A 223177-nucleotide genomic window follows, 5' to 3' on the forward strand; every position below is an offset into this window, starting at 1 on the left:
CGAAAGAGAGCTTGCCTGGCGTGGCCTTCGCTGCGGCCAGCACGTCGGCCACGGTCTTGTACGGCGCGTCGGCGCGCACGATCATGATCTGGCCGCCCTTGCCGATGCCGGTGATGGCGGCGAAATCCTTCACCGGGTCGTACGAGAGTTTCTTGTACAGGTGCTGGTTGGCCGCGTGCGTGGTGTTGGTGGTGATCAGCACCGTGTGCCCGTCCTTGGGCGCGCTGGCCACGGCCTGCGCCGCGATCATCCCGCTGGCACCGGCCTTGTTGTCCACCACCACCGGTTGTCCAGTCTGCTCGCTGACCGACTGCCCCAGCGCGCGTGCCAGGATGTCGGTGGCGCTGCCAGCGGCGAAGGGCACGACGAAGGTGATCGGCCTGGCCGTGAGCGAGGCCTGGGCCATGGCGGTGGGCACGGCGAGCGCACCGGCGAGGGCGAGCACGGCACGGCGGCGGTTGAAGAGGCTGTTGTTCATGTCGGTCTGTCTCCTGGGTGGATGGGAAAGTGAGCGCATCAGCCGGGGGGGCCTTGCAGGTGGGTAAGCAGGTCCGTCGGTACCTCGAGTTCGAGGGCCAGCAGGTGGAAGGACAGCGCCTTGCCGTGGCTGTCCAGGTTCAGGGCATCGTTCACGCCGCCATCGAGCACGTCGTCCAGCACGAAATTGATGGCGTGCAGGTTGGGCAGCAGATGCCGCACCACCTGGCTCGGCTGGCGGTGGCGGAAATGGGCGGCCACCCGTTCTGCCGTGATCTGCGCCTCGATCAGCGGGTACAGCGCTTCGTGCCACGCGATCACGCTGATGTTGGAGCGGTTGCCCTTGTCGCCGGTGCGGCCATGCGCGGCGCGCCACAGCGGCACCGTGAGTGGGGTGGGGGTGTTCATGCGCCCGACCCCTCCAGCATGTGGTACCCCGTGGGCACCCGTGCGCGGTCGATCGGGCATGAGACCGTGCCCAGGGTGGGGCGCAAGGCGGTGCGCACGCCCCCACCACCGGCCGGACCACAGGTGTAGAGCGCTGTCACTTCGCGTGTGAGGCGCTGGGCCGTGGCCTTGTCGGTGTGGCGCATCGCCACGCGCAGCCGCACGTCGGTTGCGGCACTCGCATCGATGTGTTGCAACCAATGGCCCGCGTCATCGGCCAGCACGCTGGTCACGCCGATGAGGTCGATGCGCATCGGGCCCTGGCCGTCCAGACGCCTCTCGAGCACGTCGGCCGCGAGGCGCGCACGCTGCCCGGCGCGCGCACCGGCGTAGGAAATCTCGCCTTCTGCCAGCCAGCCGCTCTCGAAGCACACATTCACTTTCAGCGTGTCGGGGCGCCCATGCCCGCGCACACCGCTCAGGCGCACGCGGTCCGGGCCCACCTGCTCGACCCGCGCAGCCGTGATGTCGGCCACCACGTCGGGTGTGAGGTAGGCGCTCGGGTCGTGCACCTCGTACAGCAGCTGTTCCTTCACGGTGTGCTCGTTCACCACGCCACCCGTGCCGTCGGGCTTGAAGATCGTGCAACTGCCGTCGGCCTCGATGGCCGCGATGGGGTACCCCACATGCGCGAGATCCGGCACATCCTTCAGGCCGGGATCGGCGTAGTAGCCGCCAGTGACCTGCGCGCCGCACTCCAGCAGGTGGCCGGCCATGGTGGCGCCCGCGATGCGGTCCCAGTCGTCCATGGTCCAGCCGTGGTGGGCGAGCGCGGGACCAAGCACCAGCGAAGGGTCGGCCACGCGGCCGGTCACCACCACGTCGGCCCCCGCGCGCAAGGCCTCGGCGATCGGCAGCGCACCGATGTAGGCATTGGCACTGATGGCCGCGCGTCCCGCGAGCGATGCCGACAGATCGTGCGAGAGAAGGCTCCCTGCGACATGGTGTTTGACGTCGTCGCCATGCACCACTGCCACGCGCGGTTCGCGCAGGCCGAGCGAACGCGCCAGGGCCTGGATGCGCCGGCCCGCGCCGAGCGGGTTGGCCGCGCCAAAATTGCTCACGATGGGAATGCGGTGCGCCAGGCAACGCGCGAGCACCGGGCGCACCATCTCGTCGAGCAGGGGCTCGTAGCCACCGTCCGGGTCCTGCAGCAGCGCCAGCTGGGCGAGCGCCAGGGTGCGTTCGGCCAGCGTCTCGAAGATCAGGCATGCCGGGCCGCCCAGGCGGATCAGGGCGTCGACCACCGGTCCGGCCGCGTCCGTGCGGTCGCCGGAAAAGCCCGCGGCAGAACCCACGTGAATCTTCGATGTCTCCTTCATGCCGCGCACTGTAGGCGCGCCACAGTCATTCTGTGAAACTCAAATTGCAGATATATTGATCTGGAATGCAGATCAATCTGTCCACCCGCGAACTGCGCGCTTTCGTCGCGCTGGCCGAGCAGCGCAACTTCACGCGCGCGGCTTCGCTATGTCACCTGTCGCAGCCCGCGTTCTCGGCGCTCATTCAGGCCCTCGAGGCCAACGTGGGTGGCCGCCTGTTCGAACGCAGCACACGCCATGTGTCCTTGACGGCCGAGGGCGAAGCCTTTCTGGAAGCCGCGCTGCGCCTGCTCAAGGACGCGGACGCCGCGATCGAGGGCGTGCGCGACCATGTGGCACGGCGCCGTGGCCGGGTCGCCATCGCCATCCTGCCCTCGCTGGCGGCAGGGTGGCTGCCGCCGTTGCTCGCTCGATTCCACCAGGCCCACCCCGGCATCGAACTCGATGTGGCCGACGTGCTGTCGGACGAGTGCCTTGAGCGTGTGCGGTCCGGCCGGGCGGATTTCGCACTGGCTTCATCCCGCACCGATGCACCCGAGCTGCGCACCGAGCGCTTCTGCTCGGACGACTTCCACGTGGTGTTCCCCGAAGACCATGCGCTGGCGCAGCGGGCCGGCGCGGTGCGCCTGAGCGAGCTCCATGCCTTTCCCATCGTCCAGCTTGCCCGCTCCAGCAGCGTGCGCCAGTACGTGGAAGCCGCGATCTACCCGCACCGCATGCGCACGGTGATGGAACTGGAGCAGCTCAGCACCGTGGCCCGCATGGTGAAAGCCGGTCTGGGCATCACGATCGTGCCGTCGCTCACGCTGTTCCATTTCGAGCAGGAAGGACTGGCCGCGCGACGCATCCAGTCGGCGGGGCTCCGGCGGCAGGTGTTCCTGGTCCGCCGCTCGGACCGCGCCCTGTCGTCGGCGGCACAGGGGCTGCATGCCCTGTTGATGAAGCACAGGCCGGTGTGACGGTACTCAGCCGAGTTCCGCCAGCCCCGGATTGAAGACGATCTCCCACAGGTGCCCGTCCGGGTCCTGCAGGTAGCCGGCGTAGCCGCCATAGAAGGTGTCCTGTGCGGGTTTGACGATGCGCGCGCCGGCGTCTGCGGCCTGCTGCAGGACAGCGTCCACCTCCTCGCGCGAATCCACGTTGTGGCCCAGCGACAACTCCAGCGCGCTCGAGGCCTGGGGCTTTGGGGACAGCAGCGGCAGGCCGGTGTCGACCGCAAGGCTGTGGCGCGGCCACAGAGCAAGTCTCAACCCGCCCTGCAGGCTGAAGACGGCCACCGCACCGTTCTCGAACTCCGTTCCGATGATGCCCTTGGTGGGCAGGCCCATCCCGTCGCGGTAGAAGGCCACCGATCGTTCGAGGTCGTCCACCCCGAGGGTCACGACGGTGATGTGTGCCTTCATGGGCAAGCCCTGGCTTTCCGGTTCATCGCCGCAGCTTGTAGCCGGTGCGGAACACCCACCAGATGAAGCCCAGGCACAGCGACATGAAGACCAGCGTCATGCCGGTGCTCACAGCGATGTGCACATCCGCTGATCCATAGAACGCCCAGCGGAAACCGCTGATGAGGTAGACCACCGGGTTGAACAGCGACACCGTCTGCCACACCGGTGGCAGCATGGTGATGGAGTAGAACGCACCGCCCAGGAAGGTGAGTGGCGTGACGACCAGCAGCGGGATCACCTGCAGCTTCTGGAAGTTGTCCGCCCACAGGCCGATGATGAAACCGAACAGGCTGAAGGTGATGGCGGTGAGCAGCAGGAAGCCGATCATCCACACCGGGTGGGCGATGTGGTACGGAACGAACACGCGCGCGGTGAGCAGGATGAGCACCCCGAGCAGCACGGACTTGGTGGCGGCCGCGCCCACATAGCCCAGCAGCACCTCGATCCACGAGACCGGTGCGGACAGCAGCTCGTAGATGGTGCCGGACCACTTCGGCATGTAGATGCCGAACGAGGCGTTGGAAATGCTTTCGCTCAGCAGCGACAGCATCACCAGGCCGGGGATGATGAAGGCGCCGTAGGTGACGCCATCGATGCTGCCCATGCGCGAGCCGATGGCCGTGCCGAACACGATGAAATACAGCGAGGTGGTGAGCACCGGTGCAAGGATGCTCTGCGTGATGGTGCGGAAGGTGCGCGCCATCTCGAACCGGTAGATGGCCTTGATGCCATGGATGTTCAGGCTCATGCGCGCGCTTCCTGTTTCTTGTTGTGGACCAGGCTCACGAAGATGTCTTCGAGCGAGCTCTCGCTGGACTGGAGGTCCTTGAAATCGATACCCTGGGCGTGCAGGGTGCGGAGCAGTTCAGCGATGCCGGTCTCTTCCGTCTGGGTGTCGAATGTGTAGGTGAGCGTGTGGCCCGCGCCAGAGAGTTCGAGCGGCCAGCGTGACAGCGCCTGGGGCACGCTCTCCAGCGGGTGCTGCAGCGTGAGCGTGAGCTGCTTCTTGCCCAGCTTGCGCATGAGCACGTCCTTGTCCTCCACCACGATCAGCTCGCCCCGGTTGATCACGCCGATGCGGTCGGCCATGTCTTCGGCTTCCTCGATGTAGTGCGTGGTGAGGATGATGGTGGTGCCCCGGTCGCGCAGTTCGCGCACCATGCGCCACATGTCGTGGCGCAGCTCCACGTCCACGCCCGCACTGGGCTCGTCGAGGAAGAGGATCTTGGGGTCGTGCGACAGCGCCTTGGCGATCAGCACGCGCCGCTTCATGCCGCCGGAGAGGGTGAGGATCTTGTTGTCCTTCTTGTCCCAGAGCGAGAGGTCGCGCAGCACCTTCTCGACGTGGGCGGGATCGGGGGATTTGCCGAACAGGCCGCGGCTGAAGCTCACCGTGGCCCAGACGGATTCGAAGGCGTCGGTGTGCAGTTCCTGTGGCACCAGACCGATGACTTCGCGCGCCTTGCGGTAGTCGCGCACGGTGTCGTGCCCGTCGGCCAGCACGGTGCCTTCGCTGGCATTGGCGATGCCGCAGATGATGCTGATGAGCGTGGTCTTGCCCGCGCCATTGGGCCCGAGCAGGGCGAAGATTTCGCCGCGCCGGATGTCGAGGTCGACGCGCTTGAGCGACTGGAATCCGCCCGCGTACGTCTTGCTCACGCCGCGAACGGACACGATGGGGTCGGCGGCAGGGGCCGCCGGAGAAGAAAGGGACATGAAGCCTCCTGAATCGTGCCACTCTAGCACTGTTTTTGTGTACAGTGGTTGATCTGTTCAAACCATCGCATTGTGGGAAAAACTGCCTGACTCAGGACTTGACCATGCCGAACGTCCACATTCCCATTCAGGCCATCAAGGGCCGGGGCATCAGCCACCAGCAGGCGCACCGCTACATGCGCGATGCGCGCGAGGCCTTCGACGATGGCTGGAGTGCGCTCGACGAAGCGGCTCAGGCGCGCGATGACGCACCGCCCCCCGCCACCGAGGTCACCTGGGAGGACTGCCGCAGCGCCATCACGAAGAACGAATCGCCGGACGTCGGCTTCATGCTCGGCCTGAACCCGTACCGGGGTTGCGAACACGGCTGCGTGTACTGCTATGCCCGACCCACGCACAGCTACCTCAACCTCTCGCCGGGGCTGGACTTCGAGACCAAGCTCATCGCCAAACGCAACCTCGCTGCCGTGTTGCGGCGCGAGCTCGCCAGCCCACGCCATGTGCCCGGCCTGCTGGCCATCGGCACGGTGACGGACGCCTACCAACCCATCGAACGCGAACTGCGCCTGACCCGCGCTGCGCTGGAGGTGCTGGCCGAGGCGCGGCACCCGCTGGCCATCGTCACCAAGGGAAGCGGCGTGGAGCGCGACATCGACATCCTCGCGCCCATGGCGGCCCAGGGTCTGGCGGCGGTCTACGTCACCATCACCTCACTCGACGGCAGGCTGGCCCGCGCACTGGAGCCCCGCGCGGCGGCACCACACCGCCGGCTGCGCACCCTTCGCACGCTGGCCGAGGCGGGGATTCCCGTGGGCGTGAGCGTGGCACCGCAGATCCCCTTCATCACCGACGACATGGAGCAGGTGCTGGAGGCCGCGTGGGACGCCGGCGCGCGCCGGGCTTTCTACACCGTGCTGCGCCTGCCTTGGGAGCTGAGCCCGATGTTTCGCCAGTGGCTGGATCTCCATTACCCGGACCGCGCTGCGCGCGTGATGGCCCGGGTGCAGGAGATGCGCGGTGGCAAGGACTACGACGCGGACTTCGCGCAGCGCATGCGGGGCAGCGGCATCTGGGCCGACCTGATCCGCCAGCGCTTCGACAAGGCCTGCGCGCGGCTGGGTTTCAACACCGAGCGCGAGCCGCTCGACACGTCGAAGTTCAAGCCGCAGGCGCTGCGCGCACAGCAGGAACTGTTCTGAGCGGGCATCAGCCTTCGACGTCCAGGCCGAGCCGGCCGAGGCGGTGCGCCAGTTCCACGGTGGACTGCACCTGCAGCTTGTCGAAAATGTTGGCGCGGTGGAACTCCACCGTGCGCTGCGCGATGCCGAGGTGGTCGGCGATGTTCTTGTTGTAGTGGCCCTTGAGCACCTCGCGCAGCACCTCGCGTTCGCGGCTGCTCAGCGAGGCCAGGGCCTGGCCCAGGTGCAGCCTTTCCTGGTCGTGCTGCAGCTGCTCGATGGCGGCGGCGCGTGCGGCCTCGACCTTGTCGACCAGCAGGTTGTTCTGGAACGGCTTTTCCAGAAAGTCCCAGGCGCCGTTCTTCACCGCCGCCACCGCCATGCTCACGTCGCCATGCCCGGTGAGAAAGAGCACCGGCCAGGGCCAGGCCATGGCCTTGAGCTGCTCGAAGGTGGCCAGGCCCGACAGCGGCTCCATGCGGATGTCCAGCAGCACGACGCAGCAGTCGCCGGCGCGCGGCGCGCCCTCGCGCAGCGCTTTCAGGAAAGCCTCGCCCGACGTCCAGGCGTGCGTGGGCAGGCCACGCGATTCCAGCAGCCACACGATGCCTTCGCGGAAATCCGCGTCGTCATCGATCACATGCACGGGCGGGTTCATCAGGGGTTCAGGGGCAGCCACAGCGTGAATTGTGCGCCGAGGAGATCGGGGCTTCGGGCGATCTCGATGCGGCCATGGTGCGCCTCCACGATGGAGCGGCAGATGGCCAGCCCCATGCCCATGCCGCCGGGCCGGTGGCTGCTGAAGGCGTCGAACACCGTGGCGACCTGTTCCGGCGGCACACCGGGCCCGCTGTCGGACACGCGGATGCCGGCGGCCGACGCGTCCGCAGACCGCACCAGTTCGACCCGCACACGAGGTTCGTCAGGCGTGGTTGCGGGCGTGTGCAATGGCGCCCATTGCCCCGCGTTGACGATCAGGTTGCGCAGCGCGTGCTCGAGCAGCATCGCGTCTGCGGGAACCACGGGGCCATCGCCGGGCGGCAGATCCACGGCGAGGCGCACCCCATCGGGCAGGTCGGTGCCTGCCGCGACCCGGGCCACGAAAGGCGTCAGCGCGAGAGGCTGGCGCGTCATCTCCTGGCGTCGCGCGAAGGCGTTGACGCGCTGGATCACGCGGCCGGTCTTTTCGGCCAGCCCTTCGATGCGCTCGAGCACGGGCACGATGTCGTCGAACCCGATGCGCTGCTCGCGCACGCGGTTGAGCAGGCCGGTGGCGAAGCTGCTGAGCGCGCCCAGCGGCTGGTTGAGTTCGTGTGCCAGCGTCGAGGCCACCTCGCCCACCGCCACCAGCCTGCCCGAGGCTTCGAGCTGCGCCTGTTGACGGGCTGCCAGCCGTTCGACGCGCTGGCGCTCGGTGATGTCCAGCATCGATCCGATCCAGCCCGCGACTTCGCCATGCGCCAGCACCAGCGGTGCGCTGTGGGCCAGCACCTCGATCGGCTGGCCGTCGCGGTGCCGCAGTTGCAGGACGCGCCCCGCCTGTTGCCTGTCGGGGTCGCTGGCGCCCTGGCGCAATTGCTCGAACTCGTCACCCTGTTCGGCGGGCCAGTACGGCAACGGCTGGCCGGGCGTGGCGGCCAGACGCAGCAGTTCGGAAGGCGACCACCCCACCAGCCGGCCGAAGGCCTGGTTGACGTGGAGCAGGTGGCCGTCGCGGTCCCACGCGCACAGGCCCAGTGGCACGGAACGCTCCATGGCGCTGCGCAGCGCCAGCTGCGTCTGCAGGCGGGCCTCGGTGCGCTGGCGGCGGGCGGTGTCGCGCCAGAGGCGCACCAGCGCCAGCAGCATGCCGGCCAGGCAGACCATGGCCACTGCAAAGAACGCCCGCGGCGCCAGCAAGGCCTGGTTGCCCAGCAGCTGGACTTCGAGTTGCAGTTGTGCACCGGGCAGGTTGATCGGCGCCATGAAGGTGTTTTCGTCCAGCGGCCGCATGGGCGCATGGTCGGTGGCGAGTGCCACGCGATGGTCTTGCAGGAACCACCCGGGAAGGGCGTCGGCCAGCAGCCGGTCCAGCGGCACGGCGGCCACGTAGTCGCCCACGAACCGGCCTTGTTCGAAGTGCGGCACTGCGAGCCAGAGCCACGGCGCGTGCGCCTCTGAGAGGGACGGCAGCGGGCCGGCGTAGGCCGCCCGCTGCAGGCTGCGCGTGGTGTCGAGCATGGTCTGCAGCGCCGGGGCCTGCCCGCGCGCCACAGTGTCGGCCGGCAGCGTGGCGCCCGCCGGCACCCAGCCGTGGAACGCGATCTGCCCGTCCTGTTGCCACCACGGACCGCCCAGGGCGGGACGCGGCGCGGGTGGCCCGGTCTGGGCCTGCTGCGCCAGTGCGCCCAGATCGGTTTCCAGGCGCCGCAGATGAAAGCGCAAGCTCTGGTCCAGCCACTGCGCGTCGGCGGTGCGTCGGCGGTCGGCCTCCTGTGCCTCCTCGCCGCGCAGCACCACCACCATCAGCACCGCCGACGTGACCACCAGCAGCAGCAGCGCCACCAGCCAGGTGAGCGCGCGGCGCGTGAGGGTCGACGCCTGGCGCGTGTCCAGGTCGAGCGTGTCGACATCGGGCGTGGGAATGGGTGGTGGCATGGCGAACAGGACCTAGCATAGCGAGCATGCCGCCCGACCGCTCCACCCTTTTTCCCGCTGCGCCAGCACGGCCGTCGCGCCGCGTCTGCCTGGGTGCCGGGCTGGCGGCGGCGGCCACGCTGGTGGCCCCCGGCGTGCTGTCCCACCCGGCACCGGTGCTGTTGCGCCTCTCGCACGTGGTCGCCCCGGACACGCCCAAGGGTCAGATGGCACAGCATTTCCAGGCGCTGGTGCACGAACGCGCCAGCGGCCGCATCCGCGTGTCGGTGTACCCGGACTCCTCGCTCTGGGGCGACGACGACGAGATGGAGGCGCTGCGCCTGGGCGCGGTCGAGATGCTGGCACCCTCGCTTTCCAAATTCGGCATGGCCGGCGTGCCCGAGTTCGAGGTGTTCGATCTGCCGTACCTGTTCGCCGACCTGGCCCAGGTGCGGCGCGTGACGCAGGGCGCGGTGGGGCGCGAACTGCTGCAACGCCTGGGTCGCCAGCAGATGCTGGGGCTGGGCTACCTGGACAACGGTTTCAAGCAGATGAGCGCGCACCGGCCGCTGCGTCAGCCCTCCGACTTGGAGGGGCTGCGCATGCGCGTGCAGGCGCCCGGCGTGCTGGAGGCACAGATGCGGGCCTGGGGCGCCCAACCCATCGTGTTGCCTTTCGCCGAGACGCAGCGCGCACTTTCCAGTGGCCTCGTGGACGGCACCGAAAACCCGCTGTCGAATTTCTTGACACAGGGGCTGGCGACCTGGCAACCCCACGTGAGCCTCACCCGGCACGGCTACCTGGGTTACGCGGTGGTGGCCAACCCCCGTTTCTGGAACAGCGTGCCGCGCGCCGACCGGGCTGTGCTGACCACCGCGCTGGCCGAGGCGCTGGCACACGGCAACCGGCTGTCGGCGGAACTCGATCGGCAGGCGCTGCATCAGCTGCGCCAGACCCCGGGAGTGCAGGTGCACGACCTGTCGGACGCCGAGCGGGCTGCGCTGCGCCAGGCCGCTCAGCCGGTGCACGCGGGCCTGCGCCAGCGGCTCGGGGCGGGCCTGGTCGACGCGGTGCACCGCGCGCTGGCCGCCGGCTGAGCCTGACGCCTGCGCGACATACGTAAAAGTACGACTGTTGAACGCCACAGTTGGCGCGGCCCGACCGGCTGCGTATCGTGCCGCCTGTCCCGACGAGGGACGCGTGGCCCCTCTGCCTCCATCGGTGGGTGGCCTTTCCCCAACGAATGAGGCCGGCCAGGCCCAGGAGACAACACCATGTCCGCACCGACACAGCGCAAGCCGCTTTACAAGTCCCTGTATGTCCAGGTCCTGTTCGCCGTGGTGATCGGCGTGCTGCTGGGCCACTTCTACCCCGAGCTCGGGGCCAAGATGAAACCGCTGGGCGACGGCTTCATCAAGCTCATCAAGATGATCATCGCCCCGATCATCTTCTGCACCGTGGTGGTGGGCATCGCCGGCATGGAAGACATGAAGAAGGTCGGCAAGACCGGTGGTCTGGCGCTGTTCTACTTCGAGGTGGTCTCCACGCTCGCGCTGATCATCGGTCTGGTGATCGTCAACGTCTTCAAGCCGGGCGTCGGCATGCACGTGGATCCCGCGTCGCTCGACACCAAGGCCATCGCCACCTACACCGAGCCGGGCAAGATGCAGGGCACGGTGGACTTCCTGCTCAACGTGATCCCCACGTCCGTGGTGGATGCCTTTGCCAAAGGCGACATCCTGCAGGTGCTGCTGTTCTCGGTGCTGTTCGGCTTCGCGCTGCACAAGTTCGGCGGCCGTGGCACGCTGGTGTTCGACTTCATCGAAAAGTCGTCCCACGTGCTGTTCGACATCGTGGGCTTCATCATGAAAGTCGCGCCCATCGGTGCGTTTGGTGCCATGTCGTTCACCATCGGCAAGTACGGCGTCGACTCGCTGTTCTCGCTGGGCAAGCTGATGGGCACGTTCTACCTGACCTGCGTGCTGTTCATCGTCGTGGTGCTGGGCACCATCGCGCGGCTGCACGGCTTCAGCGTGCTCAAGTTCATCCGCTACATCAAGGAAGAGCTGCTGATCGTGCTGGGCACATCGTCGAGCGAATCGGTCCTGCCGCGCATGATGGAGAAGCTGGAGAACCTGGGCGCGCGCAAATCGGTCGTGGGCCTGGTGATTCCCACCGGCTACTCCTTCAACCTGGATGGCACGTCCATCTACCTGACCATGGCCGCCGTGTTCATCGCGCAGGCCACCGACACGCCGCTGGACATCACGCACCAGATCACGCTGCTGCTGGTGCTGCTGCTCACGTCCAAGGGCGCTGCCGGCATCACCGGTTCGGGCTTCATCGTGCTGGCCGCCACGCTGTCGGCTGTGGGCCATGTGCCCGTGGCAGGCCTGGCGCTCATCCTGGGCATCGACCGCTTCATGTCGGAAGCGCGCGCGCTGACCAACCTGATCGGCAACGGCGTGGCCACGCTGGTGGTGGCCAAGTGGACCGGTGACCTCGACATGCAGCGCCTCAAGCAGGGTCTGGACAACCCCACCGTCCAGGAGTCCCAGGAGCCCGAGGCGATCCTGGATCTGCAGCAGGCCCGCATGGCGTTGCCCGAAGGCAAGGCCAGCTGATCGTCAGGCGCTGCGCGAGAGCAGCGCCAGCGCGTCTTCGCGCCAGAAGGCGAGGGCGGTGTAGTAGCCCTCCCACACGCAGCCGTTGCAGCCCCGGCCGCAACAGGTGTCGGGTTCTGGCGGTGGGCGGCGCAACGCGGTGTCGAGATCGACGCCGCGGCGCTGCGCCAGGCCCTGCAGGTGGGCCACGAGGGCCTGTGCCGTGGGCAGGTCGGCCAGCGGTACCGAGGCGGGGTCGTGCAGGACGAAGCGCGGTTGCACACGCCCCTCGAATTCACCCACCTCGACGAACATCCCCGCCGGGCGCACCCACTGGCCCCAGCCTCCGTAGAGCGCGCGGTACAGCGCCATGCCCTGCAGCGTCTCGCTGCAGCGCACGGTGTCCAGCACCTCGTACCAGCCGCCCTTGTAGTGGCGGTACAGCCCGGGGGGCACGGGATTCAGCGGAGGCAGGTCGGTGTCGGTGGTCATGGTGGGCGGGAGATTGTCGCCCACCCGCCGTGCGGCTTCAGCCCTTCCTGGAAAGCGCGTCCACCGGCACGTAGAACTCGCCGCCTGCCGCCTTGAATTCGGCCGATTTGTCGGCCATGCCGCGCTCGGCAAAGTCCCGCACGTCCTGCGTGATCTTCATCGAACAGAACTTCGGCCCGCACATGGAGCAGAAGTGCGCTTCCTTGCTGCTGTCCTTGGGCAGCGTCTCGTCGTGGAAATCGCGCGCGGTGTCCGGGTCCAGGCCGAGGTTGAACTGGTCGTGCCAGCGGAATTCGAAGCGCGCCTTGCTCATGGCGTCATCGCGCGCGCGGGCGCCGGGGTGACCCTTGGCGATGTCGGCCGCATGCGCGGCGATCTTGTAGGCGATGAGGCCCTGTTTCACGTCGTCGCGGTCGGGCAGGCCCAGGTGTTCCTTGGGCGTCACGTAGCACAGCATGGCCGTGCCCATCCAGCCGATCATGGCTGCGCCGATGGCCGAGGCGATGTGGTCGTAGCCCGGCGCGATGTCGATGGTGAGCGGGCCGAGGGTGTAGAAGGGCGCCTCGTGGCAGTGCTTGAGCTGCTCGTCCATGTTGGCCTGGATGAGGTGCATGGGCACGTGGCCGGGGCCTTCGATCATGGTCTGCACGTCGTGCTTCCACGCGATCTGCGTGAGTTCACCCAGCGTCTTCAACTCGGCGAACTGGGCCTCGTCGTTGGCGTCCGCCGCGCTGCCGGGGCGCAGACCGTCGCCGAGGGAGAAGCTCACGTCGTAGGCTTTCATGATCTCGCAGATCTCCTCGAAGTGCGTGTAGAGAAAGCTTTCCTGGTGGTGCGAGATGCACCACTTCGCCATGATCGAACCCCCGCGCGAGACGATGCCAGTGCGGCGGTTTGCCGTGAGGTGCACGAAAGGCAGGCGCAGGCCGGCGTGGATGGTGAAGTAGTCCACCCCCTGTTCGGCCTGCTCGATGAGCGTGTCGCGGAAGATGGCCCAGGTGAGGTCTTCGGCCACGCCGCCCACTTTTTCCAGTGCCTGGTAGATCGGCACCGTGCCAATGGGAACCGGCGAGTTGCGCACGATCCAGTCGCGCGTGGTATGGATGTTGTGGCCGGTGGACAGGTCCATCACGTTGTCCGCACCCCAGCGGATGGCCCACACCAGCTTGTCCACCTCCTCCTCGATGCTGGAGGTGACCGCCGAGTTGCCGATGTTGGCGTTGACCTTGACGAGGAAGTTGCGGCCGATCGCCATCGGCTCCACCTCGGGGTGGTTGATGTTGGCCGGGATGATGGCGCGGCCGCGCGCGACCTCGTCGCGCACGAACGCCGGCGTGATGGTCTCGGGGATGCGCGCGCCCATGGGGTTGCCGCGCAGGCGCGCCTCGCGCCCCGCATCGGCCAGGTATTCGGCCATCCATTCGCGTTTTCCGTTCTCGCGCACGGCCACATACTCCATCTCGGGGGTGACGATGCCGCGCCGCGCGTAGTGCATCTGCGTCACGTTCGAGCCGCTGCGCGCGCGGCGGGGCGTGCGCTGCAGGCCGGCGGCGGAGGCGCGCAGGGCCTCGATGCGCGTGGCATCGCGCGCCTCGTGCTTCACCCCGTCGTCCAGTGCCTGGCGGGTGCGGCCGGTGTAGGTCTCGGTGTCGCCGCGCGCGGCGATCCAGGGGCCACGCACATCGGGCAGGCCGCGCGTGACGTCGATCGCCGCCGTGGGGTCCGAGTAGGGGCCCGAGGTGTCGTAGACGGTCACGCGTTCGCCGTTGGTGAGCGCGATCTCGCGCATGGGCACGCTCACGCCGGGCTGCATGCCGGTGGCGTGGACCTTGCGGGAGGCGGGAAAGGGCTCGCGGCTCTGCGCGAGCAGTGCATGAGCGAGCGGGGTGTGGGGGTCGGGTGCGTTCATGAGAGCAATCTCCTGGGGTTGAGGATGGATTGCTCCGCATCGCACCGATGCGGGACGCATGCACCCACCCACCAAGGGGGTGCACGCCGGCCGGCACAGGCACTGCAGCTCTTCTTACGCTGGTACTAACCAGATCAAGTTCGCGGTTCCGGCGGTCAGGTCCGCCATCTCAGCACGCCATACGTGCACCCCGGAGCAGTCGCGCAGTGTAACGGCCCTTGCGCCGTTTGTGTGCGAATGCCGCTCCGATCACCTGAAGCGGCCTGCCGTCCATGCGCATATTCCCGACTTGGCATCCAACTTGCTCAGGCGTTTGATGTGCGTCAGGACCACCCCTCTGGCGCATTTCGAGGAACCCACCATGTCCGAAGACGCTCCGTCCAACGCCGCCGGCTCCGCCACGATCACCGCCGCCGTGCCGGCTTCACCCAACTCGCCGCAGCCGCGCCACATCCGGCTGACCTCGCATTCCGGTGGTTTTGGCGGGCTGCCCATCCAGTGGGGCGCGGCGACCGCGCGCGAGCGGGGGCCGGTGGTAGGCACCACGCTCAACATCGGCAACCGCAACGTGATCGGCACCCACAGCGGCAGCTACAGCGTGTACCGCGCGCTGGCCGTGGCGGCGGGTGCGCTGAAACGCGAACACCGCGCCGACCTCACCAACACCGCGCCCACCGACATCATCGGCCCCTACCCGCAGTGGGCCGATCCGGCCAAGATCGTCAGCCTCGACCCCTGGGGAGCGGTGATCGCCGACGTGTATTCGAACGAACTGGCCGCCGGTTACGACATCCGTCCGACCATCGCCGTGACCAAGGCGCACGTGATCCTGCCCGAGGTGATCGAGGCGCTGCAGAAAGGCCGGCTCAAGCCCGACGGCAGGTTCCTCACCAGCGGCGGTGCGGCCGTGGTCACCAAGGTGGCGGTCGAGCCTGTGTGGTACCTGCCCGGCGTGGCCAGGCGCTTCGGCTGCACCGAAGCCGCCCTGCGCCGCGTGCTGTTCGAGGAAACCGGGGGCATGTACCCCGAGCTGGTGACGCGCTCCGACCTGGAGGTCTTCCTGCCCCCCATCGGCGGCCAGACGCTCTACATCTTCGGCAACCCGCGCGACCTGGCCAACCCCGATGTGGAACTGACGGCGCGCGTGCATGACGAGTGCAACGGCTCCGACGTGTTCGGCTCCGACATCTGCACCTGCCGGCCCTACCTCACGCACGCGATCGAAGAGTGCATCCAGGGCGCGCAGCGCGGTGGCGTGGGCCTGGTGGCCTACTCGCGCAAGGAGGGCCGCGCGTTGGGCGAGGTGACCAAGTTCCTCGTCTACAACGCGCGCAAGCGCCAGGTGGGCGGCGACACGGCCGACCAGTACTTCGCGCGCACCGAGTGCGTTGCCGGCGTGCAGGACATGCGCTTCCAGGAACTGATGCCCGACGTGCTGCACTGGCTGGGCATCACGAAGATCCACCGCCTCGTCTCCATGAGCAACATGAAGTACGACGCCATCACCGGTGCCGGCATCGAGGTGGGTGTGCGTGTGAACATCCCCGACGAACTCATTCCGGCCGACGCGCGCGTCGAGATGGACGCCAAGATGGCCGCCGGCTATTTCACCCCCGGCGCGGTGCCCGATGCCGAGGAGCTCAAGCTGGCCAAAGGCCGGGCGTTGAACGAATGAGCCGCGCGCCGGACACCTCCACCCCCGCCGGGGCCGCGCTGGCGCTGCGCAGCACGGCCACCATCCGCACCCGCGCGCAGCACCTGCTGGCGCGCGCGCGTGCGGGCGAATCGGTGAACTTCGCGGTGAACGACGCCGCACTGGTGCACGCCGCGCGCACCGTGGCCGAGCTCTCGCGCGCGCGCTTTCCCGAGCTTCGCATGCCGTACCACAGCCGCTGGCGCCACTTCGAGGCCGGGCAGGTCGACCGCGCCGCGCAGCTCGATGCCTTGCTGGGCCCGGTGGATGCCGCCACCCGCGCCCGCGCGCAGATCGACCTGGCGCTGGTGAGCGTGCTGCTCGACGCTGGCGCCGGTGCCGACTGGCGCTACAAGGAGGCGTCCAGCGCGCAGACTTTCTCCCGTTCCGAGGGGTTGGGCGTGGCGAGCTTTCACGCCTTCGTGTCGGGTCTGTTCTCCAGCGATCCCGCGCATCCCCTGCGCGTTGACGCCGCCGGCCTGGCGGCGCTGCGCACCGACCGGCTGGGCGACGCATTCCAGGTCGGTGAAGGCAATCCGCTGGTGGGGCTCGAGGGCCGCGCCGGCCTGCTGCGCCGCCTGGGCCAGGTGCTGGCGCGGCAACCCGAGGTCTATGGCACGCCTGGCAGGCCCGGGGGGGTGTTCGACGCGATGCGCGCAGCGAACCCGATGAGCCTGGAGGTGCACGATCTGCTGGGCCTGCTGCTGGCCACGCTGTCGGACATCTGGCCCGCGCAGAACGCCATTGACGGTGTGTCGCTCGGCGATTGCTGGCAGCACCCGGACGTGCCCGGCGACGGCCTCACGCGCGGCTGGATGCCGTTCCACAAGCTGTCTCAATGGCTCACCTATTCGCTGCTGGAACCCTTCGAGTGGGCCGGCATGAAGCTGCATGGCATCGACGCGCTCACCGGTCTGCCCGAATACCGCAACGGCGGTCTGCTGATCGACGCAGGCGTGTTGCGCCCGCTGCCGCCGGACCACGCCACGCGCACCTGGTCGGCGGGCGATGTCTTCATCGTCGAATGGCGCGCGCTCACCGTGGCCCTGCTCGACGAGATCGCGCCGCTGGTGCGCGGCGAACTGGGCGTGTCGGCGGGGCAGATGCCGCTGGCCTGCGTGCTCGAAGGCGGCACCTGGGCCGCGGGCCGTCTGCTGGCGCAGCGCCTGCGCGGTGGCGCGCCCCCGCTGAACATCGCCAGCGATGGCACGGTGTTCTGACCCCCTTCCTTGACATTTTTCTCCCGGCAACCCGACCAAGGCACGAACCATGAGCGACCACAACAACGTTCATCTCATCGACCACCCACTGGTGCAACACAAGCTGTCGCTCATGCGCCGCAAGGACGCCAGCACCAACAGCTTCCGCCGCCTGCTCAACGAAATGGCCATGCTCATGACCTACGAGGTCACGCGCGACATGCCGATGCAGGACATCGAGGTCGAGACGCCGCTGGAGATCACCACCTGCAAGGTCATCGACGGCAAGAAGCTGGTGTTCGTGTCCATCCTGCGCGCGGGCAACGGCATCCTGGACGGGATGCTCAGCGTGGTGCCTGGCGCGCGCGTGGGTCACATCGGCCTGTACCGCGATCCGAAGACGCTGACGGCGGTCGAGTACTACTTCAAGATGCCCAAGGAGATGCACGAGCGCGACGTGATCGTGGTCGACCCGATGCTGGCCACCGGCAACTCGGCCATCGCAGCCGTGGACCGGTTGAAGGAGTGCCGGCCCAAGTCGATCAAGTTCGTCTGCCTGCTCACCTGCCCCGAAGGCATCGCTGCGCTGCACACCGCGCACCCCGATGTGCCCATCTACACCGCGGCCATCGACCGCGAACTCAACAGCCACGGCTACATCCTGCCCGGGCTCGGCGATGCGGGCGACCGCATCTTCGGCACGCAGTGAAGTCGGTTGCCCTTCCGTTTCCCCTTCCCCTCCGCCCCCTTGATCCTCACAGGAGTCCTGCCATGTCGACCCTCTCGCTCCGTCGCCGTCCCTTGCTGGCGCTGGCCGCCGCGCTCGCGTTGTCTTCTCCCGGTCTTGCCCTGGCGCAGGCCAGACTGAAAGTCGCTGCGGTCTATACCGTGCCCTTCGAGCAGCAGTGGGCCGGCCGCATCCATGAAGCGCTCAAGGCGTCCGAGTCGCGCGGCGAGATCGAATACAAGGCCACCGAGAACGTGTCCAACGCGGACTACGAGCGCGTGGTACGGGAATACATCGCCGCCGGCAACCAGCTCATCGTGGGCGAGGCTTTCGGCGTCGAGGCCGCGCTGCGCAAGGTGGCCAAGGACTTTCCCAAGGTCTCCTTCCTGATGGGCAGTTCCGGCAAACCCGTGGCGCCGAATTTCAGCGTCTTCGACAACTACATCCAGGAGCCGGCCTACCTCACGGGCATGATCGCCGGTGGCATGACCAAGACCAACAAGATTGGCATGGTCGGTGGCTTTCCGATTCCCGAAGTCAACCGCCTGATGCACGCCTTCATGGCGGGTGCCAAGGAAACCAACCCCAAGGCCGAGTTCACGGTCACCTTCATCAACAGCTGGTTCGACCCGCCCAAGGCGAAGGAAGCGGCCTTCGCCATGATCGACAAGGGCGCGGACATCATGTACGCCGAGCGCTTCGGTGTGTCGGACGCCGCCAGGGAGCGCAAGGTGCTGGCCATCGGCAACGTGGCCAACACGCAGCCCGACTACCCCGACACGGTGATTGCCTCGGCCCTGTGGCGCATGTACCCGTCCATCGACCGGGCCGTCAAGCTCGTGAAGGACGGCAAGTTCACCGCCGAGGACTACGGTCCGTATTCGATGATGAAACACAAGGGCTCCGAACTCTCGCCCCTGGGCACGTTCGAGAAGAAGGTGCCGGCAGACCTCATGGCCAAGGTCAAGGCCAAGGAAGCCGCCATCCTGGCCGGCAAGTACACGGTCAAGGTCGACGACACCCAGCCCAAATCCTCGAAGTGATTCGGGGCGCCCCCCTGCGCCGCTGCGCGGCTTCCCCCCTCTGTGGCGCGCCTTCGGCGCTTCGAGGGGGGACGGCATCTCGGGCCGGCGGAGCCGGACCCTTGATGCCTCTTGTCGGCGTTGTCTCTCCCGTTTCGGTGCGATGAAAAGCTGACGTGCCTATGACGCAAACAACCGTTCTTCGTCTTTCGGGGATCACCAAGCGGTTTGGTCCGCTGGTGGCGAACGATGCGATCTCGCTTTCGCTTGATGAGGGCGAGGTGCTCGCGCTGCTCGGTGAAAACGGCGCTGGCAAGTCCACGCTGGTGTCCATCCTGTTCGGGCACTACGTGGCCGACGAGGGTGCCATCGAGGTCTTTGGCCAGCCGCTGCCGCCGGGCCATCCGCGAGCGGCGCTGGCGGCGGGCATCGGCATGGTGCACCAGCACTTCACACTGGCCGACAACCTTTCGGTGCTCGACAACGTGCTGATGGGCACCGAACCGCTGTGGCGGCTTGCGTCGCGCAAGGCGCAGGCGCGGGCACGCCTGCTGGCGGTGGCGGAACGGTTCGGCCTGGCGGTGCGCACCGATGCGCTGGTGGGCAGCCTCTCGGTGGGCGAGCGCCAGCGCGTGGAAATCCTGAAGGCGCTGTACCGGGGCGCGCGCATCCTCATCCTGGACGAGCCCACCGCCGTGCTCACGCCGCAGGAGAGCGAAGCGCTGTTCGACACGCTGTCGCAGATGGTGGCGCAGGGCCTGTCCATCATCTTCATCAGCCACAAGCTGGCCGAGGTGCTGCGCGTGTCGCACCGCGTGGCCGTGCTGCGCCAGGGCAAGCTGGTGGCCGAGGCGCCGGTGGCGGGCACCACGCAGGCCCAGTTGGCGCAGTGGATGGTGGGCCATGCGGTGGACGCGGCGGTGCGGCGGCCGGCCAGCGCGGTGGGCCGCGAGGTCTGCACCCTGCGCGACGTGAGCACGCCGGCGGGTGTGCGCGACCGGCTCGATGGCGTGTCGCTGGGGCTGCGCTCGGGCGAGATCGTTGCGGTCGCGGGTGTGTCGGGCAATGGGCAGGTGGCGCTGGCCGAGCTGCTGTGTGGCACGCGCCGCGCCAGTGCGGGCGAGGTGCTGTACGAAGGCCAGCCCTTGCGCGCCTCACCGGCCTGGCTGGTGTCGCAGGGTGTGGCCCGCATACCCGAAGACCGTCATGCGGTGGGCGTGGTGGGCGACCTGCCGGTGTGGGAGAACGCCGTGTCCGAACGCCTGCGCAGTCGGGCGTTCTCTCGCGGTCCCTGGGTGCGGCTGCGCGCCGCACGGCGGCACGCGCAGCGCGTGATCGAGGCCTTCGACGTGCGCGGTGGCGGGCCGGCCACGGCCGCGCGGGCGCTCTCGGGTGGGAACATGCAGAAACTCATCCTGGGCCGTGCATTGCTGGCGCCGGAGGGTGAGGCGGCACGTCCCGCGCTCATCGTGGCGCACCAACCCACGTGGGGCCTGGACATCGGGGCGGTCGCTTACGTGCACCGCCAGCTGATCGAGGCGCGCGACGCCGGTGCGGCCGTGCTGGTGATCTCCGACGACCTCGATGAGGTGATGGCCCTGGGTGACCGCATCGCCGTGATGCACCAGGGCCACTTGACGGAGGCCTTGCCCGCAGGCGACTGGACGCGCGAGCGCATTGGCCTGGCCATGGCGGGGGTGGACCATGCGGGTTGAGCGGCGCACGCAGAATTCGGCGCCGGCCGTGGCCGGTGCCTCGGTCATCGCCATCGCGTTCACGCTGCTGGTGAGCAGTCTGCTGGTGCTGTGGGCTGGTGCGCCGGTGGGTCAGACCTTCGGCCTGCTGCTGCAGGGCGCTTTCGGTTCGCTCTTCGCCTGGAGCGAGACCCTCACCCGCGCCGTGCCGCTGATGCTCACCGGCCTGGCCGCCACCGTGGCGTTCAAGGCGCGCCTGTTCAACATCGGTGCCGAAGGCCAGTTGTACGCGGGCGCGCTGGCGGCGGTGGCGGTGGGGGGACTGCACGGTGGCACCGGGCTGGAGTGGCCGGTGTGGCTGCTGTTCCCGCTCATGATGCTGGCCGCCGCGCTGGCCGGGGCGCTCGTGCTGCTCGGGCCGGCGCTCATGAAGCTGCGCCTGGGCGTGGACGAGGTGGTGACCACGCTGTTGCTGAACTTCATCGCACTGCTGATGGTCTCCGCGTTGCTTGACGGCCCCATGAAAGACCCCACGGCACTGGGCTGGCCGCAGAGCGTGGCCCTGCTGCCGGAACTCGAACTCGGCCGGCTCGTCGAGCAGACGCGCCTGCACACTGGCCTGCTGTGGGCCATCTCGCTGGCTGTGATGCTGTGGGTGCTGCTGAAGTACACCGTGCTCGGCTTTGACATCCGTGCCGTGGGCGCCAACGCCCGCGCGGCGGCCTTCGCCGGCGTGCCGGTGACGCGGACGATGGTGCTGGTGGCGTTGCTCTCCGGGGCGCTCGCGGGCCTGGCCGGCGCCATCGAGGTGGCGGGGCGCGCCAGCTACGTGACGCTGGACATGTCGCCGGGCTACGGCTACAGCGGCATCGTCATCGCGATGCTGGCGGGACTGCACCCGCTGGGCGTGCTGGCGGCGGCGGTGTTCATCGCGGGGGTGCTGGTCGGCGCCGACAGCATGAGCCGCGCCATCGGCGTGCCCACCTACCTGGCCGATGTGATCGTGGCCGTTTCTCTGCTCTCGGTGCTGGCGGCCACCTGGATGGCCCAGTACCGGTTTCGCTGGAAGTGAGTGGCGCCATGGGTGAATGGATCGACATCCTCTCCAACCCCGCGTTCTGGGTCGCGGTGCTGCGCATCGCCACGCCGCTCATCCTGGGCACGCTCGGCGTGCTGTGGTGCGAGCGGGCGGGTGTGCTCAACCTGGGCATCGAAGGGATCATGGTGGCCGGGGCGCTGAGCGGCTGGCTGGCGGTCTACCTCGGGCTGCCACTGTGGGCGGGAGTGGCGGTGGCGGCGCTCACCGGTGCGGTCTTCGGCCTGCTGCACGCGGTGCTCACCGTGGGGCTGGCGCTGTCGCAGCACGTGGCCGGGCTGGGCATCACCTTGCTCGCGACGGCGCTGAGCTACTTCGCCTACCGCGTGAGTTTTCCCAAGGTGAGCACACCGCCCACGATCACGCCGTTCGCGCCCATGGACTGGCTCGGCATTCCCATCCTGGAACAGCAGACTCCGCTGACGCTGCTCGCGCTGCTGCTGGTGCCGCTGTCGGCCTGGGCGCTCTACCGCACGCCCGCGGGCCTGGCGGTGCGCATGGTGGGCGAGAACCCGCAGGCTGCCGAAGGGCAGGGCCTGTCGGTGGCGGCCACGCGCACCAGCGCCATCGTGCTGGGCTCGGCGCTGATGGGCGTGGCAGGCGCCTTCCTCACGCTCTCCGCGTTCAACGCCTTCTTCTTCAGCATGGTCAACGGCCGGGGATGGATTTGCGTCGCGCTGGTGGTGTTCGCGTCGTGGCGGCCGGGCAAGGCGCTGGCCGGTGCGTTGCTGTTCGCGTTCTTCGACGCGCTGCAGCTGCGCCTGCAGCAGTCCGGCGACAGCGCGGTGCCGTACCAGGTCTACCTGATGCTGCCGTACGCGCTGTCCATCCTGGCGCTGGTGCTGGTGGCGCGCCGCGCGGCGTATCCTCAGGCACTGATGAAGCCCTACCGGAAAGGCGAGCGTTGATGCGGAACACCTCCCTGCGCCGCTGCGCGGCTTCCCCCCTCTCTGGCGCGCCTTCGGCGCTGGGAGGGGGGACGGCATCTCGGGCCGGCGGAGCCGGACCCTTGATGCCACTGGCGGGTGCGGCCTCATTCTTTGTGGCGCGTGATGGATTGATATGCCGACTGCACAGACCCTTTTGATGTTCGCTGCCGCTTCGCTGGCGCTGGCGGCGATTCCCGGCCCGACCATGTTGCTGGCCCTGTCCAACGGCATGTCAGGCGGCATGCGGCGCGCCGCATGGGGCATGGCGGGAGCCAACCTGGGCAGCAGCGTGCTGATCGCGGTGGTGGCGGTGGGGCTGGGGTCGCTGCTGGCGGCGTCCAGCTGGCTGTTCGAAGTCGTGCGTGCTGTGGGGGTGTTGTACCTGTTCTGGCTCGCGGTGCAGTTGTGGCGCAGCCCGCCCATGGACGTGCAGGCCGCGCTCACCGATCTGCCCGGGCGGCAGACGGCGGGGCGTGCGGCCTTCCTGCGCAGCCTGGGCGTCGCCCTCTCCAACCCCAAGACGCTCCTCTTCTTCGCGGCCTTCCTGCCGCAGTTCATCGACCCGTCGCAACCCGTGGCACCGCAATACGCGGTGCTTGGCGCGTTGTTCGTGTCCATCGACGCGCTGGTGATGGTGGCCTATGCGGTGGCCGGGCAGCAGGCCGTGCACTGGCTGTCGCAGGCCGGTCTGCGGTGGCTCAACCGGGGTTGCGCCATCGGCATGGCCTTGCTCGCCGCGCTGCTCGCCAGTTACCGCCGCCACGCCGTCTGACCGGAGACCCCGCACCATGCTTGATCTGCTCATCACCCACGCCAGCCTGCCCGATGGCCGCACCGACATGTCCGTCGCCGTTCAGGACGGCCGCATCGTCGACGTGGCCGCTGGCCTGCAAATGCCCGCGCGCGAGACGGTCGATGCGGCCGGCCAGCTGCTCTCGCCGCCGTTCTGCGACCCGCACTTCCACATGGATGCCACGCTCAGCTACGGGCTGCCGCGCGTGAACCAGAGCGGCACCCTGCTGGAAGGCATCGCGCTGTGGGGCGAGCTCAAGCCGCTGCTGACCGAGGAAGCCCTGGTCGAGCGCGCGCTCGCGTATGGCGACTGGGCCGTGGCCAAGGGGCTGCTGTCGATCCGCAGCCATGTGGACACAAGCGACCCGAGTCTGCTGCCGGTGCGCGCCATGCTCGAAGCCAAAAGGCGCATGGCGCCGTACCTCGACGTGCAGCTCGTGGCCTTTCCGCAGGATGGCGTGCTGCGCAGCCCGGGCGGGCTCGACAACCTCAAGCGCGCGCTGGACCTGGGCGTGGACGTGGTGGGTGGTATTCCGCATTTCGAACGCACCATGGCCGATGGCGCGGCCAGTGTGAAGCTGCTGTGCGAGCTCGCCGCCGGGCGTGGCCTGCCGGTGGACATGCACTGCGACGAAAGCGACGACCCGCTCTCGCGCCACATCGAGACCCTGGCCTTCGAGAGCCAGCGCCTCGGCCTGCATGGCCGCGTAAACGGCTCGCACCTCACCTCCATGCACAGCATGGACAACTACTACGTGAGCAAGCTCATTCCGCTGATCGCCGAAGCGGGCGTGAGCGCGGTGGCCAACCCGCTCATCAACATCACGCTGCAGGGCCGGCACGACAGCTACCCCAGGCGGCGCGGCATGACGCGCGTGCCCGAACTGATGGCCGCGGGCGTGACGGTCGCCTTCGGCCACGACTGCGTCATGGACCCGTGGTATTCGCTGGGCAGTGGCGACATGCTCGAGGTGGCCCACATGGGATTGCACGTGGCGCAGATGACCAGCCAGCAGGGCATGCGCGCCTGCTTCGAGGCGGTGACCTCCAACGCCGCGAAGGTGATGAACCTCGAAGGCTACGGCATTGCACCCGGGTGCCATGCGAGCTTCGTGCTGCTGCAGGCACGCGACCCGATCGAAGCCATCCGCCTGCGCGCCACGCGGCTCAAGGTGTGGCGCCGGGGGCGGCTGCTGTCGGAAACCGCGCCCGCACGGGCGCACCTTTCATTGCCAGGCCGCACCACCGGCTGAGCGGCCGTCAGACCGGCCGCGCCGGGCCGTTTGCAGCTTCACGCTTTGTTACAGAGTCGGCCGGGGCCGGGGATAGATTGCGCGGCATCGAAGTCTGACAACTGAAAGGATGGAAACACCATGGACAAGTCAATGATGAAGGGACTCGTGGTTGGAGGCATTGCCACTGTCGTGATCGGCGCCAGCGGCGTCACCGGGTACCAGGCGCTGACCAAGCCCAAGGAAGCCCAGGTGGTCGCGGTGAAGGAGGTCATGGAAACCGTGGTCACGCCGCGCGAGCAGTGCGAGAACGTCACTGTGCAGCGGCAGGCGCCGGTGAAGGACCAGCACCGCATCGCGGGCACCGTCATTGGTGGCGTGGCCGGCGGCCTGCTGGGCAGCCAGATCGGTGGCGGCAGCGGCCGCACCGTGGCCACCGTCGCGGGCGCGGCGGCCGGTGGCTACGCCGGCAACCAGGTGCAGAAGAACATGCAGCAGAAGGACACGGTGGCCTCGGTCGAGCGCCGTTGCAAAACCGTGAACGAGAAGTCACAAAAGTTAAATGGCTACCAGGTGACGTATCGCCTCGACGGTCAGGAGCACACGGCCCGCACCAGCTTCCGACCGGGCGCGACGTTGCCGGTGAAGGACGGCCAGGTCGTGACCACGCCGCCGCCTTCGGCCGGCTCCTGACCCGATTTTTCCCGCCTGACGCGGGAACTCTGAACGGCCGGGGTGTTCCATCCTCGAAGTCCGGCTGACCGGACGACAGGAGACCCGGCCGTGACAAGGCGCAGCAACACAAGAAGGACCCCCGATGGCGGACCCGTCGCGGCCTGAGCCCGCGGCGCAGCTGTCGGTTTTCGATGCGGTGGTGATCATGCTGGGCCTGGTGGTCGGCATCGGCATCTTCCGCACGCCTTCCATCGTGGCCAGCGGCGTGGGTTCCGAGGCGATGTTCATCCTCGTCTGGCTGCTTGGTGGGCTGGTCACGCTGATCGGGGCGCTGTGCTACGCCGAGCTCGCGGCGGCGCACCCGCACGTGGGGGGCGAATACCACTTCCTTTCACAGGCCTACGGCCGTTCGGTGGCGCGCCTCTTCGCGTGGGCGCGCTGCACCGTCATCCAGACCGGCTCCATTGCAATCGTCGCCTTCCTGCTGGGTGACTATGTGGCGCAGGCGGCACCCCTGGGACCGCTCGGGCCGGCCATCTACGCCGCGGTGGCCGTGGTCGTGCTGACGGCGGTCAATGTCGCGGGCACCGTGGCGGGCAAAAACCTGCAGATCGCGGTCACCGGCATCCAGCTTGGCGCCATGCTCGCTATCATCCTGGTCGGCTTCTTCGGCTCGGCCGGGGTGGTGGCTCCCGCGCCACTGCCGGTCCGGGAGGAAGCGGCCGCGCTGGGTGTGGCCATGATCTTCGTGCTGCTCACCTACGGCGGCTGGAACGATGCGGCCTACCTCACAGGCGAGCTGCGCGACGCGCCACGCAACATTGCCAAGGTGCTGACCGTGGGCACCGCGCTGCTGGTGCTGCTGTACGTGCTGGCCAACATGGCCCTGCTGTCCATCCTCGGGCTCGACGGCCTGCGCGCGTCGGACGCGGTGGCGGCCGACATGATGCGTGCGGCGGCCGGCCCGTCGGGCGAGTTGCTGGTGACGCTGGCCATCGTGGTGGCCGCGATCGCCACCTTGAACGCCACGCTCTTCACCGGCGCCCGTGTGTTCTTCGCCCTCGGCCGGGACGTGGCCGTGCTGCGCTGGATCGGCGTGTGGAACGGCCGCGGCAGCGCGCCGGCCAACGGCCTGATCGCGCAGGGCGGCCTGGCGCTGGTGCTGATCGCCCTGGGCGCGTTCACACCGGATGGTTTCAAGGCCATGGTCGACTACACCGCGCCGGTGTTCTGGCTGTTCCTGCTGCTGGTGGGGGGCTCGCTGTTCGTGCTGCGCTGGCGGCATCCGCACCGTGCAATGCCTTTCCGTGTGCCCTTCTATCCCCTGACCCCGATCGTGTTCTGCCTCACCTGCCTGTACATGCTGCATGCCAGCGTGCTGCACACCGGCCATGCCGCGTGGGCCGGCCTGGGGGTGCTGATGGCGGGTGTGCCCATGCTGTTCTGCAAGGACTCCACGGCCACGTGCGAGGCCCCTGTGCTCACGAGTTCCCATTCACCAGGAGATTCGCCATGACCGCTCTTCGATCCACCCTCAGTGCCGCTGTCCTGTGTCTGGGCGCCTGGGCCACCGTCCCGGCCTGGGCGCAGACCGCCCCCGCCACCCCACCCGACTACGTGCCCAAGGAAGGACAGGCGGGCAAGGACGTGATCTGGCTGCCGACCGCACAGAGCCTGGTCGACCGCATGCTGGAGATGGCGAAGCTCACGCCGCGCGACCACCTCATCGACCTCGGCTCGGGCGACGGGCGTCTCGTCATCACCGCGGCCAAGCGCGGGGCCACCGCGCACGGCATTGAATACAACCCCGACCTGGTGGCGCTGTCGCAACGCGCGGCGCGGGCCGAGGGCGTGGCCACGCGCGCCACCTTCGAGAAGGCCGATATCTTCGAATCGGACTTCTCCAAGGCCACCGTGATCACCATGTTCCTGCTGCCCGACCTGAACCTGCAGTTGCGCCCCACGCTGCTGGCGATGAAGCCCGGCACGCGCATCGTCTCCAACTCGTTCGATCTGGGCGACTGGCAGCCCGACCAGACGCAGCAGGTCACCGAGAACTGCCGCACCTACTGCGAGGCCTACCAGTGGACGGTGCCGGCGAAAGTGGAGGGCACCTGGCGGTTGGCGGATGGCCGGGAACTCGTGCTGAAGCAGACCTTCCAGATGCTGGAAGGCACGCTGAGGCGTGGCAGTGAAATCGTGGCCGTGAGCGATGCGCGCATGGATGGCACACGCATCCGCTTCATCGTGGGGGCGGACCGCTATGTCGGCGAGGTCACGCGCGGCCGCATGCACGGCTCGGTGAACGACGGCGCCAGCGCCTGGCGTGCCGTGAACCCGGGTTGACGCAGGGGCCGGCGCGCCAGGCGCTTGCGCAGGCGACGGGAAGCCGGGAGACTTCGGGTTGGCCCAACCCACGCAGACCCGCATGACCCGACCCCACCCCTTGCTCCGCGCCGACGCTGGAAGGACCTTGCCATGAACACCTTTGGCCGGCGCGCGGAGGGTTTGCGGCTGGAGCGCATGCGCGCGTCTCCCCTGTGGAATGGCACAGGCTTTCGCAACGTGTATCCGGTGCTGCCGGGTCTGCGCGACACCACCGCCCCACGTCCCACGCTGCGCGACTTTCTCAGTGGTGGCGACCGGCGGACACCCGATGCGCCCTTGCCCTCGATCGACCCTCGCGAGACATGGGGCCGGCCGCCCCAGAGTGGCCTGCGCGCCACCTGGCTGGGGCATTCCACGGTGCTGATCGAGATCGATGGCTACCGTGTGCTGACCGACCCCGTCTGGGGCACGCGTGCCTCGCCGTTCCGGCTGCTCGGGCCCCGGCGCTTCCAGCCGGTGCCGCTGCGCCTGCGACAGATGCCCGAGGTGGATGTGGTGGTCATCTCGCACGACCACTACGACCACCTGGACTACCCCACCATCCGCGCGCTCGCACGCCACAGCAAGGTGCCCTTCGTCACCTCGCTCGGCGTGGGCGCGCACCTGCAGGCCTGGGGCGTGGCGGCCGAGCGCATCACCGAGCTGGACTGGTGGGAAAGCCATCCGGTGCCGGGCACGGGGCTGACCATCACGGCGGCGCCCTCGCAGCATTTCTCCGGGCGCGGCCTGAAGGACCGCAACGCCACGCTGTGGTCGTCCATGGTGATGCGCACCGACCGCCACAGCGTTTTCTTCAGCGGCGACACCGGGCTGACCACCGAGTACCTCTCGATTCGCGAGCGGCTGGGGCCGTTCGATCTGGTCATGCTGGAAGTGGGGGCCTTCCACCCCTCCTGGGGCGACATCCACCTCGGTCCCGTGAACGCCCTGCGGGCGCATGCCCTGCTGGGTGGTGGCGCCTTCCTGCCGGTGCACTGGGGCACCTTCAGCCTGGCCATGCACGCCTGGGACGAACCGGTGGAGACGCTGCTGGAGCTCTCGCGGACGCGGGATACGCCCTTGCTGTTGCCACGCCTGGGCGAGGCGGTGGAGCCGGCTCACCTCGCCCCCGTCGCGCCCTGGTGGCGATCGCCCGGGACCATGGGCAGGACCGGCGCAAAACCCCTGGAGGTGCCGGGCCTCCAGCGCGATCTGCCCTGGCCTCTCGACTGAATGGAGGCTCGGGCGGCCTCGCGGCGGCTCAGCTCAGATCGGATCTGCCAGCAGCTTGGACAGCGCGGCGATGTTGGCCGCGCTGGGCACCTGCGGTTTCATTTCGTCTTCTTCGGCCGTGGCGTTCTCATGGGCCTGGATCGCGTTGACCATGGCGTACTGGTTTTCCCACGACAGGGTCTTGCCCTCGGGGCAGAGGTCGCGCAGGGTGCCGAACCAGTAGTAACCGTCCTTGCCGCCGAACAGCTGATCGATGCCGCCGGCATCGCCGCTCTTGAGGCCGTGGGCGGCGAGGATGAGCTTGAGCTTGTGGTGCGAGACGGAGTACTGCATGGGACGAAGGCCGGAATTGGGAGGTCGGCGATTGTACTGAAGCCGTCCGTCGGGGCGGCCTTCAGTCGAGCAGCGAGCGCACCACCGACTCGCGCGTGCGCAGCCGCGTGGTGCGCTGGAAGAACAGGCTGTTGGGCACGCGCAGGTAGGAAGGCTCCGCGTCGGCCGGCGTGTCTTCGCGCAGCGTGGTGTAGATGAGGTTGATGTCCATCACCTCGCCGGCCAGCCCGGGCTTGTCGCCCCCCTCCAGCAGTTCGATGCGGTCGCGCAGGCCGAACGGGCGGGAGGTGAAGATCAGCACCGCGCAGAAGATGTTGGAGAGCACGCTCCAGGCCGCGAAGAAGGCGATGGCCCCCACGGTGACAAAACCGGTGAAGCCGGTCCAGATCACCATGCCGGAGACGCCCACGCGGTCCATTGCCAGCAGCAGGGCCGCGCCGAGCAGCAGGAAAGTGACCACCCGGCGGCCACCCACCGCGAACTCCAGGGGCAATTGCTTGTCTGCCGCGATGCGGTTGATCAGGCGGTGCAACACCGAGCGCAGCAGCAGGGCCACGAAGATGATCAGGGCAATCTGCAGTGCGATGGTGATGACGTCGATGAACGGGTGGGCGTAGTCGGGCAGGAAATCTTTCATGGGCGAACGGACAGGGTCGGAAAACACCCTAGCTTATGCGCATGCGGGGCACCCGGCCCGCGGCAGGTGTTCAAACCGGCGCAGGGCGCCTTGCGCAGCCCCTTGAAGGTGGTCAGTGCGTGGGCGGTGCGGCGTGCCGTTCGGGGTGGCGCAAGCGCACGACGGCGCGGATGAAGGCGGTGATGTCGTGGCCGATCACCACCCCGGGGTCGGGCTGGCCGGAGGGCAGGGTGGTGGACACGCCGGCCGCGTCGAGCAAGGCCAGGGACGCGGGCATGGCGAGGATGGCCTTGCCGCAGCCGTGTTGGTCACGGATGAACGCCCGTGTGTGGCTGTCGCGGTCCAGTGCCTGCACACCGGTGACCCCATCAGGCAGCACCATGGCGTCGAACAGGAAACCGGGTTCGTTTTCCAGAGAGGCCTCGGCATCGATGAACACACCGTCCGCTGTCTTCACCGGGCCGATGCGTGGGGCGACGTAGCAGGGGTGTGCTCCCATGGCGAGCAGGGCGGCGTGCACGCCGGCCACGCTCTGACCCTCCACGCCGTGGGCGACCAGGATGGCGATCTTTCGGGCGCGGATGGAGTGGTCGCCTGCGAGCAGGGCACGTTGCAGTGTGGGGGGGAGCTGGGCCATGGAGACTTTCATCCGGGGGTGGCGGTCGGGAGGACCGGAATCCCCGAGCAGGGGCAATCCGCATACCCGAAAGCCAGGCGGTTGCTGGCGGCTGGAGAGGCAAGACTTGCTGCACGCCGGGCACATCGTCGGCAAGATTGACCCGGCGCTCAAACCGTGGGAGACCCTGCATGTCAGGGGCATCCTTGCTAGAGTGGCACTCCTGTTCCTTGAAGGAGATGGACATGGCCAACACCAGGGCATCGTCGGGCGCGGTGCGTTCGGGCGTGGGCGGCTGGACGTTCGAACCCTGGCGCGACAACTTCTACCCCAAGGGGCTTGCGCACAGCAAAGAGCTCGCGTACGCCAGCACGCAACTCACCGCGATCGAGGTCAACGGCACCTACTACAGCACCTTCAAGCCACCCACGTTCGCCAAGTGGCGCGACGAAACGCCTGAAGGCTTCGTGTTCTCCCTGAAGGCGAACCGCTTCGCCACCAACCGCAAGGTGCTGGCCGATGCCGGTGAGTCCATCGAACGTTTCGTGGGCAGTGGCCTGAGTGAGCTGGGTCCCAAACTCGGGCCGCTGGTCTGGCAGTTCGCACCGACGAAAGCCTTCGATCCGGTGGACTTCGAGGCTTTCCTGGAACTGCTGCCGCGCGAGGTGGACGGCCTGCCCCTGCGCCACGCGCTGGATGTGCGGCACAAGAGCTTCATGGACCCGGCCTACCTCGCGCTCGCGCGCAAGCACCACTGCGCCACGGTGTTCACCGATTCGGACGACTACCCCTCGTTCGCCGACCTCACGGGCGATTTCGTCTACGCCCGCCTCATGCGCACCGACCCGGCCGTGAAGACCGGCTACGCGCCCAGGGCGCTGGACCGCTGGGCCGAAGCCGCCAAGACCTGGGCCGCCGGTGGCGAACCGGCCGAGGTGCCACGGGTGGAAGCGCCCGGCAAGAAGAAAGCCGGGCTGCGCGACGTGTTCATGTACTTCATCAGTGGGGCGAAGGAGAGGGCACCCGCGGCGGCCATGGCCCTGATCGCGCGGCTGGCTCAGGGTTGATGGGATGTCCCGGCGGCCAATGGCTGTCAGCCTGCGAAGCTGCTGGTCGCCCTCAACACTTCTTCGGCCGTGCCGGGCGCGTTCATCGCCTGAGGCCGACCGCCGGCCTGTGCCACGGCATCGCGCAACGCCTCGAACACGCTGATGGCCAGCATGAACGGCGGCTCGCCCACGGCCTTGCTGCCGTGCACGTTGTCCTCGCGGTTGGCCTCGGGCCAGAGGTCGACCTTGAAGTGCTCGGGGATGTCGCCGGTGGCGGGAATCTTGTAGGTGCTGGGTGCGTGGGTCGCCAGATAGCCCTTGGCGTTCCACACCAGTTGCTCGGTGGTGAGCCAGCCCATGCCCTGCACGAAGCCACCTTCGATCTGCCCGATGTCGATGGCCGGGTTGATGCTGTGGCCCACGTCGTGAAGGATGTCGACCTTGAGCACGCGGCTCTCGCCCGTGAGTGTGTCGATGGCCACTTCGGTGACCGCCGCACCATAGGCGAAGTAGTAGAACGGCCGGCCGGTGAGGGTGGTCTTGTCGTAGTGGATCTTGGGTGTGCGGTAGAAGCCGTCGCTCCAGAGCTGGATGCGGTTGGCGTAGGCCGCGTGCACCACCTCCTCGAACGTTCGGGTGGCGGTGGGCGAGATCACCTGGCCGCCCTCGAACTTCACCGCGCCCGCGCCGCACAGGTCGAGCCCCGCAACGAACGCGGCCAGGTTGTCTCGCACGTTGCGGGCGGCGAACTGGGCGGCTCGGCCGTTGAGGTCGGTGCCGCTGGAGGCCGCGGTGGCGCTGGCGTTCGGTACCTTGCTGGTATCGGAGGCCGTGGACAGCACGCGTTCGAACGGAATGCCGAGCTCGTCGGCCACGATGGCGGCCACCTTGGTGTTGAGGCCCTGGCCCATCTCGGTACCGCCGTGGTTCACCTGCACGCTGCCGTCGGTGTACACGTGGACGAGCGCGCCGGCCTGGTTGAACAGGGTCGCCGTGAAACTGATGCCGAACTTCACGGGCGTGAGCGCAATGCCCTTCTTGATCACCGGGCTCTGTGCGTTCCAGGCGGTGATCTGCTCGCGCCGCTGGCGGTACCCGCTGGTGCCGGCCAGCGTGGTCATCAAGGGCTCCAGGATGTTGTCCTCCACCTTCATCTGGTAGTGGGTGACATTGCGGCTTTCGATGCCGTAGAGGTTGCGCAGGCGCACGTCCAGCGGATCCACGCCGAGTTCGCGTGCGATGTCGCTGAGGATGCGCTCGATGACGATCACGCCCTGCGGGCCACCGAAGCCGCGGAACGCCGTGTGGCTCTGCGTGTTCGTCTTGCAGCGGTAGCTGGAGATCGCCACGTCTTCCAGGAAGTAGGCGTTGTCGGCATGGAAGATGGCCCGGTCGGCCACGGGGCCGGAGAGGTCGGCGCTGAAGCCGCAGTTGACCAGCATCTCCAGGTCGAGTCCGCAGAGCAGGCCGGTCTCGTCGAAGCCGACGCGGTAGTGATAGGCGAAGGGATGGCGCTTGCCGGTGACCATGAAGTCGTCGTCGCGGTCGAGCCGCAACTTCACGGGGCGTTGCAGCTTGCGCGAGGCCACAGCGGCCCACACCGCGAGGTGGCCGGCCTGCGTTTCCTTGCCACCGAAGCCCCCGCCCATGCGTCGGCACTCCACCGTCACGGCGTGGTTGTCGATGCCCAGCGCGTGCGACACCCAGTGCTGCACTTCACCCGGGTGCTGGGTGCTCGAGTACACCCACCACTGGTTCTGTTCGAGCGGCAGCACATAGGCGATCTGGCCTTCCAGGTAGAAGTGTTCCTGGCCACCGATCTCGAAGGTGCTTTCCAGCACCCGTGGGGCGCGCGCCAGGGCCGCGGCGGCGTCGCCGCGTTTCACATGCACCGGTGGCAGCACGTAGCTCTCGAGCGCGTGGGCCTCGTGCACCGAGAGCACGGCGGGCAGGGACTCGATGTCGAGTTTGACGAGTCGCGCCGCGCGGCGCGCGGTCATCACGTCGTCGGCCACGACGACCGCCACCACCTGGCCAGTGAACTGCACCGTTTCCCCGGCGAACACGGGTTCGTCGTGGGCGAAGGCGGCCAGCACAGGGTCGCCCGGAATGTCGCTCGCGCCGAACACGCCGCGCACGCCATGGACCGCGAGCGCAGCGGTGGCGTCCATGCCGCGCAGCCGGCCATGCGGCACGTTCGAACACACCGGTGCGGCATGCAGGGTGCCGCGCACTTCGGGAATGTCGTCGATGTAGGTCGCGCCGCCTGCCACCTGGGCGCGAGCGCTTTCGTGGAAGCGTGAGACACCCGCCGCGCGCGGGCTGGCGGGTGGCACGGAGGTGGCGGGTCGGACCTCGGCCACCTCGGCGGCCGGGGCGACCGCGTCGGCGCGGGATGAGATCACCACCGGTGCGGTGGCGGGATTGTTGGAATCGCGTGCGTTCATGCCAGTGCCTCCAGCGTGGCCGCGTTGAGCGTGTCCAGGTTGATGTGCTGCAGGCCCTGGCTCTCCAGCCAGTACCGTTGCAGCAGGTTGCCCAGCACGGTCTGGCGGTAGGCGGCACTGGCGCGCATGTCGGAGATGGGCTGGAACTCCGCGCGCAGCGCGGCCACGGCGGCCATCACGGTGTCGGCGGTCCAGGACTGTCCGCGCAAGGCCGCTTCGGTCTGGCGCGCGCGCACCGGGGTGGCGGCCACACCGCCCGCGCCGACGGACACGTCCAGCACGACGCCATTCGTCACCGTTGTACGGATCGCCAGGCAGACGGCAGAGATGTCGTCGTCGAAGCGCTTGCTGATCTTGTAGGCCTTGAAGTGCTCGCCAGCCGTGGGCCGGGGCACCTTGATCCAGGCCAGCAGTTCGTCCGGGTGCATCACATTGGTGCGGTAGCCGGTGTAGAGGTCTTCCAGAAGAAGCTCGCGATGGGCCACGGCGCGGCGTTTCGCGTCCCAGCGCATCAGCACCACGCTGGCACCCAGGCCGATGAGCAGGGGCATCGAGTCGCCGATGGGGGAGCCATTGGCTACGTTGCCGCCCAGCGTGCCCGAATTGCGCACCGGCAGGCCAGCAAAACGTTGTGCGAAGGTCTTGAGCTGGGGGCGTTCTTTCACCAGGGCGGCGTAGGCGTCGGTCAGCGTCACGGCCGCACCGATGGCGATGTGGTGAGGGTAGGCCTCCACCCGGCGCAGTTCGCGCACGGCAGTGACGTCGAGCACCTGGGCGAAGCGCTTGTGCATCTTGGTGACCCACAGACCCACGTCGGTGCAACCGGCGACCACCTGTGCCTGGGGGTGGGCGGTGCGCAGCTGCAGCAGTTCGGTCAGGGCGGTGGGGCGCAGGTAGGTGGTGGCCTCCTTCTTCTTGTTCGGAAGCGCTTTCAAGGCGGCCACGGTGGCGGCTTCGTTCACGCCGCAGCCGCTGGGCAGGGGCAGGTCGCCCATCTGTTGCGCGGCATCCAGGATGGGCCGGTAGCCGGTGCAGCGGCACAGGTTGCCCGACAGGTCGGCCTGCGCACGGGGCCGGTCGATGCCCTGGCCGCCCTTCGTGTTCTGGTACATGCCGAACAGGCTCATGACGAAGCCCGGGGTGCAGAAGCCGCACTGGCTGCCGTGGCACTGCACCATGGCCTCTTGCGCGGGGTGCAGTTCGCCGTCGTCGCCGGCCAGGTCCTCCACGGTCCAGACCGCCAGGCCCTCGACCGAGTGCGCCAGCCGGATGCAGCTGTTGATCGCCCTGTATTCCAGCCGACCGTCCACCGCCTCGCCCAGCACCACGGTGCAGGCGCCGCAGTCGCCCTCGCCGCAGCCTTCCTTGGTGCCGGTGCAGTGCAGGTCTTCGCGCAGCACCTCCAGCAGGGTGCGGTCGGGGGCCACGTTGTCCAGCGTCACGGGGCGGCCGCGGCGCAGGAAGGTCAGGGTTTGTGCGGATATTTCGGTGCTCATGCGTGCCAGCATAGCGCCGACCCCATGGCACAACATATGCTCGGCCATATGTCCAAAATGCCCAAAACACCATTCACCTGCATATGACAAGGGTTTGAAATACATGTCCATGTTCGACAAGATTGATCTGCACCTGATTCGCGTGCTCCACACCGTGCTCACCGAGCGCAGCGTGTCGCGCGCGGCGCTGCGCCTGGGCATGTACCAGCCGGCGGTCAGTGCGGCACTCAAGCGCTTGCGGGAAATGGCGGGCGACCCCCTTCTGGTGCGCTCGGGCTCGGGCATGGTGCCCACGGTGGCCGGTCTGCGCATGATCGAACCGGCCGCGGACATCCTGCGCAGTGCCGAGGTCATGTTTTCCGATGCGCGCAGCTTCGATCCGGCCACGGCCCGCCACAGCTTCAGCATGGCCGCCAGCGACTACCTTGACCCCCTGTTCCTGCCGCAGCTGGTGGCCCAGATTAAGAGCCAGGCGCCGAACTGCCCCATCGATATCCATCCGCTCTCGAGGGATTCCGACTACCGCAACCACCTGGCGCAAGGCGATGTGGACGTGGTCATCGGCAACTGGAAGCAGCCACCGGAAGACCTGCACCTGGGCCGCCTGTTCGGCGACGAGGTGGTGTGCCTGGTGTCGAACCAGCATCCGGCGGTGCGTCGGGGCTGGGACGTGGAGGCCTGGCTGGGGGCGGAGCACATTGCACCCACACCCACCCATCCCGGCGCCCGTGGCTTCGTCGATGAACACCTCGCCACGCTGGGTCTGGTGCGCAACATCACCGCGCGCTGCCCGCATTTCGGGCTGATTCCCGCCATGGTCGCCGGCAGCCTGCTGGTACTCACCACCGGTCGCCAGTACTGCGAACGCTTCACCCCCACGCTGCCGGTGCAGGTGCTGCCCTGCCCGGTGGACTTCCCCCGGATGATGTATTACCAACTCTGGCACGAGCGCACCCATGCCTCCAAGGCGGGGCGCTGGCTGCGCGAACAAATCAAGGGTGTGGCCGCCTCGCTGAGGCGGTCCGACGCCGATACCTGACCGCACACGCGACGACAAGGAGACCCATGACCACGACACGACTGCAACTCAGTGGCATCACCAAGCGATATCCGGGGGTGGTGGCCAACAGCGGCGTCTCGCTCACCGTGCAGCCCGGGGAGGTGCATGCGGTGCTGGGCGAGAACGGCGCTGGCAAGTCCACGCTGATGAAGATCATCTACGGCTCGGTCAAGCCCGACGAGGGATCGGTGATGTTCAACGGCAAACCGGTGCACATCCGCAACCCGCAGGAAGCCCGGGCACTGGGCATCAGCATGGTGTTCCAGCACTTCAGCCTGTTCGACACCCTCACCGTGGCCGAGAACGTCTGGCTGGGGCTGGACAAGTCGCTCACGCTGCCCGAGGTGAGCGCGAGCATCACCGCCAAGGCGACCGAGTACGGGCTGGACATCGATCCCTCGCGCCCGGTGCACACCCTCTCGGTGGGTGAGATGCAGCGGGTGGAGATCATCCGCGCCCTGCTGACCAACCCGCAGCTGCTGATCCTGGACGAACCCACCTCGGTGCTCACGCCGCAGGCGGTCGAGAAACTCTTCGTGGTGCTGCGCAAGCTGGCCTCGGAAGGCTGCAGCATCCTCTACATCAGCCACAAGCTGCACGAAATCCGCGAGCTGTGCACGGCCTGCACCGTGCTGCGCGGCGGCCAGGTCACGGGCGTTTGCGACCCGCGCCAGGAGAGCAACGCCTCCCTCTCGCGCCTGATGATCGGCGCGGAGCCGCCCGCGCTGGAGGTGCGCGAACTGCACGCTGGTGCGGCGGTGCTGGAGGTGAAGGGTCTGACGCTGCAGAGCGACGACCCCTTCGGCACCCACCTGCACGACGTCGCGCTCACCGTGCGCGCGGGCGAGGTGGTGGGCATCGCGGGTGTTTCAGGCAATGGGCAGAGCGAACTTCTCTACGCGCTGTCGGGCGAAGACCGCCGTGCGCCCGCGGGCAGCATCCGCCTCGGCGGGCAGGATGTGTCGCATGCGGGTCCGGGGCGCCGGCGCGCGCAGGGCCAGCACTTCGTGCCGGAAGAACGTCTGGGCCGTGGCGCCGTGCCCACGCTGTCGCTGGCGCACAACCTGCTGCTTTCGCGCACGGACGCGCTCGGCGCGGGCGGCTGGATCCGCGTGGGCGCGCTGAAGGCCCAGGCGGTGGACATCATCGCCCGCTACAAGGTGAAGGCCAACGGACCGGACGCGGCGGCCAAGTCGCTCTCGGGCGGCAACCTGCAGAAATTCATCGTCGGTCGCGAGATCGAGGCCAAGCCCAAGCTGCTGATCGTCAGCCAGCCCACCTGGGGCGTGGACGTGGGCGCGGCGGCGCAGATCCGTGGCGAGATCCTGAAGCTGCGCGACGCCGGTTGCGCGGTGCTGGTGGTCAGCGAGGAGCTCGACGAGCTGTTCGAGATCAGCGACCGCCTGCACGTGATCGCCAAGGGGCGCCTGTCGCCCAGCCTGGACCGGGCCGATGCCACCATCGAGCGCATCGGCGAGTGGATGTCGGGCCTGTGGGACACCGCACCGCAACACCACAAGAAAGAGGAGACCGCCCATGCTGCGGCTTGAAGTCCGTCCCCAACCCTCAGCGCGCTGGGGCTATGCCTCGCCGCTGCTGGCCCTGCTGATCACCGTGGTGATCGGCGTCATGCTGTTCGCCGTGCTGGGCAAGGACCCGGTGCGTGGCCTGCAGGTGTTCTTCTGGGAACCGATCAAGAGCACCTATGCGTTGTCCGAACTCATGGTGAAAGCCACGCCGCTCCTCATCATCGCGCTCGGTCTGGCAGTGTGCTTCCGCTCCAACGTGTGGAACATTGGTGCCGAGGGGCAGTACATCATCGGCGCGATCTTCGCGGCCGGCGTGGCGCTCACGGCCGACAAGACCACCGGTCCCTGGATCGTGCCCGCCGTGCTGGCCGCCGGTGTGCTCGGCGGCATGCTTTGGGCGGGCATCACGGCCTTGCTGCGCGACCGCTTCAATGCCAATGAGATCCTGGTCAGCCTGATGCTCGTGTACGTGGCCGTCCAGGTGCTGAACTTCCTGGTCTATGGCCCCTGGAAGGATCCGGGCGGCTACAACTTCCCGCAGACCAAGACCTTCGAAGCGGTCACGCAGATCCCGCGCCTCATGAGCGGCTCGCGCGTGAACATCGGCCTGCTGCTCGCGCTGGCGGGCGTGGCGGCGGTGTGGATCTTCCTGTTCCGCACCTACTCGGGTTACGCGCAACTGGTGGGCGGGCTGGCACCTGCGGCCGCGCGCTACGCCGGCTTCTCGTCGCGCAAGGCACTGTGGATCGCACTGCTCACCTCGGGTGGCGCGGCGGGCCTGGCCGGTGCGCTGGAAGTGGCGGGCCCGATTGGCCAGCTCACACCGTATGTGCCAGCGGGTTACGGCTTCGCGGCCATCATCGTGGCCTTCGTGGGGCGGCTGCACCCGGTGGGCATCGTGTTCTCGGCCATTCTCATGAGCATGTTCTACATCGGTGGCGAGCTTGCGCAGTCGCGACTGGGCCTGCCCAAGTCCATCACCGGTGTGTTCCAGGGCCTGCTGCTGTTCGCGCTGCTGGCCTGCGACACGCTGATCGCCTACCGCCTGGTCTGGAAAAAATGAGAAGCGTGAACCCCCACGCTCATCACTTCGTGTATTCACTGCCCCCCAAGGGGGTGCAAGCCACCCTAGGGGCGGCCTGTCGGGAGTCTTGATATGGAATCCATTGCACTTCTTGTTGCCGCCTCGCTCAACGCGGGCACCGTCCTGGCCATCGCTTCGCTGGGCCTGCTCATCAACGAAAAGGCCGGCATCGTCAACCTCGGCGCCGAGGGCATGATGCTGTGCGCCGCGCTGGCCGGTTTTGCCACCGTGGTGCACACCGGCAGCACCACGCTGGGCTTTGCGGCGGGCATGGCCGCCGGCGCGCTGCTGGCCGCCATCTTCGGCGGGCTCGTCATCTGGCTCAACACCAACCAGTACGCCACGGGCCTGGCGCTCAGCCTTTTCGGCGCGGGCTTCTCCGCGTTCGCCGGCACCAGCTACGTGCAGGAAAAACTGCCCGAGCAGACCAGCCACGTGATTCCGCTGCTGGGCGACATCCCGCTGATCGGCCCGGCGCTGTTCCGCCACCACCCCATGGTTTACGTGTGCGTGGCGCTGGTGATCTTCCTGATCTGGTTCCTTTACCGCACGCGCGCAGGCCTCGTGCTGCGCAGCGTGGGCGAGAGCCCCGAGTCGTCCCACGCGCTGGGCTATCCGGTGCGCCGCATCCGGCTGGTGGCGGTGATGGCCGGGGGGGCGCTCTGCGGGCTCGCCGGGGCTTACGTGTCCACCGTGTACACGCCGCTGTGGGTGGAGGGCATGATCGCCGGCAAGGGCTGGATCGCGCTGGCGCTCACCACCTTCGCCACCTGGCGTCCGGCACGCGTGTTGCTTGGGGCCTACCTGTTCGGCGGCGTGACCATGCTGCAATTCCATCTGCAGGGCATTGGCGTGAACGTGCCCAGCCAGTTCCTGACGATGATGCCGTACATCGCCACCATCGTCGTGCTGGTTCTCATCTCGCGCAACCCGACCTGGATCCGCATCAACATGCCGTCGTCGATCGGAAAACCGTTCTACCCGGGCGCATAATCTTTATGCTTTTTCAGCATCCGCTTTCGCACCACCCTTTCCCAACAAAGAGGTTATCCATGACAGACCTGAGCAAACGTTCCCTGATGAAGGTCGCCGCGCTGACCGCGCTGACCAGCGCCGTCCTGATCGGCTGTGGCAAGAAGGAAGAGGCCGCCGCGCCCGCCGCACCGGCACCCGCTGCCGCCGAAGCTCCGAAGCCCGCACCGCTCAAGATCGCGTTTGCCTACGTCGGTCCGGTGGGCGACGGCGGCTGGACCTTCGCGCACGACAACGGCCGCAAGGCGATCGAGAAGGAGTTCGGTGACAAGGTCGTCACGAGCTTCGTCGAGAACGTGCCCGAAAGCGCCGACGCCGAGCGCGTGATCCGCGACCTGGCCGGCCAGGGCAACAAGCTGGTGTTCGGCACCACCTTCGGCTACATGGAGCCCATGCTCAAGATCGCGCCCGACTTCAAGGACGTGAAATTCGAGCACGCCACTGGCTACAAGACCGCCGAGAACATGCGCACCTACGACAGCCGCACCTACGAAGGTGCGTACATGGCGGGCGTGATCGCGGGCAGCATGACCAAGTCCAACACGCTGGGCGTGGTGGCCTCCATTCCAATCCCCGAAGTGATCCGCAACATCAACAGCTTCACACTGGGCGCGCAATCGGTGAATCCCAAGGTCAAGACCAAGGTGGTCTGGGTCAACGGCTGGTTCGATCCACCGAAGGAAACCGAAGCCGCCACCTCGCTGATCAACGGCGGTGCCGACATCCTGTTCCAGAACACCGACTCGTCGGCCGTGCTGCAGACCGCCGAGAAGATGGGCAAGCGCGCCTTCGGCTGGGATTCCGACATGACCGCCTACGGCCCCAAGGCCCACCTGGGTTCTGCTGTCATCAACTGGGCTCCGTACTACATCAAGGCCACCAAGGACGTGCTGGAAGGCACCTGGTCCACCGGCAGCGTGTGGTGGGGTGTGAAGGAAGGCGCGATCGACATGGTGTCCGTAGCTGAAGACGTGCCCGCCGAAGTGAAGGCCAAGGTCGACACCGTGCGTGCCGGCCTGAAGGATGGCAGCTTCTCGATCTGGAAGGGCCCGATCGTTGGCCAGGACGGCAAGGAAGTGCTGGCGGCCGACAAGGTGGCTGACGACGCATTCCTGGGCGGTATCAAGTTCTACGTCAAGGGCGTCGAAGGCAAAGTGCCGAACTGATCCCGCTGCCGCGCAGGGCGCGACCCCCTCGAGGGGCGGCACCAGCGGCCCGGCGGAGCCGGTTCCGCGGTGCCTGTTGGATACGAAGGGCTGCCCGGAGGCAGCCCTTTGCGCTTGAATGGACCCCATGATCGAACAGCAACTCTGGCACCCCGTGATGGCATCGAACCTGGTGCGGGACACGCCCGTCGCCTGTTCGCTGCTGGGGCAGGCGCTGGTGCTGTGGCGCGAACATGCGCACGACGGTCACCGCGTGCATGCCTGGGCGGACCGCTGCCCGCACCGCGGCGCGAAACTGTCGATGGGCCGCGTGCTCATCGGCCTGCACGGCACGCGCCTGGAGTGCCCGTACCACGGGTGGCAGTTCGGTGGCGCTGGCGGTTGCCAGCACGTGCCCGCTGCCCCCGACTTCGTGCCACCCGCCAGTCATCGCGCCGTGGCGTTCGAAGCGCGCGAGCGCCATGGCCTGGTCTGGGTTCGCCTGCAGCCGGCGTCCCAGGCACTGGGCCATGTGCAGATCGAGCCGCCCGCGTTCGAGCCGGCCGAAGACTCCGCATGGCGCACCGTGCTGTGCGGGCCTTACGAGCTGAACACCAGCGCGCCGCGCCTGGTGGAAAACTTCCTGGACCTGAGCCACTTCGGCTTCGTGCACGAGGGCTGGCTGGGCGAACGCGGCCACGCCCAGGTGCAGACCGGCGTCGTGGACGAAGGTGCTGGCCTGGCCGGTCTGGTGGTGCGCGACGCCCGCGCCTGGCAGCCCCGCGCGTATGCCGGCGCGGACGAAGGTGCCTGGATTGCCTACCGCTACGACGTGCCCCATCCCTTCGCCGCGATCCTGCGCAAGGACGCCACCGAGGGCGACCCGGTGAGCAATGCCATCGCTTTGTTCATCCGGCCCGACGGGCATGAGATATGCACCGCCTGGTTCGTGATGTCCACGCAGGGCGACACGTCGACCGACCAGGAGCTCATCGCTTTCCAGGACGCGGTGTTCGCCCAGGACCGTCCGGTGGTGGAGTCGCAGACGCCGCGCGCCCTGCCGGTCGGCCGGACCGCGCCCGTGGCCGAAGTGCATGGCCCCGCCGACCGGGTCTCCAGCGCCTACCGCCGTTACCTCAATCGCCTGGGCATCGCACTGGGCACCTGCTGAAAAGGATGTGACATGACCACGACCCCCGCCCAGCTCGCCGCCGCCATTCCCAAGGCCGAGCTGCACATCCATATTGAAGGCTCTCTCGAGCCCGAGTTGATCTTCGCACTCGCGCAGCGCAACGGCCTGAGCCTGCCCTACCCCAGTGTGGAGGCGCTGCGCGATGCCTACGCCTTTACCAACCTGCAGAGCTTCCTGGACATTTACTACGCGGGCGCCAGCGTGCTGCTGCACGAGGCCGATTTCCATGACATGGCCTGGGCCTACTTCCTGCGTGCCAAGGCCGACAACGTCGTGCACACCGAGATCTTCTTCGACCCCCAGACCCACACCGCGCGTGGCGTGCCGATGGCCACCGTGATCCAGGGTCTGTCCAGCGCCTGTGAGCGCGCGCGGGCCGAACTCGGCGTCAGCGCAGCACTCATCCTGTGCTTCCTGCGCCACCTGAGCGAGGATGACGCCTTTGCCACGCTGGAGGCGGCGTTGCCGTACCGGCAGCATTTCATCGGCGTCGGACTCGACTCCAGCGAGGTGGGGCACCCGCCGTCCAAGTTCTCGCGCGTGTTCGCGCGTTGCCGCGAACTCGGCTTCCATGTGGTGGCGCACGCGGGCGAGGAGGGCCCCCCGGCCTACATCCGCGAAGCCATCGACGACCTGAAGACCGAGCGCATCGACCACGGTGTGCGCTCGCTCGAAGACCCGGCTCTCGTGGCCGAGCTGGCACGGCGGCGCATTCCGCTCACCGTGTGCCCTTTGTCCAACCTCAAGCTCTGCGTGGTGGACGATCTGCGCCAGCACCCGATGAAGCGCCTGCTCGATGCCGGCCTGTGCGCCACCGTCAATTCCGACGACCCAGCGTACTTCGGCGGCTACATGAATGCCAACTTCGTGCAGACCGTCGAAGCGCTGGACCTGTCGCGCGACGATGTCATCACCCTGGCGCGCAACAGCTTCGAGGCCAGCTTCGTGAGCGCCACGCGCCGCGCGGAGTTGATGGCGCTGCTGGACGACGCGGTGGCTTAAAATCACGTCCCAGCGAGCCCGGTGCTTCCCCGGCTCGCTTTTTCATTCACGGAAGCCATGTAGAGGAACACCATGTACAAAAACCTCGTGGCCCGGTGCGCGTGCGCGCTGGCGGCCGCCAGTTTTTTCATCCCCTTTTTCAACGCACAGGCGCAGACACCGCCCCTCAAGGCCGCGTTCGTCTACGTCGCGCCGCTCACCGATGCCGGCTGGGTGCGCCAGCACGAGCAGGGCCGCCTGGCGGTGCAGTCCGCGCTTGGCAGCCGCGTGGAGACGCGCTATGTGGAGAACGTGGCCGAAGGCGCGGACGCCGAGCGCGTGATCCGAGACCTGGCACAACAAGGCAACCGCATCATCTTCACCCCCAGCTTCGGCTACATGGAGCCCACGCTCAAGGTGGCGCGCGAGTTCCCTGACGTGAAGTTCGAGTCCATCACCGGCTACAAGACCGCACCCAATGTGGCCACCGCCAACGCGCGCTACTACGAAGGCCGCTATCTCGCCGGCGTGGCCGCCGGGCGCATGGCCACGCAGGCTGGTTACATCGCGGGCTTTCCCATTCCCGAGGTGATCCAGGGCATCAACGCGTTCACGCTGGGCATGCGCTCGGTCAACCCCCGCGCCACGGTGAAGGTGGTCTGGCTGGGCGAATGGTTCAACCCACCGCGCGAGCGCGACGCCGCGATGACGCTGATGAACCAGGGCGCGGAGGTGCTGGCCTTTCACACCGGCTCCAACGCCGTCATGGTCGCGGCGCAGGAGCGCGGCAAGCTGGCTGTGGCCTACCACTCCGACATGCGCCGCGTTGCGCCCGATGCGCAGATCGCCGCCGTGACGCATCTCTGGGGCGACTACTACACCCGCCGCGTGCAGGCCTTGCTCGATGGCACATGGCAGAGCGGCAGCGTGTGGGGCGGCGTGAAGGACGGCATGATCCGCGTCGACAGTTTCGGCAGCAAGGTGCCTGCGGCGGTGCGCGACGAAGTGCAGGCGCGCCAGGCCGACATGGCCGCAGGCAGGCTGGCCGTGTTCGCCGCACCGCGCACCGCCGCCGTGCGCGACAACCAGGGCCGTACCACGATCGAGGCCGGCAAGGCGCTCGACGACGGGCAGATCCTGGGCATGAACTGGCTGGTCGAAGGCGTGCAAGGCACCGTCGACCGCTGAGCCCTTCGGGGCGGATATGGCCCTTATGGGCCGTGCGTTATGCGGCGGCGCGTTTCACGCGTTAAGCTGCGCGCCATGAAAGCCTACCGTGCCGCCCTCCTGAGATTTGACGATGACCAGCGTCCTGTGTACGACGCCGATGGCCTGCTGGTCGTTGGCCCCGACGCACAGGGCCGCCAGGTGGTGCGTGCGGTGGGCGACCACGCCAGGCTGATCGGCAACTACCCCGGCGTGGCGGTGGAAGACCTGAGCGGCATGCTCATCGCTCCGGGTTTCATCGACATGCACGTGCACTACCCGCAGACGGACGTGATCGGCGCGCCCGCTGCCGGCCTGCTGCCCTGGCTCGAGAACTACACCTTTCCCCACGAGTCCCGCTTCCACGAAGCGCACCACGCCCGTGAGGTGGCCGATTTCTTTCTGGATGAACTCGCCCGCAACGGCGTGACCACCGCGCTCACCTTCGCCACCTCGCATCCCGCGTCCGTCGATGCCATCTTCGAAGCGGCCCGTACCCGTGGCCTGCGTTTCATCACCGGCAAGGTGCTGCAGGACCGCCACAGCCCTGATGGCGTGCGCGACGAGACCGAACAGAGCCTGATCGACACCGAAGCGCTGATCCAGCGCTGGCACGGCGTGGAGCGCCTGGGCTATGCCATCACCCCGCGTTTCGCACCCACCAGCACGCCCGAACAACTTCGTGGTGCCGGCGACCTCGCGGCGAAGTACAGCGACGTGTGGGTTCAGTCGCACGTGGCCGAGAACCTCGACGAGGTGCGCTGGGCCGCCGAACTGTTCCCGAAGTCGCGCAGCTACCTCGGTGTGTATGGTGACTTCGGCCTGCTCAGGCAGCGTGCGGTTTACGCGCACTGCATCCATCTCGACAAGGCCGACCGCGAGTTGATGGCCGCCACCGGCACCACCGCCGCCGTGAGCCCGACGAGCAACCAGTTCCTGGGCAGCGGCTTCTTCGACTACCTCGCTGCGGACGCAGCCGGCATGGGCTACGGCCTGGCCAGCGACGTGGGCGGGGGCACCAGCTTTTCGCCGTTCCGCACCATGCTCGCGGCGTACTGCATCGGCCGCGAAGGCCAGACCAAGCAAGGCCTGAGCCTCACGCCTGGCCAGCTCTGGTGGCAGCACACGGCGGGTGCCGCGCGTGCGCTGGGCCTCGAAGGCGTGGTGGGCAACCTGCAGCCCGGCCATGAAGCGGACTTCCTTGTGCTCAACCCCAAGGCCACGCCCTTGCTGGCGCGCAAGACCTCGCAGGCGGACAACCTCGACGAGCTGCTGTTCGCGCTCATCGTGCTGGGGGATGACAGGGTGGTGAAACGGACGGTGATCGCTCGTAACTTATAGGGACCCCGGTGCTACCTGCGCGATGGGAAGCTGTGGCCATGTCGCCATGGTCCGTGGGCAGGCGCACCTTTAAATGCTGGTGTTTGTCTGGGTGCCTCGCGGCTGGTAGGGCCCTCGCACTACCTCTTCTGCGCCGTCTCTGGCCTGCTTCTTCAAGCATGGCTTTGCGCATTTGAACTTCAATTCTTGACTGCTTTTCGGTAGTTGGTGTTGAGGGCGCCAAGATTCGGATTCCCCTGCATATCCACGGTCCACCTCCCCATGTCGTTGCCGAAGACGCTGCGCACGTTGACCGTCCCGTCGGGCAGCTTGGCCGCCCACCGAGCCTCCAGCGCATCCTGAAGACAGCGGCGCCAGAAAAAGAAGCCCCAGCACAAGGCTGGGGCAAATCGTCTTCGTTTTGGAGATTCAGACGGGACCCCCAGGGAACCAAAGGTCCGGGGCGGATTCTAGGGGCGGTTGAAACGGGATACCCCTACCCGTTCTGGCTCCGCAGCCGTGCCCCGCATCATCTGCATCGGTTGCGCATGTACAGCCCGAAACCCACTCGGTGGCTGGTTGCGGTTCATTCGTGCTCCCTGTTGCTCCGCCCGTCCCTCTGATGGCGGAAGCGGGAAAGTCTAGGAAGCGCGTTTTGGGTTGGGACTTTTGCGAATGAACTGTGCGTTTCGGGATGCGGGCACACCGAATTCCGGAATGAAGCAGGGAAACGGATGCCGTTCAACGCAAGAAGTTGTCATACCCCCTGTGGTAGCCCCACGCACAGAAGTGCTGCGCCCACAGAAGTCTTTTGTCAGGCGACGTGCGGTCGAGTGGAATGAGTCGATGGATGGAGGGAACCAAGTCGCGCCATTCCGAATTGAATCGACGGCTACACCACTGGATCGCTCAAGTGCCCATCTTCATTCCCTGAAAACCCTTCAGTTCAGAGCCGGGCGCTTGCCCATCATCCCCGTGCGCCGATGTGGCGTTTTCAATTTTTCAAGGGGAAATTTCATGCAAGCAACCGCACAAGCAACTCAAAACCATTTCCACCGCGCCCCGCGCTCACGGGTGCTCGCCAAGCCTCATGGCATGTCGTATTCAGCGTCGACATCGCAAGGTGCCGCAACGGGGCTGAGCATCCGTGTACTGGAAACGGTAGCGGAGCGATCAGTGATTGCAGACTTGCGCAAGTACGCGCCCATTGAAGCTGAACGGGACCTGGATGCCGGCGTTGTGGCACTGGAAGAGTTCAAAGACGGCATCGGCCTGGTGATGGCGATCTCCAAAAGGCAGGAAGTGATCGCAACGATTCGCCTCATCCCCTATGGACTGGGTGTCACCTTGGCGGAAAAAACCTGGTGCGACGTGACCCGGATGAAGGCAGGCTTCGGCGTGAACAGTTGGGAGGTGGGGCGCCTCATCGTCGCGCCTGAGCATCGCAGCGAGGAACTGTTGCGGCAATGCCTCTCACTCGCGTTGCGAGAGCTGGTCTCGAGGGCAAGCAATGCCGAGCATCTCCACGCATCTTGCTCGCCCTTGATGGCCAGGCTCTACCGCCGGATTGGCTTCCATACCGAAAAGATCATTCAAGGCGACAACGGTCTGCAGCATGCCTTGGTTCACGCCGACGTTCGCGATGTGGCCCAGGCTCTGGGTATTTCCCTGCCTGCGCTGGCAGAACCCGTTCTTCCTGCGTTGCGGGTAGCGTGAATGCGTCACCACTTAAGAATTTTTGTGCTGGGGTAAATCCTGTTGGATAAGAACCAGTCAACAAAATTCGGTCGCGAGAAGCTGATTTAACGCATCGAACGGGTTTTGAGCCGCTGGGCGTGGGCGCAATCCCCGTTCGATGTTCTTGTGTGAGTGGCTGATGCGCCCTTAGCATCCGACCGAGTCATCCAGGGGAGTGCAATTTGAATCACACGATCGCCAGCTTTTTCGCGAGGTACCGTCTTCATCACGACATGAATCGATCGTTCCTCGAATGGGTGGGCGTGGTGGGATGTATCGCCTTTCCTGCCTTCTACCTGTTGAGATTCACCGGTGCCGTTCCGCCACGTTACGACGACATAGGGATGAGATTGGTGGCGACCGGACTGTGTCTTTTCCTCGCGCTGCGAAGATGGTGGCCCGCCCCGATCAAGCCGTACTACCTCGCATATTCGTACGTGGTGGTCTGCTATTGCCTGTCGTTTCTGCTTTCCTTCACGGCCATGCGCAACGGAGGAGAGGTCTTCTCGATCGTGAACATGATGGTGGGCGCATTCCTCACGATTCTTTTGGCCGATTGGCGCAATGCCATCTGCATGTTGTTGCTCGGATACGGACTCAGCCTCACGGCGTTTCAAATGATGGCGCCCGAGGCTCAGAGTTCTTTGAACATTCTGGTGTGGATGCCTGCGTGTCTGCTCGTTGTGGTCGCGGGCGCGTTGTCCCACTACGTACAGAAACAATCGGAAGTTCGCCGCATGCGGCAGATCTACTCGGGCATCGCTGGCTCTATCGCCCACGAGATGGGTGGTCCCATGCAGAAAATCCAGCAGGTGCTCGACACGCTGGAACGTGACCTCTTTCGCGCCGGGCACATGAGAAGTCACCCAGTGTCTCCCGTCGAACAGACCATGGCGATGGCGCGCGTGTTGCAGGAAGGGCGCAATGCGGTGAGGCTGGGCTTGCAGTCGATCTCGGTCACTTTGCAGCAGCTCAACACCCGCGCGCTCGACTCGTCCGGCTTTGCTTCCTTGTCGGCGGCAACCTGCGCCGAGAGGGCGGTGCACGAGTTTGCCTATGAAAACGAGGTGCAACGGGAGCGCACACGCTTCGAAGAGGTGGCCGACTTCACGTTCAAGGGCGATGAGACGGTGCTGACGTTGATCCTGTTCAACCTCCTCAAGAACGCGCTGTACCACTTGCCGTCCCATCCGGGCGCCCGGGTGACGGTGACGGTCGACGCGCGGCACATCCGCGTGCGGGATACCGGTCCGGGCATCGCATCCGGGCGGATGGCGAATCTGTTCGAAGATTTTCAAACCTCGGGCAAGGCCGAGGGAACGGGCTTGGGCCTGTCGTTCTGCCGCCGCGCCATGAGGGCCCTGGGCGGAGAGATCACGTGCGCGTCGCGGCTCGGCGAGTTCACCGAGTTCACGCTGTCGTTCCCCGAGGTGTCACGCGCCGACGCGGCGGCGCAGGACGAAGCCGTCATCAAGCGTGCCAACACCTTGCTGCGGGGTTGCCGGGTGCTGGTGGTGGACAACGATCTGCTGCAGCGCCGCGCGGCGTGCGCGAACCTGATGGCCCTGGGTGGCACCAGCTGTGTCGACGAAGCCAGCGATGGGGTGCAGGCATTGGAGATGCTGGCCTGGGCCTCGCTGGTGCCTTACGACCTCGTGGTGACCGATCTGGAGATGGCCATGCCCGATGGTCATGGCCTCGTGCGGCGGATGCGCTCGGGCGCGGTGCCCCGGCATGAACACGTACCCGTACTGGCCCGCAGCGCGGACGCCGACACAGGGACCAGAGCGAAGGCCCGCGAAGCCGGTATGGACGGATTCCTGCGCAAGTCCGGGGGCGTGCCGGAGTTGGCACGAGCCATCGTGAACCTGCTCAAGGACCAACCCGTGCGCGGGGCCGCAATCGATCTGGCGCCCTTTGCTGGCCAGACCGCGTTGCTGGCCGAAGACAACGACATGAACCGCAGCATCGTCAAAGGCTATCTGGAAGAGCTGGGCATTTCGGTGATGGAGGCCCGGCAAGGCTTTGACGTTCTGCGATGCGTGAAGGCAGGTGCCCGGCCGGCCGTCATTGTGATGGACCTGGAGATGCCTGGCCTTGGCGGCATCGAGACGACGCGCCAGTTGCGCCAGTTGGGAGAAATGGCCCAGGGCATGCCCGTGATTGCGCTGACGAGCCATGCTTCGAACGATGCGCGGGTCGCTGCCCGCGCGGCGGGTATGGACGGATTTCTCTCCAAACCCGTCCATGTCAGGGCCTTGCGGCAGGAGCTGAGCCGAGTCCTCATGCCTTGCGCGGTGGTGGATGGGCGCGTTGTGCAGGCGCCGCAACCGACGCAGGTCGACGAAAGCCTTTTGGATCTGGGGCGCATCCGGCATCTCAGGAAGATGGACATCATGGCGAGCCTCCTGCCCGAAGGACTGGCGAAAGCGCGCCGCATTGTCCAGGCCCTGGAGGAGGCCTTTCTTCTCGACGATCTGCGTGGCGCCCGTCTGGCGTTGCACGCGCTGATGGGGCTCAATGGCGAGATGGGAGGGCATGCGGTGTACGAGGCCGCCCGGCGGCATTCGCTCGCGGTCGAGCACGGGGCCTGGCCGTCCGAGGCGGGCTGGCTGGAACGGTTGAAGGCGCTGATGGTCGAATCCGAACGAGCCCTCCTGGTGAGCTACGGCCTGGGCGACGTTCAGTTGTAGGTCAGTGCCCGCGCTTTGCCCCAGAACACCCGGTACATATAGATGGTGTAGGCAATGATCATAGGGAGTGTGATGGCCACGCCGACGAAGATGACGGTGAGCGATCCGGTGGAGATGGCGGCCTCCCACACGGTCATCCGGCCAATGACGATGTCCGGGAAGATGCTGTAGGCGAGACCGAAGAAGGCCAGCACGAAGATCAGCACGGTCGAGGCGAACACCACCCAGCCGTAGCCGGCCTTCACCACATTGGGGTGCGTCACCACCCAGCGCACCGCGAAGAAGGCAATGGCGCAACTCAGGGGAATGGGCATCAGGCCGAACACCTCCGGCACGCTGAACCATTTCGCGACCACACCCGGGTTCACGAGGGGTGTGGCCACCGAGATCGCCACCAGCGCGAGGCCCATGGGCCACAGCACGCGCCCGGCCCAGCGCACCGCATGCGCCTGCAACGCCCCTTCGGTCTTCATGATCAACCAGCCTGCGCCGAGCAGAACGTAGGCCGCTGGCAGGGTGAGCGCAATGCCCAGGCTGAAGGCCAGGCCCAGCCAGCCGCTGTCGAAGCCGGTGATGTAGCTGCCCAGCATCCATCCCTGCGAGGCGCTGGCCAGCAGCGAACCGAAAAAGAAGGCGCGGTTCCAGAACGGGACGTACCGGGTCGGGGCCTTCACGCGGAAATCGAACGCCACGCCGCGCAGGATCAGGCCGATGAGCATCACCGCGACTGGCAGGTACAGGGCCTGCAGCACCAGGCCGTGCGCCATCGGGAAGGCGACCAGCAGCACGCCCACGCCCAGCACCAGCCAGGTTTCGTTGGCGTCCCAGAACGGGCCGATGCTGGAGATCATGGTGTCCTTCTCTTCCTTGCTTTCGGCCAGCGGCAGGAGGAGGCCGACACCGAGGTCGTAGCCATCGAGCACGACGTAGGCCAGCAGCGCCAGTCCCATGACGGCGAGGAAGATGAGGGGGAGCACTTCGGCCCAGGTGATGTGGTTCATGGTGTGGTCTCCGTTCGCGTCAGACGCCGGCCTTGCCGAGCTCGGCACCCCGGGGCGCCTCAGGGGCATGTTTGAACGGGTGCTCTGCCATGTACTTGAGCACACCGACGTAGGTGATGAGCAGCAGGCCGTACACGATCAGGTACGCGGTGAGCGTGACCGCGATCATCGGAGAGGGCACGCTGGTGGCGACTTCGGCCGTGCGCAGATGACCATAGACGATGAAGGGCTGGCGGCCGATCTCGGTCACGTACCAGCCTGCCAGCGTCGCCAGCCACCCGGAGAAGGTCATGCCCGCCAGCACATAGAGCGCGGGGCGAGGCAGCGCGATGCGGTCTTCGAAGGTGGTGCCATGGCGACGGCGCCAGAGCATCCAGGCCGTGGCCCAGGCCACCACCAGCATCAGCGTGCCCACGCCCACCATCACACGGAAGGCCCAGAAGATCGGGGCCACCGGCGGATGCGCGTCCGGGAACTCGTTGAGGCCCTTGAGTTCTGCGTCCATGTCGTGAGCGAGGATCAGGCTGGCCATCTTGGGAATCTTCACCGCGTAGTGCGTGGTGCGAGCACCTTCGTCTGGAAGGCCGAAGAGGGTGAGCGGGGCACTTTTCTCGGTGTGCCAGATGCCTTCCAGCGCGGCGATCTTGGCGGGCTGGTGTTGCAGTGTGTTCAGTCCGTGCAGATCGCCTGCAAGGAATTGCAAGGGCATCGCGACCGATGCGGCGATGACCGCGGTGCGCAAGGCCTTGTGGGTGCCCCCGGTGGCGCTGCCCTTGATGAGTTGCCAGGCGCACAGGCCCGCGATCAGGAAGGACGCCGTGAGGGCCGAGGCCAGCAGCTTGTGCGCAAGCCGGTATGGGAACGAAGGGTTGAACACCACGGCGAACCAGTCGACCGGCATGAACTTGCCCTCGACGATCTCGAAGCCGGCGGGGGTCTGCATCCAGGAGTTCAGGCTGAGGATCCAGAAGGCGGAGAGGGTGGTTCCCGCGGCCACCAGAAAGGTGGCGATGAGGTGAACGCGCTCGCTCACGCGGCCCCGGCCGAACAGCATGATGCCGAGGAAGCTGGCCTCGAGGAAGAACGCCGTGATCACCTCATAGCCCAGCAGGGGGCCGGCAATGTTGCCGGCCTTCTCCATGAAGCCCGGCCAGTTGGTGCCGAACTGGAAGCTCATGACCAGTCCGGAGACGACACCGAGCGCGAACGACAGCGCGAATACCTTGGTCCAGAAGTAGTAGGCCTCTTCCCAGGCGGGGTCGTTCGTCCTGCTGTGGCGGATGCGGAAGTACAGCAGGAACCACCCCAGCGCGATCGTGATGGTCGGGAACAGGATGTGAAAGCTGATGTTGGCTGCGAACTGGATGCGTGACAGAAGCAGGGCGTCCATGGTGTCTCCTGTGGGGGTTGTGGGGTCACGCCGCGTCGGGCAGCTTGTCAGGGCGTGTCGCAGCGCGCGTGGAAGCCTTGCCGGTGAGCCGGTCCTTGAGCTCGAGTACGCGGGTGACGGTCGCACCCATGCCCATCAACTGCATGGCGGTCTCGGGGGCGAGCTTTTGCACATCGTCGAACCACGTCATGAGGCGGTCGATCAGATCGTGCATCTCGCGCATCCGTGCCTGCGCATGGCGCTCGGCTTCGGTCTTGGGTGTTTCGAGCAGCACGATGCGCAGCATGGACAGCGTGGGCTCCACCTCACGGCGGCGACGTTCCTCGGCCAGCACGCGGAAGATTTCCCACACATCGGCCGGCGCCTCGAAGTACTCGCGCCGGTCACCCGGTTGGTGGCGCAGCCGGACCAGCCGCCAGGCCTGCAACTCCTTGAGGCCCATGCTCACATTCGAGCGCGAAAACTCCAGGGTCTCGGCGATCTCGTCAGCGTTGAGCGCATTGGGTGAGATGAAGAGCAGCGCATAAATCTGCCCCACGGTTCGGTTGATGCCCCAGCGGCTGCCCATTTCCCCGAAGTGGGCAACGAACTCGCGGTTGAGGGGAGGCAGATGGTCTTGTAGTGGCATGCGGGGACTGTAACGGTTTCTGCCTGAATTTTCAGTAATTACTGAAAATTCGGAATGATTTGAGGGTTATCCAGGCGGCACCGGGGCTTGAGGCCCGGCCGGCTGGGTAGGGGTGGGAATCCCCACCCCTACAATCGCCCCCCATGAGCATCAAAAGCGACAAGTGGATCCGCCGCATGGCCGAGCAGCACGGCCTCATCGAACCGTTCGAGCCCAACCAGGTGCGCGCGGTGGATGGCAAGAAGGTGATCAGCTACGGCACATCGAGCTACGGCTACGACATCCGCTGCGCGCCCGAATTCAAGGTGTTCACCAACATCCACAGCACGGTGGTGGACCCGAAGAACTTCGACGAGAACAGCTTCGTGGACATCAACAAGGATGTCTGTGTCATTCCGCCGAACAGCTTCGCGCTGGCCCGCACGGTGGAGTACTTCCGCATCCCGCGCAACGTGCTCACCATCTGCCTCGGCAAAAGCACCTATGCGCGCTGCGGCATCATCGTCAACGTGACCCCGTTCGAACCCGAATGGGAAGGCTATGTGACGCTGGAGTTCAGCAACACCACGCCGCTGCCCGCCAAGATCTACGCGGGCGAAGGTTGCGCCCAGGTGCTCTTCTTCGAGAGCGACGAGATCTGCGAGACCTCCTACAAGGACCGGGGAGGCAAGTACCAGGGCCAGGTGGGCGTCACGCTGCCCAAGGCCTGATTGACGACCGTTCGTCGGCCTTGACCCACGTCAAGGTGGCTGTCACAAACGGCCGATAGCATGCCGGGCATGTCACGCAATCCGCCCGGCTTCTCCTCTCCAGACCCCGTTCCCGTGGGCCAGCCCCTGCCTCACCGCAAGGTGATCCGTGGCTGGCTCGCGCCGCTTGTCGAGCGGCGCACCCTGCGCGCCATCGCGCTGCTGGTGTTCGACTGGCTCGTCTTTGCCGCGCTGATGGCCGGCACCGTGCTGTTCATGAGCGTGTGGGCCAAGTTGCTGTGTGGCCTGGCAGCGGGTTTCATGATCGGGCGACTGTTCATCATCGGCCACGACGCCTGCCACCAGAGCTTCACGCCGCACCGGGGGCTCAACCGCGTGCTGGGCCGCATCGCCATGCTGCCCTCGCTCACGCCCTACAGCCTGTGGGAGGTGGGGCACAACGTGGTGCACCACGGGTACACCAACCTCAAGGGGGTGGACTTTGTGTGGGCGCCCCTCACGCGCGAAGAATTCGCCGCGCTGTCGCCCGCGCGCCGTGCCCTGGAGCGCATCTATCGCAGTGGCTTCGGTCCCGCGCTGTACTACCTGGTGGAGATGTGGTGGCACCGCATGTTCTTCCCCCGCAAAACCTACATGGGCACGCGCCGCGCGGAGTTCGTGTGGGACGGTGTGTTCGTGACCTTGTCGGCCGCGCTGTGGATCGGCGGCCTGGTGGCGATCGCGTCGGCCACGGGGCAGTCGGCATGGCTGCTGCTGGTCATGGGCTTTGTGGTGCCCTTCCTGTTCTGGAACGCGATGATCGGCTTCGTGGTCTACGTGCACCACACGCACACGGCGGTGCAGTGGCACGACGACAAGGCCGCCTGGGCGCGTGCCGCCCCCTTTGTCTCGACCACGGTGCACCTCACGTTTCCGCTTCGCATCGGCGCGATGCTGCACCACATCATGGAGCACACGGCACACCATGTGGACATGAGCATCCCGCTCTACCAGCTGAAAGACGTGCAGCGCCTGCTGGAGGACACGCTGCCTGGGCGCATCATCGTGCAGCCGTTTTCCTGGCGCTGGTATTTCGATACCGCGCGGCGCTGCAAGCTCTACGACTTCGGTCGGCGCTGCTGGACCGACTTCCAGGGGCGCCCGACCAGTCCTTGCGCTGCCGCCGCCTGACGCGCTGCCGGGCCCCGTCCACCCCATAATGCGGATACCCGTGGCCGTATCAGGCCGCCGAGGAGTCATGCATGAAATGGGAAAACAACCGCCAGTCCGACCAGATCGAAGACCGCCGCTCCGACCCGGGTGGTGGTCTGGGCGGTTTCGGCGGGGGCGGTCGTCGGGTCGGCGGTCGCGGCATCGGCCTGGGCACGATCGCCATCGCGCTGGTCGCCGGCTGGATCTTCGGCATCAATCCCATGACCATCCTGGGTGTGCTCGGTGGGGTGGGCGACGTGTCGGCGCCGACCGAACAGGTGCAGACCACCCAGGGGCCGACGCAGGCACCGACCGATGACATGGGCCGGTTCGTCGCTGCCGTGCTCGGTGGGACGGAAGACGTCTGGGGCCAGGTGTTCCAGCAGGCCGGGGCGCAGTACCAGAAACCGCGCCTGGTGCTGTTCCGTGGCGCCACGCCCACAGCCTGTGGCACCGGCCAGTCCGCCATGGGGCCGTTCTATTGCCCGGGCGACCAGAAGGTCTATATCGACCTCAGTTTCTACGACACCCTGCGCCGCCAGCTCGGCGCGCCGGGGGACTTCGCGCAGGCGTATGTGATCGCACATGAGGTAGGCCACCATGTGCAGAACCTCATGGGCATCACCGACCAGATGGAACAGGCACGTCGGCGGGTGAGCGAACGAGAGTACAACGCCATGTCGGTGCGGCTGGAGCTGCAGGCCGACTGTTTTGCCGGCATCTGGGCCTACCACAACCACAAGAACAAGGCCATTCTGGAGCCGGGCGATGTGGAGGAGGCGCTCAATGCGGCCGCCGCCATCGGCGACGATGCCCTGCAGCGCAAGAGTCAGGGACATGTGGTGCCCGACAGCTTCACCCACGGCACAAGTGCGCAGCGGCAGCGCTGGTTCAACGCAGGGCTGCAGAGTGGCCGTGTCCAGAGCTGCGACACGTTCAAGGCCGCCACACTTTGACGCGGCGGGGTGGCCGCGGCCCCGATTTGGGCGAAAAATGGTCAAAGTGCGACAATACGCGGCTAACTTTGACGCCAATGACCCAATCCTTCTCCGAACTTTCCCTCTCGCCCGCCATTGAAAAAGCCGTGGCCGAAATGGGCTACGCGACCATGACGCCGATCCAGGCGCAGGCGATTCCGGTCGTGCTGCAAGGCCGCGACGTGATGGGCGCGGCCCAGACCGGCACCGGCAAGACGGCCGCGTTCACGCTGCCCCTGCTGCAGCGCATGCTCAAGCACGAGAACGCCTCCACCTCCCCCGCGCGCCATCCCGTGCGAGCCCTGGTGCTGCTGCCCACGCGCGAACTGGCCGACCAGGTGGCCGAGCAGGTCAAGCTGTATTCCAAGTACACCAACCTGCGCAGCACCGTGGTGTTCGGTGGCATGGACATGAAGCCACAGACCGCCGAACTCAAGAAAGGTGTCGAGGTGCTGGTGGCCACGCCCGGGCGCCTGCTCGACCACATCGAGGCCAAGAACTGCGTGCTCAACCAGGTGGAATATGTGGTGCTCGACGAAGCCGACCGCATGCTCGACATCGGTTTCCTGCCCGACCTGCAGCGCATCCTGAGCTACCTGCCCAAGCAGCGCACCACGCTGCTGTTCTCGGCCACTTTCTCGCCCGAGATCAAGCGTCTTGCCAATAGCTACCTGCAGGACCCGGTGACCATCGAGGTGGCGCGTTCCAACGCCACGGCGTCCACGGTCGAGCAGCACCTCTACCGCGTCGAGGACGACGACAAGCGTGGCGTGCTCAAGCAGATCCTGCGCGAACGTGGCATCAAGCAGGCCTTCGTGTTCGTCAACAGCAAGCTCGGTTGCGCCCGGCTGGCGCGCTCGCTGGAGCGCGAGGGCCTCAACACCGCCGCGCTGCATGGCGACAAGAGCCAGGACGAGCGCCTGAAGGCCCTTGAGGCGTTCAAGACGGGGGCCGTGGACCTGCTCGTGTGCACCGACGTGGCTGCCCGTGGGCTGGACATCAAGGACGTGCCGGCGGTGTTCAACTTCGACATCCCGTTCAATGCCGAGGACTACGTCCACCGCATCGGCCGCACCGGGCGTGCGGGTGCATCGGGGCTGGCCGTCTCCTTCGTGAGCGGGCGCGATACGCGCCTCATTGGCGATCTGGAGAAACTGCTGGGCAAGAAGCTCGAGCTCGAAGCGCTGGAGTTCGAGGCCGACCGCCGTCCTGCGGGCCGCTTCAACGATGGCCAGCGTGCCTGGCAGCAGGCCGATGGCCAGGATCTGGAGCGCCGCGCCATCCGGGAAAGCCGCGAGAGCCGGAGTTCGCGCGAGTCACGTGCCGACCAGCGCCCCGCGCGTGCGCCGCGTGCACCGGCCGATCCGCTTTTCGACAAGCCCTATGAGCCGAGTGTGGCCAGTGATGCGCCGCCGTCGTGGGAGGTGTCACAGCGCCCCGCCAGCCGCAGCGCCTCGCCCAACATCAAGACGCGCCGCAAGGTGCCGGCCCTGTTCAAGAGCGCACCGGCGCCCGCGCAGGAAAGCTGAGCACCTTGCCAGACCCCGAGCCTCCCAGGCGGCCCTGGCCGCCGCTTCAATGTTTGCCAGGCTTGCTGGCTTGCTCGCAGCGCACCCCGATGCGCTCCACGTTGCCAGGCTGGCCTGAAATGCGGGCCGCCGTCAGGCAGCCACCCCATACACACCCCGTGTCCAGTGCCTGCAGGTCTGGGCGGTCCACCGTGCCGAGCGTCGACCAGTGGCCGAACGCGATCGGCGCACCTTCGGTACGCCGGCCCGGCACGTCGAACCAGGGCATGAAGCCTTCGGGCGCCGCGCCCGCGCTGTCCTTGGTGTCGAACTCCATCACGCCCTGTGCGGTGCAGAAGCGCAGCCGGGTGAAGGCGTTGACGATGACGCGCAGGCGCGCGGCGCCGCGCAGCGAGTCGCTCCACAGCGGGGGTTCGTTGCCGTACATCTCGTGCAGGAAGGCGGTCCAGTCGCTGCTGCGCAGCACCGCCTGGAGTTCTTCAGCGAGAGCCAGTGTGGTCTTCACGTCCCATTGCGGCAGCACGCCCGCGTGCACCATCAACCATCCGTGCGCGGACAGGGCCATGGGGCGGGTGCGCAACCAGTCCAGCAGCGCATCGCGGTCCGGGGCACCGAGGATGTCGCCGACCGTGTCGCCGCGGTGCGGCTTGCGCACGCCATGGGCCGTGGCCAGCAGGTGCAGGTCGTGGTTGCCGAGCAGGGCGTGCGCGGCCCCTTCCAGCGCCATGAGCCGGCGCAGCACCGCGAGCGAATCCGGCCCCCGGTTGACGAGGTCGCCCAGCAGGTACAGCGTGTCGCGGCTGGGCGAAAAGCCGATTTCGTCGAGCAGGCGGCCCAGCGCAGCGTCGCAGCCCTGCACATCACCGATCATGTAAATTGACATCCGCCGATTATGGACACCCTCCTCATCGTCTTTCTCACGCTGCTCAATGGCGCTTTCGCCATGTCCGAGCTCGCACTGGCTTCCAGCCGCAAGGCGCGCCTGACCGCCATGGCAGAGGCGGGTGACAAGGGCTCGGTCACCGCGCTCAAGCTGCTGGAGAATCCCACGCAGTTCCTCTCTTCCGTGCAGGTCGGCATCACCTCCATCGGCATGCTCAACGGCATCGTCGGCGAGGCGGCTTTCAGCGGGGACCTGGGTCTGTGGCTGGAGTCCAAAGGTCTCACCGAGGGCACGGCCAACATCCTGTCCACCGGGCTGGTGGTGGCGGTCATCACCTTCATCACCATCGTGTTCGGTGAACTGGTGCCCAAGCGCATCGGTCAGCTGTATCCCGAAACCGTGGCGCGCTGGGTGTCGCCGCCCATGGCTTTCGTGGCGCAGGCCGCCAAGCCTTTCGTCTGGCTGCTCACGAACACCACGCAGTGGGTGCTCAAGGCGTTGCGCATCGACACCAACGCCGTGCAGCATGTGACCGAGGAGGAGATCAACGCCAGCCTGGAGGAGGGTGTGGACGCCGGCATCATCGAAGAGCACGAGCACCAGATGGTGCGCAACGTGTTCCTGCTCGACGACCGCCAGCTCACATCCATCATGGTGCCGCACTCGGAAATCGAGTGGCTCGACGCCGAGGACACCGTGGACGCGGCGCTGCAGAAGGCGTGGACCACCGGCCATTCGTGGTACCCGGTCTGCCGGGGTGGGCTGGACGACGTGGTCGGCGTGATCCATGTGCCGCGCATGCTCTCCCTGCAGGCGGAAGGCAACAGCGAACCGCTGATGCGCCATGTGCAGCCGGCGGTGTTCGTGCCGGAGACGCTCAGCGGCATGGAGCTGCTGGAACAATTCCGGGCCCGCTCGACGCGCATCGTGTTCGTGGTGGACGAGTACGGCGTGGTGCAGGGGCTGCTGACGCCACTGGACATGCTGGAGGCGATCACCGGTGAACTCTCGCCCCGCGCTGCGGTGGACGCCTGGGCCACGCAGCGCGAGGACGGTGCCTGGCTGGTGGATGGCGCGATGCCGGTCGCCGAGTTGAAGTCGCGCCTGGGCATCGATGAACTCCCCGACGAGGAGAAGGCCCGCTACAACACCGTGGCCGGCCTCATGCAGACGGTGGCCGGGCACCTGCTGGGCCGCCGCGAGCATATCGACAGCGCAGGCTGGCGCTTCGAGGTGCTGGTGCTCGACGGCCGACGCATCGACCAGGTGCTGATCACGCGTCTGCCCGACCCCGAGCCAGACGAAGACGACGCGCCGCGTGCCTGAGCCACCTGCTCACAGCTGCCACCACGCAGGCAGCAGGCGCCGCACTTCCGCCCGTGCGAAGCGTTCGTCCATCAGCACCACCACGCCTTCGTCCTGCGGCCCGCGGATGACGCGGCCGGCGGCCTGCACCACCTTCTGCAGGCCGGGAAACAGGTAGGCGTAGTCGTAGCCCCGCCCGAAGCGGGTCTGCAGCCTCGCCCGCAACTGCTCGGTAACCGGGTTGACCTGGGGCAGGCCCAGCGTGGCGATGAACGCGCCGATGAGGCGCTGCCCCGGCAGATCGATGCCTTCGCCGAAGGCACCACCCAGCACCGCGAAACCGATGCCATGGCTGCTCTCGGTGAAGCGGGCCACAAAGGCCTCGCGTTCGTTTTCGCCCATGCCGCGCGACTGCGCCCACACGGGCAAGGCGGGATGGGTGGCCTGCAGGCGTTGCAGCGCCTGCTGGAGGTAGTCGAAGCTGCTGAAGAAGGCCAGGTAGTTGCCTGGCCGCTCGCCGTATTGCGTGGCTATCACGTCCACCAGCCTGTCGAGCGAGGCAGCGCGGTCGGCATAGCGGGTGGACAGGTGGGGTGTCACACGCACCTGCAGCTGCCCCGGGTCGAACGGCGAAGGCACGTCCAGCCGCGCGGTGTCCTCTGGCAGACCGAGCAGGTTGTTCACGTAGTCCATCGGGCTGAGCGTGGCGGAGAACAGCGTGGCGCTGTGTGCCGCTTGCCAGCGCGGTTGCAGCAGCGGGCCGGGGTCGAGGTTGCGAAGGGTGATGACCGGATGTCGCACGCGCCCCGAGGCGCGGTGCGGGTGTGCGAGGTCCACCAGGGAGTGATCGCCGAACACTTCAGCGACGCGCAGGAAGCGCTGCACCTCGAACATCCAGTCCTGCAGGCCGGCCGCACCTTCGGGGGTGTGCACGAGGTGGTCCGACAGCGCAACGTGGTGGCGTTGCAGCGCTTCGATGAAGGCGCCCGGCAACCCGGGCAGCACGGTGTGGTCGTGTGTGTGCTGGCGTGCGAGTGCGCTCCACTGGCGGTGCAGGCGGTCCATGGCCTTCTTCAGTGCGGCCGGTGCGGACCGGCGCACCGCGTGGAAGGCGCCAGGATGCAGTTCGGCGCTGTACATGAGGCGTGCGCGCTCGATGAGGTTGTGCGCTTCGTCCACCAGCACGCCCACGCGCAGGTCGTCGCCCACCGTGAGCGACCAGGCGTGTGCGCTCAGGTCGAAGAAGTGGTTGAAATCGCCTACCACCACATCGCTCCAGCGCAACATGTCCTGTCCCAGGTAGTAGGGGCAGACATCGTGTCGCTGCGCGATCTCGCGCAGTGAGGCCTTGTCGAGCCAACCGGATTGAGCGGCGGCCTCGCGTGCCTCGGGCAGTCGGTCGTAGAAGCCCCGCGCCAGCGGGCACGACTCGCCATGGCATGCCTTGTCCGGATGCTCGCAGGCCTTGTCGCGCGCCACGAGTTCGAGCACGCGCAGCGGATGCGCGCGCAGCCGTTGCAAGGCGTGCAGCGCGAGCTGGCGGCCGGGCGTCCTGGCGGTCAGGTAGAACACCTTGTGTGTGCCCTGTGCAGGCGCGGCTCGCAGCGTGGCGAACAGCGTGGCCATGGTCTTGCCGATGCCGGTGGGCGCCTGCGCGAGCAGGTGGCGACCGGCGCCGTGGCTGCGGTAGACCGCCGCAGCGAGTTCGCGTTGGCCGGGCCTGAATCCCTCGAACGGAAAAGCCAGCGACTGCAGTGCGGTGTCGCGAGCGGCGCAGTGCGCGGTCTCCGCGCGCGCCCAGTCCACATAGCGTGCGCACAGCGATTCAAAGAACGCCTTGAGGTCCGCAGCGCTGTGCCAGACCGGCAGTACGGTCTCCTGGCCGTTGTCGATGTTGAAGTACACCAGCGCGAGCTCGATGCGCTCCAGCGCAAGTTGTTCGCACAGCATCCAGCCGTACACGCGCGCCTGCGCCCAGTGCAGCTCGTGGTGGTTGCCGGGGATCAGCGTGACGTCACCGCGGTGTGTCTTGATTTCCTCTAGCCGGGGCGTGGCCGGGTCGAAGCCATCGGCGCGGCCCTGCACCCGCAGTTCGCCGAAGCGTGCGCTCAGCGGCACCTCGCGCTGGTAACCCGGCGCGCGGCGCGCGGTCACGGTGGTGTGGCCGGCGATGCCGTCCTGCGCACTGGGCGCGGGCGTGAAGCGCAGGTCCAGGTCACCGGTCTTGGCGGCGAACGCGCACAGCACACGCACCGCCACCGTGGCGACGGTCGTCTCGATGAACGGTGGGTTGGCCGACATACCCTGCCATGGTACTGGATATATAGTCAGTGAATGAGCCAGAACGACCCGGTGCTGACGAGGCGCCACCACCAGCGCCTGCGCGAGATCTACCGCTCGGCCGGCTGGCCCTGTCACGACATGCTGGAGGTCGAGCTGCTCGCCGCCGGTCTGCTGGAACGTCGCGTGTCACCCGAAGGCTTCGAGAGCCTTCGGGTGACCGATGCCGGCATCCATTGCCTGGCCGAGGTGTTCAGTCGCAACAAGGCCGCGCGCACGCCGCATGAGGCGTTGGTGGAGCGCGTGGCCCTGGCCATGGCGCAGGCCGGGCGGATCACCTGGCGTGGCCTCATGTTGCGCGTGGCCCTGCCGCGCGCCTTGCTCGCTGGCAACGCGGCCGTGGAGGCACCGCCACGCCTGCAGCTGCAGGCTTTCGAGTCCGGGACCGCCACGGTCGCGCCCGAGCACGGCTGGTGCATGGCCTGCCCCGACGTGTTTTCGGTGCGCCACACCACCGTGGAGGCCTACCTGGAGCCCGTGGTCCACGAGATCAAGGTCAGTCGCGCCGATTTGCTGGGTGACCTGAAGAAGCCCGCCAAGCGCGCGGCCTACCTGGGACTGGCAGGCGCCTGCTGGTACGTGCTGGGGCAGGACGCCCGGGGCCGCCCGATCGCCGCACCCGACGAAGTGCCGCCCGAATGCGGCGTGATGCAGCTGGAGGGTGAACGCCTGGTGGTGGCGCGAGAGGCGCCGCGCCGTGCGGTCGAACGCCTGCCCTTCCATGTGTGGATGTCGCTCGCCCGCAGCGGCCCGGCCGTCCGGCTGGAAGACGAGGCACAGTCGCTGTTGTGACGGATCTGCGAGAAACCCCCACTGGCGCCTTGGCCCGACTCTGGCGATGATGTTGACCTGTCCGTGCCGCAGGAGACCCACGATGAAGACCCTGAACGACCACCTGAGCCAGTACGCGGCCTACCACCGCGACCGTCGCAACATCGTCACGCATTTCGTCGGCATCCCCATGATCGTCCTGTCGATCGTGGTGTTGCTCGCGCGTCCCGTGTTCGACGTGGCGGGGTTGCCGCTGTCGGCGGCCCTGCTGGCCGTGATGGCCGCCACGCTCTACTACCTGCGGCTGGACCTGCGTTTCGGCATCGTCATGGGCGTGCTGCTCGCGGCCTGCCTCGCGGTGGCGCACGCCACCGCCGGCTGGACCACGGGCCTGTGGGCCACCTTTGGCGTGGGCCTGTTCGTGGTGGGCTGGGTGATCCAGTTCGTTGGCCACATCTTCGAAGGGCGCAAGCCCGCTTTCGTCGACGATGTGATGGGCCTGATCACCGGGCCGCTGTTCGTCGTGGCCGAGGCCGCATTCCTCATGGGCCTGCGCCGTGAGGTGGAGGCGGTGGTCGAATCGCGGGCCGGGCCGGTGCGCTCGGGCCGCGCGCTCGCGAAGTGATCCGGCCGGAGTCGCCCGGCGACGTCGAGACCATCCACGCGCTCACGGCGGCCGCGTTCCAGCACGCGCCGCACAGCAGCCACACCGAACACCTCATCGTTGACGCCCTGCGCGCTGCGGAGCGACTGACGCTGTCGCTGGTGGACGAGCGCGATGGCGAAGTGATCGGCCACGTCGCCGTGTCACCGGTGCAGGTGTCGGACGGCACGCGGGACTGGTTCGGCCTGGGGCCGATTTCCGTGCTGCCCGCTCGACAAGGGCAGGGCGTGGGCAGCGGTCTCATGCGCGCCGCGCTGCTGCGCCTGCGGCAACTGGGCGCCGGTGGCTGCGTGTTGCTGGGCGAGCCGGCGTACTACGGCCGCTTCGGTTTCCGCGCCGAGCCGGGGCTGCTGTTGCCAGGGGTTCCACCCGAGTACTTCCAGGCGCTCGCGTTCCAGGGTGTGTTGCCCCATGGGGCGGTGACGTACCACGAGGCATTCGACGTGCGCCCGCCCGATGCCGCAATTCCCGGCCCGATCGAGGGTTGATTCCGGGCACATGCGCGCTGCCCTGAGTTTCATGTAACTATTGAAGTTGCATGAAACTCGACAGCAGACTTTCCTCCATCCTCCACCTGCTGCTGCACATGGCGCACAGCGAAAGGCCCATGACGTCCGAGGCCCTCGCGGCCTGCCTGCAGGGCAGTCCCGTGGTGGTCCGGCGCACGCTGGCCGGCCTGCGCGACGCCGGCTTCGTGAGCTCCGGGAAGGGCCACGGTGGTGGCTGGGTGCTGGCCTGCAACCTCAGGACGGTGACCCTGCGCGATGTGTACGACGCCGTGGGCGCGCCCACTGTCTTCGCCATCGGGCATCGCTCGGAGAACCCCGAGTGCCTGGTCGAGCAGGCCGTCAACGAGGCGCTCGCCGGCGCGCTGCAGGACGCCCAGGCCCTGCTGGTCCAGCGCCTGGGCCGCGTGACGCTGGCCGATCTCGCGGCCGATTTCAACCGGCGTTTCGACGCCCATCCCCATGCCAGGAACCACCATGCCCACTTCCACCTTCCCGAATGACGCCATCGTGATCGGCGGCAGCTACGCCGGCCTGTCGGCGGCCCTTCAGCTGGCGCGTGCCCGGCGTCGGGTGCTTGTGATCGATGCCGGTGTGCGGCGCAACCGCTTCGCTGCCGCATCCCATGGTTTCCTCGGCCAGGACGGCCGTGCCCCTGACGAGATGGCTGCCGAAGGCAAGGCCCAGTTGCTCGCGTATCCCAATGTCCGCTGGCTGGACGGTACGGTGGACATGGCGGTGGCAGAGGAGGGTGGTTTTCGCGTATCGACCGATGGAGGTCTCACCGAGCGTGCGCGCAAGCTGGTGCTGGCCATCGGCGTCGTCGACGAACTGCCGTCCATCGATGGGCTGGCGCAACGATGGGGCCGGGCTGTCTTCCACTGCCCGTACTGCCATGGCTACGAGCTGGGCAACGGGCGCATCGGCGTGCTGGCGGTGGGTGCGCTGTCCATGCACCACGCACTCATGCTGCCCGACTGGGGATCGACCACCTTCTTCCTCAACGACGCTTTCGAGCCCGATGAAGCGCAGCGCGCCGCACTGGCCGCACGCGGTGTGACCGTGGAAGCCGGCGCGGTGGCGCGGCTGGTTGACACGGCCACGGTCGAACTGCGCGACGGGCGCCGCTTCGTGATGGACGGCCTGTTCACCGCATCGCGCACGCACATCGCCAGCCCGGTGGCGGCCCGGCTTGGCTGCGCGATGGACGAAGGCCCCACGGGAGCTTTCATTCGCACGGATGCCATGCAGGCCACCAGCGTGCCGGGTGTGTTCGCCTGCGGAGATGCGGCGCGGGCAGCGGGCAACGTGGCGATTTCGGTGGGCGCGGGTGCCATGGCCGGTGCGGCTGCGCACCAGGCGCTGATGTTCGGCTGACAGGCCGTCAGCGCTCGGGTTGCAGGCGCGTCACGCGCACCTGCACGAAGGCCTGTTCAGCGACCGCATGGTCCCACTGCTCGACCACGCAACTGCCTTCGGCAGCATCCCAGCGCACAAGGTTCACCGAGTTCGGTGCACCGGGTCGCACGCGGCTCGACACCGCTGTGCCGGCCTGTACCGCCCACATCGGTCGTGGCAGGGCGGGCAGTGCCATGACGTAGGGCAGGTGGATGTGGCCGCCCAGCACGATGTCGGCACCGGCGGCCGCCCAGGCTTCCTGCGCAGCGGTGTGGCCAATCAAGCGGTCGTGCGCGTCCTGAGGGCGCAACACCTCGATCGGCTGGTGCACCACCACCACGCGCAGCTGCTGGGGGGTGGCCCTTGCAAGTTGCCCGGCCACGCGCGCCACCTGCGCTGAAGAAACTTCACCGTTCTTGTGCCGGCCCGGCCGGGTGGTGTTGACGCCCAGCACCAGCAGGTCGGATGAGTTGAACGCTGGTTCGAGCGTGTCGCCGAAGGCGGCGCGGTGCCTCGCATAGGGGTTCCACAGCCGCGCCCAGAGGTTGAACAGCGGAATGTCGTGGTTGCCCGGCAGCACCAGTCTGGGTGCCGGCAAGCGGTCCATGAAGCCGCGGGCCGCTCGGAACTGGGCGCTGCGCGCGCGTTGGGTGATATCGCCGGAGAGCACCACGAGGTCGGGCTCTACGCGTTCGGCCAGTTGCATCAGCGCGCGCGCCACCGGCAACTGCTCTGTGCCGAAGTGCGGGTCGGAGATGTGCAGGATCACACTCAAGCCGGCTCCTCCCTGTCGTCGGGCGGTGGCTTGAGGAGAAAAAGGGGCGTGGGGAGCACGCGAATGTCCAGCGGAGGGCGGACGCGGACCACCTCGCCGTCGAACGCGAGCTTCATGCGCCGCCGCCCCATGAAGGCTGGTGGCTTCACCACCATGCGCTGGAACTCGAAGCGCTCGATGTCGTCGGCCTCGCCGAGCGTGCCCAGCGCACCGCGGAGCATGAGACCCAGCAACGCGAGCGTGCCGATGGGTTTGAGCATCACGGCGGTGACGCGGCCGGTGTCGCGCACGCCATCGGGGCGGTGGTCTTCCACCACGCCCACCTGTTCGAGTTGCAGGCGGTTGTTGCCGATGAAGAGCGTGAGGGTCCGCACTTCGCGCTCGGCCCCGTTGAGCCCGATGCGCAGCCGCAGCCGCCTTTGCGCGCGAAACAGGGTGGCGAACGCGGCCCAGATCGCCACCCACTGGCTGCGTCCGAAGCGGTTCTTCCATCGCTCGCGGTCTTCCAGGAGGTCGGGGTAGAGGCCCAGGCTGGCGTTCACCAGGAACAGATGCTCGTTCACGGCCGCCACCTGCACCGGTTCCGGTCGGCCGGCCAGCAACTGGGCCAGGGCGTGGTCCACCTCGGTGGCGATGCCGTGGGTGCGTGCGAAGTAGTTGAAGGTGCCACGCGGGATCACGCCGAGCGGGCAGCCCGCAGCATGCGCGGCCTGGGCCACGGTGTTGATCGTGCCGTCGCCCCCCACGGCGATGATGGCCGACCCGGTCTCGCGCGCCCGCTGGGCAAGCTCGGTCGTGATGCGGTGCAGGTCGGCCGGGGTGCAGTCGTGCAGCTCGCCCCGTCTGCCGGTGCGTTCCAGCGCGGCCTCGATCGACGCGCGCGTGCCGTCGCCGTCCTGGCTGCCAGAATGGCTGTTGACGATGAAGTGCAGTGTCGCGGCCGGATCGATGCTGGGCGTGTCTGGCATGGGGCAACGGAGATAGGGTGGTCGGGCCAGTGTAGGGCCGGGTTCGAAACCCCATGGTGCCGTCGGACGCCGTGGATGCACACTGTCACAAAACGCATTGCCCGTACGTCTGGCTGGTCATGAACGATCCCACCACCACTTTCAACCGCCTGCGCCCCCGGCTGCAGGGCATCGCGTACCGCATGCTGGGCTCGTCCGCCGAGGCCGAGGAGGTGGTGCAGGACGCTTGGCTGCGCTGGCACGAGGCTTCGCACGGTGATCTGGACAGCGGCGAGGCGTGGCTGGTCACCGTGACCACCCGCCTGGCCATCGACCGGCTGCGCAGTGCCAAGGTCCAGCGCGAGCACTATATCGGCACCTGGCTGCCCGAACCCCTGATGTCGGATTCGCCCGTGACGCCCGAGCAGGTGCTGGAGCGCGCCGACGATGTGTCCGTGGCGTTTCTTGTGATGCTCGAGCGACTGGCGCCGGAGGCGCGCGCGGCCTTCCTGATGCGCGAGGTGTTCGATGCGGACTACGACGAAGTGGCCCAGGCCCTGGGCAAGACCGAAAGCGCGTGCCGCCAGATCGTGCACCGCGCCAAGGCCCAGCTGCAGGACGACCGGCCGCGCCACATCGTGCCGCGCGAGACCCAGCTGCGCCTGTTGCGCGGCTTCGCCGACGCCGCGGCCAGCGGACGATTCGACGAACTCAAGGCCTTGCTCGCCGAAGACGTGCAGCTCATCGGCGATGGTGGCGGCAAGGTGCCGAGCTTCGGCGTGCCCATCGTGGGCGACCGGCGCATCGCGCAACTGTTCTACGCCACCCACCGGCGCTTCGGCGACGCCGTGCGCTTCGAGCTTGTCGTGCTGAATGGGCAATGGGGGTTGCTGCGCTTCATCCATGGCGGCCTCGAGTCCGCCCAGTCGTTCGTGACCGACGGTGAGCGCATCCTGCGTGTGCATGTGCAGCGCAACCCCGACAAGCTGGCGCGCATCGCTGCCGCGCTGGGCCGGGAGCTGGCTGTCACAAACCCGAGGCCCTGACCGTCTTCACAGTGTGTTTCCCAACCACCCTGAAAGACGAACCATGAACCAACCCCGACTCCCCTGGACCGACATCTCCCCCAAGGCCTACCAGGCCATGGCCGCGACCGGCGCGTCCATCGCGAACTCTTCGCTCGGCCCTGTCCTCATCGAACTCGTGAAGACCCGCGTCTCGCAGCTCAACGGCTGCGCTTTCTGCGTGGACATGCATGTGCGCGATCTGCGCAAGCACCACGAGCGCTGGCAGCGTATCAACAGCCTGTCGACCTGGCGCGAGACCGCGCTCTACAGTTCCCGCGAGCGTGCCGCCCTCAACTGGGCCGAGACCATGACGCGGCTGGTCGAACACCACGGCAGCCGCGACGCGGACTTCGAATGCCTGAAAGAGCAGTTCAGCGACCAGGAGATCGTGGAACTGTGCTGGTTCATCGCCCAGATCAACGCCTGGAACCGGATGGCCATTGGCATGCTTGCGCCCGTGCCCGAGCGAGAGATCGCGTGAGCCCCGGCGCTGCCCCGCACCGAGGTGACTGGCGCAACCGGCGGCGCGGGGCGAGAATGCCTCCTTTCAACGGAGCTCCCATGACGGCAATGCATCGGATGTGGTTCACCATTGCGGCCTGTGTCGTCGCCGGGGCATGCTGGGCCCAGTCGCCGCTGGATGGCGCCTGGCGTGTGAGCTTCTCCACGGAAGGCAGCGATGGCCGCGAGGGCGCGCTGGAAATCAAGGGCGACGCCGGCACGTGGACCACCTACGGGCGTGGTGACCGTGACCGGAAGGACGTGTGTGTCGGCCGGCCGTTCCCGATCACGATCAGCGGCGATCCCGATGCGGGCCTGAGCCTGCGGGTGGACGCTGCGGCCACCGTGGCGGGTTGCCGTGACCGCAAGGCGACGCTCAAGCGGGTCGACGACAGGACCCTGGAGGGCAGTTTCGACAACGGCCGCCCCATCAAGCTGGTGCGGCAGTAACGCCGTGCCCCTGATCCAGACCCTCGAAGCGGGCGTGCTTGAACTGCGCCTGAACCGCCCGCAGCGCCTCAACGCCCTCACGCTTGAACTGGCCTGCGACCTGCTCGCGGCCGTGCAGGCCGGGATTTCCGATCCGTCGGTGCGCGTCATCCTGCTCTCGGGAGAAGGCCGCGCCTTCTGCGCCGGCAAGGACCGTGACGATCCGCCCACGTCCGTGTTTGTCGATACCTTGCAGGCGCTGGCTGCTGCACTGGTGCAAGCCCCGCAGCCCGTGGTGGTGGCGGTGCAGGGCTGGGTGGTGGGTGCCGGCTTCGAACTCACGCTCAATGGCGATCTCACCGTGGCCGCACGCGGTGCGCGGTTCGTGTTGCCCGAGGTGCAGGTCGGCCTGTTCGGCACCGGCGGCGTGGCGGCGCTGCTGCCGCGCCTGGTGGGCCTGCAGAAGGCCAAGGGGCTGCTGATGCTGGGCCAGGAGATCGACGCCACCGAAGCCGAGCGCTGTGGGCTGGTGTGGCAGGTGGTGGACGACGAGGAGCTGCCCGCGCATGCGCGGACACTGGCCCGGCAGCTCGCGCGCAGCAGCCCGGCGTTGCTGGCCGAGATCAAGCGGCTGGTGCACGGAGAACAACTGGGCGACTTCGGCGCCGCGCTGGTGCGCGAGGCGGCGGTGCACCGCCGGCTGAAACCGGACTGAGCTTGCACAATCGGGTGCATGACCTCCAACCCGGCTCCTCACTTCCAGCCCGTTCCTCTCGACAAGGCGTACCGCTTGATCAACCACGGCCCCACGGTGCTCGTGTCGTCCTGTCACGCGGGCGAGGTGGACGTGATGGCGGCGGCCTGGGCCTGCGCGCTGGACTTCTCGCCACCCAGGGTGACGGTGGTGATCGACAAAACCACGCGCACGCGGGTGCTGGTGGAGGGCAGTACCGCCTTCGCGCTGTGCGTGCCCTGCGCGGCCCAGGCCGCACTCACCTTGGGCGTGGGCACGGACAGCGCCTTGAATGTGCCCGACAAGCTCGTGCGCCATGGCGTGAAGACCTTTCAGGCGCCGGGCCACGAGCCGCCGCTGGTCGAGGGCTGTGTGGCCTGGCTGGTGTGCCGGCTCATTCCCGAACCGCACAACCAGACCGCCTACGACCTGTTTGTCGGTGAGGTGGTGGGTGCCTGGGCAGATGATCGGGTGTTTCATGCGGGCCGCTGGCATTTCGACGGTGCGCCCGACGAGCTTCGCACCCTGCATTACGTGGCGGGCGGACAGTTCTACGCCACCGGTGCCTCGCTGCAGGTGGGCAACGGCGGCTGAGCGCCGGCGGGCACCCGCTCAGTAGTGCGGCGGCAGGTCGTCGCGCAGGTTGCGCACGGAGGGTGCCGCCTCCGGTTCACCACGCTGGCGCAGGCGGCTCACCTCGCGCAGGAGCAGGTCGATCTGCTCCTGCTGGCGCGCCACCATCTCGTTGAGGGTGTCGAGAAGGTCGTCGGCGTAACTGGCCTTGATCTCCAGATCGGTCAGGCGCTGGTCGATGTCGGCGGGGGAAGGTGATGGGCTGGTCATGCACCGTATTGGACGACAAGACGGCATGTTGTCTGACAAAGCAAGGAGTGAAATCGCACAGATCCAGCGTTGCCCTTGCGGCAATCTCTCGGCATCCCGCGCGCCGCGCAGGCCAACCACCCGAAGGAGCCTTCAGATGCTGACTGCCCAGCCCTTTGCCGAATCCCTGTCCACCTGGCTTGGGGACACGACGTCCGACACACGCGAGATGGAAGGGTGGCGCCCGGGCGCTGTCTCGCCGTTCCAATGGATGACCACGGCATCGGCCTTCAGCGACACCGGTGGCCTGGTGAACGGCGATGAACTGGCCGAGCTGATCCGTGAGCACAGCCTGCTGAATGCGCAATCGCTGCCCGCGCAGCCTGTTTCGATGGTCGCGCGCTGGATCGTGTCGCGCTCGGTCGTCGTGATCGACAGTCCCTGGGGCCATGTGCTGCCCCTGTTCCAGTTCGATCTCCCGCGGGCCACCGTGCACCCCGCGATGCCGATGGTGCTGGCGGAGCTCGGCGGCGTGCTGGAAGGTGCCGAGCTCGCGCTGTGGTTCGTGACGCCGAATGAATGGCTGGGCGGGGAGCGGCCGGCGATCGCCATGCAGAATACGCTCCAGGCCGTGAGGCACGCGGCGCGCGCCGACCGTTACGTGGCACTGGGCGGCTGACCGCTCGTCGATTGGTGACTGCCTGTCGGCGGTGCATGTCGCCGCACAGGCAATGCGTTTCTTCACCAGCGTCGTTGAAATGGGCCCGGGCACTCTGTGACCGTCGTGCGCGCCGCGCGCGAAGACCACGCCGGAGGCCCCATGTACACCCCGTATTCCCATGCAGAAGAAACGCTGACCCGTCTGCCGCCTGCGGCACGGGGCAGCATCGATGTGCTGCCCCCGCGCTGGGCGACCCTGGAGCCTGCTTTCGCGGACACGGGTGGCTGGGTGAGTGGCAGCGATCTGGCCGAGCTGATCCGTCAGCATGGCCGCCAGGACGACGGTTCCCCCGTTTTGCAGCCCATCTCCCTCGTGGCGCGCTGGATCGTCTCGGGCGATGTCATCGCCGTGAGCACGCCCTGGGGCGACATGCTGCCGTTGTTCCAGTTCGACCTGCCCCGAGCGGCCATCCGGCCGGAGGTGGTCATGGTGTGCGCGGAACTGGGCTGTGCGCTCACCCAGTCCGAGCTGGCCAGGTGGTTCGTCTCGCCCAACGAATGGTTGCAAGGAGAGCGACCGGTGCTCGTACTGCACACGCGGTTGCCGGACGTGCGACGGGCCGCCCGTCGCGTGGCGATGGGCGGCGAATGAGCGACGGTGCTCAACGCGTCAGATGCGCGGTTCGCCGTTCCCGTTGACCAGGATGGTCCGTCCGGGTGGCGACGTCAGCTGGACGTGGTGCTGCACACCCCGGAAGGAGTAGCTCACGTCCCAGTACTCGGGCGTGTTGGAGCCGACGTTGGTGCAGCGCTGCACATCCTGCGTCTGCGTGCCGCGGCCCACATTGGAGCCCACCGCCGCACCGGCGACCGCGCCGCCGACCGTGGCGATGTCGCGGCCGGTGCCGCCCCCGATCTGGTGCCCCAGCACACCGCCGATCACGCCGCCGACGATGGCTCCTGGCACGCTGCGGCGGCTCTCCACCTGTTCGCGCTCGATCCAGCAACGCTGGCCACTGTCGGGGCCGAGCACCGCGCGCACCGAGGTCACGGGGGCCTCGTACAGCGGTTCGTTTGCGCGGCGGCGGTAATCCACGGCCGGTGCCGGCTGCGTGGGGTACTGGTACACGGTGGGCGATGGCTGCTGGTGCACCGGGTCGGGGCGGGTGGCACAACCGGCCAGAACGGCAAGTGCCACCGCAGAGACCAGCAGGGCCGGGCGGGGGAAGAAATGTGCTCTGAAGTGAGTCATGGCAAGCTCCTTGTGAAGGCAGTTGATGCATGCCACTGTGCGTCCGGCGACGGGGGAGTTCTGTGCGCCAGGACACGGATGCATGCGGCTCGCGGCTTTGTCTGACACGGTGGGCCGCCACGGGGGGCAGGAATGGCAGACAGGCACCGCTGTGGCGACAGCTGTGCTAAAAATCCACGGACCATGACCGCTCGCGTCACTGCCGTTCACCTCAGCCCCGTGCACGGGTTTTCCAAGGGGCGGGTGCATGCCATCACCTTGCTGGAAGGACTGGGTGTGGAGGGCGACGCGCATTGCGGCAGGACCGTGCAGCACCGCTCGCGCGTGGCGCGGAACCCGACCCAGCCCAATCTTCGCCAGGTGCATCTGTTGCACATCGAACTGTTCGCGGAACTCGCAGCGCACGGCCACACGGTGCACCCCGGTGAGATGGGCGAGAACATCACCACCGAGGGCATCGACCTGCTCGAACTGTCCACCGGCACCGAATTGACGCTCGGGGCCAGCGCGCGCGTCCGCATCACGGGGCTGCGCAACCCCTGCGTGCAGATCGACCGGTTTCAGCCCGGCCTGAAGGCCGCGGTGCTGGGCCGCACCGCCGATGGCGAACTGGTGCGCAAGGCCGGGGTGATGGCGGTGGTGCTGCACGGCGGTGTGGTGTCCGCCCAGGATCGCATCCAGGTGATACCGTCCGCCGGGCCGCATGTGCCCCTGAGGCCGGTCTGAATCAGGCGATCTTGCGTTCGAGCGCGGTGGTCCATTCGGCCACGGCATCGCTCAGCGGGTCGGCGGTCATGAGGGCGCGCACCACGCCCACCGAACCCACATCGGCCTTCAGCACCTCGGGCAGGTTGCCGAGATCGACGCCGCCGATGGCCACGCGCGGGTAGTCGCGCAACAGCGCGGCGTAGGCGCGCAGGCGGCCGGTGCCTTGGGGCACGGTGGCCATCTGCTTGAGGGTGGTGGGGAATACCGCGCCCATGGCGATGTAGCTCGGGCTGTGGCGGTCGGCGATCAGCATCTCGGCGTAGCCGTGCGTGCTCAGGCCCAGGCGCAGGCCGGCAGCCCGGATGGCATCCAGGTGCTCGGGTGCCATCGCCTCCAGGTCCTCCTGACCCAGGTGCACGCCGTAGGCGCCGGCATCGATGGCCTCGCGCCAATGGTCGTTGATGAACAGGCGTGTGCCCGTGTCATGCACACCGGCCACGGCGGCTTTCACTTCGGCGCGGATGGCCTGCGCGTCGCCTGACTTGAACCGCAGCTGCACCGTGGGCACGCCGGCGCGCGCCATGCGGATCGTCCAGGCGGCGTCGGGCATCACCGCATACAGGCCGAGCGCCTGCGGGCAGGGCGCGAAGGCGTTGTCGCGCGGAAAGGGCGCGATGTCGAAATCGGCAGGCTCGTCTGGCCAGTGGACGGCGTCGAACTGCCCGGTGCGCCGGGTGCGCGTGGACCAGGCGCGGGCGATGCAGAGCGCGTCCGCGTCAATGAAGCCGAGCGTGTGGGCCGCCTGCAGCGCCGCGACGAAGACCGGGTCGTCGGACGCGGGCGCCGGCGGCATGGCATTCTGCGGCACGGGCAGGGCGAGGGTGGCGCGGTGCATGTCGACGATGGCCTGTGCCATCGCTTCGGTGGATGTGATCGTGACAGTCATGCAGACCTCCTGGCGGCGAACGGCTCAAGGGTGGTGCCAGAACGGCGTGCCCATGACGGGCGTGCTGGGCTGTGCGCTGGCCTGTGGCTGCATCGCACCCGAGCGGAAAGCCGAGCGGCCGGCGCGCACCGCGTCGGCGAAAGCGCCCGCCATGTCCACCGGCGACTGCGCCAGCGCCACGGCGGTGTTGAGCAGCACGGCGTCGAAACCCCACTCCATCACGGTGCAGGCATGCGAAGGCAGGCCCAGGCCCGCGTCGACGATGAGGGGCACGTTCAGGCGTTCGCGCAGCAGGCGCATGGCGTAGGGGTTCACCGGGCCCTGGCCGGTACCGATGGGCGCGGCCCAGGGCATCACGGCCTGGCAACCCACGTCCACCAGGCGCTGGCACAGCACGAGGTCCTCGGTGCAATAGGGCAGCACCTTGAAGCCGTCGTTGATGAGCTGGCGCGCGCAGTCCACCAGGTTGAGCGTGTCGGGCTGCAGGCTGTAGTCGTCGCCGATCAGCTCGAGCTTGATCCACGGTGTGTTGAACACCTCGCGCGCCATCTGCGCGGTGGTGATGACTTCCTGCGCCGTGTGGCAGCCGGCGGTGTTGGGCAGCACGGGCACGGCGAGGTCTTGCAGCAATTTCCAGAACGCCGCGCCAGCCTCGGGCTGCGCGGCCCCCTGGCGCCGCAGCGAAGCGGTGAGCATGGCGGGCTGCGAGCGCCTCACGGCCGCCTCGAGCGTGGCGGGTGAAGGGTAGCGCGAGGTGCCCAGCAGCAGGCGGCCATGGAAGGTCTCGCCGTAGAGCACCAGCGGATCTTCGTGGGTGAGTGGGGTGGTCATGTCCATGGCAATGGTCTCCTCAGCCGCCCGTCACGGGGGCGATGATTTCGATGCGGTCACCGTCGTTGAGGCGGTGCTGCGCGTAGGCCGAACGCGGCACGAACTGCAGGTTGACCGCCGTGGCGAACACGGCGGGGGGCTGCCACAGCTGCAGTGCGTCGGCCAGCGTGGCGCCCTCGGGCAGTTCGCGGGTTTCCTGGTTGATGAACACGTTCATGCAAGAGTTTCCATTTCTTCAGCGGATGACCGCCAGCCCCAGGGCATCGGCCAGTGGGGAGTGGCCCTGGTCCACGACTTCGAGCGCCGCGTCCAGCACCGCGGGCGCGATCATGAAGCCATGGCGGTACAGGCCGTTGATGGCCATTCTGCGCGGTCCGGTGAGGTGCAGCGCTGGCAGGTTGTCCGGCAGGGTGGGGCGCAGCTGCACACCGAGCTCGATGATGCGCGCTTCGCCGAAGCCCGGGTGCACGGTGTAGGCCGCGCTCAGCAGCTCCAGCGTGGAGCGCACGCTGGCGGGCGATAGGTCGTCGGACTCGATCTCCGTGGCGCCGATGACGAACACACCATGGGGCTTGGGAGCGATGTAGAGCGGATAGCGCGGGTGCACGAGCCGCGTGGGGCGTGAGAGGCTCACGCCCGGTGCATGGATGCGCGCCACCTCGCCGCGCACACCGCGCAGCGAGGTCCATTGCGGCTGCGCGCCCAGGCCTCGGCAGTCGAACAGCCAGGCATCGGGCCCCGGGTCCACCTCGGCCGGCGTGCGCGCCGTGTGCCAGCGCACGGTCACACCCAGCACCTGCATCTGGTGCGCGAGCGCGGCCAGCAATTCCCGGTTGTCGAGCTGGCCCTCACCGGGCAGGTACAGGCCTTGCGCGAAGCGGTGTTCCAGCGCGGGCTCCAGCCTGGTGAGCGCGGTGCCGTCCTGGCGCTGCGCAGGGGGGAGGGCGGGCAGGGCGGCGCTGGTGCGCGCAAGCTGGCCCGCGAAACGTTCGGCCTCTGCCGCGTCCTGCCGGTGCCAGAGCACGAGCGTGCCCGCCTGCTGGAAAAACACCGGCTGCTCCAGCGCGGCCAGCAGCTGCGGCCAGCGCGCGAGCGCGTGCTGGCCCATCCGCACCACGTTCAGCTCGGTCACGGCCGATTCGGCCAGCGGCGCGAGCATGGCCGCCGCCACGCGCGCTGCGGCGTGCGCGGCCTCCGGCCCACTGGCGTCGATCACCTCGACGCGGTGGCCACGCTGCGCCAGCGCGCAAGCGAGCAGGCGGCCCATCAGGCCGGCACCGAGCACCACAGCGGAAGGTTGTTGGGAAACCGTCACTTCAATGAACCCTTCGGCGAGAAATCGAGGCGCGAAGTTCCCCTTCCAGGGCACCCAAGGCTCCGGCTCCGCCGGGCCCAGGGTGTGCCCCTCTCGCCCAGCAGAGGGGGAGCGGCGCAGCCGCGCGGGGGGTGTCTCTAGAATCCCGGCCATGACGAACGAACCGCAACGCTACACCCGTGTCCTGTCCATCGCTGGTTCCGACAGTGGCGGTGGTGCCGGCATCCAGGCCGATCTGAAGACCTTCGCGGCGCTGGGCTGCTATGGCATGACGGCCATCACGGCCCTGACGGCACAGAACACACTGGGCGTGAGCGGCATCCATGGCGTGCCGCCCGACATGCTCAAGGCGCAGCTGAGTGCCGTGCTCGACGACATCGGCGTGGACGCGGTGAAGATCGGCATGCTGCATGCGCCCGACATCGTGCGCACCGTGGCCTGGGCCCTGAAGCACTACGGTGTGAAGCAGGTGGTGCTCGACCCCGTGATGGTGGCCACCAGTGGTGACCGCCTCATCGCGCCAGAAACGGTGCAGGTGCTGGTGGAAGAACTGTTCCCACTCGCCGCCGTGGTCACGCCCAACCTGGACGAGGCTGCCTTGCTGGTGGGCCGGCCGATCACCGCAACACACGAGCTCGAGGCCGCTGCGCGCGACCTGCTGGCCCTGGGCACGCAAGCCGTGTTGCTCAAGGGAGGGCACCTGCCGGGCGACGAAGTGGCCGATCTGCTGGTGACAGGCCCCGGACCTGCGCAGCGGCTGGCGTCGCCGCGCATTGCGAGCCGCAACACGCATGGCACCGGCTGCACGCTGTCGTCCGCCATCGCCGCCCACCTCGCGCTCGGGGCGCCGCTGGATGTGGCCGTGTCCAGGGCGCGCAGCTATATCCTGCAGGCCATCGAACAGGGCGCCGACGTGTACACGGGCGCCGGCCACGGCCCGCTCAACCATGGCCACGCGCCGCTCCCGCAGCACAAACGCGCGCGCGGGTGAGAGGCGGCCTGGCGTGAGCATGTTCAGGCCCGGGCCGCGGAAAGGCCGCCTGCATTGCGCGGCCGCGTGAGGGCGGCCAGCACGAAGGTCAGGGCCAGGGTGGGCAGCGCCGAACCGAGATCGGGCGCGTACTGCTTGAGCAGGTGGTAGGTCGCGATGCCGGCCAGCCACAGCGCCGCGGCACTCCAGTCCACCGCGCGCGCGGTGAGGCTGGGTACAACGGTGCCGCTGCCCAGTCGACCCAGGATCACGCCATACAGCGGCACGAACACCGAACTCAACAGCAGCAGGAACGGCTCCAGCGTGTGGATCGGCAGCACCAGCGCGAGCGCGGTGCAGACCACGGCGAAACCCAGGCCGGCCGCGCGGATGCTCCAGCGCGGGCGCAGGCTGTGCACCGACACCGCGCCCGAGTGCGCGTCGCCGTAGGCGTTGTCCATTTCGTCGAGCAGGATCAGGCCGAGCGCGATCAGGCCACCTTGTGCGAGCAGCAACGCACCCACGAGGTTGGTGCCCGGCTCCACGGTGCTCACCACCAGCACGCCCAGCGCATAGCACCAGATGTTGGCCAGCGCATATCCCAGCCAGGTGCCGCCGAAGGTGGTGGCGCTGCGCTTGCCGTGGCGCGCGTAGTCGGCCACCAGCGGCAGCCACGACACCGGCATGGCGATCACCAGATCCATGGCCGAGAACATGCCCATGCCGCCGGTGCCCGGGCGGTTCCAGAACCCATCGAAGCCCTGTGCCACCAGGCGCGTGCCGAATTGCCAGGTGAGCCAGGCCAGCGAGGCGATCACCAGCGGCAGCGCGAAGCGGCTCACGAAGCGGCGCACCAGCGTGAGCATGGAGCCCGCCATCAGCGCGGTGAGCACCGCGCCCCACAGCAGCGTGGCCAGCAGCTTGCCGGTGAACCCATCCACTTCGATGCCGAGCGTCTGAGTGGCAATGGCCACCGTGCCCTCCTGCATGATCACGAGTTCGAACGTGGTCCAGCCCAGCAGTTGCGCGATGTTGAGCAGCACCGGCAGACGGGCGAATGCGCTGCCGTAGGTGGCGTGCATCAGGCCCGCGCTGGACAGGCCGGTCTGGCAGCCCAGGCGTGCCGTCCAGGCGAGCAGGGCGGCACCCACGACGGAACCCAGCAGGATGGCGATGACCGCGTCGCGCGTGCCCACCGCCGGCACCAGGTAAGCGCCGATCTGCATGACCAGCAGACCGGTGCCCAGGCTGAACCAGAGCGCGGCGTGTTCGTGGAAGTGGAAGACCCGGTTGCCCTGCGGCACCGGAGTGAGGGCCTGGTTGGCCGGGGAATGGTCGATGGACATCGATTGCTCCAAGCAGATGTTGAAGCAGGTGGGCTGGGCCGGCCTGTGTTCCGGCGCGTGGCGACGGGGTGTGGGATCTCCGGCCTGCTTCCCTGCGCGAGGATTACCTCAGTCAGGTTCAAAGGGACTCTCTCAGTCGCGACCGGAATCGGAACCCCGGTGCAACACCCCTAGCGGATGCGCCTTGAAGGCGCGGGACGAAGTATACGGCTCAGGCTGCGAGCGCCTGCGGTATCCAGGCCATGACCTGCTCCAACGCGACTTGTGGCGTCTCCAGGTGGCCGCCCGTCACTTCCAGCAGCTTCGTTTTTGGGTTCCCGGGCAGCTTGTCGACGTAATAGCTGCGCACGCGGGCGAACAACGGATCACCCTGGCCGATCGCGGTGAGCACCGGCAGGCTGGCGGGCAGTTTCGGCGCGGTCACTCCCATGTCCGCGTCGGACTCGGGGTCGAAGTACGAAAGGAAGTTCTTCGCGGTGGTGATGACGGGTTGCTGCCGGCCCTGGTTGATGTCCATGAAGCGCTGGCTCTCGTCGCCTTTGCCCGCGGCCACCAGGGTGCGCGCGGCTTCGATGCTCTCGCGCACCGGTGCCAGCTGCGGCGCGGTGAAGTAGCCCTGCGGCACGTGGCCCGGCGCCAGCAGCACCAGCGCGTGCGCCGTGCCGCCGCGTGCCGCGTGGCTCATGGCAGCGGGCACGCCCATGCTGTGGCCCATGAGCACGATGCGAGTCGCACCCTGGTCCTGCAGTGCTTTCACATGCTGGGCGACCTCGGCCATGGCGCCGTTCCAGTCGCCCTGCAGATAGCGGTTGCGCGACCAGGGCATGTCCGGCAGAGACACCAGCCAGCCCTGCTTCTCCATCGCGGCCTTCACCGGCGCGTACTGCGGGCTGGCCGGGCCGCCCGGGTTCTTGCCGTGCAGGAACAGCACGCCGACGCGCTCGGCAGGCTGGGCATGGGCGGTGAGGATGGGCAGCAGGGCCAGGGACGCAAAAGACCGACGTTTCATGGAGGTGTTTTCCGGTGGTTGGCTGACAGGGGGACAAAGAAAAAGCCCTGCGAACAGGGCTTTGCGTGAGAGGGCGGGTTTCAGGCCAGCGAGTCGGCCCAGATGTTGCGCGCCCAGGCCATCGCATAGGCGCCTTCGAGTTCGCTCGCCGCGCTCGACAGGCCGCCCGAGCCGGGTACCGTGAGCATGGTCTTCTGCGCGGCGTCGTAGCGGTGCACGCTGGCCACGTGCACCACGTCGGTGGCGGTGACGAAGCTGTAGCAGGTGTTGGCGTAGATCGGCAGCGCAGGCGGTTCCTTGCCCTGCAGCAGCGAGACGACGGCGGCCGCGCAGGTCTTGCCGTGCTGGTTGGCCATGTGGCCGGACTTGGGCATGCCGGGTGCGATCTGGATCGCATCGCCCAGCACGTGGATGTTCTTCGCCGCCTTCGACTCGAAGGTGAGGAAGTCCACCTCGCACCAGCGCGCGTTCGCGGTGGCCAGGCCGGTCTTCACGGCGATCTCGCCGGCACGCTGCGTCGGGATCACGTTGGCGACGCCCGCCTTGAAGTCGTCGTTGAACTCGAACTTCAGGGTGTTGGTGGCGGCGTCCACATCCACCACCTTGTGCTTGGGCCGGTATTCGATGATGCCCTTGTAATGTTCGTCCCAGGCCTTCATGAACAGGCCCTTCTTGGAGGTGATGTCGTCGTTGGCGTCGAAGATCACGACCTTGCTCTTCGGCTTGGCCTTCTTGAAGTAGCTGGCCACCATGCAGGCGCGCTCGTAGGGGCCGGGCGGGCAGCGGTACGGTGCCAGCGGGATCGAGAGCGCGTACACGCCGCCATCGGGCAGGGCTTCGAGCTGGCGGCGCAGGGCCACGGTCTGCGGTCCGGCCTTCCAGGCGTGTAGCACCTTGTCGGCCGCGCCGGGCTTCGCCATGCCGGGCAGGGTGTCCCACATGAAGTCGATGCCGGGCGAGAGGATCAGGCGGTCGTACGGCAGTTCACCGCCGCTGGCCAGCTTTACCGTGCGCCTGGTCGGGTCGATGCTGGCGACCATGTCGCGCACCACCTTGATGCCGTGGCGCTTGCTCAGGTTGTCGTACGGCGTGGTGATGTCGGCCATGGTCTTGTGGCCGCCGAGCACCAGGTTGGAGATCGGGCAGGACACGAAGGCCGTGTTGGGTTCGACCAGGGTCACATCGATGCCATGGTCAGAAAACAGCCGCACGTACTTGGCGGCGGTGGCGCCACCATAGCCGCCACCCACGACGACGACCTTGGCGCCGCTGCCCGTGGTGGCACAGCCGCCCATGAGACCCAGGCTGGCGACCGCAGAACCCGCACCCAGCGTTTGAACGAATTGACGACGTTGCATGGCGTGGGCTCCTGTTATTTCTTCTGGGCGGCGAAGTAGCCGGCGATGTCAGCCAGCTGCTCGTCGGAATAGCCCTTGGCGAGCTGGTGCATGATGGTCGCGGGCCGCTTGCCGGCCTTGAAATCCAGCAGCTTCTGCAGCAGGTCGTCCTTGCTCTGGCCGGCCAGCGAAATGGCGCCGGGTTCTGCCCGGCCGTCCGTGCCGTGGCAGTTGGCGCAGGCGGCAGCCCACACCTTGATCTGATTGACCTGGGCCTGCGCGCCCATGGCGGCAGCGCCGAGCACGCCCGCAGCGAGCCATTTCATCGGTTTCATCATCGTGGGTCTCCAGTGGTGTCGAAACGTAATTGCATCCAAAACTGTAGCAGATGACCTTAGCTGTCGTTAATTATTCGTAAGTACGCATATTTCGATGCTTCATGCTAGCGGGCGGACGGAAGACGCCTAGCGTGGAAACCCTATTCGGGTGGTTGGGGTACGGGTTAACACCAATCCGAATATCAGCAATCACTCATATAGTCCCACTCCAAATCAAGGCGTCTCTCGCCACACAAGGAAAAATGCTGTGTCCAAAGACCTGAGCGACGTCATCGGGCGCGTTCTGCCAGCCCCCGAAAACCACCTGAGCGCCGACAAGCTGGAGCAGGCCCGCAAGGCCCGGCGCAGTTTCATGGGCAAAGCGCTTGCGATGGGCGCGGGTGCCGTCGCCGGTGCAACCGCTGCCACCCGTGCCGTGGCGGCCGAAGGCGAGGAAGCCATCCTGAAGTTGCCGGCGCACTCCACCGGGTTGGGTCAGCCCGTGGCCACGCTGGGCTATGGCCTGCCCAGCAAGTGGGAGGGCAACCTGCAGCGCCGCCAGAGCCCGGGGCTCACCCGGGTGCCGCAGGCGTCGGTCAGCTTCACGCCGTTGCAGGGGTTGTTCGGAATCATCACGCCCAGTGGCCTGCATTTCGAGCGCCACCACCAGGGCTGGTGGGACATCGACCCTTCGAAGCACCGGCTGATGGTGAACGGCCTCGTCAAGCGCGAGCGCGTGTTCACCATGGACGATCTGATGCGCCTGCCCAGTGTCTCGCGCATCCACTTCATCGAATGTGGCGCCAACTCAGCGCCCGAGTGGGGCAACGTGGCGCTGCCTTCGGTCCAGTACACGCACGGCATGGTGAGTTGCTGCGAATTCACCGGCGTGCTGCTTTCCACCCTGCTGGAGATGTGCGGCTACGACAAGAAGAACGGCAGGTACGTGCTGGCTGAAGGGGCAGACGGGTCGTCCATGACCCGCACCATCGACATGGACCGCGCCATGGACGACTGCATCGTGGCCTGGGCCATGAACGGCGAGATGCTGCGCCCGGAGAACGGCTACCCGCTGCGCCTGGTGGTGCCCGGCATCCAGGGTGTGAGCTGGGTGAAATACCTGCGTCGCCTTGAGGTGGGCGATCAGAAGTGGGCGACCAAGGACGAGGCGGTCCACTACATCGACCACATGCCCGACGGCACGCACCGCCAGTACACCGGCATCCAGGAATGCAAGAGCGTGATCACCACCCCGTCGGGCAGCCAGACGCTGCTGGACAAGGGCTACTACAACGTCACGGGCCTGGCCTGGTCCGGCCGGGGCACGGTCAAACGCGTGGATGTGAGTGTGGATGGGGGGCGCAACTGGCGCACCGCGCGGCTCGAAGGCCCGGTGTTGCCCAAGGCGCTCACGCGCTTCAACATCGACTGGGTGTGGGACGGCAAGCCAGCCATCCTGCAGAGCCGTGCGATCGACAGCACAGGCTATGTGCAGCCCAGGATCAACCAGCTGCGCGCCGTGCGCGGCACGCGTTCGATCTACCACCAGAACGCGATCCAGTCGTGGAAGGTGGCCGAGAACGGCGAAGTCTCCAACGTGCAGGTGTTTTGATGAACTTGATCTTGCGCAGCACCATCCTGCTGCTGGCTTCATTCACCGCCACCGCCGTGATGGCCCAGGGCAAGCCCTGGCACGACGTTGGGCGCGATGCCACCAAGGCCGAAGTGAAAGCCTGGGACATCGACGTGCGTCCCGACTTCAAAGGCTTGCCCAAGGGCGCCGGCACGGTGGCTCAGGGAGAGCAGGTGTGGGAGGCGCAGTGCGCCTCGTGCCATGGCAGTTTCGGGGAATCGAACGAAGTATTCACGCCCATCGTGGGTGGTACCACCAAGGCCGACATCGAGCGCGGCCGCGTGAAGAATCTGGAGCCGGGCAGCAGCTTCCCGCAGAAGACCACCATGATGAAAGTGGCCACGCTCTCGACGCTGTGGGACTACATCAACCGCGCCATGCCGTGGAACGCGCCGAAGACGCTCAAGACCGACGAGGTGTACGCGGTGACCGCATACATCCTCAGCCTGGCCGAGGTGGTGCCGGCCGAGTTCACGTTGAGCGACCAGAACATCGCCGAGGTACAAAAGCGCATGCCCAACCGCAACGGTATGGTGTTCCACGAGCCGCTCTGGAAGCTCGAGGGCAAGGGCGACGTGAAGAACGTCGCCTGCATGAAGGACTGCCCGGTCGAGACCACCATCCGTTCATCGCTGCCCGACTTTGCGCGCGATGCGCACGGCAACATCCAGGAGCAGAACCGCGTCATCGGCCCGGTGCGCGGCGCCGACACCACCAAACCGCCGCCCAAGGGGCCGGTGGGCAGCACGCCGCCGCCCGCGCCTGTGGTGGTGGCGTCCGCCGCACCGGCTGTGAAAGACACCAAGTCCCTGCTGACCGCCAACAGCTGCACCGCCTGCCATGGCATGACCAACAAGATCGTCGGCCCCGGTTTCGCCGAGATCCTCGCCAAGCACAAGGGGCGGGCCGATCTGGAGGCCTACCTGGCCGGCCGGATCCAGAGCGGTGGTTCAGGGGTGTTCGGCGCGGTGCCCATGCCGCCGCAACCCCAGCTGAGCGAAGCCGATGCGCGCGCCATTGCGAAGTGGATCGCCGACGGTGCGAAGTAGTTGAATCAGGCCCTATAAATATTTGCATTTACTCGTAAACCCCATTTCCCCCACGACAAGGAGACCGTACGCTATGTCCATGAAACCAATCCTGCTGTGCTTGGCAGCAGCTGGCGCCTTCCTGAGCGCCAATGCCCATGCCCAGGATGCCGCCGCCGCCAAGGCCCTGGCTTCCAAGAACGCGTGCCTGGCCTGCCATGCGGTGGACAAGAAGATGGTCGGACCGTCCTACAAGGATGTGGCCGCGAAGCACAAGGGCCAGGCCGGTGCGCTGGAAGCCGTGGCAGCGCGCATCAAGTCGGGTGGTTCCGGTCTGTATGGCCCGGTGCCAATGCCCCCACAGCCGAATCTGAAGGACGATGAGCTCAAACTGCTGGCCGGATGGATCCTCGCCGGCGCACCAGACCAGTAAACTTCGCCCCGTTTTTATTCTCACCAGGAGCTCAACATGAACAACTCACGCCGAGTCGCCCTCAAGACCACGGGGGCGTTCGCCTCGCTGGTGTCGCTGGGCCTCATCACCCAGAGCCAGGCCCAGGCTGCCGTGGACCGCGCCGGCTTTGAAGTGAAGACGCTGCCCGATGCCCTCAAGGCCATCGGTGGCACGCCCGCCAATAGCGACCAGGTCACTGTGGTCGCCCCCGACATCGCCGAGAACGGCGCGGTGGTGCCGATCGGTGCTTCGAGCAAGCTGCCCAACACGACCGAGATCTACCTCATCGTCGAGAAGAACCCGATGCCGCTGTCGGCCGGCTTCATCATCCCGGCTGGTACCGCACCCGACGTGCAGACCCGCCTGAAGATGGGCCAGAGCAGCAACGTGATCGCGGTCGTCAAGGCCGACGGCAAGCTGTACTCCGCCACCAAGGAAACCAAGGTCACGCTGGGTGGTTGCGGCGGCTGATCGCCCGCACCCACGTCTCCATCGCACCCATTCACAGAATTTCAGGAGTCCATCATGGCCGATCCGATGCGCATCCGCGCCGCACTCGCCGGTGACGAAACCACCGTTCGCATTCTCATGTCCCACGTCATGGAGCCGGGCACGCGCCGCGATGCTGCGGGCGCCCTCATTCCCGCCCACTTCATCAAGGAAGTGGAAGCCACGCACAACGGCAAGGTCGTGCTGAGCTCGCTGTTCACCGGCTCGGTGGCGCAGAACCCCTTCCTGTCCTTCAAATTCAAGGGTGCCGCCAAGGGCGACAAGGTCACCGTGAAGTGGACCGACAGCAAGGGCGACTCGCGCACCGACGAAGCAAGCATCGCGTAACTGGGATCACCCCCGCCGCGTTTCGCGCGACCCCCTCCAGGGGGCGTCACCAGCGGCCCGGCGAAGCCGGTTCCGCGGTGACTCTGGAGATTTCGCTCCACCGCTTTTTCGATAACTACACGAGGAGACACCCCATGAAATTCCAGCTTGTTCCCGCCGCGCTGGTGCTCGGTGGCCTGATGGCCGCAGGCGCCGTGCAGGCCCAGGACGCGACCGCCGAAGGTATCGCGAAATACCGCGAGATGCTGCAGGACGGCAACCCGGCCGAACTGTTCGAGATGAAGGGCGAGGAACTCTGGAAACAGAAACGGGGACCGAAGAACGTTTCCCTTGAGCAGTGCGATCTGGGCAAAGGTCCAGGTGTCATCAAGGGCGCTTTCGTCGAGTTGCCGCGTTTCTTCAAGGACACTGGCCGCGTGCAGGACCTGGAGACCCGCCTGATCACCTGCATGGAGACCCTGCAGGGCTTCAACGGTGCCGAGATCGCCAAGACACCGTTTGGCCGGGGCGAGATGGCCAACGTGACCGCGCTTGCTACCTATGTGGCAACCGCCTCCAAAGGCATGCGCTTCAACCTGCCGCAATCGCACGCGCAGGAAAAGCTGATGTACGAGGTCGGCAAACGCATGTTCTTCACGCGCGGCGGCACGCACGACTTCTCCTGTGCTTCCTGCCACGGTGAAAGTGACAAGCGCATTCGCCTGCAGGACCTGCCCAACCTCACCAAGAACCCGGGCGACGGCATCGGTTTTGCCGCCTGGCCGGCCTACCGCGTGTCCAACTCCCAGATGTGGGGCATGCAGTTGCGCCTGAACGACTGTTTCCGCCAGCAGCGCTTCCCTGAACCCAAGTTCGGCAGCGACGCGACCATTGCACTCGGTGTCTACATGGGCGTGAACGCCAAGAGCGCCGAGTCCATCGTGCCTGCCATCAAGCGCTGAACCGGAGACAACGAACATGAAGAAGACCTTTGCATACGCTGTGCTGCCCTTGGCGGCCATTGTGCTGTCGGGCTGCACCTCGTCGCCTTCCAGCGCCGATTACGATAAGGCCACCGCCGACATCCTCAAGAACTCGTTCCAGGAACGCGGCATCGCCAAGCTCGATCGCCTCACGCAGGACGACGCCAACCGCGAATGCGCGGCCGCCGACGTGGCGGGCAAGCCGATCGACCCGGCGGTGGCCAAGGCCATCGAAGCGGCCAACATGAAGACCGTGAAGTGGCCCAGCGACGGCAAATTCCTGGGCGACTGGAAGGCCGGTGAAGCCATCGCGCAGAGCGGCCGGGGCCTGACCTGGACCGACACCGCCAGCACGCCCAACGGCGGCAACTGCTACAACTGCCACCAGATCAGCAAGGAAGAAATCTCCTTCGGTACGCTGGGGCCGAGCCTCTACAACTACGGCAAGTTGCGCGGTGTGACCGACCCCAACAGCGCCGCTGGCAAGGCGATCGTCGAATACACCTGGGGCAAGCTCTGGAACTCGCGGGCCTACAACGCCTGTTCGCAGATGCCGCGCGTGGGCCACATGGCCATCCTCAACGAGAAGCAGCTCAAGGACGTGATGGCCCTGTTGCTGGACCCCGCTTCACCGGTGAACAAGTGAGCGAGCTGCCCCGGCTGCTCAGAAGCCGGGGCAGCGTCAAAAAAATTTCGCTCAAATATCAGCAAACAGTTATCTACCAAGGACCCCGATGAGCTTCAGTCGCCGTGAATTCATGCAGGTGCTTGCCATGGCCAGTGCCACCGGCATGGCCCTGAACCACCGCGATGTGCTGGCGGCCGCGCCCGGTGCCGGCGAAAAGCTGTACGACGTGCCCACCTTCGGCAACGTCAGCTTCCTGCACTTCACCGACTGCCATGCCCAGTTGCAGCCGATCTACTTCCGCGAGCCCAACGTCAACCTGGGTGTTGCCGATGCCCTGGGCAAGCCGCCGCACATCGTGGGTGAGAAGCTGCTGAAGCACTTCAATATCAAGCCCGGCACGGCCAGCGCGCACGCGTTCTCGTACCTGAACTTCAGCCAGGCCGCGAAGACCTACGGCAAGGTCGGTGGCTTCGCGCACATGGCCACGCTGGTGAAGCAGCTCAAGGCCAGCCGGCCGCACGCGTTGCTGCTCGATGGTGGCGACACTTGGCAAGGCTCGGCCACCTCGCTGTGGACGAACGGGCAGGACATGGTCGACGCCTGCAAGCTGCTGGGCGTGAACATGATGACGCCGCACTGGGAATTCACCTTCGGTGCGAAGCGCGTGCAGGAGATCGTCGAGAAAGACTTCAAGGACCAGGTCGAATTCCTGGCGCAGAACGTCAAGACCACCGACTTTGAAGACCTCGTGTTCAAGCCCTACGCGATGCGCGAGATGAACGGCGTACAGGTCGCGGTGATTGGCCAGGCGTTCCCGTACACCCCCATCGCCAACCCGCGCTACATGGTGCCCGACTGGACCTTCGGCATCCAGGACGAGCACATGCAGAAGATGGTGGACGAGGCCCGCGGCAAGGGTGCGCAGGTCGTCGTCGTTCTTTCCCACAATGGCATGGACGTGGACATCAAGATGGCCTCGCGCGTGCGTGGCATCGACGCCATTCTGGGCGGCCATACGCACGACGGCATGCCCGCGCCCACCATCGTGAAGAACGGCGGCGGCCAGACGCTGGTGACCAACGCCGGCTCCAACAGCAAGTTCCTGGGCGTGCTCGATTTCGACGTGCGCGGCGGCAAGGTGCAGGACTTCCGCTACAAGCTGCTGCCGATCTTCTCCAACCTGATCACCCCCGACGTGGCCATGCAGGCCCACATCGACAAGGTGCGCGCGCCTTACAAGGACAAGCTGGACGAGAAACTCGCCGTCACCGAGGAGCTGCTGTACCGGCGTGGCAACTTCAATGGTTCATGGGACCAGCTCATCTGCGACGCGCTGATGCAGAACAAGGGCGCCGACATCGCGTTCTCGCCCGGCGTGCGCTGGGGCACGTCGCTTCTCCCGGGCGACACCATCACCTACGAACGCATGATGGACCAGATGGCCATGACCTACCCGGCCACCACGCTCAACGAATTCAGCGGTGAGCAGATCAAGACCATCCTGGAAGACGTCGCGGACAACATCTTCAACCCCGATCCGTACTACCAGCAGGGCGGCGACATGGTGCGCGTGGGCGGCATGCAGTACACCGTCTCGCCCAAGGCAGCCATGGGACAGCGCATCAACAACATGACGCTCAAGGGCAAGCCGATCGAAGCCGGCAAGACCTACAAGGTGGCGGGCTGGGCGTCTGTGCAGGAAGGCGCGAAGGGCGAACCGATCTGGGATGTGGTTTCGGGTTACCTGCGCGAGAAGAAGGTCATCAAGGGTGTGAAGATCAACAGCCCGCGCATCGTCGGCATGGACGGCAACCCCGGCATGATGCTGTGATCACCCCCCTGCGCCGCTGACGCGGCTTCCTCCCTCTCTGGCGCGCCTTTGGCGCTTGGAGGAGGGAGGGCACCTTGGGCCGGCGAAGCCGGACCCTCGTTGCCTCTGGTCGGTGTAGTCTCTCTCGTTGAGGCGCGGTGACAACGCAAAAAGCCTCCCGCCCGTTGCCGGGTGAGAGGCATGAAACCTTGGAGAAGGTAAGGAAGTAACTAAGTCAGGGGGATGCGCGCGATCAGAAGTCGTGGCGCACGCCGATGGAGTACATGCGACGGTCCAGCGTCTTCACGCCAGCGCCGTTCTCCACTTCGCCGTCCAGGAACGCGCCGTACAGCCGGGTGCGCTTGGACATCGCGTAGGTCACGCCTGCCGACAGGGCCGTGCCCTTGGCGGCCGTGGCGCCGGCGGTGGTCTCGGCCTTGCTGTAGGCGTAGCCCACCGAGAAGTCCAGATTGCCCACGGGCACGTTCACGCCGATGGCAAAACCGTCGGCTTCGTTGCCGTTGCGGATCTCGGCGCGGTTGAAACCGGCGGAAAGGCGGGCCACGCCAAAGTTGTAGGCGCCACCGATGGTGGAGTACTTGCGGTTGTTGGCCTTCTGGTCCTGGTAGCCGAAGCCCACATCCAGGTTGCCGGCGCGGTAACGCAGGTTGAAGGCGGTGGTGTCGGCCTTCACGGTGGCGTCTTCGTCCAGGCCATAGCTGGCGCCCAGGCTGAATCCGCCGAAAGAGGGCGACTCATAGCGGATCTGGTTGCTGGCGCGGCTGGCGTAGTCGGCCACGCCGGCGGTGTAGGCGATCTTGGTCGCGGAGAACTCCGAATCCCACAGGTTGCTGCTGACGCTCAGGTCGCGGATGTCGTCGAACGAGGTGTCGTGGCGGCCGAGCTTGAGGGTACCGAAGCCGCCGCTGAGACCGACGATGGACATGCGGTCGAATGCGCTGCCAGCGGCTTGCGTGCCGGCACTGCTGTCAAAGCCTTGCTCCAGGCCGAAGATCGCCTTGAGGCCGCCACCCAGGTCTTCGCTGCCGCGCAGGCCCCAACGGGTCGAGGTCAGGTTGCCGCTGAACATCTGCGTGGTGCTCACGCCGTTGACCTTGTTGGAACCGACGGACGTGTCGATGCGGCCATACAGGGTGACGTTGGACTGGGCCATCGCGGCGCCGGTGGTAGCCAGAACGGCCAGAGCGATGAGGCTCTTCTTCATGTGTTGCTCCGATGAAAGTACACGGGATCCGTGGAGATCCCCTTGCTCCCCACACCATGCGGGAAGTCCTGCGTATTTCATCGAGTGGCAGAGACGGCTCTATGACATTCGGCCGTCACAAGCGGGTTTGCCCCAACATACAACACATGACCCCACGCGCGGCTGCGACTGTCATCGCGATGCCATCAAATTCGTAGCAATCTGATGTCCTTGGCGAAGTGTTCGACGGCTTCGGCTACAGTGAATCTCTTCATGAAGTACGACACCCTTGTTCTCGGCGCCGGCATGGTGGGCGTCTCGTGCGCATTGCATCTGCAGTCCCGAGGCCGCTCGGTGGCGCTGCTGGATCGCCGCGCACCCGGCCTGGAAACCTCTTACGGCAACGCCGGCATCATCCAGCGCGAAGCGATCGAACCCTATCCCTTGCCGCGCGGCCTGGGTTTTCTGCTCTCTGCACTGGGCAACCAGCGCATCGATGTGCGCTACCACGCGGGCGCGGTGTTGCGGCTCATCGGGCCGCTCTGGAGTTACTTTCTGAACTCGGGCGGCTCGCGTTACCGCTCCGTCTCGCGCGAATATGAAACCCTTATCGCGCATTCGCTCGAAACGCACGCCGACCTCATGCAGGCGGCCCGGGCCGAGAGCCTCGTGGCGGGGCAGGGTTACCTCACGCTGTTCCGATCCGCGAGCGAACTGCGCGACTGCTTTCGCAATGCCGACCAGCGTGCACGGGCTGGCGTGCAGCACGTCAAGCTTTCGGGTGACGATGTGGCGCGCGAAGAGCCTGGCCTGGAAGGCCGCTTCGCCGGTGCCGTGCGCTGGACCGATCCGGTCGCCATCCGCAGCCCGGGCGATCTTGTGCAAGCCTATGCCCGCCTTTTCAACGAACGCGGCGGCACCGTGCATCTGGGCGATGCCATGACGCTGCGCCGCACCGACGACGGCGGCTGGCAGGTCGACACCGCCCAGGGGCCGTCCTTGCGCGCCGACCGGGTGGTCGTGGCGCTCGGTCCCTGGACGCTGGAACTCACCCGGCGCTTTGGTTACACCGTGCCACTGATTCCGAAGCGCGGCTACCACCGGCACTACGTGCCGCTGCCAGGCAGGCCGTTGCACAGCACGGTGATCGACGGCGACCATGGCTTCGTCGTCGCACCCATGAAAGACGGCCTGCGCCTGACCACGGGCGCCGAACTGGCCTGGCCCCAGGCACCGCGCACACCGGGCCAGGTGGCCGCCGCCGAGCGCGTGGCGCGACAGGCCTTTCCCCTGGGCGAACCGGTGGAGGCCGAACCCTGGATGGGCACGCGCCCGTGCCTGCCCGACATGAAGCCCGTGTTCGGGCCCGTGCCTGCCGTGGACCGCCTCTGGTGCGCCTTCGGGCACGGCCACCAGGGGTTCACGCTGGGCCCGATCACGGGCGAACTGCTGGCGGCCATGATGACCGGTGAAGCGCCGCGCGTGGCCGTGGAGCCGTTCTCGCCCGCAAGGTTCAACCAGACGGGCGCGCTGAAGACGCAGCGTATCTGAGCCTTCAGGCGGGCGGGCATCCGCGCTGCATGGGCGGTACCGAACCCTTATCGGGCCAGGAAAAAGTCCAGGGGAATGAGCTCGACCGCCCATCCACCTTCTTCACCCAAGCTGGCGGCCGGGTGCATCGAGGCGATCTGCAGCGCCTCGTCGTGGTTCTCCGCTTCGATGATGAACAGGCCGCCGACCACTTCCTTCGATTCGGTGTACGGGCCGTCACTGACCAGCGTTCTGCCGTTGCTCGGGCGAAGTGTTTTCCAGGTGTCCAGGTCGCCCAGTGACGCGGACACCAGCACCTTGCCCGTGGCACGCATCTTCTCGTCCAGCGCCGGGCATTGGCCGACCAGTGTCTGCACGTCATTCGGAGCCATCGCGGCGAATCGTTCCGGGGTGAAGTAAGCCAGACCGAGGTATTTCATGGGAGTTGCCTTGAAGTGGAGGGTGCACTGACGACGATCATGGTGGCCGGAAATCGACAGTTTTCCTGAGCGCTACGGGCCGGGCGGCCAGGACCGGCTGGCCGGTGTGAACGAAGACAGTCTAAAAATTTGGTACGACCGCGAGGCCCTGGTAGGCAAGCATCAAGCTGCGCGTGCGCTCATGATGTTCCGGGGGTTCCTGCGTTGGTGCGCCGCTCGCCCGGAGTACAGAGAGTTAACCGACCGTGAGGCAGGCAGAGCCCCAGCCATCGTCGAAAGCCTGCCGAGCAGCACACGCCGCACTGATGCGCTTGAGGCTGCTCAGGTGTCCGGTTGGTGGTCTGGCGTGGAACAACTGAACAATCGCACTGCGTCTGTGTATCTGCGAGCGTTGCTCCTGACAGGCGCCCGCCGCGAAGAGCTAGCCTCCCTGACGTGGGGGAACGTGGACTTTCAGTGGCGCAAGCTCACCATCGCCGACAAGGTGGAGGACACCCGCACCATCCCTCTGACCCCCTACCTTGCGCAACTATTGGCGACTCTCCCGCGGAAGCAAGATGAGAGGGGCGTTCTCGTGCCGCATGTGAACGGGCTGTCCGAGGGCGGGCTGAGCGACGATGACCAACTGGTCTATGTGAATGGCGTGCTCAAGGGCAAGCTGCTTGAGAATGAGAGACTGGCGCAGCTGGCCGCGAGAAACAGAAAGGAATAGTTTGCCAACTCGCCAGACCTCAAGAACGCGCTGCTGCACGCCATCATGGATGCCCTCGAAGCCCACCAAGTCCTGAGCACGCAGGCGTTAGGGTCGGAGCGCGTGCGCGAGGGGTTGAAGAACACGCTTCTTGGACCGGCGCAGTTGTACAAGGCGTTGCGGGCGCGCTCGGGCACTGGCAATGATGCGCACCTGAGAAAGCTTGATGTCTGCGGCTAGCCACCAAGCCTATAACGCGCGTCAATGTCAGCAAAAGACAGCAAAGGCCCATCACAGCGTGGTCTGAAACCCTCAACCCTGAGAAAACAAATCTTCTGGCGAAAAGTCGTCGGGCAAGGGGGGGAGTTGAGCCCGCCAGTTCCCCTCGGGGGTCGGTCCACGGAGCAACTGCGTCCAGCACAACATTGGTGGTTCCTTCGACTCGGCATCGAGCAATGCGGAATTCAGCGCTGGCGGCAGCGTTTCGGTGGAGGTGGGGGGCTTGTGCATGCACCTCAGTATCGGGGTCGCCTTCGGTCGGGTCAAATAGGACGCACGCGCAGTACGCACACACGGCGAAAAACCCTGCCTGCTGGCTACACAGTGGCTACACAAAGGCAAAAAGAAAAAGCCCGCTATCGTTTAGATAGCGGGCTTTCCTTGTGACTGTTGGTGCCGGAGAGATGAATCGAACACCCGACCTTCTCATTACGAATGAGCTGCTCTACCAACTGAGCTACACCGGCGAAGCCCTGCATTATAGCCGGGCTGGCAGAGGGGGTTCGGTCAGCCCTCCAGGTGGTAAGAGGTCACCCGGTCGACTTCGTTTTTCGAGCCCAGGATCACGCTCACGCGTTCGTGCAGCTTGCCGGGCTTGATGTCGAGGATGCGTTCGCGGCCGTTGGTGGCCGCGCCACCGGCCTGCTCGACCAGCCAGCTCATGGGGTTGGCCTCGTACATCAGGCGAAGCTTGCCGGGCTTGTTCGGTTCGCGCTTGTCCCAGGGGTACATGAAGATGCCGCCGCGCGTGAGGATGCGGTGCACGTCGGCCACCATGCTGGCGATCCAGCGCATGTTGAAGTCCTTCTCTCGCGGGCCTTCCGTGCCGGCGAGGCATTCCTCGACGTAGCGCTTGACCGGGGCGTCCCAGTGGCGCATGTTGCTCATGTTGATCGCGAATTCCTTGGTGTCGGCGGGGATCTTCACGTTCTCCTGCGTCAGCACGAAGGAGCCCTGCTCGCGGTCGAGCGTGAACATGGCCACGCCGTCGCCCACGGTCAGCACCAGCGTGGTCTGTGGGCCGTAGACGCAGTAGCCTGCCGCCACCTGCTGGGCGCCGCTCTGCAAGAAGTCCTGCTCGCTCACGCCGGCGCTGCCGTCGGGCTTTTTCAGCACGCTGAAGATGGTGCCGATGCTGACGTTCACATCAATGTTGCTGGAGCCGTCCAGGGGGTCGAACAGCAGCAGGTATTCGCCTTGCGGGTAGCGGTTGGGCACCACGTAGATGCTGTCCATCTCCTCGCTGGCCATGGCCGCCAGGTGGCCGCCCCATTCGTTGGCCTCGATCAGCACCTCGTTGGCGATGATGTCGAGTTTTTTCTGGACTTCACCTTGCACGTTCTCGGTGGAGGCTGCGCCGAGCACGCCGCCCAGGTCGCCCTTGTTCACGGCCTGGCTGATGCTCTTGCAGGCGCGCGCGACCACCTCCAGCAGCAGCCGGAGCTGGGAGGGAATGTGACCATCGACGCGTTGTTGTTCGACGAGGTAGCGGGTGAGGGAGATGTTTTTTGCCATGGGAGGGGTCCGTTTCAGTCTGCCAGGGCGCGGGTGACCACCTCGCGCACGTCGTTGCTCAGGTCGGGCTTGGCGGCCACGCGCGCAATGGCTTCGCGCGCCGCACCACGGTAAGGCTCGGCGAGTTTCTTCCAGCGGTCCAGCGCGCGCGCCAGGCGTGCGGCCACCTGCGGGTTGAAGGCGTCGAGTTCCATCACGCGTTCGCTCCAGAACAGGTAACCCGCCGCGTCGGTGCGATGGAAGGCGCCGGGGTTGGCGCTGCAGTAGCTGAAGATCACGCTGCGTGCGCGGTTCGGGTTCTTGATGTTGAAGTCCGGGTGCGTCATGAGCTTGCGCACCGCAGGCAGCACGTTGCCGTTGCGGTCCGGCGCGCCGGCCTGCAGGGCAAACCATTTGTCGAGCACCAGGGCTTCGTCGCGGAACAGTGCGTGGAAGCGGGTGAGCGCTTCGCGGGCGAGCGCGTGCTCGCTCACCACCAGGGCCGACAGCGCGTTGAAGCGGTCGGTCATGTTGCTGGCGTTCTTGAAGTGCTGATACGCCTTGCCCGGCCACACGGCGTCGCCGGTGTGGCGCGCGGCCACGCAGAGCATGCCGAGCGCCAGGCCGGCGAGGGCGCGGCGGCCGGTGCCGATGGGGTCGGGCTTGTAGGCGCCGTTGTCCTTGTGGGTCTCGAAGGCCCAGACCCAGTCATCCTGCAGCGCGGAGGCCAGCTGTTCGCGCATGGCCTCGCGCACGGCGTGCACGCGCTGCGGGTCCACCTCGGCCAGCTGTTCGGCGATGTAGGTCTCGCTGGGCAGCGTGAGCACGAGTTCCTTGAACGCGGCGTCCAGCTGTGGGTGGCGCAGCACCTCGCGCATGGCACCGATGAAGGCGCCGTCGAGCGGCTCGGTGGTGACCGGGCCTTCGTTCAGGATGGCCAGCAGTGCGCGGCGCAGGGCCAGGCGCTGGCCGGCTTCCCAGCGGTTGAACGGGTCGGGGTCGGAGGCCAGCAGGGTGAGCAGTTGCGCGTCCGTGTAGTGGCATTCCAGCACCACGGGTGCCGAGAAACCGCGCAGCAGCGAAGGCACCGGCGCGCTGTCGAGGTTCACGAAGGTGAAGCTTTCGCTCGCCTGCGTGAGCACCAGCGTGCGGCTGCCTTCCTCGGCGTGCGTCCAGTGCGCGAGCTGCAGCGGCAGTTGCTGGCCATCGGCGCTGAGCAGGCCGAGCGAGACCGGGATCACGAACGGTTCCTTGAGGGCTTGTCCGGGTGTGGGCAGGCAGCTTTGCGACAGGGTGAGCGTGTAGCTGCGGGCATCGGCGTCGTACACACCCTCGGCTTGCACATGCGGCGTGCCGGCCTGGCTGTACCAGCGCTTGAACTGCGGCAGCAGCCGCGCGAGGTCGCTGTCGGGGTTGGCATCGGCGATGGCTTGCGCGAAGTCGTCGCAGGTGACGGCCTGGCCATCGTGCCTTTCGAAGTAGAGCTTCATGCCCGCCGCGAAACCGTCGCGACCCACAAGGGTCTGCATCATGCGAACAACCTCGGCACCCTTCTCGTAGACGGTGACGGTGTAGAAGTTGTTGATCTCGGCGTAGCTGTCGGGCCGCACCGGGTGGGCCATGGGGCCGGCGTCCTCGGGGAACTGCGCGGTGCGCAGCACGCGCACGTCCTCGATGCGCTTGACCGCGCGGGCCGAGGGCTCAGCACACAGGTCCATGCTGAATTCCTGGTCGCGGAAGACGGTGAGGCCTTCCTTCAGGCTGAGCTGGAACCAGTCGCGGCAGGTGACGCGGTTGCCTGTCCAGTTGTGGAAGTACTCGTGGCCCACCACCGACTCGATGTTGGCGAAGTCGGTGTCGGTCGCGGTGGCGGCGTTGGCCAGCACGTACTTGGTGTTGAAGATGTTGAGGCCCTTGTTCTCCATCGCGCCCATGTTGAAGTCGCTGGTGGCGACGATCATGAAGCGTTCCAGGTCGAGCGGCAGGCCGAAGCGGGCCTCGTCCCAGGCCACGCTGGCGATGAGCGAGTTCATGGCGTGCTCGGTCTTGTCCATGTCGCCGGGGCGCACGTAGACCTGCAGCTGGTGTTTGCCACCGCTGCGCGAAATGATGTGCTGCTCGCGCGCCACCAGCTGGCCGGCCACGAGTGCGAACAGGTAGCAGGGCTTCTTGTGCGGGTCGACCCACTTCGCGAAGTGACGACCATCGGGCAATGGGCCTTCGTCCACCAGGTTGCCGTTGGACAGCAGCACCGGGTACTTCGACTTGTCGGCGCGCAGCGTGACGGTGTAGCTGGCCATCACGTCCGGGCGGTCCAGGAAGTAGGTGATGCGGCGGAAGCCTTCCGCCTCGCACTGCGTGAAGAACGTGCCCTGGCTCACATACAAGCCCATGAGCTGCGTGTTCTTCTCAGGCACGCAGATCGTGAAGATTTCCAGGTCGAACGGCTCGTGGCCTTCGGGCAGGCTTTCCAGCACAAGCTGGTTGCCGTCGATCTTGAAGGAGCAGCCCGCGCCGTTGACCAGCACGCGGGCCACGTTCAGTTCTTCCCCATCCAGCCGCAGGGCCTGTGCCGGCACGACCGGGTTGCGGCGCAGCCGCATCTTGTTGAGCACGCGGGTCTTGGCGGGGTCCAGGTCGAAACAGAGGTCGACGGTGTCGATCCAGTAGGCCGGGGCGGCGTAGTCCTCGCGGCGAACCACGGTGGCAGGGCCTTCACGCAATGAGCTCATGGGTCAGACCCCCTGTTTGAGTGACGCTTCAATGAAGGGATCGAGATCGCCGTCCAGCACCTTCTGCGTGGCGGAGATCTCGACGTTGGTGCGCAGGTCCTTGATGCGGCTGTTGTCCAGCACGTACGAGCGGATCTGGTGACCCCAGCCCACGTCGGTCTTGCTGTCTTCCAGCTTCTGCTGCTCTTCCATGCGCTTGCGCATTTCGTGGTCGTACAGGCGCGAACGCAGGCGCTTCCATGCCACGTCGCGGTTGCTGTGCTGGCTGCGGCCGTCCTGGCACTGCACCACGATCCCGGTAGGAATGTGCGTGAGGCGCACGGCGGAGTCGGTCTTGTTGATGTGCTGGCCGCCAGCGCCGGAGGCGCGGTAGGTGTCGGTGCGAACGTCGGCGGGGTTGATGTCGATCTCGATCGAGTCGTCCACCTCTGGATACACGAAGATGGATGCAAACGAGGTGTGGCGGCCGCCAGACGAATCGAACGGGCTCTTGCGCACCAGGCGGTGCACGCCGGTTTCGGTGCGCAGCAGGCCGAAGGCGTATTCGCCCTCGACCTTGATGGTCGCGCTCTTGATGCCGGCGGTGTCGCCTTCGGTTTCGTCCTCGATGGTGGTCTTGAAACCCTTGCGTTCGGCGTAGCGCAGGTACTGGCGCAGCAGCATGCTGGCCCAGTCGCAGGCTTCGGTGCCACCCGCGCCGGCCTGGATGTCGACAAAGCAGTTCAACGGATCGGCCGGGTTGTTGAACATGCGGCGGAATTCGAGCTTTTCCACCTCCGCAGCCACCTTGCCGGCTTCGGCCTCGATGGTGAGCAGGCCGGCGGTGTCGCCTTCCTCGCTCGACATCTCGAACAGCTCGGTGTTGTCGGCGAGCTCAGCGGTGAGCCGGTCGAGCACCAGCACCACGTCTTCGAGGGATTTCTTCTCGCGGCCCAGGTCCTGGGCGCGCTTGGGGTCGTTCCAGACCGTCGGGTCTTCGAGCGCGGACTCGACTTCCTTCAGCTTCGATGCCTTGGCATCGTAGTCAAAGATACCTCCGGAGCTCGACCACCCGGGTGGTCAGGTCTTCGAGCTGGCTTCGGATGGCGTTGCTGCGTTCGGCTTCCATGGGACGTTTTCCTGCTGTCTGTGTACAAAGACGGCGATTTTCTCATGGGCCGGCCCTTGGCCGGCAGGGCGCCGGATGTCAGAACCGCCAGTTGGCGCCGAACATGACGGCTGCAGTGCCCAGAATCTGCATTTCCAGCGACGACCGGGGTGAGAGCTGGTAGCCGACGGCCGGCACGATGGCCGGCGAGAAGCCGCCGACGTTGAGCGGCACCTTGTTCTTGTATTTGCCCACGTAGCCATACATGATGCCGGCGGTCACCGAGGCGTAGACCCGGGGCTGGCTGGGCCAGATGCCCGGCCACGATTTGCCCACGAAGGCATAGGCCGAGGGTTGCCCGAAGGAGTTGCGGAACAGGCTGATGCCACACTTGCGGTCGTTGGGGAGCAGGCGGCTCACGCTCAACGCCACCACCGGCTTGTGCTCTTCATCGTGCGACCAGTGGTGCGTGTAGGGGGAGAAGAAGGTCTCGTGGCGCGGTTCGATGGCGCCTTCGGGGATGGGGTCGTTGAGGCCTGGGCAGAGCGTCCAGTCGATGGCCAGCACCGGAGACGACAGCGCCGCCAGCAGCACGAACGAGGCCAGGGCGCGGGGTGCCAGACGGGGTGGGTGGCAGGGCAGATTCAAAACCATGGGCGCGAGTATGCCCGTCCCGCTCCGCGTCGAATGCAACAACCCGTATACCGGGTGTCGTGGCATCAGCCCGGTATCTGGAGAAAGTTCTCCAGCAGGCGGGCGAGTTCCTCGGGCTGGTCGTGGTGCATCATGTGCCCGGCATCGCGCACGTCGGCGCTGAGCAGGTTGGGCACCGACCGGATGCGCTCCTTGTACTGGGCCAGTGTGAAGGTGTTTTTCCACCACAGGCTCAGGCTGTCATCGCTGGCGGTGACCGAGAGCACGGGCGCTGTGATGCGGCGGTAGATCTCCAGGGTTTCGTCCAGCCGGTAGAGCTGGGCGCTGACGATCTTGTGCGCCGCCTCACCGAGGATTTCCCACTGCCCCTGCGCATTCGGCGCCGCCCACTGGCGCGCGAGCCAGTCGGCCTTGTCGCCGGGCAGGCGCGGGTTGGTCTTCATCAGGCGCTGGGCCACACCATCCGCCGACGCGTAGGCCTTGAGCGTGTTCTCGCCGCGGTGCAGCGCCTTGACCTCGTCGATCCACTGCGCGTAGCGCCCAGGCGCCTGCGCAGGTCGCGTCTCAGGCATGCCGAAGCCTTCGAGGTTCACCAGGCGGCGGATGCGCTGCGGGCGCACGCCGCTGTAGATCATCGCGGCGTTGCCGCCCATGCTGTGGCCTACCAGATCCACCACGCGGTCGCCCGTGTAGTGGTCGAGCAGGATGTCGAGGTCGGCCAGGTAGTCCGGGAACCAGTAGTTGTCGGGCGGCGGGCCGTCGGCCCGGGTCAGGCCGAAGCCGCGCCAGTCGGGCGCGATGATCCAGCGGTCGGTGCGCATCGCGTCCACCACGAACTGCCAGGAGGCGGACACGTCCATCCAGCCGTGCACCAGCACCAGCGGCGGCTGGGCGGCATCGGACTCGCCCCATTGGCGCACGTGGTACTGCAGGTGCCGGACCGGGACGAACTCGGTTCGGGAAAGCTTCCGGGGTTGGTACATTCGATCAATCATAGAGAACGACACGGAGACAAACCATGGCCCGGAGTCAAGCCAGAGACAAGCCACCCGCGCGTCCCGGAGACCTTTACCTGGATCTGCACCGCCACTTTGGCTGGCAGGTGCCCGACCACTTCAACATCGCCATGGCCTGCATGCGGCGCTGGGCCGAGCAGCTCGACACCGCTTCGCGCACGGCGGTGATCGCGTCTGCACCCGGCCGTTCGCCGCGCCACCACAGCTATGCGGCGCTGATGGATCAGGCCAACCGCCTGTCCAACGCACTGGCGGCGCTGGGCGTGCAGCGGGGCGACCGCGTCGGCATCGTGCTGCCCCAGCGTTTCGAGACCGCCGTGGCGTACATGGCGGTGCTGCAGATGGGGGCGGTCGGCATGCCGCTGTCGCAGCTGTTCGGGCCGGACGCGCTGGAATACCGCCTTCACGACAGCGAAGCCGTGGTCGCCATCTGCGACCAGCCTTCGCTGTCCGCCCTGCTGGGCGTGCGCGAGCGCTGCCCGTTGTTGCGTGCGGTGATCGGTGTGGACGGCGACGGCACCCCCGAAGGCATGCGGGCCGATCTCGATTGGGGTGATCTGCTGGCGCAGGAGCCGTCGGAATTCGATCCGGTGAACACCCGGGCGGACGAGGCGGCGGTGCTGATCTACACCAGTGGCACCACGGGCAACCCGAAAGGCGCCCTGATTCCGCACCGCGCGCTCATCGGCAACCTGAGTGGTTTCATCTGCAGCCAGAACTGGTTCGGCTTCGACCCGGTCGATGCCGCGGTGCCGTCGAAGGCGGTGTTCTGGTCACCTGCGGACTGGGCGTGGACCGGCGGCCTGATGGACGCCTTGCTGCCCACGTTGTACTTCGGCCGGCCCATCGTGGGTCACAACGGCCGTTTTTCCCCTGAGCTGGCGTTCGATTTGATGCAGTTGCATGGCGTGACGCACAGCTTCCTGTTCCCCACCGCGCTCAAGGCGATGATGAAGGCGGTGCCTGTGGTGCGGCCACGTTACCGGCTGAAACTCCAAGCGCTCATGAGCGCGGGCGAGGCGGTGGGCGACGCGGTGTTCGCATGGTGTCGCGATCAGCTGGGCGTGACGGTGAACGAAATGTTCGGCCAGACGGAGATCAACTACATCGTGGGCAACTGCGCACTGCTATGGCCCGCGAAAGCGGGCAGCATGGGCAAGGGGTACCCGGGCCACCGCGTGGCGGTGCTGGACGGTGAAGGCAATGAATGCCCCGTGGGCGTGCCGGGCGATGTGGCGGTACACCGGCTGGATGTGCATGGTGATCCGGATCCGGTGTTCTTTCTGGGCTACTGGAAGAATGAAGGTGCCACGCGTGCGAAGTACACCGGTGATCCGTCAGACAGCTGGTGCCGCACGGGAGATCTGGCCACGCGCGATGCCGACGGCTATCTCTGGTACCAGGGTCGGGCGGACGATGTGTTCAAGGCGGCGGGGTACCGCATCGGGCCGAGCGAGATCGAGAACTGTCTGGTGAAACACGAGGCGGTGGCGAATGCGGCAGTGGTGCCGAAGCCGGATGCGGAGCGGGGTGCGGTGGTGAAGGCGTATGTGGTGCTGGCGGCCGGCTTCGCGGGGAGCGATGCCCTGGTGAAGGCCTTGCAGTCGCATGTGAAGGGGATGCTGGCGCCCTACGAGTACCCGAAGGAGATCGAGTTCATCGATGCCTTGCCGATGACGACGACGGGGAAGGTGCAGAGGCGGGTGCTGCGGTTGCAGGAAGAGGAACGGGCGCGTTTGCGTTCTGCCATCCAGAAAAAAGCCCCGCGCCGAAAAAACGACGAGGGGCTTCGGAGAAACGGGGCTTAACGGGCGGCAGTCTGAGCCGGCTCGGCCACGTAGATCTCCACACGGCGGTTGGCGGCGCGGCCTTGCGCCGTGCTGTTGTCAGCGATCGGCTGGTGCGAACCGCGGCCGTCGGTGGCGATGCGGGTGGCGGAGACGCCGCGTGCCACGAGGTAGTCGCGCGTGGCGTTGGCGCGGTCGAACGACAAGGGGTTGTTCACCGCATCGCTGCCGGTGCTGTCGGTGTGGCCGACGATCGCCACGGCGGTCACCGGGTTGGCATTGAGCGTGCCGGCGAACTGGCTGAGCACGTTCTGCAAGGTCGGGCTCACGGTGGATCGGCCGGTGGCGAAGCCGGCATCGGCGGGCACGTCGAGCTTGAGGCGGTTGTCCGAGGTCTGGCTCACGCCGATGCCGGTGCCCGCGGTGGCGGCTTCCATCTGCTTTTTCTGTTCCTGCATCTTGTTGGACCAGACATAGCCGCCGACGGCGCCCGCGCCCGCGCCCAGCACAGCGCCTGTTGCAGCACCCTTGGACCCCCCGGTGGCGGCGCCCAGCAGCGCCCCCGCGACGGCGCCGATGCCCGCGCCCTTGGCCGTGCCTTGTTGCGTCTCGCTCATGTTGGCGCAGCCGGTGAGCGCCACGGCGGCCACCAGTGCGGTGACCGTCAGGCCACGGGTCAGTTGGATGTTGAAGTTGGTCATGGTTTTCTCCACTGCTTGGTTGAAGTCTGTTGAAACGTGCAATGCACCCTAAACTTATACCTCTGCGGTTTGTCAACTGCGCTTCCGTCCATCCTATTTACAAACACTTGCATGAACAACGTATCCCTGGGCAGCAGCGCGCTGCAGGTCACGCCCATCTGTCTGGGCACCATGACTTTCGGTGAACAGGTGGACGAGGCGACCGCGCACGGTATCCTGGACCGCGCGCTGGAACGCGGCATCCATTTCCTCGACGCGGCCGAGATGTACTCGGTGCCGGCAAGGGCCGAAACCAGCGGCTCCACCGAAACCATTCTGGGCAACTGGTTCGCGCGTCGCCAGGGCGCGCGCGACAAGGTGGTGCTGGCCACCAAGGTGGCGGGCCCCGCGCGTGGCATGCCGTGGATGCGGCCCGAGGTATCGAAGGCCGGCATCATCGAAGCCTGCGAAGGTAGCCTGCGCCGCCTGCAGACCGACGTGATCGACCTCTACCAGATCCACTGGCCGGCGCGCAACGTGCCTGCCTTTGGCGCCCTCTATTTCGATCCCGCCAAGGACAAACCCACGCCCCCGGTGCTGGAGCAGCTCGAGGCGATGGAGCAACTGGTGAAGGCCGGCAAGGTCAAGGCCTTCGGCCTGTCCAACGAAACCCCGTATGGCGTGCACGAGTTCGTGCGCCTGGCCGAGCAGCACGGCCTGCCACGCGTGGCGACGGTGCAGAACCCGTACTGCCTGATCAACCGCAGCTACGAGAACGGGCTCGATGAAACCTGCCACCGGCTCGGTGTGTCCCTGCTGGCCTACTCGCCGCTGGGCTTCGGCCTGCTGAGCGGCAAGTACGACCGGACCGGCCTGGTGGGCGATGCCGGCCGCATGGCGATCTACGAATCGATGCGCAAACAGCGATGGGGCCGCCCCGAGGCGCTGGACACCGCGCGACGCTACAACGCCTTGGCGCGTGAACACGGCCTCACGCCCACGCAGATGGCGCTGGCCTTCTGCTACGCCAACCGGCGCGTCGCCAGCACGATCATCGGCGTGACGACGCTGGCGCAGCTGGACGAGTGCCTGGATGCCTGGGGCACGACGCTGTCACCCGAACTCCTGACCGCCATCGACAAGATCCGCTGGGAGAACAGGGACCCCGCTCAGTGAGCGGGACACCCCCGCCGCGCTTCGCGCGACCCCCTCAAGGGGGCGATGCCAGTGGCCCGGCGAAGCCGGTTCCACGGCATCTCTGGTCGATGCCACTGCTTGCCTGAAAGTTCTCCATGGCAAAAAAGTCGCACGTCAGTGAAACGCCCGCCACCGCCTGGCTCAAGGCGCATGGGGTGGCATTCACGGAACATACCTACGAGTACGTCGAGCACGGTGGTGCGCAGCACAGCGCGCAGGTGCTCGGCTTCGATCCGTTCGCGGTGGTGAAGACGCTGATCATGCAGGACGAGGCCGCCAAGCCACTGGCGGTGCTGATGCATGGCAACCGCACGGTGTCGACGAAGAACCTCGCGCGGCAGATTGGCGCCAAGTCGGTGGAGCCCTGCAAGCCCGAGGTGGCCAACCGCCACAGCGGCTATTTCGTGGGTGGCACCTCGCCCTTCGGCCTCAAGCGCGCGATGCCGGTGTGGGTCGAGGCAACGGTGCTGACGCTGCCGAAGATCTGGATCAATGGCGGGCGACGAGGCTTTCTGGTCGGCATCGACCCCGCTGTGCTTGTGGGACCGCTCGGTGCGAAGCCGGTGAACTGCGCACTGGCAGAATAGCCAGCCACCGCGCGCAGACGCGGTCGACCACGAGAACGAGGAGAACCTTTCATGACCTATCCCCTGCTGGCCACGGTGGCCGCCTACCTCATTGGCTCGCTGTCGTTCGCCGTGCTGGTGAGCCGCCTCATGGGCCTGAACGACCCGCGCACCTACGGCAGCAAGAACCCCGGTGCCACGAATGTGCTGCGCTCGGGCAGCAAGGCCGCGGCCATCATCACCCTGCTGCTCGACGCGTTCAAAGGCTGGCTGCCGGTGATGGCGGTGAAGTGGTGGGGTGGGGCATACGGGCTCGGCGATGGCTCGGTGGCCCTGGTGGGGCTGGCGGCGTTCCTCGGGCACCTGTACCCGGTGTTCTTCCGCTTCCAGGGCGGCAAGGGGGTGGCCACGGCCGCTGGTGTCATCCTGGCCTTTGAACCCTGGCTGGGCCTGGCGGCGCTGGCCACCTGGCTGATCATCGCCATCTTTTTCCGCTATTCCTCGCTGGCGTCCATCGTCACGGCGGTGTTTGCCCCGGCTTACTTCCTGCTGGGCAACCGCGTGGCCTGGGATGCACCGGGTGTTCAGGTGTTGAGCCTGGCGGTCATGGGCCTGCTGCTGGTATGGCGGCACTCGGAAAACATCAATCGCCTGCTGGCAGGCACGGAAAGCAAACTGGGAGCGAAGAAGAAATGAGCACGTCCAGCGATATCACCCGCATCGGCATGGCCGCACGCTACAGCGAGGCCGCCGTGTTCAATGGTGTGGTCTACCTCGCGGGCATGGTGCCCGAGCGGGGCGACACCGACATCACCGGGCAGACCGAGGATGTCCTGGAACAGGTGCGGCAACGCCTGGAGGAGGCGGGCAGCGACAAGTCGCGCATCCTGCGCACGCAGATCTATCTGGCCGACATCGCCGACATCACCGCCATGAACGTGGTGTGGGACGCCTGGGTCGTTCCGGGCACGGCGCCGCCGCGCGCCACGGTGCAGGCCGCGCTCGCGGACCCTGCGTACCGCATCGAGATCGTCGTCACGGCCGCCGTGGCTGCCTGATCAGAACCGGCGGTCCAGTGTCAACTGGTCGTTGGTGCGCTGCATCTGGAAGCGCGTGAGGAAACTGTTGCCCAGCAGCACATAGGGCATGGCTTGCGGCAACACGACCGCATCCACGCCGTGCACCTGTGCGGCGCCCACACGCACGGAGTCCAGCCGCAGTTGATGGCCGATCACGCTGCCGTTGGCCGTGTTGATGTTGACCTTGCGGCCCTTGCTGTAGTCAAGGTGGATGCGCTGTGCATCGGCCTCGCTGAGGATCACCATGGTGGCGCCGGTGTCCACCATGAACTGCACGCTGCGCCCGTTGATCTGGCCAGCGGGCATGAAATGGCCCATGGCGTCCGCGGTGAGCACAATGCGCTGCGCGCCGGCGTCCTGATCAGGGGCGTAACGACCCACGCTCACGGGCGCATCGCCCACCCGCAGCACCTGGCGCTGGCCGTTGATGTCGAACACAGCCGAGTCGCCCTGTGTGCTGAGCAACCTCACACCCTGGTGCGCCTGGCCAGGCGACATGAAGCGCGGCGCCGCGCCGTCGATATGGACCAAGGCCTTGCCTCCGGCGACGCCGGAGAGGGCCACCTGCTGGGCCCAGGCACCCTGTACCGTCAGCCCCATCCCGATCGCCAGCAAAGCCTTGCGCACGACGTGAATCGCACCAGGAACACCGCGGAACCGGCTTTGCCGGGCCGCAGGTGTTGCCCCCTTGAGGGGGGATGCGGCTACACGCAGTGAGCAAGCAACGGGGATGGGCATCAATCCCTGAAGTTGTTGAACGAGAGGGGAAGGTCTTTCAGCTCGCTGCGGATCAGCGCCATCGCCGCCTGCAGGTCGTCGCGCTTGCCGCCGGTCACGCGCACCGCATCGCCCTGGATGGCGCCCTGAACCTTGAGCTTGCTGCCTTTGATGACCTGCTGGATCTTCTTGCCGTCTTCGGTGCTGATGCCATTGCGCACCTTGACGACCTGCCTGACCTTGTCGCCGCCGGCTTTCTCGACTTTGCCGACATCGAGAAAGCGGGCGTCCACACCGCGCTTGGTCAGCTTGCCGCGCAGCACGTCATCGATCTGCTGCAGCTGGAACTCGGCATCGCCGTGGAGAATGATTTCCTTCTCCTTTTCCTTGAGCTCGATGGCGGCCCCGGTGCCCTTGAAATCGAAGCGGGTGCCGATCTCGCGCGTCACCTGGTCCACCGCGTTTTTCACTTCGACGAAATCGGCTTCGAGTACGGTGTCAAAAGAAGGCATGGCAGATGAATCCTGAGGGGTGGGTGAGACAATCCCGGGATGGTAGTCGAGAACAACGTGGCACTCCAGCCATACAACAGCTTTGGCATCGTGGCGCGCGCGCTGCGGCTGGCGCGCGTGCGCGATGAGGCCGATGTGCGCACCCTCATGGCGGACGCCGGATGGGCCTCGCTCACACGCGAGGCCGCGCCTTTCGTGCTGGGCGGAGGCAGCAACCTGGTGCTCACGGGCGACATCAAGCCCCTGGTGCTCAAGGTGGAGATCCGTGGCCGCCGGCTGGTGGAGGAAACCGCCAAAGGCTGGCTGATCGAGGCCGGCGGCGGAGAAAACTGGCACGAAACCGTGCAGTGGACGCTGGAGCAGGGCTGGCCCGGACTGGAAAACCTGGCGCTGATTCCAGGCTGCGTGGGCGCGTCGCCGGTGCAGAACATCGGCGCGTACGGCGTGGAGCTGCAGGACCGCTTCCACGAGCTGGACGCCATTGACCTGCAGACCGGCCAGTCCTTCACGCTCAATGCCGCCCAGTGTGGTTTCGGCTATCGGGATTCCGTGTTCAAGCACACGCCGGCGGGCGACAAGGGCTTCGGCCTGGCGGGACGTGCGCTGATCACGCGGGTGCGTTTCTGGCTGCCCAAGCCCTGGAAGCCGGTGCTGGGCTATGCGGATCTGGAGCGCAAGATGGCGGAGACAGGGGTGTCGCACCCGGATGCGCGCCAGATCTTCGACTGGATCTGCGCGATCCGCCGTGCCAAGCTGCCGGATCCGGCGGTGATCGGCAATGCGGGCAGTTTTTTCAAGAACCCGACGGTGAGCGTGGAGCAGTGCGCGGACATCATCGCGCGCGACCCGAAGGTGGTGCACTACCCGATGGCAGACGGCAGCATCAAGCTGGCGGCGGGCTGGCTGATCGATGCCTGCGGCTGGAAGGGCCGGGGGGTGGGGAATGCTGGCGTGTACGAGAAGCAGGCGCTGGTGCTGGTGAACCGGGGTGGGGCGACGGGTGGTGAAGTGATGACGCTGGCCAAGGCCATTCAGACCAGTGTGTACGAGCGGTTCGGCATCTTGCTGGAGCCTGAACCGGTGGTGGTTTAGGGCCGGTTTTAACGCCTGCGCTTCTTCGTGGTCCGACGAGGTGGGGTGGCCGGCTCCGCGGCTGTCCCCCGACCCGGCAGCGCCGGGGCTCCTCCTTTTATGCCGCTGCGCCAGCCACCCCGCCTCGTCAGACCGCCTGCACCTGGGCACGCCAAAAAGAAAGCGCCAGCATCACCTTGGATCGGGGTGACCTGGCGCTCTGCGCAGCGAAATAAAGGAGGAGGAGGCCTCCCGCCGCCGGGGGACATTCGCGGAGCAGAGCGCCAGGGCGCCCCGATCCCGCGAAGTCTGGGAGAGAAGGGTATTACTTCCCCTCACCCTCAAGCTTCAACATCTGCGAACCCTCACCGAGCGACAGCAGCCCGGTCTTGGCATAGATGCCCAGCTTGCCTCGCGTGTCGGTGATGTCGAGGTTGCGCATCGTCAGCTGGCCAATGCGGTCCAGCGGCGAGAACGGTGCGTCTTCCACCTTCTCCATGCTCAGGCGCTCCGGCGCATACGTGAGGTTTGGGCTGTCCGTGTTCAGGATCGAATAGTCATTGCCTCGGCGCAGTTCGATCGTCACCTCGCCCGTGATGGCACGCGCCACCCAGCGTTGCGCCGTCTCGCGCAGCATGATGGCTTGCGGGTCGAACCAGCGGCCCTGGTACAGCAGCCGGCCCAGGCGCAGGCCATTGATGCGGTACTGCTCGATCGTGTCCTCGTTGTGGATGCCCGTGACCAGGCGTTCGTAGGCGATGAACAGCAGGGCCAGACCGGGAGCTTCGTAGATGCCACGGCTCTTGGCTTCGATGATGCGGTTCTCGATCTGGTCGCTCATGCCCAGACCGTGGCGGCCGCCGATCTCGTTGGCCTTCAGGATCAGGTCCACCGGGCTGCCGAAGGTCTGGCCGTTGAGGGCGACCGGCTGGCCTTCCTCGAAGCGCACGGTCACTTCCTCGGCCTTCACCACACAGTCCTCGCGCCAGAACGGCACGCCCATGATGGGGTTGACGATGCGGATGCCGCTGTTGAGGTGCTCCAGGTCTTTCGCCTCGTGTGTCGCGCCCAGCATGTTGCTGTCGGTGCTGTAGGCCTTCTCCGCGCTCATCTTGTAGCCGAAGCCATTGGCCGTCATGAAGGCGCTCATCTCGGCGCGGCCACCCAGCTCGTCGATGAACTTCTGGTCCAGCCAGGGCTTGTAGATCTTCAGGCTGGGGTTGGTCAGCAGGCCGTAGCGGTAGAAGCGCTCGATGTCGTTGCCCTTGAAGGTGGAACCGTCGCCCCAGATGTGGACGTCGTCTTCCTTCATGGCGGCCACCAGCATGGTGCCGGTGACGGCACGGCCCAGCGGCGTGGTGTTGAAGTAGGTGATGCCGGCGGTGCTGATGTGGAACGCGCCGCATTGCAGCGCGGCGATGCCTTCATGGGCCAGCTGCGTGCGGCAGTCGATCAGGCGGGCCTTCTCGGCGCCGTAGGCCATCGCCTTGCGCGGGATCTCGTCGTAGTCCGGCTCGTCGGGCTGGCCCAGGTTGGCGGTGTAGGCGTAGGGGATCGCGCCCTTCTGCTTCATCCACAGCAGTGCGGCGGAGGTGTCCAGGCCGCCGGAGAAGGCGATGCCGACTTTCTGTTGGGTGGGAAGGTTCTGGAGGATGGTGGCCATGTCGGTCTTTCGGCTCGGAAGATCAGCCGAAGTGGCAGATGTAGTGGTAGGGCTCGGTCACGCGGATCTGGAAGCTGCTGTTGCCAGGCACGTTGAACTTGTCGCCCGGGCCGGACTTTTTCCACTCGGTGGTGCCGGCCAGCAGGTACTCGCAGCCGCCGGCCACACATTCCATGATCTCGGGGGCGCCGGTATTGAAGGTGAGGGTGGCGGGCAGCACCACGCCGACCGACTTTTTCGTGCCGTCGGTCAGGGTGATGCCGTGGCTGACGCATTTGCCGTCGAAGTACACATTGGCCTGGGTGCTGACGGTCACGCCGTCGAATTGGGAGGTGCTCATGGTGTTGGGGGTGAAGCGGGAACAAGCGGGAGGCGAAACCGCGATTTTAGGCCGCGGCTTGCCGTCGGGCAGACGGGGTCAGACGCGCTGCTGCCAGTCGGCGGCGTTGAAACCCACGGTGATGGCGCCGTCGGCCCATTCGACGACCGGGCGCTTGATCAGGCTCGGGTTGGCGAGCGCCACGACACGGGCGCTCGCGACGTCCGAGACGCCAGCGCGCGTGGTCTCGTCCAGCTGGCGCCAGGTGGTGCCCTTGCGGTTGATGACCGTGTCCCACCCAGCGGCTTTCAGCCAGCGGTCCAGGTGGTCGGTCGGAACGCCTTGCTTCTTGAAGTCGTGGAAGCTGTGATCGACGCCGTGTTCCGCCAGCCAGGTGCGGGCCTTCTTCACGGTGTCGCAGTTGGGGATGCCATAGACGGTGATCATGGTGCGCATTGTCCGCCATGTCCCTCGGGCACCGGAGCATGGGCGCGAATGGGACAATCCCGCCCATGCTCGACATTCCCGTGCCCGCCCATCCCACCACCCTGGCCGACTGGCTCGACCACGCCGAACGCCTCCACCCCGTGACCATCGACATGGGGCTGGACCGTGTGCAGCGGGTCGCGCAGCGCATGGGTCTGACGCTGGATTGCCCGGTGATCATCGTGGCCGGTACCAATGGCAAAGGTTCCACCTGCGCGATGCTGGAGGCGGTCTACACCCAGTCGGGCTACCGCACGGGTGTCTACACCTCGCCGCATCTGGTGCATTTCGAGGAACGTTGCCGCATCGCCGGAGAGTCCGTCGCCCAGGAGGAACTGTTGCCCGCCTTTGCCGAGGTGGAAGTGGCGCGCAGGGGCCAGGCCGGTGACGAAGGGGGCGAGATCAGCCTGAGCTATTTCGAATTCACCACGCTCGCCATCCTGCGCACACTCTCCCGCAGCGGGCTGGATGTGGCGATACTGGAAGTGGGTCTCGGTGGGCGGCTGGACGCCGTGAACATCATCGACGCCGACTGTGCGGTCATCACCAGCATCGCGCTGGACCACATGGCGTTGCTGGGCAACGACCGCGAGGCCATTGGCTTCGAGAAGGCCGGCATCATGCGCACCGGCCGCCCGGTGGTGGTGAGCGACCCTGTGCCGCCGCAGAGTGTGCTGGATCGCGCGCTCGAGATCGGTGCCGAGCTCTGGCGACTGGGCAAGGACTTCCATTTCGCGGGCGACCAGCAGCAGTGGGGCTGGGCCATGCATCCCTCGCATGGCGGGCGGCGCTACGCCGGCCTGGCCTACCCGGCGCTGCGCGGTGCGAACCAACTGGTGAATGCCTCGGGTGTGCTGGCGGCGGTGGAAGCCCTGCGCGGCCGCCTGCCCGTGACGGCACAGGCGGTGCGCACCGGCCTGGCGCTGGTGGAGTTGCCCGGGCGTTTCCAGATCGTGCCCGGCACGCCCACCCTGGTGCTGGACGTGGCGCACAACCCGCATTCCGTGGCCGCGCTGGCCGCGAACCTGGACGCGATGGGTTTCTATCCCACCACGCACGCGGTGTTCGGGGCCATGGCCGACAAGGACCTCGCCGCCATGCTGGATCGCATCGCGCCGCTGGTCGACCGCTGGCACCTGACCAGCCTGCCATTGCCGCGCGCCAGCACGGCGGCGGCCCTGGCCGAGCAACTGGAGGCCCATCCCACCTGCCGGGGGCGGGTGGCAGGGCGCCACGACACGCCCATGGACGCCCTGCGGGCCTGTGTCGCCACGGCGGACCCCGCTGATAGAATCGTGGTCTTCGGATCGTTCTACACCGTGGGTGGCGTGCTGCAGGACGGCGTGCCCCGAATGTCGGCGAAACACCTGTCTGCCTAGCCCTTCATCGCCACGGCCCCACCCGAATGTTCAAATCCCGCTCCGGTTCCCAGGGTAACGCCTCGCCCTCCCCGCCACAGAGCATCGAGGCCGTGCGCCGCCGTGCACGCCATCGCCTGATCGGTGCCAGCGTGCTCGTGCTGGCCGGCGTGGTGGGTTTCCCGCTGGTGTTCGATACCCAGCCGCGCCCGATCTCGGTCGACATTCCGATCGAGATTCCCGCCAAGAACATCCCGACGCCCGCCAAGGTAACCAGCAAGCCGGCCGCCAGTGCACCAGTGACGACGGTGCGGGACGGCATCGGCGAGCAGGAAGAGGTGATCGAAACCGCGCCCCGGCCGGCACCTGCGCCTGCTCCAACTCCCGTTCCAACCCCGACTCCCACGCGGCCCCCTGTGGCGGCCGCTCCCGCACCGGCCGCTGCGGCGCCGGCCGCACCGCCTGCCAAGCCGGCGCAGCAGCCCTCGGCTGAGGCCAACCGTGCCCGTGCCCTGCTTGAGAACAAGCCGGCAGCCGCAGCGGCTGCCAAGCCTGCGGCAGCCACCGCGACGGCCGAGCGGCTGGTGGTGCAGGTGGGCGCGTTCGCCGAAGAGGGCAGTGCGCGAGCGGTGCGCCAGAAACTGGAAGGTGCGGGACTCAAGACCTACACGCATGTGGCTCAGACGCCGGATGGCAGGCGCATTCGCGTGCGCGTCGGACCGTTTGACAGCCGTGCGGAGGCTGACAAGGTGGCTGCCCGGGTCAAGGCCCTCGGCCTGAGCGCCGCCGTGCTCACACTGTGACCCCCCTCGGCCTGGAGCACTGATGGTCCTGACCGATTGGGTGCTGCTCACGGCGTTGCTGCTCTCGGTCGTGCTGGGTTTGTGGCGTGGGCTGGTGTACGAGGTTTTGTCGGTGGCGGGCTGGGTGGCGGCGTTCGTGCTGGCCCAGGCGTTTGCCGACCAGGCCGGGGCCTGGTTGCCGGTGGACGGCCTGTCGCCGCCGCTGCGGTTGGCGGCAGGGTTCGTGCTGGTGTTCGTGGTGGTGGCATTTGCAGCAGGCATGGGTGCCTGGTTGGTGCAGAAGCTGGTGGCCTCGGTCGGGCTGAGGCCGGTGGACCGTGTGCTCGGCGGCGCTTTTGGTCTGTTGCGCGGTGTGGTGATCCTGCTGGCGGTGGCGCTCGTGGTGAGCATGACGCAGATGCAGGCGGCCGCATGGTGGCGCGATTCGGTCACGGCGTCCGTGCTGTCGGCCACCTTGCACCAGATCAAGCCCTTGTTGCCCGAAGTTGTGGCCCGATATATCCGTTAGTTTTTCCTGAGGATCCGATCATGTGTGGAATCGTCGGCGTGGTGAGCAAGGCGCCCGTCAATCAGCTCATTTACGACGCGCTGCTGCTCTTGCAACATCGCGGGCAGGATGCCGCAGGCATCGTGACGCAACAGGGCCGCAAGTTCTTCATGCACAAGGCCAAAGGCATGGTGCGCGACATCTTCCGCACCCGCAACATGCGCGCGCTGCCGGGCATGTGCGGCCTGGGCCAGGTGCGCTATCCCACGGCAGGCAACGCGTTCAGCGAGGAAGAGGCCCAACCGTTCTACGTGAATGCGCCTTTCGGCCTGGTGCTGGTGCACAACGGCAACCTGACCAACGCCAAGGCGCTGGCGCAAGAGCTGTTCCAGACGGATCATCGCCACGTCAACACCGAGAGCGACTCGGAAGTGCTGCTCAACGTGCTGGCGCATGAGCTCGAAAAGGTCACGCGTGGCGTCACGCTGAAGCCGGCCGATGTGTTCGCGGCCGTGCGCGGCGTGCACAAGCGCGTGAAAGGCTCGTATGCCGTGGTGGCGCTGATCGCCGGCCATGGCCTGCTCGCTTTCCGTGATCCGCACGGCATCCGCCCGCTGTGTCTGGGCCACAACAAGGACGGTGGCGTGATGGTCGCCAGCGAATCCGTGACGCTGGAAGGCACGGGTTTCGAATTCGACCGCGATCTGCAGCCCGGCGAAGCGGTCTTCGTCGATCTGGAAGGCCGGCAGCAGTTCGAACAGTGTGCCGACCAGGTCAGCCACAACCCCTGCATCTTCGAGTTCGTCTACCTGGCACGACCCGATTCCGTGATGGATGGCATCTCCGTCTACCAGGCGCGCCTGAACCTTGGCGTGACGCTGGCCAAGCGCGTGATCTCCACCGTGCCGCCGAACGAGATCGATGTGGTCATTCCCATTCCCGAGTCTTCACGCCCGAGTGCGATGGAGCTGGCGCAACTGCTGGGCCTGCCTTACCGCGAAGGCTTCGTGAAGAACCGTTATGTGGGGCGCACCTTCATCATGCCGGGGCAGGGCGTTCGCAAGAAGTCGGTGCGCCAGAAACTCAACGTGATCGGCAGCGAATTCAAGGGCCGCAACGTGCTGCTGGTGGACGACTCCATCGTGCGCGGCACGACCAGCCGCGAGATCGTGCAGATGGCGCGTGACGCTGGCGCGCGCAAGGTCTACCTCGCCAGCGCCGCGCCGCCGGTGCGCTTTCCCAACGTGTATGGCATCGACATGCCCACGCCTGGCGAACTGGTCGCGCATGGCCGCACGGTCGAAGAGGTGCGCGAGATCATCGGCTGCGACGCGCTCATCTACCAGGATGTGGATGCGATGAAGCAGGCCATCGGCTCGCTCAATCCCCGGCTTTCGGGCTTTGATGCCTCGTGCTTCGACGGTGTGTACGTCACCGGCGACATCACCCCGGCCGACATCGCCCGCCTCAACGCCGGCCGCGACCAGGGCGAAGAGGGCGACGAAGACACCTCGCGCCTGGCCTTGCCCAATGCCCAGGTGGCCTGACAACGTAACTTTCCATGAACGACAACAACAAGAAGCCCGACCTGCATCGCGACACGCTGGCCGTGCGCGAAGCCGTCGAACGCAGCCCTTACGGCGAGAACTCCGAAGCCCTGTACCTCACGAGTGGCTACGTGCAACCCAGCGCCGAGGCCTCCGCGCGCCGTTTTGCGGGCGATGAGGAGGGCTTCACCTACGGCCGTTACGGCAACCCGACGGTGGCCAGCTTCGAGCAGCGCCTCGCCGCGCTCGAAGGCGCAGAGGCCTGTATTTCCACGGCCTCGGGCATGTCGGCCATCCTCATGATGTGCATGGGATTGCTCAAGGCCGGCGATCATGTGATCTGCTCGCACTCGATGTTCGGTTCCACGATCAAGCTGATCGGTTCCGATCTGGCCAAGTTCGGTGTGGAGTCGACCTTCGTCTCGCAGACCGAGGTGGCCGCCTGGAAGGCCGCAGTGAAGCCGAACACGCGTCTGCTGTTCGCGGAGACGCCCACCAACCCGTTGACCGAGGTCTGCGACATCCGCGCCATCGCCGATATCGCGCACGCGGCCGGCGCGCTGCTGTGCGTGGACAACTGCTTCGCCACGCCCGCTCTGCAGCGCCCGATTGCGCTGGGCGCCGACATCGTCATGCACTCGGGCACCAAATACCTCGATGGTCAGGGCCGTGTCATGGCAGGTGCCCTGTGTGCCAGCAAGGAGCTTGTGACCAAGACCTTCCTGCCCGTGCTCAAGAGCGCCGGCATGACGCTCGCTCCTTTCAACGCCTGGGTCGTGCTGAAAGGCCTGGAAACGCTGGACATCCGCATGCGCGCGCAGTCGGCCAACGCGCTTGCGCTGGCCCAGTGGCTGGAGGAGCACCCCTCGGTGGAGCGCGTCTACTATCCCGGTTTGAAGAGCCACCCGCAGCATGCGCTGGCCATGGCGCAGCAGTCGGACTGTGGTGGCGCGGTGCTGTCCTTCGCTGTGAAGGCCGCCGATCCCGATCAGGCCCGCGCCCGCGCTTTCCACGTGCTGGACTCGCTGAAAGTGATGTCGCTGTCCACCAACCTGGGCGACACAAAAACCTTGATCGCGCACCCCGCCAGCACCTCGCACGGCCGCCTCACCGAGGCGCAGCGCCAGACCGCTGGCGTGGTGCAGGGCCTGATCCGCGTGGCGGTCGGGCTGGAGCACCTCGGCGATATCCAGGCCGACCTCGACCGTGGCCTCACCACCTTCTGACATGTCCGCACCCATCCGCACCCGTTTCGCTCCGTCGCCCACCGGCTTCATCCACCTTGGCAACATCCGCTCCGCCCTCTACCCATGGGCGTTTGCACGTTCCACAGGCGGTGCCTTCATCCTGCGCATCGAAGACACCGACCTGGAGCGGTCTTCGCAGGCTGCGGTGGACGTGATCCTCGAAGGCATGCAGTGGCTTGGCCTGAACCACGATGAAGGCCCGTTCTATCAGATGCAACGCATGGACCGCTACAAGGCCGTGCTCGCCGAGATGGTGGCCGGCGGTCTGGTGTACCCCTGCTACATGAGCGTGGCCGAACTCGACGCGCTGCGCGAGAAGCAGATGGCCAACAAGGAAAAACCACGCTATGACGGCACATGGCGACCGGAGCCTGGCAAGACCCTGCCGCCCGTGCCCGAAGGCGTGAAGCCCGTGCTGCGTTTCAAGAATCCGCAAGGCGGCGTGGTGGCCTGGGACGACAAGGTCAAGGGCCGCATCGAGATCGCCAATGAGGAGCTGGACGATCTTGTGATCGCGCGGCCTGACGGCACGCCCACCTACAACTTCTGCGTGGTGGTGGACGACATAGACATGGCCATCACGCACGTGATCCGTGGCGACGACCATGTGAACAACACGCCGCGCCAGATCAACATCTTCCGCGCGCTCGGCAAGGAGCCGCCGGTGTACGCCCATCTGCCGACCGTGCTCAACGAGCAGGGCGAAAAGATGAGCAAGCGCAACGGCGCCAAGCCCGTCACACAGTACCGCGACGAAGGCTACCTGCCTGATGCCATGGTGAACTACCTCGCGCGGCTGGGCTGGAGCCATGGTGACGATGAGATCTTCAGCCGTGCGCAGTTCCTCGAGTGGTTCAACCTGGATCACCTGGGCCGCAGCGCTGCGCAGTTCGACGAAGCCAAGCTGCGCTGGGTCAATGCCCAGCACCTCAAGGCCATGGCCGACGACGCGCTCGCGCCGCTGGTGTCCTCGCATCTGCGGCAGCAGGGCATCGAGACCGATGCGCGCCTTCCACGCATCTGCGGTTTGTTCAAGGACCGGTGCGATACCACCGTAGCGCTGGCCCATTGGGCGCAGGCTTTTTATGCGGACATCACGCCCAATGCCGATGAGCGCGCACAACACGTGACCGACACCGTGCGCCCGGTGCTGGCGACGCTGGCCGAAAAGCTCACCGCATGCAACTGGGACAAGGCCAGCATCGCGGCGGCCATCAAGGAAGTGCTCGCCTTGCACAGTCTGAAGATGCCGCAACTGGCCATGCCGGTGCGGGTGCTGGTGATGGGCACGGCGCAGACGCCGTCGCTCGATGCTGTGCTGGAGTTGCAAGATCGTGAAGTAGTTCTGCGCCGTTTGCAGAATGCCTGAAAAAATCGCCTATAATCTGAGGCTTGCTGGAATGCACTGGGCGACGAAAGTGGCAAAGTGAATCGGCAAACCCTGTGGGGGTATAGCTCAGCTGGGAGAGCGCTTGCATGGCATGCAAGAGGTCAGCGGTTCGATCCCGCTTACCTCCACCAAGGATTGAAGTCGCAATGAGTCACTCATCGCGGCGGTCACAGAAAAAACAGCTTCTGTAACTGCTACAATGTGAGGCTCTTTGAGTCCAGGTTATGACCCTATCGTCTAGAGGCCTAGGACATCACCCTTTCACGGTGAGTACCGGGGTTCGAATCCCCGTAGGGTCGCCAAACAAGCCGCAAGGCAAGTAGGCAACAAGTGGTTGGCACTTGGTTCGCAAGAACGAACGCCATCTACCAGGAGTGGTAGTTCAGTTGGTTAGAATACCGGCCTGTCACGCCGGGGGTCGCGGGTTCGAGTCCCGTCCACTCCGCCACCAACACGGAAAGCCGTTGCAAGTCATTGATTTGCAACGGCTTTTTCTTTTGCGCGCTACACCGTCTATGCACCAGCGGTGCTACCCCGAAACGGCTTCGGAGTAGCAGTGCGGGGTAGCAGTCGGGGTAGCAGTCCCGACCGACGTCGCGCAGCGCTCCGAGGCCCTGACCACGGAGCATCGCTATGTCCAATGTCCGGGCCGCAGCCAGCCATCTCAAGCTGGTCCCTGGAGCAACTGGCCGCCTGCCGCAGTACATGCACCGGCGCGCCGGCATCTACTACTTCAAGCGCAAGGTCCCCGCCGATGCGCGGGAAGCCTTCCCGTACCCGGGTGGGCAAGTTTGGAAGTCGCTCGACACCAACCTGCTGACCGTGGCCAAGGTGAGGTTGGCCGTCGAGGTGACGGAGTTCAATCTCACCCTGGCGGCGTACCGGCGGCAACGTGCCGCAGCGATTGCCACCCAGGGGGTCCGCCCAGCCGTTCTTCAGAACGCTGGCCAGCCGGTTCTTTCGGTGGTGCAGGGCAAGGCAGGCGAAGCCGAGGACCTGAGCCAGGGTGCCAAGCCGAGCAAGCCGCCCATGGAGCAAGCGTCGCCACTGGACTGTGGGCAGAACTCGGACCAAGGTTCGCCGGCCGACGAGCAAAGCCCCCTCCTGGAGCGACTTCGCTTCCTTGAGGCCGAACTGGAGCGCATGCGCTCGAAGTCGACGAGCGAGTCCACCCCGGGTACGCCGGCAGTCATCCCGACTGCTGCTGTGCTCAGCACCGCTTGCAGCACGCAGTCGAACGCAGCCATCCCCGACCGGGCGGTGGTGCATGGCAGCGGCGCGGCGGGGAACTGCACGATGCTCCATCTGTTCGAGGATTGGAAGCAAACCCAGACTCGCCCCCGCACAATCAACGCGGTGGAGACCGCCGTGCTGGAGTTCCGCGAACTCCATGGACCGGTAGCAGTGGAGGCAATTTCCCGCAGCATGGCCCGTGCGTACCGCGACCAGCTTCTCGAGCGTGGACTGGCCCGCGGGACCATCGAGAACAAGCTGGGGTTCCTCAGTACGCTGGTCCGTCACGGCATGTCTGAGTTGGTGGAATACCTGGCGGCCAACCCTTTCGAGCGCATCGAAATCGTCGGCGCCACTGGCATCAAGCCGCCCAAGGAGCGGCGGGCCTACGAAGTCAGTGAGCTGAACAAGGTGTTTGCCAGCCGGCTCTACACCGGAGGCTATCGGCCAGAAGGGCAATCCAAGGATGCGGCCTATTGGCTGCCCATCCTGGGGCCCTTTGTGGGCGCGCGCATAGAAGAGCTGTGCCAGCTGGCGGTGAAGGACATTCAGCGTATCAACGGCGTGTGGTGCCTGCGTATCTGCAACCTCGACGATGACCAGAACGTCAAGAACGACGGCTCCTTCCGTCGTGTGCCCTTGCATGAGGAGGTCATTGCCAGCGGGTTCCTCGCCTACGTCGCCGGGGTCGCAGCGGCGGGGCATTCACGCGTGTTCCCGACGCTGCGCAACAACAATGCGAACCGCATCTACTCGAACTCTCCAGGAAAGTGGTGGGGGCGCTACTTGGACAGCATCGGGCTTAGCGACCAGCGGTTGGACTACCACTCGTTTCGGTACAGCTTCAAGCAGCAGTGCACGCTGTGCGGCATCGAGACGGAGGTTCGAGACGCCCTGACCGGGCACTGGGTCAGCAACAACGACAGCGGACGAGCGTACATGCGCGCCGAGGCTCGGCAGTACCCTTTCCCCAAGCTGGTGGCGGCCATCAAGCAGCTGCGCTATGAGGAAGTCAGGACCAGCCACCTGCACATTGAGCGTCCGCTCGAGGGCGTCGATGTGCTGATTCAGTAGCGCCAAGTGGGTCGTCGCGGCTCGACACGGCAGGCTCAAGTCGAGGCAGGTGTACGCCGATAGCTGTAGGGCGAGACTGCAAGATGAGAAAGCCCAACAAGACCGAAGCCTCGGAAGCGCCGCGCGTCTCCCCAGACCAGCCTTTGCCTAGATATCTCACCCTGCGTGACGGCATCTACTGGTTCAAGCGCAAGGTGCCCGCGGCCGCTCGACGAGCCGATTCAGCGCTGCCAGAACAGTACTGGCGGTCGCTCAACACCACTGAACTCAACGTGGCGCTTCTGCGTCTTCCTGCCGAGCAGGAAAGGTTTCAGGGCATGGTCGACAAGGCCATGGCCAGCAAGGCTAACGACCTGGTGGTCAGCGCGCCTGCGCGTGGTGCCGGGACGACCAAGTACTTGCTGGAGAGCCACATTCCGGCCCTGGTAGCGCGCTTCGAGTATGAGGTGTTGCGGACCGACGATGAATGGCGAAAGGCTCTTGAACGCGAAGACCGGGCCGGCGAGGTGGAGTTCCTGATGGAAGGTCTGGAGCAACGTTACGACCAGGCCGCAGGGGAGGACTACAGGGGGGTCGAGGAGACCGTCGCGCAGCTCTTGGAAGGCGAACGTCTGATTGCACCTCCAGGCAGCAAGGTCCGCGAAGCGCTCCTCAAGGAGGTGCTCGCCAAAGACATTGAGCTGATGGAAGCCCAGCTTGGCCGTCTCCGAGGGAAGATTACGCCCACACCGCGAGTAGCACCGCCCGCGCCGCGGGAGCTGCCGACGATGCTCGACCTCTATGAGGAATGGGCCAAGGCCCAGAAGAATGTTCGGACTCGCGAGACATACTGGAGCTTCGTCGAAGAATTTGAAGCGCTCAACGGGGCGGTGCCATTCGTCGGCATCGCCGACGAGCATGTCTTTCGCTACTTGCGCTACCTGCAACAACAAGGCGTGAACCGTGCGACTGCAAAGAACCGTCTGGGCGCACTCGCCACACTGGTTCGTGACGCACAGTCCGTGAGGCTCATTTCCCAGTCTGCCTCTGTACCATTTGAGAATCTGGACTTCTCGGGTTTCCCCGAAACGGAAGCCTCCGAGCTCAGACGGCCCTACGACATGTCCGAACTGCGCTGCCAAATAGGGAGTTGAGCGCGCCGAGAGGAAGTGCTTGTGCCCAGCCACTTCCTTTGCAAACATCGCAAGTGCTGCCGATATGCGGACGCAAACCTCCACCGCCGCAGCCCGCACACTCTAGGGCAGGCTGAGCGACGAGAAATGAACCCGCACCTTTGCAGCCCCAACAAGATTCGCCGGAATGCAGCATCGAGCCTCTCCCCCGGCATGCGCCACATGCGACAGGTTCTATTCGAATCTGTAGCTTTCCGTCAGAAACAACTGCGTTCAAGGCATCCTCCCGTTGCAGCCCAATTCCGTTAATTATGCTGAAGCCGGACAAGGCCGCAGTGTCATGTTTCCGTATAGGGTGGACAGAGAAGCCCCGGCACTGGGGCCAGGGCGTTCAATTAAGGGTAACTACCTGCGTGCAGGTCTCATCGTCTACTACGGCGGCATGAGCAGGGTTGGACGCGGGACCAACAAACGGGTTCTCCAGCCCCGCATACGCAGCCGTTGATGTTCTTGGCTCGAGGAGGCACGTCTAGCGTCCACGGGCCAGGCTGGATATCAGCCCGAGCGCGTACTCCACCGTCTTCTTGTCGCTTGTGTCCAGCGAAACCATGAACCGCCTGTTCACAACGAAGGAGGGTACCCGCTCGACGTCATACATCTCGACGGTAGGCTCCTTCCAGTCAATGACGGTGCTGTTGTAGAAGTTCACCTCCGGGCTGGCGATTTGCCAAGTTCCGACATAGCCTTCGATGTTTCGGCAGTGCCCGCACCCGTACTTCGAGAAGAAGATGACTTCTTGCTCAAGCTGAGGGTGAATGTCCTGGGAAGGCTTGGCGATTTCCTTACACATGACGCCGCTGGGCAGAACGGCAGGGCACGCGCTGGAGGCTGGGGGACGTGTGACGGTGATGGCTGAGGATGTAGTCTTCTGCTCGATTTCGACCTCTGATGAGTTCTTGGCTCTCGAGTAGACGTAGGAAGTCAGCTGGGCCTTGGTCATACTCGCCAGCTGCACGGCGTTGCCCAGTTTGGCCAACTCCGCATGAGACATTGCACTCAGGTTCTTGAATAGACGAACCAGCCCTTCGCGCGTGGTCACCTTCCATGTCCGCATTCCCAAGCGTCGGTGCACGTCCAAGGTGGCATCCACCAGGCCACCTTCAAGGGCGAACTCTTCAAGGTACTTAGGGTTGAACTTGGTGAGGTCGGGGCTGTAAACAAAAATCTTGCCTTCGGACTCTCGGGCCCTTACCAAAACGTACTGCTGGTGGGTTCCTCCCGAGCGTGCGGGCTGAAGGAATTGCACGATATGGTGGTCGGCATCGAGCTTGTGGAGCGAGATATTGCGAAAGTCGCGATTTCCATCAATGGGGCCTCCCCTGGAGATGCCCGCGACCCCAGTTTTCTGGATGAAGCCATACTGGCAATGGTTAGAGTCGTCGCAGGCAGTGACCAGTGGTGAGTTCGGAAGCGCGATGTCCGCACCGACATTGGGAAGCAAGGGCCGCTCCGTCGAGATGCACCCGGATAGCACGACGCAGAGGCTGAGCAGTGCACCGCTGGATGTCGTTCTACCTGCTAGCCTCGCGGCTGAATGTGTGGAGGGTAATCCTCCGGAGTACGGGGGGCGCAAACTGGTCAACAAATCCCAGAAACGCCTGAAGAGAGTGCTGCGCATTGAATAGCCCGGTTGGATTTCACTAACTTTGGGATACCGCCGTCTATCCAAGATTAACCGGTGTCGGTTCATTTCGGATGGAGCCGTTCCCGGCGTAGATGCCCGCACAGAAGCCAATTAAGCGACATTTCTCACGTGCAGCTGCACTAAGTAATCAGAATGCTGACGTGAAGCCTGCACTTTCCGCGCGGAGAAGGTGCCTCTCTCGATAGACGCGGAAAACCCGCCGTATGATGTATCTGCCTAGTTGTAAGCCGTAAGGTGGACTAGGTGGTACTGCTACACCGGTTACGGTGGGGTGGTGCTACACCGTCAGGTGCGTAAGCTGTTGTAGCGCAACGGATTTTCCGAGTTTGGATGGAGCCCCGTCCACTCCGCCAAGCAATTGAAAAGCCGTTGAAAATCATCGATTTTCAACGGCTTTTTTGTTTCCGTTGCACTCTCACCTGGTGGTCGGCGGAGTTCCCCATTGACTTCTGGCAACGGGTTGTGCGTGCCTCTCGATGGTGACACGTTTCACCAACTGCCAAGCCGTGTCCGCCACGGGCGTCAGTACACGCCGGGCTCTTCTCACCAGCATGATGTGACGTTCCACGCGAGGCGTCAGTGGTCGGGTGGTCAATCCATGCAGCCCTTCGGGCGGTAGCGCCAGCGTCGGGACGACGGAGACGCCGAGTCCCGCGGCCAGCATGCGGAAAATGGTCGTGACATGGCCGACCTCTTGCACCACCTGTGCCTGAACGCCGTTCGAGAGCAAGGCTTCGTCGATGAGGCGCCTGCTTCCTGAGGCCTGGTCCAGCAGCACCAGATTTTCTCCACCCAGGTCCGACCAGCGGACAGACCCGCGGCGGCGCGCAAGGGCGTGGCTGGTGGGGCAAACGAAACAGAAGGGCTCGGTCATGATGGGCTCGGCGTGCAAACCGTCCAACCGGCCGGGGTCGATCACCACACCGAAATCCACTTCTCCCGCGAGCACGCTGGCCAGCGCGTGGTGCTGCATGCGATCCAGCAACATCAGATCGAGTCCGGGGTGTTCGGCATGGCACCGGGCGATGCACTCGGGGAGCAGGTTGGCGGAGAGTGTCGGGCTGCTTGCCACGCGGACCCGGCCCTGGCGCTGCGTCGCCATGCCGCGCACATCCAGGAGTACCGCGTCGAGATCGTCGAGAACGCGCTCGAGCTGTATCGCGAGAACGCGGCCTGCTGTTGTCAAGGACACCTCGCGTGTGGTGCGGTCCAGCAGTTTCAGCTTCAGTTGCTGTTCAAGCTCGGTCACGCAGCGGCTGACCGCAGGTTGAGTCAAGCCGACGTGCGAGCCTGCCCTGGTGAAGTTGCCGAGCTCGGCGACGGCTTGAAAGACGCGCAATTGACGCAGGCTGACATTCATGAAAGGAAATCATAAATGAATCAGAACAATTGATTTCTCTTTGGATGAGGATTTGGCTTCAATCCTCACTGCACCTCCTTCGCTCCCTTCTCTGCACTCGACCATGGCCCGCTCTCGCTTGCTGCCCGACAATTTCACGCTGTACCTCGTTGTCACGGTCACACTGGCCAGCGTGTTCCCTGCGCAAGGCGGTTTTGCAGTGGCGTTAGCCTGGGTGACCAAGGTGGCCGTGAGCCTCCTGTTCTTCCTGCATGGCGCCAAACTTTCGCGCCAGGCCATCTGGGCCGGGCTCGGCCACTGGCGTCTGCAGCTGGCCGTGGTGACCACCACCTTCGTGCTGTTTCCGCTGCTGGGCTGGGCGCTCGCGCCGGTGCTGCGCCCGTTGCTGACGCCCAATCTGTACACGGGAATCCTGTTTCTTTGTGCTCTGCCGGCTACTGTCCAGTCGGCCATTGCCTTTGTGTCGATGGCGCGCGGCAATGTGCCTGCCGCAGTCTGTGCCGCCTCGGCCTCGACGCTCCTGGGTGTCATGTTGACCCCGCTGGTGCTGGGTGTGCTGCTCACGCAGACCGCCGCCATGGGCAGCCCTCTGGAGGCCATGGGTCGCATCGGTGTGCAGCTCCTGTTGCCCTTCATCGTTGGACATCTGATGCGGCCCTTGGTATCGGGCTTTCTGCAGAAGCGGGTCGCCATCATGAAAGGGGTGGACCAGGGTTCCATCCTGCTGGTGGTCTACGCTGCCTTCAGCCATGCCGTCATCGCCGGTCTCTGGTCGCAATTGCCCCTGACGGCTTTGATGGGTTTGATCGGTGTGTGCGCCGTGCTGCTCGCGCTGGTGCTTCTGGTCACCGTGTTCGCAAGCCGCCGGCTCGGGTTCGGCAAGGAGGACGAGATCGCCATCGTCTTCTGTGGTTCCACCAAGAGCCTGGTCAGCGGTGTGCCCATGGCGAACGTGCTCTTCACGGCCCAGGTGGCGGGCGCCATCGTGCTGCCTCTGATGATCTTCCATCAGATGCAGCTGATGGTTTGCGGTGTGATCGCGCAGCGCTACGCACGTCGGGCGAACTCAGCCACGCAGGCGGCGAAAAGCCCGCCGATGGCCCAGGTTCTCAAGCCCTAGTGCTTGGTGTGCATGGCTTTCCGCCATGCAGAGGTCCTCGAATTGCGGCCACTTCAGGCCGCCCGCTCCAGCCAGCGCACGCGCACCAGCCCGGTCGACAGCGCCGTGCCGCAGACAATGACGATGCCGCAGCCGATCATCCAGGGCGTGATGGCTTCGTTCAGGAACACGACGCCGTAGCCGAGCGCGAACACGGGAATGAGGAAGGTGACGGTCAGGGCGCGGCTGGGGCCGGCTTTCTCGATCAGACGGAAGTACAGGATGTAGGCGATGGCGGTGCACAGCAGCGCGACCGCCGCGACAGCGCCCCAGGCACCCGTGCTCACAGGCATGGCGGGCCAGAACCAGATCGTGGGCAGGGCCAGACCCAGGCTCGCGCCGATCTGGCTGCCGGTGGCCGACGCCAGCGGATGGGTGCCGGTGAGGTAGCGCTTGGTGAAGCTGGCGGCAATGCCGTAGCACAGCGTGGCCAGCAGACAAGCGCCCATGGCAAGCAGGCTGATGCCAGTGGAACCCTGGCCCGCCACACCTTCCGCGCTGAAGCCCGACTTGCCGACGACCAGCAGCGTGACACCCAGGAACCCGATCGCCAGGCCGAGCATGCGGGAGCCGCCGGGCCGGTCCCTGAGCCACAGCCATGCGACGAGCGCGCCCGTCAGCGGCACGGTGGCGTTGAGGATGGAGGTCAGGCCGGTGGTGATGTGCAGCACCGCGAACGCGAAGAGTGCAAAAGGGATGCCGGAGTTGAGCAGCCCGACGAAGAGGATGGGACCGACCTTGGCGCGGAAGTCGGTCCACACGCGAGGAATGAGGAACACCGGCAGCAGGAACACGGCGGCCAGGGCAACTCGCAGGCCGGCGGTGGGCAGCACACCGAATTCGGCAGCGCCCAGTCGCATGAAGAGGAAGGAGGCGCCCCAGAGAGCGGCCAGCAGCAGGAATTCCAGGGCAAGAGCGGGGTTCATGGCGGCAAAGTATGCATGGGCATCCAGCTCTTGCGGAACGTCATTGATGCCGGATGAGAGGGGGATTGATGAGGAGACCGGCACAATCCCGGCCCGCCTTCACGCCCGTGGCGGTGCGGCGCCTTCGAGCGAGAGCAGCGCGGTCTTGCGCTCCAGTCCGCCAGCGTAGCCGGTGAGCGAACCGTCCGTGCCGAGCACCCGGTGACAAGGCACCACGATACTCAGCGGGTTGCGGCCGACGGCGGCCCCGAGCGCGCGCACGGCGGCGGGTTTGCCAATCGATGCGCTCAGGCTGCCGTAGCTGGTGGTGGCACCGGGGGCGATGCCCAGCAGGGCGTGCCACACCTGTTGCTGGAACGGCGTGCCCATGCGCAGGTCGAGCGGCAGTTCGAAGCGCTGTCGCTGCCCGGCGAAGTACGCCGCGAGCTGCTCGATGGCCTGGCGTAGCACCGGGTGGTCTGGGTCGCGGCGCCAGTGGCGGGTGTCGGCGCCGTGGCGCTGGCCGTCAAACCAGACGCCGCTCAGGCCGCGCGGCGTGGCGGCGAGCGTCATGGCGCCCATCGGGCCTTGCCATGAAGTGAAAACGGTGAGGGGATCGTGTTTCATGCGGAGGCTCCAGTGGGTGACGCGACACGGCCCGCCGACCATGCCCTCACGACGGCGTAGCTGCGCCAGGGTTTCCAGGCCAGCGAGGCGGCTTCGGCCTCGCGCGAGGGATGGCGGGTGTCGTGCACGCCCAAGGCCTTGTGCAGGGCCACGTCGCCCGCGGGAAAGGCGTCGGGCCAGCGCAGGGCGCGCATGGCGATGTACTGCGCCGTCCAGTCGCCGATGCCGGGCAGCGCCTTGAGTGCGGCAATGGTGGCAGGCACGTCGGCGCTGCCGTTGAGCACCAGACGCTTTTCGGTCACCCCGCGCGCGAGTGCGACGATGGCGGCCTGGCGCTGACGAACGATGCCGAGCTCGCCCAGCCCGTCGCCGTCTGCCTGCGCCAGCACTTCGGGTGCCGGGAACAGGCGCGAGAGTGCCGGGGATGGCGTCTCGATCGGTTCTCCGAAGCGGTTCACCAGTCGCTGTGCCAGCGTGCGCGCGGCCGCTACCGTGATCTGCTGGCCGAGCACGGCACGCACCGCCAACTCGAAGCCATCCAGTGCACCCGGCACCCGAAGCCCGTCGCCATCCGGAAAAGACACGTGCAGCACGGCGGCGATGGCACCCGGGTCGGCGTCGAGGTCGAGTGCGGCGCGCATGCGGTGGATCACCTGCGGCAGCACCTCGCGCAGGCCACCGCTCACGCGCAACTCGATCTGGTGGCGGGCATCATCGAAGCGGGCCAGCAACCAGCCCCGATGAACGCGTTCGCCCACCGTCATGGACAGGGTCTGGCCAAGATGAAGCTGTTGCTCATCGACAAAGGCCACACCCTCGATCATCCGTTGTCGAAAGAACCCGAGCGTGGCGGCGATGTCATAGGGCGGCCGGTAGCCCAGGCGCACAACGGTGGCCTGGCCCGCATCGCGCGCCTGTGGAGCCGTCTCGCGGCGCAACTGGGTCGGATTGAGGCGGTAGTGGTCGAGGAAGGCCGCATTGAAGCGCCGCACGCTGCCGAAACCACTGGCCAGCGCGATCTGCGTGACAGGCAGATCGGTGTCGGCCAGCAACTGCTTGGCGGTGAGCAACTTGCGCGTGAGCAGGTACTGCAGGGGTGAAACGCCCAGACGCTCCTCGAACACGCGCCGCAGGTGGCGGTCGCTCACACCCAGACGCGCCGCCAGGCGCTCGCCCATCGCGCCGGTTTCGTCCTGCCAGTGCTGTGGGTCGTCCAGCCACAGCGTGGCCTGCTGCACAAGGATGGCCGAAGCGTCTTCCGTGGACCAGTGTCGCTCCAGCGGCGCGAGTTCGGGTCGGCAGCGCAGGCAGGGCCGGAAGCCGGCATGTTCCGCTTGAGCGGCATGGGTGAAGAAGCGGCAGTTCTCGCGCCGGGGCGTGCGCACACGGCACACCGGCCGGCAGTAAATGCCCGTGGATGTGACGGCGGTGAAGAACTGGCCGTCGAAACGCGCGTCGTGCGAGCACAGCGCGCGGTAGCAGGCGTCTTCATCGATGCGGTCCGGGCGGTTCATGGGTGCCATGGTAGGCCGTTTGATGGGGCAAGGCTGGCCGTTTCCGGACATATGCCTCGGACGTCGGTAATACCCCCCTCCTACAATCCACTTTCCATCCCCAACACAGGAATTCGCCCATGCAAGTTGCTCCGTCCATCTTCAAGGCCTACGACATCCGTGGCGTCACCCCCACCGCCCTCAACGAGGACGTGGCCGAGGCGTTGGGCCTGGCATTCGGCACGCGGGCCATGCAACTGGGTGAGAAGACCGTGGCCGTGGGGCGCGATGGCCGCCTGAGCGGGCCGGGATTGTCCGCCGCGCTGATCCGCGGCCTTGTGGCCGCCGGGGTGGATGTGATCGACATCGGCCTGGCCACCACCCCCATGCTGTACTTCGCGGCCGCCACGCTGTGCAACAGCGGCATCCAGGTCACGGGCAGCCACAACCCGAAGGACTACAACGGTTTCAAGATGGTGCTGGCCGGGCGCGCCATCTACGGTGAAGAGATCCAGGGGCTGCGCAAAGTGATGGAAGCCGACGCCCACCAGCGCGCCGACGGTGGCCGTGTGCGCCTGATCAATGTGCAGGCGGCTTACCAGGCCCGCATCGTCTCGGATGCGAAGCTGGCGCGGCCGATGAAAGTCGTGGTCGACTGCGGCAACGGCGTGGCCGGCGCGTCGGCACCGGCGATCTTCCGTGCGCTGGGTTGCGAGGTGATCGAGCTGTTCAGCGAAGTGGATGGCAACTTTCCCAACCACCACCCGGACCCGAGCAAACCCGAGAACCTGCAGGACGTGATCCGCACCCTGCGCGAGACGGATGCCGAACTCGGCCTGGCCTTTGACGGCGACGGCGACCGCCTGGGCATCGTCACCAAGGATGGCCAGACCATCTACCCGGATCGCCAGATGATCCTCTTCTCGCAGGATGTGCTGTCGCGCGTGCCGGGTGGCGACATTGTCTTCGACGTGAAATGCTCGCAGCGGCTCGCCCCCGCCATCGAGGCTGCCGGCGGCAAGGCCCATATCTACAAGACGGGCCATTCGCTGATCAAGGCACGCATGAAGGAACTCGACAGCCCGTTGGGCGGTGAGATGAGCGGCCACATCTTTTTCAAGGAACGCTGGTTCGGTTTCGACGATGGCACCTACGCCGGCGCGCGCCTGCTGGAGATCCTCAGCCGCAGCCCGGACGCGAGCGCCGTGCTCAATGCCCTGCCCACCAGCCACAGCACCCCCGAACTCAACGTGGCCTGCGCCGAAGGCGAACCGCATGCGCTGGTCGAAAAACTCGTGGCGCTGGCAAAGTTCGATGCGCCCGCGAAGCTGTCCACGATCGACGGTGTGCGCGTGGACTGGCCCGATGGCTTCGGCCTGATCCGCGCATCCAACACCACGCCCGTGCTGGTGCTGCGCTTCGAGGGCCACACGCCCGAGGCCCTGCACCGCATCGAAGCCACCATGCTGGATCTGCTGAAGCAGGCCAAACCCGACGCGGTGTTGGGCGCCAGCGCGCACTGAATGACGCCTGCCGATCTGCTCGATGAAGTGACCGTGGTGGTGGTCACGCACCACAGCGCCCATTGCCTCGAGGCGCTGGACGCCTTGCTCGCGCAGTGCCCTCATGTGGTCATCTCCGACAACGCCAGCGGCGACGGCACCCCCGGGCAGGCACGTCAGCGCTGGCCGCACGCCACGGTGCTCGTGCATGGCCGCAACCTGGGTTTCGGTGCCGCGAACAACCGTGCGCTGGCCGAAACGCGCACGCCGCTGGCACTGCTGCTGAACCCCGATTGCGAGATCACGCCTGACGGCCTGCGTGCCTTGGTGCAGGCCGCCAACGACATGCCCGACGCCGCCATCGTGGCGCCCCAGCTGGAAGGAGCGCCAGGCCGGCCCGACGTGAACTACCGCTGGCCCAGCACCGCATGGTCTTCACGTGGACCGGGCGCAGAGGGCCCGGCCTGCGTCGGCTTCGTGGTGGGGGCGGCCATGCTGTTCCGGCTGGCGCGGTTCGAAGGCGTGGGTTTCTTTGACGAGGGATTCTTCCTGTATTACGAGGACGATGATCTCTGCCTGCGCCTTTTCCAGCAAGGCCGGCCCATCGTCGTTTGGCCTGCCGTGGCGGCGGTGCACCGCGCGCGGGGGTCGGTCAAGGGCAAGACACCGTGGAAGAGCGAGTACCTGCGTGGTTACCACCACGCGCAGTCCAAGCTGATCTACACCGCCAAGCACCGCTCGCCCGGCCAGGCGCGGCGGCAGCGCTGGTCCGTTCTGCTGGGTACCACGCTGGCCTTGCCGCTGCGTGCGATCGCGTGGTCGCCGCGCCTGTTGGCCCGCATGGCCGGGCGCTGGATGGGGCTGGTGCAATGGAGGCCGCGTGACTGAGCCTGCCGTCAGCCGACCCACGCTGGGCATTGCCGTGCTCACGCTCAACGAGGCCGTGCGCATCGAGGCCTGCCTGCGCAGCGCCGCCTTCGCCGACCAGATCGTCGTGATCGACAGCGGTAGCACCGATGGCACGCGTGAACAGGCCGACCGCCTGGGCGCTCAGGTGCACCTGTATGCCGACTGGCAAGGGTTCGCGGTGCAGCGCACGCGCGCGCTGGAGCAGTTGCGCACCGACTACGTATTCTTTCTGGATGCCGACGAGGAGATCCCGGTTGCGTTGCGTGAAGAGATCGAGCGCGCCGTGGCTTCGGGCGAAGACGCCATATGGCGCGTGTGGTGGGACGAGGTGGCCTTCGGTCGTGCGCTGACCCGCATGAAGCCACGCGGTGGCATCCAGCGCCTGTTTCGCCGCAGCACCCTCGAGAGGTTCGAAGGCGTCGTGCATGAGGCTCCTGTGCTGCGGCATGCGGTGCCATTGCATGCTTTTCGTCAGCGCCTGCTGCACCACTCCCGCACCACGGTCTACGGCAGCCTGCGCAAGCTCGCACAGTATGTGCAGTTGGGCACGGTCAAACGCAGCGCCAAGGGCCGCCGTGGCGGTGTGTTCCGGGGCGCGATCACGTCGCTGCTCGTGTTCATCCGTGTGTACTTTTTCCAGCGCGGTTTTCTTTGCGGCGCCGAGGGCTTTCTCTACTGCCTGTTCATCGCGCTGGAGATCTTCTTTCGCGACGCGGCGTTGCGTTACGACACAGCGGATGCCGATCAGCTGGCCCGTCGCTAGCCCAGCCGCATCTGCAGCTTGAGCCGGTAGTACGCCAGGCGATCGCTCCACCGCAAACCCAGGGCGGGTTTCGTCAGGTCCCGGTTGCGCAGCGCCGGCTGGATCAGGTGCTGATCGAACAAGCCCATCACCACCTCGCGGTTGTAGAGCTTCGAGTAGCGGTCCCAGGAACGGCGTTTGAGCTCGATGGGGTCGAGTTTCTCGATGATCTCGACCAAGGACCGCGCATCCGTGTAGTGGAAACCCGCGTCGCGCAGGACATCGATGTGATGGCGGTGCTTGCTGCGCGCGTAGGTGATGACGGGCTTGTTGCGGATCGAGAATTCGCCGCATGCCAGCCCGAAGGATTCCCCTTGCAGGCGCGCGTGCAGCATGGCGTCGCAGGTGTTGATGAAGCGCGTCTTGTAAGCCATGTCGCTGCTGCCCGGCAGGAAGAGTGCCCGGGGGTGATCGACGAATCGGTCGATGTTGAGGAAGACGAACCACGTTTCCGCCGAACGCGCCAGAACCTGCCCCACCGCCTCAATGGCGCTGGGCACATCGAAGCTCTGGGCTCCTCCATGGCAGCCCAGCACCTTGGCATGGGCTGGTATGCCCAGATCCGCGCGCAGGTCGCCATCCTCAGCGGGCAGTTCCACGATGTGTGGCACCGCAGGAATCTGGTCATTGGCGCAGTGGCGGCTGAGCCATTCCGAGATATAGGCGTACGACGCGCCGTGGGCTTGAGCCGGGTTGGTTGGAAAGACCGCATGCACCATGGTCGGCACGGTGCGCGACCAGACGCCATCGTTCTTGCCGGCCTTGATCGCGTACAGCAGGTCCGCCTTGTGCTGATTGAGCAGCGCGTCGAGCTCCTCGGGGCGGCGATAAGCCATCACCGGGAAGCGGGCCTCGAACTTGGCCAATGCCTCGGGGCTGTTGTGCGGGCTCGCGGCGTTGTAGACGATCAGGCTGTCATGACCCAGCACGGCTTCGTTGTTCAGGGCGTAGTCGTACAGCGCCACCTCGGTGCCGCGGATCGAAAGCTGGTTGGAATGGAAGGCGATGGTTTTCTTCACGGCCTCACCGGGGTCGGCATGTTCGCGGTCGAGCGTGCTGTGCGCGCGTGCGAGGCGGCCATCAGCAGCGCGGACATCAGGATGAAGAAATGGTTTTCCGTGGACAACCAGAAGGAGCTGTGCGTCATGTTGGACGCCAGCAGGATGGCGAGAAAACCCATCATGAGTGAACGATTCGGTGTGTTCTCGCGCCAGGCCTGGCGGGCGATGCTCCCCAGGAACCACAGGAACAGCAGCAATCCGATCGCGCCCTGTTCAAACAGGAAGAAGATGAACTGGTTGTGAGGGTGCACGCAGACCACCGCACACCACAAGGGGTTGGTGAAGTGCTCCGGTGAGAGCACAGGGTAGGCCGCCGTGCCATGTCCCTGCAAGGGCTTGTCCAATGAACTCTGCAGCGCGAAGCGTGTCATCTCCACCCGCGCGCCGACCGAGGTGACCGGTGCGCTGAGGTCGATGCTCCTCACGTCCGACAACGCCTCCGCGACGCGAGATCGCAGCTGGGTGGAAGCGGTGAAGACGGTGGCCATCGTTGCGATCAGGACCACCGAGGCAATCGCCAGCCGGCGCGGTCGCAGGCCGGTGGCGAACAAGCCGAATGCGCCGATCGACAACAACATCGCGAGGTAGCCTGTTCGGCCTGCAGACAGGAACAGCACGCTGAACGCAGCCAGCCCGGCGACGCAGGCGGCAGGCACAGCGAATGTCCGATCGCGTGCGCACAGGGTCTGATGCATGGCCATCAGCGTGAGGAACGACATCAGGATGCCTTGTGCGATGTAGTCCTTGAACACCGTGTGATCCACACCAAAACCCTGGTTGTGCGTGCGGGTCCAGGAAAAATCGAACCAGACGTTGAGCCAGGTGATCGCCAGCGTGAACAGCATCGCGAGCGCAAACGCCTGGAAACAGCGGCGTCGCGTGGCGGGGTCGGCCAGCAGGCCGAGAAACACGGGAACCAGCAGGAATTTCGAGTACTTCTGCAGGGCCGCGCCAATCTGTGAGCCGTCGGCCGGTGACCAGAGGACCGCCACCACGATCCAGGCGAACAGCGCCAGCGCGGGCGCGGCCAGCGGGTTGGACAGCGCCTGCCGCGTGTCACGCAGCGAGCTGCCCCAGACGCAGCCGAGCAACCAGAACACCAGCGTGAGCAGCAGGCCTACGTTGGCGAGCGCGACCGAGACCGGGAAGGCGAAGAACACCAGCACAAGCGAGGCCCGGGCGGCGGGCTGGATGAAGGACGAGGGGCTCATGGTGTGGCAGGGGGCGCCTCCTGGTAGCCCGCCAGCAGCGGGGCCCAGTCGGCTTCGGTCCAGTGGTAGGGGTTCACGCGCCCGGCTTCCTTGCGCAGCGAACGCAGCAGGCGCTCGAGGTTGCGTGGCTTCCATTCGTCGCCCTGGCGCACCGCGCACTTGTCGAAATCCACCACCCAGGCCTGCCCGGCCGCGTCGAGCAGCAGGTTGTGGGCGTTGAGGTCGGCGTGGAACACCTGCCGATCGTGCAGGCGCCGGATCGCGTGGCCCAGCGCCTGCCACTCGGCGGGCGCCAATGCCCGGCGCTGCAGCCACTGCACCACGTTCGAGGTGCCCGGAATCAGCCCGACCAGGATGTCGGCCTCATAGAACAGGCCGCGCGGCAGGTGGCTGGCGGCGACGGGTTCGGGCACCGGCAACCGCCAGGAGCGCATCAGGCGAAGCAGCGTGAACTCGCGCATGGCGCGGCTGTCGTGTGGGGCCTGGCGCCAGAAGCGGTCGTCGCTCAGGCGCGCCATCAGGCCGCCGCGCCGGTAGTGGCGCAACACATGGCCACGCCCGTCCTGCTCGATCCGCAGGGCCTGGCCTCGCCCGCTGCCAGTGGCCAGTGCCATGCCGCTGGCGTGCGCGGTGGGGTCGAAACTGCGGGCCGAGACGCTGTGGATGTGGTCGGGGTTGAACCAGCAGGTGCGGCTGCCGTCCCTGACCGTGCGCACATGGGCGATGTTGCCCGTGCCGGCCGGGTGCCACAGCGGTTGCAGGATGGCCAGGGTGCGCGCCGAGGCGCCGCGGTGGCGGGCGATCAGCGCTCGCGCGGCCTCGGCCCGTTGTTGCCAGGCGGCAGGCTGTGTCAGCCATCGCTGCACCGCGTCGGCGAGTTCCCGGGCATCGTTCACGCACTCGCCCGCGCCGGTCTGCAGGATCTCGTCGAACAGGGGTGCTGCGTTGTGGGTGTGTGGCCCGAAGAGCACCGGCTGACCGACCGACATGGGCTCGAGCGGGTTGTGCCCGCCCACGGGCGCCAGCGTGCCGCCCACGAAGCACAGGGCCGCGTGGGGATACCACTGCATCAGTTCGCCCATGGTGTCGACCAGCAGCACCTGCGTGGCGGGTGTCACCGGCTGGCCGCTGCTGCGGCGCACGTGCGCCAGCCCGCTGCCTTGCAGGCGGCTGGCCACGTCGTCGAAGCGTTGCGGGTGGCGGGGCACGAGGACCAGCAGCCCGTCCGGCTGGGTGGGCCAGAGTTCGGCCCAGGCCGCCAGCCATGCGGTTTCATCCCCCTCGTGGGTGCTGGCCGCGACGACCAGCGTGCGGCCCTGCAGCGCCATGGGCGGCGTCGCCTGCACGACCGGGGCCGCCACGTCGAACTTCAGGTTGCCGGTCTCGTGAAGCCGGTGGGCAGGCACGCCCAGTGCATGGAGGCGGGCGGCACTGGCTGCGTCGGCGGCCGCGATGGTGAGCGACGGCCAGACCGCCTGCATGACACCACGCCAGCGCTGGTACGAGCGTGCCGACCGTTCGGACAGGCGCGCATTGACCAGTGCAACTGGCACACCCCTGGCGCGGCATTGCTGCAACCACTCGGGCCAGAGTTCGCGTTCCACCAGAATGAGCAGGCGGGGCTGCAGCCGGTCCAGGAAGCGGGACACCGCCCCCGACGTGTCGATGGGCGCGTAGACGTGCCGGATGCGATCGCCCCAGTGGGCCTGCAGCGCGCGCGCGCCGGTGGGCGTCTGGGTGCTGACGGTGACCGCGTGGGATGGCCACTCCTCCAGCAGCGCCTGCAGCAGCGGCTGCATGGCCTGCACTTCGCCGACCGAGGCCGCGTGCAGCCAGATGCAGCCGAACTGTTCGGGATCGATGGGGATGAAGCCCAGCCGTTGACGCAGGTTCTGGCGGTACCCGGGTTCACGCCGGCCCCGCCACCACAGCCAGCCCAGCAGGGGAATGGCCAGGGCCCGGCTGAGCAGTCGGTACGCCCGGTGGGGCAGCGAAACTGCGCTCAGCGCCAATGTTCGGCGACCCATGGGGCGGGCAACACGCGCCGGTACCACTTGCCGCTCACACCGGCGATCACGTCCGGTGGGTTGGGCTTGCCGTGGAACACGATGATCTTGGCGCCTGGCGGGATGGTGGGCGGCGAGAACCAGCCCAGGATGCCCGGACGCATGCAGTGGCGCTTGAAGCTGCGGCACCAGGCCTCGGGCCAGTAGCTCACCTTGCCCTGCCGGTTGAGGAAGCCGGTGATGTATTCCTGTTCGTTGCGCACGTCCGCGATGGACTGCGGGTAGCCGTTCTTCAGATGCTCCAGCGCGTCGGTGTGCGCGCCGATGGTGTAGAGGTAGCACGAGGTGTTGCCCGTGCCGTCCTTCTTGTCCCATTCCTTGATCACGATGAACTCGCCGGGCTGGTCGAAGAGTTCGTCCAGGCTGCCGACGATGACGATATCGAGATCCAGGAAGAGCGTTTGGCCCCGGAGGTCGTACAGCGGGTCGGTGAAGCTGGTGAGCTTGAGCCAGCCGTGGCCGAAGGTCCAGGGCTTGCGCTGGTCGAACTCGTCGAAACCGACGGCGGGGATGGGCTCGACCTCGACCGATGGGTCGATGCCTTCGCCGTCGTCGGTCAGACAGACGAAGCGAAAGGGGCGGCGCAGGTGCCGTGACACCATGCTGTGGAGCTTGTTGACGTATTCGGGGCCGTATTTCCGGCCCCACTTGATGCACAACACGTTGACGGTTTGCACGTCTTTTCCTTATGGCAATGCGGGTTGGAAGACGGTGTCGGCACTGGCGCAGACCTGCCGGGCGAGTGTAGCGGAGCTCACTTCGCCAGCAGTGCGTCGATGGGCAGCAGGTCTTCGGGCAGCAGGGCGCCACTGGCCTGGCGCAGGCGCAGGCTGCTCAGCAGCACGTTGTATCGGGCCTGTGCGAGGTCGCGCTTGGTCTGGAACAGCTGGCTCTGCGCGTTGAGCACGTCGATGTTGATGCGCACACCCACCTGGTAGCCCAGACGGTTGGCGTCCAGGGCGCTCTGGCTGGAGGCTTCGGCGGCCTGCAGGGCGCGAACCTGGCCTTGCCCCGACACCACACCCAGGTAGGCGCTGCGCGTGGACAGGTCCACCCCCCGGCGCGCGGCTTCGAGGTCCGTGCGGGCCTTTTCTTCCAGCGCCAGGGTTTCCTTCACCCGGTTCTGCACCGCATACCCCGCGAAAAGCGGCAGGTTGAACTGCACGCCCACGCTGGCCGTGTTGGTGCGCACGTTGCCGGCCACCGGCAGGACGGTGTTGGGTCCGCGTGCCACCTGGTACTGGCCGACCAGGTCCAGCGTGGGTTTGTGCCCGGCTTCGGCCTTGCTGGTTTCCAGCTGGGCGATCTCCAGGTTGCGTGTGGCCAGCAGGATGGTCGGGTGCGTGCCGAGATTGCGGTCGACCCAGGCCTGCGGGTCCGCCGGCAGCAGCTCGGGCAGCGTCACGGGCGCGGCCAATGGGCGGGGTTCCACGGCCGGACGGCCCACCAGATTGTTGAGCGCGAGCTTCTTCACGCGCAGGTCGTTCTCGGCGGCGATTTCCTGGGCCAGCACGAGGTCGTACCGTGCCTGCGCCTCGCGCGAGTCGGTGATGGTGGTGGTGCCGACCTCGAAGTTGCGCCTGGCAGCGGCCAGTTGCTCGGCCACAGCGGTTTTCTGTGCCTGCACGAAGGCCAGCGTGTCCTGGGCGGCGAGCACGTCGAAATAGGCCTGCGAGGTGCGGACAATGAGGTCCTGTTCGGCCTGTGTGAGGCGGGCCCGGGCGATGTCGGTGCTGAGTTCGGCCTGTTCGTTGGCCAGCCGGTTCGCCGGCCGGTACAGCGGCTGGCTGGCCGAGAGCGTGGCGCTCTGGTTGTTGCTGTTGCCGTCGAGTGCGCCGTAGTTGCTCACTTCACGGCGTGCCCAGGTGGCGGCCGCGGCCAGGCCGGCCTGGGGCAGCAGCCCGGCGCGGGCCTGCGCGGCCTGGGCCAGGCTGGCGTCGTACTGCGACCGCGCAGCCAGGTAGGTGGCGTCGAATCCGCGTGCCGCTTCGTACAGTTGCACCAGGCTTTGCGCCTGCGCGCTGGTGGCCAGCGATCCCAGCACCAGCAAGACCGCTAGCGGAAACAGCGGGCGGAGGGCAGACGATTGGCGGGCGGACGAAGCGGCTTTCATGCGGTGTTCCTTGGAGCGGGACAGTGCGAGGATGTGGAGGGGCTCATGCAAGGGGCATCCAGGGTCCGGCTCCGCCGGCCCGAGATGCCATCCCCCCTCGAAGCGCCGAAGGCGCGCCACAGAGGGGGGAAGCCGTAAAGCGGCGCAGGGGGGTGTTCATCTCAGTACACCGGTACGCTGGGGTCGCGCTCCTGCGACCAGGCATGGATGCCGCCGTGGATGTTCACGACGTGGGTGAAGCCGTTGCCTTCGAGGAACTGCACCACCTGCGCGCTGCGGCCACCGTGGTGGCACAGCACGGCGATCGGCTGGTGCCGGTCCAGCTCGAGCAGGCGTGCGGGCACGGTGCGCATCGGCATGGCGCGCAACTCGAAGCCGTCGGGTTTGACGGAGGCCGTCTGCAGTTCCCAGGGCTCGCGCACGTCCAGCACCACAGGCAGTGCCTCCGGCGCATCCGGATCGCTGGATTGGCGCAGCCAGTCGGGAAGTTGGGCGGGGGTGATCGAGTTCATGGTTGCGGTCCGTCAGGGTGGAGGCTGTTCAGAAGCGGAAGCGCGAGGGCTCCGGGAAGTTGCGCAGGCGCGGGGCGACGGTGTCCCAGGGCTGAGCGGTCTGGAACGAGGCGTCCCCGGTGCGCGTGACGATGGTCGCGCGCATCATGGGCTCGAAACCCACAATGGCGGCCAGGCGGCCACCCGGCGCCAGCAAAGCCAGCAGCGCGGGCGGGATTTCAGCGACGGAACCACTGAGCACGATGGCGTCGTAGGGGCCGTTGGCGCTGCAGGCGGCAAAGCCGTTGGCGGCGGCGTCGGCACAGCGCACCTCGGCGTTGCCGATGCCGGCCTTGCGCAGGTTCTCGCGCGCCAGGTCCGCCAGGGCCTCGTCGATCTCGATCGACACCACGTGCTGCGCCAGACTGGCCAGCAGCGCCGCCATGTGGCCGCTGCCCGCGCCCACCTCGAGCACCTTGTCGGTGGGCTTGAGGAGCAGGTCCTGGGCCAGGCGGGCTTCGACCTTGGGCGCGAGCATGGCCTGACCGTCCACCGCGGGCTGGTTCAGGGGAAGCTCCATGTCGGCAAAGGCCAGCGACTTGTGCGCGGCAGGCACGAAATCCTCGCGGTGCACGCGGTCCAGCAGGGCGAGCACGCGCGAGTCGAGCACCTCCCAGGGGCGGATCTGCTGCTCGATCATGTTGAAACGGGCCTGGCTCAGGCTGGGGGCGGGGGTGTGGGTGGTGGTCATGGCGTCGACTCGTTGGAACGGTGTTTCGAGGGGGCGGAGAACCGCGAGATTTTAAGGAGTGGGGCCGGCAGCAACCGGGTGGGTGGGGGGTAGTCCAAGCCGGCGGCGGAACCAGCCGGCGAGATCGTCCATGTAGCAATAGACCACCGGCACCACCACCAGCGTGAGCAGCGACGAGGTGATCACGCCGCCAATGACGGCCTGGCCCATCGGCGCACGCTGTTCGGAACCCTCGGTCAGGGCGAACGCCAGCGGCACCATGCCGAACACCATGGCCAGCGTGGTCATGAGGATGGGGCGCAGCCTGACCTTCGCAGCCAGCAGCAGGGCGGACTCGCGGTCCATCGGCGGTTCGCCGGCGCGGCCCTCGCGCGCACGGATCGCGAAGTCCACCAGCAGGATGGCGTTCTTGGTCACCAGCCCCATCAGCAGCACGATGCCAATGACCGAGAACATGCTCATGCTGGAGCCGAACATCAGCAGCGTGAGCACCACGCCGATCAGCGTGAGCGGCAGCGAGGTCATGAGCGCCAGCGGCTGCAGGAAGCTCTGGAACTGGCTGGCCAGGATCATGTAGATGAAGATGATCGCCAGCGCCAGCGCCGAGAGCGCATAGCCAAACGACTCCTGCATGTTCTTGGTCGAGCCACCGAATTCGTAGCGGTAGCCGGGCGGGAAGGCGATGCTGTCGAGCACCTGCCGGATCTCGCCCGAGACTTCGCCCGGTGAGCGGCCGTACACGTTGGCATTGATCGATACCTCACGGTTGAGGTTGCGGCGGTTGATCTGGTTCGGGCCGGTGGCGTCCACCACGTCGGCCACCTGGCCCAGGCGCACCACGCGCGCCGTGCCGTCGCTCGCGGTGCCCACCACCAGTGGCAGCTGTTCCAGGTCGCTGGCGCGCGCACGGCCTTCGGGTGCGAGCCGCACGTTCACGTCGTAGCTCTGGCCGTCTGCCGCTCGCCAGTTGCCCACGGTGGTGCCGGCCACCAGCGTGCGCAGGCTTGCGCCCACAGCGGCCACGCCCAGGCCGGCGTCGGAAGCAAGATCGCGCTTCAGTTTCACGTCCACCGTCGGCTTGTTGGGTTTCACGCTCGCGTCCAGGTCGACCAGACCGACGATGGGGCGGATGCGCTCCATCACCGTCTGCGTGAGGCGTTCGAGCTCGCCCAGGTCGTCGCCCTGCAGCGAGAACTCCACCTGCTTGTTGCCGCCCACCGCGTCGAGCAGGCCGACGTGCGTGACGGTGATGCCGGGCACGCTGCGCAGCCGGTCGCGCAGGCGGGCCGACATCTCCACCGCGCTCAACGTTCGCGCCTTGCGGTCGGTCAGCCGCACGTAGATGCTGGCGTACATGGCACCCTGGGCCGCACCGGTGTTCACCGTGGACAGGGTGTACTGCACCTCCGGAAATTCGCGCAGGATGGCCTCGACCTCGCGCGTCTTGGCCTCGGTGGCCTCCAGCGACGAGCCCACCGGCGTGTGGAAATTCAGCGAGGTTTCCGAGAAGTCGGCCGTGGGCACGAACTCGGTGCCGAGCAGGGGCACGATGAACAGGCTGCCGACGAAGGTGCCTGCGGCCAGGCCCAGCGTGGCGAGCTTGTGCTTGAGCGACCAGCGCAGCGTACCCTGGTAGGCGTGGCTCAGGTCGTCCTGCACCCGGTCGAACCAGTGTGTGACGCGGCCGATGGTGCGGTCGTAGAGGCTGGTGGGGGCGAAGTGCCTGCCATGTTTCTCGATCTCCGGGTCGTGCCAGACCGAGGACAGCATGGGGTCGAGCGTGAAACTCACGAACATCGAGATGAGCACGGCTGCCACCATGGTGATGCCGAACTCGTGGAAGAATTTGCCGATGATGCCGCCCATGAAGCCGATGGGCAGGAACACCGCGACGATGGACAACGTGGTGGCCAGCACCGCCAGGCCGATCTCCTGCGTGCCCTCCATCGCCGCATTGAAAGGCGTCTTGCCCATCTGCACATGGCGCACGATGTTCTCCCGCACCACGATGGCGTCGTCGATCAGCAGGCCCACCGACAGCGTGAGCGCCATCAGCGTGATCATGTTGATGGTGAACCCGAACAGGTTCATGAAGAAGAAGGTGCCGATCAGCGCGATGGGCAGTGTCAGGCCGGTGATGACGGTCGAGCGCCACGAGTTCAGGAACAGGAAGACGATCAGCACCGTGAGCACCGCGCCCTCGATCAGGGTGCGCCGCACGTTCTCCACCGACACACGGATCGGCCGCGAGCCGTCGGCGATCTGCTCAAGCCGCACACCGGGTGGCAATTCGGCGCCCAGGGACGCGACGGCGGCCTTGAGGCCGTCGGTCACGGCGATGGTGTTCTCATCCTGCGCTTTCTGCACCTGCAGCAGCAAGGTGCGCTGGCCGTTGTACAGCGCCAGGCTCTCCACCTCCTGGGTGCCGTCGGTCACGCGTGCGACCTGGCCCAGCCGCACGGCCTGCCCACCCCGGCGCGCGACGATGATCTGCTCGAAGTCCTGCGGGTTCTGCAGGCGCGAGAGCACCTGCACCACGCGCTCGGCCTCGCCGGTCTTGAGCGTGCCCACCGGCAGGTCCTGGTTCTCGTTGCGCACGGCGGCGTTGACCTGTTCCGTCGTCACCCCCAGCGCTTCCATGGCCGAGGGGTCGAGGTCGATGTTGATGGCGCGCTGCGTGCCGCCCACCAGCGTCACCGATCCCACGCCGCGCACGTTCTCCAGCCGCTTCTTGAAGACCTGTTCGGCCCAGGTGGTGAGCTCGACCGCGCTAGGCGTCTTGCCATTCACCTCCTGCGGAATCACCGCCACCGACCAGATCGATCGGCTGGCCGGGTCGAAGCGCAGCACGCGGGGTTCTTCCACCTCGTCGCGGAACACCGGGCGCAGGATGGCGATCTTTTCGCGCACATCCTCCGCCGCCTTGCGCCCGTCCACCGTCAGCTGGAATTCGATGATGACGACCGACTGGCCCTCGTAGCTGCGCGAGGTGAGCGTGTTGACGCCGGCGATGGCATTGACCGCTTCCTCCACCTTCTTGGTGACCTCGGACTCGACGATCTCGGGTGAGGCGCCAGGGTAGGCCACCTGCACCACCACCACCGGAAAGTCGATGTTGGGGAACTGATCGACCTGCAGGCGCTGGAACGAGAAGATGCCCAGCACCACGAACGCGACCATCACCATGGTGGCGAAGACCGGGTTGCGCAGCGAGACCTGGGTGAACCACATGCCGGGGCAGCCCTAGTTCGTGGACAGGCGCACCGAGGTGCCTTCCCGGATGGCACCGGCCTGGGCGCTGAGCACCTGCGTGCCGGCGGGCAGGCCCTTGACCTCGCGCATGGGCTCGGTGCCCTTCAGCCCGGTGGCACCGCCTTCCAGCACCGCATGGGTGATCTTGCCGTCGCGCACCACCTGCACGTAGGGTTGTGGCTTGTCGTTGCGCACGGCGGACACCGGCACCGCAGGCGCGTTCGCGGTGCCTGTGGCGATCTGGCCCTGGGCGAACAGCCCCTGGCGCATGCCTTGGGCTGCAGGAATGCGCAGGTACACCAGCACGCTTCGGCTGCCCGCCTGCACACTCGGGTTGATGCGCGACACCGTGGCCTTCACCGGCTCGGCCAGCCCTTCCACGCGCAAGGTGGCGTGCTGTCCCACCTGCACGGAGCCCGCGTCGGCGGGGGTGATGGCGGCTTCCATCTCGAACGCCGAGAGGTCGACCACGTCGAACACGCGCGCGTCCACGCCCACGCGCTCACCGTTCTGCACCAGTCGGGCCGAGATCTGCCCGGTGAGCGGCGAGCGCAGGGTGGTGTCGGCCAGGGCCTTCTTCGCGATGTCCAGCGCCGCCAGCGCGGCCTGGTGCGTGGCTTCTGCACCGGCCAGGCTGGCCGTGGCGGTTTCCAGTGCCGTGGCCGAGATGAACCCCTGCCGCACCAGCGCCTGGTTGTTGTCCAGCGTGCGCCGCGCGATGGCCACCTGCGATTGCGCCGACTCGGCTTGCCGCGCGGCCTGGCGCACGCGGGCATCCGCTTCCGTGCTGTCGATCCGCGCCACGACCTCGCCGGCCTTCACCGGATCGCCTTCGCGTTTGGACAGGCCCTGGATCTCGCCGGCCGTGCGGGCCTTGATGGCGGCGGTCTGCAACGCCTGCACCGAGCCCGAGAGGTTGACCGTCTGGGTGAGCTCCATCGTCTTCACCGTGATCACGTCACCGGCCGAGAGGCTGTACACCGGCGCAGTTTTCAATGCTTCGGCCGCGGCACGGGCCGTCTCGTTCTGCGTCTTGCGCTTGTCCAGCGCACGCACCACGCCCAGGCCGATGGCCAGCACCAGCGCGGCCAGCAGGAGCCACTTGATCCAGGCAGTGCGTGAGCGGTGGGCGTCTGTCATGGGCGGTGGGCAGCGGATGGGGCCAGCACCCGCATGCCGTTCAACAGCAGGTCGGCCTGGTTGTCGATGAAGCCGATGGGGTCGATGCTGGCCGGGCAGCACGGCGCCATGGAGTGCTTCCACATCAGCAGGAAGATCATGGGGGCGATCAGGCTGTAGATAGCGTATTCCATGGACAGTGGGCGGATCTCGCCACGGTCGATGCCGCGCTGCAGGACGCGCCGGATCAGCTCATGTCCCGGTTCGATCACTTCCTGCTGATAGAACGCCGCGATCTCCGGGAACATGCCGGCTTCGCTCATCACCAGCTTGGTGATGCCGGACGCCGGTGTCATGCCCACGCGCTCCCACCAGGTGTGGAGGCAGTAGCGCACCAGTTCGGCGCTGTCGCCCTCGAAATTGTCGAGCTCCTCGTTCCACTCGTCGAAGCGACCGGCCAGGTTCTCGCGCACCACGGCCTTGAACAGCTCTTCCTTGCTGGGGAAGTAGAGGAACAACGTGCCCTTGGACACCCCGGCCCGCGCGGCGACCTCCTCCACGCGGGTGGCGGCAAAGCCCTTCTCGACAAAGAGTTGCAGCGCCGCGTCCAGCAGCTCCCCCGGGCGTGCCTCCTTGCGGCGCGAGCGTCGCTGGCGCGGCACGGCGTCGGGTTCAGGGGAGGCCGGGGGGAGGGGGGGAGCCATGGGGGGGTATTTAATGACCGGTGGGTTATTAATATAACCCACGCGCCTCGCGCGGCGCGCTTCCCCTTTCCCCCGTACAGAAGGCCTCTGCCCGGCCTGTGGCTTTTCAGTTGAACGCGGCGATGCCGGTGATGGCCCGGCCCAGGATGAGGGCGTGCACATCGTGCGTGCCCTCGTAGGTGTTGACCACCTCCAGGTTGACCAGATGGCGCGCCACGCCGAACTCGTCGCTGATGCCGTTGCCGCCCATCATGTCGCGCGCCAGCCGCGCCACGTCCAGCGCCTTGCCGCAGCTGTTGCGCTTGAGGATGGAGGTGATCTCCACCGCCGCCGTGCCCTCGTCCTTCATCCGCCCCAGCCGCAGGCAGCCCTGCAGGCCCAGGCTGATCTCGGTCAGCATGTCCGCCAGCTTCTTCTGGATCAGCTGGTTGGCCGCCAGCGGACGGCCGAACTGCTGGCGGTCCAGCACGTACTGCCGGGCGCGGAAGTAGCAGTCTTCGGCCGCACCCAGCGCGCCCCAGGCGATGCCGTAGCGCGCGCTGTTGAGGCAGGTGAACGGGCCCTTGAGGCCGCGGATCTCGGGGAAGGCGTTCTCCTCGGGGCAGAACACGCTGTCCAGCACGATCTCGCCGGTGATGGAGGCGCGCAGGCCCACCTTGCTGTGGATCGCCGGGGCCGAGAGGCCCTTCATGCCCTTGTCGAGGATGAAGCCCCGGATCGCGCCCTCGTCGTCCTTGGCCCAGACCACGAACACGTCGGCGATGGGCGAGTTGGTGATCCACATCTTGGCGCCCGTGAGGCTGTAGCCCCCGGCGACCTTCTTCGCACGCGTGACCATGCTGCCGGGGTCGGAGCCGTGGTTGGGCTCTGTCAGGCCGAAGCAGCCGATCCACTCGCCGGAGGCCAGTTTCGGCAGGTACTTCTGCTTCTGCGCCTCGGTGCCGAATTCGTTGATCGGCACCATGACCAGCGAGCTCTGCACGCTCATCATGGAGCGGTAGCCCGAGTCCACACGTTCGACCTCGCGCGCGACCAGGCCGTAGCAGACGTAGTTCAGGCCCGCGCCGCCGTAGGCCTCGGGGATGGTGGCGCCCAGCAGGCCGAGTTCGCCCATCTCGCGGAAGATGGCCGGGTCGGTCTTCTCGTGGCGGAAGGCTTCGGTCACGCGCGGCAGCAGCCGCTCCTGGCAGTAGCTGTGCGCGGCGTCGCGCACCTGGCGCTCGTCGTCGGTGAGTTGCTGGTCGATGTGAAACGGGTCTTCCCAGCTGAAGCTGGCCTTGGCGGTGCTCATGGCGTTGTCTCCGGTGTGCGGTGTGGCGATGCCCACGATTGTCGGTGGCCCATGAATACCTGTCTAATATCGTTGATATATCCGGCCATACAAAAAACAGATTCATGGAATTCCGACACCTGCGCTACTTCCTTGTGCTCGCCGAAGAGCTGCACTTCGGGCGCGCGGCACAGCGCCTGTCCATCACGCAGCCGCCGCTCTCGCTGAACATCCAGCAGCTCGAAGCCTCCGTGGGGGCACCGCTGTTCACCCGCAACAGCCGCGGCGTGCAGCTCACGGCGGCCGGGCAGGCTTTCGTGCCGGCCGCACGCGCCCTGCTGGACCAGGCCGGCCAGGCCGCACGCGAGGCGCGCGAAGTGGCGCAGGGTCTGGTGGGCAGCCTGCAAATCGGCTTTGCCGGCACTGTGCTCTACCGCGGGCTGCCGCAGATTCTCAAGGCGTTCGCGGCGGCGCACCCGCGCCTTCGCCTGGTGCTGCGCGAGATGAGTTCGAGCGACCAGTTGATCGATCTCATGCACGAGCGGCTGGACCTGGGTTTCGTGCACACCACGCGTGTGCCAGCGGGTTTTTCGCAGGTGCTGGTGTCGAGCCAGCCGTTCGTGGCGTGCCTGCCCATGGCCCACGCTCTGGCACGGCGCAAGCGGCTGTCGCTGGCCGCGTTGCAGGGTGAACCGTTCGCGATGGTGTCGCGTGCCGTGTCGCCCGACTACCACGAGCGCATTCTCGGGCTGTGCGCCGATGCGGGTTTTTCCCCCGAGATCCGCTACGAGTTGCGCCACTGGCTCAGCGTGGTTTCGCTGGTTGCGCAGGGCCTGGGTGCGGCCCTGGTGCCGGCGGCGCTGCAGCAGGCGGGTCTGCCGGGTGCGGTGTTCGTGCCGCTGGATGTCGAGACGCCACCTTACGACACGCATTGCCTGTGGAAGACGGAGCGCGATCAGGCAGGGCTGGCGGCTTTCCTGGAAGCCGTGCGGGCTTTTGCCCAACCGGTACAGTGAACCGTCAACCATGGAGGACACGATGAGCGACAAACAGGTGCTGGTGCTGGGCGGCGGATGCTTCTGGTGCACCGAGTCCGTTTACAAAGAGGTGAAGGGTGTGACCGACGTGGAGTCGGGCTACAGCAATGGACAGGTGAAGCAGCCGAGCTACGAGATGGTGTGCACCGGCACGACGGGGCACAACGAAGTGGTGCGGCTGGAGTACGACCCGGCGCAGATCAGCACGCGCGAGATTCTGGAGATCTTTTTCGTGGTGCACGACCCGACCACGCTGAACCGGCAGGGCAACGATGTGGGCACGCAGTACCGCAGCGGCATCTACTTCACCACGCCGGAGCAGCAGCAGGTGGCGCAGGCCTTGATTGACGAGCTGACGAAGGACGATGTGTTTGGTCGACCCATCGTCACGGAGCTGAAGCCACTGGAGAACTACTGGCCCGCCGAGGCGTATCACCAGGATTTCTTTGAACGCAATCCGCACCAGGGTTATTGCATGGCGGTGGCGGCACCCAAGGTGGCGAAGTTCCGCAAGACGTTTGCTCGGTTGGCGAAGTAACGCGCTCTCTGGCATCGGCTTCGCGGGCGCAGGGGTGCATGGCGCTCTGTTCCGCGAATGTCCCCCGCCGGCTGGTGCCGGCTCCTCCTTTATTTCGCTACACAGATCGCCATGCACCCCTGCGCCAGTGACGCGGCGGATTGCGTACGGCTGAGCGCGAACAGGGCTTCGGATAGGGGTGAGGGCGCAGCGACATAAAAGGAGGAGAGGCGGCGAAGCCGACTCGGGGGACAGTCGCGGAGCCCTCACCCCTATCCGAAGACCGCGCTTTCCGGAGAAAAAGTCACCGGCCAGGACGCCAACGAGGCCACAACACGATCACCGCCAACCCCATCAGCACCAGCGCCGCCGCCCCCAATTTCCACCCGGGCAAAGGCTCTCCAAGGGAGAGCGCCGAAGCCCCCATCCCGAACACCGGAATCAGCAAGGCCAGCGGCGTCACCGTGGCCGCCGGGTGGCGCGCCAGCAGCCAGTTCCACACCCCATAGCCATACAGCGTGTTACCCACCGCCTGCCACAGCACACTGGCCCATACCAGCGTGTCCGCATGCTGCAAGCCCTCGCTGATCGCCTGCTGGCCTTCGATCAACCACGACAACGCGAACAGAGGCGGCACCGCGAACACACTGCTCCAGACCATGAAGTGCAGCATGTTCACCGGCCCGAGCGACTTCACCACCAGGTTGGCCAGCGACCAGAAGAACGCCGCGCTCAACACCAGCCCGACGCCCAGCAGCGTCACCGATGCGTCCAGATTCGCCGCAATCACACCCAGGCCGGCGAGGGCCAGCAGCAGGCCGACGACCTGAAACCACCGCACCCGCTCGCCCATCAGCCAGAGCGAAAGACCGATGGTGAAGAAGACCTGCAGTTGCACCACCAGCGAGGCCAGCCCCGGCGAAATGCTGCTGCGCATGGCCAGGAACAGCAACCCGAACTGGCCCACACCGAGCAGCACCCCGAAGGTCGCGATCTTGCGCCAGGGTGCGGTGGGACGGGGAATGAACAGCAACCAGGGCAGGGCCGAAAACGCAAAGCGCAAGGTGGCGAAAAGAAACGGCGGCAACCCGTTCAGCCCCCAGCGGATCACCACGAAATTCGTGCCCCAGATGAAGATCACCGACAGGGCGAGGAGAAGGTGGGTGAGAGGCAAGGCGCGATCCTGGTGGGGGCGGGCCGGCAGTATAGCCAGCCATCCTGATCCCGCGCAGTTGCTCAGTGCAGTGCCCTTGTGCGGTACAGGAGGAACAGCGCCACCGGGGCACCCACCAGGCCGATCACCGCGTTCAGATGGAACACGTGCCGGCTCCACGGCAGATGCAGGACCAGGTCGGCCCCGAGGCCGAGCACGGCACCGGCCAGGCCTGCCGCAGGCAGCAGCACCCGATGGTCGGCGCTGCGGAAAAGGGCGCGCGCCACCTGGGCCGCGACCAGTCCCAGGAAGGCCACGGGACCGCAGAACGCCGTGACCAGCCCGCTGAGCCATGCCGTGGTGAACAAGGTGGCGCGCTGCACGAGGGTGACCCGCATGCCCATGGAGGCTGCGTAGCGCTCGCCCAGCAGCAGGCCGTTGAGTGGCTTGACGAGGAAGGTGCTGGCCATCAGGCCGACCACCACGCCAGGGACCAGGATGCTCAGTTGCTGCTGTGTCGCCCCCGCGAAACTGGCGTCGTCCCATGCCTTGAAGGCACGCGCCTGGGTCTCGTCGATGAAGTGCAGGGAGACGCTGATCAGGCCGACCGCAAGATAGCCCAGCATGAGGCCGATGATGAGCAATGTGACGGTGCCGACCTGGCGAGAGAGCGCGGCCAGCAGCATCAGCACGATCGCGGAGCCTGCCACGGAAGCGACCGCCAGGCCGGCATCACCCAGCAGGCCATGGCGCAGCAGGAATGCGTTGCCCACGACCCCGGCGAAGGTGACGAGCAGGGCGCTGCCCAGCCGGGCGCCGTGCACGATGCCCAGCACGAACGGGTCGGCCAGGGGATTGCGGAACAGGGTTTGCAGCAGCAGACCGGCCACGCCCAGTGCAGCACCGGAGAAGATGGCATTCAGCGCCCGGGGAAGGCGGAAGCCCAGCACGATGTCGGCCCAGGCCGGCCGCTCCGGCGTGGCGCCGCTGCCCAGTGCTTCCAGCACGCTGGCCAGTGGGATGGCGACTGTGCCGAGCGACAGTTCCGCAACGAAAAGGGCGCAGAGAAGTGCGCACAGCGTGGCGAAGCAGAGCCGCGAGCGCGTGGCCGTGTGCGGCGTTGCAGGAGTCACGGCGTGCAGCGATGCAGAGGTGTTCATGGCAGGTGGCGCAGGAACCGATCGGTGGGGGCGTCGGCAGGAAGCAGGTGGGGGTGCAAGGCGCGAATGGCTTCGATCAGTTGCACGTGGGGTTGTGTCATGCCCTGGTCCTGGAAGGGAGAGGCCCATGCGCCGGTGTAGCCCCTGTCCCAGGCGTGCACATTTCGCTCCCGCGCGGCGCGAAACCACCCGTGCAGCGGGTTGGCGCGGATCAGCGCTTCGGTGTTCGCCTGGCCGCCGAGGGTGCCCAGCCAGACAGGTGCCTCGCCTGCCTGGACGAGCACTTTCTCGAAACGCTCATAGACGAGACTGCTGGGACGAGCGTCGTGGTCGAGCGCATAGCGCCCACCCGCATCGCGTATCAATTGCGCGCGCTGATTGCCGTTCCCGAAAGCCTCGAAGGTGTCTCGGCCCGACGCGAAACCGGCCATGACCAGCGGCCGGTCGGTGGCTGCGCTTGCCACGTCGGCCCAGTGGAGGTATTGCGCTTCGATCTCCCCGAACCGGGCGTTGCCCAGGGCCTCACGGTTGGACAGCAGAGCGAGCAGCTTGAGCCACTCGGCCCTGCCCAGCGGGTGGGTTTCATGGTGGTCGGCCTGGGGAACGGCCCGCACACCGAGTTCCCACAGCCGCGGGTGCATGTTGCCCTGCGGATAGGCCGAGTAGAAGCTCAGGTACACGTCGGCTTGCACCGCCATCACGGGTTCGATGGAGGCATGGCCGTAGCCCCACATGTCATGCACGAGCCCTTGCGCCACGCGCTCGCGCACGGCGGGCACCGTGGCGCTGCGCGTGCTTTCCGAGCCATACAGACGGTCAACCAGGCCCAGTTCGTCCAGCGCACCCAGCATGGCGGCGTTGCCGGTCACCAGGCGCTGGATGGGCACCTGGATGACCTGTTCATGGCGGCCGTGCGCCGGCACCGGCGTGCCGCATTGCACGAGCAGGACGTGCAGCACTTCGCCGGTGGCCACGGTGGGTGTGAAACGGAGGCGCTTGAAATGGAGCCCGTACTCCACCTGCAATTGCGCGGACCGGGTGAAGCTCGTCTTCTGAGGAAAGTAGTCCACTCCCGGCCGGTAGTCGGCCACGCACGCCGCGTCCAGGTTCTCGCCCGGCCCGCCCGCCCCCACCGTCTGCGCGGGCCAGGGCATGCGGACGGGTGGGTCCATCTGCATGCATCCCGCCAGCATGAGGCTGCACAGCAGCACTGTCGGCGCCCGCGACATCGGCTTCACGCGGTGGATTCCCCGCGCGTCGATGCCTGGAAGGCCAGGACGTCGGTCAACGCTTCCAGCGTGGTGAACCGCTGGTGGGCGCCGTCTGCCTGCGTCAGGCAATAGCCCCGCGCGTCTGCACTCACGGTCTGGCGGGCGTCGCGGTGCGGCGTGTAGCCCATGCGCTGCAACGCACGCTGTGCCCACACCCTGTGGAGGCCTTCGCCTTCCAGGCGGATGTGCCGCTGCCCTTCATGGCCCACACGCAATTCGGCGCGCTCCAGATCGAATGCCAGGCCATCGGCCGCGAAGGTATCGCCGAGGGCGCCGCCCAGCGCCAGGTCTTCCGGGGCGCCCGCATGCAGGCGGCGCTGGCCATCGATCAGCCACAGCGCGTCGGCGTAGCGCAGCGCGAGTTCGAGGTCGTGTGTGGACAACAGCACCGACAGGCCCTGCTCGCGCGCGAGCTGGCGCAACAGGTGCATCGTGGCCACGCGCCGTGGCAGGTCCAGGTATGCCGTGGCCTCGTCCAGAACCAGCAGGCTGGGCTGTTGTGCCAGCGCCCTCGCGATCATGATCTTCTGGCGTTCGCCGTCCGACATCTCCGTGACAAGACGTCCGGCCAGATCGTGTGCACCCACCCGCTGAAGCGCCTGTTCGACCTCCTCGCGGTCTTCTTTTCCCAGCCTTCCGCCCCAGCCCAGGTGCGGGTAGCGCCCCAGGGCGGCGAGCTCGCGACCTGTCATGAGCGGGACGGCGGTGCGTTCCGTCAACACGACAGCCAGTCGGCGTGCCCGTTCGTTGGCGGTCAAGGCCGACAGCCGCGCGCCATCGAGCAGCACCTCGCCCGAGAGCGCGGCTTGCATGCCACAGAGCGTGCGGATGAGGGTGGACTTGCCGGCGCCGTTCGCACCGATCAGGCAGACAAAGCGGCCGCCGGGCAGGGTCAGGTCGAGCGGCCCCAGCAGGGCGCGGCGGCCGTGGCCGGCGATCAGCCCACGGGTCGAGAGTCCTGTCACAGGTTCATGCCAAAGGCGGCCAGCACGGTGCGTGGCGCTCCAGGGTAGGTGGGGACGAACGCACCGCCGGAGTCGTGGTAGCGCTTGTTCCCCAGGTTCTGCACGGTGAGCTGAAGCCGGTAGCGCTGGCCTGCGCCGAAGCGGTAGGCGGCGTTGGCGTCCCAGCGGACGTAGGACGGCAACTGGAAGCTGTTGGCGGTGTTGGCCTGCCGGGCACCCACATAGATGGCACCGATGCCCGCGCTCAGGCCGGCGGCGCGGCCGCTGAAGTCGTAGGTGGACCACAGGCTCGCGCTGCGGCGTGGCGCATTGGCCAGCAGCTTGCCAACCAGGGTCGGGTCGCTGTCTTTGCTGATCTCGGTCTTGAGTTCGGTGTAGCTCGCCAGCAGCCGCCATTGCGGCGTGACGCTGAATGGAATGTCGAGCTCCCAGCCACGGCTGCGCTGTTCACCCACCTGGATCACATAGTCGAAGTCGGTGGGGTCGGACACCACGCCGTTGCGCCGACGGATGTCGAACACCGCCAGTGTGGGCTCCAGGCGGCCATCGAGCAGGCTCAGTTTGGTGCCCACCTCCATCTGCTCACCGCGCGAGGGTTCCGGCAGGCTGCCATCGCGCCGCATGCCGCTGAATGGCTCGGTGAGGAAGGATCGGGACCAGCTGCCGTAGAGCGAGACGCTGTCGGACGGGGTCCAGGTCACGCCCACGCGCGGCGACAACGCATCATCGGTGCGTGTGACGGTGTCGGGCGTCGGGAGATAGGCCGCCCTGGCGCTGGTGCGAGAGCGGTCCTGGCGCAAGCCCAGCAGCAAGCGCCAATGTGGGTTGAGCTGGAGTTCGTCCTGGGCATAGAGGCCGACGCTGTGGCTGCGGTAGCTGGAGGCGTCGTAGGGCACCAGCGTGCCTGCCGTGGTGACGCCGTGTACGGGGTTGTACAGGCTGATGGGCAGGTTCGTCGGGAAGCCGAGCGGCCCCACGTTGGCGTCGGCGGTGAAGTCCCATCCGTCCCGGTTGGCGTCCACGCCGAACAGCACCCGGTGGCGCACCGGGCCCGTCTCGATGCGGCGTGAGAGCTCGGCCATCACCGTGGTGTCGGTCTGCTTGTCGATGCTGCGCTGCTTGCGGCGGTTGACCTGCGGATCGGCCGTGGCCGCGCCACTGATCGGGCTGAAACCGTAGGGGTACCACAGGGCGTCGGTTCTGGCGGACGACGTCTGCAGGCCCGCACGCAGGTCCCAGCCACTGTCCAGGCGGTGGTCCAGCGTGAGCGATCCGATCATGCTGTCGTTCTTCAGCGAGGCGTCTGCCTCGGCGTAGTTGTAGTGGATGGGCACCTGCAGGAACAGCGGGCTGTTGCCAAAGCCGCGATCGAAACTTCCGCGCTTTCTTCCGATTTCCAGTTCGGCCGTGAGCGAGGTGTGGGGCGAGGGCCTCCATCGGAACACCGGTGAGACGAACTGCGTTTGTGCCTCCACGAAGTCGCGGAAACTCTGGTTGTCCTGCCACGATCCCGTGAGGCGGTAGCTCAGCGTTTCGCTCAAGGGGCCGGTGCTGTCGAAAGTGGCGCGCAGGAAGTCGTGGCTGCCGAGGGTGAGATCGAGGCTGTTGCGCGCCACGTCCTGGGGCTTCTTGGTCACGAGATGGACCACACCGCCCGGCTCGAAACGGCCATACAGCGCGGAGGCGGGGCCCTTCAGAACCTCGATCTGCTCGATGTTGACCAGCTCATCGACAGGCGCGAAGACGCTGCGCCGGAAGCCATTCTTGAGGTTGGCGGACGTGGCGAAGCCACGCAGGCGAAAGCGGTCATTGCTGCCCCCCCAGCCCACCTGCGGTGTGACACCCGGTACGGTGCGCACGGCTTCCCCGAAGCTGGTCACCCCACGGTCCTCGATCAGCTCCCGCGTGACGGTCTGGATGGAGAACGGCGTTTCTTTCACCACGGTGTCGCTCTTGTTGGCCGTGGGCGCGACGACCGCGCGGTAGGCGCGCTCGCGGGTGCCGGTGATGGTGACGGTGTCCAGGGCCTCGACCGTTTCCAGCGTGTCGGCCTGCGCCGAGGCGGCAGCCGAAGTGAGGGATGCAATGGCGCACCAGGAGAGGTTTCGCAACGGCATGGCGAGCATGCGGTGCTGGCCGTGTCGACGGAGGGATTCGCGGGCTGGCATGGGTTCTTTCCTTGGGAGGTCGGGTGGTCAGGCGGTTTCGGGCACGGCTTCCCAGGTCGGGAAGGGGTCGGGCAGTGAGGCCCAGGCCGTGCGTCCCTTGCGGGTTTCCGTGAAGTTCAGGTGCGCGTTTTTCCAGGCGCGTTCGATTTCCGTCCGGTCCATGTGACGGCCGATGAACACTACCTCGTTGAGACGGTCGCCGTGTGGCTCCTGCCAGCGCTGCTCGATGGCGAGCCGCTGCGGGCTCCCGGTGGCTGGCCAGCGTTCGCGTGGCGCGCTCGCCCACCAGCGGCCCACGGGTTCGTGGGTGGCGGTGTTGCCGGCCCGCGAGTAGCTGACCACCCAGTCGGGGCGGCTCGCCAGCCACACGCAGCCCTTGGCACGCAGGAGGCCTGGCAGGGGCATGTCCATGAAACGGGAGAACCGCCAGGGATGCAGGGGCTCGGTGCTGCGCAAGACGAAGCTGGTGATGCCATGGGCCTGCGTCTCCGGGGTGTGCTCGCCCTCGAGTTCGCGCGCCCAGCCTGCCATGGCGCTGGCGCGCTCCAGGTCGAACCGGCCGGTGCCCAGCACACGGTCAAGAGGCACCCTGCCATGTTCGGCGAACACGACGTCGGCCACCGGGTTGAGGGCCTTGACCACGGCGGTGACTTCATCGCGCCGGGCCGCGTCGACCTTGTCGAGCTTGTTGATCACCACCACGTCGGCGAACTCGATCTGGTCGGTCAGCAACGCGGCGAGCGTGCGCTCGTCGCCCTCCGCCGCGACCTCCCCGCGCTGCGACAGCAGGTCGGTGCTGCCGTGATCCGCCAGCAGGTTGAAGGCGTCCACCACCGTCACCATGGTGTCGATGCGGGCGACGTCGTTGAGCGAATCGCCGTTTTCGTCCTCGAAGTCGAAGGTGGCGGCCACGGGCATGGGTTCGCCGATGCCCGTGGACTCGATCAGCAACGCGTCGAAGCGGCCTTCAGACGCGAGGCGTCGGACCTCCAGCAGCAGGTCCTCGCGCAGGGTGCAGCAGATGCATCCGTTGCTCATTTCGACCAGCTTCTCCTCGGTGCGGGAGAGTGCAGCGCCCGCGTTTTCAGCGCTACGCCGCACCAGCGGGGCGTCCACGTTGACTTCGCTCATGTCGTTGACGATGACCGCCACCCGCAGACTCTCACGGTTGGCGAGGATGTGGTTGAGCAACGTGGTCTTGCCCGCACCCAGAAAGCCCGACAGGACCGTGACCGGCAGACGTCCGTCGTGGGGTTGTCGATTCGAGTTCTCCATGGCCGGCCTTTACTGGCCGCGCACCGCGCTGGTCAGGGCGCGCGTGTTGAACCGCATCATGTCGAGGTAGGTGGCGGCTTCACCGCCGGGCGCGGAGAGCGAGTCCGAATACAAGGCGCCCGAGGGTTTCACGCCGGTCTCGCGCCCGATCTGCTCGATCAGGCGGGGATCGGAAATGCTCTCCACGAACAGCGCCTTGATCTTTTCCTGGCGGATCTGCCGCACCAGTTGCGCCACGCCTCTGGCCGAGGCTTCGCTCTCGGTGCTCACGCCCTGCGGTGCCAGGAATTTCACGCCGTGGTCACGTGCGTAGTACCCGAAGGCATCGTGCGACGTGATCACCTTGCGTTGCGCCACAGGTATCGGCGACCATGCCGCGCGAATCTCGCCGTCGAGCGCATCCAGCTTTGCCACATAGCGTGTGGCGTTGTCTTCATAGATGTTGCAGCCACCGGGGTCCGCGCGGCACAGGCCCTGGGCGATGTTCCGGACAAAGACCTTGGTGTTGCTCACGCTCTGCCAGGCATGCGGGTCGGACCCACCGTGCGCGTGCGCGCCTTGCTTGTGGCCCCGCGGCTCGTCATGGTCATGGCCTTCGGCTTCCTTCAGGGCGCGAACTCCCTTGCTGACCACGACCTGCTCGCCCTTGTAGCCGGCCGTCTTGAGCAGTCGGCTCATCCACCCTTCGAAACCCAGTCCATTGGAGAACACCACGTTCGCCTGCGCCACCAGCCGCGCCTGCGCTGGCGAGGGCTGGAACACATGGGCATCGCCGCCCGGGCCGACCAGCACGTCCACGCCCACGCGCTCGCCACCGACCTGGCGGACCAGATCGCCCAGGATGCTGAAACTGGCCACGGCTTTCAGCGGTGCCTGCGCTTGCGCCTGCGACGCTGGTGCGGCCACGCACAGGCCGACGGCGAGCGATGCCACTGCCAGGATGCGGTGGACACGGGATGGCAGGGGAGGGCGGGTGTGGACAGGCATGGGAACTCCTTCAGGCGTTGAAATGGGAATGCGGTGGATGCCGGCGTCGCAGGCCTTGCGGCGCGAACAGCAGCGAGAACAGGTACATCGCGCCCAGACCGAGCACGATGACGGGACTGGTCGGCCAGCCGGTGTGGTACGAGATCAGCAGGCCGCTGGCGCCGGCCGCGAGGGCCAGGGCAACGGACAGCGCGAGCAGTGGTCCGATGCGGCGCACCCAGAAGCGCGCGGTGGCAGCGGGCAACACCATCACGCCCACGGCCATCAGGGTGCCCAGGGCGTGAAAGCCGGCCACGAGGTTGATGACAAGCAGGCCCATGAAGCCGTAGTGGGCCGCCGGGCTCCAGCGGCTGCGGCCGCGCAGGAAGCCCGGGTCCAGGCACTCGAGCACCAGGGGGCGGTACAGCACCACCAGTGAGACCAGCGTCGTGCCCATGATTCCTGCCAGCAGAAGCAGCGCCGCGTCGTCCAGTGCGAGCACGGTGCCGAACAGCACGTGCAGCAGGTCCACGCTGTTGCCGCGGACGGACACGATCAGCACCCCCAGCGCGAGCGAGAGCAGGTAGAACGCAGCGAGACTTGTGTCCTCTTTGAGGACCGTGTGGCGTGCCACCCAGCCCGAGCCCACCGCCACGGCCAGCCCGGCGGCAATGCCACCCGCTGTCATGGCGCCCAGCGAAAGCCCCGCGACGAGATAGCCGAGCGCCGCGCCGGGCAGGATCGCATGGGCCATCGCATCGCCCATGAGGCTCATGCGCCGCAGCATCAGGAAAACGCCCACCGGCGCCGCACTGAGCGCCAGCGCCATGCAGCCGAGCAGCGCGCGCTGCATGAAGCCGAACTCGAGAAACGGCGCCAGCCAGAGGTCGCTCATGCCATGGCTCCCGCCATGGGCTGGCTGGGGGAGCGGTCACACAACGGCGCCTCCTTGTCGAAGGGTTCATGCATGAGCAGCGCGCGCTGCCAGTTGGCGGGTGTGAGCACGTCGCCGGTGGCTCCCCAGGCGATGGGCTCGCGCGCCAGCAGCAGCGTCTGGGGGAAATGCGCGCGCACCAGTGCGAGGTCGTGCAGCACGGCCACCACGGTCTTGCCACACGCGTGCCACCGATGCAGCAGGCCCACCAGATCTTCCGTGGTGCGCTGGTCGACGGCGGAGAACGGTTCATCCAGCAGCATCACGGGCGCGTTCTGCAGGATCAGGCGGGCAAACAGGACGCGCTGCCACTGCCCTCCCGAGAGGGAGTCGATGCCGCGCTTCTCGAAGCCCAGCAAGCCCACCTCTGCCAGCGCCATGTGACAGGCCTCGCGGTGTGCCGCGGTGTAGCGCCCGAGGGCGCGCACCTCGTGCCACAGACCCTGCATCACCATGTCGCGCACGTTGATGGGGAAGCTGCGATCGATATCGGGCTGCTGGGGCAACCCGGCGACGCGTTGGCGTTCAAGCCCCTCGATCCGGCCGCCCATCGGCTGTATGCCGCCCGCCAGGGCCTTGATCAGCGTGGACTTGCCTGCCCCGTTGGGACCAACCACGGCCATCAGTGTGCCGGCGGCTATCGTGATCGACAGGTGGTGCACCGCCGGGTGCCGGGCGTATCCCAGTGTCAGATCGTGCAGGTTGATGGCGCTGTCTGCCTGAAGGGCGTTGGTGCGGTGTGACACGGGCTTTGGGACTAAGATATTGCAACTGTATTGCGATAGCGCGATATTAACGCAACTGTGTTGCATTAAGAAAGTGAGGAGCGCCATGCCGTCCACCACCCGCAGAGACACCGTTGTTGCCGTACCGCCCCACGTTCAGACCCGACTGGAAGCGGCAGGCCTGCGGCGCACCCTGGCCACGCGTGCCGTGATCGGCCTGTTTCTCGCCCAGCCCGCGGGCGGGCTGACGCATGCGCAGGCCCTCCATGCCCTGAACAACCGCGGCCTGGACATCAACCGCGTCACGCTGTATCGCCTGCTGGACCGGCTGGCGGTCTGCGGTGTGCTGCAACGTCATACGGATGACCAGGCCCGCACCTGGCGCTTCAGCCTGGCGCCTGCCGCGCCCGAGCCGGGGGAAGAGGGCGCGGTGCCGCGCTTCGAGTGCGATGCCTGTCACCGTGCCTTTGCGCTCCCCGAGGCGAGCGCGCCCACGCGCGCCATGGCGCAAAGCCTGCTGGACACACTTGCGCGGCTGGGGCATCACGGCGAACGTGTGGATGTATCGGTGCATGGCACCTGCGCCGGTTGCGTCGAGGGGGTTTTGTGATCGAGTCCCGTGGACTGCGCTATGCCTACAGAGGTGGCGCGTCGCTGGACATGACCGATGTGTCGTTGACGCAGGGTGACACGCTGCTGCTGCGTGGGCCTTCCGGCAGTGGCAAGTCGACCTGGCTCGCGCTGGCCGCCGGTCTGCTCACGCCCACGGCGGGCGAGATCGTGGTGGCGGGTCAGTCGTTGGGCTCGTTGGCGGGGCACCTGCGGGATGCATGGCGTGCGAGGCACATCGGCTTTCTGCCGCAGAAACTGCATCTGAGCGAAGCGCTCACGGTCACCGACAACCTGGCGCTGGCGCATTTCGCGGCAGGCCTGGCGGTGGACCGGGTCGCCATCGTCCGCGCGCTGGAGGCGCTCGATCTCGGTGCCCTCGCTGCGCGGAGGCCATCGCAGCTCTCCGGTGGACAGGCACAGCGGGTGGCGCTCGCCCGAGCGGTGTTGCTGCGGCCGCGCGTCATCCTGGCCGACGAGCCCACCGCCAGCCTGGACGACGACGCCTGCATGACATCGCTGACCCTGTTGCGCCAGACCGCGCGCGCGGTTGATGCCACGCTGGTCATCGCGACGCACGACGCCCGGGTGCGCGAGGCGCTGCCGCAGGCGCAAGTGCTGACCTTTTCGCCTGCCGGGCCGGAGCACGTGGCATGAACGTGTTGTCCCTCTCCTGGCGCTACCTCTGGTCGCGCCCGCTGGCCACGGCACTCAACCTGCTGTTGCTCGTGCTGGGCCTGGCTTCCCTGGCCTTCGTGCTGATCGCGCGCGACCAGGTTGACCGCGCTTTCGAGCGTGACCTGGCCGGCATTGACGTGGTGGTGGGCGCCAAGGGCAGTCCGATGCAGCTCATCCTCGCGGGCGTCTTCCATCTCGATGTGCCCCCAGGGAACATTCCGCTCGCCGAGGCACAGGCGCTGGCGCAACACCCGCAGGTCGCCCAGTTGATCCCGCTGAGTCTGGGCGACAACCTCAACGGATTCCGCATCGTCGGCACCACACACGACTACCCGGCCCACTATGGCGCCCGGCTGGTCCAGGGGGCGCTGTGGAATGCGCCGCTCGAAGCGGTGCTGGGTGCGCAGGTGGCGGCGCGCACGGGGCTCAAGCCGGGCCAGGCTTTCGAGGGCGCGCACGGGCTGGGTGTGGGTGGCAGCGCGCATGGCGAGACGCCCTACACCGTCACTGGCCTGCTCGCACCTTGCGGCTGCGTGCTCGACCGGCTGGTGCTGACGGCGACGGAGTCGGTCTGGCGGGTGCACGACGACATGCACGCCGCCGCGAACATGAGCGAGGCCGAACGCGCCGAACTGAACGAGGCCCTGGCGGAGGAGCGCGAGATCACGCTCGCGCTGGTGCGCTACCGCACGCCCCTGGCAGCGGTGAGCTTCCCGCGCTTCATCAACCAGACCACGTCATTGCAGGCTGCCGCGCCGGCGGTGGAGATCACACGACTGATGAGCATGGTGGGTGTGGGCACGCAGGTGTTGCGTGCACTGGCCTCTGTGCTGCTGGTGGTGGCCGGGCTGTCGGTTTTCATTGCGCTGTGGAACGCGGTGCGCGAGCGGCGGGCCGATCTGGCCATGCTGCGCATGCTGGGTGCCGCACCCTCGCGCGTGGCCACGCTGCTGCTGTGCGAGGCCCTGTGGCTCGCCGTGCTGGCCTGTGTGCTCGGCCTGCTGGCCGCGCACGGCGTGGTGGCCCTCATGGGCGAAATGTTGATGGCCCGGCAGTCGCTGGCCATCTCCGGCTGGCAGTGGGTTCCGGGCGAAGCCTGGGTGCCGGTGCTGGCCTTTGGGGTGGCGGTGGTGGCGGCGCTTCTGCCCGCCATCGGCGCCTACCGTGTCGATGTCACTCAACTCCTGGATTCGAGGTAAATGCCATGAAGAAAAAACCGTTCCTGTTCCTGTTTGCTGCCGCGCTGCTGTCCACCGCGGCGCTGGCTCAGCACTCCGACAAGGAGACCAAGGAAGATGTTGCCCGCCACCGCGCCATGGCCGCCGCGCATGAAGGCGCGGCCAAGTGCCTGGAGGCGGGCAAGGGCGAAAAGGTGTGCATGCAGGAACTTGCCGTGGCCTGCAAGGGTCTGGCCATTGGAAAATACTGCGGCATGCGCCACGTGCACTGACCACCTTACCCGGACGAGTCCCCCGATGCCCCCCATGTCCCCAGCCTCCCGCCGTGCTGCGCTGATCGCGCTGGGCGCAGTGTTGTCCTGCAACGCTGGTGCACAGAGCCTGAGTTCGCCGGTGCCGCCGGGCACCTCGCCCACCCAGCCCGCAGGCCTGCCGCACGGGCAGGGCGCGGGCGTGCACAGCCCGCTCAGCCCTTTCGCGCCGCTCGCCAGAAGGGACGACGTGGTGGCCTGGTCGACGCTCACCGATGTCACCACGAAGGTCGAGAAGAAACGCATCGTGCCGGTGTACCCGGCGCCCGTGGCCGAGCTGAACCAGAAGAAGCTGCGCCTGCAGGGCTTCATGATGCCGCTGGAGCCTGGGGAGAATCAGCGCCACTTCCTCCTGGCATCGGTGCCATTGACCTGTGGCTTCTGCACACCCGGCGGGCCGGAAAGCATGGTCGAGGTGCGGGCCAGCAAACCGGTCAAGTACAAGCTGGAAGCGGTGGTGGTCGAGGGCACCTTCCACGTGCTGCAGAACGACCCTTACGGCCTGTACTACCGCATCACGGGGGCCGTCGGCGTCGATTGAGCTTCGTGCGTGGCGATACCATCGCCGGGTGAACATCGCTGCCCACCCCGTCGTCGCTTCTCTCACTCCGGTCTTTCTGCTGATCGGGCTCGGCTACCTGGCCGGGCGCATGCACTGGATCCGCGACGAAGCCGTCAAGGATCTCTCCAACCTCGTCTTTCTCCTCCTCATCCCCGCGCTGCTGTTCCGCACCATGAGTTCGGTGCATTTCGAGGAACTGGACTGGCGTCCGGTGGGCGCGTACTTCCTGGCCGCGCTCACGCTGCTGGCCGTGTCCATCGTCTGGCGTGGTTTCAACCGGGGCAGCGTGGTGATGGCCCTGGCAGGCACGTTCTCCAACATGGTGATGCTGGGCATCACCCTGGTGGAGCTGGCCTATGGCAAGGCCGGCCTGGTGACGCTGCTCACCGTGGTGTCGGTGCATGCCCTCATCATGCTCACGCTGGGTTCCATCGTGCTCGAGCTGGCGGTCGCCCGCGAGGCCCGACTGGGCGGCGAGCGAACCCCGCATGTGCTGGAGACCGCCTGGTCGGCCTTCAAGGGTGCGCTGATCCATCCCATCCCCCTGCCCATCATCAGCGGGCTGCTGTTCGCCCAGACCGGGCTCGAACTGCCGAGCGTGATCGACAAGCCCCTGCAATTGCTGGGCAGTGCCTTCGGCCCGATCGCGCTGGTGCTGGTCGGCGTGACGCTCGCACTCACGCCCATGCGGGGCTACCTGCGGCAGGCACTGTGGGTGAGCGCATCCAAGAACGTGTTCCTGCCGGTGATGGTGGGGCTGAGCGCGTGGGCCCTGGGCATTACCGGCCTGCCGCTCACGGTGCTGGTGGTGGCCGCCGCCCTGCCGGTGGGTGCGAACGTGTTCCTGTTTGCCCAACGCTATGAGGTGGCTGAACAGGTCACCACCGCCGCCATGGGCCTGTCGACCGCGCTCGCTCTGGTCACGCTGAGCTTCGCCATGACATTCATGTCCTGGCTCAACTGAGCAGGGTGATGCCTCACTGGCTGATCTTGCGGCCTTCCTCGACCTGGTACTCGAAGTAACGCTGGAACCCAAACGCCAGACTGCCCATCAGGGCGATGGTGCCCACCAGCAGCGCGGCCACCAGGGCGCCGATGGTCAGCCAGTTCGTTCCACCCGGCGATGAGTCCGCCGGCAGATCGGGGTTGAACTGCCGGTTCCATTTTTCGCGGTCGGTCAGGGCGTAGACGATGGCCATCAGGCAGCTGGCGGAGATCGTTGCGCCCAGCAACGGAATCAGCACCCAGGACAGCTTGTCGTCCTGCCCGTAGAGCAGCACGCGGTCCACACCCCAGAGACCCAGTGCGGCAGGAATCGGGTGCAGCCAGCCTATCCAGTCGCCCAGGCCACGCAGGTAGAAACGGTGCAGACCGAGGGCGCCGCCCAGCAGCGCCAGCCAGACCGCCAGCGTCTTGTTCTTGCGCGCCATCGTCAGACGCCCTCGTTCGGCGGCGTGCTGTCGCCAGCCCCCAGGGTCTTCTGCATCAGCACGATGTCGAGCCAGCGTCCGAACTTCCAGCCGCACGACTGCACCACACCCACCGGTTCGAAGCCCAGCGCACGATGCACACCGATGGAGCCGGCATTCGACGAATCGCCGATCACCGCCATCACCTTGCGTGTGCCGGCGCGCTCCAGCGCCGCCAGCAGCTCGGCCAGCAGGGCACGGCCCAGGCCCTGCCGGTGGGCGGCCGGGTCCATGTAGATCGAGTCTTCCACCGAAAAGCGGTAGGCCGGACGGGGCTTGAACCAGTTGCCATAGGCGTAGCCGAGCACCTGGTCGCCGTCTTCGGCCACCAGCCAGGGCAGGCCCTTGCCCAGCACATCGGCGCGGCGGGCCGTCATCTCGGCGAGGGTGGGTGGCGTGGTTTCGAAGGTGCCAGTGCCGTGCAGCACATGGTGGCCGTAGATGCGGGTGATCGCGTCGAGGTCTTCTTCGCGGCTGGGGCGGATCAGGGGCATGGAATTCGGGACTCGGATGGGGTGGCTGGCAAAACCAGCGAACGGGCTATAATCGCGGGTTTTGTGGCGTTTCGCTGGCCGGGTGGTCAGTCGTGTGTCTCAGGCGCTGCAGATAAGCGGGTCGCAAGATCCAGTGAAGTACCGATGTTGGTACCTCTCCACCCGAAGGATAAATCATGGTCGTCATTCGACTCTCCCGCGGCGGTGCCAAGGCCCGTCCGTTCTACAGCATCGTGGTTGCCGACAAGCGCAACCGCCGCGATGGCCGCTTCATCGAGCGCATCGGTTTCTACAACCCCCTGGCCCGTGGTGGCGAAGAGTCCCTGCGCATCGCCGTGGACCGCCTCACCTACTGGACCAGCGTCGGCGCCACGCCGTCCGAGACGGTTTCCCGCCTGGTCAAGCAGAACGCCGCCAAGGCCTCGGCCTGATCCCGTTCCTGCTCAGGTGAACAAACCCGCGTCCGGCGCCTTCCAGGCGTCGTCCCTGCCCGGCGATGCCGTCGAGCTGGGCCGCATACAGGACGCGTGGGGCATCAAGGGCTGGGTTCGCATCCTGCCCCACAGCGCCGATACCTCGGCGCTGCTGGCCTCCTCCCAGTGGTTCCTCCAGCCGCCCGAAGCCCGCTTCGCGCGCGGCTTTTCTGCGTTCTCTGGTTGTGTCAGTGTGGAAGTCGGCGAGATCAAGGCCCACACCGATGGGCTGGTTGCCCGGCTGGAGGGCGTGAACGACCGCAACGCAGCCGAAGCCCTGAAGGGTGTGCGCATCTGCCTGCCGCGCAGCGCCTTCCCTGAAACCCCCGAAGGTGAGTACTACTGGGTCGACCTGATCGGCCTGGAGGTGTTCAACCGCGAAGGCGTGCACCTCGGCGTGGTGCGCGACCTCATGCCCACCGGACCGACTTCCGTGCTGGTGCTGGAGTACCTCCACACGGTGGAGGGTGCCGAGCAGACGGCGGAGCGCATGATTCCCTTTGTGGCGGCCTATATCGACGATGTCGACAAGGCACAGCGCCGCATCACCGCCGACTGGCAGCCGGACTACTGACGCCTGCGCCGGCCACACCGCCATGCGCTTCGACGTCATCACACTGTTTCCCGAGCTGTTCGAGCCGTTCCTGCGGCATGGCATCAACCGCCGTGCCTTCGAATCCGGCCAGGTGGCGGTGCACCTGTGGAACCCGCGCGATTTCGCCGAAGGCAACTACCGCCGCGTGGACGATCGGCCGTTTGGTGGCGGACCGGGCATGGTCATGATGGCCGAGCCCCTGTGGCAGTGCCTGCAGGCCATTCGTGCGGCCCGGGCCGAACCCGACGGTGCGCGGGCGCCTGTCGTCCTGTTTTCTCCGATTGGCGCGCCACTGAACCACAAAGGTGTGGAGGACTGGTCCCGGGGCCAGGGCGCGGTGCTGGTGTGCGGACGCTACGAGGGCATCGATCAGCGCTTCATCGACAGCTGCGTGGACCAGCAGCTCAGCCTGGGCGATTTTGTTCTTTCCGGGGGCGAGATTCCCGCGATGGCCCTGCTTGACGCCGTTGCCCGTCTTCAGCCCGGGGTGCTGACGGACGAGGGCAGCCACCAGCAGGACAGCTTCAACCCGGCACTGGATGGACTGCTCGACAGCCCCCATCACACCCGCCCCGAAGTCTGGCAGGGCCCCGAAGGGCCGATGCCGGTGCCGGAGGTGCTGCTGGGCGGTCACCACGAGCGCATTGCCCGCTACCGCCGTGAGCAGAGTCTGGCGATCACCGCCAGCCGCCGTCCCGACCTGCTGGCCCTTGCCAAGGATCGGGGACTGCTCGACGCCGCGGACCAGGCTTTCCTGCGTTCCAAAGGCTTGCTATAATCCAAGGCTTTTCGATCCTCTGACCGGCCGCCGCGACCGGGCCAGCCCGCAGCCCCGCAAGGGTATGGACAGGGGCCCCTGCCGGATTCGCGGCCTTTAGTGCAGCGCGGTCATGATCGACAAAACAGGAAATCATGAACCTCATCCAGACCCTTGAGCAGGAAGAAATTGCTCGCCTCGGCAAAGTGATCCCGCCGTTCGCCCCTGGCGACACCGTGATCGTCAGCGTGAACGTGATCGAAGGCACCCGCAAGCGCGTGCAGGCATACGAAGGCGTGGTCGTTGCCCGCCGCAACCGTGGCCTGAACTCCAGCTTCATCGTGCGCAAGATCTCCAACGGCGAAGGCGTGGAACGCACGTTCCCCCTGTACAGCCCGTTGATCGCCAAGATCGAAGTCAAGCGCCGTGGTGCCGTGCGCCGCGCCAAGCTGTACTACCTGCGCGAACGCAGCGGCAAGTCGGCTCGCATCAAGGAAAAGCTGGGCGCTTGAGCGCCTCACGGCCAACCCGGCCGTCAGCCCTGAAAAGCCGCTCCCCTGGAGCGGCTTTTTTGTGTCTGGCCTATGCTCGCCTTCCAATGACACAAGTGCTTCCCGCGTTCGATCCCCGCCTGGCGCCCATCGTGGCGGACGAGGCCGATGAGATGCTGCAACCCGCGCAGGCGCAGCGCCTCACGGCCGATGGCCTGCGCGAACTGTTCGCCCGTCCGCCCCTGTGGACCCCCGAACTGCATCGCGAACGCAAGTTCGTTGACCGGCCGCCGGCCGAGGCCGCGGTGCTGCTGCCACTGGTCATGCGCGACGAGCTCACGTTGATCCTCACCCAGCGCACGGCCCACCTGTCCACGCATTCCGGGCAGATCGCCCTGCCGGGTGGCAAGCTCGATCCTGAAGATGCGGATGCCACGGCCGCCGCCTTGCGCGAAGCGCAGGAGGAAATCGGGCTCGCGCCCGAGCGGGTGGAGGTGCTGGGTACCTTGCCGGTCTATGTCACCGGCACTTCTTTCATCGTCACGCCCGTGGTGGGCCTGGTGCAGCCGGGCTTTGACCTGGTGCCCAATCCGGACGAAGTCGACGATGTGTTCGAGGTGCCACTGGCCTACCTCATGAACCCCTTGCACCACCGTCGGCACGCGCACGAGTTCGAGGGTGTCGTTCGCCAGTGGTACTCCATGCCCTACCTCGATGGCGACCGAGAGCGCTTCATCTGGGGTGCCACTGCGGGCATGCTGCGCAATTTCTACCGCATGCTGAGTGCCTGACAGCACGGTGCGTTTTTTGGTCCACGCAGGGTGCGCCACTATGATGGCGCCATGAGTTTTTTCGCCATCCTCATTGCCCTGCTGCTGGAGCAGGCGCGTCCGCTTGCTTTTGACAACCCTGTGCATGCCGGCCTGCGCGGCTGGGCGCGCACCGTGCGTCGCAACCTCGATGCCGGCCAGTCCTCACACGGCTGGGTCGCCTGGGTGCTCGCCGTGGGCGTGCCAGCGGCCGTGGCCGGCGCGGTGTACTGGGCGCTCTGGCAATTCAGCTCGGTGCTGGCGTTTGCCTGGACCGTGGGCATCCTTTATGTGACGCTGGGCTTTCGCCAGTTCAGCCACCATTTCAGCGAAATCCGTCAGGCGCTCGATGCCGGTGACGATGCCTCCGCGCGGGAGAAGCTGGCCCGCTGGCTGCGCGTGGATGCCTCCAGCCTGCCCCGCACCGAGTTGCTGCGCCAGGTGATCGAGCACTCGGTGCTGGCGGCACATCGGCATGTGTTCGGTGTGCTGGTGTGTTTCGTGGTGTTCTGGGCCATTGGTCTCGGTCCATCGGGTGCCGTCTTCTACCGGCTGGCCGAGTATCTCTCGCGCAACTGGCGGGCACGGCCGGACGGCACGCCCAGCCCCGCCCTGCAGCACGCTGCGGCCACCGCATGGCGCTGGGTCGACCATGTGCCAGCACGCCTGACCGCGCTCGGCTTCGCGGTGGTGGGCAACTTCGAGGAGGCTGTCGCCAGCTGGCGCGGCGATGCCGAACGTTTCGCGCCCGGCAGCGACGGCGTGGTGCTGGCCGCCACCTCCGGGGCCTTGAATGTGCGCCTCACGCCACGTGCGGACCCTCTCACGCTGGAGGAAGATGAGGGCGACCCCGGTGCCCGTCCCGATCCGCAACTGGCGCATATGGGCAGCGTGGTGGGACTCGTATGGCGGGCCGTCGTGCTGTGGATGCTGCTGCTGGCCTTGCTGACTCTGGCAGGGCTCTAGTACCGCCGCTTGTCCGACAGCTCCGCAAAAAACTCGCGGTAGAGACGGTAGCGGTTCTCGCTGATCGCCAGCGGGTCGGTTGCGGGTTGATCGGGATCACCGGTCTGCACATGCGCCACCACGCCGCAGCCCGGCTCGTGCAGGTGGGTGCAGTTGTAGAAGCGGCAGTCGCCCAGCGTGGCGTTCAGGTCGGGCATCAGGTGCGCCAGTTGCATGGCTTCGATGTGGTTCAGTCCGAACTCCTGGAAACCCGGTGAATCGATCAGCGCCGTGTGCCGTTCGGTATCCACCCAGTACCAGGTGGTGCTGGTGGTGGTGTGTTTGCCCGAGTTGAGGGCGCGCGAGATTTCACCGGTCTGGGCACGTGCCTCGGGCACCAGCCTGTTCACCAGCGTGCTCTTGCCCACACCAGACGGTCCGAGCACCAGCGTGCGCTTGTCGTCGAGGTGTTGACGCAGGACATCCAGTCCACCTTCCGAGCCGTCGGCCGATTTGAGGCGCAGTGGCAACACCTGGCAACCCATGCGGCGATAGGGCTCCAGCCGTGCCCAGGCGCGGTCGAACGCGGGTTGCAGGTCGCTCTTGTTGAGCACGATCAGCGCATCAATGCCTTCGGCCTGCGCGGCGATCAGCGCGCGCGCCAGCTGGCTCTCGGAGAACTCGGGATCGGCCGCGACCAGCACCAGCACCTGATCAAGGTTGGCCGCGAACGATTTGGTGCGCATCTCGTCCTGCCGGTAGAACAGGTTGCGCCTTTGGTCCACACGCTCGATGCTGCCTTCGTCGCCCGTGACCTGCCATCGCACCTGGTCGCCCACGACCACGGCGTTCTTCTTGCCGCGCGGATGGCAGATCCGGCGCTGGCCATCGGGACTCTCGACGAGGCAGTGGCGGCCATGCGAGGCCACCACCAGTCCGGTCTGCAGATCGGCCATCAAGCCTTCTGCAGGGCATCCACCGCGGCTGCGCAGTGGAAGTCGCTGACCGACATGCCGCTCACGTCGTGCGTGTTGAAGCGCACGGTGCAGCGGCTGTAGCCCAGGGTCAGGTCGGGGTGGTGGTCCTCGCGGTGCGCGATCCAGGCCAGCGCGTTCACGAACGCCATCGTTTCATGGAAGTTGGCGAAGCTGTAGGTCTTTTCCAATGCGCCGTCGATCAGCTTCCATCCCTGGGCGGCATCGCCATTGATCTGGGTCAGCTGGGTCACGATCTCGGTGGCGGAGAGGGCGCGGCGGTTGTGGTGGATCGGGTTCATGGTGGATTCGCCTCAGGCGGTTTGCAGGCGCGCGAGTCGTTCGCTGGCCGGCGGGTGTGAGTAGTAGAAGCGCGCGTACAGCGGGTCGGGCGTGAGCGTGCTGGCGTTGTCCTTGTACAGCTTGAGCAGCGCACTGGCGAGGTCGTTCCCGTTGGTGTGGGCGACGGCGTAGGCATCGGCCTCGAACTCGTGCTTGCGCGAGAGCTGTGCCATCAGTGGCGAAAGGAAGTAGGTGAACAGCGGCACCACCATCATGAAGAGCAGCAGGGCCAGTGCGTCGTTGGGCGTGTCCATGGACGGCGTCACGCCCAGACCACTGAAGAACCAGGCCTGGCTCGACACCCAGCCCAGCAGCGCGAAGCCGGCCAGGCTCAGCGCGAACATCAGCACGATGCGCTTGAGGATGTGCCGGCGTTTGTAGTGGCCGAGCTCGTGCGCCAGCACGGCGTCGATTTCTTCGGGGCTCAGCTGCTTGAGCAGGGTGTCGAAGAACACCACGCGCTTGGCCGCGCCGAAGCCGGTGAAGTAGGCGTTGGCATGTGCGCTGCGCTTGCTGCCATCCATCACGAACAGGCCTTTGGCGGCGAAGCCGCAGCGCTGCATGAGGGCGTTCACGCGCGCTTTCAGCGTCTCGTCGGACAGCGGCTCGAACTTGTTGAAAAGGGGCGCGATCACGGTGGGGTAGAGCACCAGGGCCAGCAGGTTGAACGCCATCCACACGCCCCAGGCCCACAGCCACCAGCTGGGGCCCGCCGCGCTCATGAGCCACAGCACCACCGCGGCGATGGGCAACCCGATGAGTGCGCCGACCAGCGTGCCCTTGGCCAGGTCGGCCAGCCAGAGCGACATCGTCATCTTGTTGAAGCCGAAGCGCTCCTCGATGCGGAAGGTCGCGTACCAGCCCAGCGGCAGGGTGATGAGGCCACCGATGACCACGAAGGCCGCGAGCAGCGCGAGTTGCTGCACCATGCCGCCACCCAGGGCGTCCAGCAGCAGCTGGTTGAGCCAGTCCAGCCCCCCCAGCAGGGTCCAGCCCAGCAGCAGGGCGGCGTCGATGGCGGTTTCCAGCAGGCCGAAGCGCGCCTTGGTGATGGTGTAGTCGGCCGCCTTCTGGTGGGCGGAGACGGTGATGGTGTCGCTGAAGGCCGCAGGAACGGCGGCGCGGTGGCGCGCCACGTGGCGGATCTGACGGCTGGCGAGCACGGTGCGCACGACCAGGCCCAGCAGCAGCAGGGCGCAGAAGACGGCGGTGAAGGCGAACGAAGCGGTGTCCATGGGGCAGGAGTCTATCGAAGACCGGCTTCCGCGCGCGCCGTGGGGCCGCGCCGCCCGGGGCCTCGGATCGGCGAGAATGCCGGCCATGACTTCTGCCACCAACGCCCTGGCGGGCGCCGCCGCCACCGAGATCCCGACCCTTGCCAAAAGCGACCAGAACCTGGTGTGGATCGATTGCGAGATGAGCGGTCTTGACCCGGAAAAAGAGCGCCTGCTGGAAATCGCGGTCGTGATCACCGGCCCCCAGCTCACACCCCGCATCGAGGGACCGGTCATCGTGGTGCACCAGAGCGACGCCGTGCTCAATGCCATGGACGCCTGGAACAAAGGCACGCACGGCCGCAGCGGCCTGATCGACAAGGTCAAGGCCAGCACGGTGAGCGAGGAGGAGGCCGAGGCGACGCTGCTGGCCTTCATCGGGCAGTACGTACCGAAGAACGGTTCGCCGATGTGCGGCAACACCATCAGCCAGGACCGCCGCTTCATGGTGAAGTACATGCCGAAACTGGAAGCCTATTTCCACTACCGCTGCCTGGACGTGAGCACCCTGAAGGAGCTGGCCAAGCGCTGGCGTCCCGAGGTCTACGAATCGTTCAAGAAGCACCAGAAGCACACCGCGCTGGCCGACGTGCACGAGTCCATCGACGAACTCGAGCACTACCGGACGCATTTCCTGCGCTGAGGCGCTGCTCGTCGCGGAGACAGGGCGCCTGTGCGCCGGTTCAGGCACGAACTTGCAAATGTCAAAATCATGACATTCACGTGAGATTTCAATGACAAAAAAATCCCGTTCCCGATTTGTTGCCAGACATCTGGAAGCCTTCCAGCTCGGCGCCGCGGTGTTGTTCCTGCTGATCGTCGGCCTGTACGCGTCGCTCACGGGGGCGTCCACCGCCAGCCTCACCACCTCGGCCATGTGGCTCCTCATCGTCGCTGCGGCGGTGGGTGCCTACATGGCCATGAACATCGGCGCCAACGATGTGGCCAACAACATGGGGCCAGCAGTGGGTTCCGGCGCCATGACCATGGGCTGGGCCATCGTGGTGGCCGCCGTGTTCGAAGCGCTCGGTGCCATCGTGGCCGGCGGCGATGTGGTCGGCACCATCAAGGGCGGGATCATCGACCCGGGTGTCATCAACGACCCTGCGCTGTTTGCCTGGGTGATGTTCGCGGCCCTGCTGGCCGGCGCCCTCTGGCTCAACCTGGCGACGGCGCTTGGTGCACCGGTGTCCACCACCCACTCGATCATCGGTGCCGTGATGGGCTCCGGGATCGCCGCCGGTGGCTGGGGGCTGGTGAACTGGGAGACCATCGTCCAGATCGTGATCAGCTGGGTCATCTCGCCGCTGGCCGGTGGTGCCATGGCGGCGGCCTTCCTCTACATCATCAAGCGCAGCGTGACCTACCGCAGCGACATGATCGATGCCGCCAGCCGCGTCGTGCCCATCCTGATCGGTGCGATGGTCTGGGCTTACACCACGTACATGTTGCTCAAGGGCCTGGGGCAACTGGTGCAGGTGGGTGTGTTGACGGCCGTGCTGGCCGGCGGTGCGATGGCGGTCGTGGTCTGGGCGCTGGCCCGCAAACCGATAGCCGCCCATGCCCGGCGCCAGGACAACACCAAGAATGGCGTGAATCGCCTGTTCACCTGGCCCCTGGTCTGCTCGGCCGCGCTGCTGAGCTTTGCGCACGGTGCCAACGATGTGGCCAACGCCATCGGACCGCTGGCCGCCATCTACGAAGCCGTGAAGGAGGGCGCCATCGCCACCAAGGCCGGTACGCCGATGTGGATCATGGTGCTGGGCGCGCTGGGTCTCGCCGTGGGTCTGGCGCTTTACGGTGCACGGCTGATCCGCACCGTGGGCAAGGAGATCACCGAACTCGACAACATGCGCGCGTACGCCATTGCCATGTCGGCCACACTGACCGTCATCGTGGCGTCGCAGCTCGGCATGCCGGTCTCCACGACGCACATCTCCATCGGTGCGGTCTTCGGTGTCGGTTTCCTGCGGGAGTTGCTCAAGGTCAATTACGCCAAGATGGAACGGGTCGTGCGCGCTGGCCACCAGGGTGCCGACCGCGATGTCGTCGAGGCCTACCTGAGCCGTTTCGAAGCCGCTGAAGTGTCCGAGAAGAAGCGCATGCTGGCCGACATGAAACAACGCGCCAAGCAGCGCGAGGCCGTGCTGGCGGCCGACGAGGCCGTGTTCGCGAAGAAGGAGCAGAAGGCGTTCAAGAAGGCCTACAAGAAGGAGATCGTCAAGCGCTCCGTGGTCATGCGCATCGTGGCGGCCTGGATCGTCACCGTGCCCGCCACGGCCGTGCTGGCGGCGCTGCTCTTCTATGTCGTGCGCGCGGTGCTCGACTGAGCGACAACGACTCGGGTCGAGGTAAAGATTAGGGGTTTTCCCTCAATCTGTGCCATAATCTCTGGCTTCGCAGGCAACTGCGATGATTTGTGCATCTGCCTCACACACCGGCTCCCCGAACAAGCGGTTGGTGCGGTGTCCGACAGGACACCCCCACCTCAGCGGATGGAGCCCTCGCTCCCGGTGTCACGCTTCTTTCTGTGACCCATGGCGCGTCGATCGTTTGATGGTTGATGTTTTGTAACCACGAACGGATCTGACGCCCCAGGAGCTGCCGCCTTTTCAGGCCGGCCGTCCTTTCCAGCGTTTGCTTCGATCAATTGCGCCCTTTGCGGCGCATGGACGAACATGAGCGACTCTTTTGAAGAACGCGGCGATTTCTCGCCCGAAACCCTGTCTGCCGACACCGAAGCGGACAACACCCCCGTGGCGACGGAGCCCGCAGGCCCCAACGGCTTCGAGCTGCTGGGCCTCGCGCCCGAGCTGGTGCAGGCCTGTGCCGATCTCGGCTATGTGCAGCCCACCACCGTGCAGAACAATGTGATCCCCAAGGCCATGCTGGCCGAGGGCGTGCAGCGATTTGCCGACATGATGGTCTCCAGCCAGACTGGCAGCGGCAAGACCGCTGCCTTCCTGCTGCCCGTGCTGCACACCCTGCTGCAACAACGCGCCGAAGCCGACGCGAAGGAACGCGCCGACCGCGAGCGCGCCGCTGCCGACGCCCTGGCGCGCGGCGAGGCACCGCCCAAGGCACCCAAGCGCAAGAACCCCACCGACCCGCGCCACTTCAAGGCAGCCACGCCCGGCGCGCTCATCCTGTGTCCCACGCGCGAGCTGGCGCAGCAGGTGGCCAACGACGCCATCGACCTGGTTCGTCACTGCCGCGGCCTGCGCATCGCCAACGTGGTGGGCGGCATGCCTTACCAGCTGCAGATCGCGCGCCTGCAGAACGCTGACCTCGTCGTCGCCACACCGGGCCGCCTGCTCGACCTGCAGCGCTCGCAGCAGCTCAAGCTCGATCAGGTGCAGTTCCTCGTCGTCGACGAGGCCGACCGCATGCTCGACCTCGGCTTCTCCGATGACCTCGCCGAAGTCAACGACCTGACCAGCCAGCGCCGCCAGACCATGATGTTCAGCGCCACCTTCGCGCCGCGCATCCAGCAGCTCGCCATGCGCGTGATGCACGAGAACGGCAAGCATGTGCAGAAGGTGCAGATCGACACGCCGCAGGAGCAGCACGCCAACATCAAGCAGGTGCTGTTCTGGGCCGACAACGCCGACCACAAGCGCAAGCTGCTCGACCACTGGCTGCGCGACACCAGCATCAACCAGGCCGTGGTGTTCTGCAGCACGCAGATCGAGTGCGACGGCCTGGCCAACGACCTGCAGCAGGCCGGCTTTGCCGCCGTGGCGCTGCACGGCGCGCTGAACCAGGGCATGCGCAACCGCCGCCTGATGGCGCTGCGCAACGGCCAGACGCAGTTCCTCGTCGCCACCGACGTGGCCGCGCGTGGCATCGACGTGCCCACCATCACCCACGTTTTCAACTTCGGTCTGCCGATGAAAGCCGAGGACTACACGCACCGCATCGGCCGCACCGGTCGTGCCGGCCGCGATGGCCTGGCCGTGACCTTCGCCGAGTTCCGCGACCGCCGCAAGATCGGTGACATCGAGGCCTACACGCGCCAGCGCATCGGCGTCGAGACCGTGCCCGGCCTCGAGCCGCGCCAGCGCGCACCGCAGCCCGAATTTGGTGGCCGTGGCCGCCCGGGTGGCCGTGGTGGCGACCGTTTTGGCGGTGGCAACGACCGCTACGCCGACCGCAGCGGTTTCAACGACCGCCGTGGCGCGGCACCGCGCGGCCCGCGTTTCGAAGGCCGTGCAGAAGGCCGCCCGAACGACCGCTTCGACGCACCGCGCGCACCGCAAGGCCGCACCGACCAGCGCTTCGATCCGCGCTTCGAAGGCCGTGCCGAACCGCAGCCTCGCCACGACAACCGCTTCGACCACCGCGCCGACCAGGGCGGCTACCGCCAGGACACCCGCCCCGCCAGCCGTGGCTTCGGTGACCGTGGCGCGCCCGCACGCGGCGGCAAGCCCGGCGGCTTCGCCAGCTTCGGTCGCAGTGACAAGAGCTTTGGCGACCGTGGCGGCTTCAGCGACCGTGGCAACGCCGAGCGCGGCGCCATGCGCGGTGACTTCGCACCGCGCCGCAACGAAGGCGGTCCGGCCCGCCCGATGGCCCGCCGCACCCCACGCTGAGCCTCTCGGCCAGACGAAAGAAGCCAGACCCCGGTCTGGCTTTTTTTTGCCTGTGCCTCAGCGCGGTGCGCCGGCCGCCAGCCACGCGCGCCAGCCGCCGAAGCGCGTGATGTCGGTCGCACCCCCGATGCCGATCCCCTCGCAGATGAAGCCCGGCACTTCGCTGCCATCGTCCAGCTTCACCTTGCCAATGCCCAGCGGTGCGGGAATACCCGCCACGAAGCTGCCGAACAAGGGGGCTGGCACTTCCCACACTTCCATCGCGATGGCCGCGCCGCCTTCGGGCACGCGCACCATGCCTGGTCGCTGCACCGGCCCTCCCGCGAGGGCGTAGAAGCGGTACTCGGGCGCGGACGTCGGGCTGCCGACGAGGCGCGCACCGCGCGATGTCAGCTGGTGGTTGAGCGGCAACCCCGTGAGATGTGCGCCGCACACCGCCACGCGCACGGTGCCTGTGCCGCTGGTGCCGATCTCGCCACCCGGCAAACCCGTGCAGGCGGGGGTGGATTCCACATCGACCGTGGTCGCACCGAGCGTGCCGCCCGTGGCGCGGTGGAAGCGGTCGGCCAGCCGAAGCAGGGCGAGGTCTTTGTGCGCAGGGGCGCCCAGTGTCACGCCCCACGGCAGGCCATCGGCGTCGCCGCTGGCGAGCACACCGGCCGGCACGGCCACCGCGCTGTGGTCCAGCAGGTTCACGAAGTTGGTGTAGCGGCCGAGGTGGGAGTTGAGGCGGATCGGGTCGGCCTCCATCTCCTCGATGCGGTAGATGGTGCCGGCGGTGGGCGTGAGCATGCAGTCCACGGCGTCCCACACGCGGTCGCAGACGCGGCGCAGCGCCTTGAGCCGGTATGCGCCCGCGAAGGCATCGGCGGCGCTCTTGCTCCGGCCGCCCTCGATGATGGTGCGCACCGGTGGGAACACGGCTTGCGGGTGCGCGTCGATGAACGCCTGGATGGCCACGTAGCGCTCGGCCACCCAGGGGCCTTCGTACAGCAGCTTCGCGGCTTCCAGGAAGGGCGAGAGGTCGATGGTGACGGCCGTGCCGCCCAGCGATTCCAGCCGCTTCACCGCGTCGGCGAACAGTGCGGCCGCCGCACCGTTGCCGAAGAATTCGAGGTCTTCCTCGCGCGGTACACCGAAGCGGAATGGGCCGTCGGAGAAGTCCACGCCCAGGGGTTGCGCGGGCCTGCTGTAGGCGTCGGCTTCGTCGAACGCGGCGGCCACACCCAGCACGGCCTGTGCATCGGCGGCGGTGAGCGCGAGGATGGAGGGCGTTTCCACCGAGCGGCAGGCCGGCAGCACGCCCGAGGCCGAGAGCAGGCCCAGCGTTGGCTTGAGGCCGACCAGCCCATTGAACGACGCGGGCACGCGGCCCGACCCCGCGGTATCGGTGCCCAGTGCGAAGCTCACATGGCCGAGCGCCACGGCCACGCCCGAGCCCGAGCTGGAGCCGCCCGAGATGAAGTCCGGGTTGATCGCGTTGCGGCACGCGCCAAAGGGCGAGCGCGTGCCGTTGAGGCCGGTGGCGAACTGGTCGAGGTTGGTCTTGCTCACCGGCACCGCGCCGGCCGCGAGCAGCTGGCGCACGACAAAGGCGCTCTCCACAGGGGTGAATGCGAAATCGGGGCAGCCGGCGGTGGTCGGAATGTGGGCGAGGTCGATGTTGTCCTTGATCGCGAACGGCACACCGAACAGCGCCAGGCTCGCCGGGTCCACGCCGTCCAGTCGGGCGACGAAGGGTTCGAGCTCGTCCGTGCTGAGCACACGGATGTGCGCATGGTGCGTGTCGGCCAGGCAGCGGCGCCGCGCCTCGGCAATCACCTCGCGCACAGTGACGCCGTTGCGGTAGGCGGCCTGCAGGCTGGCGATATCGAAAGACAGTTGGCTCAGTGACATGAGAGAAAGCTCCTTGGAATTCGTTTGAAGGTCGATACGCAACGCGTGAAACAACGCCGACCAGAGGCATCAAGGGTCCGGCTCCGCCGGCCCGAGATGCCGTTCCCCCTCCCAGCGCCGAAGGCGCGCCAGAGAGGGGGGAGGCCGCGCAGCGGCGCAGGGGGGTGTTTCAAACCAGCACCAGCACGTTCTGGCCGGCCGCGACAGCGCCGCCCTGGGCGCACATCAGGCTGTGCACGGTGGCATCGGTCGGTGCGAGCAGGTTGAATTCCATCTTCATGGATTCGATCACCAGCAGCACGTCACCGGCGCGCACCTGCTGGCCCACGCTCACCGCCACCTTCCACACGTTGCCCGGCACGCTGGTGGCCAGCGCACGGCCGCCCTCGGGCAGGTCGATCTCCGCCTCCACACCGGCGGCCGACATATCGGCCTCGCTGGCGCAGTCCACCTGGCCGGCGGCGGCCCAGCGTTCGCGCTCGGCTTCGAAGGCGGCCTGCTGCCGCGTCTTGAAGGCGCAAATGGCTTCGTCGTTCTCGGCCAGGAAGCGGCGGTAGTCCTTCAGGCTGAAGCTGCCTTCTTCCGTGCGCAGCGCGTAGCCGCCGTGCGGAAAGCGCGCGCGGATGTCCTTGAGATGCTGCTCGCTCACCGGCTCGAACCGGATCTGGTCGAAAAAGCGCAGCAGCCAGGGCTGTTCGAACGGTGTGCCCGGTACCCCATGCCGCCAGCGGTTCCACATCTGCAGCGTGCGGCCCACGAACTGATAGCCGCCGGGGCCTTCCATGCCATACACGCACAGGTAGGCACCACCGATGCCCACGGCGTTCTCCGGCGTCCAGGTGCGCGCCGGGTTGTACTTGGTGGTCACGAGCCGGTGGCGTGGGTCCAGCGGCGTGGCCACCGGCGCACCCAGGTACACGTCGCCCAGGCCGAGCACGAGGTAGCGCGCGTCGAACACGATGTCGAACACGTCTTCGATCGTGTCGAGCCCGTTGATGCGGCGGATGAACTCGATGTTGCTCGGGCACCAGGGCGCGTCCGGCCGCACCGACTGCATGTATTTCTCGATGGCCAGCTTCGTCTGCGGGTCGTCCCACGACAGCGGCAGCACGACGGTGCGCGAAGGCACCACCATCTCGTCCACCGGCGGCAGCGCGTCGTCCAGCTCGGCGATCGCGCGCAGCAGGGCATCGCGCGGCAGGCGGGTCGGGTCGAAGTGCACCTGCAGCGAGCGGATGCCCGGGGTGAGGTCGATCACGCCCCGCAGGTGCCGCTGCTTCAGTCCCTCCAGCAAGGCCTGCACGCGCATGCGCAGCTCCAGGTCCAGCGTGAGAGGGCCGAATTCGACCAGCACATAACGGTCGCCGGCCTGGCGAATCACGCGGCGCGGGCGTTCGCCTTCGGCGGCCCGGTCGTCGAGGATGGGGCTCTCCCGCGAGCCTGCGCGGCGGTGGAAGCGCACCGTGTCGCCCGGCCGCAGCTGGCCCAGCTTCCACAGTTCGTCGTGCAGCACCACGGCCGGGCAGACGAAGCCGCCCAGGCTCGGGCCGTCGGGGCCGAGGATCACCGGCATGTCGCCGGTGAAGTCGATCGCGCCGATGGCGTAGGCGTTGTCGTGGATGTTCGAGGGGTGCAGGCCCGCCTCGCCACCGTCGGTGCGCGCCCATTGCGGGCGGGGCCCGATCAGGCGCACGCCGGTGCGGCTGCTGTTGTGGTGCACCTTCCAGTCGGTGCCGAAGAACATCGTGATGTCCTCCGGCGTGAAGAAGTCCGGCGCGCCGTGCGGGCCGTAGAGCACGTCGATGTCCCAGTGGTTCGTGTACTCGGGTGCGAACACGTAGTCGCCCATGGTCTGCTCGGCCACCGAGGCGGGCGCGTCGGCCATGTGCAGCACGTCGCCGGTGCGCAGATGGCGCCCCGCGTGCCCGCCGAACTGGCCCAGCGTGAAGGTGCTGCGGCTGCCCAGGTACAGCGGCACGTCCAGCCCGCCGGCCACGGCCAGCGCCAGCCGCACGCCGGTTTCGCAGCGGCCCACGGCCAGCGTGGCCCCGGCGGGCACATGGAGGGGCTGCCACATCGTCACCGGTTGTCCGTTCAACGTGATCGTCGCGGGCGCGCCCGTCACCGCGACCAGGGTGCTGGCGTTGAAGCGCAGCGTGGGCCCGGCCAGCGTGATCTCCAGCGCGGCCGCATCCGCCGCGTTGCCCACCAGCCGGTTGGCCATGCGGTGCGCGTGGCTGTCCATCGGCCCGCTGGGTGGTACGCCCACGTCCCAGTAGCCCTGGCGGCCCGGCCAGTCCTGCACCGAGGTCTGCACGCCGGGCTCCAGCACGTCGATGGTGCGTGGCCGGTGGTCGAAGGTGGAGAGAAAGCGCGTGACCTGCCGCCCTTCGCGGAACACCCGGTCGCGCACCACCTGACGCAGGTAGCCCAGGTTGGTTTCGATGCCGGCCAGGCGTGTGGCGTCCAGCGCGTCTTCGAGTTGCTGCAAAGCCTGCTCGCGCGTGGGCGCGGTCACGATCAGCTTGGCCAGCATCGGGTCGTACCAGGCGGGCACCTCGGTGCCGCGCTCCACCCAGCTGTCCACCCGTGCACTCGCGGGAAACACCACCTCCGTGAGCAGGCCCGCGCTGGGCTGGAAATTCTTCGCGGGGTCTTCCGCGTACAGCCGCACCTGGATGGACGCGCCTTGTGGCGAAGGCTGCAGCGTGTCCAGGGCCGGCAGGTCGCCGGCGGCGAGTCGCAGCATCCAGGCCACCAGATCCACGCCGCACACCTGCTCGGTCACGCCGTGTTCCACCTGCAGGCGCGTGTTCACCTCCAGGAAGTAGAAGGCGCCGGTGCTGGCGTCGTACACGAACTCCACCGTGCCGGCGGAGCGGTAGTTCACCGCCTGCGCCAGCCGCACCGCGCTGGCGTGCAGCTCGCTGCGTTGCGCATCGCTCAGGCCCGGCGCCGGGGTTTCTTCGATCACCTTCTGGTTGCGCCGCTGCACCGAGCAATCGCGCTCGCCCAGCGCGATCACACCGCCTGCGCCATCACCGAACACCTGCACCTCGATGTGCCGCGCCTGCTCCACGTACTTTTCCAGGAACAGGCCTGCGTCCTTGAAGTTGGCCTGCGCGAGTCGGCCGACGGATTCGAATGCGTCGCGCAGCTCGGCGTCGTTCCCCACCAGCCGCATGCCGATGCCACCGCCGCCCGCCGTGCTCTTGAGCATCGCCGGGTAGCCGATGCGTGCGGCTTCCTGCGTGGCCTGTGCCAGGTCCAGCAGCAGGCCCGAGCCTGGCAGCAGCGGCACGCCGCGCGCCTCGGCGAGTTCGCGCGCCGTGTGCTTCAGGCCAAAGGCGCGCATCTGTTCGGCGGTGGGGCCGATGAAGGCGATGCCCGCCGCCTCGCAGGCCTGTGCGAACGAAGGGTTCTCGGACAGGAAACCGTAGCCCGGGTGGATGGCCTGCGCACCGCAGGCCTGTGCAATCTCCAGGATGCGCTCGGCGCGCAGATAACTCTCCGCCGCCGGGGCGGGGCCGAGCAGGTGGGCCTCGTCGGCCTCGCGCACATGGCGGGCCTGCGCGTCGGCCTCGGAATACACCGCCACGCTCTGTACGCCGAGGGCCTTGAGCGTTCGGATGATGCGGCAGGCAATGGCGCCGCGGTTGGCAATGAGGACCTTGCTGAACATTGAGCAGTCTCCGGAGGCAGGCCATCCTGCCGATGCTGGTAAGTCAGTCAGGTCGTCCTGCTGGCAATTGAAAAACGGTGGCGCATCCATGCGCGTCCAGCACACGCCGAGGAACCGGCTTTGCCGGGCCTCAGGCGTGGCCCCTCCTTGGGGGGAAGTCGCGAAGCGGCGCAGGGGGGCTTCATGCCGGGTCCCAGACGAGCAACTGGATCGGTGTCGGGTTGTAGGCGTTGCACGGGTTGTTCAGCTGCGGGCAGTTGCTGATCAGCACCCACACGTCCATCTCGGCGCGCATCTCCACGTACTTGCCCGGGCCCGACACGCCGTCCTCGAAACTCAGCGCGCCCTCGGCCGTCACCGGCACATTCATGAAGAAGTTGATGTTGGGCACCAGGTCGCGCTTGCCCAGGCCCACGTCGGCGTGCTGCAGGGCAATGAGGTAGTTGTCGCGGCAGCTGTGCATGAACTTCTTCTGCAGCGCGTAGCGCACCGTGTTGCTCTCGGCCGCGCAGGCGCCGCCCAGCGTGTCGTGCCGGCCGCAGGTGTCGGCCACGATGGTGAGCATCGGGTTGCCGTCGTTGCTGCGGATGACCGAGCCCGTGGTGAGGTAGATGCCACCCTGGCGCTGCATGGTGTCGGTGGCGCTGTAGTGCTCGGCCGGGTCGTGCCGGTTGTAGAACAGCACGTCGGCGGCCTGGTTGCCTTCGAGGTCGACGATGCGCAGTGTCTGCCCATGCCGCAGCTCGAACAGGATGGGTTCGCCCGCCGGGTGGCGCTGGTTCACCACGGCTTGGGACGGGTTGAGCGCGCTTTCCTGGATGCGGAAGGCGGCGGCTGGTGTGGTGGCGGTGTTCATGGGCATCGGCTCCTCACAGATACAACATGTCGGTGTTGTGCAGCGCGCGTGCGTTCTCGGCGCGGAAGGCGCGGCACACGTCGTCGGCCGGTGCGGCGCCGCAGCGCCAGGCCAGCAGGCCCACCTTCTTGGGGCTGTAGGTGGCGGCTGTGTCCAGCCCGTGCGGCGCGGTGCTGATGGCGGCGATCACGTCCATGTCGAAGCGCAGCTCCACGAAGTCGCCGGCCTTCGCGTGGTTCGGCACGAACGCGAAGCGGCCCTGTGCGTCCACGCCCACCTTGCTGAACAGGTTCACCGGCGCGATCAGGTCGCGCTTGCCCAGGCCGTACTTGCCGATCTCGATCAGCAGGCCGTCCTTGCCCGAGCGGTACATGCCGTTGCGCGCGTCCTCGTAGCGCTTCTCGCCGTACTTCAGGTGCATGGACTCGTTGTCCAGCAGCGCACCCAGCGGGTCGTGCCAGCCCACGCTGTCCGCCGTGAAGCTGGCCATGCTGCGGCCCATGTCGCTCATGAGCACGTGGCCGCGCGTGTAGTGCGCGGTGTGCTGCGCCTTGAGCGAGTCGGGCATGTTGTAGCGCTCCAGCTTCTCGTGCGCGGCGTACAGCACCAGGCTCACGTTCGCGCCGGCCTCCAGTGCCACGAAGCGCACGGCGCTGCCGCGCGGCAGGCGCCAGCTCCAGTGGCTGCCGCCGGGCACGATCTCGCTCCACATGCGGCGTGCGGTGTCCACGCCGTCCAGCGCAGATTCAGGAAAGCGCTGCCAGAGCTCCAGCGCATCCACCGGTGCCTCACGCGGCGGGTTGGGCGGCGCCACGGTCATCGGGTCGTTCGGCATGTCGTTCGGCATGGTGTGTGTCTCCGTGGGGTTCATGCGGTGGCTGCGCCGGTCATGCGCTGCAGCTGTTCCAGGTCGGTCTTCATGCCCGAGGTCTCGCGGATGCGGTCGAGGATGTCGCGCTTCAGGCGCAGGAACTCGGGGGCGTGCTTCAGGTCCTGCGTGCGCTGGTCGCCAAAGGGCACGTCGTACACCGTGTCGATGCGGCCCGGGCGCGGCGCCATCAGCACCACGCGGCCACCGAGGTACAGCGCCTCTTCCACGTCGTGCGTCACGAAGACGATGGTGGCTTTCTCCAGCTTGTGCACGTAGCGGATCAGGTCGTGCATCACCTCGCGCGTCTGTGCGTCCAGCGCGCCGAAGGGCTCGTCCATCAGCACGATGTCGGGCCGGCCCATCAGCGCGCGCGCAATCGCCACGCGCTGCTGCATGCCACCCGAGAGCTGGTTCGGCCAGGCGTGGCCCATGGCCTGCAGGCCCATCAGCCGCAACAGCGCATCGGCACGGCCATCGGCCGCCTCCACGTCGGAAGACGTGCGGTCCTTCGTGTGCGCCGCCAGTTGCCGGCAGAACTTGATGTTCTGGCACACCGTCATCCACGGGTACAGGCTGTAGTGCTGGAACACCATGGCGCGGTCGATGCCCGGGCCTTCCACCAGCTTGCCATCCACCAGCAGTTCGCCACTGGTCTGCACCTCCAGCCCGCCAATGGTGCGCAGCAGGGTGGACTTGCCACAGCCCGAAGCGCCCACGAAGGTGACGAACTCGTTGGCCTGAATGTCCAGGTTGATGTTCTCCAGCGCGTTCGTGGGCGCGCCGTCAAAACGCTTGAACACATCGCGGATCGCGATCTTGGGCAGCGCCAGCGTGGCGGGGGAAACCGGGTTGGTGCTCATCGTTCAGCCCTTCAGGTACAGCCAGGGAAACGCGCGGCGGTGCGCCAGGCGGAACAGCTGGTCCGTCACCAGCCCGATGAGGCCGATGACGATGATCCCCGCGAAGATCGTGTCCGTCTGCAGAAAGCGCTGTGCGCGCAGGATCGCGTAGCCCAGGCCCGAGTTCGCGGCCACCAGCTCGGCCACCACCAGGTACGTCCAGGCCCAGCCCATGGTGATGCGCATCGTGTCCAGCAGCGCCGGCTTCGCACTCGGAAAGATCACCTTCTCGATCAGCTCCGAACGGCTCGCGCCCATGGTCTGCGCCGCCTCCACCTGCGCGGCCGGCACGCGGCGCACGTCCTCGGCCACCATCAGCACCATCTGGAAGAAGGTGCCAATGAAGATGATGGAAATCTTCGACGCCTCGCCAATGCCCACCCACAGCATCACCAGCGGAATGAACGCCACCGCCGGCATGTAGCGGATGAAATCCGTCAACGGCTCCAGCAGCGCTTGCACCGCGCGGTACGAGCCGATGAACAGTCCCAGCGGCAACGCGATCACCGCCGACAGCAGAAAGCCCGTGACCACGCGGTAGATGCTGATGCCCATGTCATCCAGCAAGCCGAGCTCGGTCGCCCACGTCCAGCTCTTGGTGAGCACCTGCAGCGGCGCGGGCAGAAAAACCGGATCCAACCCGCCATAGGCCGAGAGCACGGCCCAGAGCACCAAAGGCGTGAACAGGCCAATGAGGGCAAGCACCCAATAGGTGCGCCGCGCAATCGGCGCACGCACCGTCCAGAGGCTGGAGGTGCGCCGTTGCGGTGCGCGGGTGGCGGTAAGGGGCGGCGACGAAGGCATGCGGGCTCCTGAACGGGGAACAAAAGCGGAGAGGCGTCGTGCAAGCGCTTCACAGCGCAGCAGCGTCTCCCGGGCTTTTGTCCCTCCGTGGAGCCACACGATCGTGGCCGACCGCTCTCGGACCAGACAGCGCCGCGTTGTCTCTCTCAGTCGGTGGTCAACTGAATCGCGGCGCCCGGAACCCTAGCGGTCTTCAAGGCTGGCGTGTGCGGGGCACAGCGCCTCTCTGGGAAGGGGTGTTAGCAACTTCGGTGCCAGTGGGGTTGGTGAGATGGTCGGCGGTGAAGTCGGGCCGGCCGTGAGTGGCCGCTGTTGGCGGCGCTCGATGATGGCTTCAAGCTGAGTGCGGTCAGTTGAGGTGGCGCTTTGAACGTCCGATCTGCGTCACGTCGAGGGCATTCGGGAGCGGGTCTTCGAGGTTGAGCGCCGCAAGCCCACTTTGGCGCTCCGGCATACTCGAGATTCCCGACCTTAAATCCCACAGTACGCAAAGCGTGGCCGCTCCCGGAAAACCCCGACCCAAGGGCGCCCCGAAAAAGGGCGCGGGCGGGGGTGCGACCAAGCAGAGGCAGACGGGCTCCAAGCCCAAGAAAAAGCCCGCTGGCTCCAAGCAGGTCTCGTCGGCGGCCGCTACCGGGAACGCAGGGGGCGCGTTTGAAAGCCGCGTCCAGGCGCACAGGATCCTGTCCATGTGCACCCGCAGCACCACATGTGGTGGGATTCGGGACGGATTCCGTATCGTTGCCATTAAATTTCAGACTCGGGTCTTCGGCAACAACACCGACGATCTCCACTGCGCCATCGAAGACGACTACGGCGCGCAGGGCAGCGTTCGCCTGCAGATGAAGCGCACCCTGCGTGCCTCCGCGAACGACAAGGCGTTCAAGGAAGCGGTTGGCTTGGCGTGGCTTGACTTCAAGGCCCCGAACTTCCGGCCGGGGCAGGACTTCTTCAACGTCATCTACGATGTCGAGAGCACAACCAAGATGGCCGGCGCAATGGAGCTCGCGCGCGAGGCAGTTCGCTCCATCTCGGCCTCGGACTGGTTGCTTAAGGCCACCGCCGCGCAGTTCAGCAATCCCGGGCGACGCTCAGCGCTCAAAGCCATTCGCGCCGTCGTCGATGAGTACAACAAGGCTGTTGTCGCGGACGAAGAGCTCTTTGGGTTCATGCAGCACATGCAGTTCCTACACGAAGACCTCGGCAACGACGAGACGGCCGTTGCGAAGACACTGCAGCAACTGATTGACGTTGCCACGCGCGCGGACGGGCGGCTCCCTCTTCCGCCGTCTGCGGTCTGGGCCAAGCTCATTGCCGCATGCGTGGATCTAAACAGTAATGCGGGACAGGTCGACGCGAGCAACCTGGCTGCCATCATCGGTGCGGACCTGGACTACCGGTTTAAGTCCTTCAGGCTGCGCCTTAGTCTTGCGACGCCGCAAGCGAGCGCACCGTTTGCTTCTGCCTTGCCTTCAATTGCCCCTACCCTGCAGGTAGCAATTTCATCAGCAAGCCCTGCCGGGTCGACGCTGTCCGCCGCGGGGGACCTAGTTCCGGCTGGACGTGACACGTCTGCGGACAAGCTCGTCACCAAGATGTTGGATCACGTGGGCGATCTCATAAAGGCCTGCAGGTTCAGCGACGCCAAGGCCGAGCTTGAGCGAATAAAGAGAGACACCGAAGAGCACACCCTTGACGCGCATCAGCAGGCGCGTTGGTATTCGATGTACGGCACCTGTGTCTGGACAGTTGACGACGACGAGGCAACGGCAGCCGACGCCTTCCTCAAGGCGGCCGACCTTTACGAGGATGACGACAAGCTGGCAGCCGCGCGCATCCGAGGGCTACTGCTCAAAGGCGAGTTCGAGCAGGCACTCGTCGTGGCCGAGAGGACACGTGAGCGCTTTCCCGACTCGCTGGCAGTGTGGGTGGCTTGGTCTAACGCCCGCATCAGTAGCGGCGCTGCAATCGAGCGCGCCGACATTCCGCAAGCGCACTTGGACAAGTCGGTGGCGTACCAGATGCTGGCCTTCAGCTTGGCCAAGCGTGGAGACGTACAGGGCGCCCTCGAAGCGGCACTGGATGGCGTCAAGCAGAGCGACGCTACCTTCTTCAACCGTGAAGCGACCCTGCGGTACGCGCTGGACCTCGCTGCGTCCAGTCCGGTGAACGTCGCCTACCGGGTCGCACCAGCGCCGGCGCTGGCGATGCTCACTCGCGCGACAGAAGAATTCGAGCCTCGCGATGCCAAACTGTGGACGGCGCAAATCCCGGAGGCACTTACCGCAGCGACCAGGCACTTGGCGTATGCGTATCTGCTGCTCGGAAAGCCAGCCACGGCGCTGGCCGTGGTTGACGAGGCCGGCAAATACCCGGTCCAGGCGAGCGCCCTCGTGCGCCCGCGCATCGAGGCCCTGCGCGAACTCAATCGCGCATCTGAGGCGCTTGAGTACGGCGCGCCGCTGCTGCAAACCATGCCGATTGATGCGCTGGTCTCCTATGCGCAGACGGCGGCGGACCAGGAAGACATGGAGCGCCTCAAACTGGTCACAGACGTCGGCCGCAAGCGACTCGCCGAAGACGAGACCGGCAGGCTTGGCGAAACGCTCCAAGTCATGCAGTGGGAAGTACTCCTAGGCCAAGGCAAGCCAGCCGACATCGTCGCACAACTGACCGATCAAGGGGTCTTGCAAATAGAGAGCGTGCCTCTCCTCGTGGTCGGGGCGAGGGCGCTCTTGCAAACCAAGAATGCCGAGGCCGCGAAGCAGTTTACGGACAAGGCTGTCGCCGTGGCAGACGCGAGCGACGACCCGGCGAACCACTACCTCGTAGCGCAGCTGATGATGCGGTCGAGGCGGTACGCCGAGGCAGCTGCGCGCTACGAACGGTTCCTGCCCGTCGGCGGCTTGAGTGAGCTGCACTCGAATTTGCTCCTGTGCTACCTGCGCACCGGCTTGCGGGCAAAGGCTCGCGACTTGTTGGCGTCTTTCCCGGAGAGCTGGAGGGGAGACCGCATGACTAGGCACTTGGCCATGGAGTTGGGGCAGCAGGCAGGCGACTGGGCTTTACTGCAATCAGTGGTGAGCGCGCAGCTGCAGGACGAAGGCCATCTTGCGAAATCCTGGCTGTTCTCGCTCATGGTGGCAGCTCACCATGAGCAGGACTTGGTAGACCAGCTCGCCTCTGAGATTCCGGAAGTGCTGCAGGGCACGATTGCGGAACTGACACAAGTCGCGTCGGCCGAGCTGCGGCACAAGCAACTTGAACGAGGCTCGAGCCGTCTCTATCGCATGTGGCGCATGAACATGGGAAGCGTCGATGCTTCGGCTGCGCTGCACGCCGCCATCGCGTTCGCCCCTGAACGGATTCAGCGCTTACATGACACACCTGACGTTGTCGCCCCCGGTACTTCGGTGCTCCTAACCGACGCGTCAGGCGCTTCTCGGTGGAAGACCATCGACCCCGTCGACATTCCTGATTTGCCTACGACAGAGGAATTCCTCAGGCCTGAATCCCCCGAAGCCGCAGCGCTTGTTGGCAAGAAGGTCGGCGACGCATTCACCGCAAGCAGCCGGTTCGGGCTGCAGTACGAGTTCACCGTCAAGGCTATCCAGACCTCGTATTGGAGAGTACTTAACTTGGCCAGCGAGGCGCTTCACGCCCCCGTTGCACCCTCGAAGCACTTGGTAAGCATGCCCTTGCCCGAAGACGACAACGGCCAGCCGGACGTGCGCCCCGTACTGCGGCAGCTGGAGCGAAAGGAGGCCGACGCGAACCGCCGCTTCAAGCTCTATCAGGACCAGACCCTGACCCTAGGCATGCTCGCTCGGATGCTGGGGACTGATGTCATCGACATCGTGCGCGGGTGGCCCGAAGACGGCCCACTGCTGCAGGTGGGTGGCGGCGAAATTCAAGAGCGAACCGCTGCAGTCAAAAACCTCGAGAGCGCAAGGCCTCTCCTGGTCGACCTCAGCGCCCTCACCGAACTTGCCTTGGTCGAGCAGCTTGGATTGCTTGCGTTTGCTCCCAATCGGCCCCTTGTCACGTCTGCCACGAGGGACGCCGCGCTCCAGAAGCTCGCCGAGTCGCAAATCCTCAAGCCGGTTGGCGTCGCGTTCTCCCGCGAGGGCAAGCTCGGTTTTACTGAGTACACGCCGGAGGCCAGGCAGCGTGAAGAAGACTTCCTTCGTGCCATCCTCGACGCCATCGAGCGCCATTGCGAGTTGGTGCCGGCTTACGGGCCGCCCTTGCCCCCTGAGCATCTGCTCAAGCTCGCGACAGTGGTCTCCCACGAGGACCACGCGGTGCTGTCGGCCGCGCTGGAACGCGGCGCGATGCTGTTCTCGCTGGACCTGAGGCTGCGCAACCTGGCGAGCGTCTTTGGCTTGGTAACCTGCTGGCCGCAGGTGTTCTTGATGCACAACATCGGCACGCAGTTGTCCTTGCGTGACTACTCCGTGGCGGTGCTGACGATGTTCTTGCGCCGGCGAGACTTCATCTCGCTGAACGTGCATGACCTGCACGTCCTGGCCGACCAGGGTGAGCTCTGGCTGACTGCAGGCGTGAACCGCATGCGTCACCAGCTTGCACTTCCAACATCGGATTTCGGCAAGGCGTGGAAGGTGGTGAAGGAGTTCCTCGCAACTCTGTATGGGCGCGGCCAGTGCGAGTTCGGCGTTGTGCTGGAGCTTTTCAGCTACCTGCTGGAGCCGCTCCTGCACCACCCACGGTGCCCTGAGAACTTCGCGCAGCAAGCGGCAGAGCAGCTTGGAGAAGCAATCGACGTTGAGAACGGGCAGCACGCTCTCCGCCTAATGGCGTTCAGCAACCTGACGAAGGCTCGGCTGAAGAACAAAGGCATGACGGACGTCACCGTGCGAGCCCAGGTCGTCTATTGCAGCGCCCCGCCAGCGCTTCGGCACGGTCTGGGCACCGGCGATAACCCGCTGGCCGATGTGACGCAGCCAAGGGCAGCTACTCCTGCGCCAGACGAGGCTGAGACTTCTCTCACCCGGCCTACAGAGCAAGATTAGCCGAGGTGCGGAGGACCTTCAGATTCCAGTCCGCAGGGCCTGAACTGCGCCTACCGCCATGGCCTCTCATACATATCAGGCCATCCAGCGTTGCTCAGTCACACAGGTTGGAATGCACCGCTAGGTACCTGGGAATCGAGGTCGACTGCGGGCTTGAAATGCCGAACCAAACGGAAATCTAGACCGACCTGATCTTGACCAAAAATCGGACGTCGGCTCGCGCAGTGTAGAACGGCCTTTCCTGCTGCATTGCCGACTGCTGTGCGTTTTTCCAGACGAGGGCGCTCGATGCGCCGCCTACCGATGAAATCCGGAAGAAGCGGTGGGAGAGGGCGACCGGAGTCATCCAAGTACCAAATATGGCCGCGTCGTCTCTCAACCGATGCAGCGCCTGGCATCTTGACTCGCTTCGCCCTCTCACCCGCAAACGCGGCACACATCCGCCGCGCAAAGCCTACGGTTCGCGCGCCTCTTCGGCGGCGCAGGCATACAGCCTCGTCGTGGTTCGAAACAGCGCATCCATCAACCGCCACAACTCGTCGTTGAGCGCGCGCTTGAGCGTGGCGAACCCGGCAAGCCGTGTGAAGAATTCGAGTCGGTCTGCTTCGTCTTCGGGCACGAGGAAGTTGTCCAGGGCCAGGTGCGCATCCAGCGCATTGCACAGTTGGCGAACCTCATCGCTGGCCTGGCAGGCGAGCGTGAGCAGTTGCGGGGAGCGTGAGGGAGCGGCGGCGCCGGTCGGCGCACCGCGAGTTTTCGATTGAGCCAATGTGGCCTCCGGGGTCTCGGTGGGTGTGCAACCACCACCCTCGCTGTCAATCGATGGCGGCGGCTCGAACGGGTTGACAGACCGGGAGACCCCTTGCAGGAACCGGCGGCCCTTGCGGACCCCCATCCGAGCCGCCAAAACGGGTCGGAGCGAAGGGGGTGCAAGAAACGTGCGTGCATACACATGCCTGCGGCCTTCGCTGCAGGGGTCTCTCGGGAGGCTGTCAAACCTCATCACGCTGGTGGGCGCGACGGGCGCAGTATAGCCAGTAGCCAGCGTCGGGACTTCTGGCGCAATCGTTCAAAAAGATGCGCCTCAGGGAATGGCGAGTCCACCTTTGGCGATTCCCTATGGTCACAAAGATGTCTGCTCTGCCTGTAGGAGTTGCCGCTCGCGCGCCTCGGTAGCGAGTTGCTTAGCCTCGGCGTTCCCATAGGTCGCGATGGAAAAGGAGGCAGCGAATCGCCGGCCTTGGATCATCGTGCGAGCAGTCCAAGACTGAGGCTCACCCTTTCTGCTGTACGTGAGGGTAACGCCCGGCGTCTCCGAAAAAACCGTCTTGGGTGTTGATGCCCAGGCCGGCTTCGGTGCCCACCAGGTGGATCTTGCCGGCGTACATGCCGCCGATGGCGGCCACGTCGAGCATAAAGGTGGGGGCCGGGCCGCTGCCCGCGATCTTCGTGGCCTCGGCGGCCTCGCCCGTGGCCAGGGCCTTCACCTCGTTGCTGCCGGTGACCACCGTGAGGGCCTGGGCCCACAGGCTGGCGTTGACCTGCATGGCCCGCGTCAGGATGGTGGTGTGGTCGGCCGTGCTGGTGTCCAGCCCCAGGCCGTCGATGCGCACGGTGCCGCCGCGCACCAGGAACGCGTCGAGGTGGCCGCTGTTCATCACCGGGGTGCCGGTGGTCAGCGTCACACCCGCCGCGTTGATGAACCCGCCGCCATTGACCTGGATGCCCGCCGGGTTGGCGATGACCACTTCGGCCCGGCGGCCGGCCACTTCCACGTAGCCGTTGAGCTGGCTGGGGTTGGACGAGTTGACCTCGTTGAGGATGACGCGCGCTTCACCGGTGGCCAGCCATGGGTTGGCTGCCGTCATTCCGCCGGTCTGGGTCTGCGCGTTGGTGCGGCTGTTGTTGAGAACGGCGCCGCTCGAAGGCACGTCGAACTGGATGTACTTGTTGTGTGAGACACCGGCCGCGCTGGGCGTCTGTATGTTCACCAAGGGCAGGCCATTGCCGGTCTGCAGGATGGTGGGGCGCTGGTTGCCTGGTGCGCTCGGGTCGGCCACGATCTGCGCGTGGGCTGTGCCGAAGGCGAGCGCCAGGGCCAGGGGTGAGAGGCGTGCCGCCCATGTGCTGCCCCATGTGTTGCCGGGTGTGGACGACTCGCCGCTGGCGCTTCCTCCTGCGCTGCTGCTGGCGTTCTCCCCAACGACCATGCGTTGGCCGCGCGCGGTGTTGAAGACCACTCGGTGGCGGTTGCGGTTCATTCTGGGCTCCCTGGTTGCTCCACACTTCCCTCCGAAGGTGGAAGCGGGGGAGTCTAGGAAGCGTGTTCCAGATTGGGCCCTTTGCGAATGAGCCGCATGCCTGAAGGCACGGAGGTGTCGAAACAAGCAATGAGGCGGATGTGCCTGCCGTGTCTCTGCGTAAACTCCCTCACCTCACCATCGCGCCAAACCTCAAGTGACCCACTGGAAAACCCAGCAGATGATCAAAGCCTCCGGCTGGCCACTCGCCCCGGAGCTGCTCACTGCGCCTGACGCCGACTTCAACGCGCGTCTGGAAGGCGGGCTCGTGCCCCTGCATTGGGCGTGCACCGAAGGCAAGGCCGGGTTGGTGGCGTTCATGCTGGAGCGCGGTGCCGATGTGCTGGACGCTGCCGATGGCGCGGTGAGTGTGGCGGGGCGCACGCCGCTGTACATGGCCATTCACTCGGGCAACTTCCAGACGGTGATGCTGGTGATCGACCGGCTGAAGGCGATCGGTGCGCCGCCGGCTGACGAGGCGCTGAAGAAGCGGCTCACGGGCGCTTTTGCCAAGAGCCATGCGGACGCGAAGAACCGCCTCGCGCAGACCTTGAAGGACTGGGACCGCATCGGCCGGAAAGCGCCCACGCCGCCGCACGCAGCCTGATGACTGAGCCGGTGAGCGAGCACGCGCTCATGTCGGGGGATTGACAACGGCGCACCGGGCCGCCGCCAACCCGGTGGCAGAATCGCCCGTCCTCAGCGGTGCCCCGCACCGTCCCGCCTTGTTCTCACCCACTTCCCCATGCAATCCTCGCCGCCCACCGGCATGCTCGGCATCGACTTCGGCACTTCCAACTCCGCCGTCTCCTGGGCCGCGCCCGGTGGCACGGCGCGGCTTTTGCCGCTGGAAGGCGAGGCCACGAACATGCCGACGGCGGTGTTCTTCAACGCTGAAGACCGCCTCACGCACTTCGGCCGCGATGCGGTGGCGCAGTACCTGGCGGGCACCGAGGGGCGTTTGTTGCGTTCGTTGAAGAGCCTGCTGGGCAGTTCGCTGTTGAACGAATCCACGGCGGTGAACCACCAGCAACTGAGCTTCCAACAGATCATCGAAATCTTCCTGCACGAGTTGCGCGAGCGCGCGGCGCGGGTGCTGGGCGCTGCACCCCGGCGCGTGGTGATGGGGCGGCCCGTGCACTTCGTGGACGACGACGCGGCGCGCGATGCGCAGGCGCAGCGGTCGCTGCACGACGCGGCGCTGGCCGTGGGCTTCGACGAAGTCTCGTTCCAGTTCGAGCCGATCGCCGCCGCGCTGGACCACGAGCGGCGGCTCTCGCGCGAAAGCCTGGTGCTGGTGGTGGACCTGGGCGGCGGCACGTCGGACTTCACCGTGGTGCGCCTCGGCCCGCAGCGCATGCAGCAGGTGGACCGCAGTGGCGATGTGCTGGCCACCGCCGGTGTGCACATCGGCGGCACCGATTTCGACCAGCGCCTGAGCCTGGCGCAGGTGATGCCCTTGCTCGGCTACCGGCACCACGGGCCGGACGGGCGCGAGGTGCCCAGCCGCGTGTTCATGGACCTCTCCACCTGGCATCTCATTCAATGGCTGTACCTGCCGCGCGCGCTCAGCCAGGCGCAGGGGCTGCGTGTGAACTACAGCGATGTGGGCCTGCACCAGCGGTTGATGCGCGTGCTGCAGCAGCGCGATGGCCACCGCATCGCGCACGAGGTGGAGCAGGCCAAGATCCGTTGCTCGCAGCAGGACGCGCCGACGACGGTGGACCTCACCGGCATCGAACCGGGGTTGATGGCGGCCCTGACACCCACCGACATGGCAGAGCAGCTCGATACCCTGTTGGCGCGCACCGTACAGTGTGCGCAGGAATGCGTGCAGCGGGCCGGCGCCTCCGCTTCGCTGGACGCGGTCTACCTCACGGGTGGTTCGTCGGCGCTGCGGCCGTTCCAGCGCGCGCTGCAGGCCGCGTTTCCTGGTGTGCCGCTGGTGGAAGGTGATCTGTTTGGTGGTGTGGCTTCGGGGCTCGCGTATTCGCGGGTGTGACGGGCGTGGGCATCGTGCCCACTAGCGCCTTCCCAGCAGCAGCGACTCACCCGGCCTGTTCCGCGGGGCCTTCAGCTTCGGTGGCGTGTCGAGTGCTTCAAAAGCGGCGCCCAGCGGGGCGGGCCCCAAGGCGTATACCCGCTCATCCCGCAAGCCCTGCACCCCTTCCGCCCAGGCCAGCAACATGCGTTGGCCCACATCTGCAAACCCAGGGTGCGTCGCCATCGCCTGCCGCACCTGCGGCGCTACATCGGCCACCGCATCGCTGATGGCTTGCACGATCTGTTGTTGTTCCCTGGGCTGAATGCCGAAGGTGGCGGCGATGAAGCGTTGCAAGGTCTTGCCGGGCGACCAGGTCTTTTTGCCCAGGAAGCCAATGCCTGGTGGGTTGTGCTGAAGACCTGCGTACACGTTGGTGGTGAGCATGTCGTAGGCGGGCGTCAGGTGCACGTCGGCACGCGAGGTGTACCGCAGCGCGATGTTCTTGGCATGGCAATCGCCGTTGCGCAGCGCGTAGGTGAGCAGCAGCACGGTGGTGAGGTGGCGGAAGGTTTCCAGCCTGCGGTCACCCGGCACGTGGTCGCGCACGGCGCGGGCGATGCGCTCCCAGGTGGTGTCGTATTTGGCGGCGGGCCGCAGACCGAGCAGGGCGCAGAAGTCTTCCATGCCCCAGTGCGGCTGTCCGTGTTCGTCGACATCGAAGCGGTGCACCACAAGGGCCTGGCCGTCGTCCGACACTTCTGTTCTTGCGGTCGGCATCACCCTGGCGGCCACCTGCATGCTGAAGTGTTCATTGAGCGCAATGAAAGGAAACTGTGAACTCGAGCCCTTGATGATGTGGCGCCGGGTGATCACGCTGGCTTTTTTTCGTGCTGGCTGTGCGGGCGTGTCACGTTGTGCATCGAGAAACTTGGGCACCACACCCGAGACGCCACTGGTGGCGTGCTGCCGCACGAGTTCGGCAAAAGCCTGCTCGGAGTTGTCACCGCGCAGCAGGGCAGTCACTTCAATGGGTTTTGCGGCGGCAGTCAGCTCGGCACCGGGCGCCGCCACCTGCAGCCGCCCGACCATGTTGCGGCCGATCACCGAGAGCAACGCCATGGGGCTCGCGCCGATGTGCGGGCCGAACTGCTCCTGCAGCACCTGCAGCAGGTAGCCCTCTGGCAGGTTCATCTGCAGAACCGGTGGCAGCTGGTCATCCCACACATAGGACTCGGTGCGCACGGGCATGGTGAGCGACACGAAATCGTCGGGTGCGGTGTGGGCGTGGTAGCTCAGCACGCTCTTGAAGTCGCCCGCCTGCTCGATCAGCGCGACTTCGCGGCCCAACACCGACACGGCGAGCTTCATGAACGTTCACCTCCAACGCCTTGCGCCTGTGCACGCTCGCGCCGCAGTTCGTCGAGGTTGCCGGATTGCCCGGCCTGGATCACGTCGAGTTCGGCGCCCAGCACAGCCAGTACCGCCAGCAGCTTGCGCGAGCCGAATTCAGCCGAACGGCCCCGTTCAAACCGCGAAAGAGATTCGGGTGTGACGCCCGCCCGCTCCGCCACATCGGCCTGTTTCAGCCCGAGGCCGCGGCGGCGGGCAGCAACGGCTTCGCCCAGTTCTTGCAACGTTTGCATTTGATATTTATCTCAATAATTGCCAGGAATGGCGCGATTATTGATGCAAATATCAATAAATTCAAGCTTTCCGAGTGCGGCTGAGTTTCACGTTGCCCTCATCTCGAGGCTCGCTGGAGAAGCCGGCAATGTGTGAATAAGTGCTGCACTGAGCCCCTTTTGTGTAATCAAAGGTTACACAAATCGACGATATTGTTACACTCATCGGTAACTCGGGTTGGAGGTTCCCTTGATCGCATCGAAGACTGTGGGGCACAGATGGGGCGCGACGCTCAATACCACGTCCGCTTTGAAACTCTGGTGGATATGGTTTGTGGCGTTGCTGGGTGTCACCCTCTTCATTGGCGCGGCCTACCTCATCGCCTACAGCGGGGAAATCGTCGGCCTGGCCGCGGACATCTTCAATCTGGGCATGTACGCCATCATCGTGGTGCCGGGTGTGCTGGCGGTGTGGTACAGCTTCCATGAGGCCCGCTTCATCGCCGAACAGACACAGCTGGCCTCTCAGCAGGCAGAGCTGCTGCAACAGCTCAACGACGTGCAAGCCTTTCTCGATCAGGCGCAACCCAGCATCTTTCGCACGCACATTGAGTCGCTGTTCCGGATCTTTCAGGTGTCTTCGGATATTTCCCAGGACAGCTTGATCGAAATCCTCCAGGCCCGTTTGCTGGCCAGGAACAGCCTGATCGAGATATCCGCCAGCGTCCTGGTGACGATCGGTCTGATCGGCACCATCGTGGGGCTGATCGTGATGGCAGACAGCCTGGGCATCATCCTGGGCAACGCGGGCAGCATCCCGCCGACGGAGCTCATGTCCAGGATCGCTGGGCCTGGTGGACCCATGTCGGGTTTGGGCGTGGCCTTTTACACCACCTTGTTTGGCGCGGTGCTCGGTGGCGTTTTCCTCCGGATTTTCACGATCATCGTGGACAGTGCGGTGACGCAGTACACCGCTCATGTGGCCGAGCTCACCGAGATCAACGTGCTGCCCTTCATGCGGCAGCTCGCAAGAACGCTGGAGGCGGGCGGGTACTACGCCTCGAAGCATGCATTTGCAGGAGCCGCGCCGTGAAGCTGGGCAGGTCACCTCGGCACAGCAGCTTCTACGAGTCCTTCAGTGACTTGATGTTCGGCACGATGGCCATCTTCGTGCTCTTGGTGATCATTCTTGCAACCCAGGTGCGACCGGACGGCGTGCCTTCGCAGGTGCATCAGGAGGCACTCGATGAGGTGGCGCGCGCGAGGGCCATCACCGAAGCGCTGCAGAAACAGGTGGCGGAGCTGGAGAAGCAAGGGGAGCCCAAGCCGTTGGAACTGGTCGTCGCAATCGATGGATCTGGCTCGATGGGCGCTGCGCTCAAGACCTTGCAGTTCGCCATCGGCACGATTGGCGAAACGATGCCGATGATCGCATCGAGCGTGCATGTGGGCATCGTCATCTACCGGGATGCAGCATCGACAGCGGTGTTTCCGGTGACGAAGATCGAGCGGGAAGAGGTTGACGGTGGTCGTTCGCTGGCCTTGCTCAACCAGTTCGCGCAGACCATGGTGCCGCAACCTGCGCGTGCGGACCTGGCGCATGCGGTGCGTTCGGCCACGGCGATGTTCGGGCCACCTTCCGGTGGGGAGCCTCGCAAGCGAACGCTGATGGTGGCTGGAGATGTAGGGCCGTACGAGATTGGCGACTTCATGAACGAGGCCGGCGAAAGTGAGATTCACCGGGTGCTGACCGAATGGAAGCGGAACAACTCAGAGGCCAGCGTCATCGCGGTGTACACGGGCTCAGATCAGTCGGATGAGTGGATCGTCGGTCACCGCGAACGCACGCTCAAGCTCTTCCGTGAAATGGCGGTCATTGGTGGCGATGCCAGCAACTTTTCCCCGCACGATCGAAAACTGTTCCCTTTGCTGCTGAAGGGCATCCTTGGCTGACGTGAGAAACCGCATGTCCCAATCCATTTCATTTTCTTGTGCGGCCTGTCAGCAGCCCATTTTGGCTGTGATCGGTGAAGTGGGGCAGACGAAGCCCTGCCCAGTTTGCGGTGCACCGCAGACGGTGCCGTTCCCCCGGCTCAAGGTGGGAGGAGGAACGCAGGAGAACAAGTCCGCTGCTCCATCTCCGGCGGTGCTTCCGCCTGTCCCTGCGCCGACGCCCGCCCCTGCGCCGGAAGTGCCGCAGCAACCGATTTCTGCGACGGCTGCGCCTGTCCCTGTTGCCGCGCATCGCAGTCCGCCTACCGCACGGTTAGCTGCGCGAGCCGGCTATGCGGTGGTGTTCTTTGCCTGCATGGGGCTGGGCTGGTGGGCGGTGTCGGGCGATGGCTTGGGTGACCGCACAACGGGGTTGTTGTCCAGCTTGCAAGCTGGTGGCTCGACGGCCTCGAGTCAGAAGGCTGCGGATCTGTCGCGCCATGTCGACGAGATCGTGATGTCTTACCGCGCGGCGCGCCTGGCCAGGGAATCCATCGAAACCGATCTCAATGTGTCGCTGGCGGAGATGCAGTCGCGTGGCATGCAGACCGAGGCCGATGTCGTTCGCAAGGCCATCGCGAGAAAGACGGAGCAGATCAAAGCTGAGCGGCAACGTGCCTCGACAGCTCTTGAAGGGGTGCTGCGCCTGGCTTCCGGGCAGACCGCAGCGAAGGCTGCGCTGCAGGACACAGAGTCGCGCAACATGTCCACCGGCATGGGGGCGGCTGAGTCTGCGTTGCTGCAGAAGATGGGGGCCGAGATGGCGACGGGTGATGGTGCCGAGGCGGTCCGCAAGGCCATGTCCGTCTGGGACCAGTCGATCTGAATATGTGGTGGTTCTGATATCGCAGGAGAAGTGGCATGGGTGTGAAAGCAGGTGTGGGTGTGATGGTGTCTTCCTTGTTCGCCATGGACATGTCCATCGCGCAGTTCAATCTCGATGGCCTGACAAAAGACCTGGGCAAGGTCACCAAGCAGGTCGAACAGGCGCTGGGTGGGCAGACCCGGCGGCAGGTGCCGCCCAACAACAGCCCGGCGCCGGCGGAAGACAAATGCCGCAGCGGAAACGACTTGCGGGATTCCGCCCTGGTGGGCGTGGGTGTGGGTGGCGTGGCGGGCGGCCTGCTGGGCAAAGATGCGAAAGGCGTTGCCACGGGTGCGGTGGTGGGCGGTCTGGTGGGTGCGGCGGTTGGCCATGCCGCGTCCGAGCAGCGCAAGAAATACTGCTCCGAGTCTGACTTTCTGGACAGCGAGATCGCCGCTACGCAAGTCACGCTGTCCGACCGCGAGAAGAAGCTGCGCGCTTCCGAGCAGCAACTGGTGGCCGCACGTTCAGACATTGCCCGGCTTGAGAAGGAGCGCGCCTGGAATGAGTCGACACGCAAGAAGGCCATGCAACAGGCCGGGACGATCGAGTCTTCGATCAAGGCCAACGATGCCGAGCTGGCGAAGTTCAGGAACGAGATCGAGTACCTGGACAGTGTGATCAGCACGTCCAAGCCGGCGAACCCCCAGAATGCGGCGGAAGTCGCTGCATTGGAGAACAGAAAGAAGGACTTGACGGCGAAGAAGACGGAGCTGTCGAACACGCATGCGCGCCTGCTGAACGTGAACGATGGACTGAACGTTGAGAAGGAGCGCATCCATGCGCTGGTGAAGGCCCGCGAGACGAGGCAGTCCTGATGTCGGCCGTTGCCCACACCCTGTCGATGAAGTTTCTGTTGGCCGTTGGCGTGTGTGCGCTGCTGGCGGTCGATGTCTGCCGGGCGCAGGCGGGCAACCCGCGGACGGCGGGCACGCTGGACATCCTGTTCTCAGGGGACAGCGAAAAGTACCTTGCCGCCAAACGCGCGGAACTGGCGCGTCTGCAGAGCCAGATCTCGCAGCTGGATGACCGGCTGTTGTCTCGACTGGGCGAGCTGCATGCGGAAGAGATGCGGTTGCAGAAAGCTCGCGGCAGCGCCAGCACGGCTGAGAGCCAGCGTCAGGCCGCCGAGCAGGAAGTCCGCGCGCTGAAGCAGCAGGCCGAGCGTGCCCACCAGCAGACGGCGGAACTCAAGAGCCGTGCCGACGGGCTCAAGCTGGCGGCCAAGGCATCGGCGCAAGAGGCCCAGGCCGAAGAGGAGAGGGTTTCAGCCCTCAAGTCCGACGTTCAGCGGCTGGAGGATGAGAACCGGGTGCTGGACCGTGCCATCAACCGGACCTTGAAAAGCAAGGCTGAACAGAACCTGAGGTAGGGGCCTGACATGGTGTGGCGAAATCTGGTGATCCTGGCGGTGCTGGGGGGTCTGGTGGGCGTCGGTGGTGGCTTGCTCTGGAAGAATTCCTTACGCTCGCAGGGCGCTGCCCCAACAGAGCTTGCTGCAGCAGAGTCTGAATCGACACCTGCCTCTCGGGCGGTGGCTCAGTGCGATGCGTTGGGGGGGCACCCCGACGACCCTGAACGCCTCACAGAAGGGGGTGTCGACGACGAGCAACTGGACGGTGAGGCCGTGGTGACCGCGTGCGAAAAGGCGTTGAAGGTGGAGCCCGACTCCGGCCGCCTCCATTTCCAGCTGGCCCGTGGCTTGCTCATGCAAGGTGATGCCGATGCGGCCATTGAACATTTGACTATTGCGGCCGAGGCTGAGCACGGTGGAGCCTTGGCCGCATTGGGCGGCATCCTGCTCGGTGGTCTGGAAGACCTCGAGGCGGATCCGGACAAGGGCATGCAACTGCTGGAGCTGGCCATCGCGGCGGGCTTCGAACCCGCCGAAGCCATGCTGGCCGAGGCGCAGAAGGCGGCGGAGGCTGTCGTGCAGCAGGCACAGGTGGCGCCACCATCGGCACCCGCAGCGTCGGCACCGGCAGCCTCGGGCAAGCCTGTCAATTTCGCGGCTTACGAGCTGCCCCGTTTCATGGAAGCGATCTATCAAGGCCGGTATGGAGACACGGGGCTGAACGAAATCGGCAATGGTGGGTATGCAATCAACATGGCCACCGCTTTCCGGCAGACCTGTCGCGGCCCGTTCACCACGGCGGAAATCGAAGGTTGGAAGAGCCGGTTCATTGGCAATGCCATGCGGCCTGAAGTGGCTGGCCAGGCTCTGGCGAATGGCCTGGGGATGATGATCGAGTTGATGCAGAACCCGCAGGCTGCCGCACAGAAGTATGCGGGTGCCGTCTCTACCGACCAGATTCCCATGATGGCCCAACAGGATGCGATGAGCTTCATCTCCGAGCACGGTTGCGATGGGCCGGTGTTTGAGCGCTTCACGACCAATCTGCGGCAGTCCGTGCGCTGAAGGAGGGCACAGCCCATGGCGTATGTTCGTACATTGACGCTGGTTTTTGCGTGCACAGGGCCCTGGGTCTTGCAACCAGCCCTCGGCCAGAACAATGCCTATCAGCAGCAGATGCAGCGCCAGATGGAATGGCAGCGGCAGCAAGACCAGATGCGCCAGCAGGAGCAGATGCGCCGGCAACAGGAGCAGATGAGGCAGCAGCAACAGGAGATGATGAGGCGCCAGCAGGAGCAGATGCAGCGTCAGCAAGAGGAAATGCGGCGACGGCAGCAGGAAACCATGGCGCGCCAGCAGGATGAGGTGAGGCGACGCCAGCAGGAACAGACTGTGCGGCAGCAGCGGGCTCAACAGCAGACACAGCAGGCCCAGCAGGAGGCCGTACGGCGCAACCAGGCGACGGTCCGTCAACAGCAAGCCCGCATTCCCACTGGCAACGCCAATGCCCAGGCGGTGGCCAATGGACGTCCTGTGAAGCTGGCGCGGCCTCTGACACCCGGGGAGATTCGCAAGGGCTTCACAGGGCGAACCACAGGAGATGGCAAGGCCATCATCCGCTACGGTGGTGGGGTGGTGCTGGTGCCCGCGTCACGCGTGGCGGGGCTGGCGACCAAACCTGCGAACCAGCCGGGTGGCACACGGGCCGCGGCGCAGTCGCAAAACCGGCAACAGGCCATGAACCAGGCTTTGGTGCGCATCGCACAGGCACGTGCAGCCAGTGCTGGTGGCGGAGGGCGGCTGCCGCCTGGGACGGGAGGGCGCAAGCCCGCGAACGACAACCTTCCACCGCGCGCCGCCTTCGGCAGTTTTTTCAAAGGGTCAGGCATTCCTTACGACCGGATTTTCCAGCACCGGTCGGGTGTCGACTTCTCAAAGCCAACGCGCGTCACCACGCTCAAGGCTGGCACCGTGGTGTGTCAGCACAAGGTGCCGGGAAACGCCACAGGCAGCTACTTCGCGCCGTGCGGTCAGTCTCCCAGCTCGCTGGGCATATCCCCGCGGGGGACCTCGCAGGGGTCTGACAAGGTGGTCGCCAAAAAGGAGCACAGGTTTCTTCTGAAGTCAGACATCCAGGTGTTCGAGTCCACTGCAAAAGGTGTGGAAGACACTTGGTCGGTCAAGGGCCAGGCGTACAAGACGGACGGGGGCGGGCGCCAGTACTTCTCCAACAAGAAGGACTTGGGAAAATTCCTGCAACCCGCAAACAGCTGATTCATCATGGCCACTCGCGTCGATCGCCTGTTCACCAGCCCGCCGTTTTTCGCGAGGTGGAGTCCAATCCTGCTGGTGGTGCTCGTCGCGGGCTGCCAGATGCCATCCCCTCCACAGCGGTCGAACCGGCAGCCCCTGGCGGCTCAGCTGTCACCCGTGCCGCAGGTGCCTGTGACTGCGGCGGTGCTTCCAGGCGACAAGGATCAGACCTTCATGCTGGATTCCAGGGGGCAGGAGATCCAGTACCGCAGCCGTGTTCGGGACCAGCGTGAACATGAGCCCGCCATGGCGCGCCTGGGCGAAACCTTTCTTTCGCGTGGCTTCAAGTGTTTGTGGGGTCAGCAGACGCAGCTCATCGTGGACCCGGGCAAGTGGATGACGCTGGAATTCGAGGACGCCGGCGGCAACGCGTTGTACGTCGTCGCCTGCCGTGGTGACTGCGACAAGCTCAAGTACCGGGTTCGAAACCTGAAGAACCAGTTCAATCAGGGCACTCTGCGAACGATCTATACCTACCCTGTCGTGCTTGTCCCCAACGCCTCTGCGTTCAAGGGCAGAGTCGCCTTCGATTTCACCGAGTCACCGGGCAAGCGAGAAGGCGCCAACCCGGAGCTCCTCGTGACGCAATGGAATGCCACCCTGGGCCACTATGGCCCTGGTTGCCGGCCCAGTTGGCGATGATTCCGGACGCCACTCACGCCGTGGCGGCCGAGCGCCCTTCGGCGTAGCGCTGCAGAAACTGCTGGCCACGCTCGGTGCTGGGCGCCGAGAAGAACTCAGCGGGTGTGCCGGTTTCCACCACCACGCCGCGGTCCATGAAGACCACCTGGTTGGCCACGTCGCGGGCGAAGGCCATTTCGTGCGTCACCACCACCATGGTCATGCCTTCGCGGGCCAGGTCGCGCATGGCGGCGAGCACCTCGCCCACGAGTTCGGGGTCGAGCGCGCTGGTGGGTTCGTCGAACAGCATCAGCGCGGGTTTCATGGCCAGCGCGCGGGCGATGCCCACGCGCTGTTTCTGCCCACCCGAGAGGCGGGCGGGAAACACGTCGCGCTTGTCGAACAGGCCCACGCGGCGCAGCAGTGCCTCGGCTTCTTCCCGCACCTCGGCCCTGGGCCGGCGCTGCACGTGCAGGGGCGCTTCCATCACGTTCTGCAACACGGTGAGGTGCGGCCACAGCGCGAACTGCTGGAACACCATGCCGATGCGCGTGCGCACCTGGGCGAGCTGCCGGTCGCTCATCACGACACCGCCGGAGGTGACGCCGATGGGCTGGCTGTCGAGCAGCACGCGACCGCTGTCGGGTCGCTCAAGCCAGTTGATGCAACGCAGCAGCGTGGACTTGCCCGAGCCCGACGGCCCGAGCAGGCACACGGTTTCACCGCGCTGCACGCTGAAGGAAATGTCTTCCAGCACGCGCAGGCTGCCGAAGCTCTTGCTGAGCGACACGACGCTGAGGAGGGGCAGAAGCTTGGGCATGGTGGTGGGGGCGGGTGGGTCGTTCAGCGGCGCGCCTCGGCCATGCGGCCGACGGCGGACACGCCGGCCTCCACCACCAGGCACAGCGCCCAGTACAGCAGCACAGCGGTGACGAAGGCGGCGAAGGGAATGAAGTGGCGCGACTGGATGGAGTTCACCGCGTTGGTGAGTTCCGGCAGCGTGATGATGGTGAGGAAGGCGCTGTCCTTGATGATCTGGATCACCTGGTTGCCCAGCACCGGCGCCGACGACAGCGCGAGCGATGGCAGCACGATGCGGCGGAACAGGCCGAAGCCGTGGTAGCCGAAGGCGATGCCGGCTTCCACCGGCGCGCGTGGCAGTGCGGACCAGGCGGCGCGCAGGATCTCCGCCATGTAGGCCGAGTGGTAGATGGTGAGCGCCACCAGGCCGGCGCTCCAGGCGTCGAATTGCAGGCCCAGCGAGGGCAGGCCGTAGTAGACGATGTAGGCGAACAGCAGGAAGGGCGTGCAGCGCGCCGCGTCCACGAACACCTTGGCGGGCGCTGACAACACGCGGCGCGGGCTCATCAGCAGCATGGACAGCAGGGCACCCAGTGCCAGCCCGGCCAGCGCCGAGAGCAGGGTGAGCATCACGGTGTTGCCCAGGCCGGAGAACAGCAGCGCGCGCTCCGACCACACGGTGGCGAAGTCCTGCATCATGCGGCGGCCTCGCGCCGCGCCATCCGGCGCTCCACCCAGCGCTGCACGCTCACCAGCGTGAAGACGATGGGCATGTAGATCGCCAGCGCCACCAGAAACGGCGGCAGCGGCTCATAGGTCTGCGCGCCGATGCGCACGGCGGCGCGCGTGATGTCCACCACACCCACCACGGCCAGCACCGGCGTGAGCTTGATCAGCAGCGACATCTCGTTGATGAGGCCGGGCAGGGCGGTGCGCGCGATCTGCGGCAGCACGATGCGGCGCAGGCGCAGCACACGCCCCATGCCCACCGATTGCGCCGCTTCGATCTGGTCTTTCGGCAAGTCCAGCAGCGCAGCGCGCCACACCTCGCAGTTGAAGGCCGAGGTGTTGAGCGTGAGCGCCAGCAGGCCGGCGGTGACGGGGCCAAGGGAAATGCCCGCGCTGGGCAACGCGAAGAACAGCAGCAGCACCAGCGTGACCAGCGGCGTGGCGCGCAGCAGGCTCACGTACACCGCCACCAGGGGGTTGAGCAGCGGCACCCGGGCCCAGCGGATGAGCGCCAGACCCAGGCCCAGTGGCAGGCCCAGCGCGATGCCCGCGAGCGAGAGCAGCAGCGTGGTCCACGCGCCGCTGAAGATCGTCAGCACATCGGCCGTGCTCATCGGCTTCGGAGGTTCAGTGCACCGGCGTGTAGCTCACCGGCAGGTTGAAGGCTTCGCCGAACCATTTCTTCTGCAGCGCGGGCATCACGCCATTGGCCTTCTGCGCGGCGATGAATTCGTTCATGAACTTCTGCAGCTCGGTGTTGCCCTTCTTCATGGCCCAGGCCGGGTAAGACGCGCCCGACACCGCCTGGCCCAGCTCGAACACGCCGGGCTTCTCGGCCACCAGTGCCTTCAGGTTGATGACGGTGTTGATGACGTAGTCGGTGCGCTTGAGCGCCAGGTCCTGGTAGGCCTCGGGGTAGGACGCGTACTCCACGACCTTGCCGATCTTGCCGCCGTCCTTGGCGAGCATGGCCTGCAGCTCGGGCAACCGGCTCAGGAAGGCGCTGCCGGTCTGCACGCCCACGGTCTTGCCGTTCAGGTCCTTGATGGACTTGATGCTGCCGTCGTCCTTGCGCTTGACGTAGTAGTGCGTGGCGTCGGCGATGGGGCTGGTGAAGTCCAGCGACTGCGTGCGCTCCTTCGTCATGAGGATGGCGCTGATGGCGATGTCGTACTTGCCGGTGGCCACGCCCGCGAGGATGCCGGGCCAGGGCAGGATTTCCTGGCGGATCTCGAACGGCGCGTACTTGCGCAGCGCGTCGACCATCTCGTGGTTGAAGCCGGTGGGCTTGCCGTCCTTGATGAATTCGAAGGGCTTGAAGTCGTCTTCGGTGACGACGACGAGGTAGCCGCGCTTCTTGATCTCGGCGAGATCGGCGGCCTGTGCGGTGCCGGCCCACAGCGCGAGCGGCAGCAACAGGGCGGCAAGCAGGCCGCGGCGGTGGAACGAAGGGGTGGATGGCATGGTGAGCTCCTGTTGAACGGGGTGGGTCGTGGCACCCTCAGCGCAAGTTGCATGCCCATGGAACCATCCGGAAAACCGCCTTCCCCGGGGCGAACCCACCCCAGCCGCCGATGGGGCGGTGCATGCGCGCGCGGGCGCACGGAGGCGGTGCGGCGCGCTGCCTCAGCCGGGTGCGTGCCACTCCAGCACGCGCCAGTTCGACGGCGAACCGCCGAGCACCACGCGCGCCTCGGCTCCGCTCAGGCGGTCGATCACGCAGGGCAGGGTGGCGCCTTCCAGCGCGGGCATCGACGCGCGCTCCACCGTCCACAGGCCTTCGCTCCAGCGGCCGAAGGCGATCTCGAAATCGAGCAGGGCACCGGTGGCGTCGGCGTGGCGCAGCACCAGGGTGCCCAGGGTCTCGTCGGGCGCGGTGTCTGCCGGCCAGGCCAGCTTGCGGGGGCGCAGGCGCATCAGGTAGTCGCCACTCACCAGCAGGCGTTCCGACGTGGGCTGGCCATCGGCGCCGAGCCGGGCGAGTGCGATGCGCCGGCCCACGGAACCGGGCAGGCGTTCCCACACCTCGAGGTAGGTGCCGTGAATGCCGGTCTCGATCACGCGCTCGGACGTCTCGAACACCATGTGCCCGGCATCGGGTGTGCTGCGTGGGGGCTGGAAATCGATGGTGCGCTGCCAGGTGCAGACCTCGGGCTGGTGCGGTGCCGGTCGTGTGATGGCGGTGGTGCCACCAAAGCCCTGCTGCTGCGCGCGGCCTTGCGGCGTGGTGCGGTCGGCATCGGCGGGCACACGCAGGTCGCCATGCCACAGCCCGGTCTGCAGCCAGCGCACCCAGGTGGTGGTGTCCCGTTCCTCGGGTGTTTCCAGCAGCGTGCGTTGCCACACGCCGTGGTAGCGGCCGGGGATGGTGTCGCTCATGGGGCGGTGGTCATGGGCGTGCCGAGCGCGGCGAGTTCGGCCACCACCTCGGCGGTGCTGCGCACGCGGCCGAAGATGCCGCCTTCCACGCCGATCATGGCCAGCGCCGGGGCCTGCAGGTCCGGGTGGCTGGCGGCGGTGGCGTCGCCCACGGTGGTGCAGGCGTAGCCCCGGTCCACCGCTTCGCGCAGGGTGGAGTGCACGCATACCTCGGTGGTCACGCCGCAGAGGACGAGGTTTTCGACGCCGTGCGCGGCCAGCACCTGCCCGAGCCGCGTGGCGTGAAACGCACCGTAGCCGGGCTTGTCGATCACCACCTCGTCGCTCGCGGGGCGCAGGGCGTCCACGAAGTCGTGGCCCTGTTCGCCCCGCACCAGCAGGCGGCCCAGCGGCCCCTGGCTGCCGATGGGCGCACCGGCCGCCACGCTGCGTGCCATCTTGGTGGGCGGGCAGTCGGAGAGGTCGGGCAGGTGGCCTTCGCGCGTGTGCACCACGAGCAGGCCGGCGGCGCGCGCGGCCTTGAGCAGTTGCTGGATGTGGGCGATCGGTTCGCGCAGGCGTTGCACGTCCATGCCGGCGGTGTGCGCGTAGCCCCCGGGGCTGCAGAAATCGCGCTGCATGTCGATGACGACGAGCGCCGTGGTCGTCGCGCTCATACGGCGGGCCTTTCGAAACCGCTGGCAATGGCCTCGGCCATGCGGCGCGCCACTTCATCGGCGAGCAGCCTGCCCTTGGTGGCGTCCGAACCTCTGGCCGACGAGAGCACGCCGGAAGCGGGCACCCAGTCGGTGCGCGGTGGGTACATGTCGTAGGGCGGGAAATCGGCCGGGCCGTCGTCGGGCAGCAGGTCCATGCGCACCAGGCTGGGGTGGTAGTGCAACATCATGGACGTCTCCAGCACGGCAGCGTGCTCCAGCGCGAAGCCGGGAAAGCCGTCGGGGAACACGTCGCCCAGCGTGTCGGGCGTCATGAAGTCCCAGTACTCCAGGCGCATCACCTGCAGCTTCGCACCCGGTCCCAGGTCGCGCAGCCCGAGGTCGATGCCTTCGATCAGGAACCACTGGTTCTCGTAGTGGCCGTTGACGATGACCAGCTTCGTGAGGCCGTGCCGCGCGAACTCACGCACCGCGTCGCGCACCTGGCCGATGAGGGTGGCGGCGTCCACGCTGGTGGTGCCGCAGAAATGCTGGCCGCCGCCGCACTTGGGCTGCGACTTGTAGCCGTAGCTCAGCGTGGGGGCGACCAGACCGCCCACGCGCGCGGCGGTGTCGGCCGCCACGGCGCTGGAGAGCAGGCCGTCGGTGCCCAAGGGCAGGTGCGGGCCGTGCTGCTCGAGGGCGCCCACGGGCAGCAGCACGGGTGGCTGGTCGCGCTGCACACGGGCCTGGTAGTCCACCCAGGAAAGCTGGTTCATCCACACGGTGTCGGTCATCGGGTCATCCTCCTGTTGTTGCGGGTCGTGGTTCGGGTGGGGGTGCGCGGCCGCTGTCGAGCGCCTCCACCAGGGCAGCCACAGCAATGAGCGTGCCGCCGGCCCAGCCCATGGGTGTGAGCGATTCACCACCGAACCAGAGCGCGGTGAGCACGGCCACCACCAGTTCGGCCAGCAGGATCACGCCGGCCCGGCTGCTTTCCAGGTGCGTCACGCCGAACTGCCAGGTGGCGGTGGCCAGCAGCAGCCAGATGAAGCCGTACGCCAGCACCGCGAGCCAGGTGCTGGTGGACAAGGCGGGCGCCCGCTGGCCGGATGCGAGGGCGATCAGCAGCGAGATCACGCCGCAGCCGATGAAGATGGCAATGGTCTTGCTGCGCAGTGGCACGGCCTGCGCCGCGCGGGCGATCAGGTTGTTGCCCGCATAGGCGAGCCCTGCGAACAGCGCGAGGCCGTCCGACAGAGAGAGCGAGAGGTCCAGCCCACCCGGGCCGCCCAGCACCAGCCAGAGCCCGACGATGGCCGCCACGACAGCGGCCCAGCGCGTGGGGGGGATACGCTCCTTCAGGAACAGCCAGCCGCCCAGCACCGACCACACCGGCGAGAGGTAGAACAGGAACATCACCCGCACCACGTCGCCCACCATCAGCGCGTTGACGAACGAGGTGTTCGCCCAGCCACCCACCAGCGCAATGGCCAGCAGCGCCACCCACTGTGCCCGCCATGCGGCGCGATCGCGCCAGACGAGCCACAGCGTGCACAAGGCCACCGCACCATAGGAGACCAGCGACACCATCGGCCCGCTCAGGCCCTGCGCGGAGAACCACTTGAGCGGCATCCACGACAGGCCCCAGAGCGAGGCAGAGAACAGCAGCACGCCTGCTGCGAGGCGGTCAGAAGGCCGGTTCAGGTTCACGGCATCACCGATCCGCCGTTGGGTCCCAGCACCTGGCCACAGTAGAAGCGCGAGAGGTCGGACGCAAGGAACAGCGCCGTGGCGGCGATCTCCTCGGGCTCGGCCACACGGTGCTGCGGGATGGCCAGCTCCTTCTCCATCCATTCGGGGCTCATGTTCTCCAGCGAGACCATGGCGGTGTTCACCGGGCCCGGGGCGATGGCGTTGACGCGGATGCCATGCGGTGCGAACTCGCGCGCGAGCGAACGCGTGAGGCCGATCACGCCGGCCTTGGCGGCACAGTAGGGCGCGTACATCTCGCGGCCGAGGATGCCGAGGTCCGACGCGAGGTTGACGATGACGCCGCTTCCGCGCGCCACCATGCCGGGCAGCGCCGCGCGCGAGGTGAGGAACACCGCCTTCAGGTCGACGTCGAGCACGCGGTCCCAGTCTTCTTCCGTGGTGTCCAGGAAGGCGCGCTCCTGGATGATGCCGGCGTTGTTGACGAGGATGTGCACCTCGCCCGCCTCGTCCATGAGGCGCCGCACCTCGGCTGCCCGGGCCACGTCGGCGTCGATGGCGAAGGCATCGCCACCCGCATCCGCGATGGCGCGCACCACGGCACGCGACGCCTCGGGCTGGTGCAGGTGGTTCACCACCACACGCGCACCGGCTTGCGCGAACATCTGCGCGATGGCCCGGCCGATGCCGGTGGCCGCGCCAGTGACGAGTGCGGTTTTCCCCGCGAGAGAAAGACTTGTGGTGGGTGACATGTCAGGCGCCTGAAGCGGATGGGTTCTCCCTCAAGGTCACACCGCGGAACCGGCTTTGCCGGGCCGCAGGTGGGGCCCCCTTGAGGGGGTGGCGGGCGGAGCCGGGAGCGGGGTGGGGCGGCCCTTCATGCCATCACCTCGCCGTGGCTGGCCACCAGGCACTGCCCGGTGAGTGGTGTGGCGCCGCTGCTGGCCAGAAAAAGAAACACCCCCGCGAGGTCTTCGGGTGTGAGCATCACCGGCACCGCCTGTTTCGACAGAATTTCGTGTTCCACCTCGGCCTCGCTGCGGCCCTGTTCCTGCGCCATGGCCGTGAGCGAACGCAGCGCGGCGGCGGTGCGCACCCAGCCGGGGCAGACGGCGTTGACGCGGATGCCACGCGGGCCCAGCTCCAGTGCGAGCGAGCGCGTCAGGCCCACCACCGCGTGCTTGCTCGCGGCATAGGCCGAGAAGCCGGCCACGCCGATGCGGCCCCAGATGGAACTCTGGTTGATCACGCTGGCGCCGCGCGGCAACAGGGGCAGCAGGGCCTGCGTGAGGCGCACCATCGAGCTCACGTTGTTGTCCAGCAGGCCGGCCCAGCGCGCCATCGCGTCGGGCGCGTCGTCGGCCAGCGGTGTGGGGTATTCGGTGCCCGCGTTGTTCACCAGCACGTCGAGCATGCCCCAGCGTTCGCGCACCAGCGCCGCCACGCCGGCCACCTGCGCCGTGTCGCCCAGGTCGCACTCGGCCTCAATGGCGCCGAGTTCGGCGCAGAGGCCGTGCAAGCCGGTGCCCGCGCGGTCCAGCAGCATCAGCCGTGCACCCTGCGCCGCGAACGCGCGCGCCAGGGCGTTGCCGATGCCACCGGCCGCGCCGGTGATCAGCACGGTCTTGCCCTGCAGCCCGTAGTCGGGAGAGCGCATGTCAGACGGCTGTGAGAAACGAAACACCGACCGCGCCGAGGAATCCGTCCGCGCGGCCCGGTGTGCCGGCCGGCTGCACCACGCCGTAGTTGGCGGCCAGCACGCGCTTGACGCGGTTGATGTGGAAGCTGCGCAGCAGTTCGCGCACCGTGATCACCTGGGCGTAGTCGTCGGGGTACAGCTCGCGGTGGAATGCGGGCAGGCGGTACCAGGGTGCGGTGGGGCGTTCGTGGTGGGCGTTGTGAAAGCCGAAGTTCAGCCACACCAGGTTGAACCACTTCGCGTCCAGACTCACCACGTCGCTGAAGGTGTTGGCCTGTTCGTAGACGCGGTCGCGCACCTTGTCCTTCGGGATCGGGGTGTCGTCCAGGATCGGGTAGGCGTCGTAGGTGTGCTGGAAGCAATCTGCAAAGCGCAGCACGGTGACAAAGATCAGGTAGGCCAGCGCATACAGGAACAGGGCCTTGAGCGACCACCAGCCCAGCAGCGCGAAGGCGGCGATGCGAACGATCGCGATGGCCACCACACGGCCGCGCGCGGCGCGCTTTTTCTCGCTGATGAAAGGCAGGGCGATCACATAGCCGCGCATGACGAATTCCACCGCCGGGATGTAAGCCCATTCCAGCGCCAGCACGGTGCGGCGGATGAGGGGGTGCGCGCGCAGGAAGGCCTGCGCGTCGAAGGTGATCACGTCGGCGCGTTCGACGTGGTGCCGCATGTGCTTGCGGCGCAGGTCGGTGAAGCTGGCGAAGCAGCTGCCATTGATCCAGCTCATCAGCGCACCCCAGCGTTCGTTGGCCGGGCCGGTGCGGAAGATGGCGTGGTGTGCGAACTCGTGGATGAAGTAGGCAGACCACACCAGCGTCTGCGCCACCAGCAGCACGCCCAGTGCATTGAGCCAGCCGCTGGCCTGCCCCAGCAAGGCGATGCCGACAGGCCAGCCGATCACCGTGAAAGCGATGGCCGCGACGTTGGGCCACACGCCGTCTTCATAGCGGAATACGGGTTTCATGGAAGTGCTCTTGGAAACGTGGGGGCGTGTCGGGCCAGCGCCCACCGGGCGCCGGCACGGTCTTCACGCCGGTCGGCTTACTTGGCGAGTGCCTTGACGAGGCTGGCGTCGAACGTGGCTTCGGTGGCCGGGATCGTGGTGATCTGGCCCTTGGCCTTGAGCAGCTGCGCGATGATGTCGCCGCTGGCGTAGTACGAGGTGGTTTCCTTCGCCGGCAGGAAGGCCTTGGGCATCTCGGCCAGCGGGATGTTGTAGACGCCGGTGAGCTGCTCCTTCACCTCGGCGGCGGACACGCCCATGAACTTGCCGATGATCTTGTGCGCCTCGGCGGGCTTGGACTTCATGTAGGCCATGCCGTCGAGGTAGGCCTTCATGATGCCGGTGATCTCGGCCGGCTTGGCCTTGATGACCTTGTCGTCGAACACCAGCACGTCGGCGATCAGGCCCGGTGCGTTCTTCGAGGAGAACACCACCTTGAACTTCTTGCCACCGCCCTGGCCGAGGATCTGCGACAGGCTGGGCTCGTAGGTCACGCCAATAGGCAACTGGCCCGAGGCCATGGCCGCCGGCACCGATTCGGGCGTCATGCTCACGGGGGTGATGTCCTTCTCGGTCAGGTTCACCGTCTTGAGCGCATACGAGAGCAGGAAGTCGCTCGGTGAGAGCGGGTTGTAGCCGATCTTCTTGCCCTTGAAGTCTGCCACCTTGGCGATGGTGCTGTCGGCCACGATGGCGTCGCCGCCGTTGGAGTAGTCGATGGGCATCACCACCTTCATGTTGCGACCCGCGGCCACCTGGCCCACCACCTGGTCATAGGTGAGCATGCCGCCGTCCACCGCGCCCGAGGCGATCGCGGCAGGAATCAGCGCCGGGTCGTTGAACACCTGCAGCGACACCTTGAGGTTGTATTTCTTGTAGAGGTCCAGCGCTTCGGCCACGTAGAACGGGCCGTAGCCGATCCACACCACGGTGGCGATCTTCATGGGGGCAGGTGCCTGGGCGAACGCGCCCGCCATGGCCAGCGAGAGGGCCAGGCCGAGAACCGGCTTGAGGAAATGGTGGCGCCGCGACGTGGAGCGCAGGCTGGTGGATGCGGGGGTAGCGGTGCTTTTCATCAGAGGACTCCTGGTTGGTGGGACGCGCAGGAAGAACCGATCTGTGATCGTTCTCCCGGGCTTTTATCCCTCCGTGGAGCCTGCGATGAGGCCGGCACACTCTCGGACCAGACACCGCAAACCTTGCGGTCGGAACCCTAGTGCACCTGAGTGTCGAGCTGCCTCGGGATGACCCCGGATCGCTCTTCTTGCTGGTCTGACAAGAGCAGAAAGCGTGCCAGCGATTTGACCGGCCCGTGGCGCGCTCCGTGCACCAAAACAAGGGTGGGCGCCGGTCGAGCGACGCGTCCGGTGCAGGACATTGCCCCGCCTTGGTGCGGACCTCCGTGTGGCGGGTTCTCCCGCCGCTGGCCCGGTGCACGCCCACACGCGATCGCGGCGTTGTCCGACAGAGCCGGGCACGGGGCGGTGCCTAGCATGGGGTGCATGCAGGTACTGACCGTGAACATCCACAAAGGCTATGACGTTTTCAACACCCGATCCGTGCTGCACGGCCTGCGCGAGGCTGTGCGCGCCATGGGCAGCGACGTGGTGTTCCTGCAGGAAGTCAAAGGCGGTAATGGCGTGAGCGATGCGCAGTACGAATTCCTGGCCGACGAGATCTGGCCCCAGCATGCCTATGGCCGCAACGCGGTGGCCGAGGGGCACGACCATGGCAACGCCATCATGTCGCGCTACCCGGTGCTGCACAACGAGAACCACGACCTGTCTCTTCCCGGCTGCGAGCCGCGCGGCGTGCTGCATTGCGTGCTCGACGTGCCCGATGGCGCGCGCGATCTGCATGTGATGTGCGCCCACCTCGGCCTGCGCGAATCGCACCGGCGCCACCAGCTGGGCCTGATCCGCGACATCGTGAGCCGGCACGTGCCCGCCGACGCACCGCTGGTGCTGGCCGGCGATTTCAACGACTGGCGGCTGAACGCCGACGAGCTGCTGGCGCCCAGCGGCCTGCGCGAGGTGTTCCGTGAAGCCCACGGGCAGCACGCGCGCAGTTTCCCTTCCGGTTTTCCGCTGTTGCGGCTGGACCGCATCTATGTGCGTGGCGTGGCGCGCGCCTTGCCGGTGCCCATGCCGCGCCGGCCCTGGGCACGGCTGTCCGACCACGCCCCGCTGGCCGCCGATATCCAACTGGAGCACGCAGCATGAATTCCCATTGGGTGCCTGGCAACAAGCTGACCTTGCTGGAAAACGGCGAGGGCTACTACCCGCGCGTCTTCGAAGCCATTGCCTCCGCTGAAAAGGAGGTGCTGCTGGAGACCTTCATCCTGTTCGACGACAAGGTGGGCCGACAGTTGCACGAGGCCTTGCTCAAGGCCGCGCATCGCGGCGCGAAGGTGCATGTGCTCATGGATGGCTGGGGATCGCCCGACCTGCCGGCATCGTTCACCAAGCCGCTGCTCGACGCCGGTGTGCAGCTGCGGGCCTTCGAGCCGGTGCAGCGCGTGCTCGGGGCGCGCGTGAACCTGCTGCGCCGCATGCACAACAAGATCGTGGTGGTGGACGGCAAGGTCGCTTTCGTCGGCGGCATCAATTACTCGATCGACCACCTGATGGAATACGGCGAGCTGTCCAAACAGGACTACGCGGTCGAGGTCGAAGGCCCGCTGGTGGGGCAGATCCAGGCGTTCTGCCGTGCCAATATCGAGTCGCCCCAGCCGGCGCGCGGCCAGTGGCTCAGGCGCTGGCGCGCGGCGTTGCGCCGCCAGGGCGTGGAAGAGCTGACGGGCGATGGGGCGCTGGCCGCCTTCGTCACGCGCGACAACAACGCCCACCGCACCGACATCGAACGCCACTACCGGGCCGCGATCCGCAGCGCGCGCAAGCGCATCCTGATCGCCAACGCGTATTTCTTCCCCGGCTACCGCTTCCTGCGCGATCTGCGCCGCGCCGCACGTCGCGGCGTGCAGGTGGACCTGTTCCTGCAGGGTCGGCCCGACATGCTGTGGGTCAAGCGCGCGAGTGAACTGCTCTACCGCCATCTGATCCGTGCCGGTGTGCGCATCTATGAATACAACGAGCGCCCACTGCATGGCAAGGTGGCCGTGATCGATGACCAGTGGGCCACCGTCGGATCGAGCAATCTCGACCCGACCAGCCTGAGCCTGAACCTGGAGGCCAACGTGGTCGTGCGCGACGAGGCCTTCGCGCGCCACCTGCGCGAGCGCATCGACGACCTGCTGGAGACATGCTGCCAGCGAGTGGAGCTGCCTGTGCCGGGGCGGTTGCGCTCGGCCTGGATCGTGGTGCGCAGCATGGTGGTGTTCCACGCCTTGCGCCGTTTCCCGGACTGGATGCGGCAGTCCTCGTCGGTGCGCACACCCCGGGTGGTGCCGATCAGCGCGGAGCCGTCGGCATGAGCGCGGCATCCAGCCGTTCCCGCGCGGCCGCTCGTGGTACCCAGGGGGCCGGCAACACCCTGGGCCCGCTGGCGCGCAACGCGTGGACGTGGACCAGACGCATCGCCCCCTGGGCGCTGGCCGCGCTGGTGCTCGCCCTGGTGGCGCAGCAGGCGCGTTCGGTGGACTGGCCGCAGGTGTGGACCTCGCTGCAGAAGATGTCGCCCGAAAGGCTGGCGCTGGCCGCCGGCATTGCGGCGGTGAGCTATGTGGTGTACGCCGGCTTCGATCTCGTGGGCCGACACCTCACGCGCCATGGCCTGTCGGTGCAACTCACCCTGGTCACGGCGGCCATCAGCTACGCGTTCAACCTGAACTTCGGGGCGCTGGTGGGCGGTTTTGCCATGCGCCTGCGCCTGTACACGCGCTGGGGCGTGAGCGGTGCCACCGTGGCCAAGGTGATCGCCATGAGCATGACCACCAACTGGCTGGGCTATTTCTGGGTGTCCGGTGTGGTGCTGATGGGGGCGCCCCCGAAGCTGCCGGGCGAATGGGCGATGAGCGACGTGCTGCTGCGCATGATTGGCGCGGCCATGTTCGCGCTCGCGGCGCTGTACCTGGTGCTGTGCACGTGGTCGCGGCGGCGCACGCTGGCGTGGCGCGGGCACGAACTCGAACTGCCCGACGGCCGGCTGGCCGTGGTGCAGGCCATGGCCGGTGGCGCGAGCTGGATGCTGATGGGCGCCATCGTGTGGGTGCTGTTTGCCGGGCGCGTGGACTACCCGGTGGTGCTGGGCGCCTTGCTGATGGCCGCGGTGGCCGGGGTGATCACCCACGTGCCCGCCGGCCTGGGTGTGCTGGAAGCGGTGTTCGTGGCCGTGCTCGCCGGCACGCTGCCCACCTCCGAGGTGCTGGCGGTCGTGCTCGCCTACCGCGCGGCCTATTACCTGCTGCCTCTGGTGCTGGCGTTGCCGGCCTATGGCTGGAGCGAGGCCGTGGCCCGGCGCGCGCCCGCCGGCACGCGGTCGGCCCGATGACCCTTCCCTTTCCTGAAAGGACGCTCATGAGCCCATACGACGAACCTGGTCACCGTATGCCCGATGAGGTGTCGCACGCCGCGCGCATCCATGTGCTGGAAGGGCTTCGGTCCGATATCCGGCGTGTCTGGCAGGCCCGCCACCAGTTCGAGCAGCTCGATCCGGTCATGGAAGCCGACGCCCGCGAAGCCGTGGTGGCGCATGTGCTCGACGAACTCACGGTGCACGCCGCCCTGGAGCAGGAACTGCTGTACCCGGCACTGCGCGACGCGATGGATGGTGTGGGCCGGCGCACGGTCGACGTCGCCGAGGTGGGGCTGGCCGGCCTGCATGCCTTGCTCAACCCTTTGCGCACGCTCCGGCCCGATGACGATCGCCACGCCGTGCGATTCCTGGCGCTGTGCCAGCACGCCATGCGGCACATGGCCTGGGAGGACACCCACCTGTTCCAGAAGCTGGACGGGCTGGCGCTGGACTGGGTCCGGCTGGAAGGCGAGATCGACCAGCGCCGCGAGGAGCTGGTGGTCTCGGAATCCCCCGTGGCACCGGCCTGAGACCGGCGTCCCTCAGATCGCGTCCACGCTGCCGGTGACGGGCAGCACCACACCGGTGATGTAGCCCGCACAGCTCGGCGATGCCAGGAAGACATAGGCTGGCGAGAGCTCCTCGGGTTGGGCGGCGCGCCTGAAATCGGTCTTCTCCCCGAACTGCGCCACCTTCTCGGCAGGCAGATCGGTCGGGTTGAGCGGCGTCCACACCGGGCCGGGAGCGACTGCGTTGACGCGGATGCCGCGCGGCAGCAGGTTGCTCGCCAGCGATTTGGTGAAGGCGTGGATGGCGCCCTTGGTGGCCGAATAGTCCAGCAGGTGGGCACTGCCGCGCAGGCCCGTCACCGACCCGGTGTTGATGATGCAGGCGCCTTCCCGCAGGTGGGGCAGGGCGGCGCGCGTCATGCGGAAATAGCCACCCAGGTTGGTGTCCCAGGTCTCGCGCAGCCGGTCCTCATCGATGTCCTCGATCGAGTCGGCATGTTTCTGGAACGCGGCGTTGTTGACCAGCACGTTCAGCTTGCCAAAAGTGTTCACGGTGTCGTTCACCGCCTGTTCGCACGAGGCGGGGTCTTTCACGTCCCCCTGGAGCAGCAGGCACTGGCGTCCCTCGGCCTCCACGCAGCGCCGCGTTTCCTCGGCGTCCTCGGTGTTGGTGAGGTAGGTGACGGCCACGTCGGCCCCCTCGCGCGCAAACAGCACCGCCACCGCGCGGCCGATGCCGGAATCGCCGCCGGTGATCAGCGCCACCTGACCCTGCAGCTTCTGGCTGCCCAGGTAGTCTGGCGCGAGGAAGCGGGGTTCGAGTTCGAGATCCGACTCGGTGTCGTCCGCCTGGATGTGTTGCGTCGGCATCTGGGTCGGCTGGGCGCGCGCACCGGTCTGGGGTGGGCGCTTCGTTGTGGCCGGTTCCCGCTTTTTCCGCTGGTCGAGCCGATCCTGGGTCTCGTGGATGGACTTCTGTTTCTCGAGCGTGGTCCTGGGCATGGCGTTCTCCTGTGTGGTGACGAGGTGAACGGCCTCAGCGGCATGGGGCGTGCCGGGCCCTGCGCCGGGGGATGGCGACCGGCGCGTAAAAACTGCCGCAAACGGGACATGAAATCGGTCGGACCCGGTCAGGAATGCAGTTTTTCTCGGATTGTGGATTTTTCATGGTGCTTCGGGGACGTTTACATTCCAGACACGTTCGCGTGCGCAAAATGCCGGGTCGCGGGTCATTCCGCTCACGGAACCTCGGCGCGCTTGCGCGCTCTCACCCCACGCCCGCTCTGCTTTGCCTGGATTCCCATGCCATTGACGACTCCTGTTACGTCCCGCCTGCCGCGCCTCCTGGCGGGCGGGCTTCTGGTTGCCGCTGTCCTGGCGCTGGTCGCCTGTGGTGACAAAAAGACCCCTGCGGCCGCCCCGGCGGCCCCCCCGGTGGGTTACCTCGCGGTGGTGCTGCAGACCCAGGGCCTGCACACCGAGCTGGCGGGCCGCACGCGGGCCTCGCAGAGCGCGGAAGTGAGGCCCCAGGTGTCGGGCATCCTGCAAAAGCGCCTGTTCACCGAGGGCGCGATGGTCAAGGCAGGGCAGCCGCTGTACCAGATCGACTCGCGCACCCTGGAGGCCTCCGTCAAGAGCGCGGAGGCGGCCCTGGCCAGGGCGCGTGCCACCGCGCAGACCGCCCGCACCAATGCCGAGCGCAACGCCGAGCTCGTGAAGATCGACGCCATCAGCCGCCAGGTCTTCGACGAAAGCCAGGCCCAGGTGGCCCAGTCGGCCGCCGATGTGGCGGTGGCACAGGCGGCGCTGGAAAATGCCCGCATCAACCTTCAGTACAGCCGCATCACCGCGCCCATCAGCGGGCAGACCGAACTCTCCGTGGTGCTGCCAGGTGCGCTGGTCACCGCGAACCAGGCCCAGGCGCTGACCACCATCAGCCAGCTCGATCCCATCCACGTGGACATCACCCAGTCCAGCTCGGAACTGCTGGAGCTGCGCCGTCAGTGGCAGGCCGGCGTGTTCGGCAAGGTCGAAAGCAGCGGCGCGCCGGTGCGCCTGGCGCTGGAGGATGGCAGCCAGTACCCGCATGCGGGCAAGCTGCAGTTCACTGGCGCCACCGTGAGCCAGACCACCGGGGCGATCACGCTGCGCGCGGTGTTTCCCAACCCCGACCGGTTGCTGATGCCCGGCATGTATGTGCGTGCCCAGCTGGCCACCGGTGAATCCAGCGAGGCCATCGTGCTGCCCCAGCAGGCGGTGCAGCGCGACCCGGCGGGCAAGCCCAGCGTGCAGATCATCAATGCCGAGAACAAGATCGAGAAGCGCCCGATCCGGCTCGGCCAGGCGCTGGGCTCCCAGTGGCTGGTGCTCGAAGGCCTGAAGGCCGGTGACCGCGTGATGGTCGACGGTTTCCAGAAGGCCCGTGTCGGTCAGGCCGTGACGCCAGTGGCCATGCGCATGAACGGCAACCGGGTGGTCGAAGACAAGCCCGCCACACCGGCCGGTCAGGCGCCGGCGGCTTCCGCTGCGCCCAAGCCCTGATCGCGCACCATGGCCCATTTCTTCATCCACCGCCCCGTCTTCGCATGGGTGCTGTCCATCGTGGTCATGCTCGCCGGAGCGATGTCCATCTTCACCCTGCCGCTGGAGCAGTACCCCGACATCGCGCCACCGCGTGTGTCGATCAACACCACCTACACCGGCGCCTCGGCCGAAACCGTGGCCGACTCGGTGACGCAGGTGATCGAACAGCAGCTCAAGGGCATCGACAACGTGCTCTACATGAGCTCGACCAGCGACTCCGCCGGCCGCTCGCGCACGCAGCTCACCTTCGCCCCGGGCACGGACATCGACGTGGCACAGGTGCAGGTGCAGAACCGGCTGCAGACCGCCATGAACCGCCTGCCCGAGGCGGTAAAGAGCCGGGGTGTGTTCGTGAACAAGGGCGGTCAGGACAACCTGATGACCTATGTGTTCACCTCACCCGATCCGTCGGTGACGCAGGTGGCGATCGGTGACTACATCACCAGCAATGTGGTCGATGTGATCTCGCGCATCGATGGCGTGGGCGACGTGAGCGTGTTCGGCACCAGCTATGCCATGCGCATCTGGATGGATCCTGGCAAGCTGGAGCAGTTCGCGCTGATGCCTTCGGACATCATCTCCGCGCTGAACTCGCAGAACGCCCAGGTCTCGGCCGGCCAGCTGGGCGCGCTGCCCGCGGTCAAGGACCAGATGCTGAACGCGACGATCACCGCGCGCACCAAGCTCAAGACGGTCGAGGAGTTCCAGGGCATCGTGCTCAAGGCGGCCGCCGATGGATCGGTGGTCACCGTGGGCGATGTGGCCCGCGTGGAACTGGATGCCGACAACCTCACGGTGAAGTCGCGCCTGAACAACCAGCCGGGCGCCGGCATTGGTGTGGTGCTGGCCGATGGCGCCAATGCCATGGCGGTGGCCAACGCCGTCAACGCCAAGATGGCCGAACTTGCGCCGTTTTTCCCCGACGGTATCACCGGCGTGATCAGCTCCGATTCCACGCCCTACGTCCGCGCGTCGATCAAGGAGGTCGCCATCACGCTGGCCGAGGCCATGCTGCTGGTGGTGATCGTGATGTACGTGTTCCTGCAGAACCTGCGCGCCACGCTGATCCCCGCCATCGCCGTGCCGGTGGTGCTGCTCGGTACATTCGGCGTGCTTTCGGTGCTGGGCTATTCCATCAACATGCTGACCATGTTCGCCATGGTGCTGGCCATCGGCCTGCTGGTGGACGACGCCATCGTGGTGGTGGAGAACGTGGAACGCGTGATGCACCAGGAAGGCCTGCCCGCGAAGGAGGCGACCATCAAGTCCATGGCCGAGATCACACCCGCGCTGGTGGGCATTGGCCTGACGCTGTCGGCGGTGTTCATTCCCATGGCGTTCTTCTCCGGCTCGGTGGGTGTGATCTACCGGCAGTTTTCCGTCGCCATCGTCTCGGCCATGGCGTTCTCGGTGCTGGTGGCGCTCACGCTCACACCGGCGCTGTGCGCCACCATTCTCAAGCCCACCGAACACCTGCACGAAGGAGCACCGCCGCGCAAGGGCCTGCTGGGCTGGGTCGACCGCTTCTTCCGTGGCTTCAACGCCGGCTTCGACCGCAACGCCACGCGCTACCAGGGTGTTGTGGGCAAGCTGCTGGTGCGCAGCAAGCGCGTGATGCTGGTGTTTGCACTGCTCATTGGCGGCGTGGTGCTGCTGTTCCAGAAGCTGCCGACCTCGTTCCTGCCGATCGAAGACCAGGGCTTCATCACCGCCAGTGTGACCATGCCCGCCGGCTCCTCCGACGCGCAGCTCGAAGTGGTGCTGCAGGACATCACGCGCTACTTCATCGCCCAGCCCGACGTGCTGCGCGTGAACTCGCTGGCAGGCAACAGCGGCAACCAGAGTTCGGGCACGATCTTCGTGCGCCTCAAGCCCTGGGACGACCGCCCGAACCAGGAACAGAGCGCTGAAGCCATCGCGCGCAAGGCCACGCGCGATCTCTCTCGCATCCGCTCGGCGCGCATCTTCGTTTCGCAACCACCGGCCGTGCGCGGCCTCGGCTCGGACGCTGGCGTGAACTTCATGCTCAAGGACATCAACGGTCTGGGCAACGACGCGCTGCGCGCCGCGAAGGACCGCGTGATCGAGCTGGCCCGCGAGCACCCGGAACTCACCAACATGCGCACGACGGACTTCGACGTCACCTCGGAGCTCAAGGTGCTGGTCGACGACCGCAAGGCGGCGGCGCTGGGCCTGGCCACGAGCGACATCAACGCGGTGCTCTCCAGTGCCATCGGGGGCTCGTACGTGAACGACTTCGTGCACAACGGCCGCGTCAAGCGCGTCTATGTGCAGGGCGATGCGCCGTACCGCATGCTGCCGCAGGACATCGGCCAGTGGACGGTGCGCAACCGCAGCGGCGAGATGGTGCCCATGTCGGCCTTCACCTCCACCGCCTGGACCAGCAGCGCACCGCAACTGCTGCGCTACAACGGTTCACCGGCCATGGAGATGATCGCCAACACCGCACCCGGCGTGAGCTCGGGCGCAGCGATGCGCGCGGTCGAGGCCATCATGGCCGAGATGCCGGCGGGCATCGGTTATGAGTGGACGGGCGCGTCGCTGCAGGAACGCCAGTCGGGCGCGCAGGCGCCGCTGCTCTACGCCATCTCCATCCTGTTCGTGTTCCTCTGCCTGGCGGCACTGTACGAGAGCTGGAGCGTGCCGTTCTCGGTGATCCTGGCCGTGCCGCTCGGTGTGGTGGGGGCGCTGCTGGCCACTTACTTCCGGGGCATGTCGAACGACGTGTACTTCCAGGTGGGCCTGCTCACCACGGTGGGCCTGGCGTCCAAGAACGCCATCCTGATCGTTGAGTTCGCCGTGCAGTTGCAGGAGCAGGGGAGAAGCGTGTTCGACGCCACCCTGGAAGCCGTCCGCCGGCGCCTGCGCCCCATTCTCATGACCTCGCTGGCCTTTGGTTTCGGCGTGCTGCCGCTGGCTCTTGGCACCGGCCCGGGCGCAGCGAGCCGCCAGGCCATCGGCACCGCGGTGCTGGGTGGCACGGTGCTGTCCACCGCGCTGGGGCTGTTCTTCGTGCCGGTGTTTTTCCTGCTGGTGCGCAACTGGGTCAACCGGCGCCGTTCGAAAGCGGCGGAGCCTGCACCCATGGCGGCGCCGTCGCTCTCGCATCAGGGAGAAGCATGATGCGTGCAACCAGAAGCATGGGACTTCCTTTGTCTGCGCTGGTCACGGCGTTGCTGCTGGCCGGCTGCGCCGTGCAGCCGCCCGCGAAGCCCGACGTGCAGGGCGTGGTTGCGCCCACGCTGGGCCAACCGCTGGCCGCGGGCGAGACCGGTGCAGAGTCGTTGCAGATCGCGCAGCGCCTGGCCTGGGTGCAGCACCCGGGCCTGCGCCAGACGATCGCACAGGCCCTCACCCACAACCGCGACCTGCGCGTGGCCCTGTCCAGTATCGAGCGTGCGCGTGCGCAGTACGGCATCACCAGTGCGGCGCAACTGCCCACCGTGGCCGCCACCGCGCAGGGCAGCCGCAGCCGCACGTCGGCCGATCTGTCGAGCACCGGCGTGTCGACCACGTCCACGCAGTACACCGCGCAGCTCGCCATCACCAGCTTCGAGCTCGACTTCTGGGGGCGTGTGCGCAACCTCAACGACGCGGCGCTGCAGCAGTTCCTGCAATCGCAGGAGAACCAGCTCAATGTGCGCATCACGCTGGTGGCCGATGTCACCAACGCCTGGCTCAATCTGGCCGCCAACGAAGCGCGCCTGGCACTGGCGCGCGACACGCTGGCCAGCCGCGAGAAGGCCTACCAGCTCACCGAGCGCATGCACCAGCTGGGCAGCACGTCAGGCCTGGTGCTGGCGCAGAACCGCATCACCGTGGAAACCGCGCGTGGCGATGTGGCGGCCTTCACCACCCAGGTGGCGAAAGACCGCAACGCACTCGACGCCCTGGTGGGCAGCGGCCTGCGCCCTGAGTGGCTGCCGAACGCCGACACGCTGCGCGCCGAGGCGGCCGCCGCGCCGGCCCGCCTGATGGCGTTGCCGGCCGAGCTGCCTTCCAGCCTGCTGCTGGCGCGTCCCGATGTGCGGGCTTCCGAATTCAACCTGCAGGCGCTCTCGGCCAACGTGGCGGCGGCGCGCGCGGCGCTGTTCCCCACCATCACCCTGAGCACCAGCATCGGCACCGGCAGCCGTGAGCTGGACAACCTGTTCGGCAGCGGCAACAACACCTGGAGCTTCGTGCCGCAGATCCGCTGGCCCATCTTCGATGGCGGCAGCGCGCGGGCCTCCGTCGATGTGGCGCAGGCCAACCGCGACATTGCCGTGGCGCAGTACGAGAAGGCCATCCAGACGGCGTTCCGGGAAGCGTCCGACGCGCTGGCCGAGCGCGCGCAATGGCAGCAGCGGCTGGACGCACAGCTGGCCGTGGTGGATGCGAACGCGCGCGCCTTCCAGCTGTCCGAGGCGCGCTTCACCTCGGGCGTGGACAACTACCTGACGGTGCTCGACGCGCAGCGCAGCCTGTACGCCGCGCAGCAGGCGCTTATCGCGCTGAGGCAGTCCGAGCAGGCGAACCGTGTGGCGTTGTGGAAGGTGCTGGGCGGCAATCTCGCACCGGTGTCCTGAGGGCTCACGCGGCTGCCTTTCGGCGCCGCGAGAGCAGGCGCAGCAACTCGCTCTCGGTGCTGCTGCTGCTTTCCTTGTTCGCCGGACCGTCCAGGATCGACTCCAGCACGGCGGGGTGGATGTAGAAGCGCCGGCACACAGTCTGCGTGTTGCCGATCTGGCGGGCCACCTGGCGCACGATCTCGACCACGGCAGCATTCGTCGGCTTCGCGCCGGGCGTTGTCGAGAGGGCCAGACCAGCGGTGAGTTCCAGTGCCATCACGCTCGCGTGCCAGGTGCGGAAGTCCTTGGCGGTGAAATCGTGGCCACTGACCCGGCGCAGGTAGTCGTTGACGTGGTTCGAGCGAACCTGCCGCCGTTGCCCCTCGTCGTTGATGTACTGGAAAAGCTGCTGCCCGGGGAGGTCCTGGCAGCGTTTCACGATGCGTGCGGTGGCCTTGTCGGTGACGCGGGCCTTCTGCTCTACGCCGCTCTTGCCCCGGAACTGGATCACCAGTTCGTCGGCACGCGTGCGGACGTGCCGGTCGCGCAGCGTGGTCAGACCGAAGGAGCCGTTCTCGGCCGCGTATTCGGCGTTGCCCACGCGCAGCGCGGTGCGGTCCAGCAACCGCACGATGGCCGCCACCACCGTGTCCTGCGTCAGGGTGCGGCTTTTCAGATCGCGCGTGACGGCGCGGCGGATGCGCGGCAGGCTGCGGCCGAACTCGCGCATGCGGTCGAACTTCTCCTGCTCCTGCTGGGCCTGCCAGTCGGCGTGGTACCGGTACTGCTTGCGACCCCGAGCATCGCGACCGGTGGCCTGGATGTGGCCGCGCTCGCTCGGGCAGATCCACACCTCGGTGTAGGCGGGTGGAATGGCCAGGCGCCGGATGCGGTCGATCTGGCGTGCGTCGCGGATGGCGCGACCCGCGGCATTCACATACGCGAAGCCCCCACCCCGCCTGATGCGGCGCCAGCCGGGGGTGTCGTCATGGGCGTACGTGAGTTTCGCGGGCATGGCGCCAGTGTCCATGGCGCGCACGCGGGGTGTGTCAGCGGGCTCCGGTCCCGCTGTAGGAAGGGGCCGTCAACCCCGGCCCACGAAGGGCATGCTGGTGGCCATCACCGTCATGTTCAGCACGTTGGTCGACAGCGGCAGGCCGGCCATGTAGCGCACGGCCTCGGCAACGTGCTGCACGTCCATCATCGGTTCGGTCGCCATGCTGCCGTTGGCCTGGCGCACACCCTGGGTCATGCGCGATGAGAGGTCGGTGAGC

The 223177-nt window shown here is 66.7% G+C and carries 212 protein-coding genes, 4 tRNA genes, 1 pseudogene and 4 riboswitches (2 of these 221 running past the window's edge); of the genes and pseudogenes, 115 read left to right on the forward strand and 102 right to left on the reverse strand.

Annotated features, from left to right (window positions below):
• The 3 genes in view from J2X09_RS06925 to J2X09_RS06935 are tightly spaced (at most 38 nt apart) and all read right to left on the reverse strand, a layout consistent with a single transcriptional unit that may run on beyond the window.
• On the reverse strand, positions 1–478 hold the 5' end (the start) of the coding sequence (locus tag J2X09_RS06925) for a Bug family tripartite tricarboxylate transporter substrate binding protein (RefSeq protein ID WP_204732468.1). It extends 500 nt beyond the left edge of the window; 478 of the gene's 978 nt are visible here — the first part of the coding sequence; the start codon lies at positions 476–478; its stop codon lies off the left edge, out of view.
• Between the two features lie 38 nt (positions 479–516).
• Complete coding sequence (locus J2X09_RS06930; protein WP_204732467.1) at positions 517–885, reverse strand: AtuA-related protein; 369 nt, start codon at positions 883–885, stop codon at positions 517–519.
• A complete protein-coding gene (locus tag J2X09_RS06935; protein WP_204732466.1) occupies positions 882–2246 on the reverse strand; it encodes an acyclic terpene utilization AtuA family protein in 1365 nt (454 codons plus the stop codon). Before J2X09_RS06935 ends, J2X09_RS06930 begins: the two co-directional genes overlap by 4 nt.
• A gap of 65 nt (positions 2247–2311) precedes the next feature.
• On the opposite strand from J2X09_RS06935, the gene J2X09_RS06940 reads away from it, so the two are divergent.
• Positions 2312–3205 carry a LysR family transcriptional regulator gene (locus J2X09_RS06940; protein WP_204732465.1) on the forward strand — a complete coding sequence of 298 codons (894 nt, stop codon included), beginning with the start codon at positions 2312–2314 and terminating at the stop codon, positions 3203–3205.
• Between the two features lie 6 nt (positions 3206–3211).
• Here J2X09_RS06940 and J2X09_RS06945 read toward each other — a convergent pair whose 3' ends face one another.
• Genes J2X09_RS06945 through J2X09_RS06955 form a run of 3 tightly spaced genes read right to left on the reverse strand, consistent with a single transcriptional unit; the run spans position 3212 to position 5407 of the window.
• A complete protein-coding gene (locus J2X09_RS06945; protein ID WP_204732464.1) occupies positions 3212–3649 on the reverse strand; it encodes a VOC family protein in 438 nt (145 codons plus the stop codon).
• A gap of 22 nt (positions 3650–3671) precedes the next feature.
• Positions 3672–4433, reverse strand: coding sequence for an ABC transporter permease (locus J2X09_RS06950; RefSeq protein WP_204732539.1), 762 nt, complete (start codon positions 4431–4433; stop codon positions 3672–3674).
• A 2-nt stretch (positions 4434–4435) separates the two neighbouring features.
• Positions 4436–5407 carry an ABC transporter ATP-binding protein gene (locus J2X09_RS06955; RefSeq protein WP_204732463.1) on the reverse strand — a complete coding sequence of 324 codons (972 nt, stop codon included), beginning with the start codon at positions 5405–5407 and terminating at the stop codon, positions 4436–4438.
• 104 nt (positions 5408–5511) lie between these two features.
• Here J2X09_RS06955 and J2X09_RS06960 point away from each other — a divergent pair, with 104 nt between their 5' ends.
• Positions 5512–6606 carry a PA0069 family radical SAM protein gene (locus tag J2X09_RS06960; protein ID WP_204732462.1) on the forward strand — a complete coding sequence of 365 codons (1095 nt, stop codon included), beginning with the start codon at positions 5512–5514 and terminating at the stop codon, positions 6604–6606.
• Between the two features lie 7 nt (positions 6607–6613).
• On the opposite strand, the gene J2X09_RS27160 is transcribed toward J2X09_RS06960, so the two are convergent.
• Entirely contained in the window at positions 6614–7243 is a 630-nt protein-coding gene (locus tag J2X09_RS27160) for a response regulator transcription factor (RefSeq protein WP_204732461.1), read from the reverse strand.
• Positions 7243–9222: a two-component system sensor histidine kinase NtrB gene (locus tag J2X09_RS06970; protein WP_204732460.1), complete on the reverse strand. Its 1980-nt coding sequence runs from the start codon at positions 9220–9222 to the stop codon at positions 7243–7245. The genes J2X09_RS27160 and J2X09_RS06970 overlap by 1 nt, the downstream gene beginning before the upstream one ends.
• Before the next feature lie 26 nt (positions 9223–9248).
• Here J2X09_RS06970 and J2X09_RS06975 point away from each other — a divergent pair, with 26 nt between their 5' ends.
• On the forward strand, positions 9249–10298 hold the full coding sequence (locus J2X09_RS06975) for a DctP family TRAP transporter solute-binding subunit (RefSeq protein WP_204732459.1): 1050 nt from the start codon (positions 9249–9251) through the stop codon (positions 10296–10298).
• A 177-nt stretch (positions 10299–10475) separates the two neighbouring features.
• On the forward strand, positions 10476–11825 hold the full coding sequence (locus J2X09_RS06980) for a dicarboxylate/amino acid:cation symporter (protein WP_204732458.1): 1350 nt from the start codon (positions 10476–10478) through the stop codon (positions 11823–11825).
• Between the two features lie 3 nt (positions 11826–11828).
• Here J2X09_RS06980 and J2X09_RS06985 read toward each other — a convergent pair whose 3' ends face one another.
• The 3 genes and pseudogenes from J2X09_RS06985 to thiC form a co-directional block, all read right to left on the reverse strand.
• Complete coding sequence (locus tag J2X09_RS06985) at positions 11829–12086, reverse strand: oxidoreductase-like domain-containing protein (RefSeq protein ID WP_374726489.1); 258 nt, start codon at positions 12084–12086, stop codon at positions 11829–11831.
• Positions 12072–12296: pseudogene (locus tag J2X09_RS06990) on the reverse strand (DUF1653 domain-containing protein); the annotation flags it as partial. The gene J2X09_RS06985 and the pseudogene J2X09_RS06990, both read right to left, overlap by 15 nt.
• A gap of 37 nt (positions 12297–12333) precedes the next feature.
• Positions 12334–14205: a phosphomethylpyrimidine synthase ThiC gene (gene thiC, locus J2X09_RS06995; protein ID WP_204732457.1), complete on the reverse strand. Its 1872-nt coding sequence runs from the start codon at positions 14203–14205 to the stop codon at positions 12334–12336.
• Between the two features lie 94 nt (positions 14206–14299).
• A riboswitch (TPP riboswitch) is annotated at positions 14300–14408 on the reverse strand.
• A gap of 158 nt (positions 14409–14566) precedes the next feature.
• Here thiC and J2X09_RS07000 point away from each other — a divergent pair.
• The 13 genes from J2X09_RS07000 (at position 14567) to J2X09_RS07060 (ending at position 28864) form a co-directional block, all read left to right on the forward strand.
• Entirely contained in the window at positions 14567–15880 is a 1314-nt protein-coding gene (locus J2X09_RS07000) for a GTP cyclohydrolase II (RefSeq protein ID WP_204732456.1), read from the forward strand.
• Complete coding sequence (locus tag J2X09_RS07005) at positions 15877–17118, forward strand: URC4/urg3 family protein (RefSeq protein WP_204732455.1); 1242 nt, start codon at positions 15877–15879, stop codon at positions 17116–17118. The genes J2X09_RS07000 and J2X09_RS07005 overlap by 4 nt, the downstream gene beginning before the upstream one ends.
• Positions 17119–17167: 49 nt before the next feature.
• Complete coding sequence (upp, locus tag J2X09_RS07010) at positions 17168–17806, forward strand: uracil phosphoribosyltransferase (protein ID WP_204732454.1); 639 nt, start codon at positions 17168–17170, stop codon at positions 17804–17806.
• A gap of 62 nt (positions 17807–17868) precedes the next feature.
• Positions 17869–18867 carry a BMP family protein gene (locus tag J2X09_RS07015; protein ID WP_204732453.1) on the forward strand — a complete coding sequence of 333 codons (999 nt, stop codon included), beginning with the start codon at positions 17869–17871 and terminating at the stop codon, positions 18865–18867.
• A 161-nt stretch (positions 18868–19028) separates the two neighbouring features.
• Positions 19029–20561, forward strand: coding sequence for an ABC transporter ATP-binding protein (locus tag J2X09_RS07020; protein WP_204732452.1), 1533 nt, complete (start codon positions 19029–19031; stop codon positions 20559–20561).
• Positions 20551–21612: an ABC transporter permease gene (locus J2X09_RS07025; RefSeq protein ID WP_204732451.1), complete on the forward strand. Its 1062-nt coding sequence runs from the start codon at positions 20551–20553 to the stop codon at positions 21610–21612. The genes J2X09_RS07020 and J2X09_RS07025 overlap by 11 nt, the downstream gene beginning before the upstream one ends.
• Positions 21613–21620: 8 nt before the next feature.
• Positions 21621–22544 carry an ABC transporter permease gene (locus tag J2X09_RS07030; protein ID WP_204732450.1) on the forward strand — a complete coding sequence of 308 codons (924 nt, stop codon included), beginning with the start codon at positions 21621–21623 and terminating at the stop codon, positions 22542–22544.
• A gap of 178 nt (positions 22545–22722) precedes the next feature.
• A complete protein-coding gene (locus J2X09_RS07035) occupies positions 22723–23337 on the forward strand; it encodes a LysE family translocator (protein ID WP_310307850.1) in 615 nt (204 codons plus the stop codon).
• A 16-nt stretch (positions 23338–23353) separates the two neighbouring features.
• On the forward strand, positions 23354–24610 hold the full coding sequence (locus J2X09_RS07040) for an amidohydrolase family protein (RefSeq protein WP_204732448.1): 1257 nt from the start codon (positions 23354–23356) through the stop codon (positions 24608–24610).
• Between the two features lie 120 nt (positions 24611–24730).
• Positions 24731–25282: a glycine zipper 2TM domain-containing protein gene (locus tag J2X09_RS07045; RefSeq protein WP_204732447.1), complete on the forward strand. Its 552-nt coding sequence runs from the start codon at positions 24731–24733 to the stop codon at positions 25280–25282.
• Positions 25283–25406: 124 nt separating this feature from the next.
• Entirely contained in the window at positions 25407–26780 is a 1374-nt protein-coding gene (locus J2X09_RS07050; protein ID WP_204732446.1) for an APC family permease, read from the forward strand.
• On the forward strand, positions 26777–27610 hold the full coding sequence (locus J2X09_RS07055; RefSeq protein ID WP_204732445.1) for an SAM-dependent methyltransferase: 834 nt from the start codon (positions 26777–26779) through the stop codon (positions 27608–27610). The genes J2X09_RS07050 and J2X09_RS07055 overlap by 4 nt, the downstream gene beginning before the upstream one ends.
• Before the next feature lie 132 nt (positions 27611–27742).
• Positions 27743–28864, forward strand: a complete 1122-nt coding sequence (locus J2X09_RS07060; protein ID WP_204732444.1) for an MBL fold metallo-hydrolase — start codon at positions 27743–27745, stop codon at positions 28862–28864.
• 33 nt (positions 28865–28897) lie between these two features.
• On the opposite strand, the gene J2X09_RS07065 is transcribed toward J2X09_RS07060, so the two are convergent.
• The 3 genes from J2X09_RS07065 to J2X09_RS07075 form a co-directional block, all read right to left on the reverse strand.
• The gene (locus J2X09_RS07065; protein WP_204732443.1) at positions 28898–29197 is read right to left on the reverse strand and encodes a hypothetical protein; all 300 of its coding nucleotides are present in this window, start codon (positions 29195–29197) and stop codon (positions 28898–28900) included.
• Positions 29198–29258: 61 nt separating this feature from the next.
• Positions 29259–29834, reverse strand: a complete 576-nt coding sequence (locus J2X09_RS07070) for a mechanosensitive ion channel family protein (protein ID WP_204732442.1) — start codon at positions 29832–29834, stop codon at positions 29259–29261.
• Between the two features lie 112 nt (positions 29835–29946).
• Complete coding sequence (locus J2X09_RS07075; RefSeq protein WP_310307855.1) at positions 29947–30471, reverse strand: DJ-1/PfpI family protein; 525 nt, start codon at positions 30469–30471, stop codon at positions 29947–29949.
• Between the two features lie 218 nt (positions 30472–30689).
• Here J2X09_RS07075 and J2X09_RS07080 point away from each other — a divergent pair, with 218 nt between their 5' ends.
• A complete protein-coding gene (locus tag J2X09_RS07080) occupies positions 30690–31517 on the forward strand; it encodes a DUF72 domain-containing protein (protein WP_204732440.1) in 828 nt (275 codons plus the stop codon).
• 26 nt (positions 31518–31543) lie between these two features.
• Here the strand turns inward: J2X09_RS07080 and xdhB are convergent, their stop codons facing one another.
• Together xdhB and xdhA are read right to left on the reverse strand one after the other, a co-directional pair.
• Positions 31544–33946 carry a xanthine dehydrogenase molybdopterin binding subunit gene (xdhB, locus tag J2X09_RS07085; protein WP_204732439.1) on the reverse strand — a complete coding sequence of 801 codons (2403 nt, stop codon included), beginning with the start codon at positions 33944–33946 and terminating at the stop codon, positions 31544–31546.
• A complete protein-coding gene (xdhA, locus tag J2X09_RS07090; protein WP_204732438.1) occupies positions 33943–35442 on the reverse strand; it encodes a xanthine dehydrogenase small subunit in 1500 nt (499 codons plus the stop codon). The genes xdhB and xdhA overlap by 4 nt, the downstream gene beginning before the upstream one ends.
• A gap of 103 nt (positions 35443–35545) precedes the next feature.
• On the opposite strand from xdhA, the gene J2X09_RS07095 reads away from it, so the two are divergent.
• The 11 genes from J2X09_RS07095 to J2X09_RS07145 all read left to right on the forward strand — a co-directional run bounded on the left by J2X09_RS07095 (position 35546) and on the right by J2X09_RS07145 (position 50421).
• On the forward strand, positions 35546–36481 hold the full coding sequence (locus J2X09_RS07095; RefSeq protein WP_374726485.1) for a LysR family transcriptional regulator: 936 nt from the start codon (positions 35546–35548) through the stop codon (positions 36479–36481).
• Positions 36482–36507: 26 nt separating this feature from the next.
• Positions 36508–38052 (forward strand): ABC transporter ATP-binding protein, encoded by a 1545-nt coding sequence (locus tag J2X09_RS07100; protein ID WP_204732436.1) that lies wholly within the window; start codon positions 36508–36510, stop codon positions 38050–38052.
• Entirely contained in the window at positions 38039–39094 is a 1056-nt protein-coding gene (locus J2X09_RS07105) for an ABC transporter permease (protein ID WP_204732435.1), read from the forward strand. The genes J2X09_RS07100 and J2X09_RS07105 overlap by 14 nt, the downstream gene beginning before the upstream one ends.
• Before the next feature lie 93 nt (positions 39095–39187).
• Positions 39188–40108, forward strand: coding sequence for an ABC transporter permease (locus J2X09_RS07110; protein ID WP_204732434.1), 921 nt, complete (start codon positions 39188–39190; stop codon positions 40106–40108).
• A gap of 59 nt (positions 40109–40167) precedes the next feature.
• Complete coding sequence (locus J2X09_RS07115; protein WP_204732433.1) at positions 40168–41313, forward strand: BMP family ABC transporter substrate-binding protein; 1146 nt, start codon at positions 40168–40170, stop codon at positions 41311–41313.
• A 127-nt stretch (positions 41314–41440) separates the two neighbouring features.
• The gene (locus J2X09_RS07120) at positions 41441–42463 is read left to right on the forward strand and encodes a Rieske 2Fe-2S domain-containing protein (protein WP_204732432.1); all 1023 of its coding nucleotides are present in this window, start codon (positions 41441–41443) and stop codon (positions 42461–42463) included.
• Between the two features lie 12 nt (positions 42464–42475).
• Positions 42476–43486, forward strand: coding sequence for an adenosine deaminase (locus tag J2X09_RS07125; RefSeq protein WP_204732431.1), 1011 nt, complete (start codon positions 42476–42478; stop codon positions 43484–43486).
• 72 nt (positions 43487–43558) lie between these two features.
• Positions 43559–44653, forward strand: a complete 1095-nt coding sequence (locus J2X09_RS07130; RefSeq protein WP_204732430.1) for a BMP family ABC transporter substrate-binding protein — start codon at positions 43559–43561, stop codon at positions 44651–44653.
• A gap of 75 nt (positions 44654–44728) precedes the next feature.
• Positions 44729–46012: a guanine deaminase gene (guaD, locus tag J2X09_RS07135; protein WP_204732429.1), complete on the forward strand. Its 1284-nt coding sequence runs from the start codon at positions 44729–44731 to the stop codon at positions 46010–46012.
• A gap of 996 nt (positions 46013–47008) precedes the next feature.
• A complete protein-coding gene (locus J2X09_RS07140) occupies positions 47009–47707 on the forward strand; it encodes an N-acyl amino acid synthase FeeM domain-containing protein (RefSeq protein ID WP_204732428.1) in 699 nt (232 codons plus the stop codon).
• A gap of 203 nt (positions 47708–47910) precedes the next feature.
• Positions 47911–50421 (forward strand): response regulator, encoded by a 2511-nt coding sequence (locus J2X09_RS07145; RefSeq protein ID WP_204732427.1) that lies wholly within the window; start codon positions 47911–47913, stop codon positions 50419–50421.
• On the opposite strand, the gene J2X09_RS07150 is transcribed toward J2X09_RS07145, so the two are convergent.
• From J2X09_RS07150 to J2X09_RS07160, 3 genes are read right to left on the reverse strand one after another with little or no spacing between them, the layout of a single operon-like run.
• Complete coding sequence (locus tag J2X09_RS07150) at positions 50412–51422, reverse strand: cytochrome d ubiquinol oxidase subunit II (RefSeq protein ID WP_204732426.1); 1011 nt, start codon at positions 51420–51422, stop codon at positions 50412–50414. The two genes, J2X09_RS07145 and J2X09_RS07150, sit on opposite strands and share 10 nt — an antisense overlap.
• Positions 51423–51441: 19 nt before the next feature.
• Entirely contained in the window at positions 51442–52812 is a 1371-nt protein-coding gene (locus J2X09_RS07155) for a cytochrome ubiquinol oxidase subunit I (protein WP_204732425.1), read from the reverse strand.
• A 25-nt stretch (positions 52813–52837) separates the two neighbouring features.
• Entirely contained in the window at positions 52838–53440 is a 603-nt protein-coding gene (locus J2X09_RS07160) for a GbsR/MarR family transcriptional regulator (RefSeq protein WP_204732424.1), read from the reverse strand.
• A 143-nt stretch (positions 53441–53583) separates the two neighbouring features.
• Here J2X09_RS07160 and dcd point away from each other — a divergent pair, with 143 nt between their 5' ends.
• The 4 genes from dcd (at position 53584) to J2X09_RS07180 (ending at position 57847) form a co-directional block, all read left to right on the forward strand.
• Positions 53584–54150, forward strand: a complete 567-nt coding sequence (dcd, locus tag J2X09_RS07165; protein ID WP_204732423.1) for a dCTP deaminase — start codon at positions 53584–53586, stop codon at positions 54148–54150.
• A gap of 69 nt (positions 54151–54219) precedes the next feature.
• On the forward strand, positions 54220–55320 hold the full coding sequence (locus J2X09_RS07170) for a fatty acid desaturase (protein WP_310307865.1): 1101 nt from the start codon (positions 54220–54222) through the stop codon (positions 55318–55320).
• Between the two features lie 71 nt (positions 55321–55391).
• A complete protein-coding gene (ypfJ, locus tag J2X09_RS07175) occupies positions 55392–56297 on the forward strand; it encodes a KPN_02809 family neutral zinc metallopeptidase (protein WP_204732421.1) in 906 nt (301 codons plus the stop codon).
• 77 nt (positions 56298–56374) lie between these two features.
• The gene (locus tag J2X09_RS07180) at positions 56375–57847 is read left to right on the forward strand and encodes a DEAD/DEAH box helicase (RefSeq protein ID WP_204732420.1); all 1473 of its coding nucleotides are present in this window, start codon (positions 56375–56377) and stop codon (positions 57845–57847) included.
• A 46-nt stretch (positions 57848–57893) separates the two neighbouring features.
• On the opposite strand, the gene J2X09_RS07185 is transcribed toward J2X09_RS07180, so the two are convergent.
• Complete coding sequence (locus J2X09_RS07185) at positions 57894–58730, reverse strand: symmetrical bis(5'-nucleosyl)-tetraphosphatase (RefSeq protein WP_204732419.1); 837 nt, start codon at positions 58728–58730, stop codon at positions 57894–57896.
• Positions 58731–58739: 9 nt separating this feature from the next.
• Between J2X09_RS07185 and J2X09_RS07190 the strand changes: the two genes are divergently transcribed.
• Positions 58740–60056 (forward strand): hemolysin family protein, encoded by a 1317-nt coding sequence (locus tag J2X09_RS07190; RefSeq protein ID WP_204732418.1) that lies wholly within the window; start codon positions 58740–58742, stop codon positions 60054–60056.
• Between the two features lie 9 nt (positions 60057–60065).
• On the opposite strand, the gene J2X09_RS07195 is transcribed toward J2X09_RS07190, so the two are convergent.
• Positions 60066–62336 carry an ATP-dependent DNA helicase gene (locus J2X09_RS07195; protein ID WP_204732417.1) on the reverse strand — a complete coding sequence of 757 codons (2271 nt, stop codon included), beginning with the start codon at positions 62334–62336 and terminating at the stop codon, positions 60066–60068.
• 33 nt (positions 62337–62369) lie between these two features.
• Here J2X09_RS07195 and J2X09_RS07200 point away from each other — a divergent pair, with 33 nt between their 5' ends.
• From J2X09_RS07200 to J2X09_RS07220, 5 genes are all read left to right on the forward strand, one after another.
• A complete protein-coding gene (locus tag J2X09_RS07200) occupies positions 62370–63167 on the forward strand; it encodes a hypothetical protein (RefSeq protein ID WP_204732416.1) in 798 nt (265 codons plus the stop codon).
• Between the two features lie 82 nt (positions 63168–63249).
• On the forward strand, positions 63250–63771 hold the full coding sequence (locus J2X09_RS07205; protein ID WP_204732415.1) for an Mpo1 family 2-hydroxy fatty acid dioxygenase: 522 nt from the start codon (positions 63250–63252) through the stop codon (positions 63769–63771).
• Complete coding sequence (locus tag J2X09_RS07210; RefSeq protein ID WP_204732414.1) at positions 63768–64298, forward strand: GNAT family N-acetyltransferase; 531 nt, start codon at positions 63768–63770, stop codon at positions 64296–64298. The genes J2X09_RS07205 and J2X09_RS07210 overlap by 4 nt, the downstream gene beginning before the upstream one ends.
• 50 nt (positions 64299–64348) lie before the next feature.
• Complete coding sequence (locus tag J2X09_RS07215; RefSeq protein ID WP_204732413.1) at positions 64349–64819, forward strand: Rrf2 family transcriptional regulator; 471 nt, start codon at positions 64349–64351, stop codon at positions 64817–64819.
• Positions 64794–65693 carry an NAD(P)/FAD-dependent oxidoreductase gene (locus J2X09_RS07220; protein WP_204732412.1) on the forward strand — a complete coding sequence of 300 codons (900 nt, stop codon included), beginning with the start codon at positions 64794–64796 and terminating at the stop codon, positions 65691–65693. Before J2X09_RS07215 ends, J2X09_RS07220 begins: the two co-directional genes overlap by 26 nt.
• Before the next feature lie 7 nt (positions 65694–65700).
• Here the strand turns inward: J2X09_RS07220 and J2X09_RS07225 are convergent, their stop codons facing one another.
• Together J2X09_RS07225 and J2X09_RS07230 are read right to left on the reverse strand one after the other, a co-directional pair.
• Positions 65701–66489, reverse strand: a complete 789-nt coding sequence (locus J2X09_RS07225; protein WP_204732411.1) for a metallophosphoesterase family protein — start codon at positions 66487–66489, stop codon at positions 65701–65703.
• On the reverse strand, positions 66486–67457 hold the full coding sequence (locus J2X09_RS07230) for a diacylglycerol/lipid kinase family protein (RefSeq protein WP_204732410.1): 972 nt from the start codon (positions 67455–67457) through the stop codon (positions 66486–66488). Before J2X09_RS07230 ends, J2X09_RS07225 begins: the two co-directional genes overlap by 4 nt.
• A 119-nt stretch (positions 67458–67576) precedes the next feature.
• Between J2X09_RS07230 and J2X09_RS07235 the strand changes: the two genes are divergently transcribed.
• The 5 genes from J2X09_RS07235 (at position 67577) to J2X09_RS07255 (ending at position 70760) form a co-directional block, all read left to right on the forward strand.
• A complete protein-coding gene (locus tag J2X09_RS07235) occupies positions 67577–68482 on the forward strand; it encodes an RNA polymerase sigma-70 factor (protein WP_204732409.1) in 906 nt (301 codons plus the stop codon).
• 43 nt (positions 68483–68525) lie between these two features.
• Positions 68526–68984: a carboxymuconolactone decarboxylase family protein gene (locus J2X09_RS07240; protein WP_204732408.1), complete on the forward strand. Its 459-nt coding sequence runs from the start codon at positions 68526–68528 to the stop codon at positions 68982–68984.
• Between the two features lie 80 nt (positions 68985–69064).
• The gene (locus J2X09_RS07245; RefSeq protein ID WP_204732407.1) at positions 69065–69454 is read left to right on the forward strand and encodes a hypothetical protein; all 390 of its coding nucleotides are present in this window, start codon (positions 69065–69067) and stop codon (positions 69452–69454) included.
• Between the two features lie 4 nt (positions 69455–69458).
• Positions 69459–70148, forward strand: a complete 690-nt coding sequence (locus tag J2X09_RS07250) for an enoyl-CoA hydratase/isomerase family protein (protein ID WP_204732406.1) — start codon at positions 69459–69461, stop codon at positions 70146–70148.
• Between the two features lie 18 nt (positions 70149–70166).
• Positions 70167–70760: a flavin reductase family protein gene (locus J2X09_RS07255; protein WP_204732405.1), complete on the forward strand. Its 594-nt coding sequence runs from the start codon at positions 70167–70169 to the stop codon at positions 70758–70760.
• A gap of 18 nt (positions 70761–70778) precedes the next feature.
• Here J2X09_RS07255 and J2X09_RS07260 read toward each other — a convergent pair whose 3' ends face one another.
• Positions 70779–71009, reverse strand: coding sequence for a SlyX family protein (locus J2X09_RS07260; protein ID WP_204732404.1), 231 nt, complete (start codon positions 71007–71009; stop codon positions 70779–70781).
• Positions 71010–71145: 136 nt separating this feature from the next.
• Here J2X09_RS07260 and J2X09_RS07265 point away from each other — a divergent pair, with 136 nt between their 5' ends.
• Positions 71146–71667, forward strand: coding sequence for a hypothetical protein (locus J2X09_RS07265; RefSeq protein ID WP_204732403.1), 522 nt, complete (start codon positions 71146–71148; stop codon positions 71665–71667).
• Between the two features lie 141 nt (positions 71668–71808).
• Positions 71809–72300: a hypothetical protein gene (locus J2X09_RS07270; RefSeq protein WP_204732402.1), complete on the forward strand. Its 492-nt coding sequence runs from the start codon at positions 71809–71811 to the stop codon at positions 72298–72300.
• An 18-nt stretch (positions 72301–72318) separates the two neighbouring features.
• On the opposite strand, the gene J2X09_RS07275 is transcribed toward J2X09_RS07270, so the two are convergent.
• A complete protein-coding gene (locus J2X09_RS07275) occupies positions 72319–72900 on the reverse strand; it encodes a glycine zipper 2TM domain-containing protein (protein WP_204732401.1) in 582 nt (193 codons plus the stop codon).
• Positions 72901–73083: 183 nt separating this feature from the next.
• On the opposite strand from J2X09_RS07275, the gene J2X09_RS07280 reads away from it, so the two are divergent.
• Positions 73084–73626, forward strand: coding sequence for an MOSC domain-containing protein (locus J2X09_RS07280; protein ID WP_204732400.1), 543 nt, complete (start codon positions 73084–73086; stop codon positions 73624–73626).
• A gap of 1 nt (position 73627) precedes the next feature.
• Here the strand turns inward: J2X09_RS07280 and J2X09_RS07285 are convergent, their stop codons facing one another.
• From J2X09_RS07285 to J2X09_RS07300, 4 genes are read right to left on the reverse strand one after another with little or no spacing between them, the layout of a single operon-like run.
• Complete coding sequence (locus J2X09_RS07285; RefSeq protein WP_204732399.1) at positions 73628–74554, reverse strand: thiamine phosphate synthase; 927 nt, start codon at positions 74552–74554, stop codon at positions 73628–73630.
• Between the two features lie 24 nt (positions 74555–74578).
• Positions 74579–75385 (reverse strand): thiazole synthase, encoded by an 807-nt coding sequence (locus J2X09_RS07290; protein WP_204732537.1) that lies wholly within the window; start codon positions 75383–75385, stop codon positions 74579–74581.
• A gap of 19 nt (positions 75386–75404) precedes the next feature.
• Complete coding sequence (gene thiS / locus J2X09_RS07295; protein WP_204732398.1) at positions 75405–75602, reverse strand: sulfur carrier protein ThiS; 198 nt, start codon at positions 75600–75602, stop codon at positions 75405–75407.
• Positions 75603–75620: 18 nt separating this feature from the next.
• Positions 75621–76706, reverse strand: coding sequence for an FAD-dependent oxidoreductase (locus J2X09_RS07300; protein WP_374726490.1), 1086 nt, complete (start codon positions 76704–76706; stop codon positions 75621–75623).
• Between the two features lie 145 nt (positions 76707–76851).
• Between J2X09_RS07300 and thiD the strand changes: the two genes are divergently transcribed.
• Positions 76852–77691, forward strand: coding sequence for a bifunctional hydroxymethylpyrimidine kinase/phosphomethylpyrimidine kinase (gene thiD, locus J2X09_RS07305; RefSeq protein ID WP_204732396.1), 840 nt, complete (start codon positions 76852–76854; stop codon positions 77689–77691).
• Between the two features lie 23 nt (positions 77692–77714).
• On the opposite strand, the gene J2X09_RS07310 is transcribed toward thiD, so the two are convergent.
• From J2X09_RS07310 to J2X09_RS07325, 4 genes are all read right to left on the reverse strand, one after another.
• Positions 77715–79016: a purine-cytosine permease family protein gene (locus tag J2X09_RS07310; protein ID WP_204732395.1), complete on the reverse strand. Its 1302-nt coding sequence runs from the start codon at positions 79014–79016 to the stop codon at positions 77715–77717.
• A 72-nt stretch (positions 79017–79088) separates the two neighbouring features.
• Positions 79089–79198, reverse strand: a riboswitch (TPP riboswitch).
• Positions 79199–79227: 29 nt separating this feature from the next.
• Positions 79228–80025, reverse strand: a complete 798-nt coding sequence (locus tag J2X09_RS07315; RefSeq protein ID WP_204732394.1) for an alpha/beta hydrolase — start codon at positions 80023–80025, stop codon at positions 79228–79230.
• Positions 80026–80105: 80 nt separating this feature from the next.
• On the reverse strand, positions 80106–81383 hold the full coding sequence (locus J2X09_RS07320) for an NAD(P)/FAD-dependent oxidoreductase (RefSeq protein ID WP_204732393.1): 1278 nt from the start codon (positions 81381–81383) through the stop codon (positions 80106–80108).
• A gap of 14 nt (positions 81384–81397) precedes the next feature.
• Positions 81398–81700: a c-type cytochrome gene (locus J2X09_RS07325; RefSeq protein WP_310307887.1), complete on the reverse strand. Its 303-nt coding sequence runs from the start codon at positions 81698–81700 to the stop codon at positions 81398–81400.
• Between the two features lie 247 nt (positions 81701–81947).
• Here J2X09_RS07325 and soxC point away from each other — a divergent pair, with 247 nt between their 5' ends.
• The 8 genes from soxC to soxB all read left to right on the forward strand — a co-directional run bounded on the left by soxC (position 81948) and on the right by soxB (position 89052).
• Positions 81948–83291, forward strand: coding sequence for a sulfite dehydrogenase (soxC, locus tag J2X09_RS07330; protein ID WP_310307889.1), 1344 nt, complete (start codon positions 81948–81950; stop codon positions 83289–83291).
• Positions 83291–84361 carry a c-type cytochrome gene (locus J2X09_RS07335; RefSeq protein WP_204732392.1) on the forward strand — a complete coding sequence of 357 codons (1071 nt, stop codon included), beginning with the start codon at positions 83291–83293 and terminating at the stop codon, positions 84359–84361. Before soxC ends, J2X09_RS07335 begins: the two co-directional genes overlap by 1 nt.
• A 79-nt stretch (positions 84362–84440) precedes the next feature.
• A complete protein-coding gene (locus J2X09_RS07340) occupies positions 84441–84773 on the forward strand; it encodes a c-type cytochrome (RefSeq protein ID WP_204732534.1) in 333 nt (110 codons plus the stop codon).
• Positions 84774–84809: 36 nt separating this feature from the next.
• The gene (gene soxY, locus J2X09_RS07345) at positions 84810–85265 is read left to right on the forward strand and encodes a thiosulfate oxidation carrier protein SoxY (protein WP_204732391.1); all 456 of its coding nucleotides are present in this window, start codon (positions 84810–84812) and stop codon (positions 85263–85265) included.
• A gap of 54 nt (positions 85266–85319) precedes the next feature.
• Positions 85320–85631, forward strand: a complete 312-nt coding sequence (gene soxZ, locus J2X09_RS07350; RefSeq protein ID WP_204732390.1) for a thiosulfate oxidation carrier complex protein SoxZ — start codon at positions 85320–85322, stop codon at positions 85629–85631.
• Positions 85632–85810: 179 nt separating this feature from the next.
• Positions 85811–86572, forward strand: a complete 762-nt coding sequence (gene soxA, locus J2X09_RS07355; protein WP_310307983.1) for a sulfur oxidation c-type cytochrome SoxA — start codon at positions 85811–85813, stop codon at positions 86570–86572.
• Between the two features lie 16 nt (positions 86573–86588).
• Positions 86589–87239: a sulfur oxidation c-type cytochrome SoxX gene (soxX, locus tag J2X09_RS07360; protein ID WP_204732388.1), complete on the forward strand. Its 651-nt coding sequence runs from the start codon at positions 86589–86591 to the stop codon at positions 87237–87239.
• A gap of 88 nt (positions 87240–87327) precedes the next feature.
• Positions 87328–89052, forward strand: coding sequence for a thiosulfohydrolase SoxB (soxB, locus tag J2X09_RS07365; protein WP_204732387.1), 1725 nt, complete (start codon positions 87328–87330; stop codon positions 89050–89052).
• Between the two features lie 232 nt (positions 89053–89284).
• Here soxB and J2X09_RS07370 read toward each other — a convergent pair whose 3' ends face one another.
• Positions 89285–90256 carry a porin gene (locus J2X09_RS07370; RefSeq protein WP_204732386.1) on the reverse strand — a complete coding sequence of 324 codons (972 nt, stop codon included), beginning with the start codon at positions 90254–90256 and terminating at the stop codon, positions 89285–89287.
• A gap of 252 nt (positions 90257–90508) precedes the next feature.
• Between J2X09_RS07370 and J2X09_RS07375 the strand changes: the two genes are divergently transcribed.
• Positions 90509–91786, forward strand: coding sequence for an NAD(P)/FAD-dependent oxidoreductase (locus J2X09_RS07375; protein WP_204732385.1), 1278 nt, complete (start codon positions 90509–90511; stop codon positions 91784–91786).
• Between the two features lie 47 nt (positions 91787–91833).
• Here the strand turns inward: J2X09_RS07375 and J2X09_RS07380 are convergent, their stop codons facing one another.
• Positions 91834–92205 (reverse strand): YciI family protein, encoded by a 372-nt coding sequence (locus J2X09_RS07380; protein WP_204732384.1) that lies wholly within the window; start codon positions 92203–92205, stop codon positions 91834–91836.
• A gap of 106 nt (positions 92206–92311) precedes the next feature.
• On the opposite strand from J2X09_RS07380, the gene J2X09_RS27065 reads away from it, so the two are divergent.
• Positions 92312–92917 carry a tyrosine-type recombinase/integrase gene (locus tag J2X09_RS27065; protein WP_374726486.1) on the forward strand — a complete coding sequence of 202 codons (606 nt, stop codon included), beginning with the start codon at positions 92312–92314 and terminating at the stop codon, positions 92915–92917.
• A 45-nt stretch (positions 92918–92962) separates the two neighbouring features.
• The gene (locus J2X09_RS27070; RefSeq protein WP_204732383.1) at positions 92963–93136 is read left to right on the forward strand and encodes a hypothetical protein; all 174 of its coding nucleotides are present in this window, start codon (positions 92963–92965) and stop codon (positions 93134–93136) included.
• Positions 93137–93566: 430 nt separating this feature from the next.
• Here J2X09_RS27070 and J2X09_RS07395 read toward each other — a convergent pair.
• The 6 genes from J2X09_RS07395 to J2X09_RS07420 all read right to left on the reverse strand — a co-directional run bounded on the left by J2X09_RS07395 (position 93567) and on the right by J2X09_RS07420 (position 100125).
• Positions 93567–93642, reverse strand: a tRNA-Thr gene (locus tag J2X09_RS07395).
• Between the two features lie 40 nt (positions 93643–93682).
• Entirely contained in the window at positions 93683–94690 is a 1008-nt protein-coding gene (locus tag J2X09_RS07400) for a class 1 fructose-bisphosphatase (protein ID WP_204732382.1), read from the reverse strand.
• Between the two features lie 14 nt (positions 94691–94704).
• Complete coding sequence (gene pepN / locus J2X09_RS07405) at positions 94705–97401, reverse strand: aminopeptidase N (RefSeq protein ID WP_204732381.1); 2697 nt, start codon at positions 97399–97401, stop codon at positions 94705–94707.
• Positions 97402–97404: 3 nt separating this feature from the next.
• Positions 97405–98509 (reverse strand): peptide chain release factor 2 gene (gene prfB, locus J2X09_RS07410; protein ID WP_204732380.1). Its coding sequence is split into 2 segments (ribosomal slippage): positions 97405–98427 and positions 98429–98509, totalling 1104 coding nucleotides; the frame shifts between segments, so codons are not numbered across the junction.
• A 78-nt stretch (positions 98510–98587) separates the two neighbouring features.
• A complete protein-coding gene (locus J2X09_RS07415; protein ID WP_204732379.1) occupies positions 98588–99142 on the reverse strand; it encodes a hypothetical protein in 555 nt (184 codons plus the stop codon).
• Positions 99143–99207: 65 nt separating this feature from the next.
• A complete protein-coding gene (locus tag J2X09_RS07420) occupies positions 99208–100125 on the reverse strand; it encodes an alpha/beta fold hydrolase (protein ID WP_204732378.1) in 918 nt (305 codons plus the stop codon).
• Positions 100126–100160: 35 nt separating this feature from the next.
• On the opposite strand from J2X09_RS07420, the gene J2X09_RS07425 reads away from it, so the two are divergent.
• Positions 100161–101966, forward strand: a complete 1806-nt coding sequence (locus J2X09_RS07425) for an acetate--CoA ligase (RefSeq protein WP_204732377.1) — start codon at positions 100161–100163, stop codon at positions 101964–101966.
• Here J2X09_RS07425 and J2X09_RS07430 read toward each other — a convergent pair.
• Positions 101963–102646 carry a YiaD family glycine zipper/OmpA-like lipoprotein gene (locus J2X09_RS07430; RefSeq protein ID WP_204732376.1) on the reverse strand — a complete coding sequence of 228 codons (684 nt, stop codon included), beginning with the start codon at positions 102644–102646 and terminating at the stop codon, positions 101963–101965. The genes J2X09_RS07425 and J2X09_RS07430 overlap by 4 nt on opposite strands.
• Before the next feature lie 111 nt (positions 102647–102757).
• On the opposite strand from J2X09_RS07430, the gene J2X09_RS07435 reads away from it, so the two are divergent.
• From J2X09_RS07435 to J2X09_RS07450, 4 genes are all read left to right on the forward strand, one after another.
• Positions 102758–103801, forward strand: a complete 1044-nt coding sequence (locus tag J2X09_RS07435) for an aldo/keto reductase (RefSeq protein ID WP_204732375.1) — start codon at positions 102758–102760, stop codon at positions 103799–103801.
• Positions 103802–103917: 116 nt separating this feature from the next.
• Complete coding sequence (locus tag J2X09_RS07440; protein ID WP_204732374.1) at positions 103918–104409, forward strand: aminoacyl-tRNA deacylase; 492 nt, start codon at positions 103918–103920, stop codon at positions 104407–104409.
• Between the two features lie 51 nt (positions 104410–104460).
• Entirely contained in the window at positions 104461–105084 is a 624-nt protein-coding gene (plsY, locus tag J2X09_RS07445) for a glycerol-3-phosphate 1-O-acyltransferase PlsY (RefSeq protein ID WP_204732373.1), read from the forward strand.
• Positions 105081–105446 carry a RidA family protein gene (locus J2X09_RS07450; RefSeq protein ID WP_310307898.1) on the forward strand — a complete coding sequence of 122 codons (366 nt, stop codon included), beginning with the start codon at positions 105081–105083 and terminating at the stop codon, positions 105444–105446. Before plsY ends, J2X09_RS07450 begins: the two co-directional genes overlap by 4 nt.
• On the opposite strand, the gene J2X09_RS07455 is transcribed toward J2X09_RS07450, so the two are convergent.
• Both J2X09_RS07455 and J2X09_RS07460 read right to left on the reverse strand, forming a co-directional pair.
• Complete coding sequence (locus J2X09_RS07455) at positions 105447–106094, reverse strand: retropepsin-like aspartic protease family protein (protein WP_310307900.1); 648 nt, start codon at positions 106092–106094, stop codon at positions 105447–105449.
• 110 nt (positions 106095–106204) lie between these two features.
• Positions 106205–106696 (reverse strand): YajQ family cyclic di-GMP-binding protein, encoded by a 492-nt coding sequence (locus tag J2X09_RS07460; RefSeq protein WP_204732371.1) that lies wholly within the window; start codon positions 106694–106696, stop codon positions 106205–106207.
• A 39-nt stretch (positions 106697–106735) separates the two neighbouring features.
• Here J2X09_RS07460 and murB point away from each other — a divergent pair, with 39 nt between their 5' ends.
• Positions 106736–107788, forward strand: a complete 1053-nt coding sequence (gene murB / locus J2X09_RS07465) for a UDP-N-acetylmuramate dehydrogenase (protein WP_204732370.1) — start codon at positions 106736–106738, stop codon at positions 107786–107788.
• 304 nt (positions 107789–108092) lie between these two features.
• Here the strand turns inward: murB and argG are convergent, their stop codons facing one another.
• From argG to J2X09_RS07480, 3 genes are all read right to left on the reverse strand, one after another.
• On the reverse strand, positions 108093–109430 hold the full coding sequence (gene argG, locus J2X09_RS07470) for an argininosuccinate synthase (protein ID WP_204732369.1): 1338 nt from the start codon (positions 109428–109430) through the stop codon (positions 108093–108095).
• A 22-nt stretch (positions 109431–109452) separates the two neighbouring features.
• A complete protein-coding gene (ppnP, locus tag J2X09_RS07475) occupies positions 109453–109770 on the reverse strand; it encodes a pyrimidine/purine nucleoside phosphorylase (RefSeq protein ID WP_204732368.1) in 318 nt (105 codons plus the stop codon).
• 78 nt (positions 109771–109848) lie between these two features.
• Positions 109849–110196, reverse strand: a complete 348-nt coding sequence (locus J2X09_RS07480; RefSeq protein WP_204732367.1) for an ArsC family reductase — start codon at positions 110194–110196, stop codon at positions 109849–109851.
• A gap of 65 nt (positions 110197–110261) precedes the next feature.
• Between J2X09_RS07480 and folC the strand changes: the two genes are divergently transcribed.
• From folC to J2X09_RS07535, 11 genes are all read left to right on the forward strand, one after another.
• Positions 110262–111614 (forward strand): bifunctional tetrahydrofolate synthase/dihydrofolate synthase, encoded by a 1353-nt coding sequence (gene folC / locus J2X09_RS07485; RefSeq protein WP_204732366.1) that lies wholly within the window; start codon positions 110262–110264, stop codon positions 111612–111614.
• A gap of 26 nt (positions 111615–111640) precedes the next feature.
• Complete coding sequence (locus tag J2X09_RS07490; protein ID WP_204732365.1) at positions 111641–112396, forward strand: SPOR domain-containing protein; 756 nt, start codon at positions 111641–111643, stop codon at positions 112394–112396.
• A 22-nt stretch (positions 112397–112418) separates the two neighbouring features.
• Positions 112419–112904: a CvpA family protein gene (locus J2X09_RS07495; RefSeq protein WP_204732364.1), complete on the forward strand. Its 486-nt coding sequence runs from the start codon at positions 112419–112421 to the stop codon at positions 112902–112904.
• Positions 112905–112924: 20 nt separating this feature from the next.
• A complete protein-coding gene (gene purF, locus J2X09_RS07500) occupies positions 112925–114430 on the forward strand; it encodes an amidophosphoribosyltransferase (RefSeq protein ID WP_204732363.1) in 1506 nt (501 codons plus the stop codon).
• 14 nt (positions 114431–114444) lie between these two features.
• The gene (locus J2X09_RS07505; RefSeq protein WP_204732362.1) at positions 114445–115656 is read left to right on the forward strand and encodes an O-succinylhomoserine sulfhydrylase; all 1212 of its coding nucleotides are present in this window, start codon (positions 114445–114447) and stop codon (positions 115654–115656) included.
• Between the two features lies 1 nt (position 115657).
• Entirely contained in the window at positions 115658–117046 is a 1389-nt protein-coding gene (gene gltX, locus J2X09_RS07510) for a glutamate--tRNA ligase (RefSeq protein WP_204732361.1), read from the forward strand.
• Positions 117047–117122: 76 nt separating this feature from the next.
• Positions 117123–117198: transfer RNA gene (locus tag J2X09_RS07515), tRNA-Ala, on the forward strand.
• Between the two features lie 95 nt (positions 117199–117293).
• Positions 117294–117369: transfer RNA gene (locus J2X09_RS07520), tRNA-Glu, on the forward strand.
• Positions 117370–117438: 69 nt separating this feature from the next.
• Positions 117439–117515, forward strand: a tRNA-Asp gene (locus tag J2X09_RS07525).
• A gap of 185 nt (positions 117516–117700) precedes the next feature.
• On the forward strand, positions 117701–119374 hold the full coding sequence (locus J2X09_RS07530; protein ID WP_204732360.1) for a DUF6538 domain-containing protein: 1674 nt from the start codon (positions 117701–117703) through the stop codon (positions 119372–119374).
• Positions 119375–119457: 83 nt separating this feature from the next.
• The gene (locus tag J2X09_RS07535) at positions 119458–120507 is read left to right on the forward strand and encodes a DUF6538 domain-containing protein (protein WP_204732359.1); all 1050 of its coding nucleotides are present in this window, start codon (positions 119458–119460) and stop codon (positions 120505–120507) included.
• A gap of 508 nt (positions 120508–121015) precedes the next feature.
• Here J2X09_RS07535 and J2X09_RS07540 read toward each other — a convergent pair.
• Both J2X09_RS07540 and J2X09_RS07545 read right to left on the reverse strand, forming a co-directional pair.
• On the reverse strand, positions 121016–121987 hold the full coding sequence (locus tag J2X09_RS07540; protein WP_204732358.1) for a thioredoxin domain-containing protein: 972 nt from the start codon (positions 121985–121987) through the stop codon (positions 121016–121018).
• A 619-nt stretch (positions 121988–122606) separates the two neighbouring features.
• Positions 122607–123551, reverse strand: coding sequence for a LysR family transcriptional regulator (locus J2X09_RS07545; protein WP_204732357.1), 945 nt, complete (start codon positions 123549–123551; stop codon positions 122607–122609).
• A 103-nt stretch (positions 123552–123654) separates the two neighbouring features.
• Between J2X09_RS07545 and J2X09_RS07550 the strand changes: the two genes are divergently transcribed.
• Positions 123655–124671 carry a bile acid:sodium symporter family protein gene (locus J2X09_RS07550; protein WP_204732356.1) on the forward strand — a complete coding sequence of 339 codons (1017 nt, stop codon included), beginning with the start codon at positions 123655–123657 and terminating at the stop codon, positions 124669–124671.
• A gap of 53 nt (positions 124672–124724) precedes the next feature.
• Here J2X09_RS07550 and J2X09_RS07555 read toward each other — a convergent pair whose 3' ends face one another.
• The 3 genes from J2X09_RS07555 to J2X09_RS07565 all read right to left on the reverse strand — a co-directional run bounded on the left by J2X09_RS07555 (position 124725) and on the right by J2X09_RS07565 (position 127756).
• A complete protein-coding gene (locus J2X09_RS07555; RefSeq protein WP_204732355.1) occupies positions 124725–125636 on the reverse strand; it encodes a DMT family transporter in 912 nt (303 codons plus the stop codon).
• A 99-nt stretch (positions 125637–125735) separates the two neighbouring features.
• Positions 125736–126242 (reverse strand): methylated-DNA--[protein]-cysteine S-methyltransferase, encoded by a 507-nt coding sequence (locus J2X09_RS07560; RefSeq protein WP_204732354.1) that lies wholly within the window; start codon positions 126240–126242, stop codon positions 125736–125738.
• A complete protein-coding gene (locus tag J2X09_RS07565) occupies positions 126239–127756 on the reverse strand; it encodes an Ada metal-binding domain-containing protein (RefSeq protein ID WP_204732353.1) in 1518 nt (505 codons plus the stop codon). The genes J2X09_RS07560 and J2X09_RS07565 overlap by 4 nt, the downstream gene beginning before the upstream one ends.
• Before the next feature lie 119 nt (positions 127757–127875).
• Between J2X09_RS07565 and J2X09_RS07570 the strand changes: the two genes are divergently transcribed.
• From J2X09_RS07570 to J2X09_RS07580, 3 genes are read left to right on the forward strand one after another with little or no spacing between them, the layout of a single operon-like run.
• Positions 127876–129258 carry a phosphomannomutase/phosphoglucomutase gene (locus tag J2X09_RS07570; RefSeq protein WP_204732352.1) on the forward strand — a complete coding sequence of 461 codons (1383 nt, stop codon included), beginning with the start codon at positions 127876–127878 and terminating at the stop codon, positions 129256–129258.
• Complete coding sequence (locus J2X09_RS07575; protein WP_204732351.1) at positions 129259–130125, forward strand: glycosyltransferase family 2 protein; 867 nt, start codon at positions 129259–129261, stop codon at positions 130123–130125.
• Positions 130118–130909: a glycosyltransferase family 2 protein gene (locus J2X09_RS07580; protein ID WP_204732350.1), complete on the forward strand. Its 792-nt coding sequence runs from the start codon at positions 130118–130120 to the stop codon at positions 130907–130909. Before J2X09_RS07575 ends, J2X09_RS07580 begins: the two co-directional genes overlap by 8 nt.
• On the opposite strand, the gene J2X09_RS07585 is transcribed toward J2X09_RS07580, so the two are convergent.
• The 11 genes from J2X09_RS07585 to J2X09_RS07635 all read right to left on the reverse strand — a co-directional run bounded on the left by J2X09_RS07585 (position 130906) and on the right by J2X09_RS07635 (position 145007).
• Positions 130906–131967, reverse strand: coding sequence for a glycosyltransferase family protein (locus J2X09_RS07585; RefSeq protein WP_204732349.1), 1062 nt, complete (start codon positions 131965–131967; stop codon positions 130906–130908). The two genes, J2X09_RS07580 and J2X09_RS07585, sit on opposite strands and share 4 nt — an antisense overlap.
• Positions 131964–133220, reverse strand: a complete 1257-nt coding sequence (locus J2X09_RS07590; RefSeq protein ID WP_204732348.1) for an O-antigen ligase family protein — start codon at positions 133218–133220, stop codon at positions 131964–131966. Before J2X09_RS07590 ends, J2X09_RS07585 begins: the two co-directional genes overlap by 4 nt.
• On the reverse strand, positions 133217–135247 hold the full coding sequence (locus J2X09_RS07595; protein ID WP_204732347.1) for a 3-deoxy-D-manno-octulosonic acid kinase: 2031 nt from the start codon (positions 135245–135247) through the stop codon (positions 133217–133219). The genes J2X09_RS07590 and J2X09_RS07595 overlap by 4 nt, the downstream gene beginning before the upstream one ends.
• On the reverse strand, positions 135223–135963 hold the full coding sequence (locus tag J2X09_RS07600; RefSeq protein WP_204732346.1) for a glycosyltransferase family protein: 741 nt from the start codon (positions 135961–135963) through the stop codon (positions 135223–135225). The genes J2X09_RS07595 and J2X09_RS07600 overlap by 25 nt, the downstream gene beginning before the upstream one ends.
• Before the next feature lie 77 nt (positions 135964–136040).
• The gene (locus tag J2X09_RS07605; RefSeq protein WP_204732345.1) at positions 136041–137399 is read right to left on the reverse strand and encodes a TolC family outer membrane protein; all 1359 of its coding nucleotides are present in this window, start codon (positions 137397–137399) and stop codon (positions 136041–136043) included.
• A gap of 161 nt (positions 137400–137560) precedes the next feature.
• Positions 137561–137911, reverse strand: coding sequence for a rhodanese-like domain-containing protein (locus tag J2X09_RS07610; RefSeq protein WP_204732344.1), 351 nt, complete (start codon positions 137909–137911; stop codon positions 137561–137563).
• 28 nt (positions 137912–137939) lie between these two features.
• On the reverse strand, positions 137940–138641 hold the full coding sequence (locus tag J2X09_RS07615) for a protein-L-isoaspartate O-methyltransferase family protein (protein ID WP_204732343.1): 702 nt from the start codon (positions 138639–138641) through the stop codon (positions 137940–137942).
• A 51-nt stretch (positions 138642–138692) separates the two neighbouring features.
• Positions 138693–141872 carry an efflux RND transporter permease subunit gene (locus J2X09_RS07620; protein WP_204732342.1) on the reverse strand — a complete coding sequence of 1060 codons (3180 nt, stop codon included), beginning with the start codon at positions 141870–141872 and terminating at the stop codon, positions 138693–138695.
• Between the two features lie 12 nt (positions 141873–141884).
• Positions 141885–143033 (reverse strand): efflux RND transporter periplasmic adaptor subunit, encoded by a 1149-nt coding sequence (locus tag J2X09_RS07625; protein ID WP_204732341.1) that lies wholly within the window; start codon positions 143031–143033, stop codon positions 141885–141887.
• A complete protein-coding gene (locus tag J2X09_RS07630) occupies positions 143030–143716 on the reverse strand; it encodes a TetR/AcrR family transcriptional regulator (protein WP_204732340.1) in 687 nt (228 codons plus the stop codon). Before J2X09_RS07630 ends, J2X09_RS07625 begins: the two co-directional genes overlap by 4 nt.
• 106 nt (positions 143717–143822) lie before the next feature.
• Positions 143823–145007, reverse strand: coding sequence for an acyl-CoA dehydrogenase (locus J2X09_RS07635; protein WP_204732339.1), 1185 nt, complete (start codon positions 145005–145007; stop codon positions 143823–143825).
• Positions 145008–145111: 104 nt separating this feature from the next.
• Between J2X09_RS07635 and J2X09_RS07640 the strand changes: the two genes are divergently transcribed.
• On the forward strand, positions 145112–146002 hold the full coding sequence (locus J2X09_RS07640; RefSeq protein ID WP_204732338.1) for a LysR family transcriptional regulator: 891 nt from the start codon (positions 145112–145114) through the stop codon (positions 146000–146002).
• Between the two features lie 22 nt (positions 146003–146024).
• Positions 146025–146561, forward strand: coding sequence for a peptide-methionine (S)-S-oxide reductase MsrA (gene msrA / locus J2X09_RS07645; RefSeq protein WP_204732337.1), 537 nt, complete (start codon positions 146025–146027; stop codon positions 146559–146561).
• 283 nt (positions 146562–146844) lie between these two features.
• Here msrA and J2X09_RS07650 read toward each other — a convergent pair whose 3' ends face one another.
• The 9 genes from J2X09_RS07650 to J2X09_RS07690 all read right to left on the reverse strand — a co-directional run bounded on the left by J2X09_RS07650 (position 146845) and on the right by J2X09_RS07690 (position 157178).
• Positions 146845–147714 (reverse strand): EamA family transporter, encoded by an 870-nt coding sequence (locus J2X09_RS07650; protein ID WP_204732336.1) that lies wholly within the window; start codon positions 147712–147714, stop codon positions 146845–146847.
• A 62-nt stretch (positions 147715–147776) separates the two neighbouring features.
• A complete protein-coding gene (locus tag J2X09_RS07655; RefSeq protein WP_204732335.1) occupies positions 147777–148853 on the reverse strand; it encodes a FecCD family ABC transporter permease in 1077 nt (358 codons plus the stop codon).
• On the reverse strand, positions 148850–150025 hold the full coding sequence (locus J2X09_RS07660; RefSeq protein ID WP_310307910.1) for a TroA family protein: 1176 nt from the start codon (positions 150023–150025) through the stop codon (positions 148850–148852). The genes J2X09_RS07655 and J2X09_RS07660 overlap by 4 nt, the downstream gene beginning before the upstream one ends.
• Before the next feature lie 62 nt (positions 150026–150087).
• A complete protein-coding gene (locus tag J2X09_RS07665; protein WP_204732334.1) occupies positions 150088–151089 on the reverse strand; it encodes an ABC transporter ATP-binding protein in 1002 nt (333 codons plus the stop codon).
• Positions 151086–153257 (reverse strand): TonB-dependent siderophore receptor, encoded by a 2172-nt coding sequence (locus tag J2X09_RS07670; protein ID WP_204732333.1) that lies wholly within the window; start codon positions 153255–153257, stop codon positions 151086–151088. The genes J2X09_RS07665 and J2X09_RS07670 overlap by 4 nt, the downstream gene beginning before the upstream one ends.
• A gap of 27 nt (positions 153258–153284) precedes the next feature.
• The gene (locus J2X09_RS07675; RefSeq protein ID WP_204732332.1) at positions 153285–154532 is read right to left on the reverse strand and encodes a GTP-binding protein; all 1248 of its coding nucleotides are present in this window, start codon (positions 154530–154532) and stop codon (positions 153285–153287) included.
• A gap of 9 nt (positions 154533–154541) precedes the next feature.
• Positions 154542–155519 (reverse strand): metal ABC transporter substrate-binding protein, encoded by a 978-nt coding sequence (locus J2X09_RS07680; RefSeq protein WP_204732331.1) that lies wholly within the window; start codon positions 155517–155519, stop codon positions 154542–154544.
• Between the two features lie 10 nt (positions 155520–155529).
• Positions 155530–156393 (reverse strand): metal ABC transporter permease, encoded by an 864-nt coding sequence (locus J2X09_RS07685; RefSeq protein ID WP_204732330.1) that lies wholly within the window; start codon positions 156391–156393, stop codon positions 155530–155532.
• Positions 156390–157178 (reverse strand): metal ABC transporter ATP-binding protein, encoded by a 789-nt coding sequence (locus tag J2X09_RS07690; RefSeq protein WP_310307914.1) that lies wholly within the window; start codon positions 157176–157178, stop codon positions 156390–156392. Before J2X09_RS07690 ends, J2X09_RS07685 begins: the two co-directional genes overlap by 4 nt.
• Positions 157179–157263: 85 nt before the next feature.
• Between J2X09_RS07690 and J2X09_RS07695 the strand changes: the two genes are divergently transcribed.
• From J2X09_RS07695 to J2X09_RS07720, 6 genes are read left to right on the forward strand one after another with little or no spacing between them, the layout of a single operon-like run.
• On the forward strand, positions 157264–157767 hold the full coding sequence (locus J2X09_RS07695; protein ID WP_204732329.1) for a Fur family transcriptional regulator: 504 nt from the start codon (positions 157264–157266) through the stop codon (positions 157765–157767).
• Complete coding sequence (locus tag J2X09_RS07700; protein ID WP_204732328.1) at positions 157764–158423, forward strand: ABC transporter ATP-binding protein; 660 nt, start codon at positions 157764–157766, stop codon at positions 158421–158423. The genes J2X09_RS07695 and J2X09_RS07700 overlap by 4 nt, the downstream gene beginning before the upstream one ends.
• Entirely contained in the window at positions 158420–159643 is a 1224-nt protein-coding gene (locus J2X09_RS07705) for an ABC transporter permease (RefSeq protein WP_204732327.1), read from the forward strand. The genes J2X09_RS07700 and J2X09_RS07705 overlap by 4 nt, the downstream gene beginning before the upstream one ends.
• Before the next feature lie 5 nt (positions 159644–159648).
• Positions 159649–159894, forward strand: coding sequence for a hypothetical protein (locus J2X09_RS07710; RefSeq protein WP_204732326.1), 246 nt, complete (start codon positions 159649–159651; stop codon positions 159892–159894).
• A 34-nt stretch (positions 159895–159928) separates the two neighbouring features.
• Entirely contained in the window at positions 159929–160474 is a 546-nt protein-coding gene (locus tag J2X09_RS07715) for a DUF3299 domain-containing protein (protein WP_204732325.1), read from the forward strand.
• A gap of 28 nt (positions 160475–160502) precedes the next feature.
• Positions 160503–161459: an AEC family transporter gene (locus tag J2X09_RS07720; protein ID WP_204732324.1), complete on the forward strand. Its 957-nt coding sequence runs from the start codon at positions 160503–160505 to the stop codon at positions 161457–161459.
• Positions 161460–161472: 13 nt separating this feature from the next.
• Here the strand turns inward: J2X09_RS07720 and J2X09_RS07725 are convergent, their stop codons facing one another.
• Both J2X09_RS07725 and J2X09_RS07730 read right to left on the reverse strand, forming a co-directional pair.
• The gene (locus J2X09_RS07725) at positions 161473–161925 is read right to left on the reverse strand and encodes a hypothetical protein (RefSeq protein WP_204732323.1); all 453 of its coding nucleotides are present in this window, start codon (positions 161923–161925) and stop codon (positions 161473–161475) included.
• A gap of 2 nt (positions 161926–161927) precedes the next feature.
• Positions 161928–162458, reverse strand: a complete 531-nt coding sequence (locus tag J2X09_RS07730) for a GNAT family N-acetyltransferase (protein ID WP_204732322.1) — start codon at positions 162456–162458, stop codon at positions 161928–161930.
• A gap of 176 nt (positions 162459–162634) precedes the next feature.
• Here J2X09_RS07730 and rpsP point away from each other — a divergent pair, with 176 nt between their 5' ends.
• From rpsP to J2X09_RS07760, 6 genes are all read left to right on the forward strand, one after another.
• Positions 162635–162889 carry a 30S ribosomal protein S16 gene (rpsP, locus tag J2X09_RS07735; RefSeq protein ID WP_204732321.1) on the forward strand — a complete coding sequence of 85 codons (255 nt, stop codon included), beginning with the start codon at positions 162635–162637 and terminating at the stop codon, positions 162887–162889.
• A 16-nt stretch (positions 162890–162905) separates the two neighbouring features.
• Positions 162906–163505 carry a ribosome maturation factor RimM gene (gene rimM, locus J2X09_RS07740; protein ID WP_204732320.1) on the forward strand — a complete coding sequence of 200 codons (600 nt, stop codon included), beginning with the start codon at positions 162906–162908 and terminating at the stop codon, positions 163503–163505.
• 22 nt (positions 163506–163527) lie between these two features.
• Complete coding sequence (gene trmD / locus J2X09_RS07745; RefSeq protein ID WP_204732319.1) at positions 163528–164304, forward strand: tRNA (guanosine(37)-N1)-methyltransferase TrmD; 777 nt, start codon at positions 163528–163530, stop codon at positions 164302–164304.
• Positions 164305–164438: 134 nt separating this feature from the next.
• Positions 164439–164795 (forward strand): 50S ribosomal protein L19, encoded by a 357-nt coding sequence (gene rplS / locus J2X09_RS07750; protein ID WP_066268749.1) that lies wholly within the window; start codon positions 164439–164441, stop codon positions 164793–164795.
• 86 nt (positions 164796–164881) lie between these two features.
• Positions 164882–165565, forward strand: coding sequence for a CoA pyrophosphatase (locus J2X09_RS07755; RefSeq protein WP_204732318.1), 684 nt, complete (start codon positions 164882–164884; stop codon positions 165563–165565).
• A 51-nt stretch (positions 165566–165616) separates the two neighbouring features.
• Positions 165617–166549 carry a CobD/CbiB family protein gene (locus J2X09_RS07760; protein WP_204732317.1) on the forward strand — a complete coding sequence of 311 codons (933 nt, stop codon included), beginning with the start codon at positions 165617–165619 and terminating at the stop codon, positions 166547–166549.
• On the opposite strand, the gene rsgA is transcribed toward J2X09_RS07760, so the two are convergent.
• The 3 genes from rsgA to J2X09_RS07775 are packed head-to-tail and all read right to left on the reverse strand — an operon-like array spanning position 166546 to position 169079.
• Positions 166546–167484 carry a ribosome small subunit-dependent GTPase A gene (gene rsgA, locus J2X09_RS07765; protein ID WP_204732316.1) on the reverse strand — a complete coding sequence of 313 codons (939 nt, stop codon included), beginning with the start codon at positions 167482–167484 and terminating at the stop codon, positions 166546–166548. The two genes, J2X09_RS07760 and rsgA, sit on opposite strands and share 4 nt — an antisense overlap.
• Positions 167484–167804, reverse strand: coding sequence for a 4a-hydroxytetrahydrobiopterin dehydratase (locus J2X09_RS07770; protein WP_204732315.1), 321 nt, complete (start codon positions 167802–167804; stop codon positions 167484–167486). The genes rsgA and J2X09_RS07770 overlap by 1 nt, the downstream gene beginning before the upstream one ends.
• Before the next feature lie 12 nt (positions 167805–167816).
• The gene (locus J2X09_RS07775) at positions 167817–169079 is read right to left on the reverse strand and encodes a M48 family metallopeptidase (RefSeq protein WP_204732314.1); all 1263 of its coding nucleotides are present in this window, start codon (positions 169077–169079) and stop codon (positions 167817–167819) included.
• A 76-nt stretch (positions 169080–169155) separates the two neighbouring features.
• Here J2X09_RS07775 and orn point away from each other — a divergent pair, with 76 nt between their 5' ends.
• The 3 genes from orn to J2X09_RS07790 all read left to right on the forward strand — a co-directional run bounded on the left by orn (position 169156) and on the right by J2X09_RS07790 (position 173710).
• Positions 169156–169761, forward strand: coding sequence for an oligoribonuclease (gene orn / locus J2X09_RS07780; RefSeq protein WP_374726491.1), 606 nt, complete (start codon positions 169156–169158; stop codon positions 169759–169761).
• A 91-nt stretch (positions 169762–169852) separates the two neighbouring features.
• Positions 169853–171448, forward strand: coding sequence for an inorganic phosphate transporter (locus J2X09_RS07785; RefSeq protein ID WP_204732312.1), 1596 nt, complete (start codon positions 169853–169855; stop codon positions 171446–171448).
• 348 nt (positions 171449–171796) lie between these two features.
• Complete coding sequence (locus J2X09_RS07790; protein ID WP_204732311.1) at positions 171797–173710, forward strand: DEAD/DEAH box helicase; 1914 nt, start codon at positions 171797–171799, stop codon at positions 173708–173710.
• 57 nt (positions 173711–173767) lie between these two features.
• On the opposite strand, the gene atzF is transcribed toward J2X09_RS07790, so the two are convergent.
• The 6 genes from atzF to J2X09_RS07820 form a co-directional block, all read right to left on the reverse strand.
• Positions 173768–175606: an allophanate hydrolase gene (gene atzF / locus J2X09_RS07795; RefSeq protein ID WP_204732310.1), complete on the reverse strand. Its 1839-nt coding sequence runs from the start codon at positions 175604–175606 to the stop codon at positions 173768–173770.
• A gap of 169 nt (positions 175607–175775) precedes the next feature.
• Positions 175776–179288, reverse strand: a complete 3513-nt coding sequence (locus J2X09_RS07800; RefSeq protein ID WP_204732309.1) for a 5-oxoprolinase/urea amidolyase family protein — start codon at positions 179286–179288, stop codon at positions 175776–175778.
• 181 nt (positions 179289–179469) lie between these two features.
• Positions 179470–180144: an urea amidolyase associated protein UAAP2 gene (locus tag J2X09_RS07805; protein ID WP_204732308.1), complete on the reverse strand. Its 675-nt coding sequence runs from the start codon at positions 180142–180144 to the stop codon at positions 179470–179472.
• Positions 180145–180157: 13 nt separating this feature from the next.
• Positions 180158–180856 carry an urea amidolyase associated protein UAAP1 gene (locus J2X09_RS07810; protein ID WP_204732530.1) on the reverse strand — a complete coding sequence of 233 codons (699 nt, stop codon included), beginning with the start codon at positions 180854–180856 and terminating at the stop codon, positions 180158–180160.
• A 155-nt stretch (positions 180857–181011) separates the two neighbouring features.
• Positions 181012–181875 carry an ABC transporter ATP-binding protein gene (locus J2X09_RS07815; RefSeq protein ID WP_204732307.1) on the reverse strand — a complete coding sequence of 288 codons (864 nt, stop codon included), beginning with the start codon at positions 181873–181875 and terminating at the stop codon, positions 181012–181014.
• 3 nt (positions 181876–181878) lie between these two features.
• Positions 181879–182718, reverse strand: coding sequence for an ABC transporter permease (locus J2X09_RS07820; protein ID WP_204732306.1), 840 nt, complete (start codon positions 182716–182718; stop codon positions 181879–181881).
• 64 nt (positions 182719–182782) lie between these two features.
• Positions 182783–182916, reverse strand: a riboswitch (guanidine-I (ykkC/yxkD leader).
• Positions 182917–183407: 491 nt separating this feature from the next.
• Here J2X09_RS07820 and J2X09_RS07825 point away from each other — a divergent pair.
• The gene (locus J2X09_RS07825; protein ID WP_204732305.1) at positions 183408–187751 is read left to right on the forward strand and encodes a PIN domain-containing protein; all 4344 of its coding nucleotides are present in this window, start codon (positions 183408–183410) and stop codon (positions 187749–187751) included.
• A 454-nt stretch (positions 187752–188205) separates the two neighbouring features.
• Here the strand turns inward: J2X09_RS07825 and J2X09_RS07830 are convergent, their stop codons facing one another.
• Complete coding sequence (locus J2X09_RS07830; protein WP_204732304.1) at positions 188206–188520, reverse strand: hypothetical protein; 315 nt, start codon at positions 188518–188520, stop codon at positions 188206–188208.
• A 505-nt stretch (positions 188521–189025) separates the two neighbouring features.
• Positions 189026–190012, reverse strand: coding sequence for a filamentous hemagglutinin N-terminal domain-containing protein (locus tag J2X09_RS07835; protein WP_204732302.1), 987 nt, complete (start codon positions 190010–190012; stop codon positions 189026–189028).
• A gap of 220 nt (positions 190013–190232) precedes the next feature.
• On the opposite strand from J2X09_RS07835, the gene J2X09_RS07840 reads away from it, so the two are divergent.
• Both J2X09_RS07840 and J2X09_RS07845 read left to right on the forward strand, forming a co-directional pair.
• The gene (locus J2X09_RS07840) at positions 190233–190658 is read left to right on the forward strand and encodes an ankyrin repeat domain-containing protein (RefSeq protein ID WP_204732301.1); all 426 of its coding nucleotides are present in this window, start codon (positions 190233–190235) and stop codon (positions 190656–190658) included.
• Between the two features lie 138 nt (positions 190659–190796).
• The gene (locus J2X09_RS07845) at positions 190797–192053 is read left to right on the forward strand and encodes an Hsp70 family protein (protein ID WP_204732300.1); all 1257 of its coding nucleotides are present in this window, start codon (positions 190797–190799) and stop codon (positions 192051–192053) included.
• 21 nt (positions 192054–192074) lie between these two features.
• On the opposite strand, the gene J2X09_RS07850 is transcribed toward J2X09_RS07845, so the two are convergent.
• The gene (locus J2X09_RS07850; RefSeq protein ID WP_204732299.1) at positions 192075–193403 is read right to left on the reverse strand and encodes a type II toxin-antitoxin system HipA family toxin; all 1329 of its coding nucleotides are present in this window, start codon (positions 193401–193403) and stop codon (positions 192075–192077) included.
• A complete protein-coding gene (locus J2X09_RS07855; protein ID WP_204732298.1) occupies positions 193400–193678 on the reverse strand; it encodes a helix-turn-helix domain-containing protein in 279 nt (92 codons plus the stop codon). Before J2X09_RS07855 ends, J2X09_RS07850 begins: the two co-directional genes overlap by 4 nt.
• A 313-nt stretch (positions 193679–193991) precedes the next feature.
• Here J2X09_RS07855 and J2X09_RS07860 point away from each other — a divergent pair, with 313 nt between their 5' ends.
• The 8 genes from J2X09_RS07860 (at position 193992) to J2X09_RS07895 (ending at position 200823) form a co-directional block, all read left to right on the forward strand.
• Complete coding sequence (locus J2X09_RS07860) at positions 193992–194750, forward strand: MotA/TolQ/ExbB proton channel family protein (protein ID WP_204732297.1); 759 nt, start codon at positions 193992–193994, stop codon at positions 194748–194750.
• Positions 194747–195610: a vWA domain-containing protein gene (locus tag J2X09_RS07865; RefSeq protein WP_204732296.1), complete on the forward strand. Its 864-nt coding sequence runs from the start codon at positions 194747–194749 to the stop codon at positions 195608–195610. Before J2X09_RS07860 ends, J2X09_RS07865 begins: the two co-directional genes overlap by 4 nt.
• A gap of 13 nt (positions 195611–195623) precedes the next feature.
• Positions 195624–196475, forward strand: coding sequence for a hypothetical protein (locus J2X09_RS07870; RefSeq protein WP_204732295.1), 852 nt, complete (start codon positions 195624–195626; stop codon positions 196473–196475).
• Positions 196476–196510: 35 nt separating this feature from the next.
• Positions 196511–197332 carry a hypothetical protein gene (locus J2X09_RS07875; RefSeq protein ID WP_204732294.1) on the forward strand — a complete coding sequence of 274 codons (822 nt, stop codon included), beginning with the start codon at positions 196511–196513 and terminating at the stop codon, positions 197330–197332.
• Positions 197332–197886 (forward strand): hypothetical protein, encoded by a 555-nt coding sequence (locus J2X09_RS07880; protein ID WP_204732293.1) that lies wholly within the window; start codon positions 197332–197334, stop codon positions 197884–197886. Before J2X09_RS07875 ends, J2X09_RS07880 begins: the two co-directional genes overlap by 1 nt.
• Before the next feature lie 9 nt (positions 197887–197895).
• Positions 197896–198933: a hypothetical protein gene (locus J2X09_RS07885; RefSeq protein ID WP_204732292.1), complete on the forward strand. Its 1038-nt coding sequence runs from the start codon at positions 197896–197898 to the stop codon at positions 198931–198933.
• A gap of 111 nt (positions 198934–199044) precedes the next feature.
• Positions 199045–200142 carry a polymorphic toxin type 46 domain-containing protein gene (locus J2X09_RS07890; protein ID WP_204732291.1) on the forward strand — a complete coding sequence of 366 codons (1098 nt, stop codon included), beginning with the start codon at positions 199045–199047 and terminating at the stop codon, positions 200140–200142.
• Positions 200143–200148: 6 nt separating this feature from the next.
• Positions 200149–200823 carry a hypothetical protein gene (locus J2X09_RS07895; RefSeq protein ID WP_204732290.1) on the forward strand — a complete coding sequence of 225 codons (675 nt, stop codon included), beginning with the start codon at positions 200149–200151 and terminating at the stop codon, positions 200821–200823.
• Positions 200824–200836: 13 nt separating this feature from the next.
• On the opposite strand, the gene J2X09_RS07900 is transcribed toward J2X09_RS07895, so the two are convergent.
• The 12 genes from J2X09_RS07900 to J2X09_RS07955 all read right to left on the reverse strand — a co-directional run bounded on the left by J2X09_RS07900 (position 200837) and on the right by J2X09_RS07955 (position 210843).
• Entirely contained in the window at positions 200837–201622 is a 786-nt protein-coding gene (locus J2X09_RS07900; RefSeq protein WP_204732289.1) for an amino acid ABC transporter ATP-binding protein, read from the reverse strand.
• 23 nt (positions 201623–201645) lie between these two features.
• Positions 201646–202302 carry an amino acid ABC transporter permease gene (locus J2X09_RS07905; RefSeq protein ID WP_204732288.1) on the reverse strand — a complete coding sequence of 219 codons (657 nt, stop codon included), beginning with the start codon at positions 202300–202302 and terminating at the stop codon, positions 201646–201648.
• Positions 202299–202946 carry an amino acid ABC transporter permease gene (locus J2X09_RS07910; RefSeq protein ID WP_204732287.1) on the reverse strand — a complete coding sequence of 216 codons (648 nt, stop codon included), beginning with the start codon at positions 202944–202946 and terminating at the stop codon, positions 202299–202301. The genes J2X09_RS07905 and J2X09_RS07910 overlap by 4 nt, the downstream gene beginning before the upstream one ends.
• A gap of 13 nt (positions 202947–202959) precedes the next feature.
• Positions 202960–203796, reverse strand: coding sequence for a transporter substrate-binding domain-containing protein (locus J2X09_RS07915; RefSeq protein ID WP_204732286.1), 837 nt, complete (start codon positions 203794–203796; stop codon positions 202960–202962).
• 162 nt (positions 203797–203958) lie between these two features.
• A complete protein-coding gene (locus J2X09_RS07920; RefSeq protein ID WP_204732285.1) occupies positions 203959–204711 on the reverse strand; it encodes a hypothetical protein in 753 nt (250 codons plus the stop codon).
• Positions 204708–205367: a cysteine hydrolase family protein gene (locus J2X09_RS07925; RefSeq protein ID WP_204732284.1), complete on the reverse strand. Its 660-nt coding sequence runs from the start codon at positions 205365–205367 to the stop codon at positions 204708–204710. Before J2X09_RS07925 ends, J2X09_RS07920 begins: the two co-directional genes overlap by 4 nt.
• On the reverse strand, positions 205364–206143 hold the full coding sequence (locus J2X09_RS07930; RefSeq protein ID WP_204732283.1) for a creatininase: 780 nt from the start codon (positions 206141–206143) through the stop codon (positions 205364–205366). The genes J2X09_RS07925 and J2X09_RS07930 overlap by 4 nt, the downstream gene beginning before the upstream one ends.
• 4 nt (positions 206144–206147) lie before the next feature.
• Positions 206148–207059, reverse strand: a complete 912-nt coding sequence (locus J2X09_RS07935; protein ID WP_310307937.1) for a DMT family transporter — start codon at positions 207057–207059, stop codon at positions 206148–206150.
• On the reverse strand, positions 207056–207811 hold the full coding sequence (locus tag J2X09_RS07940; RefSeq protein WP_204732282.1) for an SDR family NAD(P)-dependent oxidoreductase: 756 nt from the start codon (positions 207809–207811) through the stop codon (positions 207056–207058). Before J2X09_RS07940 ends, J2X09_RS07935 begins: the two co-directional genes overlap by 4 nt.
• A 125-nt stretch (positions 207812–207936) precedes the next feature.
• On the reverse strand, positions 207937–208716 hold the full coding sequence (locus J2X09_RS07945; RefSeq protein ID WP_204732281.1) for an SDR family NAD(P)-dependent oxidoreductase: 780 nt from the start codon (positions 208714–208716) through the stop codon (positions 207937–207939).
• Position 208717: 1 nt separating this feature from the next.
• Entirely contained in the window at positions 208718–209728 is a 1011-nt protein-coding gene (locus J2X09_RS07950) for a fatty acid desaturase family protein (protein WP_204732280.1), read from the reverse strand.
• Positions 209729–209805: 77 nt separating this feature from the next.
• Positions 209806–210843, reverse strand: coding sequence for an ABC transporter substrate-binding protein (locus J2X09_RS07955; protein ID WP_204732279.1), 1038 nt, complete (start codon positions 210841–210843; stop codon positions 209806–209808).
• A gap of 50 nt (positions 210844–210893) precedes the next feature.
• Positions 210894–210995, reverse strand: a riboswitch (guanidine-I (ykkC/yxkD leader).
• Positions 210996–211269: 274 nt separating this feature from the next.
• On the opposite strand from J2X09_RS07955, the gene J2X09_RS07960 reads away from it, so the two are divergent.
• From J2X09_RS07960 to J2X09_RS07975, 4 genes are read left to right on the forward strand one after another with little or no spacing between them, the layout of a single operon-like run.
• The gene (locus tag J2X09_RS07960; protein WP_310307939.1) at positions 211270–211989 is read left to right on the forward strand and encodes an endonuclease/exonuclease/phosphatase family protein; all 720 of its coding nucleotides are present in this window, start codon (positions 211270–211272) and stop codon (positions 211987–211989) included.
• Positions 211986–213200 carry a cardiolipin synthase ClsB gene (gene clsB / locus J2X09_RS07965; RefSeq protein ID WP_204732277.1) on the forward strand — a complete coding sequence of 405 codons (1215 nt, stop codon included), beginning with the start codon at positions 211986–211988 and terminating at the stop codon, positions 213198–213200. The genes J2X09_RS07960 and clsB overlap by 4 nt, the downstream gene beginning before the upstream one ends.
• Positions 213197–214216 (forward strand): lysylphosphatidylglycerol synthase domain-containing protein, encoded by a 1020-nt coding sequence (locus J2X09_RS07970; RefSeq protein ID WP_204732276.1) that lies wholly within the window; start codon positions 213197–213199, stop codon positions 214214–214216. Before clsB ends, J2X09_RS07970 begins: the two co-directional genes overlap by 4 nt.
• 26 nt (positions 214217–214242) lie before the next feature.
• Positions 214243–214770, forward strand: coding sequence for a hemerythrin domain-containing protein (locus tag J2X09_RS07975; protein WP_204732275.1), 528 nt, complete (start codon positions 214243–214245; stop codon positions 214768–214770).
• A gap of 12 nt (positions 214771–214782) precedes the next feature.
• On the opposite strand, the gene J2X09_RS07980 is transcribed toward J2X09_RS07975, so the two are convergent.
• Positions 214783–215751 carry an SDR family oxidoreductase gene (locus tag J2X09_RS07980; RefSeq protein WP_204732274.1) on the reverse strand — a complete coding sequence of 323 codons (969 nt, stop codon included), beginning with the start codon at positions 215749–215751 and terminating at the stop codon, positions 214783–214785.
• 300 nt (positions 215752–216051) lie between these two features.
• On the opposite strand from J2X09_RS07980, the gene J2X09_RS07985 reads away from it, so the two are divergent.
• From J2X09_RS07985 to J2X09_RS07995, 3 genes are read left to right on the forward strand one after another with little or no spacing between them, the layout of a single operon-like run.
• Positions 216052–217290 (forward strand): efflux RND transporter periplasmic adaptor subunit, encoded by a 1239-nt coding sequence (locus J2X09_RS07985; RefSeq protein WP_204732273.1) that lies wholly within the window; start codon positions 216052–216054, stop codon positions 217288–217290.
• A 9-nt stretch (positions 217291–217299) separates the two neighbouring features.
• Complete coding sequence (locus J2X09_RS07990; RefSeq protein WP_204732272.1) at positions 217300–220476, forward strand: efflux RND transporter permease subunit; 3177 nt, start codon at positions 217300–217302, stop codon at positions 220474–220476.
• On the forward strand, positions 220476–221921 hold the full coding sequence (locus J2X09_RS07995) for an efflux transporter outer membrane subunit (RefSeq protein ID WP_204732271.1): 1446 nt from the start codon (positions 220476–220478) through the stop codon (positions 221919–221921). Before J2X09_RS07990 ends, J2X09_RS07995 begins: the two co-directional genes overlap by 1 nt.
• 4 nt (positions 221922–221925) lie before the next feature.
• Here the strand turns inward: J2X09_RS07995 and J2X09_RS08000 are convergent, their stop codons facing one another.
• Together J2X09_RS08000 and J2X09_RS08005 are read right to left on the reverse strand one after the other, a co-directional pair.
• Positions 221926–222918 carry a DNA topoisomerase IB gene (locus J2X09_RS08000; protein ID WP_204732270.1) on the reverse strand — a complete coding sequence of 331 codons (993 nt, stop codon included), beginning with the start codon at positions 222916–222918 and terminating at the stop codon, positions 221926–221928.
• Positions 222919–222987: 69 nt separating this feature from the next.
• Positions 222988–223177: the 3' portion of an SDR family oxidoreductase gene (locus J2X09_RS08005; protein ID WP_204732269.1), read on the reverse strand. The gene runs 575 nt beyond the window's last position; the window shows 190 of its 765 coding nt (coding positions 576–765); the start codon falls outside the window, past its right edge; the stop codon is at positions 222988–222990.

Source organism: Hydrogenophaga laconesensis, assembly GCF_031457235.1.
Classification (GTDB): Bacteria; Pseudomonadota; Gammaproteobacteria; order Burkholderiales; family Burkholderiaceae_C; genus Hydrogenophaga; species Hydrogenophaga laconesensis.

What these genes read in the sequence shown, in the direction of transcription:
- J2X09_RS07880 (WP_204732293.1), top strand. Translation starts at nt 197,332, where the DNA reads ATGTCGGCCGTTGCCCACACCCTGTCGATGAAGTTTCTGTTGGCCGTT.
- J2X09_RS06980 (WP_204732458.1), top strand. Translation starts at nt 10,476, where the DNA reads ATGTCCGCACCGACACAGCGCAAGCCGCTTTACAAGTCCCTGTATGTC.
- J2X09_RS07340 (WP_204732534.1), top strand. Translation starts at nt 84,441, where the DNA reads ATGAAACCAATCCTGCTGTGCTTGGCAGCAGCTGGCGCCTTCCTGAGC.
- J2X09_RS07280 (WP_204732400.1), top strand. Translation starts at nt 73,084, where the DNA reads ATGACCGCTCGCGTCACTGCCGTTCACCTCAGCCCCGTGCACGGGTTT.
- ppnP (WP_204732368.1), bottom strand. Translation starts at nt 109,770, where the DNA reads ATGAGCACCTCCCAATTCGACGGCGTGACCGTCAGCACCCAGGCCAAT.
- J2X09_RS07960 (WP_310307939.1), top strand. Translation starts at nt 211,270, where the DNA reads ATGCAGGTACTGACCGTGAACATCCACAAAGGCTATGACGTTTTCAAC.
- thiS (WP_204732398.1), bottom strand. Translation starts at nt 75,602, where the DNA reads ATGAACGTGTTCATCAACCAGGAAACCCGCGAACTGCCCGAGGGCGCC.
- J2X09_RS07905 (WP_204732288.1), bottom strand. Translation starts at nt 202,302, where the DNA reads ATGATGCAGGACTTCGCCACCGTGTGGTCGGAGCGCGCGCTGCTGTTC.
- thiC (WP_204732457.1), bottom strand. Translation starts at nt 14,205, where the DNA reads ATGAACGCACCCGACCCCCACACCCCGCTCGCTCATGCACTGCTCGCG.
- J2X09_RS07005 (WP_204732455.1), top strand. Translation starts at nt 15,877, where the DNA reads ATGAGCCGCGCGCCGGACACCTCCACCCCCGCCGGGGCCGCGCTGGCG.
- J2X09_RS07775 (WP_204732314.1), bottom strand. Translation starts at nt 169,079, where the DNA reads ATGGACACCGCTTCGTTCGCCTTCACCGCCGTCTTCTGCGCCCTGCTG.
- xdhB (WP_204732439.1), bottom strand. Translation starts at nt 33,946, where the DNA reads ATGAACGCACGCGATTCCAACAATCCCGCCACCGCACCGGTGGTGATC.
- upp (WP_204732454.1), top strand. Translation starts at nt 17,168, where the DNA reads ATGAGCGACCACAACAACGTTCATCTCATCGACCACCCACTGGTGCAA.
- J2X09_RS07630 (WP_204732340.1), bottom strand. Translation starts at nt 143,716, where the DNA reads ATGGCTCCCCCCCTCCCCCCGGCCTCCCCTGAACCCGACGCCGTGCCG.
- argG (WP_204732369.1), bottom strand. Translation starts at nt 109,430, where the DNA reads ATGGCCACCATCCTCCAGAACCTTCCCACCCAACAGAAAGTCGGCATC.
- J2X09_RS06975 (WP_204732459.1), top strand. Translation starts at nt 9,249, where the DNA reads ATGCCGCCCGACCGCTCCACCCTTTTTCCCGCTGCGCCAGCACGGCCG.
- rplS (WP_066268749.1), top strand. Translation starts at nt 164,439, where the DNA reads ATGAACCTCATCCAGACCCTTGAGCAGGAAGAAATTGCTCGCCTCGGC.
- J2X09_RS07370 (WP_204732386.1), bottom strand. Translation starts at nt 90,256, where the DNA reads ATGAAGAAGAGCCTCATCGCTCTGGCCGTTCTGGCTACCACCGGCGCC.
- J2X09_RS07625 (WP_204732341.1), bottom strand. Translation starts at nt 143,033, where the DNA reads ATGACAGACGCCCACCGCTCACGCACTGCCTGGATCAAGTGGCTCCTG.
- J2X09_RS07215 (WP_204732413.1), top strand. Translation starts at nt 64,349, where the DNA reads ATGAAACTCGACAGCAGACTTTCCTCCATCCTCCACCTGCTGCTGCAC.
- J2X09_RS07045 (WP_204732447.1), top strand. Translation starts at nt 24,731, where the DNA reads ATGGACAAGTCAATGATGAAGGGACTCGTGGTTGGAGGCATTGCCACT.
- J2X09_RS07035 (WP_310307850.1), top strand. Translation starts at nt 22,723, where the DNA reads ATGTTCGCTGCCGCTTCGCTGGCGCTGGCGGCGATTCCCGGCCCGACC.
- J2X09_RS07810 (WP_204732530.1), bottom strand. Translation starts at nt 180,856, where the DNA reads ATGTGGAGCGAGATCGTGCCCGGCGGCAGCCACTGGAGCTGGCGCCTG.
- J2X09_RS07155 (WP_204732425.1), bottom strand. Translation starts at nt 52,812, where the DNA reads ATGGACGCCCTGCTTCTGTCACGCATCCAGTTCGCAGCCAACATCAGC.
- J2X09_RS07140 (WP_204732428.1), top strand. Translation starts at nt 47,009, where the DNA reads ATGCAAGCAACCGCACAAGCAACTCAAAACCATTTCCACCGCGCCCCG.
- J2X09_RS07205 (WP_204732415.1), top strand. Translation starts at nt 63,250, where the DNA reads ATGAAGACCCTGAACGACCACCTGAGCCAGTACGCGGCCTACCACCGC.
- J2X09_RS07995 (WP_204732271.1), top strand. Translation starts at nt 220,476, where the DNA reads ATGCGTGCAACCAGAAGCATGGGACTTCCTTTGTCTGCGCTGGTCACG.
- J2X09_RS07055 (WP_204732445.1), top strand. Translation starts at nt 26,777, where the DNA reads ATGACCGCTCTTCGATCCACCCTCAGTGCCGCTGTCCTGTGTCTGGGC.
- J2X09_RS07870 (WP_204732295.1), top strand. Translation starts at nt 195,624, where the DNA reads ATGTCCCAATCCATTTCATTTTCTTGTGCGGCCTGTCAGCAGCCCATT.
- J2X09_RS07925 (WP_204732284.1), bottom strand. Translation starts at nt 205,367, where the DNA reads ATGAGCGCGACGACCACGGCGCTCGTCGTCATCGACATGCAGCGCGAT.
- J2X09_RS27070 (WP_204732383.1), top strand. Translation starts at nt 92,963, where the DNA reads ATGGATGCCCTCGAAGCCCACCAAGTCCTGAGCACGCAGGCGTTAGGG.
- J2X09_RS07920 (WP_204732285.1), bottom strand. Translation starts at nt 204,711, where the DNA reads ATGAGCGACACCATCCCCGGCCGCTACCACGGCGTGTGGCAACGCACG.
- J2X09_RS07080 (WP_204732440.1), top strand. Translation starts at nt 30,690, where the DNA reads ATGGACATGGCCAACACCAGGGCATCGTCGGGCGCGGTGCGTTCGGGC.
- J2X09_RS07185 (WP_204732419.1), bottom strand. Translation starts at nt 58,730, where the DNA reads ATGTCAATTTACATGATCGGTGATGTGCAGGGCTGCGACGCTGCGCTG.
- J2X09_RS07040 (WP_204732448.1), top strand. Translation starts at nt 23,354, where the DNA reads ATGCTTGATCTGCTCATCACCCACGCCAGCCTGCCCGATGGCCGCACC.
- J2X09_RS07075 (WP_310307855.1), bottom strand. Translation starts at nt 30,471, where the DNA reads ATGGCCCAGCTCCCCCCCACACTGCAACGTGCCCTGCTCGCAGGCGAC.
- J2X09_RS07715 (WP_204732325.1), top strand. Translation starts at nt 159,929, where the DNA reads ATGTCCCCAGCCTCCCGCCGTGCTGCGCTGATCGCGCTGGGCGCAGTG.
- J2X09_RS07900 (WP_204732289.1), bottom strand. Translation starts at nt 201,622, where the DNA reads ATGCCCAAGCTTCTGCCCCTCCTCAGCGTCGTGTCGCTCAGCAAGAGC.
- J2X09_RS07705 (WP_204732327.1), top strand. Translation starts at nt 158,420, where the DNA reads ATGAACGTGTTGTCCCTCTCCTGGCGCTACCTCTGGTCGCGCCCGCTG.
- ypfJ (WP_204732421.1), top strand. Translation starts at nt 55,392, where the DNA reads ATGAAATGGGAAAACAACCGCCAGTCCGACCAGATCGAAGACCGCCGC.
- J2X09_RS07480 (WP_204732367.1), bottom strand. Translation starts at nt 110,196, where the DNA reads ATGATCACCGTCTATGGCATCCCCAACTGCGACACCGTGAAGAAGGCC.
- J2X09_RS07985 (WP_204732273.1), top strand. Translation starts at nt 216,052, where the DNA reads ATGCCATTGACGACTCCTGTTACGTCCCGCCTGCCGCGCCTCCTGGCG.
- J2X09_RS07070 (WP_204732442.1), bottom strand. Translation starts at nt 29,834, where the DNA reads ATGAAAGATTTCCTGCCCGACTACGCCCACCCGTTCATCGACGTCATC.
- J2X09_RS07560 (WP_204732354.1), bottom strand. Translation starts at nt 126,242, where the DNA reads ATGAAACACGATCCCCTCACCGTTTTCACTTCATGGCAAGGCCCGATG.
- J2X09_RS07915 (WP_204732286.1), bottom strand. Translation starts at nt 203,796, where the DNA reads ATGCCATCCACCCCTTCGTTCCACCGCCGCGGCCTGCTTGCCGCCCTG.
- J2X09_RS07855 (WP_204732298.1), bottom strand. Translation starts at nt 193,678, where the DNA reads ATGCAAACGTTGCAAGAACTGGGCGAAGCCGTTGCTGCCCGCCGCCGC.
- J2X09_RS07430 (WP_204732376.1), bottom strand. Translation starts at nt 102,646, where the DNA reads ATGACCAACTTCAACATCCAACTGACCCGTGGCCTGACGGTCACCGCA.
- J2X09_RS07060 (WP_204732444.1), top strand. Translation starts at nt 27,743, where the DNA reads ATGAACACCTTTGGCCGGCGCGCGGAGGGTTTGCGGCTGGAGCGCATG.
- J2X09_RS07980 (WP_204732274.1), bottom strand. Translation starts at nt 215,751, where the DNA reads ATGCCCAGGACCACGCTCGAGAAACAGAAGTCCATCCACGAGACCCAG.
- J2X09_RS07380 (WP_204732384.1), bottom strand. Translation starts at nt 92,205, where the DNA reads ATGAAATACCTCGGTCTGGCTTACTTCACCCCGGAACGATTCGCCGCG.
- J2X09_RS07805 (WP_204732308.1), bottom strand. Translation starts at nt 180,144, where the DNA reads ATGAACACCGCCACCACACCAGCCGCCGCCTTCCGCATCCAGGAAAGC.
- J2X09_RS07760 (WP_204732317.1), top strand. Translation starts at nt 165,617, where the DNA reads ATGAGTTTTTTCGCCATCCTCATTGCCCTGCTGCTGGAGCAGGCGCGT.
- J2X09_RS07675 (WP_204732332.1), bottom strand. Translation starts at nt 154,532, where the DNA reads ATGGAGAACTCGAATCGACAACCCCACGACGGACGTCTGCCGGTCACG.
- J2X09_RS07450 (WP_310307898.1), top strand. Translation starts at nt 105,081, where the DNA reads ATGAGCACGTCCAGCGATATCACCCGCATCGGCATGGCCGCACGCTAC.
- orn (WP_374726491.1), top strand. Translation starts at nt 169,156, where the DNA reads ATGCCGGCCATGACTTCTGCCACCAACGCCCTGGCGGGCGCCGCCGCC.
- J2X09_RS07325 (WP_310307887.1), bottom strand. Translation starts at nt 81,700, where the DNA reads ATGATGAAACCGATGAAATGGCTCGCTGCGGGCGTGCTCGGCGCTGCC.
- rpsP (WP_204732321.1), top strand. Translation starts at nt 162,635, where the DNA reads ATGGTCGTCATTCGACTCTCCCGCGGCGGTGCCAAGGCCCGTCCGTTC.
- J2X09_RS07555 (WP_204732355.1), bottom strand. Translation starts at nt 125,636, where the DNA reads ATGAACCCCGCTCTTGCCCTGGAATTCCTGCTGCTGGCCGCTCTCTGG.
- J2X09_RS07495 (WP_204732364.1), top strand. Translation starts at nt 112,419, where the DNA reads ATGGTCCTGACCGATTGGGTGCTGCTCACGGCGTTGCTGCTCTCGGTC.
- J2X09_RS07575 (WP_204732351.1), top strand. Translation starts at nt 129,259, where the DNA reads ATGACGCCTGCCGATCTGCTCGATGAAGTGACCGTGGTGGTGGTCACG.
- J2X09_RS07845 (WP_204732300.1), top strand. Translation starts at nt 190,797, where the DNA reads ATGCAATCCTCGCCGCCCACCGGCATGCTCGGCATCGACTTCGGCACT.
- soxY (WP_204732391.1), top strand. Translation starts at nt 84,810, where the DNA reads ATGAACAACTCACGCCGAGTCGCCCTCAAGACCACGGGGGCGTTCGCC.
- J2X09_RS06960 (WP_204732462.1), top strand. Translation starts at nt 5,512, where the DNA reads ATGCCGAACGTCCACATTCCCATTCAGGCCATCAAGGGCCGGGGCATC.
- J2X09_RS07025 (WP_204732451.1), top strand. Translation starts at nt 20,551, where the DNA reads ATGCGGGTTGAGCGGCGCACGCAGAATTCGGCGCCGGCCGTGGCCGGT.
- J2X09_RS07180 (WP_204732420.1), top strand. Translation starts at nt 56,375, where the DNA reads ATGACCCAATCCTTCTCCGAACTTTCCCTCTCGCCCGCCATTGAAAAA.
- J2X09_RS07545 (WP_204732357.1), bottom strand. Translation starts at nt 123,551, where the DNA reads ATGAATGTCAGCCTGCGTCAATTGCGCGTCTTTCAAGCCGTCGCCGAG.
- J2X09_RS07970 (WP_204732276.1), top strand. Translation starts at nt 213,197, where the DNA reads ATGAGCGCGGCATCCAGCCGTTCCCGCGCGGCCGCTCGTGGTACCCAG.
- J2X09_RS07115 (WP_204732433.1), top strand. Translation starts at nt 40,168, where the DNA reads ATGACAGACCTGAGCAAACGTTCCCTGATGAAGGTCGCCGCGCTGACC.
- J2X09_RS07975 (WP_204732275.1), top strand. Translation starts at nt 214,243, where the DNA reads ATGAGCCCATACGACGAACCTGGTCACCGTATGCCCGATGAGGTGTCG.
- gltX (WP_204732361.1), top strand. Translation starts at nt 115,658, where the DNA reads ATGTCCGCACCCATCCGCACCCGTTTCGCTCCGTCGCCCACCGGCTTC.
- J2X09_RS06970 (WP_204732460.1), bottom strand. Translation starts at nt 9,222, where the DNA reads ATGCCACCACCCATTCCCACGCCCGATGTCGACACGCTCGACCTGGAC.
- J2X09_RS07015 (WP_204732453.1), top strand. Translation starts at nt 17,869, where the DNA reads ATGTCGACCCTCTCGCTCCGTCGCCGTCCCTTGCTGGCGCTGGCCGCC.
- soxZ (WP_204732390.1), top strand. Translation starts at nt 85,320, where the DNA reads ATGGCCGATCCGATGCGCATCCGCGCCGCACTCGCCGGTGACGAAACC.
- J2X09_RS07105 (WP_204732435.1), top strand. Translation starts at nt 38,039, where the DNA reads ATGCTGCGGCTTGAAGTCCGTCCCCAACCCTCAGCGCGCTGGGGCTAT.
- J2X09_RS07850 (WP_204732299.1), bottom strand. Translation starts at nt 193,403, where the DNA reads ATGAAGCTCGCCGTGTCGGTGTTGGGCCGCGAAGTCGCGCTGATCGAG.
- J2X09_RS07770 (WP_204732315.1), bottom strand. Translation starts at nt 167,804, where the DNA reads ATGAACCCGATCCACCACAACCGCCGCGCCCTCTCCGCCACCGAGATC.
- J2X09_RS07240 (WP_204732408.1), top strand. Translation starts at nt 68,526, where the DNA reads ATGAACCAACCCCGACTCCCCTGGACCGACATCTCCCCCAAGGCCTAC.
- J2X09_RS07310 (WP_204732395.1), bottom strand. Translation starts at nt 79,016, where the DNA reads ATGTCCATCGACCATTCCCCGGCCAACCAGGCCCTCACTCCGGTGCCG.
- J2X09_RS07730 (WP_204732322.1), bottom strand. Translation starts at nt 162,458, where the DNA reads ATGCCCCTGATCCGCCCCAGCCGCGAAGAAGACCTCGACGCGATCACC.
- J2X09_RS07655 (WP_204732335.1), bottom strand. Translation starts at nt 148,853, where the DNA reads ATGAACACCTCTGCATCGCTGCACGCCGTGACTCCTGCAACGCCGCAC.
- trmD (WP_204732319.1), top strand. Translation starts at nt 163,528, where the DNA reads ATGCGCTTCGACGTCATCACACTGTTTCCCGAGCTGTTCGAGCCGTTC.
- J2X09_RS07255 (WP_204732405.1), top strand. Translation starts at nt 70,167, where the DNA reads ATGACCTCCAACCCGGCTCCTCACTTCCAGCCCGTTCCTCTCGACAAG.
- J2X09_RS07000 (WP_204732456.1), top strand. Translation starts at nt 14,567, where the DNA reads ATGTCCGAAGACGCTCCGTCCAACGCCGCCGGCTCCGCCACGATCACC.
- J2X09_RS07885 (WP_204732292.1), top strand. Translation starts at nt 197,896, where the DNA reads ATGGTGTGGCGAAATCTGGTGATCCTGGCGGTGCTGGGGGGTCTGGTG.
- pepN (WP_204732381.1), bottom strand. Translation starts at nt 97,401, where the DNA reads ATGAGCTCATTGCGTGAAGGCCCTGCCACCGTGGTTCGCCGCGAGGAC.
- J2X09_RS07435 (WP_204732375.1), top strand. Translation starts at nt 102,758, where the DNA reads ATGAACAACGTATCCCTGGGCAGCAGCGCGCTGCAGGTCACGCCCATC.
- J2X09_RS07195 (WP_204732417.1), bottom strand. Translation starts at nt 62,336, where the DNA reads ATGTCGGCCAACCCACCGTTCATCGAGACGACCGTCGCCACGGTGGCG.
- thiD (WP_204732396.1), top strand. Translation starts at nt 76,852, where the DNA reads ATGACGAACGAACCGCAACGCTACACCCGTGTCCTGTCCATCGCTGGT.
- soxA (WP_310307983.1), top strand. Translation starts at nt 85,811, where the DNA reads ATGGCCGCAGGCGCCGTGCAGGCCCAGGACGCGACCGCCGAAGGTATC.
- J2X09_RS07290 (WP_204732537.1), bottom strand. Translation starts at nt 75,385, where the DNA reads ATGACCACCCCACTCACCCACGAAGATCCGCTGGTGCTCTACGGCGAG.
- J2X09_RS07235 (WP_204732409.1), top strand. Translation starts at nt 67,577, where the DNA reads ATGAACGATCCCACCACCACTTTCAACCGCCTGCGCCCCCGGCTGCAG.
- J2X09_RS07595 (WP_204732347.1), bottom strand. Translation starts at nt 135,247, where the DNA reads ATGGGTCGCCGAACATTGGCGCTGAGCGCAGTTTCGCTGCCCCACCGG.
- J2X09_RS07065 (WP_204732443.1), bottom strand. Translation starts at nt 29,197, where the DNA reads ATGCAGTACTCCGTCTCGCACCACAAGCTCAAGCTCATCCTCGCCGCC.
- J2X09_RS07125 (WP_204732431.1), top strand. Translation starts at nt 42,476, where the DNA reads ATGACCACGACCCCCGCCCAGCTCGCCGCCGCCATTCCCAAGGCCGAG.
- J2X09_RS07220 (WP_204732412.1), top strand. Translation starts at nt 64,794, where the DNA reads ATGCCCACTTCCACCTTCCCGAATGACGCCATCGTGATCGGCGGCAGC.
- J2X09_RS06935 (WP_204732466.1), bottom strand. Translation starts at nt 2,246, where the DNA reads ATGAAGGAGACATCGAAGATTCACGTGGGTTCTGCCGCGGGCTTTTCC.
- clsB (WP_204732277.1), top strand. Translation starts at nt 211,986, where the DNA reads ATGAATTCCCATTGGGTGCCTGGCAACAAGCTGACCTTGCTGGAAAAC.
- J2X09_RS07670 (WP_204732333.1), bottom strand. Translation starts at nt 153,257, where the DNA reads ATGCCAGCCCGCGAATCCCTCCGTCGACACGGCCAGCACCGCATGCTC.
- atzF (WP_204732310.1), bottom strand. Translation starts at nt 175,606, where the DNA reads ATGTCACTGAGCCAACTGTCTTTCGATATCGCCAGCCTGCAGGCCGCC.
- J2X09_RS07275 (WP_204732401.1), bottom strand. Translation starts at nt 72,900, where the DNA reads ATGACTCACTTCAGAGCACATTTCTTCCCCCGCCCGGCCCTGCTGGTC.
- J2X09_RS07550 (WP_204732356.1), top strand. Translation starts at nt 123,655, where the DNA reads ATGGCCCGCTCTCGCTTGCTGCCCGACAATTTCACGCTGTACCTCGTT.
- J2X09_RS07200 (WP_204732416.1), top strand. Translation starts at nt 62,370, where the DNA reads ATGAGCCAGAACGACCCGGTGCTGACGAGGCGCCACCACCAGCGCCTG.
- J2X09_RS07130 (WP_204732430.1), top strand. Translation starts at nt 43,559, where the DNA reads ATGTACAAAAACCTCGTGGCCCGGTGCGCGTGCGCGCTGGCGGCCGCC.
- J2X09_RS06955 (WP_204732463.1), bottom strand. Translation starts at nt 5,407, where the DNA reads ATGTCCCTTTCTTCTCCGGCGGCCCCTGCCGCCGACCCCATCGTGTCC.
- J2X09_RS07945 (WP_204732281.1), bottom strand. Translation starts at nt 208,716, where the DNA reads ATGCGCTCTCCCGACTACGGGCTGCAGGGCAAGACCGTGCTGATCACC.
- J2X09_RS07150 (WP_204732426.1), bottom strand. Translation starts at nt 51,422, where the DNA reads ATGAACCACATCACCTGGGCCGAAGTGCTCCCCCTCATCTTCCTCGCC.
- J2X09_RS07950 (WP_204732280.1), bottom strand. Translation starts at nt 209,728, where the DNA reads ATGAAACCCGTATTCCGCTATGAAGACGGCGTGTGGCCCAACGTCGCG.
- J2X09_RS07680 (WP_204732331.1), bottom strand. Translation starts at nt 155,519, where the DNA reads ATGCCTGTCCACACCCGCCCTCCCCTGCCATCCCGTGTCCACCGCATC.
- J2X09_RS07895 (WP_204732290.1), top strand. Translation starts at nt 200,149, where the DNA reads ATGGCCACTCGCGTCGATCGCCTGTTCACCAGCCCGCCGTTTTTCGCG.
- J2X09_RS07640 (WP_204732338.1), top strand. Translation starts at nt 145,112, where the DNA reads ATGGAATTCCGACACCTGCGCTACTTCCTTGTGCTCGCCGAAGAGCTG.
- guaD (WP_204732429.1), top strand. Translation starts at nt 44,729, where the DNA reads ATGAAAGCCTACCGTGCCGCCCTCCTGAGATTTGACGATGACCAGCGT.
- J2X09_RS06930 (WP_204732467.1), bottom strand. Translation starts at nt 885, where the DNA reads ATGAACACCCCCACCCCACTCACGGTGCCGCTGTGGCGCGCCGCGCAT.
- J2X09_RS07530 (WP_204732360.1), top strand. Translation starts at nt 117,701, where the DNA reads ATGTCCAATGTCCGGGCCGCAGCCAGCCATCTCAAGCTGGTCCCTGGA.
- J2X09_RS07110 (WP_204732434.1), top strand. Translation starts at nt 39,188, where the DNA reads ATGGAATCCATTGCACTTCTTGTTGCCGCCTCGCTCAACGCGGGCACC.
- J2X09_RS07335 (WP_204732392.1), top strand. Translation starts at nt 83,291, where the DNA reads ATGAACTTGATCTTGCGCAGCACCATCCTGCTGCTGGCTTCATTCACC.
- J2X09_RS07460 (WP_204732371.1), bottom strand. Translation starts at nt 106,696, where the DNA reads ATGCCTTCTTTTGACACCGTACTCGAAGCCGATTTCGTCGAAGTGAAA.
- plsY (WP_204732373.1), top strand. Translation starts at nt 104,461, where the DNA reads ATGACCTATCCCCTGCTGGCCACGGTGGCCGCCTACCTCATTGGCTCG.
- J2X09_RS07790 (WP_204732311.1), top strand. Translation starts at nt 171,797, where the DNA reads ATGAGCGACTCTTTTGAAGAACGCGGCGATTTCTCGCCCGAAACCCTG.
- J2X09_RS07490 (WP_204732365.1), top strand. Translation starts at nt 111,641, where the DNA reads ATGTTCAAATCCCGCTCCGGTTCCCAGGGTAACGCCTCGCCCTCCCCG.
- J2X09_RS07030 (WP_204732450.1), top strand. Translation starts at nt 21,621, where the DNA reads ATGGGTGAATGGATCGACATCCTCTCCAACCCCGCGTTCTGGGTCGCG.
- J2X09_RS07785 (WP_204732312.1), top strand. Translation starts at nt 169,853, where the DNA reads ATGACAAAAAAATCCCGTTCCCGATTTGTTGCCAGACATCTGGAAGCC.
- J2X09_RS07095 (WP_374726485.1), top strand. Translation starts at nt 35,546, where the DNA reads ATGTCCATGTTCGACAAGATTGATCTGCACCTGATTCGCGTGCTCCAC.
- J2X09_RS07315 (WP_204732394.1), bottom strand. Translation starts at nt 80,025, where the DNA reads ATGAAACGTCGGTCTTTTGCGTCCCTGGCCCTGCTGCCCATCCTCACC.
- J2X09_RS07535 (WP_204732359.1), top strand. Translation starts at nt 119,458, where the DNA reads ATGAGAAAGCCCAACAAGACCGAAGCCTCGGAAGCGCCGCGCGTCTCC.
- J2X09_RS27160 (WP_204732461.1), bottom strand. Translation starts at nt 7,243, where the DNA reads ATGAACCCGCCCGTGCATGTGATCGATGACGACGCGGATTTCCGCGAA.
- J2X09_RS07245 (WP_204732407.1), top strand. Translation starts at nt 69,065, where the DNA reads ATGACGGCAATGCATCGGATGTGGTTCACCATTGCGGCCTGTGTCGTC.
- J2X09_RS07020 (WP_204732452.1), top strand. Translation starts at nt 19,029, where the DNA reads ATGACGCAAACAACCGTTCTTCGTCTTTCGGGGATCACCAAGCGGTTT.
- murB (WP_204732370.1), top strand. Translation starts at nt 106,736, where the DNA reads ATGGTAGTCGAGAACAACGTGGCACTCCAGCCATACAACAGCTTTGGC.
- purF (WP_204732363.1), top strand. Translation starts at nt 112,925, where the DNA reads ATGTGTGGAATCGTCGGCGTGGTGAGCAAGGCGCCCGTCAATCAGCTC.
- soxB (WP_204732387.1), top strand. Translation starts at nt 87,328, where the DNA reads ATGAGCTTCAGTCGCCGTGAATTCATGCAGGTGCTTGCCATGGCCAGT.
- xdhA (WP_204732438.1), bottom strand. Translation starts at nt 35,442, where the DNA reads ATGAGCACCGAAATATCCGCACAAACCCTGACCTTCCTGCGCCGCGGC.
- dcd (WP_204732423.1), top strand. Translation starts at nt 53,584, where the DNA reads ATGAGCATCAAAAGCGACAAGTGGATCCGCCGCATGGCCGAGCAGCAC.
- J2X09_RS07565 (WP_204732353.1), bottom strand. Translation starts at nt 127,756, where the DNA reads ATGAACCGCCCGGACCGCATCGATGAAGACGCCTGCTACCGCGCGCTG.
- rsgA (WP_204732316.1), bottom strand. Translation starts at nt 167,484, where the DNA reads ATGGCCGATCTGCAGACCGGACTGGTGGTGGCCTCGCATGGCCGCCAC.
- J2X09_RS07820 (WP_204732306.1), bottom strand. Translation starts at nt 182,718, where the DNA reads ATGCCTTCGTCGCCGCCCCTTACCGCCACCCGCGCACCGCAACGGCGC.
- J2X09_RS07940 (WP_204732282.1), bottom strand. Translation starts at nt 207,811, where the DNA reads ATGTCACCCACCACAAGTCTTTCTCTCGCGGGGAAAACCGCACTCGTC.
- J2X09_RS07710 (WP_204732326.1), top strand. Translation starts at nt 159,649, where the DNA reads ATGAAGAAAAAACCGTTCCTGTTCCTGTTTGCTGCCGCGCTGCTGTCC.
- J2X09_RS07660 (WP_310307910.1), bottom strand. Translation starts at nt 150,025, where the DNA reads ATGGACCCACCCGTCCGCATGCCCTGGCCCGCGCAGACGGTGGGGGCG.
- J2X09_RS07420 (WP_204732378.1), bottom strand. Translation starts at nt 100,125, where the DNA reads ATGTACCAACCCCGGAAGCTTTCCCGAACCGAGTTCGTCCCGGTCCGG.
- J2X09_RS07615 (WP_204732343.1), bottom strand. Translation starts at nt 138,641, where the DNA reads ATGACCACCACCCACACCCCCGCCCCCAGCCTGAGCCAGGCCCGTTTC.
- J2X09_RS07815 (WP_204732307.1), bottom strand. Translation starts at nt 181,875, where the DNA reads ATGAGCACCAACCCGGTTTCCCCCGCCACGCTGGCGCTGCCCAAGATC.
- J2X09_RS07955 (WP_204732279.1), bottom strand. Translation starts at nt 210,843, where the DNA reads ATGAAAAGCACCGCTACCCCCGCATCCACCAGCCTGCGCTCCACGTCG.
- J2X09_RS07930 (WP_204732283.1), bottom strand. Translation starts at nt 206,143, where the DNA reads ATGACCGACACCGTGTGGATGAACCAGCTTTCCTGGGTGGACTACCAG.
- J2X09_RS07695 (WP_204732329.1), top strand. Translation starts at nt 157,264, where the DNA reads ATGCCGTCCACCACCCGCAGAGACACCGTTGTTGCCGTACCGCCCCAC.
- J2X09_RS07620 (WP_204732342.1), bottom strand. Translation starts at nt 141,872, where the DNA reads ATGTGGTTCACCCAGGTCTCGCTGCGCAACCCGGTCTTCGCCACCATG.
- J2X09_RS07890 (WP_204732291.1), top strand. Translation starts at nt 199,045, where the DNA reads ATGCAGCGCCAGATGGAATGGCAGCGGCAGCAAGACCAGATGCGCCAG.
- J2X09_RS07270 (WP_204732402.1), top strand. Translation starts at nt 71,809, where the DNA reads ATGTACACCCCGTATTCCCATGCAGAAGAAACGCTGACCCGTCTGCCG.
- J2X09_RS07725 (WP_204732323.1), bottom strand. Translation starts at nt 161,925, where the DNA reads ATGGCGCGCAAGAACAAGACGCTGGCGGTCTGGCTGGCGCTGCTGGGC.
- J2X09_RS07265 (WP_204732403.1), top strand. Translation starts at nt 71,146, where the DNA reads ATGCTGACTGCCCAGCCCTTTGCCGAATCCCTGTCCACCTGGCTTGGG.
- J2X09_RS07170 (WP_310307865.1), top strand. Translation starts at nt 54,220, where the DNA reads ATGTCACGCAATCCGCCCGGCTTCTCCTCTCCAGACCCCGTTCCCGTG.
- J2X09_RS07635 (WP_204732339.1), bottom strand. Translation starts at nt 145,007, where the DNA reads ATGAGCACCGCCAAGGCCAGCTTCAGCTGGGAAGACCCGTTTCACATC.
- J2X09_RS07505 (WP_204732362.1), top strand. Translation starts at nt 114,445, where the DNA reads ATGAACGACAACAACAAGAAGCCCGACCTGCATCGCGACACGCTGGCC.
- J2X09_RS07875 (WP_204732294.1), top strand. Translation starts at nt 196,511, where the DNA reads ATGGGTGTGAAAGCAGGTGTGGGTGTGATGGTGTCTTCCTTGTTCGCC.
- J2X09_RS07160 (WP_204732424.1), bottom strand. Translation starts at nt 53,440, where the DNA reads ATGCCACTACAAGACCATCTGCCTCCCCTCAACCGCGAGTTCGTTGCC.
- J2X09_RS07320 (WP_204732393.1), bottom strand. Translation starts at nt 81,383, where the DNA reads ATGCAACGTCGTCAATTCGTTCAAACGCTGGGTGCGGGTTCTGCGGTC.
- J2X09_RS07990 (WP_204732272.1), top strand. Translation starts at nt 217,300, where the DNA reads ATGGCCCATTTCTTCATCCACCGCCCCGTCTTCGCATGGGTGCTGTCC.
- J2X09_RS07800 (WP_204732309.1), bottom strand. Translation starts at nt 179,288, where the DNA reads ATGTTCAGCAAGGTCCTCATTGCCAACCGCGGCGCCATTGCCTGCCGC.
- soxX (WP_204732388.1), top strand. Translation starts at nt 86,589, where the DNA reads ATGAAGAAGACCTTTGCATACGCTGTGCTGCCCTTGGCGGCCATTGTG.
- J2X09_RS07840 (WP_204732301.1), top strand. Translation starts at nt 190,233, where the DNA reads ATGATCAAAGCCTCCGGCTGGCCACTCGCCCCGGAGCTGCTCACTGCG.
- J2X09_RS07685 (WP_204732330.1), bottom strand. Translation starts at nt 156,393, where the DNA reads ATGAGCGACCTCTGGCTGGCGCCGTTTCTCGAGTTCGGCTTCATGCAG.
- J2X09_RS07375 (WP_204732385.1), top strand. Translation starts at nt 90,509, where the DNA reads ATGAAGTACGACACCCTTGTTCTCGGCGCCGGCATGGTGGGCGTCTCG.
- J2X09_RS07590 (WP_204732348.1), bottom strand. Translation starts at nt 133,220, where the DNA reads ATGAGCCCCTCGTCCTTCATCCAGCCCGCCGCCCGGGCCTCGCTTGTG.
- J2X09_RS07050 (WP_204732446.1), top strand. Translation starts at nt 25,407, where the DNA reads ATGGCGGACCCGTCGCGGCCTGAGCCCGCGGCGCAGCTGTCGGTTTTC.
- J2X09_RS07100 (WP_204732436.1), top strand. Translation starts at nt 36,508, where the DNA reads ATGACCACGACACGACTGCAACTCAGTGGCATCACCAAGCGATATCCG.
- J2X09_RS07425 (WP_204732377.1), top strand. Translation starts at nt 100,161, where the DNA reads ATGGCCCGGAGTCAAGCCAGAGACAAGCCACCCGCGCGTCCCGGAGAC.
- J2X09_RS07825 (WP_204732305.1), top strand. Translation starts at nt 183,408, where the DNA reads ATGTGCACCCGCAGCACCACATGTGGTGGGATTCGGGACGGATTCCGT.
- J2X09_RS07440 (WP_204732374.1), top strand. Translation starts at nt 103,918, where the DNA reads ATGGCAAAAAAGTCGCACGTCAGTGAAACGCCCGCCACCGCCTGGCTC.
- J2X09_RS07755 (WP_204732318.1), top strand. Translation starts at nt 164,882, where the DNA reads ATGACACAAGTGCTTCCCGCGTTCGATCCCCGCCTGGCGCCCATCGTG.
- J2X09_RS07285 (WP_204732399.1), bottom strand. Translation starts at nt 74,554, where the DNA reads ATGACTGTCACGATCACATCCACCGAAGCGATGGCACAGGCCATCGTC.
- J2X09_RS07910 (WP_204732287.1), bottom strand. Translation starts at nt 202,946, where the DNA reads ATGAGCACGGCCGATGTGCTGACGATCTTCAGCGGCGCGTGGACCACG.
- J2X09_RS06945 (WP_204732464.1), bottom strand. Translation starts at nt 3,649, where the DNA reads ATGAAGGCACACATCACCGTCGTGACCCTCGGGGTGGACGACCTCGAA.
- J2X09_RS07120 (WP_204732432.1), top strand. Translation starts at nt 41,441, where the DNA reads ATGATCGAACAGCAACTCTGGCACCCCGTGATGGCATCGAACCTGGTG.
- J2X09_RS07605 (WP_204732345.1), bottom strand. Translation starts at nt 137,399, where the DNA reads ATGAAAGCCGCTTCGTCCGCCCGCCAATCGTCTGCCCTCCGCCCGCTG.
- J2X09_RS07610 (WP_204732344.1), bottom strand. Translation starts at nt 137,911, where the DNA reads ATGAACTCGATCACCCCCGCCCAACTTCCCGACTGGCTGCGCCAATCC.
- J2X09_RS07415 (WP_204732379.1), bottom strand. Translation starts at nt 99,142, where the DNA reads ATGGTTTTGAATCTGCCCTGCCACCCACCCCGTCTGGCACCCCGCGCC.
- J2X09_RS07230 (WP_204732410.1), bottom strand. Translation starts at nt 67,457, where the DNA reads ATGCCAGACACGCCCAGCATCGATCCGGCCGCGACACTGCACTTCATC.
- J2X09_RS07260 (WP_204732404.1), bottom strand. Translation starts at nt 71,009, where the DNA reads ATGACCAGCCCATCACCTTCCCCCGCCGACATCGACCAGCGCCTGACC.
- J2X09_RS08000 (WP_204732270.1), bottom strand. Translation starts at nt 222,918, where the DNA reads ATGCCCGCGAAACTCACGTACGCCCATGACGACACCCCCGGCTGGCGC.
- J2X09_RS07835 (WP_204732302.1), bottom strand. Translation starts at nt 190,012, where the DNA reads ATGAACCGCAACCGCCACCGAGTGGTCTTCAACACCGCGCGCGGCCAA.
- J2X09_RS07400 (WP_204732382.1), bottom strand. Translation starts at nt 94,690, where the DNA reads ATGGCAAAAAACATCTCCCTCACCCGCTACCTCGTCGAACAACAACGC.
- msrA (WP_204732337.1), top strand. Translation starts at nt 146,025, where the DNA reads ATGAGCGACAAACAGGTGCTGGTGCTGGGCGGCGGATGCTTCTGGTGC.
- folC (WP_204732366.1), top strand. Translation starts at nt 110,262, where the DNA reads ATGCTCGACATTCCCGTGCCCGCCCATCCCACCACCCTGGCCGACTGG.
- J2X09_RS07190 (WP_204732418.1), top strand. Translation starts at nt 58,740, where the DNA reads ATGGACACCCTCCTCATCGTCTTTCTCACGCTGCTCAATGGCGCTTTC.
- J2X09_RS07570 (WP_204732352.1), top strand. Translation starts at nt 127,876, where the DNA reads ATGCAAGTTGCTCCGTCCATCTTCAAGGCCTACGACATCCGTGGCGTC.
- J2X09_RS06940 (WP_204732465.1), top strand. Translation starts at nt 2,312, where the DNA reads ATGCAGATCAATCTGTCCACCCGCGAACTGCGCGCTTTCGTCGCGCTG.